The 219,386-nt window shown below is 59.2% G+C and carries 197 protein-coding genes, 3 tRNA genes, 2 rRNA genes, 1 other RNA gene, 4 pseudogenes and 1 riboswitch (2 of these 208 only partly in view); of the genes and pseudogenes, 118 read left to right on the top strand and 89 right to left on the bottom strand.

From position 1 onward, the window contains the following. The 5 genes from AB4O11_RS03770 to AB4O11_RS03750 form a co-directional block, all read left to right on the top strand. Window positions 1–1,688: ribosomal RNA gene (locus tag AB4O11_RS03770) — 23S ribosomal RNA — on the top strand (it extends 1,206 nt beyond the left edge of the window). A 152-nt stretch (window positions 1,689–1,840) separates the two neighbouring features. Beyond that, window positions 1,841–1,956: ribosomal RNA gene (rrf, locus tag AB4O11_RS03765) — 5S ribosomal RNA — on the top strand. 149 nt (window positions 1,957–2,105) lie between these two features. After that, window positions 2,106–2,765 (top strand): paraquat-inducible protein A, encoded by a 660-nt coding sequence (locus tag AB4O11_RS03760; protein WP_093441556.1) that lies wholly within the window; start codon window positions 2,106–2,108, stop codon window positions 2,763–2,765. Beyond that, complete coding sequence (locus tag AB4O11_RS03755) at window positions 2,752–3,375, top strand: paraquat-inducible protein A (RefSeq protein WP_093441551.1); 624 nt, start codon at window positions 2,752–2,754, stop codon at window positions 3,373–3,375. The genes AB4O11_RS03760 and AB4O11_RS03755 overlap by 14 nt, the downstream gene beginning before the upstream one ends. Continuing rightward, window positions 3,368–5,671, top strand: a complete 2,304-nt coding sequence (locus AB4O11_RS03750) for a PqiB family protein (RefSeq protein WP_257356124.1) — start codon at window positions 3,368–3,370, stop codon at window positions 5,669–5,671. The genes AB4O11_RS03755 and AB4O11_RS03750 overlap by 8 nt, the downstream gene beginning before the upstream one ends. A gap of 204 nt (window positions 5,672–5,875) precedes the next feature. On the opposite strand, the gene mksF is transcribed toward AB4O11_RS03750, so the two are convergent. The 3 genes from mksF to mksB are packed head-to-tail and all read right to left on the bottom strand — an operon-like array spanning window position 5,876 to window position 10,681. Further along, window positions 5,876–8,716 carry an Mks condensin complex protein MksF gene (gene mksF, locus AB4O11_RS03745; protein WP_095125806.1) on the bottom strand — a complete coding sequence of 947 codons (2,841 nt, stop codon included), beginning with the start codon at window positions 8,714–8,716 and terminating at the stop codon, window positions 5,876–5,878. Then, a complete protein-coding gene (gene mksE / locus AB4O11_RS03740) occupies window positions 8,713–9,414 on the bottom strand; it encodes an Mks condensin complex protein MksE (protein ID WP_007912968.1) in 702 nt (233 codons plus the stop codon). The genes mksF and mksE overlap by 4 nt, the downstream gene beginning before the upstream one ends. Further along, on the bottom strand, window positions 9,404–10,681 hold the full coding sequence (gene mksB, locus AB4O11_RS03735) for an Mks condensin complex protein MksB (protein WP_007912967.1): 1,278 nt from the start codon (window positions 10,679–10,681) through the stop codon (window positions 9,404–9,406). Before mksB ends, mksE begins: the two co-directional genes overlap by 11 nt. Window positions 10,682–10,925: 244 nt before the next feature. Here mksB and AB4O11_RS03730 point away from each other — a divergent pair, with 244 nt between their 5' ends. Together AB4O11_RS03730 and rimI are read left to right on the top strand one after the other, a co-directional pair. Next, window positions 10,926–11,672 (top strand): energy transducer TonB, encoded by a 747-nt coding sequence (locus AB4O11_RS03730; RefSeq protein ID WP_116255203.1) that lies wholly within the window; start codon window positions 10,926–10,928, stop codon window positions 11,670–11,672. Further along, the gene (gene rimI, locus AB4O11_RS03725; protein WP_007912963.1) at window positions 11,665–12,117 is read left to right on the top strand and encodes a ribosomal protein S18-alanine N-acetyltransferase; all 453 of its coding nucleotides are present in this window, start codon (window positions 11,665–11,667) and stop codon (window positions 12,115–12,117) included. The genes AB4O11_RS03730 and rimI overlap by 8 nt, the downstream gene beginning before the upstream one ends. 144 nt (window positions 12,118–12,261) lie before the next feature. Here rimI and AB4O11_RS03720 read toward each other — a convergent pair whose 3' ends face one another. Next, window positions 12,262–12,666 carry a hypothetical protein gene (locus AB4O11_RS03720; protein ID WP_016983591.1) on the bottom strand — a complete coding sequence of 135 codons (405 nt, stop codon included), beginning with the start codon at window positions 12,664–12,666 and terminating at the stop codon, window positions 12,262–12,264. 141 nt (window positions 12,667–12,807) lie between these two features. Here AB4O11_RS03720 and can point away from each other — a divergent pair, with 141 nt between their 5' ends. Next, window positions 12,808–13,452 carry a carbonate dehydratase gene (can, locus tag AB4O11_RS03715; RefSeq protein WP_007912954.1) on the top strand — a complete coding sequence of 215 codons (645 nt, stop codon included), beginning with the start codon at window positions 12,808–12,810 and terminating at the stop codon, window positions 13,450–13,452. 8 nt (window positions 13,453–13,460) lie between these two features. Here can and AB4O11_RS03710 read toward each other — a convergent pair whose 3' ends face one another. The 6 genes from AB4O11_RS03710 to AB4O11_RS03685 all read right to left on the bottom strand — a co-directional run bounded on the left by AB4O11_RS03710 (window position 13,461) and on the right by AB4O11_RS03685 (window position 22,293). After that, window positions 13,461–13,985, bottom strand: a complete 525-nt coding sequence (locus AB4O11_RS03710; RefSeq protein ID WP_093441532.1) for an SET domain-containing protein-lysine N-methyltransferase — start codon at window positions 13,983–13,985, stop codon at window positions 13,461–13,463. A 180-nt stretch (window positions 13,986–14,165) separates the two neighbouring features. Next, a complete protein-coding gene (locus AB4O11_RS03705; protein WP_093441527.1) occupies window positions 14,166–15,338 on the bottom strand; it encodes a hypothetical protein in 1,173 nt (390 codons plus the stop codon). Between the two features lie 119 nt (window positions 15,339–15,457). Then, window positions 15,458–17,152: an acid phosphatase gene (gene acpA / locus AB4O11_RS03700; RefSeq protein WP_093441523.1), complete on the bottom strand. Its 1,695-nt coding sequence runs from the start codon at window positions 17,150–17,152 to the stop codon at window positions 15,458–15,460. Between the two features lie 97 nt (window positions 17,153–17,249). After that, the gene (locus AB4O11_RS03695) at window positions 17,250–18,977 is read right to left on the bottom strand and encodes a J domain-containing protein (RefSeq protein WP_460130168.1); all 1,728 of its coding nucleotides are present in this window, start codon (window positions 18,975–18,977) and stop codon (window positions 17,250–17,252) included. Window positions 18,978–18,988: 11 nt separating this feature from the next. Next, on the bottom strand, window positions 18,989–20,686 hold the full coding sequence (locus AB4O11_RS03690; RefSeq protein WP_116255199.1) for a molecular chaperone HscC: 1,698 nt from the start codon (window positions 20,684–20,686) through the stop codon (window positions 18,989–18,991). Window positions 20,687–20,874: 188 nt separating this feature from the next. Continuing rightward, a complete protein-coding gene (locus tag AB4O11_RS03685) occupies window positions 20,875–22,293 on the bottom strand; it encodes a short-chain fatty acid transporter (RefSeq protein WP_460088990.1) in 1,419 nt (472 codons plus the stop codon). Between the two features lie 334 nt (window positions 22,294–22,627). On the opposite strand from AB4O11_RS03685, the gene AB4O11_RS03680 reads away from it, so the two are divergent. The 4 genes and pseudogenes from AB4O11_RS03680 to AB4O11_RS03665 all read left to right on the top strand — a co-directional run bounded on the left by AB4O11_RS03680 (window position 22,628) and on the right by AB4O11_RS03665 (window position 26,153). Continuing rightward, window positions 22,628–23,941: an MFS transporter gene (locus tag AB4O11_RS03680; RefSeq protein WP_460088989.1), complete on the top strand. Its 1,314-nt coding sequence runs from the start codon at window positions 22,628–22,630 to the stop codon at window positions 23,939–23,941. Next, window positions 23,917–24,786: pseudogene (locus tag AB4O11_RS03675) on the top strand (PAS domain-containing protein); the annotation flags it as partial. The gene AB4O11_RS03680 and the pseudogene AB4O11_RS03675, both read left to right, overlap by 25 nt. Beyond that, window positions 24,766–25,374: a methyl-accepting chemotaxis protein gene (locus AB4O11_RS03670; protein WP_416221731.1), complete on the top strand. Its 609-nt coding sequence runs from the start codon at window positions 24,766–24,768 to the stop codon at window positions 25,372–25,374. The pseudogene AB4O11_RS03675 and the gene AB4O11_RS03670, both read left to right, overlap by 21 nt. A 179-nt stretch (window positions 25,375–25,553) precedes the next feature. Continuing rightward, window positions 25,554–26,153 (top strand): flavin reductase family protein, encoded by a 600-nt coding sequence (locus AB4O11_RS03665; RefSeq protein WP_116255197.1) that lies wholly within the window; start codon window positions 25,554–25,556, stop codon window positions 26,151–26,153. 91 nt (window positions 26,154–26,244) lie between these two features. On the opposite strand, the gene AB4O11_RS03660 is transcribed toward AB4O11_RS03665, so the two are convergent. Together AB4O11_RS03660 and ggt are read right to left on the bottom strand one after the other, a co-directional pair. Continuing rightward, on the bottom strand, window positions 26,245–26,613 hold the full coding sequence (locus tag AB4O11_RS03660) for a DUF6124 family protein (RefSeq protein ID WP_242206845.1): 369 nt from the start codon (window positions 26,611–26,613) through the stop codon (window positions 26,245–26,247). Between the two features lie 423 nt (window positions 26,614–27,036). Further along, window positions 27,037–28,869, bottom strand: a complete 1,833-nt coding sequence (gene ggt, locus AB4O11_RS03655; RefSeq protein WP_460130165.1) for a gamma-glutamyltransferase — start codon at window positions 28,867–28,869, stop codon at window positions 27,037–27,039. 267 nt (window positions 28,870–29,136) lie between these two features. On the opposite strand from ggt, the gene AB4O11_RS03650 reads away from it, so the two are divergent. From AB4O11_RS03650 to AB4O11_RS03640, 3 genes are all read left to right on the top strand, one after another. Beyond that, window positions 29,137–30,237, top strand: coding sequence for a DUF2817 domain-containing protein (locus AB4O11_RS03650; protein WP_460088986.1), 1,101 nt, complete (start codon window positions 29,137–29,139; stop codon window positions 30,235–30,237). A gap of 190 nt (window positions 30,238–30,427) precedes the next feature. Next, on the top strand, window positions 30,428–30,820 hold the full coding sequence (locus AB4O11_RS03645) for a helix-turn-helix domain-containing protein (protein WP_460088985.1): 393 nt from the start codon (window positions 30,428–30,430) through the stop codon (window positions 30,818–30,820). 81 nt (window positions 30,821–30,901) lie between these two features. Continuing rightward, window positions 30,902–31,126: a SymE family type I addiction module toxin gene (locus AB4O11_RS03640; protein ID WP_039761255.1), complete on the top strand. Its 225-nt coding sequence runs from the start codon at window positions 30,902–30,904 to the stop codon at window positions 31,124–31,126. A 364-nt stretch (window positions 31,127–31,490) separates the two neighbouring features. Here the strand turns inward: AB4O11_RS03640 and AB4O11_RS03635 are convergent. The 6 genes from AB4O11_RS03635 to AB4O11_RS03610 all read right to left on the bottom strand — a co-directional run bounded on the left by AB4O11_RS03635 (window position 31,491) and on the right by AB4O11_RS03610 (window position 37,103). Further along, window positions 31,491–31,567 (bottom strand) — tRNA-Met (locus tag AB4O11_RS03635). An 86-nt stretch (window positions 31,568–31,653) separates the two neighbouring features. Continuing rightward, entirely contained in the window at window positions 31,654–33,108 is a 1,455-nt protein-coding gene (locus AB4O11_RS03630; protein WP_460130162.1) for an amidase, read from the bottom strand. A gap of 60 nt (window positions 33,109–33,168) precedes the next feature. Continuing rightward, window positions 33,169–34,215 carry an ABC transporter substrate-binding protein gene (locus AB4O11_RS03625; protein WP_093441473.1) on the bottom strand — a complete coding sequence of 349 codons (1,047 nt, stop codon included), beginning with the start codon at window positions 34,213–34,215 and terminating at the stop codon, window positions 33,169–33,171. Between the two features lie 27 nt (window positions 34,216–34,242). Continuing rightward, window positions 34,243–35,049, bottom strand: coding sequence for an ABC transporter permease (locus AB4O11_RS03620; RefSeq protein WP_099757178.1), 807 nt, complete (start codon window positions 35,047–35,049; stop codon window positions 34,243–34,245). Then, a complete protein-coding gene (locus tag AB4O11_RS03615) occupies window positions 35,049–35,969 on the bottom strand; it encodes an ABC transporter permease (RefSeq protein ID WP_064120432.1) in 921 nt (306 codons plus the stop codon). Before AB4O11_RS03615 ends, AB4O11_RS03620 begins: the two co-directional genes overlap by 1 nt. 15 nt (window positions 35,970–35,984) lie before the next feature. Further along, window positions 35,985–37,103, bottom strand: a complete 1,119-nt coding sequence (locus AB4O11_RS03610) for an ABC transporter ATP-binding protein (RefSeq protein WP_460130160.1) — start codon at window positions 37,101–37,103, stop codon at window positions 35,985–35,987. A gap of 226 nt (window positions 37,104–37,329) precedes the next feature. Between AB4O11_RS03610 and AB4O11_RS03605 the strand changes: the two genes are divergently transcribed. Then, a complete protein-coding gene (locus AB4O11_RS03605; RefSeq protein WP_460130158.1) occupies window positions 37,330–38,232 on the top strand; it encodes a LysR substrate-binding domain-containing protein in 903 nt (300 codons plus the stop codon). On the opposite strand, the gene AB4O11_RS03600 is transcribed toward AB4O11_RS03605, so the two are convergent. Then, window positions 38,225–40,282 (bottom strand): methyl-accepting chemotaxis protein, encoded by a 2,058-nt coding sequence (locus tag AB4O11_RS03600; RefSeq protein ID WP_460130156.1) that lies wholly within the window; start codon window positions 40,280–40,282, stop codon window positions 38,225–38,227. The two genes, AB4O11_RS03605 and AB4O11_RS03600, sit on opposite strands and share 8 nt — an antisense overlap. 333 nt (window positions 40,283–40,615) lie before the next feature. On the opposite strand from AB4O11_RS03600, the gene AB4O11_RS03595 reads away from it, so the two are divergent. After that, window positions 40,616–41,833, top strand: a complete 1,218-nt coding sequence (locus AB4O11_RS03595; protein ID WP_460130154.1) for an MFS transporter — start codon at window positions 40,616–40,618, stop codon at window positions 41,831–41,833. 184 nt (window positions 41,834–42,017) lie between these two features. On the opposite strand, the gene ychF is transcribed toward AB4O11_RS03595, so the two are convergent. The 8 genes from ychF to AB4O11_RS03555 form a co-directional block, all read right to left on the bottom strand. After that, the gene (ychF, locus tag AB4O11_RS03590) at window positions 42,018–43,118 is read right to left on the bottom strand and encodes a redox-regulated ATPase YchF (RefSeq protein WP_007912904.1); all 1,101 of its coding nucleotides are present in this window, start codon (window positions 43,116–43,118) and stop codon (window positions 42,018–42,020) included. A gap of 22 nt (window positions 43,119–43,140) precedes the next feature. Continuing rightward, on the bottom strand, window positions 43,141–43,725 hold the full coding sequence (gene pth / locus AB4O11_RS03585) for an aminoacyl-tRNA hydrolase (RefSeq protein ID WP_008079560.1): 585 nt from the start codon (window positions 43,723–43,725) through the stop codon (window positions 43,141–43,143). A 171-nt stretch (window positions 43,726–43,896) separates the two neighbouring features. Further along, window positions 43,897–44,499 carry a 50S ribosomal protein L25/general stress protein Ctc gene (locus tag AB4O11_RS03580; protein ID WP_093441442.1) on the bottom strand — a complete coding sequence of 201 codons (603 nt, stop codon included), beginning with the start codon at window positions 44,497–44,499 and terminating at the stop codon, window positions 43,897–43,899. A gap of 141 nt (window positions 44,500–44,640) precedes the next feature. After that, window positions 44,641–45,582 carry a ribose-phosphate pyrophosphokinase gene (locus AB4O11_RS03575; RefSeq protein WP_003171603.1) on the bottom strand — a complete coding sequence of 314 codons (942 nt, stop codon included), beginning with the start codon at window positions 45,580–45,582 and terminating at the stop codon, window positions 44,641–44,643. Between the two features lie 45 nt (window positions 45,583–45,627). Then, a tRNA-Gln gene (locus AB4O11_RS03570) sits at window positions 45,628–45,702 on the bottom strand. Between the two features lie 36 nt (window positions 45,703–45,738). Continuing rightward, a complete protein-coding gene (gene ispE, locus AB4O11_RS03565) occupies window positions 45,739–46,590 on the bottom strand; it encodes a 4-(cytidine 5'-diphospho)-2-C-methyl-D-erythritol kinase (protein ID WP_116255185.1) in 852 nt (283 codons plus the stop codon). A gap of 3 nt (window positions 46,591–46,593) precedes the next feature. After that, window positions 46,594–47,211, bottom strand: a complete 618-nt coding sequence (gene lolB / locus AB4O11_RS03560) for a lipoprotein insertase outer membrane protein LolB (RefSeq protein WP_038360912.1) — start codon at window positions 47,209–47,211, stop codon at window positions 46,594–46,596. Between the two features lie 3 nt (window positions 47,212–47,214). Next, on the bottom strand, window positions 47,215–48,939 hold the full coding sequence (locus AB4O11_RS03555) for a tetratricopeptide repeat protein (RefSeq protein ID WP_093441433.1): 1,725 nt from the start codon (window positions 48,937–48,939) through the stop codon (window positions 47,215–47,217). A 182-nt stretch (window positions 48,940–49,121) separates the two neighbouring features. On the opposite strand from AB4O11_RS03555, the gene hemA reads away from it, so the two are divergent. The 6 genes from hemA (at window position 49,122) to AB4O11_RS03525 (ending at window position 54,482) form a co-directional block, all read left to right on the top strand. Continuing rightward, on the top strand, window positions 49,122–50,408 hold the full coding sequence (hemA, locus tag AB4O11_RS03550; protein WP_007951716.1) for a glutamyl-tRNA reductase: 1,287 nt from the start codon (window positions 49,122–49,124) through the stop codon (window positions 50,406–50,408). Continuing rightward, window positions 50,405–51,487, top strand: coding sequence for a peptide chain release factor 1 (prfA, locus tag AB4O11_RS03545; RefSeq protein ID WP_077574521.1), 1,083 nt, complete (start codon window positions 50,405–50,407; stop codon window positions 51,485–51,487). The genes hemA and prfA overlap by 4 nt, the downstream gene beginning before the upstream one ends. Beyond that, the gene (prmC, locus tag AB4O11_RS03540) at window positions 51,488–52,318 is read left to right on the top strand and encodes a peptide chain release factor N(5)-glutamine methyltransferase (RefSeq protein ID WP_095050607.1); all 831 of its coding nucleotides are present in this window, start codon (window positions 51,488–51,490) and stop codon (window positions 52,316–52,318) included. Then, window positions 52,312–53,067, top strand: coding sequence for a molybdopterin-synthase adenylyltransferase MoeB (locus AB4O11_RS03535; RefSeq protein WP_093441424.1), 756 nt, complete (start codon window positions 52,312–52,314; stop codon window positions 53,065–53,067). The genes prmC and AB4O11_RS03535 overlap by 7 nt, the downstream gene beginning before the upstream one ends. Continuing rightward, window positions 53,060–53,851, top strand: coding sequence for a glutamate racemase (murI, locus tag AB4O11_RS03530; RefSeq protein ID WP_116255216.1), 792 nt, complete (start codon window positions 53,060–53,062; stop codon window positions 53,849–53,851). The genes AB4O11_RS03535 and murI overlap by 8 nt, the downstream gene beginning before the upstream one ends. A gap of 112 nt (window positions 53,852–53,963) precedes the next feature. Next, a complete protein-coding gene (locus AB4O11_RS03525) occupies window positions 53,964–54,482 on the top strand; it encodes an acyloxyacyl hydrolase (RefSeq protein WP_093441419.1) in 519 nt (172 codons plus the stop codon). Between the two features lie 129 nt (window positions 54,483–54,611). Here the strand turns inward: AB4O11_RS03525 and AB4O11_RS03520 are convergent, their stop codons facing one another. From AB4O11_RS03520 to AB4O11_RS03465, 12 genes are all read right to left on the bottom strand, one after another. Then, complete coding sequence (locus AB4O11_RS03520; RefSeq protein ID WP_077574517.1) at window positions 54,612–54,917, bottom strand: YkgJ family cysteine cluster protein; 306 nt, start codon at window positions 54,915–54,917, stop codon at window positions 54,612–54,614. A gap of 53 nt (window positions 54,918–54,970) precedes the next feature. Further along, the gene (locus tag AB4O11_RS03515) at window positions 54,971–55,462 is read right to left on the bottom strand and encodes a DUF2878 domain-containing protein (protein ID WP_093441415.1); all 492 of its coding nucleotides are present in this window, start codon (window positions 55,460–55,462) and stop codon (window positions 54,971–54,973) included. Next, the gene (locus tag AB4O11_RS03510) at window positions 55,455–56,720 is read right to left on the bottom strand and encodes a cyclopropane-fatty-acyl-phospholipid synthase family protein (protein ID WP_320336329.1); all 1,266 of its coding nucleotides are present in this window, start codon (window positions 56,718–56,720) and stop codon (window positions 55,455–55,457) included. Before AB4O11_RS03510 ends, AB4O11_RS03515 begins: the two co-directional genes overlap by 8 nt. Next, window positions 56,707–57,522, bottom strand: coding sequence for a DUF1365 domain-containing protein (locus tag AB4O11_RS03505; RefSeq protein WP_460130151.1), 816 nt, complete (start codon window positions 57,520–57,522; stop codon window positions 56,707–56,709). Before AB4O11_RS03505 ends, AB4O11_RS03510 begins: the two co-directional genes overlap by 14 nt. Continuing rightward, window positions 57,519–58,766 carry an NAD(P)/FAD-dependent oxidoreductase gene (locus AB4O11_RS03500; RefSeq protein ID WP_460130150.1) on the bottom strand — a complete coding sequence of 416 codons (1,248 nt, stop codon included), beginning with the start codon at window positions 58,764–58,766 and terminating at the stop codon, window positions 57,519–57,521. Before AB4O11_RS03500 ends, AB4O11_RS03505 begins: the two co-directional genes overlap by 4 nt. Continuing rightward, entirely contained in the window at window positions 58,763–59,545 is a 783-nt protein-coding gene (locus AB4O11_RS03495) for an SDR family NAD(P)-dependent oxidoreductase (RefSeq protein ID WP_460088976.1), read from the bottom strand. The genes AB4O11_RS03500 and AB4O11_RS03495 overlap by 4 nt, the downstream gene beginning before the upstream one ends. Beyond that, entirely contained in the window at window positions 59,542–59,964 is a 423-nt protein-coding gene (locus AB4O11_RS03490) for a nuclear transport factor 2 family protein (RefSeq protein ID WP_186624688.1), read from the bottom strand. Before AB4O11_RS03490 ends, AB4O11_RS03495 begins: the two co-directional genes overlap by 4 nt. After that, on the bottom strand, window positions 59,957–61,402 hold the full coding sequence (gene phrB, locus AB4O11_RS03485; protein ID WP_460130147.1) for a deoxyribodipyrimidine photo-lyase: 1,446 nt from the start codon (window positions 61,400–61,402) through the stop codon (window positions 59,957–59,959). Before phrB ends, AB4O11_RS03490 begins: the two co-directional genes overlap by 8 nt. Before the next feature lie 20 nt (window positions 61,403–61,422). Then, window positions 61,423–62,364, bottom strand: a complete 942-nt coding sequence (locus tag AB4O11_RS03480) for a MerR family transcriptional regulator (protein WP_093441383.1) — start codon at window positions 62,362–62,364, stop codon at window positions 61,423–61,425. Beyond that, window positions 62,364–63,326: a YbgA family protein gene (locus AB4O11_RS03475; RefSeq protein ID WP_093441378.1), complete on the bottom strand. Its 963-nt coding sequence runs from the start codon at window positions 63,324–63,326 to the stop codon at window positions 62,364–62,366. The genes AB4O11_RS03480 and AB4O11_RS03475 overlap by 1 nt, the downstream gene beginning before the upstream one ends. A gap of 219 nt (window positions 63,327–63,545) precedes the next feature. Further along, the gene (locus AB4O11_RS03470) at window positions 63,546–63,761 is read right to left on the bottom strand and encodes a TIGR02450 family Trp-rich protein (RefSeq protein ID WP_093441373.1); all 216 of its coding nucleotides are present in this window, start codon (window positions 63,759–63,761) and stop codon (window positions 63,546–63,548) included. Further along, window positions 63,758–64,744, bottom strand: coding sequence for an NAD(P)/FAD-dependent oxidoreductase (locus tag AB4O11_RS03465; RefSeq protein ID WP_099757164.1), 987 nt, complete (start codon window positions 64,742–64,744; stop codon window positions 63,758–63,760). Before AB4O11_RS03465 ends, AB4O11_RS03470 begins: the two co-directional genes overlap by 4 nt. Before the next feature lie 197 nt (window positions 64,745–64,941). On the opposite strand from AB4O11_RS03465, the gene AB4O11_RS03460 reads away from it, so the two are divergent. Together AB4O11_RS03460 and hemH are read left to right on the top strand one after the other, a co-directional pair. Beyond that, window positions 64,942–65,844, top strand: coding sequence for a TIGR01777 family oxidoreductase (locus AB4O11_RS03460; RefSeq protein WP_460088975.1), 903 nt, complete (start codon window positions 64,942–64,944; stop codon window positions 65,842–65,844). A 13-nt stretch (window positions 65,845–65,857) separates the two neighbouring features. Continuing rightward, window positions 65,858–66,883 carry a ferrochelatase gene (gene hemH / locus AB4O11_RS03455; protein WP_320336335.1) on the top strand — a complete coding sequence of 342 codons (1,026 nt, stop codon included), beginning with the start codon at window positions 65,858–65,860 and terminating at the stop codon, window positions 66,881–66,883. A gap of 116 nt (window positions 66,884–66,999) precedes the next feature. On the opposite strand, the gene AB4O11_RS03450 is transcribed toward hemH, so the two are convergent. Both AB4O11_RS03450 and upp read right to left on the bottom strand, forming a co-directional pair. Beyond that, window positions 67,000–68,274 carry a uracil-xanthine permease family protein gene (locus tag AB4O11_RS03450; protein ID WP_077574503.1) on the bottom strand — a complete coding sequence of 425 codons (1,275 nt, stop codon included), beginning with the start codon at window positions 68,272–68,274 and terminating at the stop codon, window positions 67,000–67,002. Window positions 68,275–68,276: 2 nt separating this feature from the next. Beyond that, window positions 68,277–68,915: a uracil phosphoribosyltransferase gene (upp, locus tag AB4O11_RS03445; protein WP_007912842.1), complete on the bottom strand. Its 639-nt coding sequence runs from the start codon at window positions 68,913–68,915 to the stop codon at window positions 68,277–68,279. 163 nt (window positions 68,916–69,078) lie between these two features. Here upp and AB4O11_RS03440 point away from each other — a divergent pair, with 163 nt between their 5' ends. The 3 genes from AB4O11_RS03440 (at window position 69,079) to AB4O11_RS03430 (ending at window position 70,648) form a co-directional block, all read left to right on the top strand. Next, window positions 69,079–69,636, top strand: coding sequence for a hypoxanthine-guanine phosphoribosyltransferase (locus tag AB4O11_RS03440; protein WP_008086142.1), 558 nt, complete (start codon window positions 69,079–69,081; stop codon window positions 69,634–69,636). A gap of 180 nt (window positions 69,637–69,816) precedes the next feature. Further along, entirely contained in the window at window positions 69,817–70,296 is a 480-nt protein-coding gene (locus AB4O11_RS03435) for a hypothetical protein (protein WP_460130145.1), read from the top strand. A gap of 64 nt (window positions 70,297–70,360) precedes the next feature. Next, the gene (locus AB4O11_RS03430; protein WP_093441345.1) at window positions 70,361–70,648 is read left to right on the top strand and encodes a PA4642 family protein; all 288 of its coding nucleotides are present in this window, start codon (window positions 70,361–70,363) and stop codon (window positions 70,646–70,648) included. A gap of 67 nt (window positions 70,649–70,715) precedes the next feature. On the opposite strand, the gene mqo is transcribed toward AB4O11_RS03430, so the two are convergent. Both mqo and AB4O11_RS03420 read right to left on the bottom strand, forming a co-directional pair. Then, a complete protein-coding gene (mqo, locus tag AB4O11_RS03425; protein ID WP_093441341.1) occupies window positions 70,716–72,224 on the bottom strand; it encodes a malate dehydrogenase (quinone) in 1,509 nt (502 codons plus the stop codon). 710 nt (window positions 72,225–72,934) lie between these two features. Continuing rightward, on the bottom strand, window positions 72,935–73,168 hold the full coding sequence (locus tag AB4O11_RS03420; protein WP_007912834.1) for a hypothetical protein: 234 nt from the start codon (window positions 73,166–73,168) through the stop codon (window positions 72,935–72,937). A 204-nt stretch (window positions 73,169–73,372) separates the two neighbouring features. On the opposite strand from AB4O11_RS03420, the gene AB4O11_RS03415 reads away from it, so the two are divergent. After that, entirely contained in the window at window positions 73,373–73,957 is a 585-nt protein-coding gene (locus AB4O11_RS03415; protein ID WP_007912832.1) for a YajG family lipoprotein, read from the top strand. 292 nt (window positions 73,958–74,249) lie between these two features. Here AB4O11_RS03415 and AB4O11_RS03410 read toward each other — a convergent pair whose 3' ends face one another. Further along, window positions 74,250–74,456: a hypothetical protein gene (locus AB4O11_RS03410; RefSeq protein WP_008083982.1), complete on the bottom strand. Its 207-nt coding sequence runs from the start codon at window positions 74,454–74,456 to the stop codon at window positions 74,250–74,252. Window positions 74,457–74,649: 193 nt separating this feature from the next. Here AB4O11_RS03410 and AB4O11_RS03405 point away from each other — a divergent pair, with 193 nt between their 5' ends. Beyond that, window positions 74,650–74,928 carry a hypothetical protein gene (locus tag AB4O11_RS03405; RefSeq protein ID WP_016985168.1) on the top strand — a complete coding sequence of 93 codons (279 nt, stop codon included), beginning with the start codon at window positions 74,650–74,652 and terminating at the stop codon, window positions 74,926–74,928. Between the two features lie 60 nt (window positions 74,929–74,988). Here the strand turns inward: AB4O11_RS03405 and AB4O11_RS03400 are convergent, their stop codons facing one another. Continuing rightward, window positions 74,989–76,152, bottom strand: a complete 1,164-nt coding sequence (locus tag AB4O11_RS03400) for a 1-acyl-sn-glycerol-3-phosphate acyltransferase (RefSeq protein ID WP_200887272.1) — start codon at window positions 76,150–76,152, stop codon at window positions 74,989–74,991. Window positions 76,153–76,294: 142 nt separating this feature from the next. On the opposite strand from AB4O11_RS03400, the gene AB4O11_RS03395 reads away from it, so the two are divergent. Genes AB4O11_RS03395 through AB4O11_RS03385 form a run of 3 tightly spaced genes read left to right on the top strand, consistent with a single transcriptional unit; the run spans window position 76,295 to window position 77,407 of the window. Further along, complete coding sequence (locus AB4O11_RS03395) at window positions 76,295–76,477, top strand: CPXCG motif-containing cysteine-rich protein (RefSeq protein WP_460088974.1); 183 nt, start codon at window positions 76,295–76,297, stop codon at window positions 76,475–76,477. Between the two features lie 9 nt (window positions 76,478–76,486). After that, window positions 76,487–76,747 carry a putative signal transducing protein gene (locus tag AB4O11_RS03390; RefSeq protein ID WP_007912819.1) on the top strand — a complete coding sequence of 87 codons (261 nt, stop codon included), beginning with the start codon at window positions 76,487–76,489 and terminating at the stop codon, window positions 76,745–76,747. Window positions 76,748–76,783: 36 nt separating this feature from the next. Then, window positions 76,784–77,407 carry an SOS response-associated peptidase gene (locus AB4O11_RS03385; protein WP_099757161.1) on the top strand — a complete coding sequence of 208 codons (624 nt, stop codon included), beginning with the start codon at window positions 76,784–76,786 and terminating at the stop codon, window positions 77,405–77,407. Window positions 77,408–77,611: 204 nt separating this feature from the next. Here the strand turns inward: AB4O11_RS03385 and AB4O11_RS03380 are convergent, their stop codons facing one another. After that, on the bottom strand, window positions 77,612–78,316 hold the full coding sequence (locus tag AB4O11_RS03380; RefSeq protein WP_460092273.1) for a methyl-accepting chemotaxis protein: 705 nt from the start codon (window positions 78,314–78,316) through the stop codon (window positions 77,612–77,614). A 198-nt stretch (window positions 78,317–78,514) separates the two neighbouring features. Then, a pseudogene (locus tag AB4O11_RS03375) lies at window positions 78,515–78,574 on the bottom strand (hypothetical protein); the annotation flags it as partial. A gap of 1,441 nt (window positions 78,575–80,015) precedes the next feature. Here AB4O11_RS03375 and AB4O11_RS03370 point away from each other — a divergent pair. Beyond that, window positions 80,016–80,834, top strand: coding sequence for a M48 family metallopeptidase (locus AB4O11_RS03370; RefSeq protein WP_093441307.1), 819 nt, complete (start codon window positions 80,016–80,018; stop codon window positions 80,832–80,834). A gap of 124 nt (window positions 80,835–80,958) precedes the next feature. On the opposite strand, the gene AB4O11_RS03365 is transcribed toward AB4O11_RS03370, so the two are convergent. From AB4O11_RS03365 to AB4O11_RS03355, 3 genes are all read right to left on the bottom strand, one after another. Next, on the bottom strand, window positions 80,959–81,543 hold the full coding sequence (locus AB4O11_RS03365) for a TMEM165/GDT1 family protein (protein ID WP_077574495.1): 585 nt from the start codon (window positions 81,541–81,543) through the stop codon (window positions 80,959–80,961). Between the two features lie 87 nt (window positions 81,544–81,630). Continuing rightward, window positions 81,631–81,755: riboswitch (yybP-ykoY riboswitch) on the bottom strand. Window positions 81,756–81,794: 39 nt separating this feature from the next. After that, window positions 81,795–82,793 (bottom strand): methyltransferase, encoded by a 999-nt coding sequence (locus AB4O11_RS03360; RefSeq protein ID WP_460130142.1) that lies wholly within the window; start codon window positions 82,791–82,793, stop codon window positions 81,795–81,797. A 31-nt stretch (window positions 82,794–82,824) separates the two neighbouring features. After that, complete coding sequence (locus tag AB4O11_RS03355) at window positions 82,825–83,790, bottom strand: 2-hydroxyacid dehydrogenase (protein WP_460096895.1); 966 nt, start codon at window positions 83,788–83,790, stop codon at window positions 82,825–82,827. Window positions 83,791–83,881: 91 nt separating this feature from the next. On the opposite strand from AB4O11_RS03355, the gene AB4O11_RS03350 reads away from it, so the two are divergent. After that, window positions 83,882–84,511, top strand: coding sequence for a LysE family translocator (locus AB4O11_RS03350; RefSeq protein ID WP_034154346.1), 630 nt, complete (start codon window positions 83,882–83,884; stop codon window positions 84,509–84,511). Between the two features lie 117 nt (window positions 84,512–84,628). Here AB4O11_RS03350 and AB4O11_RS03345 read toward each other — a convergent pair whose 3' ends face one another. Beyond that, window positions 84,629–85,393 (bottom strand): AraC family transcriptional regulator, encoded by a 765-nt coding sequence (locus AB4O11_RS03345; protein ID WP_320336340.1) that lies wholly within the window; start codon window positions 85,391–85,393, stop codon window positions 84,629–84,631. Between the two features lie 84 nt (window positions 85,394–85,477). On the opposite strand from AB4O11_RS03345, the gene AB4O11_RS03340 reads away from it, so the two are divergent. From AB4O11_RS03340 to AB4O11_RS03320, 5 genes and pseudogenes are all read left to right on the top strand, one after another. Then, complete coding sequence (locus AB4O11_RS03340) at window positions 85,478–86,662, top strand: MFS transporter (protein WP_220556979.1); 1,185 nt, start codon at window positions 85,478–85,480, stop codon at window positions 86,660–86,662. A 146-nt stretch (window positions 86,663–86,808) separates the two neighbouring features. After that, window positions 86,809–88,492: pseudogene (locus AB4O11_RS03335) on the top strand (fatty acid--CoA ligase). Window positions 88,493–88,829: 337 nt separating this feature from the next. Further along, window positions 88,830–90,719 carry a DUF1302 domain-containing protein gene (locus AB4O11_RS03330; protein WP_016985157.1) on the top strand — a complete coding sequence of 630 codons (1,890 nt, stop codon included), beginning with the start codon at window positions 88,830–88,832 and terminating at the stop codon, window positions 90,717–90,719. Window positions 90,720–90,746: 27 nt separating this feature from the next. After that, the gene (locus AB4O11_RS03325; protein WP_093441275.1) at window positions 90,747–92,111 is read left to right on the top strand and encodes a DUF1329 domain-containing protein; all 1,365 of its coding nucleotides are present in this window, start codon (window positions 90,747–90,749) and stop codon (window positions 92,109–92,111) included. A 176-nt stretch (window positions 92,112–92,287) separates the two neighbouring features. Then, the gene (locus AB4O11_RS03320) at window positions 92,288–95,020 is read left to right on the top strand and encodes a LuxR C-terminal-related transcriptional regulator (protein WP_460130139.1); all 2,733 of its coding nucleotides are present in this window, start codon (window positions 92,288–92,290) and stop codon (window positions 95,018–95,020) included. Between the two features lie 95 nt (window positions 95,021–95,115). Here AB4O11_RS03320 and AB4O11_RS03315 read toward each other — a convergent pair whose 3' ends face one another. Then, entirely contained in the window at window positions 95,116–101,112 is a 5,997-nt protein-coding gene (locus AB4O11_RS03315) for a matrixin family metalloprotease (protein ID WP_460130137.1), read from the bottom strand. Between the two features lie 201 nt (window positions 101,113–101,313). Here AB4O11_RS03315 and AB4O11_RS03310 point away from each other — a divergent pair, with 201 nt between their 5' ends. Continuing rightward, window positions 101,314–101,955 (top strand): MBL fold metallo-hydrolase, encoded by a 642-nt coding sequence (locus AB4O11_RS03310; RefSeq protein WP_257356097.1) that lies wholly within the window; start codon window positions 101,314–101,316, stop codon window positions 101,953–101,955. A gap of 117 nt (window positions 101,956–102,072) precedes the next feature. After that, complete coding sequence (locus AB4O11_RS03305) at window positions 102,073–102,810, top strand: OmpA family protein (RefSeq protein WP_099757148.1); 738 nt, start codon at window positions 102,073–102,075, stop codon at window positions 102,808–102,810. 254 nt (window positions 102,811–103,064) lie between these two features. Here AB4O11_RS03305 and AB4O11_RS03300 read toward each other — a convergent pair whose 3' ends face one another. Beyond that, a complete protein-coding gene (locus AB4O11_RS03300; protein WP_007917055.1) occupies window positions 103,065–103,499 on the bottom strand; it encodes a Z-ring associated ZapG family protein in 435 nt (144 codons plus the stop codon). Between the two features lie 144 nt (window positions 103,500–103,643). On the opposite strand from AB4O11_RS03300, the gene AB4O11_RS03295 reads away from it, so the two are divergent. The 3 genes from AB4O11_RS03295 to zapE all read left to right on the top strand — a co-directional run bounded on the left by AB4O11_RS03295 (window position 103,644) and on the right by zapE (window position 106,838). Next, the gene (locus tag AB4O11_RS03295) at window positions 103,644–104,273 is read left to right on the top strand and encodes an alpha/beta hydrolase (RefSeq protein ID WP_093430712.1); all 630 of its coding nucleotides are present in this window, start codon (window positions 103,644–103,646) and stop codon (window positions 104,271–104,273) included. 24 nt (window positions 104,274–104,297) lie between these two features. Next, window positions 104,298–105,653 carry a tryptophan--tRNA ligase gene (locus AB4O11_RS03290; RefSeq protein ID WP_460130135.1) on the top strand — a complete coding sequence of 452 codons (1,356 nt, stop codon included), beginning with the start codon at window positions 104,298–104,300 and terminating at the stop codon, window positions 105,651–105,653. Window positions 105,654–105,743: 90 nt separating this feature from the next. Beyond that, window positions 105,744–106,838: a cell division protein ZapE gene (gene zapE / locus AB4O11_RS03285; protein ID WP_093430696.1), complete on the top strand. Its 1,095-nt coding sequence runs from the start codon at window positions 105,744–105,746 to the stop codon at window positions 106,836–106,838. Window positions 106,839–107,041: 203 nt separating this feature from the next. On the opposite strand, the gene AB4O11_RS03280 is transcribed toward zapE, so the two are convergent. Then, window positions 107,042–107,938 carry a GlxA family transcriptional regulator gene (locus tag AB4O11_RS03280; protein ID WP_175555647.1) on the bottom strand — a complete coding sequence of 299 codons (897 nt, stop codon included), beginning with the start codon at window positions 107,936–107,938 and terminating at the stop codon, window positions 107,042–107,044. Between the two features lie 250 nt (window positions 107,939–108,188). On the opposite strand from AB4O11_RS03280, the gene AB4O11_RS03275 reads away from it, so the two are divergent. Beyond that, window positions 108,189–109,325 (top strand): acyl-CoA dehydrogenase family protein, encoded by a 1,137-nt coding sequence (locus AB4O11_RS03275; RefSeq protein ID WP_460130133.1) that lies wholly within the window; start codon window positions 108,189–108,191, stop codon window positions 109,323–109,325. A gap of 102 nt (window positions 109,326–109,427) precedes the next feature. Here AB4O11_RS03275 and AB4O11_RS03270 read toward each other — a convergent pair whose 3' ends face one another. Then, the gene (locus AB4O11_RS03270; RefSeq protein ID WP_099757145.1) at window positions 109,428–110,468 is read right to left on the bottom strand and encodes an NADP(H)-dependent aldo-keto reductase; all 1,041 of its coding nucleotides are present in this window, start codon (window positions 110,466–110,468) and stop codon (window positions 109,428–109,430) included. A gap of 245 nt (window positions 110,469–110,713) precedes the next feature. Here AB4O11_RS03270 and rplM point away from each other — a divergent pair, with 245 nt between their 5' ends. From rplM to AB4O11_RS03235, 7 genes are all read left to right on the top strand, one after another. Next, window positions 110,714–111,142 carry a 50S ribosomal protein L13 gene (gene rplM, locus AB4O11_RS03265; RefSeq protein WP_007917032.1) on the top strand — a complete coding sequence of 143 codons (429 nt, stop codon included), beginning with the start codon at window positions 110,714–110,716 and terminating at the stop codon, window positions 111,140–111,142. 14 nt (window positions 111,143–111,156) lie between these two features. Beyond that, a complete protein-coding gene (rpsI, locus tag AB4O11_RS03260; RefSeq protein WP_008080273.1) occupies window positions 111,157–111,549 on the top strand; it encodes a 30S ribosomal protein S9 in 393 nt (130 codons plus the stop codon). A 269-nt stretch (window positions 111,550–111,818) separates the two neighbouring features. Beyond that, window positions 111,819–112,412 (top strand): ubiquinol-cytochrome c reductase iron-sulfur subunit, encoded by a 594-nt coding sequence (gene petA, locus AB4O11_RS03255; RefSeq protein WP_003228055.1) that lies wholly within the window; start codon window positions 111,819–111,821, stop codon window positions 112,410–112,412. Next, the gene (locus tag AB4O11_RS03250) at window positions 112,412–113,623 is read left to right on the top strand and encodes a cytochrome b (RefSeq protein ID WP_093430693.1); all 1,212 of its coding nucleotides are present in this window, start codon (window positions 112,412–112,414) and stop codon (window positions 113,621–113,623) included. Before petA ends, AB4O11_RS03250 begins: the two co-directional genes overlap by 1 nt. Then, the gene (locus tag AB4O11_RS03245) at window positions 113,623–114,405 is read left to right on the top strand and encodes a cytochrome c1 (RefSeq protein WP_093430692.1); all 783 of its coding nucleotides are present in this window, start codon (window positions 113,623–113,625) and stop codon (window positions 114,403–114,405) included. Before AB4O11_RS03250 ends, AB4O11_RS03245 begins: the two co-directional genes overlap by 1 nt. Before the next feature lie 146 nt (window positions 114,406–114,551). Then, window positions 114,552–115,169: a glutathione S-transferase N-terminal domain-containing protein gene (locus AB4O11_RS03240; RefSeq protein ID WP_007917025.1), complete on the top strand. Its 618-nt coding sequence runs from the start codon at window positions 114,552–114,554 to the stop codon at window positions 115,167–115,169. Window positions 115,170–115,185: 16 nt separating this feature from the next. After that, complete coding sequence (locus AB4O11_RS03235; protein WP_007917024.1) at window positions 115,186–115,599, top strand: ClpXP protease specificity-enhancing factor; 414 nt, start codon at window positions 115,186–115,188, stop codon at window positions 115,597–115,599. Window positions 115,600–115,650: 51 nt separating this feature from the next. Here AB4O11_RS03235 and AB4O11_RS03230 read toward each other — a convergent pair whose 3' ends face one another. The 4 genes from AB4O11_RS03230 to AB4O11_RS03215 form a co-directional block, all read right to left on the bottom strand. Continuing rightward, the gene (locus tag AB4O11_RS03230; RefSeq protein WP_007917023.1) at window positions 115,651–116,229 is read right to left on the bottom strand and encodes a BON domain-containing protein; all 579 of its coding nucleotides are present in this window, start codon (window positions 116,227–116,229) and stop codon (window positions 115,651–115,653) included. Then, entirely contained in the window at window positions 116,226–116,819 is a 594-nt protein-coding gene (locus tag AB4O11_RS03225; RefSeq protein WP_093430691.1) for a phosphoheptose isomerase, read from the bottom strand. Before AB4O11_RS03225 ends, AB4O11_RS03230 begins: the two co-directional genes overlap by 4 nt. Window positions 116,820–116,923: 104 nt before the next feature. Continuing rightward, window positions 116,924–117,286, bottom strand: coding sequence for a YraN family protein (locus AB4O11_RS03220; protein ID WP_093430690.1), 363 nt, complete (start codon window positions 117,284–117,286; stop codon window positions 116,924–116,926). After that, on the bottom strand, window positions 117,286–119,097 hold the full coding sequence (locus AB4O11_RS03215) for a penicillin-binding protein activator (protein WP_460130131.1): 1,812 nt from the start codon (window positions 119,095–119,097) through the stop codon (window positions 117,286–117,288). Before AB4O11_RS03215 ends, AB4O11_RS03220 begins: the two co-directional genes overlap by 1 nt. Before the next feature lie 177 nt (window positions 119,098–119,274). Between AB4O11_RS03215 and rsmI the strand changes: the two genes are divergently transcribed. From rsmI to lpxC, 18 genes are all read left to right on the top strand, one after another. Beyond that, window positions 119,275–120,180 carry a 16S rRNA (cytidine(1402)-2'-O)-methyltransferase gene (gene rsmI / locus AB4O11_RS03210; protein WP_093430688.1) on the top strand — a complete coding sequence of 302 codons (906 nt, stop codon included), beginning with the start codon at window positions 119,275–119,277 and terminating at the stop codon, window positions 120,178–120,180. A 73-nt stretch (window positions 120,181–120,253) separates the two neighbouring features. Beyond that, an RNA gene (rnpB, locus tag AB4O11_RS03205) (RNase P RNA component class A) lies at window positions 120,254–120,605 on the top strand. Between the two features lie 402 nt (window positions 120,606–121,007). Then, complete coding sequence (mraZ, locus tag AB4O11_RS03200) at window positions 121,008–121,463, top strand: division/cell wall cluster transcriptional repressor MraZ (protein WP_007917012.1); 456 nt, start codon at window positions 121,008–121,010, stop codon at window positions 121,461–121,463. Beyond that, a complete protein-coding gene (rsmH, locus tag AB4O11_RS03195) occupies window positions 121,460–122,407 on the top strand; it encodes a 16S rRNA (cytosine(1402)-N(4))-methyltransferase RsmH (RefSeq protein WP_407047284.1) in 948 nt (315 codons plus the stop codon). Before mraZ ends, rsmH begins: the two co-directional genes overlap by 4 nt. Continuing rightward, window positions 122,404–122,697: a cell division protein FtsL gene (ftsL, locus tag AB4O11_RS03190; RefSeq protein WP_007917008.1), complete on the top strand. Its 294-nt coding sequence runs from the start codon at window positions 122,404–122,406 to the stop codon at window positions 122,695–122,697. Before rsmH ends, ftsL begins: the two co-directional genes overlap by 4 nt. Further along, entirely contained in the window at window positions 122,697–124,436 is a 1,740-nt protein-coding gene (locus AB4O11_RS03185) for a peptidoglycan D,D-transpeptidase FtsI family protein (protein ID WP_175559568.1), read from the top strand. Before ftsL ends, AB4O11_RS03185 begins: the two co-directional genes overlap by 1 nt. After that, window positions 124,436–125,899: a UDP-N-acetylmuramoyl-L-alanyl-D-glutamate--2,6-diaminopimelate ligase gene (locus AB4O11_RS03180; RefSeq protein ID WP_093430687.1), complete on the top strand. Its 1,464-nt coding sequence runs from the start codon at window positions 124,436–124,438 to the stop codon at window positions 125,897–125,899. The genes AB4O11_RS03185 and AB4O11_RS03180 overlap by 1 nt, the downstream gene beginning before the upstream one ends. Beyond that, window positions 125,892–127,259 (top strand): UDP-N-acetylmuramoyl-tripeptide--D-alanyl-D-alanine ligase, encoded by a 1,368-nt coding sequence (locus tag AB4O11_RS03175; protein WP_460130128.1) that lies wholly within the window; start codon window positions 125,892–125,894, stop codon window positions 127,257–127,259. The genes AB4O11_RS03180 and AB4O11_RS03175 overlap by 8 nt, the downstream gene beginning before the upstream one ends. Continuing rightward, entirely contained in the window at window positions 127,259–128,341 is a 1,083-nt protein-coding gene (mraY, locus tag AB4O11_RS03170) for a phospho-N-acetylmuramoyl-pentapeptide-transferase (RefSeq protein ID WP_007917000.1), read from the top strand. The genes AB4O11_RS03175 and mraY overlap by 1 nt, the downstream gene beginning before the upstream one ends. Window positions 128,342–128,346: 5 nt before the next feature. Next, window positions 128,347–129,693 carry a UDP-N-acetylmuramoyl-L-alanine--D-glutamate ligase gene (gene murD / locus AB4O11_RS03165; protein ID WP_460088965.1) on the top strand — a complete coding sequence of 449 codons (1,347 nt, stop codon included), beginning with the start codon at window positions 128,347–128,349 and terminating at the stop codon, window positions 129,691–129,693. Then, window positions 129,690–130,907, top strand: a complete 1,218-nt coding sequence (gene ftsW / locus AB4O11_RS03160) for a putative lipid II flippase FtsW (RefSeq protein ID WP_007916996.1) — start codon at window positions 129,690–129,692, stop codon at window positions 130,905–130,907. Before murD ends, ftsW begins: the two co-directional genes overlap by 4 nt. Next, window positions 130,897–131,967 (top strand): undecaprenyldiphospho-muramoylpentapeptide beta-N-acetylglucosaminyltransferase, encoded by a 1,071-nt coding sequence (gene murG / locus AB4O11_RS03155; protein ID WP_460088964.1) that lies wholly within the window; start codon window positions 130,897–130,899, stop codon window positions 131,965–131,967. The genes ftsW and murG overlap by 11 nt, the downstream gene beginning before the upstream one ends. Continuing rightward, window positions 131,960–133,420 carry a UDP-N-acetylmuramate--L-alanine ligase gene (gene murC / locus AB4O11_RS03150; RefSeq protein WP_016987574.1) on the top strand — a complete coding sequence of 487 codons (1,461 nt, stop codon included), beginning with the start codon at window positions 131,960–131,962 and terminating at the stop codon, window positions 133,418–133,420. Before murG ends, murC begins: the two co-directional genes overlap by 8 nt. After that, window positions 133,417–134,376: a D-alanine--D-alanine ligase gene (locus tag AB4O11_RS03145; protein ID WP_093430684.1), complete on the top strand. Its 960-nt coding sequence runs from the start codon at window positions 133,417–133,419 to the stop codon at window positions 134,374–134,376. The genes murC and AB4O11_RS03145 overlap by 4 nt, the downstream gene beginning before the upstream one ends. A gap of 4 nt (window positions 134,377–134,380) precedes the next feature. Next, the gene (locus AB4O11_RS03140; protein WP_053123632.1) at window positions 134,381–135,247 is read left to right on the top strand and encodes a cell division protein FtsQ/DivIB; all 867 of its coding nucleotides are present in this window, start codon (window positions 134,381–134,383) and stop codon (window positions 135,245–135,247) included. A 15-nt stretch (window positions 135,248–135,262) separates the two neighbouring features. Next, window positions 135,263–136,522 (top strand): cell division protein FtsA, encoded by a 1,260-nt coding sequence (gene ftsA / locus AB4O11_RS03135; RefSeq protein ID WP_007916987.1) that lies wholly within the window; start codon window positions 135,263–135,265, stop codon window positions 136,520–136,522. 67 nt (window positions 136,523–136,589) lie between these two features. After that, window positions 136,590–137,786 (top strand): cell division protein FtsZ, encoded by a 1,197-nt coding sequence (gene ftsZ / locus AB4O11_RS03130; RefSeq protein WP_007916986.1) that lies wholly within the window; start codon window positions 136,590–136,592, stop codon window positions 137,784–137,786. 112 nt (window positions 137,787–137,898) lie between these two features. Then, complete coding sequence (lpxC, locus tag AB4O11_RS03125) at window positions 137,899–138,810, top strand: UDP-3-O-acyl-N-acetylglucosamine deacetylase (protein WP_007916984.1); 912 nt, start codon at window positions 137,899–137,901, stop codon at window positions 138,808–138,810. Between the two features lie 178 nt (window positions 138,811–138,988). Here the strand turns inward: lpxC and AB4O11_RS03120 are convergent, their stop codons facing one another. The 7 genes from AB4O11_RS03120 to AB4O11_RS03090 form a co-directional block, all read right to left on the bottom strand. After that, complete coding sequence (locus AB4O11_RS03120; RefSeq protein ID WP_460130125.1) at window positions 138,989–140,497, bottom strand: sensor domain-containing diguanylate cyclase; 1,509 nt, start codon at window positions 140,495–140,497, stop codon at window positions 138,989–138,991. 220 nt (window positions 140,498–140,717) lie between these two features. Next, window positions 140,718–142,034, bottom strand: coding sequence for an OprD family porin (locus AB4O11_RS03115; protein ID WP_460130123.1), 1,317 nt, complete (start codon window positions 142,032–142,034; stop codon window positions 140,718–140,720). Window positions 142,035–142,230: 196 nt separating this feature from the next. Further along, on the bottom strand, window positions 142,231–142,452 hold the full coding sequence (locus AB4O11_RS03110; protein ID WP_093430681.1) for a hypothetical protein: 222 nt from the start codon (window positions 142,450–142,452) through the stop codon (window positions 142,231–142,233). 281 nt (window positions 142,453–142,733) lie between these two features. Continuing rightward, the gene (locus AB4O11_RS03105) at window positions 142,734–144,098 is read right to left on the bottom strand and encodes a heavy metal sensor histidine kinase (protein ID WP_093430680.1); all 1,365 of its coding nucleotides are present in this window, start codon (window positions 144,096–144,098) and stop codon (window positions 142,734–142,736) included. Further along, the gene (locus tag AB4O11_RS03100; RefSeq protein WP_007916978.1) at window positions 144,088–144,765 is read right to left on the bottom strand and encodes a heavy metal response regulator transcription factor; all 678 of its coding nucleotides are present in this window, start codon (window positions 144,763–144,765) and stop codon (window positions 144,088–144,090) included. Before AB4O11_RS03100 ends, AB4O11_RS03105 begins: the two co-directional genes overlap by 11 nt. Before the next feature lie 9 nt (window positions 144,766–144,774). Continuing rightward, complete coding sequence (locus AB4O11_RS03095; RefSeq protein WP_460130121.1) at window positions 144,775–147,876, bottom strand: multidrug efflux RND transporter permease subunit; 3,102 nt, start codon at window positions 147,874–147,876, stop codon at window positions 144,775–144,777. Beyond that, on the bottom strand, window positions 147,873–149,030 hold the full coding sequence (locus tag AB4O11_RS03090) for an efflux RND transporter periplasmic adaptor subunit (protein WP_460130119.1): 1,158 nt from the start codon (window positions 149,028–149,030) through the stop codon (window positions 147,873–147,875). Before AB4O11_RS03090 ends, AB4O11_RS03095 begins: the two co-directional genes overlap by 4 nt. Window positions 149,031–150,336: 1,306 nt before the next feature. Here AB4O11_RS03090 and AB4O11_RS03085 point away from each other — a divergent pair. The 4 genes from AB4O11_RS03085 to AB4O11_RS03070 all read left to right on the top strand — a co-directional run bounded on the left by AB4O11_RS03085 (window position 150,337) and on the right by AB4O11_RS03070 (window position 151,759). Continuing rightward, on the top strand, window positions 150,337–150,699 hold the full coding sequence (locus tag AB4O11_RS03085) for a DUF6124 family protein (protein WP_320336352.1): 363 nt from the start codon (window positions 150,337–150,339) through the stop codon (window positions 150,697–150,699). Between the two features lie 228 nt (window positions 150,700–150,927). Continuing rightward, entirely contained in the window at window positions 150,928–151,233 is a 306-nt protein-coding gene (locus AB4O11_RS03080; RefSeq protein WP_093430676.1) for a hypothetical protein, read from the top strand. A 111-nt stretch (window positions 151,234–151,344) separates the two neighbouring features. Further along, window positions 151,345–151,584, top strand: a complete 240-nt coding sequence (locus AB4O11_RS03075) for a hypothetical protein (protein ID WP_038362870.1) — start codon at window positions 151,345–151,347, stop codon at window positions 151,582–151,584. Window positions 151,585–151,603: 19 nt separating this feature from the next. After that, a complete protein-coding gene (locus AB4O11_RS03070; RefSeq protein WP_257358679.1) occupies window positions 151,604–151,759 on the top strand; it encodes a hypothetical protein in 156 nt (51 codons plus the stop codon). Window positions 151,760–151,898: 139 nt separating this feature from the next. Here the strand turns inward: AB4O11_RS03070 and AB4O11_RS03065 are convergent, their stop codons facing one another. The 5 genes from AB4O11_RS03065 to norR form a co-directional block, all read right to left on the bottom strand. Then, window positions 151,899–152,648, bottom strand: coding sequence for a YkgJ family cysteine cluster protein (locus tag AB4O11_RS03065; protein WP_093430675.1), 750 nt, complete (start codon window positions 152,646–152,648; stop codon window positions 151,899–151,901). An 83-nt stretch (window positions 152,649–152,731) separates the two neighbouring features. Next, on the bottom strand, window positions 152,732–153,058 hold the full coding sequence (locus AB4O11_RS03060; RefSeq protein ID WP_099757132.1) for a hypothetical protein: 327 nt from the start codon (window positions 153,056–153,058) through the stop codon (window positions 152,732–152,734). A 148-nt stretch (window positions 153,059–153,206) separates the two neighbouring features. Further along, window positions 153,207–153,665: a GNAT family N-acetyltransferase gene (locus AB4O11_RS03055; protein ID WP_460130116.1), complete on the bottom strand. Its 459-nt coding sequence runs from the start codon at window positions 153,663–153,665 to the stop codon at window positions 153,207–153,209. Window positions 153,666–153,692: 27 nt separating this feature from the next. Next, a complete protein-coding gene (locus AB4O11_RS03050; RefSeq protein ID WP_008084803.1) occupies window positions 153,693–154,595 on the bottom strand; it encodes a chemotaxis protein CheV in 903 nt (300 codons plus the stop codon). Window positions 154,596–154,921: 326 nt separating this feature from the next. Beyond that, complete coding sequence (gene norR, locus AB4O11_RS03045) at window positions 154,922–156,481, bottom strand: nitric oxide reductase transcriptional regulator NorR (protein ID WP_460130114.1); 1,560 nt, start codon at window positions 156,479–156,481, stop codon at window positions 154,922–154,924. 164 nt (window positions 156,482–156,645) lie between these two features. Between norR and hmpA the strand changes: the two genes are divergently transcribed. The 8 genes from hmpA (at window position 156,646) to AB4O11_RS03005 (ending at window position 165,131) form a co-directional block, all read left to right on the top strand. Then, window positions 156,646–157,827, top strand: coding sequence for an NO-inducible flavohemoprotein (gene hmpA, locus AB4O11_RS03040; RefSeq protein WP_460130112.1), 1,182 nt, complete (start codon window positions 156,646–156,648; stop codon window positions 157,825–157,827). Window positions 157,828–158,062: 235 nt separating this feature from the next. Further along, window positions 158,063–158,572: a disulfide bond formation protein B gene (locus AB4O11_RS03035; protein WP_025109264.1), complete on the top strand. Its 510-nt coding sequence runs from the start codon at window positions 158,063–158,065 to the stop codon at window positions 158,570–158,572. A gap of 843 nt (window positions 158,573–159,415) precedes the next feature. Next, on the top strand, window positions 159,416–160,357 hold the full coding sequence (cyoA, locus tag AB4O11_RS03030; RefSeq protein ID WP_007916947.1) for a ubiquinol oxidase subunit II: 942 nt from the start codon (window positions 159,416–159,418) through the stop codon (window positions 160,355–160,357). 3 nt (window positions 160,358–160,360) lie between these two features. Then, the gene (cyoB, locus tag AB4O11_RS03025; protein ID WP_460130110.1) at window positions 160,361–162,391 is read left to right on the top strand and encodes a cytochrome o ubiquinol oxidase subunit I; all 2,031 of its coding nucleotides are present in this window, start codon (window positions 160,361–160,363) and stop codon (window positions 162,389–162,391) included. Between the two features lie 3 nt (window positions 162,392–162,394). After that, window positions 162,395–163,018, top strand: a complete 624-nt coding sequence (cyoC, locus tag AB4O11_RS03020) for a cytochrome o ubiquinol oxidase subunit III (RefSeq protein WP_034156084.1) — start codon at window positions 162,395–162,397, stop codon at window positions 163,016–163,018. Further along, the gene (gene cyoD, locus AB4O11_RS03015) at window positions 163,018–163,353 is read left to right on the top strand and encodes a cytochrome o ubiquinol oxidase subunit IV (protein WP_007916940.1); all 336 of its coding nucleotides are present in this window, start codon (window positions 163,018–163,020) and stop codon (window positions 163,351–163,353) included. Before cyoC ends, cyoD begins: the two co-directional genes overlap by 1 nt. Before the next feature lie 11 nt (window positions 163,354–163,364). Next, window positions 163,365–164,252 carry a heme o synthase gene (gene cyoE, locus AB4O11_RS03010; protein ID WP_007916939.1) on the top strand — a complete coding sequence of 296 codons (888 nt, stop codon included), beginning with the start codon at window positions 163,365–163,367 and terminating at the stop codon, window positions 164,250–164,252. Between the two features lie 387 nt (window positions 164,253–164,639). Then, window positions 164,640–165,131: a RidA family protein gene (locus AB4O11_RS03005; RefSeq protein WP_007916938.1), complete on the top strand. Its 492-nt coding sequence runs from the start codon at window positions 164,640–164,642 to the stop codon at window positions 165,129–165,131. A 303-nt stretch (window positions 165,132–165,434) separates the two neighbouring features. Here AB4O11_RS03005 and AB4O11_RS03000 read toward each other — a convergent pair whose 3' ends face one another. From AB4O11_RS03000 to AB4O11_RS02980, 5 genes and pseudogenes are all read right to left on the bottom strand, one after another. Then, window positions 165,435–166,136, bottom strand: a complete 702-nt coding sequence (locus AB4O11_RS03000) for a hypothetical protein (protein WP_007949995.1) — start codon at window positions 166,134–166,136, stop codon at window positions 165,435–165,437. Between the two features lie 117 nt (window positions 166,137–166,253). Further along, window positions 166,254–166,502 (bottom strand): annotated as a pseudogene (locus AB4O11_RS02995) (ATP-binding protein); the annotation flags it as partial. A gap of 49 nt (window positions 166,503–166,551) precedes the next feature. Continuing rightward, a complete protein-coding gene (locus AB4O11_RS02990; RefSeq protein ID WP_257358621.1) occupies window positions 166,552–167,067 on the bottom strand; it encodes a DUF6622 family protein in 516 nt (171 codons plus the stop codon). A gap of 60 nt (window positions 167,068–167,127) precedes the next feature. Beyond that, on the bottom strand, window positions 167,128–167,532 hold the full coding sequence (locus AB4O11_RS02985) for a GNAT family N-acetyltransferase (RefSeq protein ID WP_077574458.1): 405 nt from the start codon (window positions 167,530–167,532) through the stop codon (window positions 167,128–167,130). Window positions 167,533–167,588: 56 nt separating this feature from the next. After that, window positions 167,589–168,494, bottom strand: a complete 906-nt coding sequence (locus AB4O11_RS02980; protein ID WP_257356081.1) for a LysR family transcriptional regulator — start codon at window positions 168,492–168,494, stop codon at window positions 167,589–167,591. Between the two features lie 102 nt (window positions 168,495–168,596). Between AB4O11_RS02980 and AB4O11_RS02975 the strand changes: the two genes are divergently transcribed. Next, window positions 168,597–169,769, top strand: coding sequence for an aspartate aminotransferase family protein (locus AB4O11_RS02975; protein ID WP_257356080.1), 1,173 nt, complete (start codon window positions 168,597–168,599; stop codon window positions 169,767–169,769). 60 nt (window positions 169,770–169,829) lie between these two features. On the opposite strand, the gene AB4O11_RS02970 is transcribed toward AB4O11_RS02975, so the two are convergent. The 3 genes from AB4O11_RS02970 to AB4O11_RS02960 form a co-directional block, all read right to left on the bottom strand. Continuing rightward, window positions 169,830–171,749 (bottom strand): alkaline phosphatase D family protein, encoded by a 1,920-nt coding sequence (locus tag AB4O11_RS02970; protein WP_460130107.1) that lies wholly within the window; start codon window positions 171,747–171,749, stop codon window positions 169,830–169,832. Between the two features lie 71 nt (window positions 171,750–171,820). Beyond that, complete coding sequence (locus AB4O11_RS02965) at window positions 171,821–172,558, bottom strand: hypothetical protein (protein ID WP_460130105.1); 738 nt, start codon at window positions 172,556–172,558, stop codon at window positions 171,821–171,823. Window positions 172,559–172,673: 115 nt separating this feature from the next. Then, the gene (locus AB4O11_RS02960) at window positions 172,674–173,033 is read right to left on the bottom strand and encodes a hypothetical protein (RefSeq protein WP_460088951.1); all 360 of its coding nucleotides are present in this window, start codon (window positions 173,031–173,033) and stop codon (window positions 172,674–172,676) included. Window positions 173,034–173,157: 124 nt separating this feature from the next. On the opposite strand from AB4O11_RS02960, the gene AB4O11_RS02955 reads away from it, so the two are divergent. Together AB4O11_RS02955 and AB4O11_RS02950 are read left to right on the top strand one after the other, a co-directional pair. Continuing rightward, window positions 173,158–173,904 carry a hypothetical protein gene (locus AB4O11_RS02955; RefSeq protein ID WP_460088950.1) on the top strand — a complete coding sequence of 249 codons (747 nt, stop codon included), beginning with the start codon at window positions 173,158–173,160 and terminating at the stop codon, window positions 173,902–173,904. Between the two features lie 45 nt (window positions 173,905–173,949). Beyond that, on the top strand, window positions 173,950–174,318 hold the full coding sequence (locus tag AB4O11_RS02950; protein ID WP_034156100.1) for a PH domain-containing protein: 369 nt from the start codon (window positions 173,950–173,952) through the stop codon (window positions 174,316–174,318). A 12-nt stretch (window positions 174,319–174,330) separates the two neighbouring features. Here AB4O11_RS02950 and AB4O11_RS02945 read toward each other — a convergent pair whose 3' ends face one another. Then, window positions 174,331–174,660, bottom strand: coding sequence for a hypothetical protein (locus tag AB4O11_RS02945; protein WP_150652694.1), 330 nt, complete (start codon window positions 174,658–174,660; stop codon window positions 174,331–174,333). A 135-nt stretch (window positions 174,661–174,795) separates the two neighbouring features. After that, window positions 174,796–174,880, bottom strand: a tRNA-Leu gene (locus tag AB4O11_RS02940). A 107-nt stretch (window positions 174,881–174,987) separates the two neighbouring features. Here AB4O11_RS02940 and queA point away from each other — a divergent pair. The 6 genes from queA to AB4O11_RS02910 all read left to right on the top strand — a co-directional run bounded on the left by queA (window position 174,988) and on the right by AB4O11_RS02910 (window position 181,091). Further along, window positions 174,988–176,052, top strand: a complete 1,065-nt coding sequence (queA, locus tag AB4O11_RS02935) for a tRNA preQ1(34) S-adenosylmethionine ribosyltransferase-isomerase QueA (RefSeq protein ID WP_460130103.1) — start codon at window positions 174,988–174,990, stop codon at window positions 176,050–176,052. Window positions 176,053–176,066: 14 nt separating this feature from the next. Continuing rightward, a complete protein-coding gene (gene tgt, locus AB4O11_RS02930; protein ID WP_162130185.1) occupies window positions 176,067–177,182 on the top strand; it encodes a tRNA guanosine(34) transglycosylase Tgt in 1,116 nt (371 codons plus the stop codon). 43 nt (window positions 177,183–177,225) lie between these two features. Beyond that, window positions 177,226–177,564 (top strand): preprotein translocase subunit YajC, encoded by a 339-nt coding sequence (gene yajC / locus AB4O11_RS02925; RefSeq protein WP_007916913.1) that lies wholly within the window; start codon window positions 177,226–177,228, stop codon window positions 177,562–177,564. 64 nt (window positions 177,565–177,628) lie between these two features. After that, a complete protein-coding gene (gene secD, locus AB4O11_RS02920; protein WP_099757103.1) occupies window positions 177,629–179,497 on the top strand; it encodes a protein translocase subunit SecD in 1,869 nt (622 codons plus the stop codon). Between the two features lie 9 nt (window positions 179,498–179,506). Then, window positions 179,507–180,421 carry a protein translocase subunit SecF gene (secF, locus tag AB4O11_RS02915; protein ID WP_456024416.1) on the top strand — a complete coding sequence of 305 codons (915 nt, stop codon included), beginning with the start codon at window positions 179,507–179,509 and terminating at the stop codon, window positions 180,419–180,421. A gap of 121 nt (window positions 180,422–180,542) precedes the next feature. Then, window positions 180,543–181,091 carry a glycine zipper 2TM domain-containing protein gene (locus AB4O11_RS02910; RefSeq protein WP_007956693.1) on the top strand — a complete coding sequence of 183 codons (549 nt, stop codon included), beginning with the start codon at window positions 180,543–180,545 and terminating at the stop codon, window positions 181,089–181,091. A gap of 241 nt (window positions 181,092–181,332) precedes the next feature. On the opposite strand, the gene suhB is transcribed toward AB4O11_RS02910, so the two are convergent. Next, on the bottom strand, window positions 181,333–182,151 hold the full coding sequence (gene suhB / locus AB4O11_RS02905) for a type III secretion system regulator SuhB (protein ID WP_016773320.1): 819 nt from the start codon (window positions 182,149–182,151) through the stop codon (window positions 181,333–181,335). A 145-nt stretch (window positions 182,152–182,296) separates the two neighbouring features. On the opposite strand from suhB, the gene trmJ reads away from it, so the two are divergent. From trmJ to AB4O11_RS02800, 21 genes are all read left to right on the top strand, one after another. Then, window positions 182,297–183,067, top strand: coding sequence for a tRNA (cytosine(32)/uridine(32)-2'-O)-methyltransferase TrmJ (trmJ, locus tag AB4O11_RS02900; RefSeq protein ID WP_093430653.1), 771 nt, complete (start codon window positions 182,297–182,299; stop codon window positions 183,065–183,067). Window positions 183,068–183,070: 3 nt separating this feature from the next. After that, window positions 183,071–183,847: a serine O-acetyltransferase gene (gene cysE / locus AB4O11_RS02895; RefSeq protein ID WP_025109222.1), complete on the top strand. Its 777-nt coding sequence runs from the start codon at window positions 183,071–183,073 to the stop codon at window positions 183,845–183,847. A 237-nt stretch (window positions 183,848–184,084) separates the two neighbouring features. Then, complete coding sequence (gene iscR, locus AB4O11_RS02890) at window positions 184,085–184,576, top strand: Fe-S cluster assembly transcriptional regulator IscR (RefSeq protein WP_038362955.1); 492 nt, start codon at window positions 184,085–184,087, stop codon at window positions 184,574–184,576. Between the two features lie 47 nt (window positions 184,577–184,623). Next, the gene (locus AB4O11_RS02885) at window positions 184,624–185,838 is read left to right on the top strand and encodes an IscS subfamily cysteine desulfurase (RefSeq protein WP_007916899.1); all 1,215 of its coding nucleotides are present in this window, start codon (window positions 184,624–184,626) and stop codon (window positions 185,836–185,838) included. A 101-nt stretch (window positions 185,839–185,939) separates the two neighbouring features. Continuing rightward, complete coding sequence (iscU, locus tag AB4O11_RS02880) at window positions 185,940–186,326, top strand: Fe-S cluster assembly scaffold IscU (protein WP_007916892.1); 387 nt, start codon at window positions 185,940–185,942, stop codon at window positions 186,324–186,326. A 34-nt stretch (window positions 186,327–186,360) separates the two neighbouring features. Then, window positions 186,361–186,684: an iron-sulfur cluster assembly protein IscA gene (gene iscA / locus AB4O11_RS02875; protein ID WP_003227904.1), complete on the top strand. Its 324-nt coding sequence runs from the start codon at window positions 186,361–186,363 to the stop codon at window positions 186,682–186,684. An 8-nt stretch (window positions 186,685–186,692) separates the two neighbouring features. Beyond that, window positions 186,693–187,214: a co-chaperone HscB gene (gene hscB, locus AB4O11_RS02870; RefSeq protein WP_007916889.1), complete on the top strand. Its 522-nt coding sequence runs from the start codon at window positions 186,693–186,695 to the stop codon at window positions 187,212–187,214. Between the two features lie 51 nt (window positions 187,215–187,265). Continuing rightward, window positions 187,266–189,131 (top strand): Fe-S protein assembly chaperone HscA, encoded by a 1,866-nt coding sequence (gene hscA, locus AB4O11_RS02865; protein ID WP_093430652.1) that lies wholly within the window; start codon window positions 187,266–187,268, stop codon window positions 189,129–189,131. Further along, a complete protein-coding gene (gene fdx / locus AB4O11_RS02860) occupies window positions 189,131–189,472 on the top strand; it encodes an ISC system 2Fe-2S type ferredoxin (protein WP_007916885.1) in 342 nt (113 codons plus the stop codon). The genes hscA and fdx overlap by 1 nt, the downstream gene beginning before the upstream one ends. A 14-nt stretch (window positions 189,473–189,486) precedes the next feature. Beyond that, window positions 189,487–189,687: a Fe-S cluster assembly protein IscX gene (gene iscX, locus AB4O11_RS02855; protein WP_008084655.1), complete on the top strand. Its 201-nt coding sequence runs from the start codon at window positions 189,487–189,489 to the stop codon at window positions 189,685–189,687. 88 nt (window positions 189,688–189,775) lie between these two features. Further along, complete coding sequence (gene ndk, locus AB4O11_RS02850) at window positions 189,776–190,201, top strand: nucleoside-diphosphate kinase (protein ID WP_007916882.1); 426 nt, start codon at window positions 189,776–189,778, stop codon at window positions 190,199–190,201. A 28-nt stretch (window positions 190,202–190,229) separates the two neighbouring features. Then, a complete protein-coding gene (gene rlmN / locus AB4O11_RS02845; protein WP_016984373.1) occupies window positions 190,230–191,378 on the top strand; it encodes a dual-specificity RNA methyltransferase RlmN in 1,149 nt (382 codons plus the stop codon). A 12-nt stretch (window positions 191,379–191,390) separates the two neighbouring features. Beyond that, on the top strand, window positions 191,391–192,149 hold the full coding sequence (pilW, locus tag AB4O11_RS02840; RefSeq protein WP_093430650.1) for a type IV pilus biogenesis/stability protein PilW: 759 nt from the start codon (window positions 191,391–191,393) through the stop codon (window positions 192,147–192,149). Further along, entirely contained in the window at window positions 192,149–193,174 is a 1,026-nt protein-coding gene (locus AB4O11_RS02835) for a RodZ domain-containing protein (protein WP_093430649.1), read from the top strand. Before pilW ends, AB4O11_RS02835 begins: the two co-directional genes overlap by 1 nt. A 3-nt stretch (window positions 193,175–193,177) precedes the next feature. Next, the gene (gene ispG, locus AB4O11_RS02830; RefSeq protein WP_460130098.1) at window positions 193,178–194,287 is read left to right on the top strand and encodes a flavodoxin-dependent (E)-4-hydroxy-3-methylbut-2-enyl-diphosphate synthase; all 1,110 of its coding nucleotides are present in this window, start codon (window positions 193,178–193,180) and stop codon (window positions 194,285–194,287) included. 37 nt (window positions 194,288–194,324) lie between these two features. Next, on the top strand, window positions 194,325–195,614 hold the full coding sequence (gene hisS / locus AB4O11_RS02825; RefSeq protein ID WP_016984369.1) for a histidine--tRNA ligase: 1,290 nt from the start codon (window positions 194,325–194,327) through the stop codon (window positions 195,612–195,614). A 41-nt stretch (window positions 195,615–195,655) separates the two neighbouring features. Beyond that, window positions 195,656–196,297: a YfgM family protein gene (locus AB4O11_RS02820; RefSeq protein WP_460130096.1), complete on the top strand. Its 642-nt coding sequence runs from the start codon at window positions 195,656–195,658 to the stop codon at window positions 196,295–196,297. Continuing rightward, entirely contained in the window at window positions 196,290–197,441 is a 1,152-nt protein-coding gene (gene bamB, locus AB4O11_RS02815; protein ID WP_034156262.1) for an outer membrane protein assembly factor BamB, read from the top strand. Before AB4O11_RS02820 ends, bamB begins: the two co-directional genes overlap by 8 nt. 136 nt (window positions 197,442–197,577) lie before the next feature. Further along, window positions 197,578–199,047, top strand: a complete 1,470-nt coding sequence (gene der, locus AB4O11_RS02810; protein ID WP_093430647.1) for a ribosome biogenesis GTPase Der — start codon at window positions 197,578–197,580, stop codon at window positions 199,045–199,047. A gap of 235 nt (window positions 199,048–199,282) precedes the next feature. Next, window positions 199,283–200,431 (top strand): pyridoxal phosphate-dependent aminotransferase, encoded by a 1,149-nt coding sequence (locus tag AB4O11_RS02805; protein ID WP_460092191.1) that lies wholly within the window; start codon window positions 199,283–199,285, stop codon window positions 200,429–200,431. Then, the gene (locus tag AB4O11_RS02800; RefSeq protein ID WP_099757099.1) at window positions 200,419–201,210 is read left to right on the top strand and encodes an amidohydrolase; all 792 of its coding nucleotides are present in this window, start codon (window positions 200,419–200,421) and stop codon (window positions 201,208–201,210) included. The genes AB4O11_RS02805 and AB4O11_RS02800 overlap by 13 nt, the downstream gene beginning before the upstream one ends. Before the next feature lie 168 nt (window positions 201,211–201,378). Here AB4O11_RS02800 and leuA read toward each other — a convergent pair whose 3' ends face one another. From leuA to AB4O11_RS02780, 4 genes are all read right to left on the bottom strand, one after another. Beyond that, complete coding sequence (leuA, locus tag AB4O11_RS02795) at window positions 201,379–203,058, bottom strand: 2-isopropylmalate synthase (RefSeq protein ID WP_007916856.1); 1,680 nt, start codon at window positions 203,056–203,058, stop codon at window positions 201,379–201,381. Between the two features lie 463 nt (window positions 203,059–203,521). Continuing rightward, entirely contained in the window at window positions 203,522–204,343 is an 822-nt protein-coding gene (locus AB4O11_RS02790; RefSeq protein ID WP_460092187.1) for a peptidoglycan DD-metalloendopeptidase family protein, read from the bottom strand. 3 nt (window positions 204,344–204,346) lie between these two features. After that, complete coding sequence (xseA, locus tag AB4O11_RS02785) at window positions 204,347–205,726, bottom strand: exodeoxyribonuclease VII large subunit (RefSeq protein ID WP_460130092.1); 1,380 nt, start codon at window positions 205,724–205,726, stop codon at window positions 204,347–204,349. An 85-nt stretch (window positions 205,727–205,811) separates the two neighbouring features. Continuing rightward, the gene (locus tag AB4O11_RS02780) at window positions 205,812–206,756 is read right to left on the bottom strand and encodes a LysR family transcriptional regulator (protein WP_460130090.1); all 945 of its coding nucleotides are present in this window, start codon (window positions 206,754–206,756) and stop codon (window positions 205,812–205,814) included. Between the two features lie 100 nt (window positions 206,757–206,856). Here AB4O11_RS02780 and AB4O11_RS02775 point away from each other — a divergent pair, with 100 nt between their 5' ends. The 4 genes from AB4O11_RS02775 (at window position 206,857) to guaA (ending at window position 211,587) form a co-directional block, all read left to right on the top strand. Continuing rightward, window positions 206,857–207,624 (top strand): sulfite exporter TauE/SafE family protein, encoded by a 768-nt coding sequence (locus AB4O11_RS02775; RefSeq protein ID WP_460130088.1) that lies wholly within the window; start codon window positions 206,857–206,859, stop codon window positions 207,622–207,624. Window positions 207,625–207,775: 151 nt separating this feature from the next. Continuing rightward, on the top strand, window positions 207,776–208,324 hold the full coding sequence (locus AB4O11_RS02770) for a sugar ABC transporter ATPase (protein ID WP_095048343.1): 549 nt from the start codon (window positions 207,776–207,778) through the stop codon (window positions 208,322–208,324). 116 nt (window positions 208,325–208,440) lie between these two features. Further along, window positions 208,441–209,910 carry an IMP dehydrogenase gene (gene guaB, locus AB4O11_RS02765; RefSeq protein WP_460130086.1) on the top strand — a complete coding sequence of 490 codons (1,470 nt, stop codon included), beginning with the start codon at window positions 208,441–208,443 and terminating at the stop codon, window positions 209,908–209,910. A 99-nt stretch (window positions 209,911–210,009) separates the two neighbouring features. Further along, entirely contained in the window at window positions 210,010–211,587 is a 1,578-nt protein-coding gene (gene guaA, locus AB4O11_RS02760; RefSeq protein WP_093430638.1) for a glutamine-hydrolyzing GMP synthase, read from the top strand. Window positions 211,588–211,663: 76 nt separating this feature from the next. Here guaA and AB4O11_RS02755 read toward each other — a convergent pair whose 3' ends face one another. The 3 genes from AB4O11_RS02755 to treR all read right to left on the bottom strand — a co-directional run bounded on the left by AB4O11_RS02755 (window position 211,664) and on the right by treR (window position 218,953). After that, a complete protein-coding gene (locus AB4O11_RS02755; protein WP_460130084.1) occupies window positions 211,664–214,804 on the bottom strand; it encodes a membrane-targeted effector domain-containing toxin in 3,141 nt (1,046 codons plus the stop codon). Window positions 214,805–215,060: 256 nt separating this feature from the next. After that, window positions 215,061–218,147 carry a membrane-targeted effector domain-containing toxin gene (locus AB4O11_RS02750; protein WP_460130082.1) on the bottom strand — a complete coding sequence of 1,029 codons (3,087 nt, stop codon included), beginning with the start codon at window positions 218,145–218,147 and terminating at the stop codon, window positions 215,061–215,063. Window positions 218,148–218,248: 101 nt separating this feature from the next. After that, window positions 218,249–218,953 carry a trehalose operon repressor gene (gene treR, locus AB4O11_RS02745; RefSeq protein ID WP_034156275.1) on the bottom strand — a complete coding sequence of 235 codons (705 nt, stop codon included), beginning with the start codon at window positions 218,951–218,953 and terminating at the stop codon, window positions 218,249–218,251. Between the two features lie 235 nt (window positions 218,954–219,188). Here treR and treP point away from each other — a divergent pair, with 235 nt between their 5' ends. Then, window positions 219,189–219,386: the 5' portion of a PTS system trehalose-specific EIIBC component gene (gene treP / locus AB4O11_RS02740; RefSeq protein ID WP_093430634.1), read on the top strand. 1,245 nt of this gene lie beyond the right edge of the window; only the first 198 of its 1,443 coding nucleotides appear in the window; it begins with the start codon at window positions 219,189–219,191; its stop codon lies off the right edge, out of view.

Genomic DNA, 219,386 nt, shown 5'->3' with positions numbered 1-219,386 from the left:
TGAGTTGAGAAGCTTGCTGGAGGTATCAGAAGTGCGAATGCTGACATGAGTAACGACAATGGGTGTGAAAAACACCCACGCCGAAAGACCAAGGTTTCCTGCGCAACGTTAATCGACGCAGGGTTAGTCGGTCCCTAAGGCGAGGCTGAAAAGCGTAGTCGATGGAAAACAGGTTAATATTCCTGTACTTCTGGTTATTGCGATGGAGGGACGGAGAAGGCTAGGCCAGCTTGGCGTTGGTTGTCCAAGTTTAAGGTGGTAGGCTGAGATCTTAGGTAAATCCGGGATCTTAAGGCCGAGAGCTGATGACGAGTGTTCTTTTAGAACACGAAGTGGTTGATGCCATGCTTCCAAGAAAAGCTTCTAAGCTTCAGGTAACCAGGAACCGTACCCCAAACCGACACAGGTGGTTGGGTAGAGAATACCAAGGCGCTTGAGAGAACTCGGGTGAAGGAACTAGGCAAAATGGCACCGTAACTTCGGGAGAAGGTGCGCCGGTGAGGGTGAAGGACTTGCTCCGTAAGCTCATGCCGGTCGAAGATACCAGGCCGCTGCGACTGTTTATTAAAAACACAGCACTCTGCAAACACGAAAGTGGACGTATAGGGTGTGACGCCTGCCCGGTGCCGGAAGGTTAATTGATGGGGTTAGCTAACGCGAAGCTCTTGATCGAAGCCCCGGTAAACGGCGGCCGTAACTATAACGGTCCTAAGGTAGCGAAATTCCTTGTCGGGTAAGTTCCGACCTGCACGAATGGCGTAACGATGGCGGCGCTGTCTCCACCCGAGACTCAGTGAAATTGAAATCGCTGTGAAGATGCAGTGTATCCGCGGCTAGACGGAAAGACCCCGTGAACCTTTACTATAGCTTTGCACTGGACTTTGAATTTGCTTGTGTAGGATAGGTGGGAGGCTTTGAAGCGTGGACGCCAGTTCGCGTGGAGCCATCCTTGAAATACCACCCTGGCAACTTTGAGGTTCTAACTCAGGTCCGTTATCCGGATCGAGGACAGTGTATGGTGGGTAGTTTGACTGGGGCGGTCTCCTCCTAAAGAGTAACGGAGGAGTACGAAGGTGCGCTCAGACCGGTCGGAAATCGGTCGTAGAGTATAAAGGCAAAAGCGCGCTTGACTGCGAGACAGACACGTCGAGCAGGTACGAAAGTAGGTCTTAGTGATCCGGTGGTTCTGTATGGAAGGGCCATCGCTCAACGGATAAAAGGTACTCCGGGGATAACAGGCTGATACCGCCCAAGAGTTCATATCGACGGCGGTGTTTGGCACCTCGATGTCGGCTCATCACATCCTGGGGCTGAAGCCGGTCCCAAGGGTATGGCTGTTCGCCATTTAAAGTGGTACGCGAGCTGGGTTTAGAACGTCGTGAGACAGTTCGGTCCCTATCTGCCGTGGACGTTTGAGATTTGAGAGGGGCTGCTCCTAGTACGAGAGGACCGGAGTGGACGAACCTCTGGTGTTCCGGTTGTCACGCCAGTGGCATTGCCGGGTAGCTATGTTCGGGAAAGATAACCGCTGAAAGCATCTAAGCGGGAAACTTGCCTCAAGATGAGATCTCACTGGAACCTTGAGTTCCCTGAAGGGCCGTCGAAGACTACGACGTTGATAGGTTGGGTGTGTAAGCGCTGTGAGGCGTTGAGCTAACCAATACTAATTGCCCGTGAGGCTTGACCATATAACACCCAAGCAATTTGCGTCGAAGAGACCAGATTGCGGTGTGTGAAGACGAAACGAACCGAAAGTTCGATGTTCACAAAACACCGAAAGCTGTCACATACCCAATTTGCTGAAGCGAGGCCATCTGGTCACGAGTCAGTACCCGAATTTCTTGACGACCATAGAGCGTTGGAACCACCTGATCCCATCCCGAACTCAGCAGTGAAACGATGCATCGCCGATGGTAGTGTGGGGTTTCCCCATGTGAGAGTAGGTCATCGTCAAGATTAAATTCCGAAACCCCAATTGCGAAAGCAGTTGGGGTTTTGTTTTGCCCGCAGGAAAGTTTTTTACTCGCGACAACGAACAAATTTGCACAGTTATTTTCGAATCAGAACACTAGAATAGCCCCACCTTATTCGGAGCCAGAGCCTTTATGTCAGAGTCGGTTGACGCCCCTGGGCTGTCAGATTTACCGCTGGAAGACTTGGTGGCCTGTCACGAGTGCGACCTGCTGATGCGTAAGCCAACGCTTGCCCATGGCGAGAAAGCGCTCTGCCCACGCTGCGGTTACGAGTTGTACGCCCATCGCCATAACGTGGTGCAGCGCAGCCTCGCCCTGGTGATTGCAGCATTATTGCTGTACATCCCGGCAAACTTTTTACCCATCATGCAACTCAATATCCTCGGACAGTCTTCGCAGGATACGGTCTGGAGCGGCGTGCTTGGCTTGTTCAACACCGACATGCAGGGTGTTTCCATTGTCGTATTCCTGTGCAGCATGGCCATACCGCTGCTCAAGTTGCTGTGCCAGTTATTCGTATTGCTGACGATCCGTTTCGATATCGGCCGCAGTTACGGCTTGTTGCTCTATCGCATTTACCACCACCTCAAAGACTGGGGAATGCTCGAGGTCTACCTCATGGGCGTACTGGTGGCGATCGTCAAACTGGCTGATATGGCAGCGATCACCGTTGGTCTTGGCCTGGTATGTTTCATTGGTTTGTTGTTGGTACAGGTATGGCTGGAGGTGGTGATGTCACCGCATCAGATCTGGCAGGCGTTATCAGGAGAGGACGCTCATGCGGGCGATTGATGCGGGCATTCTGGTGTGTACCGAATGCCACGAATTGAACAAGCAAGAAGCCGACACCGACGAGCAAACCTGCACCCGTTGCGGTGCACTGGTTCATGCCCGGCGTCCAAACAGCCTCACCCGCACCTGGGCACTGCTGATCACGGCAGCGATCATCTATATTCCGGCCAACGTCTTACCAATCATGACTGTCAGTTCTTTGGGTCAGGGTGATCCGAGCACTATCATGTCCGGCGTGATCCAGTTGGTGCAGCACGGCATGATTCCGATTGCTGCGGTGGTGTTTATCGCCAGTATTCTGGTGCCGACCTTCAAACTGGTGGGCATCGCGCTGCTGCTGTTTTCGGTGCAACGACGTCAACCGTTGTCCGCCCGTCAGCGCATCTGGATGTACCGTTTTATCGAGTTTATTGGCCGCTGGTCGATGCTCGATATTTTTGTGATCGCCATTCTCGTGGCGGTCGTCAACTTCGGCCGGCTTGCCAGTGTCGAAGCCAATCTTGGCGCCATCGCTTTCGCCAGTGTGGTGATTCTGACGATGCTCGCCGCAGTAACTTTCGATCCCCGACTGATTTGGGATAACACGGAGTCGGACGACGACCATGACTGATTTGCCCGTAGCGAAAACCCGACCGGCCTCGAACTGGTCTGCCATTTGGGTACTGCCTCTGATCGCGCTGATCATCGGCGGCTGGCTCGGCTGGCGTGCCTATTCCGAGACTGGGATCGAAATTCAGATCCGCTTCGAGAGTGGCGAAGGCATCCAGGCCAACAAGACCGAGGTCATGTACAAAGGCATGTCGGTCGGGAAGGTCAAGGCGCTCAAACTCGACGACGAAGGCAACTCCAAAGGCGTGATCGCCACCGTCGAGATGAACAAAGACGTCGAGCAATACCTCAAGACCAGCACGCGTTTCTGGCTGGTCAAGCCAAGCGTGACCCTGGCCGGCATCACCGGTCTGGAAACCCTGGTCTCCGGTAACTACGTGGCCATCAGCCCTGGCGAAGGCGAACCTGTGCGCAAGTTCAAGGCGCTGGCCGAAGAGCCGCCGCTGTCGGATGCCAAACCCGGCCTGCATCTGACCATCAAGGCCGATCGTCTCGGTTCGCTGAACCGTGGCAGTCCGGTGTTCTACAAACAGATCAAGGTTGGCCAGATCAAAAGCTATGTGCTTTCGGAAGATCAAAGCACCGTTGAGCTCAAAGTCTTCATTGAGCCGACCTACGCCAAACTGGTGCGCAAACATACGCGTTTCTGGAACGCCAGCGGCATCAGCATCGACGCCAACCTGTCCGGCGTGAAAGTGCGCAGCGAATCGCTGGCCAGCATCGTCGCCGGTGGTATCGCCTTCGCCACGCCGGAGAACCGCAAGGACAGCCCGCCGACCGATCCGAGCCTGCCGTTCCGTCTCTACGAAGATTTCGATGCTGCTGCGGCCGGGATCCGGGTGAAGGTCAAACTCAGCGACTTCGAAGGCCTGCAGGCTGGCCGCACGCCGGTGATGTACAAAGGCATTCAGGTCGGCAACCTGAAAGCATTGAAGATCGACCCGGATCTGAACAGCGCCACTGCCGAGCTGACTCTTGATCCGTTGGCCGAAGACTATCTGGTCGATGGCACCCAGTTCTGGGTGGTCAAACCGTCGATTTCTCTGGCCGGTATCACCGGGCTGGAAGCGCTGGTGAAAGGTAACTACATCGCCGTGCGCCCGGGTGACAAGGGCGCTGCGCCGAAACGCGAGTTCGAGGCTCGGCCGAAGGCGCCGCCGCTGGATCTGCGTTCGCCGGGGCTGCACCTGGTGTTGTTCACCGATGTCCTTGGCTCCATCGATGTTGGCAGTCCGATTCTGTACAAGCAGGTCAAGGTCGGTTCGGTGCAGAGCTACCAGTTTTCCAAGACTCGCAAGCAACTGGTCATCGGTGTTCACATCGAGAAGGAATACGAAAACCTGGTCAATGCGTCGACGCGCTTCTGGAATGTCAGCGGCATCACGCTGACCGGCGGACTGACCGGCGGCATTCAAGTGAAGAGCGAATCGCTGCAGACCCTGATGGCCGGTGGCATCGCTTTTGAAACACCGCAGGCCAAGGCGCCGTTGCAGAAGCGTATTCCACGTTTCCGCCTGTTCGCCAACCATGATGAGGCGAATCAGAAAGGCGCGGTGGTGACGATCAAAGTCGAACGCGCTGATGGTCTGCGCAGTGGCACCCCGGTGCGCTTCAAGGGACTGGATGTCGGCAAGATTGAAAGCGTCGATCTGACCGATGATCTGCAATCGGTGATCCTCACGGCGCGGATTACCGAAGTGCCGGAGAAGATCGCCCGGGTCGGCAGCCAATTCTGGGTGGTCAAACCTGAGCTGGGCCTGATCAAGACAGAAAATCTGGAAACCCTGGTGACCGGAAAATACGTGGAAGTGCAACCGGCGGCGAAGAATCTGGGGCCGCAGAAGAACTTCGTGGCCCTGGCCAATGCGCCAGAAGTGACCAAGCAAGAGGCGGGTCTGAGTCTGGTCTTGAGCGCGGCCCGTCGTGGTTCGCTGAAACCGGGTGTGCCAGTGACTTACCGTGAAATTACCGTGGGCAAAGTCACCGGTTATGAACTGGGCCAGACCGCTGATCGAGTGTTGGTGCACATTCTGATCGAGCCGAAATACGCACCGTTGGTGCGCAGCGGTAGCCGTTTCTGGAACACCAGTGGTGTCGGGTTTGATATCGGTTTGTTCAATGGGCTGACAGTGCGCACCGAGTCGCTGGAGACGGCGATTCAGGGTGGCATCGCCTTCGCCACGCCGGACGGTGAGCGCATGGGCAATCCGGCGCGCCCTGAGCAGACGTTCCCGTTGTTCGACAAGTTTGAGGATGAGTGGCTGACGTGGGCGCCGAAGATTTCCCTCGGTAAGTAACCCGAAGTTGATGTGGCGTCTATTAAGACGCCTTCGCGAGCAAGTCGAATCGTCGCACCGTCGCTCCCACATTTGGAATGCGTTTCATGTGGGAGCGAGCTTGCTCGCGAAGAGGCCCTTTAATTCAACACAAACCCCAAACCATAAAAAAGGGCCGCGATCCCAGCAGATCGCGGCCCTTTTTTTGCCTTCAGTTAATGCCGATCAAACCGCATCCAGCTCCGGTTCATCCGCTTCAACATTCAGCGTTGCCTTGACCACATCATGGCGACGGATGTACTTCCAGTCCGCCTCATCGATGTAGATGCCCGCCGGGCCGCTGCCGCCTTCCAGGTCGATCGCGACACTGGCGCAGACCTGCGGCTTCACACTCGCCAGAATCGGCACGAAACCCAGTTGCAGACTGGTTTCCAGCAGCGCAGCCTGGTTCTTCTCGTCTATATCCGCTGCTTCATCAAGGTAGTACGGCAGACGTACGCGACCGGCCTGATCGCGGTCCATCAAGTGCAGCAACAAGTACATGTTGGTCAGCGCTTTGATGGTCATGGTCGTGCCGTTGGACGCCGCGCCATCGATGTCGGTGTGGATCACTGGCTGGCCGTTGACCTTGGTGATCTCGAAGGCCAGTTCGAACAAGTCCTTGAGGCCGAGCTGGTTGTGGTTTGCCGCCACCAGCCGTGCCAGGTATTCCTTGGCCTCTTCGTTCTTGTTGTCCTGCTCGGCGCTTTGGCTCAGATCGAACACCGACAGGGTTTCGCCTTCTTCGTACTGACCGGCGCTGTGGATGATCTGGTCGATGTGCTTGAGCGCTTCCTTGTTCGGCGCAAGGACGATGCGGAAGCTCTGCAGGTTGGACACCTGACGCTTGTTGATCTCGCGGTTGAACAGCGCCAGTTGATGCTCGAGGCTGTCGTAGTCGCTGCGAATGTTGCGCAGGGTCCGGGCGATGTCGGTGACCGCCGCGCGACGGGCCTTGCCCAGGGTCAGCGCCTCATCGGTACGGTGCGCGTAAGCGTTGATCAGCAGCGACAGACGGCGCTCCATGTCGTCTTCGCTGTCGAACTTGGCCACGCCTTTCAGACGCACTTGCGCGTACAGCGCTTCGATCTGACCATCGGCGCGAAGCAAGCCTTGCCAGCTGTCCTGATAGTCGTTGAGCAGTGGCAACAGGTTGTCCATCGAATCATCGACCGGATCCATGAACGGCGTACCGAACGGCAGATCCGCCGGCAGCAGCTGACGACGGCGCAGAGCATCGTCGAGGGTGCGTTGCTTGGCTTCCATGTCAGCGATCTGGCGGCCGACCAGTTGCAGCTTGGCCGACAGTTGCTGGACGCGCTCGGTGAACGCATCGCTGGAACGCTTGAGTTCGTCCTGAGCGCCTTCCATCTGCGCCAGTTGCTCGAGCTTGTCGCCTTCCTCGGCACTCAGAGTCTGGGTGCGGCGGAAATCTTCCAGCGCCTTCTGCGCGTCCAGCACTTGCTGGTACAGCGCTTCGGTCTGGGTTTTGCTCGCGGCGCGGTCGGCGGCTACAGCCTGTTGAGTCTTGAGTTGCTTGAGCTCTTTTTCCAGACGCTCTTTCTGATCGCGCAGCGCGGCACGGTCAGCCAAGGCTTGCAGCGCCGGCGGCTCGATGTGCGAGATGTCGATCGACAGGCCAGGCACTTCAAAACGCTCGCCTTTGAAGCCATCGAGAATCAGCTCAACCGATTTGACCCACTCGCCATCTTCGTCGAGGGTAATGCCGTGTTCGCCCAGCGGCAGACTGAACAGCGCGCTGTTGAACAGGCGCATCAAACGCTCGACGTCCTGCTGCGAGAACTCTTCGCGCAGGCGGGCATAGCTGTTGTTGTCGGCGTGATCGAGTTGTTGCTTCACCGACTTCAGGCGTTTTTCCAGATCGCGTACGCGCTCTTCCAGATCTTCAGCGCTGAACTGACGGGATTGCGCCAAGGCACCGGCCAGTTCGTCGTGCGCATCCTTGGCCGCGAGCAATTGTTGCTCAAGCACTTTGACGTCATCGACCAGCGCGAAGCGGTTCTTCAGTACCGACAGCTCGCCGAGCCAGCGCTGGATGCCGGAAATCTCCCGCTCCAGACGCATCAACTCCTGAGTGCCGCCGCGCTGATCGTTTTGCAGGCTGTCCTGCTCGCCACGGTAGTGGTCAGCCTGAATGGTCAGTTCTTCTTTGCGCGCACTGGCGTAGTCCGACCAGGTGCCGAGCAACGAGTCGAGCAGCGGCGACAGGCGATGCAGTTTGCCGCGCAGTATGTCGCGCTGTTTCACGCCGTTGGCCAAGGCCTCAACCAGCGGGCCGGCGGCGACCAGCGAGTTGTAGTCCTGTTCCATCCGGCGCACGTCGCGGAAAGCTTCTTCGCACGCGGCGATGTAATCGACGCTGCCGGAACGCAGGCTGTGTTCGAAGGCGTCGAGGAACAACTGCTTCAACTTGGCCGCAGTGATTTCGCGCATGTGCAGCAGGTTGATAAACAGCGCACGGAAGGTCTTCAGGCTCTGCTCGCTGGTGGAGCGCAGCGGGATCAGCGTCAGGTCGAGCGGGATCGACGTGTGACCGCCAACCAGCAAACGACGCAGCTCGTCCGGCTTGAGTTCGTAGGCTTTCAGGCCTTCTTTCTCAAGGTTGCTGAACAGCTCTTTCTGGCGCAGGCAGGTGTCGTTCTTCTGGTAATGCGCCAGATCGAGCTTGCCGGCATAGGCAAAGAACTGGTGACCGAAACCACCGCCCGGGCCACGACCGACCACGCCGATCACGTGCGGACCGTGCGGCAGATTCACTTCGACAAGGATGTAGCTGGTGTCGGAAGCGAAGTAGAAGCGCCGCGATTGTTCGAGGCTGTACTTGCCGAAACTCATGTCCGACATGCGCGCCAGAATCGGGAATTGCAGGGCGTTGATCGACGCCGATTTACCGAGGTTGTTCGCGCCGTAAACCGACAACGGTTCTTCCAGCGGGAACAGGCCGAGGCTGTAACCGGCGGTGTTCAAAAGGGCAAAGCGGCGGATGCCGTAGCGTTCCTGGCTCATGCGTCGGACTCCTGTTCTTCGGCAATGGCGCGGGCCAGTGCGTCTTCTTCGCTTTCCTCTTCAAACTCTGAAAGATCGAGCGGATCGTCGGTTTCGAGGAATTTGGCTTCCGCCGCTTCGTCGATCAGCACCGGTGCCGGCAGCGGCAATACGCTGTGCACGCTGGCCGCCAGATCGCGGTCCTGCTGTACCGACAGGCACACGTCGAGGAAACGGTGCATTGGCGGCAGGAAGCGATAAACGCCGTTTTCTTCGCTGGCAAAACCGAGTTGAGTCATGCGGCGCATGATCTTTTCTTCGAGCTCTTCAACGGTCTGCACCTCGGCCTGAATGAACAGGTCGCGGTACTTCTCCAGCAGCGATGGCAGTTCTTCACGGCCGAGGCTGCCGCCATCGAGCACGGCGATCGGATCGCGGCCCTGATCGGCCAGGTGCTCAACGAGGATAAAGGTGAACAGCGCCAGACGCTGCGCAGTCTTGTTTACCGCCGCAGCGGCCATGTCCGGCACAAAGTAGTAGAAACCACGGGTGTCGCAGACCAGTTCAAAACCCAGCGCCTTGAACAGCGTGCGGTACTGATCCTGGAAGTTCGACAGTTGCGCGTACAGCTCCGGATCGCGGCGGCTGACGTGGTAACCCTTGAACAGCTCGCGGAAGATCGGCGCGAGTTGCGACAGTTCGGAAAGATCAAGATGCATTGGGGATGCTCGCAGAATTCTCGGCGGCGCTGTCGCTGGCCGAGAGCAGGGCGAAGGAGCGCAGGCTGACCTGGTGCTCGTGAGTGTGGTATTCGCGGCGTTCCAGACGCTCGCGCTTGAAGCGTTTTTCCCGCGACAGGCGCGAGAACCAGTAGAGCAATTCGTCAGTGGCGCCGTCCGGCTCCTGCTCGAGCAGCCAGGTCATCAGATCCGGCATCGGCAAGGCTTCTTCGCAGCGGTCGACCATCTCGCGGACGGTGCGGGGCGCGCGTGGTGCTTCGCCTTTCTGGGTCTTGTGCGCCTTGGGGAAGCGCGCCGGTTTCGGCTCGAAACGCGCCAACGCATAGACGTAGGCTTCGACCTGACTGGCGCTGCCGAGGAAGGTGCTTTGCGGGCGGGTGAACAGCGGCATCGCGGCTTGCGGCACGGCGTCGATGCCTTTACGGCGAATCGCTGCCAGGGCTAACGCGGCACCACGGGTCACGGCGTTGTGCCGGCGCGCTTCTTCACGCAGCGGCAGCAGCAGTTCGCGGGCGTGACGCAACGTCAGTTGGGCGCTGGTCTGCATCTCGAGGATGCGTGCGTGGGTGCGCAGCAGCATGTCGTCATCGACCAGATGGCCGAGGCGCTGCTGTTCGCTGAGCATTTTCAGCAACACGGTTTCGACTTTGCGCACGCCTTGTTCGAAGGCGCCATCGGCGTTCACCAGGTCGATCATCGGCTCGACGTATTCGTCCCACGTCGCCAGTACTTCGGCGTAACGCTGACGCAATGGAATCTGCCGATCGCTGGTCTTCGCGCGCTCGGCGACGGCGACCAGGGCCTGTTCGTCGTTGTCGAGCTTCTTCAGTACGTCGCGCACGCGCATGTCGAGCAGGCGCAACTGGCGGGCGAGATCGTGGCCGTCGCGAACCTCGAACGCGTCCTGGATATACCCGGCCAGACGTTCGAGGTGGCGCAGATAGGCTTCGATTTCCAGGCACAGGCCCAGTCGGTGCTCGCGACGCAGATAAGCGAGGAAATCATGGATCTGTGCGTTCAGCTCGAAACGGTTCGGGCTTTTCGCCACCGGAATCAGGATATCGAGGCGAATCCACACGTCGAGCAGGCTGGTGATGTCCTGCGGCGTGCTGTCGAGTTGTTGGGCGGCCAGCTGCGAGCGCAGTTCGTTGAGGCTCAATGTGCCTTGGTCGAAGTGCTCACACAGTGGCTCAAGCAGTGCCCAGTGTTCAGCGAGGGCGCGCAAGACGCGCTTGGGTTCGATCATCGGAATGCCCGGCTGGTTGGCAATGAAAAGCGGCGATTGTACTGCATCACGAAGGATGCGATTCACTCTCGGGACGGGCTGTCGCATTCTTTGTATAAAGAGCGTGGGTAAAGCGCCTCGTGAAAGAGTATCGATCTACAACGGGCGATCTTGAACGAAGGGCGGTAGAATCAGCGCACTTCAGTTATCCACAAGTGGCCGACCCTTGCTAATCGAGTCCCGCCGCCGCGCCTATTTGAACGCCATGCAGGTGGTCAACTGGCTGCCGCGCACCGAATTGCCCTTCGCCGCACCGTCGCGGCCCGAGCTGCTGGACATGCCCGAGCCCGAGGTAGAGGCGCCGGTCGTGCTTGCTCCGCAGGCCGAAGCACCGGCAGCACCGGCTGCGCGTCCGAGTGAGCGGCCGAAGATCGAGGTGCCGCGTCCTTCGCTGGCCAGCACACGAACCAACGCCAAACCGGTAGAGGAGGCCGACGACACGCCAGTCGTCGCCAAACCGGCACCGGTGCCACCACCGCGTTTCGCCCTGCAATTACTGCGCGCCGGGCGATGCCTGCTGCTGGTCGAGTTACCCACAGGCGAACCGTTCCAGAGCCGTGATCCCGCCTATTTGCTGCTGAAAGACATGCTGCGCGCCGCCGGTCTGCCGGATGCGCCGCAAATCGTCGGTGAGCCGGTGCGCTGGCCGTGGCTCAATCGCGGCACCATGGATCAAGGCCCGGAGGCGGCGCGTGATTTCGTTCAGGGTTTCCTTTCCGTGCAAATGGAAGCCGCACCCTGCGCCTGTCTGTGGCTGATCGGCCTTCCGGCGGTGCGTTTTGCCGGTGAAGCGGATGCCGAAGCGTTCAATCGTGAATTGCAGATCGAAGGTCTGGGCTCGGCCTGGGCCATTCCCGGTCTGGAATTGTTAATGGAAGAGCCACAGCGCAAGGCCGCTGTGTGGCAAGCCATGCGTCGGCTGATGGCGCGCTGGAAAGAATCGAATGAGTGACGCTGTATCGTTCCGCCCGATGACCGAGGCGGATCTGGAAACCGTGCTGAAAATCGAGTACGCCGCGTACAGCCATCCGTGGACCCGGGGGATTTTTCTCGACGGCCTGGGTAAATACCAGATATGGCTGATGTTCGAAGGTGAGCAACAGGTTGGCCACGGGGTGGTGCAGATCATTCTGGATGAGGCGCATCTGCTCAACATTACCGTCAAACCGGAAAATCAGGGGCGCGGGCTGGGGCTGACGTTGCTCGAGCATCTGATGTCGCGGGCCTATGCGGCTTCGGCGCGAGAATGTTTTCTGGAAGTGCGTGACAGCAATACGGGCGCGTTCAAGTTGTATGAGCGTTATGGCTTCAACGAGATTGGCCGACGTCGGGATTATTATCCGGCGGTGGGTGGGCGCGAAGATGCCGTGGTCATGGCCTGCACCCTGGTTGACTGATCGCCTTTAAAAGCTTCGTCGGAACGCCCCCCCGGAGCAAGCTCGCTCCCACAGTGGATTTGATTCGCACACAAATTCTGTGATCAAACCAAAAACCTGTGGGAGCGAGCCTGCTCGCGAAAGCGTCCCGTCAGGCACTGATGATCAACGGTTGCCATCCAGCGGATCGCGCCGCGCCAGTTCCGCCTCATCCAGCCCGTTGCCTCCGCCAATGTCATCTTCATCGACGATGCTCAAGTCCCAATCGGCCTGATTGCCTTCCCCGGCCTCTTCGGCGTCCCGCGCGCCATCTTCATGGATCAGCGTTTCCGGGCTCAGGTCATCGTCAGTCGGCTCATGATCACTGACCGAAGCCCCGGTCATGCCCGCCTCTCGTACACGCTCACGGGGCATCAACTGTTCACGTTCACGCTCGGGGATTTCATCACCGATTTTCGCGCTAGGCTCGTCTTCATCGAAATCCAGCTCATGCACCGAACCCATGCGGTCTTCGTTATCATCGATGGGCTCCGGTTGCACCGCATCGTAAGGGCGTCGTGAATCAGTCATGGCAAATCCTCATACTGTGGGCCTTACTAAGGTGGACTCACCGGACACACGAGAATTCCCATGAAATCACTTGCGATTCTGGCGTGACCCCGACGGGCGGTCGTCTGTCAAAGCAGCGCATCTTTCTTGAGGCCTTACAGCATGCACGACTTACAAGACCTGATTGATAACAACGAGCGTTGGGCTGACGCGATCACCAAGGAAGACCCGGATTTCTTCGCCAAGCTGGCGCGCCAGCAAACGCCGGAATATCTGTGGATCGGCTGTTCCGACGCACGTGTGCCGGCTAACGAGATCGTCGGCATGCTGCCGGGTGATCTGTTTGTGCACCGCAACGTCGCCAACGTGGTGCTGCACACCGACCTCAATTGCCTGTCGGTGATCCAGTACGCGGTCGACGTGCTCAAGGTTAAACACATTCTCGTCACCGGCCACTACGGCTGCGGCGGTGTACGCGCCTCGATGCAGGACCGTCAGTTCGGTCTGATCGACGGCTGGCTGCGTTCGATCCGCGATCTGTACTACGAAAAACGCGAGGAGCTGGCCAAGTTACCGACCGAAGAAGAGCAGGTTGATCGCATGTGCGAACTCAACGTGATCCAGCAAGTGGCTAACGTCGCCCACACCAGCATCATCCAGAACGCCTGGCATCGCGGGCAGAGCCTGTCGATCCACGGTTGCATCTACGGCATCAAGGACGGTCGCTGGAAAAGCCTGAACACCACCATCAGTGGTTTCGAGCAATTGCCGCCGCAATACCGTTTGCGTCCGGTTGGCGCGTTGTAAACGGCCTTTCAGCGCAAACCCGAGTGCCGCCAGCGCTGTAAAAAGTGCTGGCCCTCGATGCTGGGCGGTTCGTCGTAACCGGTGATCCACCCTCGACAGCGTTTGGCTCCGCAGCCGCAGGCAAACTGATGCAGCAGTTTGTCTTCGGTGGCGGCGTAGTCCATGGTCAGCCGCTCCCCCCTGTGGATATCTTTCAACGCCCACAACCACAGCTCGCTCATGTCGAGAAACACATTGGGGTCGCAGGCGTGTTCGATCAAACCGCAAAAGCGCGGATCGTAAATGTGGATGCCCGTCAGCATCTGTCGGGTCTGTCGGCAGCGATAGGGCAGAAGTTGCCCTGACACCCGGCACATCCGATGGCTTTGCAGAAACTCACGCCGCGCCGCGACCCCCATAGGGCTGGCGTGCGCATCGTGGATGATTTCGAAATCGGTACTGGCGGGAAATCCCAGTCGCACGGGAAGACCGGCGAAGGGATAAATGCCCTCTGTGTCGCGTGGCGACGATTGCGCCATGGCGTGGATATTCATAACAGTCCTTGCCGCAAAGGTTTTGCGACTTCCTGGGGTTGACGTCCTGTCAGTGCTGCAACACTTCTGTTTGGATCCAATCTTGTCGTATTAGGTATAGCTGGTCTACTGTCAGATCTGACAGGCGAGTTAGACGCTTTCCCGCGTCAGCATTGGCTGACACGGGAGCGCTTCAAGCGATTACAGGTGCGGGGCGGGAACGGCGGTGGCAGGCAGCGGTGCCTGCAACTGCTTCAGTTGTGCCTTGATCGGAGTGGTCGCGCACTTGGCGACAGCCTGTTCCGGGGTCAGGTTGCGGATCGAGGTGTAGAACAACTCGCAGGTTTTGACTTTCTGCGTGACCTGCCACGTCTGCGTGCAACTGTTGAGCGTGGCCTGTGCATCGCTGCCTGGTTTGCTGCCCATACCCGCCTGCCAGCAGGCCGCGCTCAAATCCTGACCCATGACTTTCAGGCCCGCAGCATCAGCCTTGGCCTGTGCGTCGTCGCCGGTGTAGCTTTTCGGGTCAGCGGCGTACCAGATATAACTCGGGTGGTTGGAACCCAGCACCGGCACTTTCACGCCTTCGCTCGGGCTGATCGTCGCCAGGCCCAAGACATTCACGGTTGGCCCGTATTGCTGCTTGATCCAGTTACGCACCGGCGCGCCGAACGCGACCATCGGCAGCGTCGTGCCGCTGGCGGTCTGGCTGAACTGTTTGACCAGCGTGGTCTGGTAGTCCTTGAAGTAGTCATACACGCCTTCCAGATCACTGCCAGCATTGGACGGCGCAGCGATCGGGGCGATATCGATGATGGTTTGATAGGCCGGCGTCTGCTCGGCAGGAATGCCATTGTCAGTCAGCAGCGTCGCCCAACGATCGGTGGTGTTCGAACGCAAATAGTCCTGCGCTTGGGTCAGCGAGTAATCCGGCGGGAAGTGCAGCAACTCGACACTTTTACGGTTTTCCAAAGCCATGCCCAGCGGCAGGAACAGGTACCAGCTGTAGGCCCATTTACCGTCGGCGTTGAGTTTGCTGGCGCCGGTGTAGGCCAGATCTCCCGCGTCCAACAGCGCCGACAGCGGTTTGTCGTAATCCTTTGGCACGCCGGTGATCTCGGCGTAGAGCTGGCCGTTATCGGTTTTTACCAACACCTTGGCATCGGCATAACCATCGCGTTGCACGCTCTGGCTCAGGTAATGGGCGACAGTCTGTTCCAGCGTCCAGTTGCGGAAGCAGATTACGCTGCAATTGTTGGGGTAAGCGAACAGGCGGGTAACGCGTTCGGTGCTGCCCAGTTTCAGATCGACATCGGCGTGGGCGGCCGCGCTCAGCGTCAGCGCGGCAAGTGTGAGTCCTGCGAGTTTGAACATGCTCAGATCCTTTTCAGCGTGGGTTCCCCGCGTGTCGGGGGCGCCTCATAGTGGATCAGCCGCGTTTGACAGAGAAGCCGTCATCCGCAGATTTTTGCGCAAACTCGCTGGGCTGGGTTTCAGGCCGGAAAATGCAGGGCGTTGGTCAAATCGCCCATGGGTTGCTGGCCCCGGGCAACCATCGCCTCGTCACGTTGTTTGAGACCGTCGAGCGTTTCCAACTGGAAGACACGGGTGATCAACCGCAGGATCGATGCCGTGTCGTAGACCGTATGATCCACCGTGCCCCTGCGTGCAAACGGCGACACTACCAGCGCCGGCACTCGCGAGCCCGGCCCCCAGCGGTCGCCCTTGGGCGGCGCGACGTGATCCCACCAGCCGCCGTTCTCGTCGACCGTGACGATCACCACCATGTTTTGCCACTGTGGACTTTCACGCAGCACCTTCAGCGCACGCACGATGTGCCGATCCCCGGACGCCACGTCTGCATAACCGGCGTGCATGTTCAGGTTGCCTTGCGGTTTGTAGAAGCTCACTGCCGGCAACTTGCCCGCTTCGGCATCGGCGAAGAATTTGTTGCTGCTCGACTCATCGCCCAGGCCAGCATCGCGCAGGCGTTTATTGCGCTCGTCGGGGTTCTCCGGGCCTTGTTGCTTGAAGTAGTTGAACGGCTGATGGTGATACTGGAAGTTGGGGATTTTCGGAATGCCGCCGGAATCCTTGTACTGCTCCAGCGTCGCCTGCCACGCGCCGGCATACCACGCCCAGTCAATGTGCTTTTTCGACAGCTTGTCGCCGATGTGTTCGTGGGTCTGCGGCACCATCACGTTGGGCAGATCCGCTTTTGAATACGCCGGGCGTTCAGGGTCGCGAATCCACGTCGGCCAGTAGGGTGGGGCGAGGGTGTTGACGCCGAAGCCATCCGGGGTCAGTGCACTTGGGCCGAACTGCGGCGGGCCGGTCATGGCGCTGGCCGGCGATTGCTCCAGCGGCTTGAGGCGCGGGTCGCTCGGATCATCGCTTTGCAGCGCGGCGATCTGCGACTTGGCCACCGAATTGGCCGCGTCTGGATAGAACGGCGCGGTGGCGCTGATCAGGTATTGGTGGTTGAGAAACGAGCCTCCGAAGGCGCCCTGGAAGAAGTTGTCGCACAGCACGAATTCCTGCGCGACATCCCACAGGCGCAGGGAATAGCGGCTCTGGGCGTAGTGGCCCATGGTCAAGCCGCCGGAGTCGGCCCAGGCGACGAAGCCATCGTTCTTGCCGCCATTGATCTGCATTTGGTTTTGATAGAACACGTGCCACAAGTCGCGGGTCACCAGGCCGAACGGCAAGTCCTCGCCGTTCGGGCCTTTGAGGGCGAACGGTGCGTTGGGCAGGTTTTCCTGAAACTGCGTGGCGTTGGGGTAAGTCACGCCATCAAGGGTTTGCGGGCCGATCTGCAGCACACCGCCCCAGACCGGAGGCAGGGTTTGCAGCAGCGAGCCGTCGCGATCACGTTGTTGATAGTCGCCGGGTTTGAGCGCGGCCAGCGGCTTTTCGACACCGGGGAAATCACCGAACAGGTTATTGAAACTGCGGTTCTCGGCGTAGATCACCACTACGGTTTTCACTTGGTCGCGCAGGGCTTTGTCCAGCTCGGCGGGCGTCAGCGGGCGTTCGGTCGGTTTGCCCGGTTGATCGCTGGCGCTGCCACACCCGGCCAGCGTGGCACCGACACCGAGCACCGCGACGCCGCCGAGAAAGCGGCGGCGACTGGTGTCGGTGGGGTGATTGGATTCAGGTGCGTCAGTGCCGTCTGTTTCATCTTTCATCGGTCAGCCCGCTTGCTTAATTGTTTCAGTATGTTTCGGGCGGACGCTAGCAAGGCAATATGACGGTTGGGTGACAGAGCGTTTTGTCGTTGCGCTCCTAGCCGGGCATGAGCTGGGTGAGCGAATAGCCGAGCCTGCTCGCCGCTGTTACGGCGGTCATGACCACCAGAAACAGCAATTGCAGCGGACTGAAGTGCGCCCAATGCAATGCGGTCAGCCAAGGGTGGCGGCTGCTCAGTTCCGGATCGAGCGAACCGATACGGCGTTTGTGCACCAGCCCGATCAGGAGCGTGCCGACATAAGTGAGCGCGCCCAGCGGCCCGAGCATCAGCGAAAACAACAGCAGCATCACCACCTGCGGAACCCCGTGGCGTATCACCAGCCAGCGCGTGTCAGGGTTCCATTTGCGCGGAATCAGTCCCTCGGTGAGCCACAGATCCGGCACGATCACGTGGGCCGTGAGCACCACCCACCAACTCAATGCAAAGCGAAAAAACCATACCGGTACGCAGGCAAAGATCATCGGAATGAAGATGAGATTGGCGGCATCCCTTTTCTCAATACCCAGATAGAACAGGCACAGCGCCAAGGCAATTGCCGCCCATACCCGTACCCAGGTCTCGGCGGCGATGGGCCGTGGAAAGAACCGTCGCCAGTAAAAAACATCGGCATAGGGCAAACGTGCGAGCAGTTCGGGGAAGCGCCAAGCAAGCTTTTCCGACAAGTCATGGCAGGCCTGCCATTCATTCTGGCCAAAGCCATCAATGATCTTCTTCTGCTGCAGGGGCTTGAGCGGATTGATCAACAGATGCGCGGCCTGAACGTCGGCCGCCCACGTGCGGTCACTTTCCGCCTTGCCCCGCAGATTGTCATAGAAGCTTTCCTGATCGCAGCGTTCGATCAGTCTGTCCCAGAGCCAGTCCGGTTGCGGGTGCAGGCCTTTGTTGTGATCCCAGCCGAACAGTTGGCCGATGCGGTCGAACAGCGGCACGCTCCACTCGCTTTCATTGAGCAAGTGCAGCAGGGTTTGCTGCCATTGTTCGCGGCGATCGAAAACCTGCAGCCACGGTTGGGCGCTGTAGCGTTTGAGCACGTTGAGGAATTCGCGCTCGCTCTGGCTTTCCAGCAGCGCTTGCAGGGTGTTTCGGTAATCGGCCATCAGGCTCTCAGCGAGTCCGTCACGCTGACGATCATTCATCAGCACGTCTTGCCACGGCCCCAACCATCCCAGTTGCTCGACGGCCCAGTGCAGCACTGGGCTGCGCAGATGTGTCTGTTCAAAACACAACTGCAGTAACAGCCTTTCGAAGGCCTTGGCGCAGCCTTGCTGTTGCGCCTGATCCCAACGCTCGCCGAGATTTTCTGGCGATAGCCCTTCAAGCAGTTGCCGCGCGGCCTGCGCTTCAAGCACATACGCTTCTGTGTCCGGGGCCGCCGTCAGAGGCTCGACAGGCAAAGCATCATCCTTCGCCGGCGGCGCAAAAGGCTCCGGGGCTGCCGGGTTGACGGGCGGAAAGTCGAGATCGGCAAAATCCCACGCGGTGTTTTGCGGGTGGCTGCGGTTGTTTGCCAGCGCAGCATCGAGAGCCAGTGCGGCAAAGGCGCTGGAAGCCGTGCCCACGGCGACGTCGTCTTCGTCCGCAGGCTCAGCGTTTTCAAGGCGCCACCGGGCAATTGCCAACGCTTGTTCGTAGGCTTCGCGCAAACGCTGGAAACCCTCGGCATCCTCATCGGGGCGGAAGGTTTTCAGCAGACGCGCATAGGCGCGTTTAATGTCGCGCGCTTCAGCGTCATCGTGCAGGTGCAGCACCGACCAGCAATCCATGGTCAGGCTCCTTATTGCCACGGGGTGCGGTCAAGTTCGCTCAGGCGTCGGCTCAAGTCGGTGCGCACTTCGCGGATCTGGCGCTCGTCCTGAGAGTCGAGGGCTATCTGGAATTGCTTGGCCCAATCGCCCATCAGATCACGCATATCGCCCAGGCTTTCCTGATAGAGGCGCTCCAGACGTGCAGTCAACAGCGTGTTGACCTGCTGCTCGCGCGGATGAATTTTCAGCTGTGCCAGGTTCTGCAGGCGTTGCTGGATTTCCTCCGGCGAGAGCACGCCGGGGTTGTTCTCGATCACCAGCGAATGCTGTTGCCCAGTCAGGGGGATTTTCACCTGGGCTTCAAGCAGGCCGTTGTTGTCGTAGGTGAAACGCACATCGAGAGCGACTTCGCCGGCCTTGCGTTTCGGCACCTTGATGTCCAGTTCGCCGAGTGCCACGTTGTCTTTGACCAGGCGGCTTTCGCCCTGAAAGATGCGCACGACCACCTGTTCCTGATTGTCGTGCAGGGTGTACACGGTTTTCACCCGACTGACCGGCACGATGCTGTTGCGCTCGATGATCGGCAGGTAGTGGCCGCTCTCATAGTTGCGGCCGACCTGTGTGGAGGTTTCGATGCCCAGGGTGTAGGAGCAGACATCGGTCAGCACCACTTCTTCCAGCGCTGCAGCGCGAGCCTTGAGTGCCGCCTGAATGGCCGCGCCCTGTGCCACGACCTGATCCGGGTCGAGGGTGATCGACGGGAAGCGGCCGAACAGCCCGGCAGCGAGTTTGCGCACCAGCGGCATGCGCGTGGTGCCACCGACCAGCAAAATCTCGTCGAGGTCGCTGACACGGATGCGCGCATCGCGCAGCGCCCGCTCAATCGGCGCACGTAGGCGTTCGAGCAGCGGCATGTACAGCGTTGCCAACTGTTGTTGGGTGATGGTGTGCGTCCACTGCCGCTCACCGAGTTGCAAGCGGAATTCGGCGCTGTCGTCCTGGCCCAGCGCCTTGCGCACGCGCTCGGCCTCGCGACGCAGCGGCTGGATGACGCTGCTGCGCTCAGGGAAGTCGGCGGCCGAACGGTGCTGGCTGATGAAGTGCTCCAGCAGCACCGTGTCGAAGTCTTCGCCACCGAGGAAGTTGTCACCGGCGCTGGCGCGCACTTCCATGACCCCTTCGAACAGCTCCAGAATCGACACGTCGAACGTGCCGCCACCGAGGTCGAAGACCAGGAACGAAGTTTCCTTGTCGCGTTGGTGCAGTCCATAGGCGAGGGCGGCAGCGGTCGGCTCGTTGATCAGCTTCTCGACCTTCAGCCCGGCCAGTTCGCCGGCGATGCGCGTGGCTTTGCGTTGAGCGTCGCTGAAGTAGGCCGGAACGCTGATCACGGCTTCGGTGACGGTTTCGCCGTAGGCGCGTTCAACGTCTTCCTTCAGACTCTTGAGCACCAGCGCGGACAGCTCTTCCGGGCGAAACGCCTTGTCGGCCAGGTACGTTTGCGTGGCGCTGCCCATGTGGCGCTTGAACAGCGACGCGGTCAGGCGCGGATGCGTGTGCAGACGCTCGCGCGCCGCCTGACCGACCAGAATCCGGCCCTGATCATCCAGGCCGACAACGCTCGGTGTCAGGAACTGACCCAGGGCATTGGGCACCAACTCGGTGGCATCGCCACGCCAGACGGCGACCAGGCTGTTGGTGGTTCCCAGGTCAATCCCTACGATCATTGCAACGAACTCCCTTTGCGCTTGGTAAAAAATGGAAACATTTATGGGCACGCAGAATATTACCGAGGGAGCGATGCGGTAAAGCAGGATGATGGCTCTGAGCCATTATTTGCGACAGGCAGCCCGACACAGAGCTGTTTCAGGAGAAAAGTGTGGGGCGCGGCCATCATGACTGCGCCCCGCTAGGGTTAAGGCATCACTGGCGGCGTATACGCCAGCGTCGTCCCCAACGCCCACAGCAACAGCAGCACCAGCGGCGTGTGCACCAGCAATTGCACAAAGGAGAATCCGATCAGGTCCCGCGCTTTCAGCCCGAGTACGCCGAGCAGCGGCAGCATGTAGAACGGGTTGATCAGGTTCGGCAGCGCTTCGGCCGCGTTGTAGATCTGCACTGCCCAGCCGAGGTGGTACTGCAGATCATTGGCGACCTGCATCACGTACGGCGCCTCGATAATCCACTTGCCGCCACCGGATGGAATGAAGAAACCGAGAATCGCCGAGTACACGCCCATCAACAGTGCATAAGTGTCGTGGGAGGCGATGCTGACGAAGAACGTTGAGATGTGGTGCGCCAGGGTTTGCGCGTCCGTACCTTTGACCGTGGTCATCAGCGCGGCGATCGAGCCGTACAGCGGGAACTGGATCAACACGCCTGTGGTGGTCGGCACGGCGCGGGCGACGGCATCGAGGAAACTGCGCGGCCGCCAGTGCAGCAAGGCGCCGAGCATGATGAACAGGAAGTTATAGGTGTTCAGCCCGGAAATCGCGGTGATCGCCGGTTTGGTTGAAAACTCATGGAACAGCCATCCCGCTGCCAACAGCACCAGCATGATGATCAGCAGCGGACTGTGTTCCAGCCATTCACCCGGACGCGTACGCGGTTGCAGCGGTGGCAGGTTGAAGGCCGGGTCGATGCCACAGGCCTTGGCGTCGCGCGCCGAATTCGGCCCGGGGGCGGTGGCGTAGGCGATGATGATCGAGATCACGATCAGCGCCAGCAACATCACGCCGGACTGCCAGAGGAAAATCGTTTCGGTGAACGGAATCACCCCGGTGATCGACAGGATCGACGGCGGCAGGCTGGCGGGGTTGGCCTGCAACTGTGCAGCCGACGACGACAAGCCCAACGCCCACACTGCGCCAAGGCCCAGATAAGCCGCAGCACCGGCGGCGCGGTAATCCATTTTCAGATCAGTGCGGCGGGCGAGGGCGCGCACCAGCAAACCGCCGAACACCAGCGACAGGCCCCAATTGAGTAGGGACGCGACCATCGAGATCAGCGCCACCCAGGCCACGGCGGAACGGCCGTTTTTCGGGATCCGCGCCAGCCGGTCAATCAGTTTCACGGCCGGTGGCGAACTGGCGACCACGTAGCCGCCGATCACCACGAAGGCCATTTGCATAGTGAACGGGATCAGGCTCCAGAACCCGTCGCCGAACGCCATCGCCGCATCGGTGGGTTTGGCGCCCATGGCCAGGGTGGCCAGGGCGACGATGATCACGGCCAGCGCGGCGAATACCCAGGAATCGGGGAACCAGCGTTCGGCAAAGCTTGAACAGCGCAGGGCAAAGCGTGCGGAGCGGCTATCTTCGATATCAACGGCCACAGGAAGTACCTCGGATTTTTTATGGTTATTTTTGATCCGGCAGGCGAAACGCAGATCTCCTGTAGGAGTGAGCCTGCTCGCGATGGCATCGGCACGTTCAACATGGAGGTGACAGACACACCGCTATCGCGAGCAGGCTCACTCCTACAAGGTTCCCGGCTCGGCTCGAGGTCGGTGGGTTTCACCTGGCAGGACAGGCTTCAACAGTAAATCAAGCGAAGACGATTTGTGAGCAGGTTTTGCAAAACCGGGACTATGGTCTAACGGGTTGTCCATCCGGCCATTTGCGTAGACCATGGGCGCCTTGGTTTTTTGCCTGCCAGAGTTCTTTGCCATGACCGCCCAATCCACGGCCAAACCCTTGCCGTTCAGCCGCTCCGACTACAAGACCCTCGGCCTTGCGGCCCTTGGCGGGGCGCTGGAGATTTACGATTTCATCATTTTCGTATTCTTCGCCCTGACCCTCAGTCAGTTGTTTTTCCCGCCGGAAATGCCTGAGTGGCTGCGTCTGCTGCAAAGCTTCGGGATCTTTGTCACCGGCTACCTGGCGCGGCCGCTGGGCGGGATCCTGATGGCGCATTTCGCCGACAGACTCGGGCGCAAGAAAGTCTTCAGCCTGAGCATCCTGATGATGGCGCTGCCGTGCCTGCTGATCGGGATCATGCCGACCTATGCCCAGATCGGTTATTTCGCGCCGCTGCTGTTGCTGGCGCTGCGCATCCTGCAGGGCGCGGCGGTTGGCGGGGAGGTGCCGAGTGCCTGGGTGTTTGTCGCCGAGCACGCACCGGCCGGCCATCGTGGTTACGCGTTGGGCTTTTTGCAGGCCGGGCTGACCTTCGGTTATCTGATCGGCGCGTTGACTGCGACGTTCCTCGCGCAAGTCTTCACCCCGGCGGAAATCCTCGATTACGCCTGGCGCTATCCGTTCCTGCTCGGTGGTGTGTTCGGCGTGATCGGCGTTTACCTGCGGCGCTGGTTGAGCGAAACCCCGGTGTTCATGGCCATGGAAACGCAGCGCGAGGCGCGGGTTGAACTGCCGCTGCGCACGGTGCTTCGCGAGCATCGATTGGCGATGCTGCCGGCGATGCTTTTGACGTGCGTGCTGACTTCGGCGGTGGTGGTATTCGTCGTCATCACCCCGACCATGATGCAGAAAACCTTCGGCATGACCGCCAGCCACACCTTCGCCCTCAGCGCGTTGGGCATCGTCTTCCTCAATATCGGCTGTGTGATTGCCGGTCTGTTGGTTGATCGCCTCGGTGCGTGGCGCACGGTCATGCTCTACAGTCTGCTGCTGCCATTGGGTATCGGTGTGCTTTATGGCTGCCTGATCAGCGGTGGCGAGTGGATTGGCATTGCGTATGCCATTGCTGGTCTGGCGTGCGGTGTCGTCGGCGCCGTGCCATCGGTGATGGTCGGCTTGTTCCCCGCGCGTATCCGCGTGTCCGGCATTTCCTTCACCTACAACATTGCCTACGCGGCGTGGGCGAGCACCACACCGCTGTTGCTGATCGGTCTGATGTCGTGGAGTCCGTGGATCTGTGTGATGTTCTGCGCGGTGATGGGCGTTGTGGGGCTATTGACGGCAGCGTATTTTGGCTCGCGAATGCCGCGCACAGGACAATGTCAGGTGGCCGGAGCTGCCTGACAGCGTGCGCTCGAACTATTTTTGACCGGCGGGTCGCAAACGCTCTTCAGAAAAGCTTTTCAAGGCCGATGGCTAGGCTGTATCCCGCTTTCTATCCTGCCCATTGGTACTTTCCCATGTTCAACAAACGCCTGAAGCAAGAGCTGGCCGCTCTTCGTGAAGAACTCTCCAGCCTTGTGCAGGTGAAGGAAAGCCTGGAAAGCGAGATGCTGGTGCTGTGTCTGGAACCTGACGGGCGCATTCAATCGGTCAACCAGAACTTCCTTACCGAGATGCTCTACAAGAGCCAGGACCTGATCGGTCGAGCGATTGAAGATATCGTCCCGGCCCACGTAAAGACCGACGAATTCCATCACCGCTTCAAAAACGCCATGACGCGCGGCGAGCATTTCGCCGGTGCCGTGCGCCTGTTGCGCGGCAATGGTGAGGAAGCGTGGCTGCGTTCCATCGTGCAACCGGTGCGTTCTTCGGACGGGCGGATCAAGCACATTTCGCTCTACGCCAGCGACCTGACCCGCACCATCGAAGCCTCGCGTGAACACGAAAATCTGATCGGTGCGCTGGTGCGTTCGACGGCGGTAATCGAGTTCGACCTTAACGGTAATGTGCTCAATGCCAACGATCGCTTTCTCAGCGGCATGGGTTACAGCCTGGCGCAGATCAAGGGCAAACATCACCGCATGTTCTGCACGCCGGAGGAATACAACAGCACCGAGTACCAGAACTTCTGGCGCCGTTTGAACAACGGCGAATTCGTCGCTGAACGCTTTAAACGTGTCGACAGTCATGGTCGTACGGTCTGGCTGGAGGCGTCCTATAACCCGGTGGTCGATGCCAACGACAAACTCTACAAAGTGGTGAAGTTCGCCACGGTGATCACCGATCAGGTCAACCGCGAACAAGCAGTAGCCGACGCGGCGAGCATTGCCTACAGCACCTCGCAGCAAACCGACAGCACCGCGCAACGTGGCACCACTGTGGTCACCGAGGCGGTGAATGTAATGCGTGATCTGTCGCGGCACATGCAGGCTGCCGGTGAGGGTATCGAAGCGCTGAACGAGCAGTCGCAGGTGATCGGTACCATCGTCAAAACCATCAGCGGCATTGCCGAACAGACCAACCTGCTGGCGCTCAACGCTGCCATTGAGGCGGCGCGCGCCGGTGAGCAGGGCCGTGGCTTTGCGGTGGTGGCCGACGAAGTGCGGCAACTGGCCTCGCGCACCAGTCAGGCGACCGAAGAGATTGTCACCGTGGTGCGGCAGAACCAGGAAATGGCGCGCAATGCGGTGGCGCTGATGACCGACGGCAAGCTCCAGGCTGAACAGGGCCTGGCGCTGGCGGCAGAGGCGGGCACGGTGATTGTCGAGATTCAGGACGGTGCGCAGAAAGTCGTCAACGCCGTCGGCCAGTTCGCCAACCAACTCTCCCACTAATCTCCACTGATCCATTGTGGGAGCGAGCTTGCTCGCGAAAGCGGTGTGTCATTCAACATTGATGTGACTGACCTATCGCCTTCGTCGGAACGCCGCCCGGAGCAAGCTCGCTCCCACAGGTTCTGTGTTTCTTCAGTGGCAGCGCTACAATCGGCTCCTTTTCCCCCGGAGCAGATCCCATGAGCGATTCCCACCGCCGCCCGGTGCCCCTGAACAAAGCCTACCGTTTGCTCAACCACGGGCCGACCGTGCTGGTCAGCGCCGCTCACGACGGCCAGCGCAACATCATGGCTGCCGCTTGGGCCATGCCGCTGGATTTCGAGCCACCGAAAGTCGCCGTCGTCCTCGATAAATCCACCTGGACCCGCCAGTTGCTCGAAGCGTCCGGCACCTTCGTGCTCAACGTCCCGTGCGTCAATCAGGCCGACATCGTGCAAACCGTCGGCAATACCTCGGGTCTGGACATCACCCAAACCCAAGGGCAAGACAAGTTTCAGGCCTATGGTTTGCAGACTTTTGCCGGTGAACAAGTCGAAGCGCCGCTGCTTGACGGCTGCGTCGCCTGGCTGGAATGCCGCTTGCTGCCTGAGCCGCGCAACCACGAGCAATACGACCTGTTCCTCGCCGAAGTCATCGCCGCCCATGCCGATGAACGTGTGTTCAGTGACGGGCGCTGGCATTTCGAAGGGCATGACGGTTTGCGCACCTTGCACCACGTGGCGGGTGGGCATTTCCTGAAGATTGGTGATGCGGTGGATGGCAAGACGCTCGCGGTTTGAATAATAGCTTTGCGTTGATGTTTGACCTTTGGCCCAATCAAAAAAAATCCGATGCCTTTGCGGGCATCGGATTTTTTATACGTCGAAGTAATTACGCCGTCGGCTGAACGTTATCCAGCGCCTGATTCACCGCCAGCTCAGTCAGCATGACGATTTGCGCGATGCCCAGCGCGGTCTTGCGGTGTGAGGTATCAAGCATGGCGGCAAAGTTGTTGAGCATCTCGGTGACCGAGCCGAGGGTTTCGCTGGCATTGGCCAGCAACGATTCCGTGTCGTACACCGGGTTGGCGAGGTACATCGGCTCGTAGGGTCGATTGGACGCCATGAGGTGAGCGGTCGGTTTCAGGTAGTGGTCGAGGGCGCGGTCGGCCGCTTCGTGGAGTTTTTTGCTGTCGATGGAGGCGTAGGGGGAGGTTGGATCGGTGTTTGTTTCGGGGGGATTGGGTGTTGGCTTTTTCATGATGATTACCCTGTGTGACGGTTGTAGTTGGTCCATTCGATTTCCAGGCGAATGGGTGGCAGCTGTACGCAGGCTGGAAATCCGGGACAGAGTAACCCGGCAGACCCGAAGGTCTCCCGCGCACAGCCGCCATAACAGAGTGCACACCATAAGGGCGCGCAAGGATACGTTATGAATGGCGCTGGTGCGCACAACTGTCGTCGGATTTCCAGGCCCGGTCACTGAATTGGCAGCGACGTGCACAGCCTAGAGAGCGGACGTCCGACGGACAACCTGAAAACCTTGTGGGATAGTTCTGTATTTTTCCGGCATTTTTAAACATTGAAACCTTGCTCGCGGGACAAACAACGCCCCTTACTCGTTGTTCGCCCCGATAAAAAAAGGCCTACCTCCCGGTAAGCCTTTTTTGTTTGCGTCCTAGCCTCAATCCCCCAACGCTTCGCCTTCACGCCGTGGATCCGCGCCACCCTCCAACGACACTTTCCCCTGCGCATCCTTGACCCGCACGATGGCCTGGGTGCCGCTGGTCATGTCGATTTCATTCACCGCATGCCCTTTGTCTTTCAGCGCCTGAATCAGCGCCGGGCTGAACTGGCCTTGTTCCAGTTCGGTCGGGCCATTGCGGCTGCCGAAGTTGGGCAGGCTGATGGCGCTTTGCGGGTCGAGGTGCCAGTCGAGCAGGCCGACGGTGGTCTTGGCCACGTACTCGATGATTTGCGAGCCGCCCGGCGAGCCGACGCTGGCGAGGAATTCGCCGCTGTGGCGATCGAAGATCAGCGTCGGGGCCATCGACGAGCGTGGGCGCTTACCGGGTTCGACGCGGTTGGCGACTTTCTGGCCGTTCTCTTCGGGGATGAACGAGAAGTCGGTCATCTGGTTGTTAAGCAGAAAACCCTGAACCATCAGGTGCGAACCGAATGCGGCTTCGATGGTGGTGGTCATCGACACCGCGCCGCCGAGGTCATCCACCGCGACCACTTGCGAGGTGGAGATGCGCAGCGGCGAACGGTCCGGTGCGTAGGCGACCTGCACACCCGGTGGCGTGCCCGGTTTGGCGCTGACCATGCTGCGTTCGCCGATCAGGCTGGCGCGGCTGGCGAGATATCCGGGATCGACCAGACCTTTGACCGGTACCGGCACGAAGTCGGTATCGGCGACGTATTGCGCGCGGTCGGCGTAGGTAAGACGCTCGGCCTCGGCGATCAGATGCACGGCTTGCGGATCCGGTTCAATGCCGGCCGGTTTGTCGGTCTTCTGCGGTTTCAGCGGCGTCAGGGAAAGACGTGGATCGCGGGTTTCCAGTGCCTGCAACGTACCGAGAATCTGCGCCACGGCGATCCCGCCCGACGACGGTGGCGGCATGCCGCAGACCTGCCAGCGTTTGTAATCGGTGCACAGTGGCGCGCGCTCCTTGGCTTGATAGCGCTGCAGATCGTTCAGTGACAGGCTGCCGGGATTGGCGTGGCCTTGCACCTTGGCAACGATTTCTTCGGCGATCGGGCCTTTGTACAGTGCGTCCGGGCCTTCGTTGGCGATGCGTTTGAGCACGGCGGCCAATGCCGGGTTTTGCAGGCGCGTGCCGACGGCTTTGACGCTGCCATCGGTGTTGAGGAAGTACTTGGCCATATCCGGCGACTGGCGGATGACTGGGTCTGATTCCAGCAGCGAGTGCAATCGCGGGGAGATCGCAAAGCCTTGCTCGGACAGTTTGATCGCCGGTTCAAACAGCTTCGCCCACGGCAGGCGACCGTGTTGTTTATGTGCCATCTCCAGCGCGCGCAACACGCCCGGTGTGCCGACCGAACGACCGCCGATCTGCGCCTGCGGGAACGACATAGGCTGGCCATCGGCACGCAAGAACAGCTTCTCGGTGGCTCCGGCCGGTGCGGTTTCGCGGCCGTCATACGTGCGCACCTGTTTACCGTCCCACAACACGATCATCGCGCCTCCGCCGATCCCGGAAGACTGCGGCTCAACCAGAGTCAGCACCGCTTGCATCGCAATCGCTGCATCAATCGCCGAACCACCTTGACGCAGCATTTCGCGACCGGCCTCAGCAGCCAGAGGATTGGCAGCGGCGGCCATGTGTTGGTTGGCGTGACGGGTTTGCAGATCGGTGCGGAAACCGGACGCGGCTTCCGGTGCCAGCGGCAGGGTCGAAGAGGGCGGGGCGTTGCACGCGGTGAGGGTCAGGGCGCTGATGATCAGCGTCAGGGCAGGCAGGCGAAAGCGGCTCAAGGGCAAGGCTGAAAACACGCGGGCTCTCCGTCCGTGGGATAAAAGTCTCAGGGACTTTATCGACCGCTCGGTCGCGACGCAAACCGGTGGGCATTTTTGTCTTTCTTTTCGGGGCGGATGTTCGCTAGGGTCAACCGCAAATTTATGGAGCACCAACATCCCCTGTAGGAGTGAGCCTGCTCGCGATAGCGGTGGTTCAGTCAACACTGATGTTGGCCGTAATGCCGCTATCGCGAGCAGGCTCACTCCTACAGGTAAAGGCATAAAAATCACAAGAGGCCAGGCATGCACAGCGAGTTCCCCTCCGAGTCCAGCTACCACGATCAACGCGAACAGTTCATCGCCGCCGCCAATGCCGCCGGTGCCGCGCTCACCTCCTACGCACATCCACGCTGCGGGCCATTCGGCGAACCGCTGAGCACCGACGTCGCCGTGCTCGGCGATCCGCTGGCCAAGCGCCGGCTGGTAGCGCTCAGCGGTACCCACGGAGTCGAGGGCTATTACGGCTCGGATTGCCAGATCGAATGGCTGAAAACCTTCGCACCCGGATCGCTGCCCAAGGATGTCGCGGTGGTGATGGTGCACCTGATCAACCCATGGGGTACGGCGTGGTTACGCCGGGTCAACGAAGACAACATCGACCTCAACCGCAATCACCTCGATTTCACAGGACCCTTACCGGATAACCGCGCGTACGCGGCACTGCATGAAATCTACGCCTGCACCGATTTGCACGGCCCCGAGCGCCAACGTGCGGACGCCTTGCTCGATGCGCAAATCAACGAACACGGCTGGCCGGCGGTGATGTCGATTGTCGAGGGTGGTCAGCACAGTCATCCCGACGGACTGTTTTACGGTGGCCGCGCGCCGAGCTGGTCGAATCGCACGCTGCACCAAATCATCAAAACGCATCTGGCTGGCGCTGAAACCGTGATGTGTTTTGACCTGCACACCGGCGCCGGCGAGTACGGTCATCCGATGTTACTGACCATCACCCAGGCGCCTTACCCGGCACTCGCGCAGGCCCAGGCAATTTATGGCTCTTGGCTTTACACCCTGCACACCGGCGCCGACACCTTGAGCGAAACGGGTGTGGCGGCGACGGCTACGGGGTACACCTCACAGGCGTTGCTCAATGCTTTACCGGACGTGCAATTGATGCCGTTCGTGATCGAGTGCGGGACGTATCCGGGGCCGGCTGTGCATCGGCATTTACGTGATGACCATTGGCTGCATTTGCATGGTGATCCGCTGGATGCGGTAGGGCGCGAGATCAAACTGAATCTGCTCGAGCAGTTCTATCCGGCTGATCCGGATTGGCGGGCCATGGTCGGTTTGCGCACTCGACAAATCTGGGCGAAAGGGTTGTCGGCGTTGGCTTGCTGAAAAGGCATTTCGCGCCTGTAGTACCTCGCCGCAACTTGGCGGTTGCTCTGCATTTCTCCTACGGATTTTTCAGGTCGACAACTTACGCGCCCTTACCTGAGGATGGTTTCTATCGTTTTTTCCAGGATGGATTTCAGATGAAAAGGATGAGTCCGTTGCCATTCAACTCTATTTTCAGTCGGCCATTGTCATGAGTGTTTCCAATGAGGACCGCGATTTTCTGGTGGCGATGGGCAGTCGCATTGCTCACTTACGCACAGTTCACGAAATCACACAGACGCGGTTTGCAAGGGCTTTAGGTCTTTCCCGGCAAACCTTTCAGGGCTATGAGGAGGGTACGCGCAGCATGCCGGTCACGACACTGGTGAAATTGGCATTTGCGCTTCGCGTGCCTGTTGAAGACCTGCTCGGCGTTCCCTCGTACACGGAGAGGCCCAGACGCAGCTTGACCTCGACGTGGTATCGACGGTTGCAGTCCATCAATGAGCTTTCGAAGGTCCAACAGAAGGTCATTGCGCAGATGCTTGACGCCCTGATCGCACAGGCAGCGACCAAAGCGAGCGACGAAGAAAAAGAAATTTGAAGTAACCCAAAGAACGCGGAACCAAGGTGCGACAACACCCTGGCCCCGCTAACCACAAAGCAGCTTAAAAGGAGCTGAACCATGGCTAAAACCAATCATACGACATCAACCCCCATCACTGAACGCCGGTTGAAAATCGCCGCAGACTTTTACCCGGTCCACACCAAGGAAAAAACCTACAGCCCCGCCAAACCCGTACCCTGGATCAGACTGCGCGGCCTGTGGTTACGGCAGGCAGGATTCGAGGTGAACGAGAACGTCAAAGTGCGTGTGATGAAAGGCTGTCTGGTGATTACAGCGGAATAGATGAATCGTCCGAGTAAAGCCGCAACGCTATTTGCGTAGGAAAAAACGCCGCTAACCCTCAAGGGATAGCGGCTTTTTTTCTCAAGTAGCGCTTTTGATTATCTTGAATTTTATGGCGGGCGAGGCCCGTATTACCTGACTAAATGCCTGGTTGTGAGGAAGGCATTATCTTGAATTTGATATTTGCTTATGTGAAAAAAGGCGAAGTGCAAAATGTAAGAAAGTCTGACTGATGAGGGGCTGCGAGCGCACAGATCCAATCGAAAGGACTGAAGATAGACCTTTTGCAGGTGTGTAACCGGAAGGGGAGATTATTGCAGGCATAAAAAAACGGCCTACCTTTCGGTAAGCCGTTTTTAGTACTTGGTGGCTACACAGGGACTTGAACCCCGGACCCCAGCATTATGAATGCTATGCTCTAACCAACTGAGCTATGTAGCCAAGTGGCGCGCATTATTCCCCTGAAATGGAAAAGCGTCAAGCGTAAATTTAAAAATTTTTTCTACGCTTTCAACCGTTTATCAAAATCACTGCCTCAGCAGCGGCGAAGGGCAGCGTTGGAACCAGCGGCTGGCCTGCTCATACGCGTGCGCCAATTGCAGGACAGCGAAGTCGGCCTGGTGCTTGCCGATGATTTGCAGCCCCATCGGTAAACCGTCCGAATTGAACCCCGCCTGAACATTGGCGACCGGGCAACCCGACAACGTGCCGGGGATGACCACCTCCATCCAGCGGTGATAGGTATCCATCGCCACGCCTTCGATAGACGTTGGCCACGGCTGGGTTTTATCGAAAGGGAACACTTGGGCGCTGGGCAGCAGCAGGTAATCGTACTTTTCGAACAGCCGAGAAATCGCCCGATACCAATCGCTGCGCACCACTGAGGCGGCGAACACTTCGCTGGCCGATAGCTTCAAACCGTTTTCCACTTCCCAGATCGCCTCCGGTTTCAGCAATGCGCGTTTCTGCGGATCGGCATACGTCGCGCCAAGCGACCCCGCGACCATCCAGTGCCGCAACGTCCGCCAACTGCTCCACAGCCGCTCAGGCGCGAAATCCGGCTGAGCGGACTCAACGTGGCAGCCGAAGCTTTCAAAGTCGGCAAAGGTCTTCTCACACAGCGACAGAACGCCGTTCTCCATCGGCAGATAACCGTTGAAGTCGCCCAACCAACCCAACCGCGAGCCCTTGAAATCACGTTCCAGCGGCGCCGCAAACGCCTCACCGGATTCAGCGATGGACAGCGGCGCCCGAGCATCACCGCCAGCCTGCACCGACAACAGCAGCGCCGCATCTTTCACACTGCGCGCCATTGGCCCCTCATAACCGAGCTGATCAAAAAACAGATCGGCACTGTCATCAAACGGCACACGCCCCTGCGAAGGACGAAATCCAAAAATGTTGTTGAACGCCGCCGGATTACGCAGCGAACCCATCATGTCGCTGCCATCCGCCACCGGCACCATATGCATCGCCAGTGCCGCCGCCGCGCCGCCACTGCTGCCGCCCGCAGTTTTGCTCGAGTCATACGCGCAAGCGGTGGCGCCAAACAACGGGTTGTAACTTTGCGAGCCGAGGCCGAATTCCGGGGTGTTGGTCTTGCCGATGATGATCGCGCCGGCCGCCTTGATCCGCTCGACCATGATGCCGTCGCGATCAGGCACAAAATCCTTGTACAGCGGCGACCCCAGCGTGGTGCGAATACCTTGGGTCAGCGACAGATCCTTGATCGCGTGAGGCAAGCCATGCATCCAGCCACGGTACTCGCCGCGCGCCAGTTCGGCATCGCGCTCATTGGCCTGAGCCAGCAGATGTTCCGGCGATTGCAGGCTGATCAGCGCATTGACCAACGGATTGAAACGTTCGATATGGGCAAGATAAGTCTGCATCACTTCCCGGCAGGACACCTGGCGCAGGCGGATGCGGTCGGCGAGCGCGTGGGCCTGCAACAGGACCAGTTCGCTGATGTTATTAGAGTTCATTGCAAGCGGCCTTTCAGACGGCTGGAAAAGCGCCCCGCCAGTGCGACGGGGCGGTAAAGATCAACGCATCAGGTTGGTCCAGAGACGGTCGGCGAGGCGGATCGCGCCTTCGCCGCAGGTCTTGCTGAACACCACGTTAGTGCCCTCGGGAATGTGCAATTCCGGCGCGTCCTTGAGCGCCGCGTCGAGGAACGGTTCGACGCCTTTGATCGGGCTCTGGTGCTTGAGGAAGTTCTGCGTCATCGCCGAGTTTTCCGGCTGGCTGAGGAAGGCGATGAACGCCTTGGCATTCGCCGGATTCTTGCTGCCGGTAGGGATGACCATATTGTCGACCCAGGCCAGCACGCCTTCTTTCGGGTAGAGGTATTTCAGCGTCGGTTTCATCTCGCGGGCGCGCATCGACGAGCCGCCCCAGAACATCGACATGTCGATTTCACCCGAGGCAAGATTCTCGCGAATCGAGCCGGCCTTGGAGCTGTAGGTTTTCACGAACGGCTTCTGTGCCTTGAGCAAAGTCAGCACTTGCTGCATCTGTTTCGGGTCTTCGCTGCACAGCGGAATGTTCAGATAGAGGCTGGCCATGTCGACCATGTCGCTGACCGAGTCGAACATGTTGATACGCCCCTGCAATTCTGCTGGCGGCTCATACAAAACCTTGTAGCTGTCGGCCGGGCCTTTGTAGCGCGCCGAGTCCAGCACGACGCTGGTGGTGCCCCAGATGAATGGCACCGAATACGCGCCCTCCGGGTCCCAGCTCGGTTTTTTCAGGTTATCCACAACGCTGGCGTAGTAGGGTTCCTTGACCGGGTCGAAGCGCTCGAGCAGATTTTCCTTGATCAGGATCGGCACGAACTGGTGCGACGGAATCGCCACGTCATAACCGGCGCCGCCCTGTTTCAGTTTCGCCAGCAGCGTCTCGTTGGAGTCATAGGAATCGACGGTGACCTCGATGCCGGTCTGCTTCTGGAACTTGGCGAGAATCTCCGGCGAAAAGTAGCCGCTCCAGCTCACTACGTTGAGTTTTTCGGCGGCCTGAACACTGCCCATCATCGCCAGCGGCACAGTCAGAAACAACGAAGTGCCAACGCTTTTTATCCACTTGCTCATGCTATTTCCCCACAGGTCGTAGAAGGTTCAGGCGTTCTTTTTGCCCAACAGGTAAGAGAGGCTGACGAACAGCACCGAGACGCCGAGGATCAGCGTCGACACGGCGTTGACGTCGGGTGTCACGCCCATCCGTAGCAGGCCGAAAATGAAGATCGGCAGGGTCGTCGTGCCGGCCTGCGAGACCATCATCGAGATCACGAAGTTATCCAGCGAGACGATGAAGGCCAGCATCAGCCCGGAGAAAATCCCCGGCATCAGCAGCGGCAAAGTGACTTTGCGAAAGGTGCGCCACGGGCCGGCGTAGAGGTCGGCGGAGGCTTGTTCCAGCGACAGGTCCATGTCGTTCAGTCGTGCCCGAATCGGCAGGTAGGCGAAGGGAATGCAGAACACCGTGTGCGCGATGATCAGGTTGCCGTAACCCAGCGACAGACCGATGGTGGAGAACAGCGCCAGCGTCGCCACACCGACGACAATTTCTGGCAAAACCAGCGGCAACATGATCGCGCCCATCGACAAGTGCAGGCCCTTGAACTTGGCGCCGCGCGAGGTGCCGAGGGCGGCGAGGGTGGCAATCACCGTGGCGATCATGCTTGCGCAGACGGCGATCAATAGGCTGTTGCCAGCGGCCTGGCGCAGGGCCTGATTGGCGAACGCGGCGCGATACCAATCGAGGCTGAATCCGGTCCACACCGTCGCCGATTGGTTGGCATTGAAGGAGAACACCACCAGCACCACGATCGGCGCATACAGGTACAGATAGAATAGAAAACTGAAGCCGCCGAAACCGGGGAAGTCCTGCACGCCCAGGCCTTTGCGTTTGAATAATGCAAGCATCACGCACCTCCTTTGGCGATGCGCTGGCGCTCGGCGCGCAGGGCATACACGGTCAGCACCAGCATCACGGCGGCCATCAGCACCAGCGACAACGCTGCACCAAACGGCCAGTTACGCGCATCGCTGAACTGCCGGAAGATCAGGTTGCCGAGCATCATTCGCGTGCCGCCACCGAGCAGTTCCGGGGCGATCATCGCGCCCAGGCACGGTACAAAAGTGAGGATCGCGCCGGCGAGAATTCCCGGTTTGGCGATGGGCAAAACCACTTTGCGCAAGGTGCGTATGCGTCCGGCGTAGAGATCCTGCGCGGCTTCGAGCAGGCGGATGTCCATCTTTTCCAGCGTCGCGTAGATCGGCAAAACCACGAATGGCGCATAGGTGTAAACCAGCCCCAGCAGCACCGCGCCGTCGGTGTAGAGCAACTGCAACGGTTCGTGGATAACGCCCATGCCCATCAGGCTGTTGTTGATCACCCCGGTGTTGCGCAGCAGCAGAATCCACGCGTAAGTGCGGATCAGCAGGTTGGCCCAGAACGGCACGGTGATCAGAAAGATCAGCAAGCCACGGCGATGCGCCGGTTGCATGGCCAGCCACACCGCCACCGGAAAACCGATCAACAACGTGATGATCGTGGTCAGCCCGGCAATGCCGATCGAGCGCAGGGCGATGATCAAATACGAGTCGGCAAACGCGAGGCTGTCGTCAAGTTGCCGCTCGAACAGCAGTGAGGTATAGGCGTCGCTGCTGAAGACTTTGTTGACCCCGCCGTAGGGGTTGGCCTCCATCAGCGAATAGCCGATGACGATCAGAATCGGCACCAGCAGAAACAGGCCGATGGCGATCAGCGCCGGGCTGACCCCGAGGAAGCTCTGGAAAGCCTTGCGGCGTTCCAGCGTGTTGGCAATCGGTAAGGCGTGCATGGCAATTCCTCCGGCTCAATCGTGCAGGACGCTGGCGCTTCCACGGTCGAACAACAGACCGGCCTGACTGCCGACGGCGAAACGCAGGCTCTGGTCGACGCAGTTGGGTGTACGCACGGTGAGGCGCGAACCGTCGCTGATGCTGACCTGATATTGCAGATCGGTGCCGAGATAGATCTGCGCTTCGATCCGGCACGGCAGCGCGTTTTCGGTAGCCGCTGGTACCAGATGCAGACGCTCAGGTCGAACCGACAAGGTGACATTGGCGCCGACCTGCACATCGCTGCACGGTTGCGCCGGCAATGGATGACCCGCCGGGCCGGCGAACCACGCCTGACCGTTTTCCACGCGAGTGACTGTGCCTTCGATGAAATTGGTTTCGCCAATGAAGTCGGCGACGAAGCGATTGCGCGGCCGTTCGTAGATGTCTTCTGGCCGACCGACCTGCTGCACTTCGCCTTCGGAGAGCACGGCAATACGGTCGGACATGGTCAGCGCTTCTTCCTGGTCGTGGGTGACGAAGATGAAGGTAATGCCGGTCTTGGCCTGGATGGTTTTCAACTCTTCGCGCATCGCCTGACGCAGCTTGAGGTCGAGTGCCGACAGTGGCTCATCGAGCAGCAACACTTTCGGATGAGGTGCCAAAGCGCGGGCGAGGGCGACACGTTGTTGCTGGCCGCCAGAGAGTTGCGCCGGCTTGCGATTGGCGAAGCGCTCCATCTGCACCAGCGCCAACATCTCGCGCACGCGCTCGGCGATTTGCGCCTTGCTGAGGACTTTGCCCATTGGGTGCGATTCGAGGCCGAAGGCCAGATTCTCGGCGATGGTCATGTGCGGGAACAGCGCGTAATGCTGGAACACCGTGTTGACCGGACGCTGGAACGGCGGGCGATCAGCGATGTTTTCGCCGTAGAGCAGGATCTCGCCTTCGGTGGGAAATTCGAAACCGGCGATCATCCGCAGCAGCGTGGTCTTGCCGCAGCCGGAAGGGCCGAGAAGGGTGAAGAATTCGTTGTCGCGAATGTCCAGGTCGATGCTTTTCAGCGCCACCGGACCGGTCTGCGGATCACCGTAAACCTTGCGCACCGAGCGGATCGAGACCGCCAGCGTTTGCAGCGAATGCAGGGCATTCATGCGTTACCTCCGATTCCCCCATCGCCTGTGACTCGCTTTGCAAAGCGTTGCCGTCGGGCCATGGATATTATTTTTTTGGGCAGGATCGAGATTGCGTTCGGGTGTGAAACCAGCTGTTTTTTTGTTCTGCTGTGGCTCGATTATCAGCCAGGGGTTGCGCGGCGCGACACTTCAATTTAAACATGGCAGGTGTTAGTAAATTTAACAGCCGAAGGTGCCAGGAATCATGCCCGACCACCGTTTGCCGCCGCTCAACGCGGTGCGCGCCTTTGATGCCGCTGCCCGTTTGGGCAGCTATGTCGAAGCCTCGAAAGCCCTGCACGTGACCCAGCCTGCGATTGGCCGCCACGTGAAATTGCTCGAGGACTGGCTGGGCATTCAATTGTTCGAGCGCACCTCGCGCGGGGTCAACCTGACGCCAGCGGGGGAGAAGTATCACCGCAAGATCAGCACCGCTTTGCAGTTGATCATCGAGGCGGGCAAAGAAGCGCAGCCGAAAGATGCCGAGCGCTGGCTGCGGATCATGGTGGTGCCGGGTTTCGCCAAACGCTGGTTGATGCCTCGGATCGAAGCGCTGCGGCATCTGCGCCCGGGATTGAAACTGGCGATCGAGCCGAACTCCACTTTTACCGAAGTCGATGGCAAGAGCGCCGATCTGGGCATCGTCTACGGCCTCGACGGGCAATATGCCGACTCACGGGAAGCGCTGATTTGCCCACGGGTTTTTCCGATCTGCACGCCGGCGTATCTGGCCAGCATCGCACCGATCAACAGCCCGGCTGATCTGGTCAGAAACGATCTGATCCACGTCGATGACGGCGAATGGTGGAACCTCTGGTTCGCCGCGCACGACCTCGATATCCACCTCAATTCCGACATGCTCTACGTCAACAACGATCACGCGCTGTCGGTCGCCGAGAGCGGGCAGGGCATCGCGCTGGCCAACGAGGTGCTGGTGCGCCATGAACTGGCCAGCGGCAAACTGGTGCGCGCGGTCGACGCTCAGGTGAAGCTTGAGAGTTATCGGGTGCTGACGCCGTCCGCCGAACTCTCGGCGGATGTGGCGTGGTTTATTCAATGGCTCAAGGCTGAACTGGAAACGGACTTCCCTGAGGCGGTGATCAACTGAGGCGGAAGCGTGCGGTGTTGTCACTCAGCGCTTTGCTGCCCTGGCTCAGGGTGTCCGCCGCCAGATTCACCGCCCGTGCGCCTTCAAGCAAACGTACGGCCGCCTGATCAACCTGCTGAATATTGCCGCTGACTTCGTCGGCGGTACTCGCTTGCTCTTCAACCGCTGTGGCGATCTGCGCCAGGGTGTCGGTGACGCTTTGCACGGCGCTGGCGATTTCGCCCAGGCGTTCACCGAGACCAGTCACCGACTCGGCATCGGTTTGCGCCTGGCCGCACGCCGCTTCCATCAAACTCACGGCTTCGTTGACCGTCGCGCGCAAGCTGTCGACCGTACCGGCGATCTGCGCGGTGGACGACTGTGTACGTTGTGAAAGGCTGCGCACTTCATCGGCGACCACGGCGAAACCGCGTCCCTGTTCACCCGCGCGAGCAGCCTCGATGGCTGCGTTGAGCGCCAGCAGATTGGTTTGTTCGGCGACGCCGCGAATGGTGTCGACGACCAATTGAATCTGCTGACCTTGTTCACTGACCCGACCCAACGCCGCAGCCGTTTCATTCAAACGCTGATTGAGCTGCTGAATACTCGCCGTGGTGCGCTGGCTGTCGCGGCTGCTGTCGGCGGCGATGCGCCGGGTGTGTTGGGCGCTGCCGGAAGCCTGTTCGCAGCTCTGCGCCACGCCTTGCGACGTTGCGGCCAACTGCGTGGCGGCTGCGGCGATCTGGCTGATCTGCAATTGCTGCGCTTCGACTTCACTGAGGGCGCCGCTGGAATGCTCGTTGAGACTGCGCACCGCGTTGCTCAGTTGCGAAGTCTCGTGATCGACGCCAAGCATGCTGCTACGCAGTTGCACCACGGCAACGTTGAGTGCAGTGCTGATCGCGGCCAGCTCATCGCGGCCCACCACCGGCACTTGCAAGCTCAGGTTGCCATCGCGCAGGGCTTCGGCGAGCAGGGTGATGCCGCTGGCGCTGCGACGGATCGAGGCTTGCAGGCAGACAAACAGGTACAACGCCGCGAGCAGCAGGCAGCCGAAAATCGCCGCGACGATGATGAACTGGCGGATCGCTGAGCTGTGGTAAGCGTCAAGTCGTTGATCCAGCGACACCAGCGATTGCTGGCGCAGTGCGGCTAGGTCGGTCAGCAGCGCATCGAGGCTGCGTTCGAACTCTTCGGGTTTGAGATTGATAGAGCCGCCGAATACGCCGTCGTCCAACACCTTCAGACCGCTGTCGAGGTTTTTGAGGCTGTCGTGGTATTGGCTGGCCCAGCTCTGCTGATCTTTCGGCAGGCGTGCTTCGAGCAGCGTGGCGGTTTTGACCAATTGCTCGCGGGCGTCACCGATGCGGCTGCGCAGGTCGCGCAACTGCAGACGGCTTTGCAGGGTGAACTGGCCCGAGACTACTGAAGCCTGGCCGACGGCAGCGAGGCGTCCAACGCGTTCGATCAGGTCCGGGGCGTGTTGCGTGGAGATCTGCGTGAGCAGATAAGTTTCCAGCCACGGTGCGAGCGTCAGGCGATTGTCCATGACGATCTGCTCGCGCAACGCTTGCAGGGCGCTGAGGGCGTTGGTGAAACGGTCGTAACCGTCCGGCCACCAACCGACACCGCTGAGGCTTTTCGAGTCCAGGCCGTTGAGCGCGGTTTGCAGCGCTTGATAGCGGGTGAGTGTTTCCCCCTCGGCGCCTTCATTTTTCAGCGCAGCGCCTAAATCGGTGGTGGCTTGCAGAACCGCCGGTTGCACCGCGTCGAATGCGCCCATGGCGGCGAGGGTGGCCGGCGTCGGTTGGCGATTGGTTTCCGTGGCGCGCCAGCGCGCGGCGTGGTCACGTTGGGCGGCGAGCAGGTTGTCCAGCGCATCCAGCGCGAGCAACTGACGCACGCCGGCACGTTCGCCGGAAATCAGATTGAGTTTGTCGCGATAGTCCTGGCCAATCATCAACAGGCTGCCGGCCAACGGCAGAATGAACAGCAGAAACAACAACTGGAATTTACCTGCGAAGCCAAACCGCCCCAGCAATTTGATCCCCGGTGAAAGGAAAGCCTGCATGCCCCATGACTCCTCTGGACACCACGCACCAATGGCGTGCATCGCGGTCGTGCGACGTTGATGTTGTGCCCTGCTAAAAGGCCTCGAAAGTTCACTCTCGCCCGCTCTGTAGGCCGGCTCTGTAGCGAAACTTCCCATTGTCGGTCGCCTTTGTAAGGCGCCCGCGTTCAAGGGATGTAGCAAGGCAAGATTCAGACCATGGCGTTGCGCTATCACCTTGCAGTCGACGACCAGTCAGTTAGTTAGCTGGCTAAGGGGATGGCGCTGGCGCACCGAAAAATGGCACATTGACGCACCTGCCTGCGTGCACCCATCTGCTGTCCGGAAACTTTCATGGCTATCAGCAACGTTCAGACCGCCGCTGCCACGGCGCCCGCTGCTCCGCAAAGCAACCCATTGGTGATGCGTATCATCGGCGCGGTGGCGCTGGCGCATTTGATCAACGACCTGATCCAGTCGGTGCTGCCGTCGATTTACCCGATGCTCAAGGCCAATTACGGCCTGACCTTTACTCAGGTCGGCCTGATTACTCTGACCTTTCAGCTGACCGCATCTTTGTTGCAGCCGTGGGTCGGTTATCACACCGATCGGCATCCGAAACCGTGGTTGTTGCCGGCCGGGTCGATTTGCACGTTGATTGGCATCGTGATGATGTCGATGGTCGGCAGTTTCCCGTTGATTCTGTTGGCGGCGGCGCTCATCGGTATCGGTTCCTCGACGTTCCACCCCGAAGCCTCGCGGATCGCACGACTCGCCTCGGGCGGACGCTTTGGTCTGGCGCAATCGACCTTCCAGGTCGGCGGTAACGCCGGTTCCGCGTTCGGTCCGTTGCTGGCGGCGGCGATCATCATTCCGTTCGGTCAGGCCAACGTGGCGTGGTTCGGCCTGTTCGCGGTGTTTGCGCTGTTCGTGCTGTACCGCATCAGTCGCTGGTACGCCCATCACCTCAATCTGTTCAAGCTCAAGGCCGGTCAGGCAGCGACTCACGGGCTGTCGAAGGGCAGGGTGATCAGTGCGTTGGTGGTGCTGGGGCTGTTGGTGTTCTCCAAGTATTTCTACATGGCCAGCCTGACCAGCTATTTCACCTTTTACCTGATCGAGAAGTTCGACCTGTCGGTGGCCAGTTCGCAACTGCACCTGTTCCTGTTCTTGGGCGCGGTGGCGGCGGGGACGTTCTTCGGTGGGCCGATCGGCGACAAGATCGGGCGTAAGGCGGTGATCTGGTTCTCGATCCTCGGTGTGGCGCCGTTCACGTTGCTGATGCCTCACGTCGATCTGTTCTGGACCACTGTTCTCAGTGTGGTGATCGGCTTCATTCTGGCCTCGGCGTTCTCGGCGATTGTGGTTTATGCGCAGGAACTGGTGCCGGGCAATGTCGGGATGATTGCCGGAATCTTCTTCGGTTTGATGTTTGGTTTTGGCGGGATTGGCGCGGCGCTGCTGGGGCACCTGGCGGATATTCACGGGATTGAGTACGTGTATTTCCTCTGTTCGTTCTTGCCGTTGTTTGGCGTGTTGGCAATCTTCTTGCCGCGTACCAAAAAGGCCTGACGCCACACCATTCCCAACTGTGGGAGCGAGCTTGCTCGCGAAGAGGGCGTGTCAGGCGACGAATGTTTACCTGACACACCCTCTTCGCGAGCAAGCTCGCTCCCACAGGGGAAATGTGTTGGGCCATAAATCGCAGGCACAAAAAAGCCGCGTATCAAACGCGGCTTTTTCTTGGGCGTAACGTTTACACGTTGAAGCGGAAGTGCATCACGTCGCCGTCTTTGACGATGTAATCCTTGCCTTCCAGACGCCATTTACCGGCCTCTTTGGTGCCAGCTTCGCCCTTGTACTGGATGAAGTCGTTGTAGGCGATCACTTCGGCGCGGATAAAGCCTTTCTCGAAGTCGGTGTGGATCACGCCGGCAGCCTGAGGTGCGGTGGCACCGACTTTGACGGTCCAGGCGCGGACTTCTTCGACACCGGCGGTGAAGTAGGTCTGCAGGTGCAGCATTTCGTAGCCGGCGCGGATCACGCGGTTCAGGCCAGGCTCTTCCAGGCCCAGGGCCTCGAGGAACATGTCCTTCTCTTCGCCGTCATCCAGTTCGGCGATTTCCGCTTCGATCTTGTTGCAGACCGGAACGACCATCGCGCCTTCTTCTTCGGCGATGGCGCGAACCACGTCCAGGTGCGGGTTGTTCTCGAAACCGTCTTCAGCAACGTTGGCGATGTACATGACCGGTTTGGTGGTCAGCAGGTGGAAGCCCTTGATCACCGCTTTTTCGTCAGCGCTCATGTTCTTCATCAGGCTGCGCGCCGGTTTGGCTTCGGTGAAGTGCGCGATCAGTTGCTCAAGCAAGGCTTTCTGAACCACGGCATCCTTGTCTCCGCCCTTGGCGTTGCGCGCGACTTTCTGCAGTTGTTTCTCGCAGCTGTCGAGGTCGGCGAAGATCAGTTCCAGGTCGATGATTTCGATGTCGCGTTTCGGGTCGACGCTGTTGGACACGTGGATCACGTTTTCGTCTTCGAAGCAGCGCACGACGTGAGCGATCGCGTCGGTTTCACGGATGTTGGCCAGGAACTTGTTGCCCAGGCCTTCACCTTTCGAGGCGCCGGCAACCAGGCCTGCGATGTCGACGAATTCCATGGTGGTCGGCAGGATGCGCTTCGGATTGACGATGGCCGCCAGTGCTTCCAGGCGCGGATCCGGCATCGGCACGATGCCGCTGTTCGGCTCGATGGTGCAGAAGGGGAAGTTCTCGGCCGCGATACCGGATTTGGTCAGGGCGTTGAACAGGGTGGACTTGCCGACGTTAGGCAGGCCGACGATGCCGCAATTGAATCCCATGGTGTTTCCCCTCGGAGTAGAGTCAGGCCTTCTGGCTGTGCAGGTTTTTCATCGCGCGGTTCCATTCACCGGCGAGGATATCCGGCAGCACGCCGAGGGCAAAGTCGATGCTGGCATCGAGTTTTTCCTGTTCGGCGCGTGGCGCACGACCCAGGACGAAATTTGAAACCATACTGGCGACGCCCGGGTGGCCAATGCCAAGCCGCAGGCGGTAGAACGTATTCTGATTGCCCAGTTGCGCAATGATGTCGCGCAACCCGTTGTGACCGCCATGGCCGCCGCCCTGCTTGAGCTTGGCAACGCCCGGAGGCAAGTCGAGTTCGTCATGCGCCACCAGAATTTCTTCAGGCTTGATGCGGAAGAAACCGGCGAGTGCCGCCACGGCCTGGCCGCTGCGGTTCATGTAGGTGGTGGGAATCAGCAGACGAACATCCTGACCCTGATGCGAATAGCGCCCGGTCAGGCCGAAATATTTGCGATCGGCCACAAGATTCACATTCTGTGCGTGGGCGATGCGCTCAACAAAAAGGGCCCCTGCGTTATGCCGGGTCTGGTCGTATTCGGCGCCTGGATTTCCCAGGCCAACGATCAGTTTGATGGCAGTCACGATAGGGGCCCTTCCTTTGAGTGGTGAGTAACATCGCCGTGATCAGGCAAAGCGGCGAAAGTGGACGAAAAATGCTCATTTACCATGGATGTAAACTCCGCGTTCTCGCCCGCTTTCTCGCTACGTTCCAGTCCGCGATGTTACTTGCTCACTCAGGCTAAACAGAGTGAATTACTCTGCTGCGCCTTCTTCGGTAGCTTCTGGAGCAACGCGTGGAGCGTGTACGTTTGCAACAGCTTTGTCGTCACCGTGAGCCAGTGCAACGAACTCAACGCCTTTAGGGGCTTTGATGTCGGACAGGTGGACGATTGCGCCGATTTCCAGAGCCGACAGGTCGACTTCGATGAACTCAGGCAGATCTTTCGGCAGGCAAGTTACTTCGATTTCGTTCAGGACGTGCGAGATCTCGCCGCCTTTCTTGATCGGAGCTTCTTCACCAACAAAGTGCACAGGCACGATAGCGGTCAGTTTCTGACCGGCTACGACGCGTACGAAGTCAGCGTGCAGAACGTGACCCTTGGATGGGTGACGTTGCAGAGCTTTGATGATGACGTTCTGCTTTTTGCCGCCAACGTTCAGTTCGATAACGTGGCTGTAGGCAGCTTCGTTTTCGAGCAGTTTGGCAACTTCTTTGGCCAGCATGCTGATGGATTCAGGGGCTTTTTCGCCACCGTAAACAACAGCTGGAACCAGAGCGGCGAGACGACGCAGGCGGCGGCTCGCACCTTTCCCCAGGTCGGAACGCACTTCAGCATTCAGAGTAAAATCGTTCATTTTGTATCTCCAAAATAGCCATGACCGAGTGGCGTTTGCGACCAGCGCCGAACACGGTATGGGCAAAAAAGCCCCGCCCCGGCAGGAATGCCGGGGCGGGGCGCTTTTCGTCAACGAGACATTTCGAGAAGGGCAGGGCCCTTAACGGAACATCGCGCTGATCGATTCTTCATTGCTGATGCGGCGAACCGCTTCGGCAACAACCGGTGCGATATCCAGTTGACGGATACGTGCACAGGCTTGTGCTGCAGCGGACAGCGGGATGGTGTTAGTCACCACCAGCTCGTCCAGCACGGAATTTTCGATATTCTCGATGGCCCGACCCGACAGCACAGGGTGTGTGCAGTAGGCAAAGACCTTGGCTGCGCCATGCTCTTTCAGGGCCTTGGCCGCGTGGCACAGAGTGCCGGCGGTATCGACCATGTCATCGACCAGAATGCAGGTACGCCCTTCGACATCACCGATGATATGCATCACTTCAGAGTGATTGGCTTTCTCACGGCGTTTGTCGATGATCCCGAGGTCCACGCCCAGGGATTTGGCAACAGCACGTGCACGCACGACGCCACCAATGTCCGGGGACACGATCATCAGGTTTTCGAAGCGCTGATCTTCAATGTCATCCACCAGAACCGGGGAGCCGTAGATGTTATCTACCGGAATATCGAAGAAACCCTGAATCTGGTCAGCATGCAGATCAACCGTGAGAACACGGTCAATGCCGACTACGGTAAGCATGTCAGCAACGACTTTCGCGCTGATAGCCACACGTGCGGAACGCGGACGGCGATCCTGACGGGCATAACCAAAATAAGGAATAACAGCAGTGATACGAGTAGCCGAGGAGCGGCGGAAGGCATCAGCCATCACTACCAGTTCCATCAGGTTATCGTTGGTCGGAGCGCAAGTCGGCTGAATAATGAAAACGTCTTTACCGCGAACGTTTTCATTGATCTCGGCAGTAATTTCGCCGTCGGAGAACTTACCGACAGAGATGTCACCGAGAGGGATATGCAGCTGACGTACAACACGCCGAGCCAGATCGGGGTTAGCATTCCCCGTAAAGACCATCATCTTGGACACGCGCAGTACCTAGAGGCTGAGGGTAACCTGGATGAGTATAGAAAATGGCAGGGGCGGCTGGATTCGAACCAACGCATGGCAGGATCAAAACCTGCTGCCTTACCGCTTGGCGACGCCCCTGTATCTGTTGCATCAAGTGCCGTGCACTTGGTTCCTTTAGAGCAGACTTTGCAGCTTGCGGTGCAACATCGAAACGTTGCTGCCTTTGGCTACAAACCCTGTAAGGGTCTCTGTCAGAAGGGCCGAGACTTTATCAGCTTCAGCTTTGCTTGGGAAGCCCCCAAACACACAACTTCCAGTTCCGGTGAGCTTTGCTTCGGTAAATTTACCTAACAAATCCAATGCGTTACGTACTTCTGGATAACGCCTTGCAACCACCGGCAAGCAGTCATTTCGACTGTTTCCCTCGGGAACGGGGCGCACTTTAATGGGCGGCGTGTTACGTGTCAACAAAGGATCGGAAAAAATTTCTGCCGTACTTACAGAGACTTGCGGCACGAGCACCAGATACCACGGTTCTTCGGGATCCACGGGGGTGAGTTTCTCGCCCACGCCCTCGGCAAACGCCGCGTGGCCACGGACGAAAACCGGTACGTCGGCCCCCAGCGAAAGGCCTAGTGCAGCCAGGCGATCTTCATCCCAACCCAACTGCCACAAATGATTCAGGCCGAGCAAAGTCGTCGCCGCGTTCGAACTGCCGCCACCGATACCGCCGCCCATGGGCAGGACTTTATCAATCCAGATATCGATGCCGAGCGAGCAACCGGACTGTTGCTGGAGCATTTTTGCTGCACGCACGATCAGGTTGCTGTCATGCGGCACGCCGGCGAACTCGGTGTGCAACTGAATCACGCCGTCATCGCGCACGGCAAAAGTGATTTCATCGCCGTAATCGACAAACTGAAACAGCGTCTGCAATTCGTGATAGCCGTCTTCACGGCGACCGAGAATGTGCAGCATCAGGTTGAGTTTGGCCGGCGACGGCAGGGTCAGGCGTGCTGCGGTCATGGGTTACTGCCCCAACTTGCGCGGTTGCCAGGTCTTGATCACCAGCGTCACGTCGAGGTCAGTGCCGTGCAGTTTGATGCGCTCGGGCAACCAGTAACCGTTTTGTTCGGTGTAAGCGGTGTATTCGACCTTCCAGCCATCCTGTTCCAGGTTGGCCAGGCGGCTGTTGGCGTCCAGATTCAGGCGACTTTTGCTGTCCGGAGCCGGCAGGCCACGCACCCACCAGGCCAGATTCGACACCGGCAGTTTCCAGCCAAGCTGTTCTTCGAGCAGGGCTTCAGGGGACTGCGATTCGTAGCGCCCCTGATTGGCGACTTCCAGCGACACTTTGCCCGGACGCCCGGTCAGGCGTGCGGCGCCACGACCCAGCGGGCCGGACAAACGAATGTCGTAGTAATCCTGACGTTGCAGCCAGAACAGTGTGCCGCTACCGGAATCTTTCGGTGCGCGGATGCCAATCTTGCCGTCGATCTGCCAGCCATCAAGGCCGGTCAGCTGTTGTTTGTTAGCGGCCCATTGAGCCGGACTGCCGTGGCCCTCGACCGATTCGCGGGTACCAAAACCCGAGCAGCCGGCGAGCAGGGCGATGAAGCTGAAAACAATAACGTGGCGCAAAAACATGGGTTAAAGAGTCTCGGATCCGGTCAGGCGCTTGATGGTGCTGCGCAGAATGGTGCTGTCGGGCTGATCCTTGAGGAATTTGCCCCAGATTTGTTTGGCTTCACGCTGGTTGCCCTTGGTCCACAAGACTTCACCGAGGTGCGCAGCGACTTCGTGATCAGGGAAGCGCTCCAGCGCCTGACGCAGATATTTCTCGGCGTCATCCAGATTGCCCATGCGGTAATTCACCCAGCCGAGGCTGTCGAGTACGGCTGGGTCTTCCGGATTGATCTGGTGCGCCTGCTCGATCAGCGCTTTCGCTTCAGCGTAGCGAGTGGTGCGGTCGGACAAGGTGTAGCCGAGCGCGTTAAGTGCCATGGCGTTGTCCGGATCGCGCTTGATGATCAGGCGCAGGTCTTTTTCCATTTGCGCCAGGTCATTGCGTTTTTCCGCGAGCATCGCCCGGGTGTAGAGCAGATTCAGGTCGTCCGGGTATTGCTGCAAGGCGTGTTGCAAGACTTTCCAGGCCTTGTCGTCCTGTTTGTTGGCCGACAGGGTTTCCGATTCGATCAGATAGAGCTGAATCGCGTAATCCGGTTGCTCGTCGCGCTGGGCGGCGAGTTTGCTCTGCGCTTCAGCGGTCTTGCCGTTGTTCATCAGAATATCGGCCTGACGCAATTGCGCCGGCAGATAATCATTGCCCGGGCCAACCTGGGCGTATTCGATAAGGGCGCCTTGCGGGTCGTTGCGCTCTTCAGCGATGCGACCGAGGTTCAGGTGCGCCGAATCGACGTGACTTTCGCGGGCGATCAAATCTTCCAGATAACCCTTGGCCTCGTCCCAGGCCTTGGCTTCCAGGCAGACCAGAGCCAGCGAGTAACGCAGTTCGTCGTCTTCCGGGTATTGCTGAACCAGACTGGAAAACTCGGCCTTGGCGTCGTCCATGCGGTCTTGCTCAACCAGCATGCGCGCGTAAGTCAGGCGCAGGCGCTTGTCGTCCGGGTACTTCTTGATGCTTTTTTGCAGCAGGGGCAGCGCTTCGTCGCCACGGTTCAGCAATTGCAGCAGACGTGCGCGCAGCAGAATCGGGGCGATCTCGCCTTCTTCCGGCGGGTGGTCTTCGAGCAATGCCAGAGCTGCTTTGTTGTCACCGTCCTGTTGCAACAACAGGGCCTTGCCGAAAATCAGCTGGCTGTTGTTCGGATGGCGCTGCAACAAACGGTCGAAACTTTTCATCAGGCCGTTACGGGTTTCCTGATCGGTATCGGCGGCCGACAGCGCGAGGAAATCGAAATGGGTATCGCCCTTGCCCTGCAGGACTTTCTCCATATAGACCATCGAGTCGTCATAACGCCCGGCGCGCGCCAGTTGCACGGCGGCGGCGCGTTGCGCTTCGAGGTCGTCCGGGGCGTTTTTCGCCCAGATCAGCGCGGTATCGAGGGCTGGTTGATCGGCGCCCAGATATTCGGCGATACGGAACGCACGCTCGGAGACACCCGGATCCTGGGTGTTGATGGCCTGGGTCACGTAGTTATCCAGGGCAATGTCGAAACGATTGCGCTGGCCGGCGAGTTCGGCGCTCAACAGGCTGAAAACGGTTTCCTCGCTGAACGAGCTGTAAACCTTGGGCTTTTCAGGCGCAGGCGTGGTGTCTTCGACCGACGGCGTACCGTCCGGCGAAACGGGCGCCAAGGCCTGGCAGCCGCTGAGGAAGACAAAAGCGAGGAGCAACGCGGAAGATCTATTCATATAGGAAGAGGACGACTAACCTGCGGTCGGATCATCATGACACAAGCCTTCGGCCAAACATAACCGAGACTCAATTGTGCCCATTATAGGGGCTGACGATTGGGACAATAGTCAGCGGTAGTTGTTCTGAATCTTTCGAAGTAGGACAATTGCCGGCTTCACGTCACCATCAGCGACCTTGAATGGCCTTCCTTGCACTCGGTATCAACCACAAGACTGCTTCAGTAGACGTCCGCGAGCGCGTGGCTTTTACTCCTGAACAGCTGGTGGAGGCCTTGCAGCAGCTCTGCCGACTGACCGACAGCCGCGAAGCTGCGATCCTCTCCACCTGCAATCGCAGTGAGCTTTATATAGAACAGGATCAGCTTTCGGCTGATATCGTGCTGCGCTGGCTGGCCGACTATCACCATTTAAGCCTCGATGAGCTGCGCGCGAGTGCTTATGTGCATGAAGATGATGCGGCAGTTCGTCACATGATGCGCGTCGCCTCCGGGCTCGACTCGCTGGTACTGGGCGAACCGCAGATTCTCGGTCAGATGAAATCGGCCTACGCCGTGGCCCGCGAGGCCGGCACCATCGGGCCGCTGCTGGGGCGACTGTTTCAGGCAACCTTCAATGCCGCCAAACAGGTGCGCACCGACACCGCCATCGGTGAAAACCCGGTATCGGTGGCGTTTGCCGCCGTCAGCCTGGCCAAGCAGATTTTCAGTGATTTGCAGCGCAGTCAGGCTCTGTTGATCGGCGCCGGCGAGACCATCACTTTGGTCGCCCGCCATTTGCACGAGCTGGGGGTCAAGCGCATCGTTGTCGCTAACCGCACACTGGAACGTGCCAGTCTGCTGGCCGAGCAGTTCGGTGCTCACGCGGTGTTGCTCTCGGACATCCCGGCCGAACTGGTGCGCAGCGATATCGTCATCAGTTCAACCGCCAGTCAGTTGCCGATTCTTGGCAAGGGCGCGGTGGAAAGCGCATTGAAACTGCGCAAGCACAAACCGATCTTTATGGTCGACATCGCCGTTCCCCGGGATATCGAGCCGGAAGTCGGCGAGTTGGACGACGTTTACCTCTACAGCGTTGACGATCTCCACGAAGTGGTCGCCGAAAACCTCAAGAGCCGCCAAGGCGCAGCACAAGCCGCCGAAGAGATGGTCTCGGTCGGCGCTGACGATTTCATGGTGCGCCTGCGCGAACTGGCGGCGGTCGACGTGCTCAAGGCCTATCGTCAACAGAGCGAACGCCTGCGCGACGAGGAGCTGCAAAAAGCCCTGCGCCTGCTGGCCAATGGCGGCAACGCCGAAGACGTGCTCGGGCAACTGGCCCGTGGCCTGACCAATAAACTGTTGCATGCGCCTAGCGTGCAGCTGAAAAAGCTTTCTGCCGAAGGCCGCCTCGATGCGCTGGCCATGGCCCAGGAACTCTTTGCCCTTGAGGGCTCACCGGATAGCTTTTCGGATAAAAAACCGCAATGAAAGCGTCACTGCTCAACAAGCTGGATGTCCTCCAGGACCGTTTCGAGGAACTGACCGCGCTGCTCGGCGACGGCGAAGTCATTGCCGATCAGGCCAAATTCCGTGCTTATTCCAAGGAATACGCCGAACTTGAGCCGGTGGTACAAGGCTATAAAAAGCTGCTCAGCGTACAAAGCGATCTTGAAGGCGCACAGGCGCTGCTCAAGGACAGCGACCCGGACATGCGTGAAATGGCCGTGGAAGAAGTCCGCGAAGCCAAGGAATTGCTGATCACCCTGGAAGCCGACCTGCAACGCATGTTGCTGCCCAAGGATCCCAACGACGGCCGTAACGTCTTTCTCGAAATCCGTGCCGGCACCGGTGGCGACGAGGCGGCGATCTTCTCCGGCGACCTGTTCCGTATGTACTCGCGTTACGCCGAGCGGCGCGGCTGGCGTGTCGAGATACTGTCGGAAAACGAAGGCGAACACGGTGGCTATAAAGAAGTCATCGCCCGCATCGAAGGCGACAACGTTTACGGCAAGCTGAAATTCGAATCCGGTGCGCACCGCGTACAGCGCGTGCCTGCTACCGAATCCCAGGGCCGTATCCACACCTCGGCCTGCACCGTGGCGGTATTGCCCGAGCCGGACGAGCGCGAAGCCATCGAGATCAACCCGGCGGATTTGCGCGTCGATACGTTCCGCTCCTCCGGGGCCGGCGGTCAGCACGTTAACACCACTGACTCGGCGATCCGCATCACGCACATACCGACCGGCACCGTCGTCGAGTGTCAGGAAGAACGTTCCCAGCACAAGAACCGCGCTCGGGCGATGGCCTGGCTGTCGGCCAAACTCAACGATCAGCAAACCGCAGCGGCGGCCAACGCGATCGCCAGCGAACGTAAATTGCTGGTTGGCTCGGGCGACCGTTCCGAGCGAATTCGCACCTACAACTTTGCTCAGGGCCGGGTCACTGACCATCGCGTCAACCTGACCCTGTATTCCCTTGACGAAATTCTTGCCGGTGGCGTTGAAGCGGTGATCGAGCCATTGCTGGCCGAATACCAGGCTGACCAACTCGCAGCGATAGGTGAATAAATGACCATCATTGCCAGCCTGTTGCGTGCCGCTGAATTGCCGGATTCACCGACTGCGCGTCTGGATGCCGAGTTGCTCCTTGCCGCTGCACTGGGCAAATCGCGCAGTTTTCTGCACACCTGGCCGGAGCGCATCGTGCCGAGTGAAGCAGCACTGACTTTTGCCGAATACTTGCAACGTCGCCGTAGCGGTGAGCCGGTGGCTTATATTCTCGGGCAGCAGGGCTTCTGGAAACTCGATCTTGAAGTCGCGCCGCACACGCTGATCCCGCGTCCTGACACTGAATTGCTGGTGGAAGCGGCGCTGGAGTTGCTCCCCGCGACGCCGGCCAAAGTGCTCGACCTCGGCACTGGCAGTGGCGCAATTGCGTTGGCCTTGGCCAGCGAACGCCCAGCGTGGAAAGTCACTGCCGTGGATCGTGTGCTGGAAGCTGTCGCACTTGCCGAACGCAATCGTCAGCGTCTGCATTTGAACAACGCCACGGTGTTGAGCAGCCACTGGTTCAGTGCGCTGGAGGGCCAGCGTTTTCAATTGATCATCAGTAACCCGCCGTACATTGCCGCGGCCGATCCGCATCTGGTCGAGGGCGATGTGCGCTTCGAACCGGCCAGTGCGCTGGTTGCCGGTGAGGATGGACTCGACGATCTGCGTTTGATCGTCGCGCAGGCTCCGGAACATCTGGAGGCCGCTGGCTGGCTGATGCTCGAACACGGCTATGATCAAGCCGAAGCCGTGCGCGATTTGCTGCTCACGCGCGGTTTTGAAGAGGTCCACAGCCGCACCGATCTGGGCGGCCATCAACGCATCAGTCTGGGGCGCCTGCCGTGCTGAATGATCAGGAATTGCTGCGCTACAGCCGGCAGATTCTGCTGCAACACATCGACATCGATGGGCAACTGAAGCTCAAAGACAGTCGTGTGTTGATCGTCGGCCTCGGCGGTCTCGGTGCACCGGTTGCCTTGTATCTCGCGGCGGCGGGTGTCGGTGAGCTGCACCTGGCGGATTTCGACACGGTCGATCTGACCAACCTGCAACGCCAGATCATTCATGACACCGACAGCGTCGGCATGAGCAAGGTCGACTCGGCGCTCAAGCGTCTGGGCGCGATCAATCCCGAGATTCAATTGATCGCTCATCGCCAGGCGCTGGACGAGGATTCTCTCGCTGCTGCCGTGGCAGCGGTGGATCTGGTGCTCGACTGTTCCGATAATTTTTCCACCCGCGAAGCGGTCAATGCTGCGTGTGTGGCGGCGTGCAAACCTTTGGTCAGCGGCGCGGCGATTCGGCTGGAAGGGCAGTTGTCGGTGTTCGACCCGCGTCGTGCCGAGAGTCCGTGTTACCACTGTTTATACGGGCACGGCAGCGAAGCTGAACTGACTTGCAGCGAAGCCGGTGTGGTCGGGCCGCTGGTCGGTCTGGTCGGCAGCTTGCAAGCACTGGAAGCCTTGAAGGTCTTGGTCGGTTTCGGTGAGCCGCTGGTAGGCCGTTTGCTGTTGATCGATGCCCTCGGTTCGCGTTTCCGTGAGTTGCGCGTCAAGCGTGACCCAGGCTGCAGCGTCTGTGGTCCGCGCCATGCGTGAAGCGCCGATCGGCGTGTTCGACTCCGGTGTCGGCGGCTTGTCGGTGCTAGCGGAAATCCAGCGTTTGCTGCCCAATGAAACGTTGCTCTATGTCGCCGATTGCGGGCACATTCCCTACGGTGAGAAAACCCCGGATTTCATCCGTCAGCGTTGCAGCGTGATGGCCGGGTTTTTCCGCGAGCAAGGCGCCAAGGCCTTGGTCATCGCGTGCAATACCGCGACGGTCGCGGGTGTCGCCGATCTACGCCGTGATTTCCCTGACTGGCCGCTTGTCGGCATGGAGCCTGCGGTCAAACCTGCCGCTGCCGCGACCCGCAGCGGAGTGGTCGGCGTGCTCGCCACCACCGGCACATTGCAGAGCGCCAAGTTCGCCGCACTGCTTGATCGCTTTGCCACCGACGTGCGCGTGATTACTCAGCCATGTCCCGGTCTGGTCGAGCTGATTGAAAGCGGCGATCTGCACAGCGCCGAGTTGCGCCAGTTGCTGCAAGGGTATGTCGAGCCACTGTTGGCCAGCGGTTGCGACACGATCATTTTGGGCTGCACCCACTATCCCTTTCTCAAGCCGATGCTCAAGTCGATGATCCCCGCGGACATTAGTCTGATCGATACGGGCGCTGCTGTGGCGCGGCAACTTCAGCGGCTTTTGGCGGAGCGCGATTTGCTCGCTGTCGGACCGAACCAACCGGTCAGGTTCTGGACCAGCGCCGATCCTGCGTACTTGAAAAACATCCTGCCGTTACTGGGGCAGAGTGCCGACGAAGTGCAAAACTTCAGCTTGTAAAAAAATTGTGAAATAACTAAAACTTCAGCTGAACTTCTGAGCAGGCGCTAGCTTCTATAGCGATGAGTTATCTAGAAAACCAAACGATCGTTCCGGAAAAGGAAGTTTCAACGTGAAGCGACTATTCTGCTTGGCCGCGATTGCGGCCGCACTGATGGGGCAAAGTTTTACTGCACAAGCGGCCGGTGTTGAGTTTGCGGTGGGGGCCACCAGCGACTCGACCATGACGTACCGCCTGGGCATGAATTTCGACTGGGACAAGAGCTGGCTGCAAAGTGACGTCGGTCGTCTGACCGGTTACTGGAGCGGGGCTTACACCTACTGGGAAGGTGACAAGACCTCCAGTAACAACAGCCTGTCGTTCTCGCCGGTATTTGTTTACGAGTTTGCCGGTCAATCGGTCAAACCGTATGTGGAGGCGGGGATTGGTGTCGCGGCTTTCTCCAATACCAAGTACGAATCCAACAATCTCGGCGGCTCTTTCCAGTTCGAAGACCGCTTCGGTTTTGGTCTGCGTTTCAATGGCGGACATGAAGTCGGGATTCGTGCGACGCACTATTCCAACGCCGGTCTGGCCAGCGACAACGACGGGGTAGAAAGTTACTCGCTGCATTACACCATGCCGCTCTAAGCCGAGCGCATAACCCCTGTAGGAGTGAGCCTGCTCGCGATAGCGGTGTGTCAGTCACACATATATTGACTGACACACCGCTATCGCGAGCAGGCTCACTCCTACATTTGTTTTGGGGTGTTCTTGTGATCAGCGGTAGGCAGTCGTGATGCCTTTGCGTTCTTCAATGCACTCCGGCGCGCCCATCTCGAACTCGCGGCAAATCAGCGGACGCTTTTCGTAAATCGTGCACATCATCGTGTCGCGATCCAGCGCCGCGCACCAGCCGTCATCCAGACGCAGCATTACTTCGCCGCCCCATTCATCGGTATCGATAAAGCGATCAGGCACGCCAGTGTCGGTGATCAGCATCACTTCGAGCTGGCAACAACACGCCGCGCAGGTCGAGCAAGTGACCGCCGGTTCAGTGATTTGTTGGTGGGGAATGGTCTTCATGGTCGGCAGTGTAAGGCAGTGACCGATACGCGTGTGAACGGTCTGACAGACGCTCAGTGCGCCAGCCGCCGAGCCATCCCATGCAGCAACGGAAACAACAACGCCCAGAGCAGGCCGATGCCGATCAGTGTCGGCAGTTCGCCATAGGGAAATTGCACCCCGGCCAGGCGCCCGCCAGCGTAATACGACAGCGCGCCGCCGACAGCGCCGAGTAAGCTCGCCAGCCACCAGGGCCGCGCGCTCCAGGCCAGACAATGGCGCAAGGTGGTCGCCAACAACGCCCAGAGCAACATCAGCCACAACGGAATTAGCGGCGACTGATCCTGAAACGCGAACACCCCGGCACCACGCAACACACTGTCGACAGCGGTGCCGACAATCACCACGCTGAGGATCAAACGCCCCTCAGCCGCCCAACTGCTGATCCAGCACAGATGGATCACCAGCACCGCCAGCGCGACCAGCAACCACAGGCTGTTGCCGCCGAGCACGCAGGTCAGCCAGCCGATCTGGAACAGTACGGCATTGGCGACACGCTCAAGCATCGAAGCGTCCGAGCAGCGGCGCAGTCATTGCGGCGGGTTTGGCCAATAGCAACTGCGCGGTGCCGATGGTGCGTTCGAGGAAACCGCCCTCGCAGTAACACAGGTAAAACTCCCACAGCCGCAGGAAATAATCGTCATAGCCCAGTTCGCTCAAGCGGCAATGGGCGCGGCGGAAGTTCTCGTGCCACAGGCGCAGGGTGCGGGCGTAGTGCAGGCCGAAATCTTCCATGTGCAGCAGGTTCATGTCGGTGTCGCGGCCGACCACTTCGAGCATTTTCTGCACGCAGGGCAGGGCGCCGCCGGGGAAGATGTAGCGCTGGATGAAATCGACGCCGCGCTTGGCCTGTTCGTAACGCTGCTCGCGGATGGTGATCGCCTGGATCAACATCAGGCCGTTGCTCTTGAGCAACTGCGCGCACTGTTTGAAGTAGGTCGGCAGGAAGCGGTGGCCGACGGCTTCGATCATCTCGATCGACACCAGTTTGTCGTATTCGCCGGTCAGGTCGCGGTAGTCCTTGAGCAACAGCGTGACGCGATCCTGCAAACCCAGTTGTTCGATGCGTTGCGCGGTAAACGCGTACTGCTCTTTCGACAGGGTCGTGGTGGTTACGCGGCAGCCGTAATGTTGCGCGGCATACAGCGCCATACTGCCCCAGCCGGTGCCGATCTCCAGCAAGTGGTCGCTGGGTTGCAGCGCGAGTTTCTGACAGATCCGCTCCAGTTTGTTCAGTTGTGCCTGTTCGAGGCTGTCTTCCGGGGTCAGGAACTGCGCCGCCGAATACATCATGGTCGGGTCGAGAAACTGCTCGAACAGATCATTGCCAAGGTCGTAGTGCGCGGCGATGTTCTTCTGCGAACCCTTGCGCGTGTTGCGGTTGAGCCAGTGCAGACCTTGCACCAACGGCCGGCTGAGGCGGGCGAGACCACCCTCCATGGCATCGAGCACGTCGAGGTTGCTGACGAACACGCGGACCACGGCCGTCAGATCCGGCGAACTCCAATAGCCGTGGATAAAGGCCTCGCCGGCCCCAATCGAACCGTTCCCGGCAACCATGCCCCAGACGGCCGGATCGAGCACATGGATTTCCCCGAGCAAAGCACTGCCCGGGGTACCGAACATCAGGCGTTCGCCGTCCTCGACCACCAGCAGTTGGCCGTTTTTCAACTGAGCCAATTGGCGCAGCACGCCACGGCGCAGCAGCGACCCGGTCAAACCGTTGGTGCTGAGCCGACTGACCGACAGACTAGAGGATTTCATGGCGGTGCTCCTTGGGAGGCACAGTGGCGGTTTGAAAACTGCCGTCGGCAGTCTGATGAGCAAAAATCGGTGCGCGTTTGAGCAGCAGTCGCAGCGCTTGCCAGTAAATGGCCAGGGCGGTCTTCGCGGTCATCCACGGAAAGCGCCGCAGGTAACGATGCAGGCTGCGCCGGTCGAGGCTTTCGCGTTGCAGATTGAGGGTGGCGTCGAACAGTTTGTGCTCGCCTTGCCAGTCGGCCATGTGCACACCGAGGTTTTGCGCGGCGGGACTGAAACTCATGCGGTATTCGAGATCGCGCGGCAGGAACGGCGAAACGTGAAAGGCTTTGGCCACGGCAAAATGCTGATGGAAATCCTGCAGATTGACCGGCGGGCGCGCCGGCAACACATAGTGATAGCGCTCGCCCCACGGCGTGTTGGTGACTTCACAGACGATCGCCGCCAGTTGCCCGTCCGCCTCATGGCAGTAAAAGAAACTCACCGGGTTGAACGACAGCCCCCAACTGCGCGCCTGGGTCAGCAGGCAGATCGAGCCTTGCGGTTCGTGGCCGATGGCGACGCCGACCTGCTGACGTACGGCATCGATCAGGCGCATGCCACGGCTGGTAAAAGTCTTGAGATAGTCGGTCTCGCGAAATGAAAACGGCGCAAAACGGCTGCGTCCGGCCAGCGGCGACAGTGCAAGCACCGCGTCCTGTTCGCTGAGATCGAGGTAGAGCAAGCCGATCCGGTAACGGAATTCATGGCGGCGCGGCGAAAAACGCCGATGGCCGATCCAGCCGCTATACAGGGCGCTGTTCATAAGCTTTCCCCGAACGCGGCGGCAACGCGCAAGGCGCTGACGACACCGTCCTCATGAAACCCGTTGGCCCAGTAAGCGCCGCAATAATGCGTGTGCTGCGCGCCATCCAGTTCGCCCCAGCGCTGCTGCGCGGTCACGGCCGCGAGGCTGAACTGCGGGTGGGCGTAGGTGTAGCGGGCGAGCACTTTGTCGGGGTTGATACCGGCACTCTGATTGAGGCTGACGCAGAACGTGGTATCGCTCTGAATGCCCTGCAGAATGTTCATGTCGTAGGTGACGGCGGCGTGGGTATGGCCGGCGCCGCTGAGCCGATAGTTCCAACTGGCCCAGGCCAGTTTGCGCGTCGGCAGCAAACGGGTGTCGGTGTGCAGCACCACTTCGTTGTCGGCATAGGGCAGCGCACCGAGGATCGCGCGTTCGGCATCGCTGGGCACCGCCAGCAGTTTCAGCGCCTGATCACTGTGACAGGCGAACACCACCCGGTCGAAATGCTCAAGGCCTGCCGGGCTGTGGATAACTACGCCATGCACATCACGATCGACGCGGGTGACCGGACAATTGAGCCGAATCCTGTCCTTGAACGCGGCCGTCAGTGGCGCGATGTAAGCACTCGAGCCGCCTTCGATGACTTGCCATTGCGGCCGATCACTGACTGACAACAGCCCGTGATTCTTGAAGAACCGCACAAAAAACTGCAGGGGGAAGTTGAGCATTTCCGCCATCGGCATAGACCAGATTGCCGAGCCCATCGGCACGATGTAATGCAGGATGAAACGTTCGCCGTAGCCGCCAGCCTTGAGGTATTCGTCGAGGGTGGTGTCGGCGGCAATGCGCAGTTCGACGAGGTCGCGCTGGGCTTCTTTGTTGAAGCGCAGGATGTCGCGCAACATGCCCCAGAACCCCGGTGACAACAGATTGCTGCGCTGGGCGAAGAGGCTGTTGAGGTTGTTGCCGTTGTATTCCGGGCCGGTGTCCGGGTCGGTCACCGAGAAACTCATTTCCGTCGGTTTGAACGCCACGCCAAGCTGGCCGAGCAGGCGGATAAAGTTCGGGTAGGTCCAGTCATTGAACACGATGAAACCGGTGTCCACGGCATATTGACGGCCATCGACGGTCACCGGCACGGTGTGCGTGTGGCCACCGACCCAGTCGCCCGCCTCGAACACCGTGACTTCATGGCGGCGATTGAGCAGGTAGGCGCAGGTAAGCCCGGCGATGCCGCTGCCGACGATGGCAATTTTCATGTCGGATCCGTCAGCGGAGGCGACTTGCGCACCATGCGCTTGCCGATGGCCAGTTGCACGCGTGCCGGCAGTTTCGACAGCGGCCACAGCGCGGCCATGAACAGTGCCGGGAAGGCGATTTCCAATGGCCGATCCTTGAGCTTGGCGAAGATGTGCCGCGCTGCTTTATCCACAGGCCAGCTCAAAGGCATGGGGAAATCGTTTTTGGCGGTCAGCGGGGTTTCGACAAAACCCGGGCTGACCACGGTGACTTCAATGCCTTCGTCGGCGAGATCGATGCGCAGCGATTCGAACAGGTAACGCAAACCGGCCTTCGAGGCGCCGTAGGCTTCGGCCCGTGGCAACGGCAGATAGGTCACCGAACTGGCCATGCCGACCAGGTGCGGCGCGGTGCCTTTGCGCAACAGCGGCAAGGCGGCCTCGATGCAGTAGCTGCTGGCGAGCAGGTTGGTGCGCACCACATGCTCGATGATCGAGGCGTCGAACTGCTTGGCATCGACGTACTCGCAGGTGCCGGCGTTGAGAATCACTGAATCCAGTGAACCCCAATCCGTGGCGATCTGCTCGCCGATTTCGCGCACCGTCTGGCTGTTGGTCAGGTCCCCCGGCACCACCAGAACTTGCCCCGGGTAGCGTTGCGACAAGACCTTGAGCGGGGCGATCTGACGGGAACTGACCGCCAGGTGCGCACCGGTTTTCAGGATCTCTTCAGCCAGCGCCGCGCCGATGCCACTGCTGGCCCCGGTCAACCAATAGCGCCGTGGAGGTGTACGACTCATCCCATTCTCCTTTTCAGCCAGGCAATGACCCGGCCCAATATTGGTAAATGTTCATACAGCAGCGCCCCGGCATCGAAATAATCCCGATGGCGATAAACCTTGTCGTGCCAAAGCAGGTGCGAGCAGCCGCTGACACGAATCACACGGCCACCCGCCAGGCGCGGATGGCGATAACTCATGACCCAACGCAGGTAGCCTTCGCAGTCGCCGATCTGGTCGAAACCATGAAAATCGAAACGCAGTTCGCTAACGTTGGCGTACAGCTCGCCGAAGTAGTCGCGCAATTGCGCCAACCCTTGCACCTCGTGCAGCGGGTCGGTGAAATGAATGTCATCGCTGTACAGCTCGCCGAGGTTTTGCAGGTTGTCTTTGTTCAACGCTGAAAATTGCCGGGCGAAGCGGCGCAGAAATTCACTCATCATCGCCTCCGGTAGACGTACGCGAAGGCAGGTTCTTGAAGGCGGCCAATGCGCGCTGGCGCGAAGTGCTGAGGTTGACGATCGGCGACGGGTAGTCAGCCACGCCGAACAAACCACCGACGTCGGCCGGGTTGTGCACTTCTTTCTTGTTGAGAGCCGCCAGTTCCGGTAGCCAGTGCTTGATGAACAGGCCTTCGCTGTCGAATTTTTCCGACTGGCTCAACGGGTTGAAGATGCGGAAGTACGGCGCCGAATCGGTGCCCGTCGACGAGCTCCATTGCCAGCCGCCGTTGTTCGCCGCCAAGTCGCCATCAATCAGGTGACGCATGAAAAAACGCTCGCCTTCGCGCCAGTCGATCAGCAGGTTTTTGGTCAGGAACATCGCCACGATCATGCGCAGGCGATTGTGCATCCAGCCGGTTTCGAGCAATTGGCGCATGGCCGCGTCGATGATCGGCAGACCGGTGCGCGCCTCTTGCCACGCGGCGAGATCGTCCGGCGCATCACGCCAGGCCAGCGCTTCGGTTTCCGGGCGAAACGCGCGGTGCCGCGAGACCCGTGGATAGCCGACCAGAATGTGTTTGTAGAATTCGCGCCACAGCAGCTCGTTGATCCAGGTAACCGCACCGACCTTGCCGCTTTCGAATTCGCCCTGATTGCTTTGCAGGGCGGCGTGCAGGCATTGGCGCGGCGAAATCACCCCGGCAGCGAGGTATGCCGAGAGCTGACTGGTGCCGGGCTTGGCCGGGAAGTCGCGTTCGCTTTGGTAATAGTCGATCTGCGCGTCGGTGAAGGTATCGAGACGGCGCCGGGCTTCCTGTTCACCGGCCGGCCACAGATCGCGCAGGGTTTGGCTCGGTGTGGCGAAGCCTTTGACGGAGTCGGGAATCGGGTCGCTGTCGATGGCAAGTTTTGCCTGTTTGCCGAGGGCCTTGACCAACGCAGGCATCGAGCGGTGCAAGCGTTCATAACAGACTTTGCGGAACTGGCTGAACACCTTGAAGTAACTCTCGGTCTTGGTCAGCACGCTGCCGGGTTTGAACAGCAACTGATCGAGGTAGCTGTGAAACGTGATGCCCTCGGCCTGCAGTGTGTCCGCCACCGCTGCATCGCGACGGCTTTCATGGACGCCATATTCTTCGTTGACGTGGACGGCTTCGATCTTCAGTTGCCGACAGAGCTTGAGCAGTTCCACTGGGGCTTGATCCCAATGCGCGGCAGTACGGATCAGCAACGGAATATTCAACGCGGCGAAGCTTTTGCTCAGCTCATCGAGGTTGCGCAACCAGAAGTCGACCTTGCACGGCGCATCGTCATGTTCCAGCCACTGCTGCGGACTCAACAGGTACACGGCGACCGTCGGGCCGCGCGCTGCGGCGGCCGCGAGGGCGGTGTTGTCATGTTGGCGCAAGTCGCTGCGCATCCAGATCAATTGCATGTCGGCACTCACGGCGTCCATTAAATCAGCCCGCGCTGAACGAGTTCCTGGTGCGCAAGAAGCGCGTCTTCCGCCAGGAACACATCAGCCATCTCGGAGGTTTTTACGGACAACTCGGCGTGGTGGATGCATACCGTTGGTCCGACCAGCATTTTCGGGCAACTGACTCCGTTCAGCAGCTTGGGCAACTGCGCAAGGTTCATGGCTTTGCTGGAATACAGCAGTACGCCACGGGCCTGCAGGTGTTCAACTGCCAGCGCCAGTTCGGTGGCCGGCAGCGGCCAGTCAAACACTTGCACCGGACAATCGGCGCTGCTGATCAGCCACGCGCACAGCCACAGATGAGGTTCCAGTGGCAGGTCGGAATGATTGATCAACAACAGCGGGGCGCCATGTAGCTGACGATTGTTATGGTAGATGCGTGTGCCGAATTTGCTGCGTAGCCACGAATAAAAGAACACCCGCTCCATCTGCGCGCCGAACTGGCCTTGCCAGCGCTGCTCCAGTTCCGCCAGCAACGGCATCAGCAATTGCTCGCACAGCGTGCGTGGCGGGTAGAGCGCCATGGCCTGATTGACGCTGTCGTCGAGGCTGCGTTCATTGAGCTGCGTGACGGCCGCCAGCAATGTCTGGCGCAAACGCTGCCAGTCGTTTTCCACCGATTCGCTGAACGCTTGTGGTGCGTCGAGCAGCGGTTTGACCTGACTGACGGCAACACCACGATTGAGCCAGGTGAGGATGGTCAGAATCTGCTGCACGTGTTCGGCCGAATACAGTCGGTGGCCCTTGGGCGTGCGTTGCGGCACGACCAGCCCGTAGCGGCGTTCCCACGCGCGCAAAGTGATCGCGTTGACGCCGGTCTGTCGCGCGACTTCGCGAATCGGCAGCCAGCCCTCGTCGAGAGCTTTCTTAAAATCCGCGCCAAGGTCTTCCTGGGCGCTGGTATCCATTTTGTCGTTCATTAGATTGCGTTTCGCAGGCTGAGGTTTTCCGGGTGCGGTTGCAGGTAAACCTGTTGCGCGATGTACGAATCCGGATGGAGGCGAAAGTGATGCTTGAGCAGCGTCAACGGCACCACCAGCGGCACGATGCCCTGGCGGTATTGGCCGATGACGTGTTGCATTTCCTGTTTGTCTTCGGCGCTGATCGCCTGCTTCAGATAACCGCTGATGTGCAGCAGGACATTGCTGTGAGTGCCGCGCGTGGCACATTTCTTCAGGGCGGCCATCAGTTCGCTGAAATAGCGCGGGCCGAGTTCGGCGGGATCGGTGTCGGCCATATTGCCCAACAACTTGCCCAGCGTTTTGTATTGCAGTGGGTTGTGCGCCATCAGCAAGTATTTGTAGCGCGAATGGAATTCGGTGAGGGCGCGACGGCTCAGGCCATTGGCGAGGACCTGTTGCCATTCGCTGTAAGCGAATACTCGGGTGATGAAGTTCTCACGCAGTACCGGATCGTTGAGGCGACCGGCTTCTTCTACGGGCAGATCCGGGTGCTGTGCGCAGAACGCCTGGGCGTAAATCCCGCGTCCGCCGCCGTTCACCGGGGCGCCGTTGGTGTGGTAGACCTTGACCCGCTCGAGGCCGCAGGACGGCGACTGCTGCATGAAGATGTAGCCGCAGATGTCATTCAGCTCGGCGGCCATTTTTGTGCCGTACTCGGCCAATGGCTGAGTGACGTTGATCGACGGGTTTACCGTGCCGACCGCTTGCGGATGCTCGGCCTCGCCGACAAGGCGGATCGGCTCGCGCGGGATGCCCATACCGATCGCGACTTCCGGACACACCGGGACGAAATCGAAATGCTCGGTGAGGGTGCGGCTGCACAGGCGGGATTCCTTGTGTCCACCGTTGTAGCGCACCTCGGCGCCCAGCAGGCAGGCGCTGATGGCGATTTTGGGTTTGGCTGCGCAAGAGTCAGACATGGGCACCTCGAATCCATACCTGTACAGAGGTTGATCTCTGTACAACTTTGCTCAGCATAGATTCATGGGTGTACAAGTCAAATGGTTTGTATAACTTTTTTCTGTTGAGCGCGGTTCACTGTGGGAGCGAGCTTGCTCGCGAATACGGATTAACATTCAACAAATTCATTGATTGAAACACCGCCTTCGCGAGCAAGTTCGCTCCCACAGGGACGCTATTTACTTCCAGCCCTGCAGCCATTCAGCGTTGTTTTGTAGTGTCTGCCAATCGAGTCGCTCAGCACGTTGGGTCAACACCGCTTGTAACTCAACCTCCAGCACCGTGCCTTCCTCGTCGCGAAACAGCTCGGTCACCAGAAAGTGTTTTTCACGATTCTGCGGGTGGGCTGCTGTCCATTTCGACAGCAGCAATTTACGCGGATTGATGCGGTTCATTGCAGGTGTTCGTGCAAGCGTCGCGCGGCTTCCTGGCCACTGAGCCAAGCGCCTTCGACACGGCCAGACAGGCACCAGTCGCCGCAGGCATACAAACCCAGATCGGCATCGGCCAGGGTGCCCCATTCGTGGCCCGTCGCCGGACGTGCGTAGAGCCAGCGGTGGGCGAGGCTGAAGGTTGGCGCGGGCATGGCGCTGTGCAGCAGTTCGGCAAAAGCACCGTGCAGTTGCTCGATCACAGCTTCCTTGGACAGGTCGATGTGCTGCCGGCTCCATGCGCTGCTCGCATGCAGCACCCAGGTGTCGAGTGTGTTGTCACGTCCGGGTTTGCTGCGGTTGCGTGCCAGCCAGTCGAGCGGACTGTCCTGCACGAAGCAGCCTTCAAGGGGCGTATCCAGCGGTGTATCGAAGGCGAGGGCGACAGCCCAGGTCGGGTCCATTTTCACCCCGGCGGCGGCCCCGGCAAGTTTCGGGGCAGCGGCCAGTAAGGCTGTCGCTTGAGGGGCCGGCGTGGCGATCACCACGTGACTGAACGGGCCATGGGTGAAGCCTTCGGCGTCCTGCAAGTGCCAGTGCTCTTCACCGCGAAAGACCTCGGTGATGCGGCAGGCAAAGTGCACTTCCAGGCCATCGAGAAGTCCACGAGTGATGGCGCTCATGCGCGGTGTACCGACCCAGCGCGTCTGCTCGTCCGGCGACAGATTCAGTTGCCCGCCCTGATACGTGTAGAGCTGCGGTGTCCACTCGGCGACCCAGCCCAGGCTTTGCCAACGCTGCACTTCGGTGACGAAGCGCCGATCACGCGCGGTGAAATATTGCGCGCCCATGTCCAGCGAGCCAGCGTCGCTGCGCTTGCTCGACATGCGCCCGCCGCTGCCGCGACTTTTATCGAACAATTGCACGGTATGCCCGGTCTCTGTCAGAGCCTGGGCGGCGGAAAGTCCGGCGATGCCGGTGCCAATGATTGCGATAGGTACAGTCATAGGGGCCTCGTTTACCTTTCTGTACAGACTACGCCGTGGATGAAACCTGTACAATTTTGTTTTTTGGTATAACTTCTAGCGTTCTCGATCTGACAGCTTGGCCTATGGTTAAACAATAGAGCCTGCCCGATAGAAAAGATCCCTGCTTATAAAAATAGACTAGTGATCCGGGTTAAACGCCACGCGAGGAAGATGTCATGCACATATTGCTGACCGGCGGTACTGGTTTGATCGGACGTGCGCTCTGCCGACACTGGTCGCAGCAGGGCCATCGCCTGACGGTCTGGAGCCGAAAACCGGAGAAGGTCGCGAAGATCTGCGGTGCGCAGGTGCGTGGCATCTCGCGTCTGGAAGATCTCGGCGATGAGCCTGTGGACGCGATCATCAATCTGGCCGGTGCGCCGATTGCCGATCGGCCGTGGACCCATCGACGCAAAGCGTTGCTATGGAGCAGCCGTATCACTTTGACGGAAACACTGTTGGCGTGGCTCGAAACCCGCACGCAGAAACCGGCATTGCTGATTTCCGGTTCGGCGATCGGCTGGTACGGCGATGGTGGTGAGCGCGAATTGACTGAAGATTCGCCGCCGGTGATCGACGATTTCGCCAGCCAGTTGTGCATCGCCTGGGAAGAAACCGCGCAACGTGCCGAGGCGCAAGGCATCCGTGTGGTGCTGGTGCGAACCGGTCTGGTGCTGTCGGCCGAGGGCGGCTTTTTGTCGCGGCTGTTGCTGCCATTCAAACTCGGGCTCGGCGGGCCTTTGGGCAATGGTCGGCAGTGGATGCCGTGGATTCATATCAACGATCAAATCGCCCTGATTGATTTTCTTCTGCATCGTGATCAGGCCAGTGGTCCTTATAATGCGTGCGCGCCGAAACCTGTGCGCAATCGCGAATTTGCCAAGACGCTGGGCAGCGTTTTACACCGCCCGGCGTTCATGCCGATGCCGACGCTGGCGCTGAAAGTCGGTCTCGGCGAGATGTCATTGTTGTTGCTCGGCGGCCAGAAGGCTATGCCGGCACGCTTGCTGGAAGCGGGTTTCACTTTCCAGTTCACGGATTTACGTGCGGCCCTGGACGATCTCTCCAGCCGCCTCTGAAATAGGACGTTGCATGACCGATCACGCCTTGCTTCTGGTCAACCTGGGTTCCCCGGCCTCAACCTCAGTGGCCGATGTGCGCCGCTACCTCAATCAATTCCTGATGGACCCGTACGTGATCGACCTGCCGTGGCCGGTGCGGCGTTTGCTGGTGTCGCTGATCCTGATCAAGCGCCCGGAGCAGTCGGCCCACGCCTATGCGTCGATCTGGTGGGACGAAGGTTCACCGCTGGTGGTGCTCAGCCGTCGTCTGCAACAGCAGATGACCGCACAGTGGAATCACGGCCCTGTGGAACTGGCGATGCGTTATGGTGAGCCGTCGATTGAAACCTGCCTGCTGAAACTGGTGGCGGCGGGGCACAAGCGCATCACGCTGGCACCGCTGTATCCACAGTTCGCCGACAGCACCACGACCACAGTGATCGAAGAAGCCAAGCGGGTGATCCGCGAAAAGAAACTCGACGTGCAACTGTCGGTGCTGCAGCCGTTCTACGATCAGCCGGAATATCTGGATGCGCTGGTCGAAAGCGCCCGGCCGCATCTGCAGCAGGATTACGATCACTTGCTGCTGAGCTTCCACGGTCTGCCTGAGCGGCATCTGACCAAACTCGATCCGACCGGCAATCATTGCTTCAAGAATGAAGACTGCTGCAAGAACGCCTCGCCTGCGGTATTGGCGACCTGTTATCGCGCGCAATGCCTGCGTACTGCGGCGTTGTTCGCTGAGCGCATGGGCTTGCCGGATGGCAAATGGTCGGTGTCGTTTCAGTCGCGTCTGGGGCGGGCCAAGTGGATCGAACCCTACACCGAGGCACGGCTGGATGAACTGGCGAAAAGCGGCGTGAAGAAGATTCTGGTGATGTGCCCGGCGTTTGTCGCCGATTGCATCGAGACGCTGGAAGAGATTGGCGATCGCGGCAAAGAACAGTTCCGCGAAGCGGGGGGCGAAGAGTTGGTGCTGGTGCCGTGCCTGAATGACGACCGGCAATGGGCTAAGGCGTTGGCAACCCTCTGCGAAAGAGCGCCGCTGGCGTTGTAGTGATCGTTCCCACGCTCTGCGTGGGAATGCCTCTAGGGACGCTCTGCGTCCAGTGACGCGGAGCGTCACGGGCTGCATTCCCACGCAGAGCGTGGGAACGATCAGATCTTGAAGGCTTAGATCAGCGGCTCATCCGCCTTCTTGTTCTTCCAGCCATCATTGCCCGGCAGAATCAGGTTCAGCGCTATCGCCACCACCGCGCACAGCGCGATGCCTTTGAGGCCAAAGTCGTCCGGACCGGTACCGGTGCCGACCAGCACACCGCCAATGCCGAACACTAGCGTCACCGAGACAATCACCAGATTGCGCGCTTCGCCCAGATCGATCTTGTGACGGATCAGGGTGTTCATCCCCACCGCCGCGATCGAGCCGAACAGCAAGCACAGAATCCCGCCCATCACCGGCACCGGAATGCTTTGCAGCAGCGCGCCGAACTTGCCAATGAACGCCAGGCTGATAGCGAAGATCGCCGCCCAGGTCATGATTTTCGGGTTGTAGTTCTTGGTCAGCATCACCGCACCCGTCACTTCGGCGTAGGTGGTGTTTGGCGGGCCGCCGAACAGACCGGCGGCGGTGGTGGCAATGCCGTCGCCGAGCAGGGTGCGATGCAGGCCCGGCTTCTTCAGGTAATCGCGACCGGTCACGCTACCCACAGCAATCACACCGCCGATGTGTTCAATGGCCGGAGCCAATGCCACTGGAACGATGAACAGAATCGCCTGCCAGTTGAATTCCGGCGCGGTGAAGTGCGGAATCGCAAACCATGGCGCTGCGGCAATCTTCGCGGTATCAACGACACCGAAATAGAACGCCATGGCAAAACCGACCAGCACGCCGGAAATGATCGGCACCAGGCGGAAGATGCCTTTACCGAACACCGCCACGATCAATGTGGTCAGCAATGCCGGCATCGAGATCAGCATCGCGGTCTGGTAATGGATCAGTTCAGAACCATCGCCAGCCTTGCCCATCGCCATGTTCGCGGCAATCGGCGCCATCGCCAGGCCGATGGAAATGATCACCGGACCAATCACCACCGGTGGCAGCAAGCGGTCAATAAAGCCCGTGCCTTTGATCTTCACGGCCAGGCCGAGGAAGGTGTAGACGAAACCGGCTGCCATCACACCGCCCATGGTCGCGGCGAGGCCGAACTGGCCCTTGGCGAGAATGATCGGGGTGATGAAAGCGAAGCTCGACGCCAGAAACACCGGCACCTGACGCCCGGTGACGATCTGGAACAGGATCGTCCCCAGGCCCGCGGTAAACAGTGCCACGTTCGGGTCCAGGCCCGTGATCAGCGGCATCAGCACCAGGGCGCCGAAAGCCACGAACAGCATCTGGGCGCCGGACAGCACCGTGCGCCAGAGCGGATCGTTGAACTCTTGCTGCATGGTCACGCGTCCTTCTGCTTGGTGCCGAAGATCTTGTCACCGGCGTCGCCAAGCCCTGGGATGATGTAACCGTGCTCGTTCAAGCGCTCATCGATGGACGCGGTGTAGATGGTCACGTCCGGGTGAGCCTTTTCTACGGCGGCAATACCTTCCGGCGCGGCAACCAGCACCATGGCGCGGATGTCTTTGCAGCCGGCTTTCTTCAACAGATCAATGGTCGCCACCATCGAGCTGCCGGTAGCGAGCATCGGGTCGATGATCATCGCCAACCGTTCGTCGATTTCCGGAACCAGTTTTTCCAGATAAGTGTGCGCTTGCAGGGTTTCTTCGTTGCGGGCAACGCCCACAGCGGAAACCTTGGCACCCGGGATCAGGCTCAGCACGCCTTCGAGCATGCCGATGCCGGCGCGCAGGATCGGCACGACGGTGATCTTCTTGCCGGCGATCTTCTCGACCGACACGGTGCCGCACCAGCCTGCAATATCGTAGGACTCCAGCGGCAAATCTTTGGTAGCTTCATAGGTCAACAGGGCGCCGACTTCCTGAGCGAGCTCACGGAAGTTCTTGGTGCTGATATCGGCGCGGCGCATCAGGCCGAGTTTATGACGGATCAGCGGATGGCGGATCTCGAGGATGGGCATGGAAAAACTCCGGCGGCGGGCAAAAAAACCGGCCTAGATTAATCTATCCGAGGGTGATGTCCTATAGGACATTCTGTACGTTAGTCCATAAAGGCTTGATTCGGCCTCAATGGATGCGTACCTTTGCCCGCTTTTCCGAAAACATCCCCCCCTGGAGAGCGCCATGTCCGCTGATCTCGAGCATATCCGTCAAATCATGCGAGAGGCTGACTGCCTGTACACCGAAGCTGAAGTCGAGGCCGCCATCGCCCGCGTCGGTGCACAAATCAACGAACAACTGGCTGACAGCAATCCGGTAGTGTTCTGCGTGATGAACGGCGGGCTGATTTTCTCCGGCAAACTGCTGACGCATCTGCAGTTCCCGCTGGAAGCCTCCTACCTGCACGCGACCCGTTATCGCAACGAAACCAGCGGCGGCGACCTGTTCTGGAAAGCCAAGCCGGAAGTTTCGTTCATCGACCGCGACGTGCTGATCATCGACGACATCCTCGACGAAGGTCACACCCTCGGCGCGATCATCGACTTCTGCAAACACGCCGGTGCGCGCAAAGTGCACACCGCCGTGCTGATCGACAAGGATCACGACCGCAAGGCGCGTCCTGACCTGAAAGCCGATTTCGTCGGCCTGCCGTGCATCGACCGCTACATCTTCGGTTACGGCATGGACTACAAAGGCTACTGGCGCAACGCCAACGGGATCTTTGCCGTTAAAGGCATGTAATCCGCGCCTCGATCTAAATGTGGGAGCGAGCTTGCTCGCGAAAGCGGTGTATCAGTCGACATCTGTTTTGAATGTCAGTCCGCCTTCGCGAGCAAGCTCGCTCCCACAGTGTTTTTGTGTGTGCTGATCCATCCGCGATACCCATGCTAGAGTGCTCGGCCCCGCCCTCCGGAGCCTGTCATGCGCCTCTTGATCCGCAGCTTTGCCGCCCTGTTGCTGACCTTCAGCCTGCCGCTTTTTGCCGCGCCGATGCACAGCCAGTTCCTGCCGCCGGACGATCTGACCGTGCGCGATGCCGAGCCCGAGCAGCAGCAATTGCTGCAGGTCACTGATTATTCCGTGGTCGTCGGCGCGCAACGCCAGTCCAATCAACAACCGATCCCGGTCACTTCACCGCTGCTGATTCGCCTCAAGGGCAAATCCCTGAACAAAGGCGCGACCATTACCCAAGTGCTGGTGAATTTCGACGGTGAAAGCAAAAGCCTGAAAAAGCCGGTTTATGACGACAAGAGCAAAACCCTCACACTGTTTTATCCACAGGCCCAATACCGCGTGATCATCGATCTGCTGCGCAACGACACCGTGTACGTGCAGTTCCTCAGTTACGCCAACGGCCACATCTGGGCCGATTTGCACACCGGGGCGGTGCGATCGCGTTGAGCCGGGCGGCCGGGCAGGGGGTAAACTGCCCGCCCCGTGTAATGTCTGCGAGCTGGAGTCGGCAATGCGTAAAGATAAGAAACAAGTGATTGGTGACGAGATCGGCGATGAGCAGATCAAGCTGTTCCTCGATTTTGAGCCGGTCGACGCCACTTCGCCGTCGCTGCACAAACTGATCAAGGCTTATCGTGGCCTGCGCATTGATGATTTCGAGCGGTTTCTGGGCTTCTTCGTCGCTGCCGGTTACGACGTTGATGGCAAGGACGAGCAGGGCAAGACCTTCGTTGAGCTGATCGCCGATCAGCGCAATGCCCCGGAATACATCGAGCTGATCGAAAAGTCCCGCACCTGAGACTTTTCCCAGGCATAAAAAAACGCCCCGCACTCACTGAGTACGGGGCGTTTTTTATACGGCAAGATCAAGCGTAGCTTGGGGTCTCGCTGCTTTCTTCAACCAGTTCCAGCGCGATGTTGTTCTGCGTGTTGATCTTGCGATACAGCGCAGCATCGGTTTCCAGGACCTTTTCACGGGCCGGGAAGATCTCGGCCAGTTTGCCAGCCCACTCACCCTTGGCCTTGGCCGGGAAGCATTTCTCGATCAGTTCCAGCATGATCGAAACGGTCACCGAAGCGCCTGGCGAAGCGCCGAGCAGGGCGGCGAGGGAGCCGTCCTTGGCCGACACCAGTTCGGTACCGAACTGCAGGATGCCGCCCTTTTTCGGGTCTTTCTTGATGATCTGTACCCGTTGGCCGGCCACTTCCAGGCGCCAGTCTTCGGCTTTCGCCTCCGGGTAGAAACGGCGCAGGGAATCCAGACGCTGTTCCATCGATTGCATCACTTCGCTGACCAGGTACTTGGTCAGGTCCATGTTGTTTTTCGCCACGGCCAGCATCGGCCCGATGTTGCCGGCGCGAACCGACAGCGGCAGGTCCATGAAGGAGCCGTGCTTGAGGAACTTGGTGGTGAAACCGGCGTATGGCCCGAACAGCAGGGACTTCTTGCCGTCGACTACGCGGGTGTCCAGGTGCGGCACCGACATCGGTGGCGAACCCACCGCGGCCTGGCTGTACACCTTGGCCTGGTGATGCTTGACCACTTCCGGGTTGTCGCAACGCAGCCACTGGCCGCTGATCGGGAAGCCGCCGAAGCCTTTGCTTTCCTCGATGCCCGAAGCCTGCAGCAACGGCAGCGCCGCGCCACCCGCGCCGAGGAAAACGAACCTGGCGTCGACTTCACGGCTGCTGCCGCTGTTGACGTCCTTGATGCTGACGGTCCAGCCAGCGCCGTTACGCTTGAGGCCGGTGACGCGCTTGCAGTATTTGACTTGAGTGTCGGGAGCGCTGGTCAGGTGCTTGAGCAACTGGTTGGTCAGGGCGCCGAAGTTGACGTCGGTGCCGTTCATCACGCGGGTCGCGGCGAGGACTTCGTCCGGCGAGCGGCCCGGCATCATCAGCGGCATCCACTCGGCCATCTTGGCCTTGTCTTCGGTGTACTCCATGTCGGAGAACGCGTGATGCTTGTGCAGGACCTCGAAACGTTCCTTGAGGAAGGAAACGCCTTTGTCGCCCTGAACGAAACTCAGGTGCGGCACCGGGCTGATGAATGATTTGCACGAGCCGAACGTGCCTTTCTTGGTCAGGTACGACCAGAACTGCTTCGACACCTCGAACTGGGTGTTGATGTGCACGGCTTTCTTGATGTCGACGGTGCCATCGGCGGCTTGCGGCGTGTAGTTCAGCTCGCAAAGGCCAGCGTGACCGGTGCCGGCGTTGTTCCAAGGGTTGGAACTCTCGGCAGCACCGGAATCCATCAGCTCGACGACTTCCAGCTTGATCGCGGGGTCGAGCTCTTTGAGCAGCACGGCCAGGGTGGCACTCATGATGCCCGCCCCAACCAGAACTACGTCGACTGCTTCGTTATGCGCCATTTAACGCGTCTCCAAAATCTGCAGCACCAAATTGTCGGCATGGCTGCCAGGCATTCCGGGACAGGTCAGTGATGTCCAGGCTATCCATGGTCAGGTTCGCCATGTCCGAATCTTCGCAATTTTTCGCAACTTCGACGGATGTATGCGGCTTGGCTTTCAAGAGCTCCATGAACTCATTTCAGCACGCAGCTGGCAATTCGACTTATGGTCGAGACATCCGTTTTTGTGCAACCAAATCCGTAGCGGACAGGCTTCAGGCTCCGATATTCGAGGTATACCCGGTCCTGTGTCGTTGGGCTGTTTCAGACGCTAATGGTGCATGTTCAGACGCAAAACTTTTCATTTGCTCGCCACACTCTTGTGAAGTTGTGAAAACCCGTTTTTTTCACGCTCTTTTGAAGACGTGAACCTCAAAAAAGGGCTGTCCAGGCCTGGCACCTTGCCCGCAAAGGCAAAACAACGCGGTGGCCGAGCGTCATGACAGCTCTGCAGATTCGCGAAAAGCGGGGTTTTTGCCGGAAGAACAGGCAAGCGCGCCAACTTCACTCGATCTGTGTGGGCGGCTCTCTGTGGGCGATTTTGGGTGTCGATGCATGCGCATTGACGCTGTTGCGGGGCCCGATCAGGAGACGTCCTTATAATCGGGGGGAGATTGTATCGAAGAAATGCGGGCAGTTGCTCGTGTTTAATGACTTTTATTAGGCATCCGGTCAGATGCTCAACATCGCTTGCACCCGTGCACGGGGCTGCGACGCTATGACGCGGGCGCTGGCGGGCAGTGGCTGGTGCAACCAGTTGAGGCGGATTTCTTCGATTTCCACCCAACCGTCGCCCATCGGCTGCAGGCTGCACTGCTTGAATGCCTGGCAATGGCCATTGCGGTCGAGCAGGGCGAAGCTGCGGTGCAGCGGACGTGGGGCGAACAACGAGATCAGATAACGCATGATTGAGTACCTTGTGGGGGACTGATTGCAAGGTTGCCAATGCGCCGTGACGTGAACGTGTATGCCGGGTGAATAATCTGTGACAGGAACCGCTTTCCCACGGGTTTGTCAGACATTTCAGTATTCGCTGCCGGGCGCTGGTTACCCGCACTGGCCCACCGCTATACTGCCGGCCTGTTTGTGCCTGATTCTGGAGAGAAGAGCATGTTGCAACGCCTGTTGTTCGGTTTGATCACTGTGGCCGGTTTGACCCTGGCCGGCTGCGCCCACAGCCCGCAACAACTGAGCCCGGAGCCAAAGCTGACCACTCAGCTGCCAGCGGTCGGCCGTGGCCAGCCAGTCGTCGTGCGTGTGGTTGACGGTCGTCCGTCGCCAACGTTGGGCACCCGTGGCGGCCTGTACCCGGAAACCAGCGCTATCACCGTGCAGCGCGAGCAGATCCTGCCGAAGTTGCAGGCTCAGGCTGAAGCCGCCGTGCGTTTGCTCGGCTTCACCCCGACCAACAACGCGCCAAATGCTCCGCAGTTGACCGTGACCCTGGCCGAGCTGAAATACCAGTCGCCGAAAGAAGGCATGTACGTGACCGAAGCGACCATTGGCGCAACCTTCCGCTCTGATGTGCAGAACGCCAACCGCCGTTATAGCGGCCGTTACGGCGCTTCGCTGGACCAGCGTTTCGGCATGGCGCCGAACCAGGAAACCAATACCAAACTGGTCAGCGATGTATTGAGCGATGCGCTGACGCGTCTGTTCAAGGATCCGACGGTGGGTCAGGTTCTGGCTGAGTAAGTTTTCGGCGGATGTGAAAAAGCCCGGGATCAGTGATGAGCCCGGGCTTTTTTGTGGGACTTGAAATCGTACCCCCTCACCCCAGCCCTCTCCCCCAGGGGGGAGAGGGGGAAAGGGAGCCGATCTGTGTTGTGCCTGGGATCTGCATTCATCTCGGAGTTTCAGGTCGATTTGCGTTGTTCTTGAGATCTACATTCACCTCGGACTTTCAGGTCGATGTACCTCGACAAAACAACTCGGTCGGTTCCCTCTCCCTCGGGGAGAGGGCTAGGGTGAGGGTGCTTTTGCTTTTTCAGGCCGCCTGGGAATAAAAGTCGAGGACGCTGACACCCGTCAGCAAATCAGTCTCGGGCAAATCCGCATGCTGATGCCCGCCCAGCGCGCAATACACCAGCCAATGGCGATCCTGAACATTGAAGGCAAGGCTGCCGACGAGACTTTGCTGTTCGTCGTAAGGGGTGATGAGGTACAGACGATCCTGATTTTCAGCGTGAAGCATGTCGCGTTCCATGTGCGTTTCGAGGCGCGCATCTTGGTGTATCCACATGACGAAGCCGTGACACAGGGCAGCCATCGGTCGATTGTCAGGTTATTTGTCGCAAAGGCTGGGGTTGAACGGGCAGGTTTGGTTAGAATCCGCGCCGCAGTCGTCGATCTGGCGTCTGCCACACCGGTTCAGATAGAGGTCTGTGATGTCGCTGCACTTGATGACGCTGTTTACCGCCCATCCCGCCAAGTTGATCAACTTGCTGGCGTTGTTGTTGGCGTTTCCGGGGAGTTGGCTGCTGCACGCCACTCGTCGCCGTGAACAACGTGCGATGGCCAGCATTGCCGCTCAGCGCCAGGCGCAACCGAATGCCGAACCAATCCTTGATTGGGCGACTTTGCGCATGAACCGGTTTTTCTATCGTTTTGGTTTTGCTTGCCTCGGGCTGGCCCTGATCGTCTCCTGGATCAGCACGCGCTTCTGAAAGCTTCAGGCATAAAAAACGGCGCCCGAAGGCGCCGTTTTTGCGTCAGCTGGAAACCGCTTACAGCGGCAACCCAGCCTTGACCCGGTACTGATTGCGCACTGGCGTCGCATATTGCAGCACCAGATATGGACGATGCTCTTCCGGGCAGGCATCCAGCCGGCTCTGCCATTCTTCCTGCGCCTTGGCCAGCTCATCCGCCGGGAACACCTCGGCAGCCTTCGGCACATTCAACTGCGGATCGGCATCGGCCCACTGCGCGTACGCCAGGTAATGCACCGGGAACAACCGGTAACCGCCGAGAATTTGCTTGTCCATCTCGACCGCCAATTGCTTGGTGTCTTCGAACAGCTCGGTAATCGGCGCGGCAAAGTTCACGTGCACCCGGCCCTTGTAGCCGGTGATGCCCTTGGCAATGCTCACATCATCCTCACCCGGCGCTTTCGCGTAAGTGCCGGTGGTGGCGCGGATGTACAGCTCGCGAGCCTTGGCCTGGTCGCACGGGTCATATTCGTAGCTGATCGACACCGGGGTAACGTTCAGCGAGCGGATGACTTCGCCGAACGGCTCGTCCTTGCGGCTCATGTGGAACATCTTGAGGATCGCCGACTCGGTGCGGTCGTCGCCGTCCTTCGCCCGGCCTTCAGCCTGAGCGATCCAGATCGACGCGCAATCGTTGCGGATCGAGTGGTTGATGTACGCTGATAACAGTTGATAAGCGGCCATTTTCTCGCGACGGCCGGTGATCGAACGATGAACGATGAAACTCTTGTTCAGGCGCATCAGGTCGCTGACAAACGGCTTCTGCAGCAGGTTGTCGCCAATCGCAATGCGCGGCGTCGGCAGGCCGGCGTGGTACACGGCATAGTTGACGAAGGCCGGGTCCATCACGATGTCGCGGTGGTTGGCGATGAACAGATAAGCGCTGCCGGACTTGAATTGCTCGACACCGGTGTAGGTCACGCCATCGGTGGCGCGCTCGATGGTGTGGTCGACGTAGGACTCGACCTTGTCCTGCAACGTCGCCACCGACGTCACGTCGGCGAACTCACGACGCAGCCGATGGGCTATAAGTGGTTTGAGCATCCAGCCGAAGGCACCGGCAAAACGCGGGAAGCGGAAGTGGGTGAGGATATCTAGAAACGCCTTGTCGCCGAGCAGTCTTGCCAGTACCACAGGTACTTCGCTGTCGTCGTAAGGTCGGATGGCATCGAATTCGCCCATCATGCTCTCTTGTTGGAAACGGCTAGGGTAAGTAAAGGTTTTGATCGAAAACCCGCGGGGCACGGTCTGAAAAAGTAGCCAGACAAAAATAGCCCTGCAAATAGACCGGCGATTATACGCACAAGTCACTTGGGAGACCGCGATGCTGGAAACCGCTGAATACGAATGTCCTTATTGTGGGGAAACGGTCGAGACGACAGTGGACTTGTCCGGCGGCGATCAGACCTATATCGAGGACTGTCAGGTGTGTTGTCGGCCCATCACGTTCGTATTGCAGGTTCATGGAGAGGAATGGCATCTGGAAGTCTTCAGCGAAAACGAGTGAGGCGCGCCCATGCAGCGAATCTACGAGCCGGAAAACCTGATGGAAGGCGAAATGCTCAAGGGCATGCTCGCCAGCGAAGGCATCGAGGCGCATCTGATCGGCCGCGATTTGCTCGGTGGTACGGGCGAATTGCCGATTTTCGGTTTACTGGGACTGTCCGTCGATAACGACCAGGCCGAATACGCCCGTGAGCTGATCACCGCGTACAATGCCGCGCTGCCGCTGCCCGGCGATGAACCGGAGAGCTTCCCCGGGACGCTGGTCTGTTAGGCTGGCCTTCGTTTTACTTCAGAGTCGTGTTGCCCCATGTGTGGACGTTATGCCCTGTTTCGCTGGAACCGCGATTTCGCGGCCCTGCCTGGTTTTCCCGCCGATCAGCAGGCGCAGTGGAACATTTCCCCCAATGATTCGGTGTTGATGCTGCGTGCCGCTGAAGATGGCCAGCGCAGCCTGGCCCGCGCCCGTTGGGGATTAACGCCGCCGTGGCTGACCGATCTGTCGAAAACACCGGCACATGCCCGGGCGGAAACCGTGGCCGAGCAGCCGATGTTCCGCGAAGCCTTGCGTCTGCGCCGCTGCCTGCTGCCGGCCAACGGTTTTTACGAATGGCGCGGGACGCAGCGCAAGCGGCCGTTCTGGCTGACGCCGGGGGAGGGTTCTTCGCTGTTTTTCGCGGCGATCTGGGAGGCGTATCCGGTGCAGGAACAGGTGTGGTTGAGTACGGCGGTGATTACTCAGCCGGCGTCGAGTCAGCGCCGGCCGTTGATTCTCGATGAGGCGGGGCAGGCGGCGTGGCTCGATCCCGAGACGCCGTTGCATGTGTTGCAGGGGTTGCTGGCCAGTGAACCGGCGGCGTTACGCGAGCGGGTGCTGGCGAATCTGATTAATGATCCGAAGCTCAATGGACCGGAGTGTTTGACTCCGGGTTAGAGCATTTAGATCAAAAGCCCCTCACCCTAGCCCTCTCCCGGAGGGAGAGGGGACTGACCGCGGGATATTGACGAAACACACCGACTTGAAAGCTTTTCACCGAATCCATAATCGCCACGATTTTTCAGGTCGATGTATGACGGGAGACAACTCGGTCGGCCCCCTCTCCCTCCGGGAGAGGGCTGGGGTGAGGGTGTCTTAACCTCAGACCTTGAACTGATTGATCAACCGCCGCTGCTGCTCTGCCAGCTTGGTCAAATCGGCACTCGCCGAACTCGACTCATCCGCGCCCCCCGCCACTTCGTTGGCCACTTGCCCGATGTTGATCACATTGCGGTTGATGTCATCGGCCACCGCACTCTGCTCTTCCGCCGCACTGGCAATCTGCGTGTTCATGTCGTTGATCACCGAAACCGCCTGGGTGATCGTTTCCAGCGCTTCAGCCGCTTTCGCCGCATGCTGCACGCTTTCGTCAGTGCGGTTCTGACTGTCCTCCATGACCCGCACCACATCGCGGGTGCCTTGTTGCAGTTGCTGGATCATGGTCTGGATTTCTTCAGTGGCTTTCTGGGTTTTCTGCGCCAGATTGCGCACCTCGTCGGCGACCACGGCAAACCCACGCCCCTGTTCACCGGCACGCGCCGCCTCGATCGCCGCGTTCAGGGCCAGCAGGTTGGTCTGCTCGGCGATGCCGCGAATGGCGGTGAGAATGGCGTTGATGTTCTCGCTGTCCTTGGCCAGGGTCTGTACCACATCTACTGCCTTGCCGATTTCCAGCGCCAGCACGCCAATCGAATTGGACGTATCGCGGACAATCTGCATGCCCTGGCTGGCGGCCTGGTCGGCATGACTGGCCGCTTGTGCAGCCTGCGTCGCGTTACGCGCGACGTCCTGCGCGGTGGCGGTCATTTCCTGCACCGCCGTGGCGACCTGATCGATCTCGGCCATTTGTTTTTGAATGCCGATGTTGGTGCGAATGGCAATGTCGGCGGTGTGTTCCGAGGAATCGCTGACGCTCTGCACCGACGTCACCACCTGCGTGATCATCGCCTGCAGCTTGGCCAAAAAGGTATTGAAGCCCTTGGCGATCGAGCCCAGTTCATCACTGCGATCGCTGCTCAAACGTCGGGTCAGATCACCTTCACCTTGAGCGATGTCATTGAGCATGGCGACCATTTGCTTCAGCGGTCGGGCGATGCCGTGGCCGACCAGCCAGATCACCAGCAGACCGAGGCCGGCGATCAGCAGACCGACCATGGCCATGCCGAAGGTGTCGGATTTGCGCTGAGCATCCAGATCGGCCTGTAGCTTTTGCAGATCAGCCATCACCGCGTTGAGTGGCAATTGCAGCATCAGTGTCCAGCGTGCGTCGGTCTGGCCGATGCCGAATGGCAGGTACAGTTCGATGCGACCCTTGTCCTTGTTGACCGAGTAAGTCACTTCGCCGCGTTTGAGATTGGCCATGTTGGCGGTCTGCTCAGCGTCGAGGATGTCGCTGACTTTTTCGCCGAATTTGCTCGGGTCTTTGGTGTAGGCGACGATCCGGCCGTTGCCGCCGATCAGGGCCATTTGCCCGGCGCCGCTGTAGAGCTTCTGGTTGGCGCCGAGGAGCATTTCCTGAATGAAGTTCACCGACAGGTCGGCGCCGACAATGCCCTGGAAGGCGCCGTTAAGCATGATCGGTTCGATAAAGGAGGCGAGCATGACGATCTTGTCGCCGACCTTGTACGGCGCCGGATCGATCACGCAGGATTTTTTGCTTTCTTTCGAGCACAGGTAGTACTCGCTGGCACGCACGCCGGTAGACAGGACTTTCTGGTCGTCGACATCGACCAGTTTGTCCAGGCCAAGGGTGCCGTCATCGTTGCGGAACCACCACGGCAGGAAGCGCCCGTTGGCGGCATCGATCCCGACCACGCTGGTGCCGATATAGGCCGCGTCGTTGTGATCGAGGGCGTTTTTCTCCCAGCCGATGTAGGTGCCGAGAATTTTCGGGTTCTTTTCGACGTTCTCTTTGATCAGGCTGATCAGTTGCTCGCGACTGACAGTGAGGCGCGGCTGACCATCTGCGCCCGGCGTACCGAGCAGGGCGTTGACCCGCACCAGGCCACCGGCAATCAGCAGCGGCGCTTCGAGTTCGCGCTGGATCTGGCTGACCTGGGTTTGCGCCAGCGAGGTCAGGCGCTGTTCGATGACTTGCTCGAACTGCGCCTGGGTGCGCTGTTGCACCATCTCTTGCGTGCGCGCGCCGGAAAACAGCGCATACAGCACCAGCGCGGCGACCACGCTGAGGACGATGGCGCCGGCCAGGGCGGCGACGGAAAACTGGATCGACTTGAACTTCATGGGAGCTCCGCACGCAAGAGGACGTCTGCGCTGATGTATCGGCAGCGGGCATTGGGCCATGAGTGCGAGCCGGAGCAATTGAAAGCCAATGTCGCAAATGGATCAGTGCGCGACGCAGCTGCACGGGACTTGGCGGTCGCTGTGAATTTTTTGCGACAGCTCTGGTGGGAAACGTCTGAAAGTCGCTGCAACACGTCCGTTGTATCTGGCGTCGATACAATTACCCGCCTAGGATACGCGCAGGTTTTCAGGGAGCTTTTGAATGAACAAGACATTGGTTGTAAGTGCACTGAGCGCAGCGCTGTTGCTGGCCGGTTGTCAGTCGGTCAACACCACCAGCGGCGGTGCCGTGGGTGTGGAGCGCAAGCAGTACATGTTCAGCATGCTGTCCTCGCAAGAGGTCGACCAGATGTATGCGCAGTCGTATCAGAAGACCGTCGGCGAGGCGTCCAGCAAAGGTGTGCTGGACAAGACCAGTCCCGAGGCCAAGCGGGTTCAGGCGATTGCCAACCGTCTGATCGCCCAGGCGCCGAACTTCCGTCCGGATGCTGCGCAATGGCAGTGGGAAGTCAATCTGATCAAGAGCGATGAGCTCAACGCCAACTGCGGGCCTGGCGGCAAGATCATTTTCTACACCGGGCTGATCGACAGTCTGAAACTCACCGACGATGAAATCGCCGCGGTCATGGGCCATGAAATTGCCCACGCCTTGCGCGAGCACGGTCGTGAAGCGATGTCCAAGGCGTACGGGATTGAAATGGCCAAACAGGGCGCGGGTGCGTTGCTGGGTCTGGGGCAGGACAGTCTGGCGCTGGCTGATACCGTGGCCAACTACGGGATGACCCTGCCGAACAGTCGCGCCAACGAAAACGAAGCCGACCTGATTGGTCTGGAACTGGCCGCACGCGCCGGGTACAACCCGAACGCCGCGATCACTTTGTGGAACAAGATGAGCAAGGCATCGGAAGGTTCGCCGCCGGAGTTCATGAGCACTCACCCGGCTTCGACCAGCCGGATTGCCTCGTTGCAGGCGGCAATTCCGAAGGTCATGCCGTTGTACGAAAAAGCTCCTAAATCCTGAGTCAGTGATCGTTCCCACGCTCTGCGTGGGAATGCCTCAAGGGACGCTCCGCGTTCCAAGCGGGACGCAGAGCGTCCCCGGCTGCATTCCCACGCAGAGCGTGGGAGCGATCCTTCACTGAGGATTAAACCCAGCCGCTGCTCTGCATCGCCTTGTACACCGCAACGATCGCCAGAATCATGAATGCCGAAGCCGCGAGGCGACGGATCAAGGTCAATGGCAGTTTGTCTGCGGCGAAATTACCTGCCAGCACCACCGGCACGTTGGCAATCAACATGCCCGCCGTCGTACCGATAATCACCAGCCACAGTTCCGGATATTGCGCGGCGAGCATCACCGTCGCGACCTGAGTCTTGTCACCCATTTCTGCGAGGAAAAACGCAATCAGCGTGGTCAAGAACGGCCCGAACTTGCGTGCGGTGCTGGTTTCATCGTCATCCATTTTGTCCGGAACCAGTGTCCACAGCGCCGTGGCCGTAAAGCTTGCGGCGAGAATCCAGTGCAGCGTGGCATTCGAGAAGAAGCTGCCAAACCAGGCGCCGACCGCACCGGCTGCTGCGTGGTTGGCCAGGGTCGCGGCGACAATACCGGCAATGATCGGCCAGGGTTTGCGGAAGCGAGCGGCGAGAATCAGCGCGAGCAGTTGCGTCTTGTCGCCGATTTCGGCCAATGCAACGATTGCGGTGGGAACGAGTAACGAGTCCAGCATCAGGATTTCCTAAGGGGCGGGTCGACACGGCTATGACACGTACAGCCTTCCCGCCCCGGGTAAGGTGTGCGTGTCATAGGTCTTGTCAAACCCTGCGATCCGTCTGCTGCGGGCGCTTGGGTCGCATACGCCATGATCTGAGGATCAAGTATGTTGACGTATGCCGGACGAGCTTGGCGCTCGTGGGAGACTACTCCCCTAGGACGGAGCGGATTCTGCCTTCGCAAATCCGATTGAGCAAGAACAAATTTTCAGCCGCGCTTGGCCCGGTAGATGCGGAAACCATTGCCTTCGGCCTTGATTGCACAGACGCCCAGATGCTCTTCGATCAGCGGTTGATACTTGAGGAAGCTGTTCGCCACCAAGCGCAGCTCGCCGCCATTTTTCAGATGTTTGGCCGCTTTTCGCAGCAAGTTCTCGGTTGCGAAATAATCGGTGTGCACGCCGACATGGAAAGGTGGATTGCTCAGAATCGCACTCAAACCCATCGGCGCGGCATCGATACCGTCGCTAGTCAGCACTTCAGCTTCCAGACCGTTGGCCGCCAATGTCAGGCGGCTGCTGGCGGCGGCGAAGGCATCGACATCGAGCAGGGTCACCTGATTGTGCGGGTAGCGACGCTTGACCGCAGCGCCCAGAACCCCGGCACCGCAGCCGAAGTCGAGCAGATGGCCGCTCGGCAGTTTGTCCAGATGCTCCAGCAGCAGGGCACTGCCGCGATCCAGGCGACCGTGGCTGAACACGCCCGGCAGGCTGATAACTTTCAGCGGACCCTCGGCCAAAGGCAATTCATAGGTCTGCGCCAGGCTTTCCAGAGACTTGGCTTCAGGCGCGTTGGCCACGGTGACTTGCCAGAGCTGGCAGTGCCGCGCGCTGTCGAGTTTGCGCGGCTTGCCGAACGGGTTGAGCTGCTTGGATGCGCCTTCGATGCCGCTGCGCTTTTCCCCGACCAGAAATACTTCACGCCCGGCCAGACGCGAGGCCACGGCATTGAGGATGTAATCGGTCAGGTCTTTGGACTTGGGCAGGAACACCACGGCGCTGTCGAACTCGAGCTCTGGAATGTTCACGCCGAAATGGCTGCGCCCTTCGAAACGGGCATCCAGTGCGGCCTGGTCGCCGGCATGCCAGCACCAGCCGAATGCGTTGGGCAGGCGTCCGAGCAAATCATCGGCGGGCAAACCGGCCAACAACAACGAACCTTGAAACAACTCGGGCTGACGAAGCAGTACTTCACTGCGCGGATCCATAACTGCTCCTCAAAAAAAGTGCCGCAGTTTATCAACTGACGACCCGCAGCGCCTTACCGCTGAAGAACGCCTGAGCGTTTTCGGTCAATTGGCCGACGATGCGCTGCCGAGCCTCGCGGCTGCCCCAGGCGTTGTGTGGCGTAACGATCAGGCGTGGGATGTCCGCCGCGAGCAACGGATTGCCTTGGGTCGGCGGCTCGACGCTCAACACATCGGTAGCCGCGCCGCCGAGGTGGCCGTTGCGCAAGGCATCGGCCAGCGCCTGTTCATCGATCAGACCTCCACGCGCGGTGTTGACCACGAACGCACCGGGCTTCATCGACGCCAACTCGCGAGCACCGATGAAGTGGCGGGTGTGTTCGTTCAGCGGGCAGTGCAGGGTGAGGGCGTCGATTTGTGGCAGCAGTTCATCCAGCGGCAAACGATCCGGGCGAGCTGGGCGCCCGGGAATCTGCCCGAGCAACACGCGCATGCCGAACGCTTCGGCCAATCGCGCCACGGCGCCGCCAAGTTCGCCATGACCGAGCAGGCCGAGGGTTTTGCCTTGCAGTTCTACGATCGGGTAGTCGAGCAGACAGAACTGTTTGGCCTGCTGCCAGCGGCCTTCGCCAACGGCTTTTTGATAATCGGCCAGACGCGTGGCGAGGTTGAGCAGCAGCATGATCGTGTGCTGCGCCACCGACGGCGTGCCGTAACCCTGACAGTTGCACACGGTGATGCCGTGAGCGCGGGCGGCCGCAAGGTCGACGTTGTTGGTGCCGGTGGCGGTGATCAGGATCAGCCTCAGGTCGGGGTTGGCGGCCATGGCGGCGGCGTCGATCAGGATCTTGTTGGTGATCGCTACGGTGGCGCCTTGCAGGCGTTCGGCGACTTGCCCGGGCAACGTTTGGGCGAACAGCTGCAGATCGCTGAAACACTCGCGCAACGGACTAAGGTCGAGGTCGCCGAGATCCAGCGAAGGGTGATCAAGGAATACCGCGCGGTGCGTGTTCGTCATCAACTGTACCTTTCGTGCTGTGAGCGTAGGGCGTAATCTGCCGAGCCTACCAGATGAAACAAATTGATACGCTTGGCCGAAAGGAGCCCCCATGTACTGGACCGAGTTCTTGACCGTTGCACTGATCCATTTGCTGGCTGTCGCCAGCCCCGGCCCGGACTTTGCGGTGGTGGTGCGCGAGAGCGTGACCCACGGTCGTCGCGCCGGTACCTGGACCGCATTGGGCGTGGGCACGGCGATTTTCCTGCACGTTGGTTATTCGCTGCTCGGTATCGGCCTGATCGTGTCGCAATCGATCGTGTTGTTCAACGCGTTGAAATGGGCGGCGGCGGCTTACTTGCTGTACATCGGCTTCAAGGCATTGCGCGCGCAACCCGCGAAAGTCGTGGCCGATGACCTGCACAAAGAGGCCGGCGTACGCACGGCTCGCGGCGCGTTCACGTCGGGCTTCGTCACCAATGGTCTTAATCCGAAAGCCACGCTGTTCTTCCTGTCGCTGTTCACTGTGGTGATCAACCCGCACACGCCACTGGCGGTGCAGGCCGGTTACGGGATTTACCTGGCGGTCGCGACTGCGTTTTGGTTCTGTCTGGTGGCGATGTTGTTCAGTCAGCAGCGGGTGCGTGCCGGTTTCGCCCGCATGGGCCACTGGTTCGACCGCACCATGGGCGCGGTGCTGATCGCTCTCGGCGTGAAAATCGCGTTCACCGAGATGCACTGATCTCAGAACCGCGACTTGAACCTGTGGGAGCGAGCCTGCTCGCGAAGGCGTTGGATCAGTCGACATTATTGGTGGCTGAAAGAGCGCTTTCGCGAGCAGGCTCGCTCCCACAGGGCCTTACACCAGTTCGCTGAGTTTGCTCAGGGTGTTCAGGTAGTCGCGGGGATTCTCTCCCAGCAAACGGCGAAACATCGCGCTGAACGCCCGCGCGCTGCCGTAACCCAAGTCCTGCGCCACACGCTGCACGCTGTCCCCGGCGAGCAGGCGCGGCAGGGCTTCCATCAGGCGCAGTTGCTGGCGCCAGGCGTTGAAACTCATCTGCACTTGTTGCTGAAACAGCCGCGCCAGCGTGCGTGAGCTGGCGCCGACCTGCTGCGCCCAGTCCTCCAGCGTATTGGTGTGATCGGGGGTGTGCAGCAGTGCCAGACAGATATTTTGCAGACGCCGGTCGGTTGGCATCGGAATGTGCAGCGGCAGGTTTTCCAGACCGGCGAGTTCTTCCAGCATCAACTGCTGAATCAGCGGATTGTCGGCATGTGGCGGCCCTTGCACGGCACGCAGGATCAGCTCGCGCAGCAGCGGCGTCACCGCCAATACGCAGCACTGTTGCAGGCCGGCGGGTGACAGTTCTGGTGCGATGAACAGCGAGCGCATCTGCACGTCGCCGCTCATGAAAATCTCGTGCGCCACTTCTGGCGGAATCCACACCGCGCGACTAGGCGGAATCACCCATGCACCCGAGTCCGTGACCACGCGCATGATCCCGCTGACCGCATACAACAACTGCGCCTCGCGATGCAGGTGCAGCGGCTGGTGCGCGCCATCCAGATAATCCCGGGGGTAGGCGCTCACCGGGCCGTGTTCGAAATGGCTGATCAACATGTCTGATTCGATGACTTGTCTGGCAGGAATGCGCTTTGTGGCCAACTTAGCATAGCGCCACACAACAACGTAAAGCGTGCCGCCATGAATCAATCCAGAAACGTCATTCGCTATATCAACGCCGCCCATGTGATCGATCACATGTTCATGCTGATATTTCCCGCCGCCGTGCTCGGTATGACGCAGGCCTTCGGTCTCGACTACGCCACGCTGATCGGCCTGTCACTGGGCGGCTTCATTGCCTTCGGCGCGTGTTCGCTACCCGCTGGTTGGCTCGGCGATCACTGGAGTCGGCGGCAGATGATGCTGGTGTTTTTCTTCGGCATCGGCGCTTCAGCGATTTTCACTGGCCTGAGCAGCAGCCCGGCCATGCTGGTGATCGGTCTGACCCTGATCGGTATTTTTGCGGCGATTTATCACCCGGTCGGCACGGCGATGTTGGTCGCTTATGCACAAAATCGCGGCCGGGAAATCGGCATCAACGGTATGTGGGGCAATCTGGGTGTGGCGTTTTCGGCGCTGATCACCGGTTTGCTGGTGGCGCAATTCGGTTGGCGCTCGGCGTTTCTGATACCGGGCGCAGTGGCGATTGTGCTGGGGGTTGGCTTCGCCTTGCACGTGCGTGAAGAGCCGATTCCGAAGCGTGCGCACACGCCACTCAAGGGGGCCGCTGGCCAGCGTATTTCCATGCTCATGGTGTTCGGCGTGCTGGCGCTGGCGACGGCCACTGGCGGCGTGGTGTTCAACGCCACCACCATGACCTATCCGAAGCTGTTTCAGGAGCGTTTGCATGAGCTGTTTGCCTCGCCGCAAACCCTTGGTGTGGTGGTCAGTCTGGCCTATGCCTTTGGTGCGGTTGCACAGTTGAGCATTGGTCGGGTGTTGCATCGGCTCAGCCTGAAATGGCCATTCATTGTCCTGACGCTGTGCCAGGCACCGCTGCTGTTTGCGCTGGCCTATGCCGACGGCTGGGCGGTGATCGCCCTCGGCGCAGCGTTCATGTTCGTGGTCTTCGGTCAGGTCACCGTCAACGATGCGATGGTCGCCAACTTCGTCGCCCCGCAATGGCAATCACGGGTGTTCGCCCTGCGTTACTGTTTATCGTTCGGTGCCAGTGCGACCGCGATTCCGCTGATTTCCTATGTCGAACCGCGCCATGGTTTTGTAGGCCTGTACTTGATTCTTGCGGGTTTCGGCGCTTTGACCTTCCTTGCAGCAGTCGTATTCCCACGGACGCCTTCCGAGGAGGCTGTAGGGCAAACAGCCTGATCAATAGCGAAAACCGGCAAATGCTGGCGCAAGGCTAGCATTTGTACGGCTTTGCAAATCATTCCTTTGGCTGATTTGGCTGGCGTATAAGGGTTCTAGAGTACCGATCTCTACGCCAACACCGTGCAGTCAGAAAAGGGATTCTTATGTTGCAGACTCGCGTCATTCCCCCGGCCGATGGGGCCTACCAGTATCCATTGCTGATCAAACGGCTGCTGATGTCCGGCGCCCGTTACGAGAAAACCCGCGAGATCATCTACCGTGACCAGTTGCGCTATAGCTACCCGACCTTGATCGAGCGCGTGGCGCGGTTGGCCAATGTGCTGACGGCCGCCGGTGTGAAAGCCGGTGACACCGTGGCGGTGATGGACTGGGACAGTCATCGTTACCTGGAATGCATGTTTGCGATTCCGATGATTGGCGCGGTGATTCATACCATCAACGTGCGCCTGTCGCCGGAACAGATCCTCTACACCATGAACCACGCCGAGGACCGCTTTGTGCTGGTCAACAGCGAGTTCGTCGGTCTTTACCAGGCAATCGCACCACACCTGAGCACGGTCGAGAAAACCCTGGTGCTGACTGATTTGCCGGAAAAAACCGCCGACCTGCCGAATCTGGTCGGCGAGTACGAACAACTGCTGGCCGCCGCTAGCCCGCAGTACGACTTTCAGGACTTCGACGAAAACTCGGTCGCCACCACGTTCTACACCACCGGCACCACGGGCAATCCGAAAGGCGTGTATTTCACCCATCGGCAACTGGTCCTGCACACCATGGGGGTGTCGACGATCATGGGCGCGATCGACAGCGTGCGCCTGCTCGGCACCAACGACGTGTACATGCCGATCACACCGATGTTCCATGTACACGCCTGGGGCCTGCCGTACGTGGCGACCATGCTTGGCCTCAAACAGGTTTATCCGGGGCGCTACGATCCGGAGTTTCTGGTGGAGTTGTGGCGCAAGGAGAAGGTTACCTTCTCCCACTGCGTGCCGACCATTCTGCAGATGCTGCTCAACGCGAAAGGCGCGCAGGGCACCGATTTCGGCGGCTGGAAAATTGTCATCGGCGGCAGCGCGCTCAATCGCACCTTGTATGAAACCGCCAAGGCGCGGGGCATTCAGCTCACCGCTGCGTACGGCATGTCGGAAACCGGGCCGCTTGTATCCTGTGCGCACCTCAATGATGAGTTGATGGCCGGCACTGAAGACGAACGCACCACCTACCGGATCAAGGCCGGTGTGCCGGGGCCGCTGGTGGAAGCGGCGATTGTCGATGCCGAGGGTCACTTTCTCCCGGCCGACGGCGAGACCCAGTGGCGAACTGGTGCTGCGTGCGCCATGGCTCACCGAAGGCTATTTCAACGAACCGCAGAAGGGCGCCGAGCTCTGGGCTGGCGGCTGGTTGCATACCGGCGACGTTGCCACACTCGACAGCATGGGCGTGATCGACATCCGCGACCGCATCAAAGACGTGATCAAGACCGGCGGCGAGTGGATCTCTTCGCTGGATCTCGAAGACCTGATCAGCCGTCACGTCGCGGTACGCGAAGTAGCAGTGGTGGGCATCGCCGATCCGCAGTGGGGCGAGCGCCCGTTTGCCTTGCTGGTAATCCGCGAAGGGCATGTGATCGGGGCCCGCGAGCTCAAGGAACACCTCAAGCCGTTCGTGGAATTGGGACACCTGAGCAAGTGGGCGATTCCGAGTCAGATCGCCCTTGTTACTGAAATTCCCAAGACCAGTGTCGGCAAGCTCGACAAGAAGCGCATCCGTCTCGACATCACCGAATGGCAGGCCAACAACAGCACCTTCCTCTCGACACTTTGAGTGTCTGCTGGCGCGCCGAAACCGGCGCGCCAGACCCACCAAGCAAGCGCTTGGCTTGTGAAATCGAAAAAATCAGCCATCCTTGCCGTGCCGACATGCGTCGGACTGGCGAAAGGACTGTTCCAGAGTGGCCGGCAGCTGCAAATCACACTTTAGAGGGATCAAGCAGTACCACCTGCTGGCTATAGTCCGCTCAAGGATTTTTAAGAACGGGGCACACGCACAAAACGGGGCGATGCATCTTTGGAGTGATTTCGGGTTGTCTCTGGCACCCGGTCCTTCAGGCGTTTTTAAAAGTACTCACTGCCATAACAATAATGCACATGGAGTAGCGTCGATGACCTCAGTAAACCAGTTCTGGCGCCGGGCGAAACTGCCTCTGGCGGTCAGTCTTGCCTCTTCGCTCGCCGGGCCCGCATTCGGCGTCAGTTTCAACGTCGGTGAAATCGAGGGCCAGTTCGACTCTTCCCTGTCGATCGGTGCCAGTTGGTCTACCCAGAGCCCGAACAAGAACCTCATCGGCGTCAACAACGGCGGCCATGGTCTGTCGCAGACTTCTGACGATGGCCACGCCAACTTCAAGAGCGGCGAAACCTTTTCGAAGATCTTCAAGGGCATCCATGACCTTGAACTGAAATACGGCGACACCGGCGTGTTTGTCCGTGGCAAATACTGGTACGACTTCGAACTCAAGGACGAAAGCCGCGAGTTCAAGGACATCAGCGATTCGGGCCGTAAAGAGGGCGCCAAGTCGTCCGGCGGGCAGATCCTCGACGCCTTCGTCTACCACAACTACGCGATCGCCGATCAGCCAGGTTCCGTGCGTCTGGGCAAGCAGGTGGTGAGCTGGGGTGAAAGTACCTTCATCGGTGGCGGCATCAACTCGATCAACCCGATCGACGTTTCCGCGTTCCGTCGTCCGGGCGCCGAAATCAAGGAAGGCCTGATCCCGGTCAACATGTTCTACGTGTCCCAGAGCCTGACCGAAAACCTTTCGGCCGAAGCGTTCTATCAGCTGGAATGGGACCAGACCGTCGTCGATAACTGCGGCACGTTCTTCTCGCAGCCAGACATCGTTGCCGACGGTTGCAACGACAACCTGCGCGTGCTGAACAAGCGCTCGCAAATTCCGGCCATCGCCCTGGGGCCGTTGGCGGCCAACGGTGTCAACGTCAACGAAGAAGGCGTTCTGGTGCGCCGTGGTCCGGACCGCGATGCCCGTGACAGCGGCCAGTGGGGCGCGTCCTTCAAGTACATGTACGAACCGCTGGACACCGAGTTCGGCGCCTACTTCATGAACTACCACAGCCGTGCGCCGATCTTCAGCGCCACCGGTGCTCCGCAATCGGTCTACAACACCGCGCGCGCGCTGCCAGGGCCGTTTGCGGCACTTGCACCGTTGCTGGTCGCGGGTAACTCGAACTACTTCATTGAATACCCTGAAGACATTCGCCTCTACGGTCTGAGCTTCTCCACCACCCTGCCTACCGGTACGGCGTGGAGCGGTGAGATCAGCTACCGGCCGAACGCGCCGGTACAACTGAACTCCACCGACATTCTGTTCGCCGGTGTGCGTCCGATTGGCGGGGCACTGACCAACGCTTCGATACTGAACGGCGTGCCGGGACAGGATCTGCACGGTTACGAGCGCAAGGAAATCACCCAGATCCAGACCACGTTCACGCACTTCTTCGATCAGGTCATGGGCGCCAGCCGTCTGACCCTCGTCGGCGAAGTCGGCGCGACCTACGTCGGCGGGCTGGAAAGCCGTTCCGACAAGCGCTATGGCCGCGATCCGGTATACGGCCCGGGTGAGTTGCCAGCCACTGGCGGTGTGAATACCTGCGCCAATATTCTCAACGCCAGCACCATCAATGGTGCCGGGCCGGGTTCACCGCAGAACAACCGCAGCCGCAATTGCGACAACGACGGCTTCACCACCTCGATGTCGTGGGGCTACCGCGGTCGCGCCATCTGGGAATACAACGACGTCTTCGCCGGTGTGAACCTCAAGCCGAACGTGGCCTGGTCCCACGACGTCAGCGGTTACTCGCCAGGCCCTGGCGGCAACTTCGAGGAAGGTCGCAAAGCGGTCAGCCTGGGCGTCGATGCCGAATACCAGAACACCTACACCGCAAGCCTGGCGTACACCAACTTCTTCGACGGCAAGTACACCACTGTGGATGACCGCGACTTTGTTGCGCTCAGCTTCGGCGTGAACTTCTAAGCACTGCATTTCAGGACGAACGAATTTATGAAAATAACAAAGAGTCTGTTCCACGCCGGTGTTCTGGGCCTGTCGCTGCTGGCGACCGGCGTCATGGCCGCCGTGCCTGCTGCCGAAGCCGACAAACTGGGCAAGAGTCTGACGCCGATGGGCGCGGAAATGGCCGGTAACGCCGACGGTTCGATCCCGGCGTGGAAGCCGCTGCCGAAGAATGCCGGCAGCGTCGACGCGCGTGGCTTCCTGTCCAACCCTTACGCCAGTGAGCAACCGCTGTTTACCATCACCGCCAAGGATGTCGACAAGTACAAGGACAAGCTGGCGCCGGGCCAATACGCGATGTTCAAGCGTTATCCGGACACCTTCAAGATGCCGGTTTACCCGTCCCATCGCGGTGCGACCGTGCCAGATGACGTGTTTGCCGCGATCAAGAAAAACGCCACCACCACCAACCTGGTGTCCGGCGGCAACGGTCTGGAAAACTTCGAAACGGCCGTGCCGTTCCCGATTCCGAAGAGCGGTGTGGAAGTCATCTGGAACCACATCACCCGCTATCGCGGTGGCAGCGTGACTCGTCTGGTGACCCAGGCCACGCCGCAACCGAACGGCTCGTACAGCCTGGTGTACTTCCAGGATCAGTTCGTGTTCCGCGACAAGATGAAGGACTACGACCCGAAAAACCCGGGCAACATCCTGTTCTACTTCAAGCAGAAAGTGACCGCGCCGGCACGTCTGGCCGGTGGTGTGCTGCTGGTGCACGAAACTCTCGATCAGGTCAAAGAACCACGTTCGGCGTGGGTCTATAACGCCGGCCAGCGTCGTGTGCGTCGTGCGCCACAAGTGTCCTATGACGGTCCGGGTACTGCGGCGGATGGCCTGCGTACCTCCGACAACCTCGACATGTTCAACGGTGCTCCGGATCGCTACGACTGGAAGCTCGAAGGCAAGAAAGAGATGTACATCGCCTCCGACAGCTACAAGCTCGACGATCCGAAACTGAAGTACGCCGACATCATCAAGGCCGGTCACATCAACCAGGATCTGGCACGTTACGAGCTGCGCCGCGTCTGGCATGTGGTTGCCACCCTGAAAGAAGGTCAGCGTCACATCTACGCCAAACGTGACTTCTACATCGACGAAGACACCTGGCAAGCCGCCGTGATCGATCACTACGACGGTCGTGGCCAACTGTGGCGCGTCGCCGAAGCGCATGCCGAGAACTACTACGACAAGCAAGTGCCGTGGTATGCCCTGGAAACCCTCTACGACCTGCAGTCCGGCCGCTATCTTGCACTGGGCATGAAGAACGAAGAGAAGAGTGCGTATGACTTCGGTTTCACCGCCACCACCAGCGACTTCACCCCGGCTGCACTGCGTCAGGATGGTGTTCGCTAAACCGCTGTAAAACCGAGGCCGCATCCTCGTGAAAACGCCCCGTCTGGTTCGGGGCGTTTTTTTGCGTGTAGCCTTTTTGTAGCCATTTGTAGCAGCAACCTTCATAACCGGTTCGTTTAAGGCTAGTCTGCGGACATCTGCAACGCCGCCAACAGCAATTCGAACAAGAGCCGGCCATGACTGATCTGTCCCCACTTCCGGGTCCCGCAAGCGTTGCCATCGCGGCACTGGACGGGCGTTTTTTCCGCCCGCCGCTGCCCGACGGCTACGTCTTGCGACCACGCCTTTGCGAGCGCCTGCAGGCCGGGCTCGGTGGGCGTCTGTTGCTGGTCAGTGCTCCCGCCGGGTTTGGCAAGAGCTCGCTGGCGGTGGAGTTCTGTCAGAGTCTGCCGGCACACTGGCAAAGCCTTTGGCTGGGCCTGAGTCCTCGCGACAGCGACCCGGGGCGCTTTCTCGAACGTCTGCTCGAAGGCTTGCAGGACTACTTTCCGCAACTGGGCAGTCGCGCACTCGGCCTGCTGAAAATGCGCCAACGCCATCAGCCCTTTGCCTTCGAAGAATGGCTCGACGGCTTGCTCGATGAACTGACCCTGCACCTCGATCCCGGCGCGCCACTGCTGTTGGTGCTCGACGATTACCATCTTGCGCAAGGCCCGGTGCTCGATCGCTGCCTGCAGTTTTTCCTCAACCATTTGCCCGATGGCTTGCTGGTCATGGTCACCAGTCGCCAGCGCCCGGACTGGCATCTGGCGCGCCTGCGTCTGTCGCGGCAGTTGCTCGAATTGCACGAGCAGGATCTGCGCCTGACCCACGACGAAGCCCTGACCCTGCTTGATCGCCACAGCAGTTCGCTGCGCGGTGAAGCGCTGGAAAACCTGATCCAGCGCAGCGAAGGCTGGGTCGCCGGTTTGCGGTTCTGGCTGCTCGCGGTGTCTGAGGCCGGCAGCGATGCGGCGCTACCGCAAGCGTTGAACGGTGGGGAAGGGCTGATCCGCGACTATCTGCTGGAAGAGGTCATCGATTGCCTGCCGGCCGAGGTGCAAGCCTTTCTGTACGACACCGCCCCCCAGGAACGCTTTTGCAGCGAGTTGTGCGACGCCGTTCGCGAAGCCCACGACAGCGCCGAGATCCTGCGTTTCCTGTTGGCCCATCAGGTCTTTCTGGTGCCGCTGGACGAGCACGGTCACTGGTATCGTTATCACCATTTATTTTCGGATTTGTTGCGCAGTCGGCCGATTGCTCAGGCGATGGTGCCGACTGCAACGCTGCACCTGCGTGCCTGTCGCTGGTTCAACGCACAAGGGCTGCTGGATGAAGCCGTGGAGCAGGCGTTGCGTGCCGGTCACCTGGATGTCGCGGCAAATCTGGTACAGAACCTCTCGGAGGAGCAACTGCTGGCCGAGCAAAACGTCGGCATGTTGCTGCGCTGGAAAATGGACCTGCCAGACAGCCTGTTGATCAGCACGCCGCGCTTGATCGTGCTGTACAGCTGGGCGCTGGGGCTGGCCTGTCAGCTGGATGCCGCCGAGGAGTTGTCCAGTCACCTGAGCCGCTTCCTGCCGGCGCCTTCCGCTACTGCGCAAAAGTCGATGCTGGCGCAATGGCTGGCGTTGAGCGGGATCATCGCTCGAGGGCGTGGGCATCGTGAGCTGACGATCAGATATTGCACCGAGGCCCTGGAAAGCCTGCCGGCCAAACGTTATGGCCAACGGCTGATGTGTCTATCGACCTTGTCCAATCTGGCCATTGCCGATGGCGATCTGTGGCGCGCACGCGGTCTTAACCGCGAATCCCTGGAGCTGGCGCAGCGAGTCGGCAATCCGTTGTTCGAAGCTTTGGCCCATTACGACCGTGCACGGGTGTTGCAATCGCGTGGCGAAATCCTGCGCGCACTCGATGAAGTCCATCAGGGCCTGGGGCGACTGCGTGGTTTGTCGCCACAACGTCTGTACGCGGTGCGCGCTCGGCTGACGTTGTATGAGGGTTTTCTGTTGGCCATGCGCTTGCAGCCTCAGGCGGCACGCGTGCGGTTGTTGGCCGGGATCAGCGAGGCACGAGCCTGTCGCGATATCAGCGTATTGATCGGCCATTGTGTCATCGCTCGTCTGGACGGCAGCAGTGGCGAATTCGCCAAGGCTTTTGCCGAACTCGCCGAAGCCGAACGCCTGATGCACATCTGGGACGTGCCGCCGATCTATTATCTGGCGATGATCACTCTGGTCAAATGTGAACTGTGGCTGGCGCAGGGTCGCACCGATCTGGCCGAGGCATGGCTGGCGCGGTTGGGCCAGACCTACACCGGCGAACGCGCCGCTGCGCCGCCGGAGTTCCATCCACAACTGCCGCTGCATGTGGAACTGCAACAGGCTTTGCTCGACCTGAATCAGGGCCAACCGATGCTCGCCGAAGGGCGTTTGAACGTCTTGCATGAAAACGGCCAGCAAACCGGCCGGCAGTTGCTTAGTGTGATGGCGTTGACGCAGAAGGTGGCGCTGTTGCTGGCAGGCGGTCGAGAGACAGAAGCCCGCAAGGCATTGGGTCAGGCTCTGGAAGCGGCGGCGGGGGGGGTATTGCAACCGTTCGATAGCTTGGTGAACGGACACGCGGACTGGTTGCGTGGGCATTTGCAAGCCTCTGCGACATTGTCAGGGCAACAATTGCTGGCGCATTTTCCGCCTGTAGCGGCGCGTCCAGTCGTCGATCATGGGGGCACTGAGCAGCTCAGCAGCAGGGAGTTGTCGGTGTTACGCCTGATCGCTCAAGGCTGTTCGAATCAGCAAATCAGCGAACAATTGTTCATCTCGTTGCATACAGTGAAAACCCATGCCAGCCATATCAACAGCAAGCTGGGGGTGGAGCGGCGTACGCAGGCAGTGGCGCGGGCGAAGGAATTGGGGGTCTTGACCTAGTCCTCGGCAATATTGACACCAACAGAAACGCCCCGAATCCTCGGGGCGTTTCTGTTGGTTGTCCGACCTGCGGGCAGGTTGGAGCTGAGGTTACATCAGGCCACCAGATCGTTGGCGCTGAAGCTGTTCACACCCACCAGCTGGATTTCGAAGTCCGCACCGGCGTTGCCGCTGACATTCCCCGACAGTACATGGTCGATGAAGCGCAGTTGACCGGCACCGGTGAAGTCGGCCGCACCGATGAAAGAAAAGCCGTTGAAGCCGTCGCTTAACAGGTTGGCATCAAACTTCGTCAAATCAATCTTGTCACCTTGCGCACTGTTGAAGTCGGAGATGACGTCGCGCAGATTGCCAATTCCCGTTTCGCTCCAGGCATTGAATACAAACGTATCTGCACCTGAACCCCCAGTTAGCGTATCGGTGCCCTGACCGCCGATGAGAGTGTCAGCACCGGCTCCGCCGTTGAGCAAGTTGTTGCCGTCATTGCCAGACAACGTGTTGTTCAGGGCGTTGCCGATGCCATTCAGGTTGCTGCTGCCGGTCAGTACCAGATTTTCCAGGTTGTCTCCCAGCGTCCAGTTCACCGACGAACGTACGGTGTCGATTTCGCCAGCCAGAGTACTGGTTTCGATGATGGTGTCGCCGGCGTTGTCGACGATATAGGTATCGTTACCCAGACCGCCGAGCATGGTGTCAGCGCCAGCCTTACCATCAAGTGTGTTGTTGCCGTCATTGCCGGTCATGCGGTTGTTGAGTTCGTTGCCGGTGGCATTGAGGGCAGAGCCGATGAGCAAAACGTTCTCGACGTTGCTCCCCAGGGTGTAGTCGATGGAGGCAAAGACTCGATCGATTTCAGTCAGTGAGGTGCCGGTTTCGACGACGACATCGCCGAGGTTGTCGACGTAATAGGAGTCGTTACCTGCGCCGCCGATCATGGTGTCGGCGCCCAGGCCGCCATTGAGCGTGTTGACGCCGTCGGTACCGGTCAGCACGTTGTCCAGCGCATTACCGGTCAAGTCGAGAACGCCGCTGCCGACCAGAGTGCCGTCTTCGATGTTGGCCGACAGGGTATAGCTGATCGAGGATCTGACCAGATCATGACCTTCGCCCACAAGTTCGGTAACGGTGTCGCCGACGTTGTCGACGATGTAGGTGTCGTCGCCCAGACCGCCGAGCATGGTGTCAGCGCCGGCTCCGCCGTTGAGCAAATTGTTGCCGTCATTGCCAGACAACGTGTTGTTCAGGGCGTTGCCGATGCCATTCAGGTTGCTGCTGCCGGTCAGTACCAGATTTTCCAGGTTGTCTCCCAGCGTCCAGTTCACCGACGAACGTACGGTGTCGATTTCGCCAGCCAGAGTACTGGTTTCGATGATGGTGTCGCCGGCGTTGTCGACGATATAGGTATCGTTACCCAGACCGCCGAGCATGGTGTCAGCGCCAGCCTTACCATCAAGTGTGTTGTTGCCATCATTGCCGGTCATGCGGTTGTTGAGTTCGTTGCCGGTGGCATTGAGGGCAGAGCCGATGAGCAGAACGTTCTCGACGTTGCTCCCCAGGGTGTAGTCGATGGAGGCAAAGACTCGATCGATTTCAGTCAGTGAGGTGCCGGTTTCGACGACGACATCGCCGAGGTTGTCGACGTAATAGGAGTCGTTACCTGCGCCGCCGATCATGGTGTCGGCGCCCAGGCCGCCATTGAGCGTGTTGACGCCGTCGGTACCGGTCAGCACGTTGTCCAGCGCATTACCGGTCAAGTCGAGAACGCCGCTGCCGACCAGAGTGCCGTCTTCGATGTTGGCCGACAGGGTATAGCTGATCGAGGATCTGACCAGATCATGACCTTCGCCCACAAGTTCGGTAACGGTGTCGCCGACGTTGTCGACGATGTAGGTGTCGTCGCCCAGACCGCCGAGCATGGTGTCAGCGCCGGCTCCGCCGTTGAGCAAATTGTTGCCGTCATTGCCAGACAACGTGTTGTTCAGGGCGTTGCCGATGCCATTCAGGTTGCTGCTGCCGGTCAGTACCAGATTTTCCAGGTTGTCTCCCAGCGTCCAGTTCACCGACGAACGTACGGTGTCGATTTCGCCAGCCAGAGTACTGGTTTCGATGATGGTGTCGCCGGCGTTGTCGACGATATAGGTATCGTTACCCAGACCGCCGAGCATGGTGTCAGCGCCAGCCTTACCATCAAGTGTGTTGTTGCCATCATTGCCGGTCATGCGGTTGTTGAGTTCGTTGCCGGTGGCATTGAGGGCAGAGCCGATGAGCAGAACGTTCTCGACGTTGCTCCCCAGGGTGTAGTCGATGGAGGCAAAGACTCGATCGATTTCAGTCAGTGAGGTGCCGGTTTCGACGACGACATCGCCGAGGTTGTCGACGTAATAGGAGTCGTTACCTGCGCCGCCGATCATGGTGTCGGCGCCCAGGCCGCCATTGAGCGTGTTGACGCCGTCGGTACCGGTCAGCACGTTGTCCAGCGCATTACCGGTCAAGTCGAGAACGCCGCTGCCGACCAGAGTGCCGTCTTCGATGTTGGCCGACAGGGTATAGCTGATCGAGGATCTGACCAGATCATGACCTTCGCCCACAAGTTCGGTAACGGTGTCGCCGACGTTGTCGACGATGTAGGTGTCGTCGCCCAGACCGCCGAGCATGGTGTCAGCGCCGGCTCCGCCGTTGAGCAAATTGTTGCCGTCATTGCCAGACAACGTGTTGTTCAGGGCGTTGCCGATGCCATTCAGGTTGCTGCTGCCGGTCAGTACCAGATTTTCCAGGTTGTCTCCCAGCGTCCAGTTCACCGACGAACGTACGGTGTCGATTTCGCCAGCCAGAGTACTGGTTTCGATGATGGTGTCGCCGGCGTTGTCGACGATATAGGTATCGTTACCCAGACCGCCGAGCATGGTGTCAGCGCCAGCCTTACCATCAAGTGTGTTGTTGCCATCATTGCCGGTCATGCGGTTGTTGAGTTCGTTGCCGGTGGCATTGAGGGCAGAGCCGATGAGCAGAACGTTCTCGACGTTGCTCCCCAGGGTGTAGTCGATGGAGGCAAAGACTCGATCGATTTCAGTCAGTGAGGTGCCGGTTTCGACGACGACATCGCCGAGGTTGTCGACGTAATAGGAGTCGTTACCTGCGCCGCCGATCATGGTGTCGGCGCCCAGGCCGCCATTGAGCGTGTTGACGCCGTCGGTACCGGTCAGCACGTTGTCCAGCGCATTACCGGTCAAGTCGAGAACGCCGCTGCCGACCAGAGTGCCGTCTTCGATGTTGGCCGACAGGGTATAGCTGATCGAGGATCTGACCAGATCATGACCTTCGCCCACAAGTTCGGTAACGGTGTCGCCGGCGTTGTCGACGATGTAGGTGTCGTCGCCCAGACCGCCGAGCATGGTGTCAGCGCCAGCCTTACCATCAAGTGTGTTGTTGCCGTCATTGCCGGTCATGCGGTTGTTGAGTTCGTTGCCGGTGGCATTGAGGGCAGAGCCGATGAGCAGAACGTTCTCGACGTTGCTCCCCAGGGTGTAGTCGATGGAGGCAAAGACTCGATCGATTTCAGTCAGTGAGGTGCCGGTTTCGACGACGACATCACCGAGGTTGTCGACGTAATAGGAGTCGTTACCTGCGCCGCCGATCATGGTGTCGGCGCCCAGGCCGCCATTGAGCGTGTTGACGCCGTCGGTACCGGTCAGCACGTTGTCCAGCGCATTACCGGTCAAGTCGAGAACGCCGCTGCCGACCAGAGTGCCGTCTTCGATGTTGGCCGACAGGGTATAGCTGATCGAGGATCTGACCAGATCATGACCTTCGCCCACAAGTTCGGTAACGGTGTCGCCGACGTTGTCGACGATGTAGGTGTCGTCGCCCAGACCGCCGAGCATGGTGTCAGCGCCGGCTCCGCCGTTGAGCAAATTGTTGCCGTCATTGCCAGACAACGTGTTGTTCAGGGCGTTGCCGATGCCATTCAGGTTGCTGCTGCCGGTCAGTACCAGATTTTCCAGGTTGTCTCCCAGCGTCCAGTTCACCGACGAACGTACGGTGTCGATTTCGCCAGCCAGAGTACTGGTTTCGATGATGGTGTCGCCGGCGTTGTCGACGATATAGGTATCGTTACCCAGACCGCCGAGCATGGTGTCAGCGCCAGCCTTACCATCAAGTGTGTTGTTGCCGTCATTGCCGGTCATGCGGTTGTTGAGTTCGTTGCCGGTGGCATTGAGGGCAGAGCCGATGAGCAGAACGTTCTCGACGTTGCTCCCCAGGGTGTAGTCGATGGAGGCAAAGACTCGATCGATTTCAGTCAGTGAGGTGCCGGTTTCGACGACGACATCGCCGAGGTTGTCGACGTAATAGGAGTCGTTACCTGAGCCGCCGATCATGGTGTCGGCGCCCAGGCCGCCATTGAGCGTGTTGACGCCGTCGGTACCGGTCAGCACGTTGTCCAGCGCATTACCGGTCAAGTCGAGAACGCCGCTGCCGACCAGAGTGCCGTCTTCGATGTTGGCCGACAGGGTATAGCTGATCGAGGATCTGACCAGATCATGACCTTCGCCCACAAGTTCGGTAACGGTGTCGCCGACGTTGTCGACGATGTAGGTGTCGTCGCCCAGACCGCCGAGCATGGTGTCAGCGCCGGCTCCGCCGTTGAGCAAGTTGTTGCCGTCATTGCCAGACAACGTGTTGTTCAGGGCGTTGCCGATGCCATTCAGGTTGCTGCTGCCGGTCAGTACCAGATTTTCCAGGTTGTCTCCCAGCGTCCAGTTCACCGACGAACGTACGGTGTCGATTTCGCCAGCCAGAGTACTGGTTTCGATGATGGTGTCGCCGGCGTTGTCGACGATATAGGTATCGTTACCCAGACCGCCGAGCATGGTGTCAGCGCCAGCCTTACCATCAAGTGTGTTGTTGCCGTCATTGCCGGTCATGCGGTTGTTGAGTTCGTTGCCGGTGGCATTGAGGGCAGAGCCGATGAGCAGAACGTTCTCGACGTTGCTCCCCAGGGTGTAGTCGATGGAGGCAAAGACTCGATCGATTTCAGTCAGTGAGGTGCCGGTTTCGACGACGACATCGCCGAGGTTGTCGACGTAATAGGAGTCGTTACCTGCGCCGCCGATCATGGTGTCGGCGCCCAGGCCGCCATTGAGCGTGTTATTCAGCGTGTTACCGGTCAATACGTCGTCGAAGGCAGAACCCGTGGCGTTTTCAATTTTTGCCCCATACGCGATCGCCAGGCCATCATTGATCGCCGTCATATTATTCAGGTCAACGAAAGCCTTGCCGATTTGGCTGTAAGCACCTTCATTGAGATTGATGGACACCGCAGCAAGCTGATTGCTGCCATCGATCGTGTCGTTACCACCGGCATCCCAGATTGTTTCGAAAATCGACTGGTTCGCCGCCCATTTGTAGACGTTGTCACCGGTCTGCCACGCCATATTGGCGCCGTACAGGCTCTGGATCGCAAGGATGTCCAGAACCATCGGCGTGGTCGGCTGATAGGAATAGTTACTGTTGTAACTCATCACTGTGAAGTGCACGTCGTCGAGCGAAGGGTCCAGCAGAGTGTTGTTGGTAGCGCTGGTGTCGAACGGATGCTTGAGGCCCAACGCGTGACCGATTTCATGCACGAACGTCATGAAGTCGTAACTGCCTTTAACGGGATTCGGGTCGTTGGTTGCCTCGCCGACCCAGACATCGCCTCCCGCAGGTAGATTCTCAGGAAAGTAGGCCCAGGCCGCGGTTTTGTCATCCATCAACCGATAGCCGCCAAAGCGCAGGTCGCCAACGTTGGTCAGGGTGTCGCTGGTCAACGTGAAATTGAGGTTGGCAACCGCGCTCCAGGCGCCCAACGCACCGGTTATTGCAGTTTTCTGTGCTGTCGTCAGCTCATACAGAGCGTTGTATTCATTTTTTGGGCTGTAGTCGGTGACGAAGTATGACGTTACCGGCGCCATGAAGCTGTAGCTCAAATTAGTCGCCCCGGATGGATTCCAGCCGGATCCCAGCCAAAACTTACCGGAAATTAGGCTGTCGACGATAGCGCTGCCAGTCAATGAGGCGGGGAAGGCGAAGGAGTAAGTCTTGGGCGTTGGCATGCGGAATTTCCTGAGTACTATGCGGCCCTTCCTGAATGCGACCGCTACAAAAAAATGCGATTTTGCACCAGAATTTGTGTACTTGATATCATTAGGCCATTATTTTTTGATTAATGGCGCCAAATATCTGACCTGGCGTTCTTTATCGGCCCTTGCAGTAGAATCCTGAGAAACGTTAATTGCCGTTTGTCGAGGATGTTCATGCCTGTCCCACCTGCGCTCATCCGCGAAACCTTTCCCGTCGGCCCGCTCCAGTGCAACTGCACCATCATCGGCGACCCGATCAGCAAAAAAGCCATCGTCGTCGACCCCGGTGGCAATCCTGACCTGATCATGGCGCGCCTTGATGCGCATGGCCTGAAAGTCGTCAGCATTATTCACACCCACGCGCATCTCGATCACTTCCTCGCTTCCGGGCAGATGAAGGAAAAAACCGGCGCGACCCTGCATTTGCACAAGGAAGACCAGTTCCTTTGGGACAACCTCGAAATGCAGTGCCAGATGTTCGGTGTGCCGTACACACCGGTGCCATCGCCAGATCGCTGGTTGAGTGACGATGAGGAACTGGCCTGCGGTTGCGGTGTTGCCCTGCACACGCCGGGACATACACCCGGTTCCATGAGCTTTTGGTTTTCCGAGGCTAAGCTGTTGATAGCCGGCGACACGTTGTTTCGTCGCGGCGTAGGGCGCACGGATTTATGGGGCGGCGATCAGGCGACCATCGTGCGTTCGATCAAGCAGCGGCTGTACACCTTGGACGAGGACGCGACCGTGATTACCGGACACGGGCCGGATACGCGCCTGGGTGATGAAATGCGCGAAAACCCGTTTGTACGCGCCTGAATATTTTGTCACGAGTGCCCGGCGGAATTTTTGTGCATTGTCATGATCCAACGCCCGCACAAGTCCATTAACCCAGTGGCCGCTGCACCACAGAATGCGAAAAACCAGGAGCTCTCCATGTTCACCACGCGTCGTTTGATTATTGTCGCTACTGCCGTGGCCTTGCTGTCCGGCTGCGCCTCGCCTAACCCGTATGACAATCAGGGCCAGGCCGACGGTGGCTCCCAAGGAATGAGCAAAACCGCCAAATACGGCGGCCTCGGTGCACTCGCCGGCGCACTGGCCGGTGCCGCCATCGGTCACGACAACCGCGGCAAAGGTGCCTTGATCGGTGCGGCGGTGGTGGGTGCGTCCGCCGCCGGTTACGGTTATTACGCCGACCAGCAAGAAAAGAAACTGCGCGCGAGCATGGCCAACACTGGCGTTGAAGTGCAGCGCCAAGGCGATCAGATCAAACTGATCATGCCGGGCAACATCACCTTCGCTACCGATTCGGCGAACATCGCGTCCAGCTTCTACCAGCCGCTGAACAACCTGGCCAACTCGTTGAAAGAATTCAACCAGAACCAGATCGAAATTGTCGGCTACACCGACAGTACCGGCAGCCGCCAGCACAACATGGACCTGTCCCAGCGTCGTGCGCAGAGCGTGGCGACTTACCTGACTTCGCAAGGTGTCAGCGGCGCCAACCTGTCGGCCCGTGGCGCCGGTCCGGATAACCCGATTGCCAGCAACGGTGATGTGAATGGCCGGGCGCAGAACCGTCGGGTTGAAGTCAACCTGAAGGCGATCCCGGGCCAGCAGTATGGTGGTCAGCAGCAACAGCAGCCGGGTACGGTTCAGCAGTATCCGTAAGCGCTTGTCAGAATGAAAAAAATGCCCGGTCCTGCGATCGGGCATTTTTTTGTCTGGCCTGTGCCGGCCCCTTCGCGAGCAAGCTCGCTCCCACAGGGTTAGGTGTGGAACACAACTTTTGTGTACATCATCAATTCCTGTGGGAGCGAGCTTGCTCGCGAAGGGGGCATAACAATCAGGCACAAATCATCGGACACAAAAAAGCCCTCGGATACATCACTGTCCGGGGGCTTTTTGTTTTCAGCGAAGACTGATTACTTCTTCAGACCATAATGCTCATCGAGCATGCCCGGCGAGTTCGGGGTCTTCGGTGCGTAGTCGCGCGGTGGCTCCTGATCGCGCGGTGGCGTCAGGCGTTCGCGTGGCGCGACTGCCGCGTCAGCGTGCAGGGCAGCGATCAGGCGCTGGCGGGTCTGCTCGTCCAGGGCCAGACGATTGGCACCCTCGGCGAGATGATCCTGCACTTCCTGATAGCTCTGGGTCAGCTTCTTGACCAGCATCGCGGTGCTGTTGAAGTGGGTGACCACTTCGTTTTGATAACTGTCGAAACGCTCCTGGATATCATCCAGTTGACGCTGCGTACGGCTCGGCGCGGCGTTCGGCGCAACGCGCGCGATCAGGAATCCAATGGCGACACCCACAACCAGGGCAAGAGTCGGTAACAACCAAACTAAGAGCGAGTGTTCCACGAGTCCTTCCTCTATAAACGGCTTTGCTTTACGTTAACGGCTCGAACCTGCGCTGTATACCGCGATTCACTCGCAATAGATTGGCACAGACAATTTGCTAGACGAGTCGACCCGATTCGAGGTCACGGAGTTCCTTCCTTGCTGATGCGTGAAACCCCTGTAGTGATTGACGGCCCGGTGGGTCAACTTGAGTCTCTGTACCTGGATAACGAGCAGCCGATCGGCATCGCGCTGATCTGCCATCCGAACCCGGTGCAGGGCGGCACCATGCTCAACAAGGTTGTCTCGACCCTTCAGCGCACCGCGCGCGACGCAGGTCTGATTACCTTGCGCTTCAACTATCGCGGCGTTGGCGCCAGCGAAGGCGCGCACGATATGGGCACCGGTGAAGTCGACGACGCCCAGGCGGCGGCCAAGTGGCTGCGGGAAAAACACCCGAATCTGCCGCTGACCCTGTTCGGTTTCTCCTTCGGCGGATTTGTTGCAGCAAGTCTCGGCGGTCGACTCGAAGCGCAGGGCGTGCAGCTCAAGCACCTGTTCATGGTCGCGCCGGCGGTGATGCGTCTGGGCGAGCAGGATCAACTGCCGCAGCACGGCGAACTCACCGTGATCCAGCCGGAAACCGACGAAGTCATCGACCCGCAACTGGTCTACGCCTGGTCGGAAAAACTCCAGCGCCCCCATGAGCTGCTGAAAGTGGCAGAATGCGGACACTTTTTTCATGGCAAGCTGACCGATCTCAAGGATCTGATCCTGCCGCGTCTCTCGAATTGATTGCAGTCTGACAAGCGATTACCCATGACGAACCGTACCCGTATCCTCACCGGCATCACCACCACCGGCACGCCGCACCTGGGCAACTACGCCGGCGCCATCCGCCCGGCGATCCTCGCCAGCCGCGACAGCAATGCCGATTCGTTCTACTTTCTGGCCGACTACCACGCCCTGATCAAATGCGATGACCCGCTGCGCATCCAGCGCTCGCGTCTGGAAATCGCCGCGACCTGGCTGGCCGGTGGCCTCGATGTCGACCGCGTGACCTTCTACCGCCAGTCCGACATCCCGGAAATCCCTGAGCTGACCTGGCTGCTGACCTGCGTCGCCGCCAAAGGCCTGCTCAACCGCGCGCACGCCTACAAGGCCTCGGTGGACAAGAACGTCGAAACCGGTGAAGACCCGGATGCCGGCATCACCATGGGCCTCTACAGCTACCCGGTGCTGATGGCCGCAGACATCCTGATGTTCAACGCGCACAAGGTGCCGGTCGGTCGTGATCAGATCCAGCACGTTGAAATGGCCCGCGATATCGGCCAGCGTTTCAACCACCTGTTCGGTCAGGGCAAAGAATTCTTCACCATGCCCGAAGCGCTGATCGAAGAGAGCGTGGCGACGTTGCCGGGCCTCGACGGTCGCAAGATGTCGAAGAGCTACGACAACACCATTCCGCTGTTCTCCAGCGCCAAAGAGATGAAGGATGCGATCTCGCGGATCGTCACCGACTCCAAAGCGCCGTGCGAGGCCAAGGATCCGGACAACTCGCACCTGTTCACCTTGTTCCAGGCGTTCGCCACACCGGCGCAGGCTGATGAGTTCCGCAGCGAACTGCTCGGTGGTCTGGGGTGGGGCGAGGCGAAGAACCGTCTGTTCCAGTTGCTCGACAACGAACTGGGTGAAGCGCGCGACAAGTATCACCAGTTGATCGAGCGCCCGGCAGACCTGGAAGACATCCTGCAAATCGGCGCCAAGAAGGCCCGTGCCGTGGCGACGCCGTTCCTCAATGAATTGCGTGAAGCGGTTGGCCTGCGTTCTTTCGTCAATCAGGTGCAAGTCGCCGCGACGACCAAGAAGAAGGCCGCGAAAGCCGCGCGTTTCGTCAGCTTCCGTGAAGACGACGGCAGCTTCCGTTTCCGTCTGCTGGCAGCCGATGGCGAGCAACTGCTGCTGTCGCGCAACTTTGCCGACGGCAAAACCGCAGGCCAGGTGACCAAGCAGCTGCAATCCGGCCAGCCGCTGGACGTGCGCAGCGAAGACCTGAGCTTCAGCGTCTGGCTGGAGGGCGAGTGCGTTGGCGACAGCCCGGCATTCGCTGACACTGCTGCGCGGGACGCGGCCATCGAGGCTCTGCGCGTTGCGCTGACCCCGGTTCAGGACTAATCGGCGGCACGGTCCGACCAAGGGCCGATTGCCATTCCCACGGGCCGTCGCTACAGTGACGGCCCGTTTTTGTTGCCTTGCTAACGAATTATGACGCCCCTAGAACGATACCAAGCTGATCTGAAACGCCCGGACTTCTTCCATGATGCCGCGCAGGAAACTGCTGTGCGTCATTTGCAGCGCCTGTACGACGATCTGATCGCCGCCGATCAGAACAAGCCGGGCCTGCTGAGCAAACTGTTTGGCAAAAAGGATCAGACGCCGGTCAAGGGCCTGTACTTCTGGGGCGGCGTAGGTCGCGGCAAGACTTACCTGGTCGACACCTTCTTCGAAGCACTGCCGTTCAAGGAAAAGACCCGCACTCACTTCCACCGCTTCATGAAGCGTGTGCACGAAGAAATGAAAACCCTCGGCGGCGAGAAAAACCCGCTGACCATCATCGCCAAGCGCTTTGCGACTGAGTCGCGGGTGATCTGCTTCGATGAGTTCTTCGTCTCCGACATCACCGACGCGATGATCCTCGGCACGCTGATGGAAGAATTGTTCAAGAACGGCGTGACCCTGGTCGCGACCTCGAACATCGTTCCGGACGGCCTGTACAAGGACGGTCTGCAACGTGCGCGTTTCCTGCCGGCGATTGCGCTGATCAAGCAGAATACCGAGATCGTCAACGTCGACAGCGGCGTCGACTACCGTCTGCGTCACCTCGAACAAGCCGAGCTGTTCCACTATCCGCTCGACGAAGCTGCTCACGAAAGTCTGCGCAAGAGCTTCAAGGCGCTGACGCCGGAATGCACTGCTGCGGTCGAAAACGATGTGCTGATGATCGAAAACCGCGAAATCCGTGCCCTGCGTACGTGCGACGACGTGGCGTGGTTCGACTTCCGTGAGCTGTGCGACGGCCCGCGTAGCCAGAACGACTACATCGAACTGGGCAAGATCTTCCACGCCGTGCTGCTAAGCGGTGTCGAGCAGATGAGCGTCACCACTGACGACATTGCGCGCCGCTTCATCAACATGGTCGACGAGTTCTACGACCGTAACGTGAAGCTGATCATTTCCGCTGAAGTCGAGTTGAAGGATCTGTACACCGGCGGCCGTTTGAACTTCGAATTCCAGCGTACGCTGAGCCGTCTGCTGGAGATGCAATCGCACGAATTCCTGTCGCGGGCGCACAAGCCTTAAGCAGAATCGCGAAACAAAAAAAGGGCCTGCAATTGCAGGCCCTTTTTTTATCTCGAATTCACCGGCCCGCGCACACTGATCGTTCCCACGCTCCGCGTGGGAATGCATACCGTGACGCTCTGCGTCACATTCCGGGGCGGACGCAGAGCGTCCATTGGCAGCATTCCCACGCAGAGCGTGGGAACGATCAACGGGGGGGAGGGTTAGGCGGCTTGTTGGAACTGCTGCCGATACTGGTTCGGCGACAGTTCAGTATGCTGACGGAACAGCCGCGCAAAGAAGCTCGCATCGTCGTAACCGACCTCATAACTGATGGTCTTGATGCTCTTGCGGCTGCCGGACAGCAAACCTTTCGCGGTTTCGATACGCAGGCGTTGCAGGTAATGCAATGGCTTGTCACCGGTGGCGGTCTGGAAGCGGCGCATGAAGTTACGGATGCTCATGCCGTGCTCGCGGGCGACGTCTTCGAAGCGGAACTTGTCGGCGAAATGCTCTTCGAGCCAGTGCTGGATCTGCAGGATAATCACGTCCTGATGCAGCTTCTGCCCACCGAAACCGATGCGTCCCGGCGCATAGCTGCGCTGCACTTCATAGAGAATGTCGCGGGCCACGGCTTGCGCGACGTTGGCCCCACAGAAACGCTCGATCAAGTAGATGTATAGATCGCAGGCTGACGTGGTACCGCCGGCGCAATACAAGTTGTCGGCATCGGTCAGGTGCTTGTCCTGATTGAGATAGACCTTGGGAAAGCGCTCGGCGAATGCATTGAAGAAACGCCAGTAGGTGGTCGCTTCCTTGCCGTTGAGCAGGCCGGCCTCGGCCAGCCAGAACACCCCGGTGGCTTCGCCGCACAACACCGCGCCACGAGCGTGCTGTTCACGCAGCCAGGGCAACACTTGGGGATAACGGCCGCACAGCGTGTCGAAATCGTCCCAGAACGCCGGGAGGATAATGACGTCGGCGTTTTCCAGGCCACCGTCGACCGGCATTACCACGTCACTGAAGCTGTTCACCGGTTTGCCGTCGGGGCTGACCAGGCGTGTTTCAAACGCCGGTGTCAGGCCGTGACCCAGTTGTTTGCCATAACGCAGGCTGGCCAGATGGAAGAAATCCTTGGCTTGCATGAGAGTGGAAGCGAAAACCCGGTCGATTGCCAGGATGCTGACGCGCCGCAAGGGCGTGGAGACTTGCTTGGACATAATTCAACTTTTGTTTTGTTTTTATAAGGGAAAGTGGTCACCAGACGGCTGGATCGTCTTATTTTTTGTCGGATGTGTCCAGTGTCCTGTGTCAGAGGGGAGGCTTAGTCTCTGAAGGCCATCTCCCGCCAACAACAAAGAAAGGTGCCGCATGATCCCCAGAACCTTGTTCAGCTCCGAGCACGAATTGTTTCGCGACAGCGTCCGCACCTTCCTCGAAAAAGAGGCGGTGCCGTTCCATGCGCAATGGGAGAAACAGGGCCATATCGACCGCAAACTGTGGAACAAGGCCGGGGAGGCGGGGATGCTCTGCTCGCACCTGCCGGAAGAATACGGCGGCCTGGGGGCGGACTTTCTCTACAGTGCGGTGGTGATCGAGGAGGTCGGGCGACTGGGCCTGACCGGCATCGGCTTCTCGCTGCATTCGGACATTGTCGCGCCGTACATCCTGCATTACGGCAGCGAGGCGCTGAAGCACAAATACCTGCCGAAACTGGTTTCGGGCGAGATGGTCACGGCCATCGCCATGACCGAGCCGGGGGCGGGATCCGATCTGCAAGGTGTGAAGACCACCGCTGTGCTGGACGGTGACGACTATGTGATCAACGGTTCGAAAACCTTCATTACCAACGGCTTTCTCGCGGATCTGGTGATCGTGGTGGCCAAGACCGATCCAAAGGCCGGCGCCAAGGGTACCAGCCTGTTTCTGGTGGAAGCGGGTACGCCGGGTTTCGATAAGGGCAAGCGCCTTGAGAAGGTTGGTATGAAGGCGCAGGACACGTCGGAATTGTTTTTCCAGGACATGCGCGTGCCGAAAGAAAACCTGCTGGGGCAGGCCGGGGCCGGGTTTGCTTATCTGATGCAGGAATTGCCTCAGGAACGTCTGACGGTGGCGATCGGTGGCCTGGCTTCAGCTGAAGCGGCGTTGCAATGGACGCTTGATTACACCCGCGATCGCAAGGCCTTCGGCAAAGCCATTGCCGACTTCCAGAACACCCGCTTCAAGCTGGCCGAGATGGCCACGGAAATTCAGATCGGCCGAGTGTTCGTCGATAAATGTCTGGAGCTGCACCTGCAAGGCAAGCTCGACGTGCCGACGGCGGCGATGGCGAAATACTGGGGCACCGATCTGCAATGCAAGGTGCTCGACGAGTGCGTGCAGTTGCATGGCGGTTACGGCTTCATGTGGGAGTACCCGGTGGCCCGGGCGTGGGCGGATGCGCGGGTGCAGCGGATCTATGCTGGCACCAATGAAATCATGAAGGAGATTATTGCGCGGTCGCTTTGAAATTCTGGTGACTGTCAGACCGCTATCGCGAGCAGGCTCACTCCTACAGGGGATCACCGTACCTGTGGGAGCAAGCCTGCTCGCGAAGCTTTTAGCGGTAAATCAAGGCGCTGGGTTCGGGTGATCCTTGTGAATCGCCTCGATCCCTGCCAGCACTTCATCGGAAAGCTTCAGATCAAAACTGGCAATGTTGCTGTCCAGTTGCTCAAGCGTCGTCGCGCCAATGATGTTACTCGTGACGAATGGTTGCTGAGTGACGAACGCCAATGCCATCTGCGCCGGGTCCAGACCGTGCTCCCGGGCCAGCGCGACATAACGGCTGCACGCTGCTTCCGACTGCGCATTGAAATAGCGGCTGAAGCGACTGTAGAGGCTCAGGCGACCTTTCGGTGGACGAGCGCCGCCTTCGTATTTACCTGACAGGAAACCAAACGCCAACGGCGAATAGGCGAGCAGGCCGCACTGTTCGCGGATGGCGATTTCCGCCAGGCCCACTTCAAAACTGCGGTTGAGCAGGTTGTAGGGGTTCTGGATCGACACCGCGCGCGGCCAGCCACGCGCTTCGGCCAAGGCCAGAAAACGCATGGTGCCCCACGGGGTTTCGTTGGACAGGCCGATGTGGCGGATCTTGCCGGCCTTCACTTGCTCGTCGAGTGCTTCGAGAGTGTCTTCGAGCGGGGTCAGGTTGGCTTCGATCTTGTGCTTGTAACCCAGTTGTCCGAAAAAGTTGGTGCTGCGTTCCGGCCAGTGCAATTGATACAGGTCGATGTAATCGGTCTGCAGGCGCTCGAGGCTGGCGTCCACCGCTGCGGTGATGTGCTGGCGGTTATGGCGCAGGTTTTTGTCGCGGATGTAGTCGATGGTGTTGCCGGGGCCGGCGATCTTGCTGGCGAGGATCCAGTCGGCGCGGTCGCCGCGACTTTTGAAGTAATTGCCGATATAGCGCTCGGTGGTGGCGTAGGTTTCGGCTTTCGGCGGCACCGGGTACATCTCGGCGGTGTCGATGAAATTGATCCCGGCTTCTTTGGCCCGTTCAATCTGCGCGAAGGCTTCAACTTCAGTGTTTTGCTCGCCCCAGGTCATGGTGCCGAGGCAGATTGCACTCACGTTCAGGTCGGTACGGCCTAGCTGGCGATAGTCCATCGGGTGCTCCTTGGGCAAAACAATCATAAAAGCAGGTTGAAATATTTTTCGCAATCTGCATAATTGCCGACCTCTTTCTGCAGTGGAAGTGATGCGCCGCCGCCGAAGAATCTTGCCGTTGAACGGACGCGCCGACCCGAGCCCCCGAAAGCGTCTGTATCCGGCTGCCTTTGACTTGTCAAAGTACGCACTATTCAGTAAGATCCGCCGTCTAATTTACAGGGCGGCCCCTGAGGCTATAAAGAATGAAAACTTTTACTGCTAAACCGGAAACAGTAAAGCGCGACTGGTTTGTCGTCGACGCTGCTGGTCAGACCCTGGGTCGTCTGGCCACCGAAATCGCGAGCCGTCTGCGTGGCAAGCACAAGCCTGAGTACACTCCTCACGTTGACACCGGCGACTACATCGTCGTAATCAACGCCGAGCAGATTCGTGTTACCGGTGCTAAAACCACTGACAAAATGTACTACTCCCACTCCGGTTTCCCGGGCGGCATCAAGTCGATCAACTTTGAAAAGCTGATCGCTAAAGCCCCTGAGCGCGTGATCGAGACCGCGGTTAAAGGCATGCTGCCTAAAAACCCACTGGGTCGCGACATGTACCGTAAGCTGAAAGTCTATGCGGGCGCTGCACACCCACATACTGCTCAGCAGCCCCAAGAACTGAAGTTTTAACGGAATAGTACATTATGTCGGCGACTCAAAATTACGGCACTGGCCGTCGCAAGACCGCAACCGCACGCGTTTTCCTGCGTCCGGGTACTGGTAACATCTCCATCAACAACCGTTCGCTGGAAAACTTCTTCGGCCGTGAAACTGCCCGCATGGTAGTTCGCCAGCCGCTGGAGCTGACTGAGACTGTCGAGAAGTTCGACATCTACGTCACCGTGATCGGCGGTGGTGTAAGTGGTCAAGCTGGCGCAATCCGCCACGGCATCACTCGCGCTCTGATGGACTACGACGAAACCCTGCGTGGCGCTCTGCGCAAAGCTGGCTTCGTTACTCGCGACGCCCGTGAAGTTGAACGTAAGAAAGTTGGTCTGCGTAAAGCGCGTAAGCGTCCGCAGTACTCGAAGCGTTAATTCCGCTTCCGCGTTCAAAAAGAACGCCCGCCTCCTCACGGAAGCGGGCGTTTTTTTATGCCTGTGATTTATCAAAGAATTGCGCTGCGACAACTTGCCACTTCCGTAGACCCCCTATACTGCAAGGCTTGAGGGTAAGAGCTCCGGGTAATTCCCTTGTCAGAATTGGGGCTTTTCATTACCATTCGGCAAAATTTTTATAAGTAACATTGATTTATTTAGTAGATGCCTGATTTAACAGGCCACAAAAGCTGATGGGAGAGGACTGAATGAGCAATGACGGCGTGAATGCAGGCCGGCGTCGCTTCTTGGTAGCAGCCACATCCGTGGTGGGTGCTGCAGGAGCGGTGGGGGCTGCGGTCCCGTTCGTGGGGTCATGGTTTCCCAGTGCCAAGGCGAAAGCCGCCGGTGCACCGGTGAAAGTGAATGTCAGCAAAATCGAGCCAGGACAGCAGATGATTGCTGAATGGCGCGGCCAGCCGGTGTTCATTGTCCGCCGTACTGCGGAAATCCTGGGGAATCTCAAGAAGATCGAGGGCCAGCTCTCCGATCCAACCTCCAAAAACTCCACGCAACCCACCTATGTCGACCCTGAAGTGCGTTCGATCAAGCCGGAAATTCTGCTGCTGATCGGGATCTGCACGCACCTGGGTTGCTCACCAACTTTCCGTCCCGAAGTGGCACCTGCAGATCTCGGCAAGGACTGGGTCGGTGGCTATTTCTGCCCTTGCCACGGTTCCCATTACGATCTGGCTGGCCGCGTCTACAAGTCGCAACCTGCGCCTTTGAACCTGCCAGTTCCCCCGCATTCCTATGAGACCGATGACCTGATTGTCATCGGCGTCGATACGGAGAAAGCGTGATGAGCAAGTTCATGGATTGGGTTGATGCGCGCTTTCCTGCGACCAAAATGTGGGAAGACCATCTCAGCAAGTATTACGCTCCAAAAAACTTCAACTTCTTCTATTTCTTCGGCTCTCTGGCGCTGCTGGTGCTGGTCAACCAGCTCGTCACCGGCGTCTGGCTGACGATGAGCTACACGCCATCGGCAGAAGAGGCTTTTGCGTCTGTCGAAGGCATCATGCGTGACGTCAATCACGGCTCGATTTTGCGCCTGCTGCACGCTGTCGGCGCTTCGATGTTCTTCATCGTGGTGTATCTGCACATGTTCCGGGGCCTGCTTTACGGCTCGTACCAGAAACCGCGCGAGCTGGTCTGGGTGTTCGGCATGCTGATTTACCTGGCGCTGATGGCCGAGGCATTCATGGGTTATCTGCTGCCGTGGGGCCAGATGTCCTACTGGGGTGCCCAAGTGATCATCTCGCTGTTCGGTGCGATTCCGGTGATCGGTAACGACCTGACCCAGTGGATTCGTGGTGATTACCTGATCTCCGGAATCACTCTGAACCGCTTCTTCGCCTTGCATGTCGTGGCTCTGCCGATCGTGATTCTCGGTCTGGTGGTACTGCACATTCTGGCGTTGCACGAAGTCGGTTCGAACAACCCTGACGGCGTCGACATCAAGAAGCACAAAGATGAAAACGGCATCCCGCTGGACGGCATTGCTTTCCACCCGTACTACACCGTGAAAGACATTGTCGGTGTCGTGGTGTTCCTGTTTATCTTCTGCTTTATTGTGTTCTTCTTCCCGGAAATGGGTGGCTATTTCCTCGAAAAACCAAACTTCGAGCCGGCCAACCCGTTCAAGACGCCTGAGCATATCGCGCCGGTCTGGTACTTCACGCCGTTCTACGCGATCCTGCGAGCAATCCCTGACAAGCTCATGGGCGTTATTGCCATGGGCGCTTCAATTGCTTTCCTGTTTGTCCTGCCGTGGCTCGATCGCAGTCCGGTCAAATCCATGCGCTATAAAGGCTGGATGAGCAAAGTCTGGCTCGTCATATTCTGCGTTTGCTTTGTGCTGCTTGGCTGGACTGGCGTGAAAGCTCCGACGCCGTCTCTGACGTTGCTGTCGCAGGTCTGCACCTTCCTGTACTTCGCGTACTTCATCCTGATGCCGTTCTACACCAGGCTCGAGAAGACCAAACCGGTTCCGGAAAGGGTGACTGGCTGATGAAAAAGTTATTTTTTGCTCTGATTTTTGCTGCTCTGCCTGTTCTGTCCTTCGCCGCTGAACACGGTGGTCCGGAGCTGGAAAAGGTCGACATCGACGTTTCCGACAACGCTGCGCTGCAGGATGGCGCACGTACCTTTGCCAACTATTGCATGGGTTGCCACAGTGCCAAGTTCCAGCGTTACGAGCGGGTGGCCGATGATTTGGGCATTCCTCACGAAATGATGCTGGAGAAGCTGGTGTTCACTGGCGCCAAGATTGGCGATCACATGAACATCGGCATGCAGCCGGCAGACGCCAAGACCTGGTTTGGTGCCGCACCACCGGATCTGACCCTGGTCGCTCGCGTACGCGGCACCGACTGGCTCTACGGTTACCTGAAGTCGTTCTACGAAGATCCTGCACGTCCATGGGGCGTGAACAACAAGGTTTTCCCGAACGTCGGCATGCCTAACGTGCTGGTCGGCCTGCAAGGTCGTCAGGTCGTGGGTTGCAAACAGGTGCAGATCGTCGAAGACGGCAAGAAGCAATATGATCCGTTGACCGGTACGCCTCTGACTCATGAAGCGTGCGATCAGCTGACCATCGTGCCGAAAACCGGTGCTCTGAACGAAGAGCAGTTCGATGAGAAGGTCAAGAATCTGGTAACCTTCCTGGCTTACTCGGCTAACCCGGTTAAGCTGCAACATCAGCGCATCGGTACTTATGTCTTGCTGTACCTGGCGTTCTTCTTTGTGTTCGCCTACCTGCTCAAGCGTGAATACTGGAAAGACGTGCACTGATACGCTTCAAGCATTGCTGTTAATCGCGCGCGCCCAAGGGCGCCTCCGATAGCGCAACGTCTGGTTTGCCAGGTGTTGCCGGAGGCGCCCTCTGGGCGCGCGCGTTTTTCCGGTTCCGATAATTTCAACAAGCGAGGAGGATCGCCATGGGCGTGACCAATCGGTTGGCCTGTTACTCCGACCCCGCCGACCACTATTCCCACCGAGTGCGCATCGTGCTTGCAGAGAAGGGTGTCAGCGCCGAGATCATTTATGTGGAAGCTGGTCGCCAGCCGCCTAAACTGATTGAGGTAAACCCTTACGGCAGTCTGCCGACGCTGGTCGATCGTGACCTGGCGTTGTGGGAGTCGACCGTGGTGATGGAATATCTGGATGAGCGTTACCCGCACCCGCCGTTGATGCCGGTTTATCCGGTGGCGCGTGCCAACAGCCGTTTGCTGATTCATCGAATTCAGCGCGACTGGTGTGGTCTGGTGGATCTGATTCTGGATCCCAAGTCCAAGGAGGCCGCGCGTGTCGTGGCGCGCAAGGAATTGCGTGAAAGCCTGACGGGCGTGTCGCCGCTGTTTGCCGACAAGCCGTTTTTCCTCAGTGAGGAACAAAGTCTGGTGGATTGCTGCCTATTGCCAATACTCTGGCGTTTGCCGATTCTGGGTATTGAACTGCCGCGGCCAGCCAAGCCGCTGCTTGATTATATGGAGCGCTCGTTTGCGCGTGAGGCTTTCCAGGCGAGTCTGTCTGGTGTCGAACGCGATATGCGCTAAGGCTTAAGGAGCCGCTATGAACTCCAGTCGACCTTATCTGGTCCGCGCGCTCTACGAGTGGATTGTTGATAACGATTGCACCCCGCATATGCTGGTCAATTCCGAGTACCCGGCAGTGCAGGTGCCGCAGGGTTTCGCCAGCGACGGGCAGATTGTCCTGAACATCTCGCCGAGTGCTGTGCGTCATCTGCACATGGACAACGACGTGGTGACCTTCGAGGGTCGCTTCGGTGGCGTTCCGCACAGCTTGTACGTGCCGATCAGCGCGATTCTGGGTATCTACGCCCGGGAGAACGGTCAAGGCATGGTGTTTGATCTCGAGTCGCCGATGGATGACGAAGAAGAGATCGAGTCGGATGACGACTTGCCGCCACCGGACAGCGAGCCGCCGCGACCTAGCGGCCGGCCAAGCCTGAAAGTGGTGAAGTAATAAAAAAGGCGATCCGGATGGATCGCCTTTTTTATTACATAGGGTTGTGCGTCAGTCGATGTATTCGAACAGCTTGACGATCTTCTGCACGCCGGAAACGCCCTGAACCAGATTGGTCGCCTGAGTGGCTTCCTGTTTGGTCAGCAGGCCCAGCAGGTAGACGATGCCGTTCTCGGTCACGACCTTGATGCGCGAACCGGGAATGCTGGCGTCGGTGAGCATCTGGGTCTTGATCTTGGACGTCAGCCAAGTGTCATTCTGGCGAGCCAAGAAGCCGGACGGCGGTATGACCTGCAGTTCGTTATGAACAGTTTTTACCCGTTGCACGGCGGCTGCCGCTTGCTCGGCTTTGGCTTTCAAGTCAGCGCGAGGCGTTTGACCGGCCAGCAAGACAACACCGTTGAAACTGGTGACGACGATGTGCGAGTCGTTGTCCAGTGCCGGGTCGGCCTTGGCCACGTTCACACCGACTTTGGTTTCGATCAACGAGTCATCGATCTTGCTGCCGAAGGTGCGCGTGCCACGGTCGTCGTCGATCGGTGCTTCACGGCTGGCGTTCACCACTGAGGTGCAGCCGCTGATGCCGAGGCACAGGGTCAAGGCCAGAAGGCCAAGGCGATTAGGGGTCATTCTTCACTCCCGAACAGTTGGCTGTCGATCAGATCGCAGAGGCAATGGATCGCCAGCAAGTGGACTTCTTGAATACGTGCAGTGACATTGGCCGGTACGCGGATCTCGACGTCTTCGGGCAGCAGCAGTGACGCCATGCCGCCACCATCGCGTCCGGTCATAGCTACGACAATCATTTCGCGATCATGTGCGGCCTGGATCGCTTGAATAATGTTCGCCGAGTTACCGCTGGTCGAAATCGCCAGCAGCACATCGCCCGACTGGCCGAGGGCGCGGATCTGCTTGGAGAACACTTCGTTGTAGCTGTAGTCGTTGGCGATCGAGGTGATCGTCGAGGTATCGGTGGTCAGCGCAATCGCCGGCAGGCTCGGACGCTCGCGCTCGAAGCGGTTGAGCAGCTCCGAGGAAAAATGCTGAGCGTCGCCGGCCGACCCACCGTTGCCGCACGAGAGCATTTTGCCTCCGTTGAGCAGGGTGTTGACCATGATCTGGCTGGCTTGCTCGATGTGCGGTGCAAGTACGTCCATCGCCTGTTGCTTGGTGTCGATACTGGCCTGGAAAAGCTGGCGAATTCGGGATTGCATGTCCATCTGTGTGACCTTAAGTAGCGCGGCTGTCCGGCACATGAATGTGCAGCCCGCAAAGCAAAGAGCAAAATTTGTCGGTGGGATTGTCCGGGTCGCAACGCCGACGATCAACTGTCGAAAGCATTCTGCAACCAGTTCAGCTGACTCGGATGGCTGTCGATGGCCACCACGTCGAAGCGGCAAGGGGAATTGGCCCAACGCGATTCGCGCTGAAGAAAATACTGTGCAGCGAAAATCAGTTTCTGCTGCTTGCGCCCATCGATGCTAGCGAGCGCGCCACCCCATTGAGTGTTTTTTCTGTAGCGAACTTCAACGAATACTACTGTATCGCCATCAAGCATGACCAGATCAAGCTCGCCGCGTTTGCATAACCAGTTCTGCGCCAGCAGGCGCAGACCTTGTTGTTGCAGATGCTCGAGCGCCTGGCGCTCGGCATCCTTGCCGCTTTGCGAGCGTGACCTGTCAGGCATCAGCGCGGGGTGTCCGGCAGGCGCTGCACCTGCCCGCTGACGAACTGCGCCCAAGGCAATTGACGCACGACGCGTTGGGTCTGGGTCATGCCGAGGCTGCCCGACTCACCGTCGATGCGGCTGTCTGGCAGGGCTTTGAGTTGACCCAGGCGTGGTGCAAGACGATAGGCATCCACACCCATCGCGTACAGGCGGCCGAGGCTGCCGGCGGCTTGCGGCCACTGCGCAACCACTTGCTGACGCAGTGGATCGCTGGAGTCCAGCAGCCATGGGGTTTCGCAGAAGCGAATGCCGTTCATGTCGTTGTACTGATTCACGTCGCCGCTGGCGCTGTAAACGTGCGACGTCGCGTACACCGGAACGTCACCCGCGTACTGGAAGTTCAGGGTTGGCTTGATCTGCTGAGCCTGTTGAGGGGTTGCGGCGAGGAAGATGAATTCGATGTCCTGACGACGCGAAGGCTGCGCGGCGACGTTGGTGCCGGCGGCATTCTGCAGGCTCTTGGCGCGCGCTTCGCTTTGACGCAGCTGGAACATGTCGGCGATTTGCTGGGCCAGTTGCACCGGCTGATCAACGCGCTCGGTCGCTACGATGCTGCCACCATTCGCTTGCCAGTCCTGGCTGAAAGCACGCAGTACGCGATCGCCCCATTCGCCTTTCGGCACCATGATCGCGGCGCGGTGCAGGCCATCGGCACGGGCGCGGCGCGAGACTTCGCGGGCTTCGTCTTCAGCGGCCAGGCCAAACTGGAACAATTGCGCCGGGCCTTGATCACCTTCGCTGTAGTTCAGCGCGAGGGTGGTGATCGGCAGTTGCGGGCGGGTACTCAGTTGCTTGACCAGTGGTTTTTCCAACGGGCCAACGACCAGTTGCACGCCGTCAGCCTGGGCCTTGCGGTAGAACTCGTCCATCGAAGTCAGTTTCGAGCTGTCGTAGAACTCGATTGCTGGGGGCTTCTGTCCGGCCTGTTGCGCCTGGTAGTGCGCAGCCATGAAGCCTTCACGTAGCGCCTTGCCAACAGCGGCCAGCGGGCCGTCCTGTGGCAGCAGCAGGGCGATCTTGCTCAGTGGCTGGCTGGCCAGTTCCTTGAGTTTGGTCAGCGGCAACGGCAGGTTGATCGCCGCCGGGTGCTTTGGATTTTGCGCGCGCCAGGTGTCGATCGCCGCTTGCTGCTGTTCCAGGGTGCCAGCGGATTTCACTGCCATGGCCAGGCCCATCCAGCCGCCGAGGTCGTCGGTGCTGTTCGGTTGCAGTTGATCAGTTGGCAGCGAGCCGATCAGAGTCCAGATCGCTTCGTGGTTCTTGCTCGCGGCTTCGCCTTGCAGCATCGGCGCGATGAACACGCGCTCGCGGGCAGCGGCCAGGGTCTGGCCATCGGCTTCAAGGGCGCGGGCGTGAGCGGTGCCGGTGCGCACTTGCTGCTCTTCAGGCATTTCGCCCAGGTGCTGCAGGCTTGGGTGGCTCAGGGCGGTCAGCGCGGCTTTCGGCTGATTGCGCGTCATCGCCAGTTCAGCGTTCAAGGTGCTGGCGAAAATCTGCTGGCCGGGCTTGAGTTGCTCCATCGGCACTTGTTGCAGGATTTGCGCGGACTGTCCGGCATTGCCCTGACGGTAGGCCAGGTCTGCGGCGCTCAGGCGCAACAGGGCGGCTTTTTCCGGGGTTTTCGCCTGGCTAGCCTGTTCGAGCAGTTGCTCGATGCTGGCATCCGGGGTCCGTGGAAGTTCGCCAAGGCTGGAGGAAGGGGAGCTGACGCAAGCCGCCAACAGGGCAGCGAGGCAGAAGGCAGTGAACAGCCGCAGGCAAGCGATCATGTAAGTGTTCCTGATACTCGATCAAATTAGCGTCGAATTGTACCCAAGCACTGGCCGGGGCGCGATGTTACTGGCGTGAATCGGACGATTTAGCTGAAGTAAATGTTGCAGTGCTGCATAACCACGCACAAAACCGTGGTGGCTCGAAGCGCGTCGCAAGCCTCGTGTCGCGCTACAATGGCCGCTTTTACCGATCACGAGGTGTGCGCTTTGACTGCTCCGGGTTCCCTGAATTCCGCTGCTGGCTCGCTTTATGTGGTGGCGACGCCCATCGGCAACCTGGACGACATCAGCGCCCGGGCCCTGAAGATCCTCCGCGAAGTGGCATTGATCGCTGCCGAAGACACCCGTCACTCGGCGCGCCTGATGCAACACTTCGGGATCGGCACGCCGCTGGCCGCGTGTCACGAACACAATGAACGAGATGAAGGTAGCCGTTTTATTACCCGCTTGCTGGCGGGTGATAACGTCGCGTTGATTTCCGATGCGGGGACGCCGCTGATTTCCGATCCGGGGTATCACTTGGTGCGTCAGGCCCGCGCGGCCGGGATCAATGTCGTGCCAGTGCCGGGTGCCTGTGCGCTTATTGCCGCGCTGTCGGCGGCCGGTCTGCCGTCTGACCGTTTCATCTTCGAAGGTTTTCTGCCGGCCAAATCGGTCGGACGCAAGGCGCGACTGGAAGCGGTTAAAGAAGAGCCGCGTACGTTGATTTTCTACGAGGCCCCGCACCGCATTCTTGAATGTCTGCAGGATATGGAAGCCGTGTTTGGCGGTGAGCGCCAGGCATTGCTCGCCCGCGAGATCACCAAGACCTTCGAAACGCTCAAAGGTCTGCCATTGGCCGAGTTGCGCGCGTTCGTCGAATCCGACAGCAATCAGCAGCGTGGCGAATGCGTAGTGCTGGTGGCGGGCTGGACGGCACCGGAGTCCGAGGATGCGGTCAGCAGCGAGGCGATGCGTATTCTTGATCTGTTGCTCGAAGAGATGCCGCTCAAGCGTGCCGCCGCGTTGGCAGCACAAATCACTGGCGAGCGCAAAAACGTGCTGTATCAGGTCGCGCTGGAGAAACAGAAAGGCGTGTAGGCCGTCACCCATAGCGGTCTTGAGGCTTTTAGCGCTTGTTCTTCGGGCGCTCTGCCGTTAACCTTCGCGGCGGAGAGTCGATCGGACAGTCGCTGCCCTCTATGAAAATTAGGGGGGAGGAAAGTCCGGGCTCCATAGGGCGAAGTGCCAGGTAATGCCTGGGAGGCGTGAGCCTACGGAAAGTGCCACAGAAAATAACCGCCTAAGCGCTTCGGCGCCGGTAAGGGTGAAAAGGTGCGGTAAGAGCGCACCGCACGTCTGGCAACAGTTCGTGGCTAGGTAAACCCCACTTGGAGCAAGACCAAATAGGGTCCCAAGGCGTGGCCCGCGCTGGGACCGGGTAGGTTGCTAAAGATGTCCAGTGATGGCCATCGTAGACGAATGACTGTTCAAGACAGAACCCGGCTTACAGATCGACTCTCCACCTTTTTCTTTCCCTGCTTGAATCATTGGCAACAGGGCTGTGTAATATCAGCAGGCCTGCTCTGAAAGTCCGGCAGCGGCAAACGCAGTAATAGCCATTTCCCACCTTGCTTCAATCAACAGCAGAAGCGCTTTTGTAATACCGAAAAAATCTTACTCTTAACAAATTACTTTAACTTTCGAGCGCAGCTTTCAGTGCTGCATCAAGTTATTGGTCAAAAGTATCCGTCAGATTCTCGTTGCACCTCCTTTTATGCTCCTAAATCTCCGTTCTGTAAGGGTTTTCCTTTAATCCGCGCCTTGACGGTGTGGTGGGCGCATTCCTATAGTGTGCGCAAGTGGCGGAAAGTGGCATGAAGTGGGTTTTTTGAGCTCAAAACGATAAAAATTGGAGAAACGCAGACGTGTTTCGCGGAGCTAACGCTATCAGTCTCGATGCAAAGGGCCGTCTCGCCATGCCGAGCCGGTACCGTGACGAGCTCGATTCGCGCAGTTCTGGCCAATTGATCGTGACCATTGATGCCGTTGATCCGTGTTTGTGTGTCTATCCGCTCGACGAGTGGGAAATTATTGAAACCAAGTTGCGCGCGCTTCCTTCGCTTCGCGAAGAGAACCGTCGCCTGCAACGTTTGCTGATTGGTAATGCCGTCGACCTTGAACTCGATGGCAGTGGTCGTTTTCTGGTTCCACCGCGTCTGCGCGAATACGCCAAGCTCGATAAGCGCGCGATGCTGGTAGGCCAACTGAACAAGTTCCAATTGTGGGACGAGGATGCATGGAACGCGGTATCTGCCGCTGACCTTGCTGCTATTCAACAACCGGGCGCGATGCCTGATGAACTGCGTGATTTGATCCTGTGACTATTGATAGCGGCTTTAACCACATCACCGTACTGCTTGACGAAGCCGTCGAGGCTCTCGCCGTACGTCCTGATGGCTGCTATCTGGACGGCACGTTCGGGCGCGGCGGACACAGCCGGTTGATCCTCAGCCAGCTCGGCACGGACGGCCGGCTCATCGGATTCGACAAAGATCCACAAGCGATTGCCACCGGGCAAACGCTAGCGGCCGAAGACGGCCGCTTTGTCGTTGTGCAGCGCAGCTTTGCCGAGCTGGGTTCGGTGGTTGCCGAGCAAGGTCTGACCGGCAAGGTCAGCGGCATTCTGCTCGATCTGGGCGTGTCTTCGCCGCAGCTCGACGACGCTGAGCGCGGCTTCAGTTTCCTCAATGACGGCCCGCTCGACATGCGCATGGACCCGTCCCGTGGCATCAGCGCTGCCGAATTCGTCAACACCGCGCCGGCTGAGGAAATCGCCCGGGTGTTCAAGGAATACGGCGAAGAACGTTTCTCCGGTCGTATGGCCCGCGCCGTCGCCGAGCGTCGCGATATCAAGCCGTTCGAGCGCACTGCCGATCTGGCCGAAGTATTGAAAGTCGCCAACCCGGCATGGGAAAAGGGCAAGAACCCGGCCACCCGTGCATTCCAGGGTTTGCGTATTCACGTCAACAACGAACTGGGTGATCTGGAAGCCGGCCTCGAAGCCGCGCTGGACGCGCTGGAAATCGGCGGCCGCCTGGTGGTGATCAGCTTTCACTCGCTGGAAGACCGTATCGTCAAACTGTTCATGCGCAAACTGGTGAAAGGCGAAGCCGACAACCTGCCGCGCAACCTGCCGGTGCGCCATGTCGCGTTCGAACCGAAAATCAAAGTCCATGGCAAAGCGCAAACGGCCTCCGACGCCGAACTCAAAGCCAACCCACGTTCCCGTAGCGCCGTCATGCGCGTCGCGGAGAAGCTGCGGTGAGCAAGCTTTTCGCCAAGCCACTGCCCGGCGGCAGCTTTCTGATGCTGCTGCTGTTTATCGGCGTGCTCGTCTCGGCCATCGCCGTGTCGTACAGCGCGCACTGGAACCGGCAGTTGCTCAACACCCTTTATAACGAACTCAGCGTGCGCGACAAGGCGCAGGCCGAGTGGGGTCGCTTGATTCTGGAGCAGAGCACCTGGACCGCGCACAGCCGCATCGAAGTGCTGGCCACCGAACAACTGAAAATGCACATTCCGGGCGCGGCTGACGTGAAGATGGTGGCGCCATGATGAAACTCGAAGGCGCACTGTTCCCATGGCGCTTCCGCCTGATGGTGGCGCTGCTCGGCGTGATGGTCGCGGCGATCTGCTGGCGCATCATCGACTTGCAAGTGGTTGACCGTGACTTCCTCAAAGGTCAGGGCGATGCGCGCAGCCTGCGTCATATTCCGATTCCGGCTCACCGTGGTCTGATCACCGACCGTAACGGCGAGCCTTTGGCCGTAAGTACCCCAGTGACCACGCTGTGGGCCAACGCCAAGGAAATGCAAACGGCCAAAGAGAAGTGGCCGGCACTTGCTGCCGCGCTGGGTCAGGATCCGAAAGCCCTGACCGAACGCCTCGAAGCCCAGGCCAACAAAGAATTCATTTATCTGGTGCGCGGGCTGACCCCCGAGCAAGGCCAGGCTGTGCTCGATCTGAAAGTCCCTGGTGTCTACGGCATCGAAGAATTCCGCCGGTTCTACCCGGCCGGTGAAGTCACCGCGCACATGGTCGGTTTTACCGACATCGATGACCACGGTCGTGAAGGTGTCGAGCTGGCTTATGACGAATGGCTCGCCGGGGTGCCGGGCAAACGACAAGTCATCAAGGATCGGCGCGGTCGGCTGATCAAGGATGTTCAGGTCACCAAAAACGCCAAGGCCGGCAAGCCCTTGGCGTTGTCCATTGACCTGCGTCTGCAATATCTGGCCAACCGCGAACTGCGCAACGCGATCATTGAGAACGGCGCGAAGGCCGGCAGCCTGGTGATCATGGACGTCAAGACCGGCGAGATTCTCGCCATGGTCAACCAGCCGACCTACAACCCGAACAACCGTCGCAATCTGCAACCGGCAATGATGCGTAACCGCGCGATGATCGACGTGTTCGAACCGGGTTCGACCATGAAAGCCATCTCGATGGCGGCTGCAATCGAAACCGGCCGCTGGAAACCGAGCGACACCGTCGAGGTGTATCCGGGCTCCCTGCAGATCGGCAAATACACGATCAAGGACGTTTCCAAGAGCGAAGGTCCGGTGCTCGACTTGACCGGCATCCTGATCAATTCCAGTAACGTCGGCATGAGTAAGGTCGCGTTCGATATCGGCGGCGAAACGATTTTCCGTCTCGCGCAGAAAGTCGGTCTCGGCCAGGACACCGGCCTCGGCTTCCCGGGCGAACGTGTCGGCAACCTGCCGAACTACCGCGATTGGCGCAAGGCTGAAACCGCGACCCTGTCCTACGGCTACGGTATTTCCGTGACCGCGATTCAGTTGGTGCACGCGTTCTCGGCACTGGCCAACAACGGTCGTCTCGCGCCGTTGACCCTGATCAAAACCGACAAGCCGCCGCAGACCACGCAAGTGCTGCCGGAAGCCGTGGCGAAAACCTTGCAAGGCATGCTCACCCAGGTGATCGAAGCGCCGCGCGGCGTGTTCCGTGCGCAGGTGCCGGCGTATCACGTGGCGGGTAAGTCGGGTACTGCGCGTAAGACCTCGGTGGGTACCAAGGGCTACGCGGAAAACTCTTATCGCTCGCTGTTTGCCGGTTTCGGCCCGATGAGCGATCCGCGTTACGCCATCGTTGTCGTGATCGATGAGCCAAGCAAGGCCGGTTACTTCGGTGGTCTGGTTTCCGCGCCGGTGTTCAGCCGTGTGATGTCCGGCACCCTGCGTCTGATGAACGTAACGCCGGACAACTTGCCGACCACACAGCAGGCCAACGCCACCCCGGTCATACCGCTGAAAGCCAATGGAGGGCGCGGCTGATGTCATTAAGTCTGAACAAGATATTCCCCCACGCCGGCCACGATCTGTTGATCCGTGAATTGGCGCTGGACAGCCGCAACGTACGCGCGGGCGATTTGTTCCTCGCCGTGCCCGGCGGCAAATTCGATGGCCGTGCACACATTGCCGATGCTCTGGCGCGCGGCGCTGCCGCTGTGGCCTATGAAGTGGAAGGCGCCACCGTGCTGCCGATCACTGACGTGCCGCTGATTCCGGTCAAAGGCCTGGCCGCGCAACTGTCGGACATCGCCGGGCGTTTTTACGGTGAGCCAAGTCATCACCTGAACCTGATTGGCGTGACCGGTACCAACGGCAAGACCAGCGTGACTCAATTGGTTGCGCAGGCGCTGGATCTGCTCGGCCAGCATTGCGGCATCGTCGGGACCTTGGGTTCCGGCTTCTATGGCGCACTGCAAAGCGGTCTGCACACCACGCCGAATCCGATCGCCGTGCAAGCGACCCTGGGCGACCTGAAAAAGGCCGGCGCCAAAGCCGTGGCCATGGAAGTGTCGTCCCACGGTCTGGATCAGGGCCGCGTGACGGCGCTGGCGTTCGACGTGGCGGTGATGACCAACCTGTCCCGCGATCATCTGGATTATCACGGCACCATGGAGGCGTACGCCGAGGCCAAGGCCAAGCTGTTCGCCTGGAATGATCTGAAGTGCCGCGTGGTCAACCTCGACGACGATTTCGGCCGGCAGTTGGCCGCGGAAAAACGTGAATCGCGCTTGATCACCTACAGCCTGCTCGACAGCAGCGCTTACCTGTTCTGCCGCGAAGCACAGTTCGACGACCACGGCGTGCGCGCCACGCTGGTTACGCCGCAGGGCGAACATCATCTGCGCAGCACCTTGCTCGGTCGTTTCAACCTGAGCAACGTACTGGCAGCCGTCGGTGCCTTGCTCGGTCTGGATTACGCGCTCGACGAAATTCTCAAAGTACTGCCGAAACTCGAAGGCCCGGCCGGGCGCATGCAGCGTCTTGGTGGTGGCACTCAGCCGTTGGTGGTGGTCGATTACGCGCACACCCCGGACGCGCTGGAAAAAGTCCTGACCGCGCTGCGCCCGCACGTTAAAGGTCAGCTGCTGTGCCTGTTCGGCTGCGGCGGTGACCGTGATCGCGGCAAGCGTCCGTTGATGGCCGAAGTGGTCGAACGTCTGGCCGATCAGGTGCTGGTCACCGACGACAATCCGCGCACCGAAGATCCAGCAGTGATTTTCGACGACATCCGCGCCGGCTTCACGGCAGTGGATAAAGTCACCTTCGTCGCCGGCCGGGGCCAGGCGATTGCGCAACTGATTGCCGGCGCCTCGGCTGATGACGTGATTGTTCTGGCCGGTAAAGGTCACGAGGACTATCAGGAAATCAACGGCGAGCGCCATGCCTTCTCTGATCTGGTCGAGGCTGATCACGCCCTGACCGCGTGGGAGGTGGCCCATGCTTAAGGCCCTCAAACTCAGCGAACTGACCAACGCGCTCGACGCCCGTTTGATCGCCGCCGATGCCAGTTTCGACGGCGTCAGCATCGACAGCCGTGCGATCCAGCCGGGTCAACTGTTTATAGCGTTGACCGGCCCGCGTTTCGACGGTCATGACTACTTGAACGATGTCGCCGCCAAAGGCGCCGTCGCTGCGCTGGTCGAACGTGAAGTTGCCAACAGCACGCTGCCGCAACTGCTGGTCAAGGACACCCGACAGGCCCTCGGCCAGTTGGGCGCGCTGAACCGTGCCGCGTTCACTCAGCCAGTTGCTGCGATCACCGGCTCCAGCGGCAAGACCACCGTCAAGGAAATGCTCGCGAGCATCCTGCGCACGCGCGGTCCGGTATTGGCGACCCGTGGCAATCTGAACAACGACCTCGGCGCGCCGCTGACCCTGCTCGAACTGGCCCCGGAGCACACCTCGGCGGTGATCGAACTGGGTGCCTCGCGCCTCGGCGAAATCGCTTACACCGTTGGCCTGACCAAGCCGCACGTGGCGATCCTCAACAATGCCGGCACCGCGCACGTCGGTGAGTTTGGCGGCCCGGAAAAAATCGTCGAAGCCAAAGGCGAAATCATCGACGGGCTGGCGGCTGATGGTGTCGCCGTGCTCAACCTCGATGACAAAGCCTTCGGTATCTGGAAGGCCCGTGCAGGCGCGCGCAAAGTGCTGACTTTCGCCCTGAGCAACACTCAGGCGGATTTCTACGCCAGTGACTTGAGCACCGATGCTCGTGGTTGCCCGGCTTTCAATCTGCACACACCTGAAGGTGTCGAGCACGTTCAACTGAACCTGCTCGGCACCCATAACGTCGCCAACTCCATGGCCGCCGCCGCTGCCGCGCACGCCTTGGGCGTGTCGCTGTTCGGCATCGCCACCGGGCTTGGCGCCGTGCAACCGGTCAAGGGGCGCACCGTTGCGCAACTGGCGAAAAACGGTATGCGCGTGATTGATGACACTTACAACGCAAACCCCACCTCGATGTGCGCGGCCGTTGATATACTCGCTGGCTTTTCCGGCCGCACCGTCCTGGTGCTCGGAGATATCGGCGAGTTGGGCGATTGGGCGGAGCAGGGGCACCGCGACGTGGGCGAGTACGCCCGGGGCAAGGTTTCCGCGCTTTATGCCGTTGGGCCAAACATGGTTCACGCCGTAAACGCTTTCGGTGAACAGGCGTATCACTTCGGCAGCCAAGCCGAACTGATTCAGGCCCTCGACGCCGAGCAGGACACAAACACCACCATTTTGATCAAGGGTTCGCGCAGTGCGGCGATGGAAAACATCGTTGCGGCTCTGTGCGGGTCCAGTCTGGAGAAACATTAATGCTGCTGCTGCTAGCGGAGTATCTGCAACAGTTCTACAAAGGCTTCGCGGTCTTTCAGTACCTGACCCTGCGCGGGATTCTCGGTGTACTGACCGCGCTGGTTTTGTCGCTGTGCTATGGCCCGTGGATGATCCGCACCCTGCAGAACCGTCAGATCGGTCAATCCGTGCGTAACGACGGCCCGCAATCGCACCTGTCCAAGTCGGGTACACCGACCATGGGCGGCGCACTGATTCTGTCTTCGATTGGTGTCAGCACACTGCTCTGGGCTGACCTGAGCAACCGTTACGTCTGGACTGTTTTGCTGGTGACTCTGCTGTTCGGCGCCATCGGTTGGGTCGACGATTACCGCAAGGTCATCGAGAAGAACTCGCGTGGCTTGCCGAGCCGCTGGAAGTATTTCTGGCAGTCGGTGTTCGGCCTCGGCGCGGCGATCTTCCTTTATATGACCGCCTCCACCCCGGTGGAAACCACGCTGATCCTGCCGATGCTCAAGGACTACAGCATTCCGCTGGGCCTCGGTTTCATCGTGCTGACTTATTTCGTGATCGTTGGCTCAAGCAACGCGGTCAACCTGACTGACGGCCTCGACGGCCTGGCGATCATGCCAACCGTGATGGTCGGCGGTGGCCTCGGCATCTTCTGCTACCTGTCGGGTAACGTGAAATTCGCTGAATACCTGTTGATCCCTTACGTGCCGGGCGCGGGTGAACTGATCGTGTTCTGCGGTGCGCTGATCGGTGCCGGCCTTGGCTTCCTCTGGTTCAACACCTATCCGGCGCAAGTGTTCATGGGCGACGTCGGTGCCCTGGCACTCGGCGCGGCACTGGGCACAATAGCGGTGATCGTCCGTCAGGAAATCGTCCTGTTCATCATGGGCGGTGTGTTCGTGATGGAAACCCTGTCAGTCGTCATTCAGGTTGCGTCCTTTAAGCTGACCGGTCGCCGTGTGTTCCGCATGGCACCGATACACCACCATTTTGAACTCAAGGGCTGGCCCGAGCCGCGCGTGATCGTCCGTTTCTGGATCATCACCGTGATTCTCGTGCTGATCGGCCTTGCCACCCTGAAGCTGAGGTAGAACGAGTGTCTCTGATCGCTTCTGACCACTTCCGCATCGTTGTCGGCCTCGGCAAGAGCGGCATGTCCCTGGTTCGCTTCCTGGCGAACCGGGGCACGTCGTTTGCCGTGGCGGACACGCGGGAAAATCCACCGGAACTGGCCACGCTCAAGCGTGACTATCCGCACGTGGAAGTGCGTTGTGGCGAGCTGGACGTCGAATTCCTCTGCCGTGCCGACGAGCTCTACGTGAGCCCCGGCCTGGCGCTGGCGACCCCGGCCCTGCAAGCCGCTGCGGTCCGTGGCGTGAAACTGTCCGGCGACATCGAGCTGTTCGCGCGTAACGCGCAGGCGCCGATCGTGGCCATCAGCGGTTCCAACGCGAAAAGCACCGTCACCACCCTGGTCGGCGAAATGGCGGCTGCGGCCGGCAAACGTGTCGCTGTCGGCGGCAACCTCGGCACCCCGGCGCTGGATCTGCTCAGCGACGACGTCGAGCTGTACGTGATGGAGCTGTCGAGCTTCCAGCTGGAAACCACCGACCAGCTCAACGCCGAAGTGGCCACCGTGCTGAATATCAGCGAAGACCACATGGATCGCTATAGCGGCCTGCCGGCTTACCACCTGGCCAAGCACCGGATCTTCCGTGGCGCCAAGCAGTTCGTGGTCAACCGTCAGGATGCGCTGAGCCGTCCGCTGATGGGCGAGGGTCAACCATGCTGGACCTTCGGCCTGACCAAACCGGATTTCAAGGCCTTCGGTATCCGCGAAGAAGATGGCGAGAAGTATCTGGCCTTCGAATTCCAGAACCTGATGCCAGTGCGCGAATTGAAGATTCGTGGCGCGCACAACCAGTCCAATGCCCTCGCGGCGCTGGCGCTCGGTCATGCCGTGGGCCTGCCGTTCGACGCCATGCTCTCGGCCTTGCGCACGTTCGCCGGCCTCGAACACCGTTGCCAGTGGGTGCGTGATCTCGACGGCGTCGCTTACTACAACGATTCCAAAGCGACCAACGTTGGCGCCGCACTGGCCGCCATCGAAGGCTTGGGCGCGGACATCGACGGTAAGGTCATTCTGATCGCCGGTGGCGATGGCAAGGGTGCCGAATTCAACGACTTGCGTGATCCGGTCGCGGCCAACTGCCGCGCCGTGATCCTGATGGGCCGCGACTCCGACAAGATCGGCGCAGCCATCGGTGATGCCGTGCCACTGATTCGCGCGACCTCGCTGGTCGACGCCGTTGCGCAATGCCGCGCCGCTGCCCAACCGGGTGATGTGGTGCTGCTGTCGCCGGCCTGCGCCAGTTTCGACATGTTCAAGAATTACGAAGACCGTGGTCACCAGTTCGTCCGCGCTGTGGAGGAATTGGCATGAGCCTGCGTAATATCATCAAACCGTATCCGTCACCGATCATCACCGGGCGCGGGATCGACCTCGACTTCCCGATGCTCGCCGGTTGTCTGGCGCTGCTCGGCCTCGGCCTGATCATGATTGCCTCGGCGTCCACCGAAGTGGCGGCCGCACAGTCCGGCAGCCCACTGTATTACATGATCCGCCACCTTATTTATGTGGTGCTGGGCCTGGGCGCGTGCATCGTCACCATGATGATTCCGATTGCCACCTGGCAACGCCTCGGCTGGCTGATGCTGATCGGTGCGTTCGGTTTGCTGGTAATGGTGATCATCCCCGGCATCGGTCGCGAAGTGAACGGTTCGATGCGCTGGATCGGTTTCAGCTTCTTCAACGTGCAGCCGTCCGAGATCGCCAAAGTGTTCGTGGTGATCTACCTCGCCGGTTATCTGGTGCGGCGTCAGAAGGAAGTGCGCGAAAGCTGGATGGGCTTCTTCAAGCCGTTCATCGTGCTGCTGCCGATGGCCGGCCTGCTGCTGATGGAGCCGGACTTCGGCGCCACCGTGGTGATGATGGGCGCTGCGGCGGCCATGCTGTTCCTCGGCGGGGTCGGGCTGTTCCGCTTCTCGCTGATGGTGGTGTTGGCGGTCGGAGCGGTGGTCTTGCTGATTCAAATGCAGCCGTACCGAATGGCGCGTCTGACCAACTTCGCTGACCCGTGGGCCGACCAGTTCGGCGCCGGCTATCAGTTGTCGCAAGCCTTGATCGCGTTCGGTCGTGGCGAATGGCTCGGCGTCGGTCTGGGTAACAGCGTGCAGAAGCAGTTCTACCTGCCGGAAGCGCACACCGACTTCGTGTTCTCGGTTCTGGCTGAAGAATTGGGCGCCGTCGGTTCGCTGTGCACCGTCGCCCTGTTCGTGTTCGTGTGTATTCGTGGCATGTACATCGGTCTGTGGGCGGAAAAAGCCAAACAGTTCTTCGCCGCTTACGTGGCGTACGGCCTGTCGTTCCTGTGGATTGGTCAGTTCCTGATCAACATCGGCGTGAACGTCGGCCTGCTGCCAACCAAAGGTCTGACCTTGCCGTTCCTCAGTTATGGCGGCAGTTCGTTGGTGATCTGCTGTGCCTGCCTTGGCTTGCTGCTGCGGATCGAGTGGGAGAGTCGAACCCATTTGGGCAGCGAAGAGATGGAATTCCATGAGAGCGACTTCGCCGAGGAGCCGAATCATGGGCGCTAACGTATTGATCATGGCCGGCGGCACCGGCGGCCACGTGTTCCCGGCGCTGGCCTGTGCCCGCGAGTTTCAGGCGCGCGGCTACACCGTGCACTGGCTCGGCACACCACGCGGGATCGAAAACGAACTGGTCCCGGCCGCTGGGCTGGAACTGCACCGGATCAACGCCACCGGCCTGCGCGGCAAGAGCAAACTGTCGCTGCTCAAGGCGCCGTTCATGCTGCTCAAGTCGGTATGGCAGGCGCGGGCGATCATTCGTCGCTTGAAGCCAGTGTGTGTGGTCGGCTTCGGTGGTTATGTGACTGGCCCCGGTGGTCTTGCCGCGAAACTGGCCGGTGTGCCGGTGATCGTTCACGAGCAGAACGCTGTGGCCGGCACCGCCAATCGGTTGCTGGTGCCGTTCGCCGCCCGGGTGTGTGAAGCGTTCCCCGACACCTTTACTCTGTCGGACACCCGCCGTACCACCGGAAACCCGGTGCGCAGCGAGCTGTTCCTCGACACATCGCGACCTGCTCTGGCCGGTCGCAAAGCGCGTTTGCTGATCCTCGGCGGAAGCCTGGGCGCAGAACCGTTGAACAAATTGCTGCCTGAAGCCCTGGCCCAAGTCGCTGCCGATTTGCGCCCGGAAGTGTTTCATCAGGCCGGCAAAAACCACGATGAAGTGACTGCAGAGCGCTACCGCGCCGCCGGCGTCGATGCGCAGGTGCAGCCGTTCATCAAAGACATGGCCCAGGCCTATGGCTGGGCTGACCTGGTGGTGTGCCGCGCAGGCGCGTTGACCATCAGTGAGCTGGCTGCCGCCGGTCTGCCCTCGATGCTGGTGCCTTTGCCCCACGCGATCGACGATCACCAGACTCGCAACGCCGATTATTTGGCCCGCGAAGGCGCTGCCTTCCTGATGCCACAAAGAACGACTGGTGCCGCGGACCTTGCCGCGCGCCTGACAGAGGTCTTGATGCAACCGCAACGACTCGAAGATATGGCCCAAGCGGCCCGCCGTCTGGCGAAACCCGATGCCACCCGTAGCGTGGTCGATACCTGTCTGGAGGTGGCTCATGGTTGAGAATCAGAAAGCCATGCCGCAACCGGAAATGCGCCGCATCCGTCGCATCCACTTCGTCGGCATCGGCGGCGTGGGCATGTGCGGTATCGCCGAAGTGTTGTTGAACCTGGGCTATGAAGTCTCCGGTTCCGACCTGAAAGCGTCGCCGGTGACCGAGCGTCTGGAATCGTTCGGCGCGCACATCTTCATTGGTCACCGTGCCGAGAACGCCGCTGCCGCCGACGTGCTGGTGGTGTCGAGTGCTGTGAACACCTCTAACCCGGAAGTGGCGAACGCGCTTGAGCGTCGTATTCCGGTGGTGCCGCGTGCCGAGATGCTCGCCGAACTGATGCGCTATCGCCACGGCATCGCCGTTGCCGGTACGCACGGCAAAACCACCACCACCAGCCTGATCGCTTCGGTGTTCGCCGCCGGTGGTCTGGACCCGACGTTCGTCATCGGTGGTCGTCTGAATGCCGCGGGCACCAATGCCCAGCTTGGCACCAGCCGTTACCTGATCGCCGAAGCCGACGAAAGCGATGCGAGCTTCTTGCACCTGCAACCGCTGGTGGCCGTGGTTACCAACATCGACGCCGACCACATGGCGACCTACGACGGTGACTTCAACAAACTGAAGAAAACCTTCGTCGAGTTCCTGCACAACCTGCCGTTCTACGGTTTGGCAGTGATGTGCCTGGACGATCCGGTGGTGCGTGAAATCCTGCCGCTGGTGAAACGTCCGACCGTGACCTACGGCTTCAGCGAAGACGCTGACGTGCGCGCGATCAATATTCGCCAGCAAGGCATGCAGACGTTCTTCACCGTGCTGCGTCCGGATCGCGAGCCGCTGGACGTGTCGGTGAACATGCCCGGCAACCACAACGTACTCAATTCGCTGGCGACCATTTGCATCGCCACTGACGAAGGCGTCAGCGATGAAGCCATCGTCCAGGGCCTGTCGGGCTTCCAGGGCGTTGGTCGGCGCTTCCAGGTTTACGGCGAACTGCCGGTGGACGGCGGCAACGTGATGTTGGTCGATGACTACGGTCACCACCCGACCGAAGTCGCCGCAGTGATCAAAGCCGTGCGCGGTGGCTGGCCGGAGCGCCGTCTGGTGATGGTTTACCAGCCGCACCGTTATAGCCGCACCCGTGACCTGTACGACGACTTCGTCAATGTACTGGCCGACGCCAACGTCCTGCTGCTGATGGAAGTCTATCCGGCCGGCGAAGAGCCGATCCCGGGTGCCGACAGCCGCAAGCTGTGCAACAGCATCCGCCAGCGCGGTCAGCTCGACCCGATCTACATCGAGCGTGGCGTCGATCTGGCGCCGCTGGTCAAGCCGCTGCTGCGTGCCGGCGACATCCTGCTGTGCCAGGGCGCCGGTGATATCGGTGGTCTCGCGCCTAAGCTGTTGAAAAGTGAATTGTTCGCTGGCGCCGTGGCGGCGTCGGTCGAGGGGAAGTTGAAATGACTGCTGCCTACGCCAAGCTGTTTTCCACTATCGCGCCGAAAGACTTCGGCCGTGTCGCCGTGCTCTTCGGTGGCCTGAGTGCCGAGCGTGAGGTGTCGCTGAAATCCGGTAACGCCGTACTCGACGCGCTGCAAAGCGCTGGCGTGGACGCGTTCGGCATCGACGTTGGCGAAGACATTCTGCAACGGCTGCTCAGCGAAAAGATCGACCGCGCGTTCATCATTCTTCACGGCCGTGGCGGTGAAGACGGCTCCATGCAGGGCCTGCTTGAAGTAGCGGGCATTCCGTACACCGGCAGCGGCATCCTGGCCTCGGCACTGGCGATGGACAAACTGCGCACCAAGCAGGTCTGGCACAGCCTCGGGATTCCGACGCCGCGTCACGCCGTGTTGTGCAGCGAAGCCGATTGTATTTCGGCAGCGACGGAACTGGGCTTCCCTTTGATCGTCAAACCGGCGCATGAAGGTTCAAGTATCGGGATGGCCAAAGTGAGTTCTGCGTCCGAGTTGATCGACGCATGGAAAGCGGCCAGTACCTACGATTCGCAAGTCTTGGTTGAGCAATGGATTCAAGGTCCGGAGTTCACCATCGCCACCCTGCGTGACCAGGTGTTGCCTCCGATTGCCCTGGGTACACCGCACACGTTCTACGACTACGACGCCAAGTACATCGCCAACGATACCCAGTACCGCATTCCGTGCGGGCTGGATGCCGCCAAGGAACAGGAACTCATGGATCTCACGGCCAAGGCCTGTGAGGCGCTGGGTATTGCCGGTTGGGGCAGGGCGGACGTGATGCAGGACGCCGACGGGCAGTTCTGGTTCCTGGAAGTGAACACCGCACCGGGTATGACCGATCACAGTCTGGTGCCGATGGCCGCGCGTGCGGCCGGTCTGGATTTCCAGCAACTGGTTCTGGCCATTCTGGCCGCCAGTGTTGAAGACGCTCGAGGTTAAGACGATGCAAGGCGCTCAGCTCCGACATCAGCCTCCCGCACCCGGCCGCAAGCCGGTGCCACGGGGTGCCAGCCGAATGGTGGCGAAAGAGCCGATGTCCGCGCGCCTGCCGAAAGCCAATTTCGGCTTTCTGAAAAGTCTGTTCTGGCCAGTGCTGCTGGTGGTGCTGGGCTTTGGTACTTACGAAGGTGCAACGCGTTTGCTGCCGTACGCCGACCGGCCGATCACCAAGATCGCCGTGCAAGGCGACCTGAGCTACATCAGCCAGCAAGCGGTGCAGCAGCGGATCGCCCCGTACGTGGCGTCGAGCTTCTTCACCATCGACCTGGCCGGTATGCGTACCGAGCTTGAGCAGATGCCGTGGATCGCCCACGCCGAAGTACGTCGGGTGTGGCCGGACCAGGTGGTGATCCGCCTCGAAGAGCAACTGCCGGTGGCGCGTTGGGGTGATGAGTCGTTGCTGAACAACCAGGGCCAGGCGTTTACGCCCAAGGAACTGGCGAACTACGAACATCTGCCACAGCTGTTCGGCCCACAACGGGCCCAGCAGCAAGTGATGCAGCAGTATCAGGTGCTGAGCCAGATGCTGCGGCCGTTGGGCTTCTCGATTGCGCGCCTGGAACTGCGTGAACGCGGGAGTTGGTTTCTGACCACCGGTGCCGGCAGTTCCGGCCCCGGCATCGAGTTGTTGCTGGGACGCGGCAACCTGGTGGAAAAGATGCGCCGCTTTATCGCCATCTATGACAAGACGCTTAAAGACCAGATTACGAACATTGCGCGCATCGATCTGCGCTACGCCAACGGCCTCGCTGTTGGCTGGCGGGAACCAGTAGCGCCGACGACAGCCCAACCCGCTGTCGCGAAGAATTAAGAAGAGGCAGGACCCATGGCAAACGTGCAAAGCGGCAAAATGATCGTCGGTCTCGATATCGGCACCTCCAAGGTGGTGGCGCTGGTCGGCGAGGTTTCCGACGACGGCTCGCTGGAAATCGTCGGGATCGGTACCCATCCGTCCCGTGGCCTGAAGAAGGGCGTGGTGGTCAACATCGAGTCCACCGTGCAATCGATCCAGCGCGCGATCGAAGAAGCCCAACTGATGGCGGGCTGCCGCATTCACTCGGCGTTTGTCGGTGTGGCGGGCAATCACATCCGCAGCCTGAACTCCCACGGCATCGTCGCGATCCGCGATCGTGAAGTCAGCTCGGCCGACCTTGAGCGCGTGCTTGACGCCGCTCAGGCCGTGGCGATTCCGGCTGACCAGCGCGTGCTGCACACCCTGCCGCAGGATTACGTGATCGATAACCAGGAAGGCGTTCGTGAGCCTCTGGGCATGTCCGGCGTACGTCTGGAAGCCAAGGTTCACGTAGTCACCTGCGCCGTCAACGCCGCACAGAACATTGAAAAATGCGTGCGTCGCTGCGGTCTGGAAATCGACGACATCATTCTCGAGCAACTGGCCTCGGCCTACTCGGTACTGACCGACGACGAGAAAGAACTGGGCGTGTGCCTGGTCGACATCGGCGGCGGTACCACCGACATCGCGATCTTTACCGAAGGCGCGATTCGCCACACGGCGGTGATCCCGATTGCCGGTGATCAGGTGACCAACGACATCGCCATGGCGTTGCGCACCCCGACCCAGTACGCCGAAGAAATCAAGATCCGCTACGCCTGCGCCCTGGCCAAACTGGCCGGTGCCGGTGAAACCATCAAGGTGCCGAGCGTTGGCGACCGTCCACCACGCGAACTGTCGCGTCAGGCCCTGGCCGAAGTGGTCGAGCCGCGTTACGACGAACTGTTCACGCTGATTCAGGCCGAGCTGCGTCGCAGCGGCTACGAAGACCTGATTCCGGCCGGCATCGTGCTGACCGGTGGCACTTCGAAAATGGAAGGCGCCACTGAACTGGCCGAAGAAATCTTCCACATGCCGGTGCGCCTTGGTGTGCCGCATGGCGTGAAGGGTCTGGATGACGTGGTGCGCAACCCGATTTATTCCACTGGCGTTGGTTTGTTGATGTACGGCCTGCAAAAGCAGTCCGACGGGGTTTCGTTCTCCGGCATCGGCAGCCGCGACAGCTACAGCAACGAAGAGCCACAGGCGCCGTTGCTGGACCGATTGAAGAAGTGGGTTCAAGGCAACTTCTAAAGCTTTACCGCAACACCGCAACAAACAGCAGTAGGCGAAAAAACTAGAGAATGTAAGGAGAGGGAAAATGTTCGAACTCGTAGACAACATCCCCGCAAGCCCGGTAATCAAAGTTATCGGTGTTGGCGGTGGCGGCGGCAACGCTGTCAATCATATGGTCAAGAGCAACATCGAAGGCGTCGAGTTCATCTGCGCCAACACTGATGCTCAAGCGCTGAAAAACATCGGCGCGCGCACCATTCTGCAACTGGGCACCGGCGTGACCAAAGGTCTGGGCGCTGGCGCCAACCCTGAAGTAGGTCGTCAGGCCGCTCTCGAAGACCGTGAGCGCATTGCCGAAGTCCTGCAGGGCACCAACATGGTGTTCATCACCACTGGCATGGGCGGCGGTACCGGTACCGGTGCTGCGCCGATCATCGCCGAAGTGGCCAAGGAAATGGGCATTCTGACCGTTGCGGTCGTAACGCGTCCGTTCCCGTTCGAAGGCCGCAAGCGTATGCAGATCGCCGATGAAGGCATCCGCATGCTCTCGGAAAGCGTCGACTCGCTGATCACCATTCCCAACGAGAAGCTGCTGACCATCCTCGGTAAAGACGCCAGCCTGCTGTCGGCTTTCGCCAAGGCTGACGATGTACTGGCCGGTGCCGTTCGCGGTATCTCCGACATCATCAAGCGTCCGGGCATGATCAACGTCGACTTCGCCGACGTACGTACCGTGATGAGCGAAATGGGCATGGCGATGATGGGCACTGGCTGCGCCAGCGGTCCGAACCGTGCACGTGAAGCCACCGAAGCGGCGATCCGCAACCCGCTGCTGGAAGACGTGAACCTGCAAGGCGCACGCGGCATCCTGGTGAACATCACTGCCGGTCCTGACCTGTCCCTGGGTGAGTACTCCGACGTGGGTAGCATCATCGAAGCCTTCGCTTCCGAGCACGCGATGGTCAAGGTCGGTACTGTTATCGATCCGGACATGCGCGACGAGCTGCACGTAACCGTGGTTGCCACCGGTCTGGGCGCGAAAATCGAGAAGCCTGTCAAGGTCATCGACAACACCGTTCACACCTCCATGGCTTCCGCCCAGGTGCAACAACCGGCTGCGGCCCGTCAGGAAGCGCCAGCGGTGAACTACCGTGATCTGGACCGTCCGACCGTCATGCGCAACCAGGCTCAGGCCGGTGCTGCGGCTGCCGCGAAGATGAATCCGCAAGATGATCTGGACTACCTGGACATCCCGGCTTTCCTGCGTCGTCAGGCCGATTGATGGAATGTATCAGGGCTATGAAGGTGATTGGTGTTCAGCAAAGGCATGGTCTGCTATCATCGCCAGCCTTTGTTGATACCAGTTCGCAATTTGCGCTGAAGCGGCCCAAGCCATGATTAAACAACGCACACTGAAAAATATTATCCGTGCCACAGGTGTAGGCCTGCACTCCGGTGAGAAGGTCTATCTGACCCTCAAGCCTGCGCCTGTCGACACTGGCATTGTGTTTTGTCGCGCTGACCTCGACCCTGTGGTGCAGATTCCTGCCCGCGCGGAAAACGTCGGTGAAACCACTATGTCGACGACGCTGATTAACGGCGACGTCAAAGTGGACACGGTAGAGCACTTGCTCTCGGCCATGGCTGGCCTGGGCATCGATAACGCCTACGTCGAGCTCTCCGCGTCCGAAGTCCCGATCATGGATGGCAGCGCTGGACCCTTCGTATTCCTGATTCAATCGGCAGGCCTGGAAGAACAGGACGCCGCCAAGAAATTCATCCGCATCCTGCGTGAAGTGACAGTGGAAGACGGCGACAAGCGCGCCACTTTCGTCCCTTTCGAAGGGTTCAAGGTGAGCTTCGAGATCGATTTCGATCACCCGGTATTCCGGGACCGCACCCAAAGTGCAAGCGTGGATTTTTCCAGCACTTCGTTCGTAAAAGAAGTCAGCCGCGCCCGTACCTTTGGTTTCATGAGTGATATCGAGTACCTGCGCAAGCACAACCTCGCACTCGGCGGCAGCGTTGAAAACGCAATCGTGGTCGATGCCGATGGCGTACTGAACGAAGACGGCCTTCGCTATGAAGACGAATTCGTGAAGCACAAGATCCTCGACGCGATTGGCGACCTGTATCTGCTGGGTAACAGCCTGATTGGTGAGTTCAAGGGCTTCAAGTCCGGCCACGCACTGAACAACCAGCTGCTGCGCAAGTTGATTGAGCAGACAGACGCTTGGGAAGTGGTGACGTTCGAAGACGCCAGCACCGCACCAATCTCTTACATGCGCCCGGTTGCGGCGGTGTAAGTAAAAAACCTCTCTAGTTTTTTGAAGGCCATCCTCGGATGGCCTTTTTTTATGCCTGCAATTGCTCTAGTGCCTGATCTGGCCTCTTCGCGAGCAGGCTCGCTCCCACAGGGGAATGCATTTCAAATGTGGGAGCGAGCCTGCTCGCGAAGGCGTCGGTGCGATCGCCTCAGAACGTTCAGGCAGCCACCACCACCCGATTGCGCCCACTTTCCTTGGCCTGATAAAGCGCCTTGTCCGCCGCAAACAACAACTGCTCCAGCGTCATCTCACTCGCCGCCGTCCAGCTCGCAATGCCGATACTCACGGTCATCGGCCGCTCGGCCCCGTCGACCAACGGCAACTGCTCCACCGCCTGACGAATATGCTCGGCTATCTGCTGTGCGCCATGGCCATCGGTCTCGGCGAGAATCACCGAAAACTCTTCACCTCCGTAGCGCGCCACCAGATCCGTCGGTCGCCGCACATTTTCCGTGATGACCCCGGCCAGCGTCTTCAGCGCCTGATCTCCAGCCTGATGTCCATGCCGGTCATTGAAGGCCTTGAAGTGATCGGCATCGATCATCATCACCGACATCGCTTTGCCCGAGCGCTGGGCGCGGAACCACTCATGACGCAGTGCCTGATCGAGCATGCGCCGATTGGCCACTCCCGTCAGTGCATCGGTAGCGGCCAGTTGCGCCAGCTCGCGCTCGGCCCGTTGACGCAAGCGCAACTCGCGAGCCAGCAGCCAGGTCAGCCACAGCAACCCCACGCACAACACCCCAGTGGCGCCGCTGATCAACAGGGCGGTACGACGCCATGTGCCGAACACCTCGTCGCTGGACAGCGCGACCATCACCGTCAGTGGCAGATTGCCGACCCGCGAATAGGTATAGAGGCGTTGTTGATGGTCCATGCTCGAGGTGCTGGTAAAACTGCCATTGCCATCCTTGTCACCCAGAATACGCACGACATTCGGTCGGTTGCCGTAGCTCTTGCCGATGGAATCGCTTTGCAGATACGGTTTTTGCGCCAGCAGGACGCCGTCGTTGTTGATGATGTTCAACGTGCTGTCTTTGCCAATGTCGAGGCTGTTGAACAACTGATCGAAGTAATCGAGTTTCATCGACGCCACGGCCACACCGGCGAACTCACCAGTGTCCGAGGAAATCCGTCGGCTGAAGCTGATGCGCCACTGGTTGGCTTCGTCGCAGTCGCAACGGGTCTTGAACGGGCGGCTGATAAACATGCCGAAATCGCGATTGAATGCGTGGGCGAGGAAATAATCGCGGTCGGCAAAGTTGCCCGGTTTCGGCTCGATTCGCGAAGAGTCGGCGACCACATCGCCGTGTTTGTCGAGCAACAGAATGTCGCCCTTGAAGCGCGCGGTGGTCGAGCGGTCGAACAGCGCCAGATGGCGGATCTGCGGTGAGACATCTTGCAGGTCATCGCGCTGGGCGGCGGCGATCAGGCCTTGTAGGGTCAAGTCGTACAACTCGACGGTGCGCAGGACATCGGCGTCGATCAGTTGCGCGATGGTGGTGGCACTGCGGGTAGCCGACTCCTGAGCGTTGGCGTGCTCGCGGATCAGCAGGAACGTGACGATGCACAGAATCGCGATCACGGTCAGCGAACTGCCGCAGATCAGCAGCAACTCGGGGCGTCCGGTCTTGCCCGCAACGGGTGGGGTACGGCTCGCGATCATGATTGGGCTGTCGGTTGGGGAAAGTCTTATAAGCGTAGTTGCACAACACCACCGAAGCGCCTGACGCAAAATACCTGTGGGAGCGAGCTTGCTCGCGAAGGCGTTGTGTCAGCCAACATCAATGTTGCTGAAAGATCGCCTTCGCGAGCAAGCTCGCTCCCACAGGGTTGGTCATTGCTTGAGCTATCGGAGTGAGTCTGCAGTCAGCTTAGCGCGGATCTTAGAAGACGTTGATCGGGTAGTCGATGATCACGCGGTATTCATCTGTATCCGAATCAATCACGCCGTAGCCGTTGCCGCCTCGGTTGGTCGCCCATTGCAGGTGGACTGCCAGATCCTTGGCCTGACCGCTCTGCACCACGTACTTCACGTCGAGATCGCGTTCCCAGTGCTTGGCGTTGCGGCCATCGGCGCTGTACCAGTTGGAATAGCCTTTGCTGTCGGGGTCGACCTTGGTCAGATCCACAGTGCCGCGCGAGTAGGACACCGACGAGGTCAGCCCCGGCACGCCGACACCGGCGAAGTCATAGGCGTACTTGAGCTTCCACGAGCGCTCGTTCGGGCCGTTGAAGTCGGAATACTGCTGTGAGTTATCCAGATAAACGCTGTCGCCCTGGCTGATGTAGTCGAACGGCGTGTTGCCGTTGACCCGCTGATACGCGGCGGTAACGCTGTGATTACCGACGCCAACGGTGAAATGCAGACTGTAGGTGTTGTTGTCGATGTTGCCCAGCAGCGCATCACCGGTGTCTTGCGTGTGATAGAAGTGCAAGCCCGGGTTGAGGCTGACCAGATCGTTCAACTGCCAGGTGTAGTCGAGGTCGTAGTAATACTGGTTCCAGATGTCCTTCAACTCAGAGGCATAAAGACTGCTGGTCAGGCCTTCGACACCGCTCCACGCCACGCCGGCCCAGTTCAGGTGCTGGCTCTCATCGCCGTCGGCAAGAGTGCCGTAGGAAGTGCCGATGCGCGTGTGCCCACTCTGGTTGTAAGGCTTGGTGAAACTGGCTTGGCCGCCTTCGATCAACCAGCCGTCGAAGCTGTGGTTGGTCAGGCTCACACCACGGAAAGTCTGCGGCAGCATGCGCGTATCACCGCCGGCGATGACCGGGTTGGTGAGGAACAGGTCACCGGCCTTCAACTCGGTATCGAACGCGCGCATTTTCAACGTGCCACCCGCCGTGGAGAACGCCCCCGGCGCTTTGCCGCCATTCTCTCTGACCGGCAGGATGCTCGAGCCGTCGGTGCCGCCACCGCCATCGAGCTTCAACCCGAGCATGGCGTGGGCATCGATGCCGAAACCGACCGTACCTTCGGTGTAGCCCGACTTGAAGACCCCGAGAAAGCCCTGGCCCCACTCGATGTTGTCGTCCGCCTTCTGCAAGCGGTTGCGATTCATGTAGTAGTTGCGGGCGTTGAGGTTGAGGCTTGAACCCTCGACAAAGCCATCTTTGGCAGGCTCGTCAGCGTGAGCGGCAGGGGCAATCGTTGCGGCAATTGCAATGAACAGCGGGGTGCAGCGAACTGGGTAACGCACGTGCGATGGAGCTCCTTGGGTCAACTGGCCCTTCAATGGCTTGAGGGCTTGATGTTTCTTGTTGTTACAGACGAACCAAACGGCTTTCAGACCACAACGAAAAAAGGCCGCTGAAAGGCAGCGGCCTGGAATGACGACGGTTGAACGGGAAGAGCCAAACAACCGCGTCGAGGGAAACGTTGGCGCGGTGCGCGACTCAGCTGTCTTTCTCGGCAGCTTGAGCCTGTGAGGTGGCAGCCTGCGGGGCTTGCGTGGCGTCTTGTGCCTTGGCCATCACTTCGGCCTGATGCTGATCGAAGGCCTGCGCGCGAGCGATATTTTGCGCTACGAACGACTGCGATTCTTCAGCCATCGCCATCGGCGACAGGATCAATGAGGACAAAACGAAAGCGCTGGCAATACCCATACTGTTGGACATCTTGAAAACCTTCTCGCTTGGCGAGTGCTGTTTGGTGCGGGCAAAGATAAGGTCGCCGGGCGTTGGGAAACAGCGTGATTTTCATAAATGACTGTTACAGCAGAAGCAAAAGTCACCCCCTCACCCCAACCCTCTCCCCCAGGGGGGCGAGGGGGAAAGGGAGCAGATCTTCATGCTTTTCAAAGCCTGAGTTCGACGGGATATTTCAGGTCGGCGTACTTCGAAAGAGCACCACGGTAAGTCCCCTCTCCCTCGGGGAGAGGGTTAGGGTGAGGGGCTTTTCAGACCGGCAAATAAATCCCGAAGGTATTCATCCCCCGATCACTGCGCACAAACACATCGCCGCCATGCATCAGCGCAATCGCCTTGACGATCGCCAGCCCCAGCCCATGGTTATTGCCACTGTTGCTGCGCGAGGCATCCACCCGATAAAAGCGCTCGAACAAGCGCGGCAAATGCTCGCTGGCAATCGGCGAACCGGGGTTGGCCACGCCGATACTCACCTGCTGCTCTTTAACCTCGATGTGCACCTCGATCACCTGACCCGCGCCGGTGTGCTGCACCGCATTGCTCAACAAATTGATCAACGCCCGGCGCAAATGCGCGACCTCGATCTGCACCTGCGCATCGCCGCTGACCTGCACCTCAACTTGCGCATCTTCAAGAATGAAATCCAGATATTCCAGGGTCGTTGCCACCTCATCCGCCAGCGACGTCGAGGTCAGTTTGGTCGCCTTGTTGCCCTGGTCGGCACTGGCCAGAAACAGCATGTCGTTGATGATCGAACGCAGCCGCTCCAGCTCTTCCAGATTGGATTGCAGCACTTCGAAATAATGTTCGGCAGAACGCCCACGGGTCAGCGCCACCTGAGTCTGACCAATCAGATTGGTCAGCGGCGAACGCAGCTCATGAGCGACATCGGCGTTGAACGATTCCAGCCGCGAGTAGGCCTGCTCAACCCGTTCCAGCGTCGAGTTGAAGGAGTCGACAAACTGCTCAAGTTCCGGTGGCAGCGGCGACAGACGCAAGCGCCCGGCCCGCAGCGGAGGCGCCAGTCGTTGAGCTTCATGGGACAGTTTGATCAGCGGTTTGAGACCAATCCGCGCGACCCAATAGCCCAGCGCCGAAGCCATCAGCACACCGACAATCGCCAGCCCGATCAAGGCAATCAGCAGGTTGTGCTGCGTCTCATGAAAGGTCTCGGTATCGATGCCGATCATGAACCGTAGCGGCGGACGCTGATCCTTGGCCGGCAACTCGGTCAGCAGCACTTTCAGTGGATAGGGCTGGCCGGGCAACTGCAAGTCATGCATGCCCAACGGGCCTTTGGCAAAAGTACGGATCGCCGCATCGGGCTGACCGTATTCGTAACCCGGATCACCGCTCACCACCCAGAAACGAATGCGTTTGTCCTCTTCACCCAGCAGCTTCAATTTGGCGTTGATCTTCACCCAATGCTCGGGCGTACCGAAGCGATTGAGCGCCGATTCGAGCACGCTGTAACGCGCATCCAGCTCGGCTTCCGGTAGCAGACCCAAGCCTTTATCGACCTGTTGATACAGCGCGCCGCCGATCAACAGAAACACCAGCAGCGCCACCAGCGTGAACATGCCGCTCAGGCGCAGGGCAATCGAGTTACTGGACACCACGGCTCTCCAGCACATAACCCATGCCACGAATGGTGTGCAGCAGTTTCTCGTCGAACGGCCCGTCGAGCTTGGCGCGCAGGCGTTTGATTGCGACTTCGACAACGTTGGCATCGCTGTCGAAATTGATGTCCCAGACCATCTCGGCGATGGCGGTTTTCGAAAGGATTTCACCTTGCCGGCGGGCGAGAACGCTCAACAGGGAGAACTCTTTGGCGGTCAGATCCAGTCGGGTGCCGGCGCGGGTAGCCTTGCGGCTGATCAAATCTATCCACAGGTCGGCGATGCTCACCTGCACCGGTTCATGCCCACCGCTGCGCCGGGTCAGCGCTTGCAGGCGCGCGACCAGCTCAAGGAAGGAAAACGGTTTGCCGAGGTAATCGTCGGCGCCGTCGCGCAGGCCTTTGATGCGGTCTTCGACGCGCTCGCGGGCGGTGAGCATGATCACCGGGGTCTGCTTGCGCGCACGCAACGCGCGCAGCACGCCGAAGCCATCGAGGCCCGGCAACATGACGTCGAGGACGATCACCGCGTAGTCGCTTTCCAGCGCCAGATGCAGACCCTCGACGCCGTCGCGGGCCAGATCCACGGTGTAACCCTGCTCCGTCAGACCGCGGTGCAGATAGTCCGCGGTTTTTTCCTCGTCTTCGATAATCAGAACGCGCATGACCCTGCCTCAGTCTGTGGTCGCCAACGCCGCTACGGGCGCTGGTTTGGGCCGGTGGAACAGCCGCTCAAGCCACAAGTATATGACCGGAGTGGTAAACAACGTCAGCATCTGGCTGACCAGCAAACCGCCCACCACCGCGATCCCCAGCGGCTGACGCAGTTCGGCGCCGGTGCCGTAACCGAGCATCAGCGGCAGGGCGCCAAGCAGGGCCGCGAGGGTGGTCATGATGATCGGCCGGAATCGCGTGATGCACGCCTCGAAAATCGCCTCCTGTGGCGACAGGCCTCGGTGGCGCTGCGCTTCGAGGGCGAAGTCGATCATCAGAATGCCGTTCTTCTTGACGATACCGATCAATAGCACCAGGCCGATCAGCGCCATGATCGAAAAGTCCTGGCCGCAGATCCACAGCATGATCACCGCACCCAAACCTGCCGCCGGCAGCGTCGAAATAATCGTCAGCGGGTGCACGAAGCTTTCATAAAGCACACCGAGAATGATGTACACCGCCACCAGCGCCGCAAGAATCAGCCACGGCTGACTGGCCAGCGAACTCTGGAACGCCTGCGCCGCGCCCTGGAAATTGCCGCTGATCGCCGTCGGCATGCCGATCTCGGCCTTGGCCTGATTGAGCAGAATCACCGCATCACCCAGCGCAACGCCGGGCGCGAGGTTGAACGACAAGTTAGCGGCCGGGAACATCCCATCGTGGGCAATCGACAACGGGCCAATGGTCGGTGCATCGAATTTGGCCAGCGCCGACAGCGGCACCATCTCGCCACTCAGTGGCGAACGCAGGTAGAAATAGTTGAGGCTTTCGGCCTTGCCGCGTTGTTTGGTGTCCAGTTCCAGAATCACGTTGTACTGGTTGACCTGGGTCTGGAATTCATTGATCTGCCGTTGCCCGAAGGCATCGTACAGCGCCTCGTCGACATCGCTCGCGGTGAGGCCGAAACGTGCGGCGGCGCTGCGGTCGATGCTGATGTGGGTGATGCTGCCGCCCAGTTGCAGGTCGTTGGAAATGTCGCGGAACGCTGGGTTGCTGCGCAGTTTTTCCGTGAGGCGTTGCGTCCATGTCGCGAGGGTTGCGCCGTCGTTACTCTTCAGCACGTATTGATACTGCGCGCGGCTCGGGCCGGAGCTGAGGTTGATGTCTTGGCCGGCGCGCAGATAGAGGACGATGCCGGGGACTTTCATCAGTTGCGGACGGATGCGGTCGATGAACTGGCTGGCTGAAACATCACGGTCACCGCGTTTTTTCAGGGCGATCCAGAAGCGGCCGTTGGCGATGGTCTGGTTACTGCCGGACACGCCGACCGAGTGGGAAAACGCCTGCACGGCGGGGTCGGCGGCGACGATTTCGGCCATCGCCAAGTGTTTTTTCACCATGTCGCCGTAGGAAATATCCGCTGCAGCTTCGGTGGTGCCGAGGACGAAACCGGTGTCCTGTACCGGGAAGAAACCCTTGGGGATAAAGATGTAACCGCCAATCGCCATCGCCAGCGACAAACCGAACACGCCAATCATCAATTTCTGATGGGCGAGGGCGCGACGCAGGCCTCGTTCGTACCAGCCGAGCAGGCGTTCGCTGAAACCCGGTTTGTCGTGGGCGTGGTGCACCGGTTTGCGCATGAACAGCGCGGCCAGCGTCGGCGCCAAAGTCAGCGATACCACCACGGAAATCATGATGGTCGAGGTCGCGGTCAGGGCGAATTCCTTGAACAGCCGCCCGACCACACCGCCCATGAACAGCAGCGGAATAAACGCCGCCACCAACGAGAAACTGATCGAGACCACGGTGAAGCCAATCTCGCCCGCACCCTTGATCGCCGCTTCGCGCATATCGTCGCCGGCTTCCAGATGGCGGTGGATGTTTTCCACCACCACGATCGCATCGTCGACGACGAAGCCGACCGCGACGACGATCGCCACCAGCGTCAGGTTGTTCAGGCTGAAACCGAGGAGGTACATCAAAGCGAAACTGGCGATCAGCGAAACACCCAGTACCGCCGAGACAATCAGGGTTGCCGACAACTGACGCAGGAACAGCGCCATCACCGCGACCACCAGCAGAATCGCGATCAACAGGGTGATTTCGACTTCATGCAGCGAGGCGCGAATGGTCTGGGTGCGGTCGATCAGGGTTTTTACTTGCACCGAGGCCGGCAGCATGGCTTCGAGGCCGGGCAGGGCGGCTTGAATGCGGTCGACGGTTTCGACGATGTTGGCGCCGGGCTGGCGCGAGATCACCAGGTTCACACCGGGTTGATCGCCGGCCCACGCTTGCACGTAGGCATCTTCCGAACCATTGACGACTTTGGCGACATCGCGCAGGTGAACCGGGGCGCCATCCTTGTAGGAAACGATGAGCTGGCTGTAGTCCTCAGGGTGGAACAACTGGTCGTTGGTCGACAACGTCGAGATGCTTGATTCGCCGTACAGCGCCCCTTTGGCCAGGTTGAGGCTGGTCTGCTGAATCGCCAGTCGGATGTCGGCGAGGGTCAGGCCGATCGCCGCCAGTTTGTCCGCCGAGGCTTGTACGCGAATCGCCGGACGTTGCTGACCGGTGATGTTGATTTGGCCTACGCCGTCGATCTGACTGATCTGACGCGAGAGCAGGGTTTCCACCAGGTCGCTGAGTTCGGTGCCGGGCATTTGTGTCGAGCTGACGCTGAGGATCAGCACCGGGCTGTCGGCCGGGTTGACCTTCTTCCAGGTCGGCAGGGTCGGCATGTCCTTGGGCAGTTTGCCGGCGGCAGTGTTGATCGCTGCCTGGACTTCCTGGGCGGCGGTGTCGATGCTTTTATCGAGGGTGAATTGCAGAGTCAAAAGGCTGGAGCCGAGCGCACTGCTGGAGGTCATCTGGGTCATGCCGGGGATGGCGCTGAATTGCACCTCCAGCGGCGTGGCCACGGATGAGGCCATGGTGTCGGGGCTGGCGCCGGGCAACTGCGCGGAAACCTGAATCGTAGGAAATTCCGCTTCCGGCAGTGGGGCGATTGGCAAGCGCGGGAAGGCAATCAAACCGACCAGCACCAAAGCGATGGTCAGCAGGATTGTGGCGACCGGGTGATCGATGCACCACGTCGAAACACCTTTATGCGCCTTCATGGCTTCGGCTCCGCCTGCACCACTTGCGGCGGCTCGCTCATGACTTGCACGGTCGAACCGGGTTTAAGCCGCGACTGGCCGTCGGTGACCAGCACGTCACCGGCCTTCACGCCTTTGATGATGTCCTGGCCGCTGCCTTGATAAACCATCTGCACTTGCACGGCTTCGACCTTGTCACCGTTGACCCGATAAACGAAGTGTTGATCGAGGCCACGTTGTACGACGGTGGGCGGGACCACCAGCGCATCTTTGTCGAGGGCTGTCTGAATTTTTACCGTGACCAGCAGGCCAGGCCAGAGCTTCTGGCTGGCGTTGGCGAATTCGGCCTTGGCGCGGATGGTGCCGGTGTTGGCGTTGATCTGGTTGTCGATGAGGGTCAGGTGACCTTCGCCGAGCAGGTTGCCGGTTTCGCCATCGGTGTCGGCGCCGATGTAGGCCTTGACCTGCGCGCGTTGCGGGTCGTTGATCAAGCCTTGCAGGGTCGGCAGCATTTGCTGGGGCAGGGAGAATTCGACGGCGATCGGGTCGATCTGGGTGACGGTGAACAGGCCGGCGGTGTCGGTCATGCGCAGGAAATTGCCTTCGTCGACGGTGCGAATACCGACACGGCCGGTGACCGGGGAGCGGATCTGTGTGTAGGAAAGTTGTACTTGCGCAGCATCAATCGAAGCCTGGTTGCCTTGGGCGGTGGCTTTCAGTTGGTTGACCAGGGCTTGTTGTTGGTCGTAGGTCTGTTTCGAGATGCCGTCGTCGACGGTGAGCAGTTTGTAGCGTTTGAGGTTGACCAGGGCGACTTGCAGTTGCGCCTGGCTTTCGCCCAGTTGGGCGCGGGCCTGGTCGAGGCTGGCGCGAATGGAGCGGTCGTCGATGGTGGCCAGCAGGTCGCCTGCTTTGACGAGTTGGCCTTCTTTGACGAGGATTTTGGTGAGGATGCCGTCGATCTGGGGGCGTACTACGACGCTGTGTAATGAGAGTACGGAGCCGATGCCGCTGGTGTAGCGGGGGACGTCTTTTTCGCTGACCGCTATGACTCGCACCGGGATGGCGGTGGGGGTGGCGAGTTTGGTGGGGGCGGGTTTCATTGCCCACCATGTACCTGCGGCGGCCAGGACGATCACTAGGGCTAGCAGGGCTTTGTTTTTTTGGATTCGCATGCGGGGTGGGCGCCGGACGGATTTTGGGCAGGGTTAGGGTCTTTATAAACTTGTTTTGGGGTCAGGAGGGTGACGGCTAGCTGTCGGCGCTGTCAGTTTTCTCTGGGTGTATATCCGTTTTTGCGGGTGTGGCTGATTACGGTTCCGCCCTTACGGCGGGTCACTTTTTACAAACGCCTAAAAAGTAACCAAAAACGCTTGCTCCTACGTGCGGCCCGCTCGCTGGGGCTCGGGGTTCCTTCGCTGCGGGATCGATCCGGGCGCAGCGCCTACGGTTTGCTTCGCTGCACCTCCTCTCGCTGTGTTTGGCTGCGCCAAACGGTCGCTGCGCTCCCACGCCCGGATCAATCCCTCCACTCAGCCTTCCGACGTCGCCCGTGGATCAAGATCAAAAGCAGGCGAGCTGACACTCGACCTATTGAGTGGTGAAGAGCGCGGGTGTTCGGCTTTTGATTTGCGTTGTTGCTGCCCCTCACCCCAGCCCTCTCCCGAGGGAGAGGGAGCCGATTTGTGGGCTTTTCAACATCTGAGTTCAGCGCGGAATTGCACGTCGGCGTATCTCTTCCATTCCACGCGGTCAGTTCCCTCTCCCCTCCGGGAGAGGGCTAGGGTGAGGGGCTTTTGATCTGTTTCAGAATCTGCGTTCAGCTCGGTATTTCACGTCGGCGTACTTCGTCCAAACACCACGGTCAGTTCCCTCTCCCTACGGGCGGTCCGACGTTTCGGGAGGGCTAGGGTGAGGGGCTTTTGATCTGTTTCAGAATCTGAGTTCGACCCGGTATTTCACGTCGGCGTGCTTCTACCAAACACCACGGTCAGTCCCCTCTACCTCCGGGGGAGGGCCAGGGTGAGGGGCTTTTGATCTGTTTCAAAACCTGAGTTCAACACGGTATCGCACGTCGGCGTAGCTCTGCCAAACACCACGGTCAGTTCCCTCTCCCTTTGGGAGAGGGCTAGGGTGAGGGTTGGCTTTTGGCTGTTTAAATTTGTGTCAAATAACCAGAACCTTCCCACAAGGTTTTCAGGTTGTCCGTCGGACGTGCGCTCTCTAGTCTTGGGCTGTCGCCGAAAACTCGGCGATCGGGTGTGAGAACCCGGGCTAAGTATTATTCCAATACCAGTACCGTCATAATCGGCGCCAGCTGATTGCTGCCTGCATTTTTATGGCGGCTATGTACGGGCGGACTTCGGTCCGGCCGGAGGTTTTACTGGTCCTTGCCCGGTTTCTCACCCCGTACGTAGCTGCCACCCAATTCGCCGCGTGAGAAACGGTAATTGTTGGCTGCAATCAGTGAGGACTGAGTAAATGACTAAGCCCGTACCCGATCCACCCATCGATCCCACCACCCCACTCGAAGACGCCATCCGCGCCGACGACCAGATAAAAACCCGCGAAGCCATCAAACGCGCGCTCGATTTCTACCTCTGCCCCGAACCGGTCAAACCGCGTCAGCCCAGTACGATGTTCCTCATCCACCCGAACATCGACACCGAAAGTCTGCTTGCCCACGCCTGCGAATCGCTGGCTTCAGCCAATGTCATGGCCGGTGATCTGGCCGATCGGCTCAGTCGCCCGCAGCGCAGTACGGCGCTGGCGATCCAGCAGATCGTCATGCTGGCCGAGCTGGCGGTAAACCGGGCGCTGGATCGGGTTGATCCGCAGGGTTGAACACCGCGTCATCGTTCATCGCCAGCAGGCTGGCTCCCACAGTTAAAACGCATTCCAATTGTAGGAGTGGGCCTGCTCGCGATGGCGGTATAACGGTCCCCAAAAGGGACCGATCTGTCCCTATTCGGGACCCATTTGCCAACTATGCTTCTCAAGATCCGTCCCAGCACGCGGATAACATGGTGTAGCCCGGGTTCTCTGGGCCGCTCACCCCGGGAGTGTCTTGAAATGCAGCTGAAAACCGCTCTGCCGTATGTGCTTCTCTTGCTTCCACTCACAGCATTCGCCGCGCCGGCCAGTCAATCCGGTGAGATCCGCTTCACCGGGCAAATCGTTGATTCGGGTTGTCAGGTCGGGCCGGTCGGGGCGTTTGTTGCTCGTGAGTCTCGCCAGATTGAAATCAAGCCCGGCGTGAAAGTCGATGTCGACACTGAGCGCAACGCCTGTAGCCATCAGTCGCTGCCGATTTCCATGCGCTATGAAGCGCTGAAGACCTCGGCCGACAAAGGCATTGTCACCATCACCTACCTGTAAACCGTTCGGCGTGCGCTGCAAATCTTCAGGTGCCGAGCCATGGCGCACAGGTATACTGCGCGCCTTCGCGGCTCACTGATCGGGCCCGACTTTTTGCTTTCCGGAGCTTTTATGACTTCCCCGACCCTGCCGCCGGTTGACGACGCTGTGAGCGATGTCTCGGCTGAACTGGCCGATACCAGCGAAACCAAAGCCGATATCCCGGCGTTCAAATTTCCGTTCAAACCGGGCGAGCTGGCTTCTGCCAAAGGCTCGAACCAGCCGTGGTACAAGAACGGCGCCAAGAACGGCCACACCAAGACCCCGGGCATGGCGCCGCCGGGCACCCGTCGTTCGATGGGCAAGCGCTGAGTTTTATTCGCGCTATCCCATGAAGATCAATCTCCCGGTGACCGGTCGCAACGTTGATGTGGCGCTGGATGAGGGGCGGCAGAGTCAGCGCAACTCCGAGGACGTGGCGGGGTTGGCCGGTGATTTAAGGTTGCTGGCGCGGGAGTTCTGGGCGCGGCGGCAGATCCGCGATTGAGATTGTCCGGGCCGGCGTCTTTGCGAGCAAGCTCGCTCCCACAGGTTTTTCAGTCGTTCATAAAATTCGTGCACGACACAATCTCTGTGGGAGCGAGCTTGCTCGCGAAGAGGCCCGGATAGGCGCTTAAGAATCTGGATCAAGCCGCGCGCAGCGAGATAAACGCATACGTCTGCGCCGGCTCAGTCACCACCTGTGCCCCGGCCGCCAGCACTTGCCCGGCCACATCATCCCCGGACACATGAAACACCCACTCACTCGGAGTCGTCGTCAGCGGTTGCGCGGTGACCTGATCAATCACCGAAGCAAAAGCACTCATATTCGGCAAGTACGCAGTAAACCCGTCTCCCTTCAGCGCTGTGGTGCGAATCCCGAGCATCGCGCAAATCGCGTCCTTGATGCCGATGTCATCCCGATCGGCCTGGCGCGAGCGCTGAATCAACTCCACCAGTTCCTGATCCACCAACTCACCGCCGGCAATCAACACCGGCCCCTGTTGCCAGGACTCCGGCGGACAATCCTTGGCGGCAGGGTTGAGCGGGATATGCGGATTGATTTCTGCCGGATAAATGCGGCACACCAACGGCCGTCGCTCGTAGATCCGGCACAACTTGTCTTCGTCAAGATTCCGACAGGGGCCGACGTTGTACGCGGCGAAAGTGATCGCCACATGGGCGTCTGCCGCGCCGCTGCGAACGAGCGCTGAGCGCCGTTCGGCATGTTCCCGCTGCTGCGCCGGCAAACCCAGGCCATTACCGAGAAATGCCTCGACCAGCACGATCACCTGACCGCCATCCGCCGCCCACATGCGGGCTTCGGTCAGGGTCAGCGGGACATGGTGATCGGTGCAGCATTTGCCGCAGCCTACGCAGGAAAACGTCGTATTCATTGAGCGATCTGTCTTCAATCAGGGTGTGAAACGGTGGCGGAAAACCACCGCACAGAACTGGATCGAAGCAAATTATGCGCCATTCACTTGGTTTTAACGGGCGGGCGGATCGAATCCCACTCGGTGACGAAGGCGGTTTTCGACTGTTTGTTGTACAGACACAGTTCGGTGCCTTGCTGACCTTTCATGTGTTTTTGCGGGTATTGGCCTTGCAGCAACACGGCGGTGTAGCCGACGCGGTCATCGAATTGTGCGGGGGTGCCGACCGGTTTGGCGTTTTTCAGGCCGCTGGCTTTGCTGCAACTGGCGAGTACGGTTTTGTCGTAGGCGGCCCAGGCGTCGGGGCTGGAGGCGTGCGCCTGGGAGGCGAGGGCGGTGAGGCAGAGCAGGCTTGCGGTGAAAGTTTTCATGGTGGGCGTCCTTGGTTTTGGGGGGGCCAAGGTTGGAGTGCGCCTGAGAAGGGAAGTTGCCTGTACTGGCCTCTTCGCGAGCAGGCTCGCTCCCACCGTTTGAAATGCATTCCAGGGTGGGAGCGAGCCTGCTCGCGAAGACGGTCGATCAGTCCGGCACCAGCTCGCGGCGGACCACATACATCCCGGCACTTTCATACAAGCGCTGCGCCCGCTGGTTGTCCTCCAGCACTTTCAGATCAACAAACCCTTCACGGCGCTGCTGAAACACCTTGAATGCATTGAACAGCAACGCCCGGCCTAATCCTCGGCCCTGCATGCGCGGATGCACCACCAGATTTTTGATATACGAGCTGGTCCAGCATTGCGCCACGCCGACCACGCCTTCGCCATCACGGGCAATCAAACACAGGCTCGCATCGTATTCAGGATCGGTTTCGAACTGCTGCTGCCAAACGTCCAGCGCCGGCACTCGGCCGCCACCTTCGCGGTAGCCGAGTTGCATCAAGTCATGCACGTCCGCCGCCAGTTCGACGGAGTACGTACACAGTTCAATGCCTTGAGGCCAAGGCACATCCGGCGCGTCCTTGTCCAGATCGCGCCGCATCAAAAAACAATACCTCTGGGCCAAGACTCAGTGCCCGTGGGCGGCGACGTGTTTGGCCGCTTCGATCAGGCAGTGGGTCAGTTCTGGAGAGGAGAACTTGGTCAGCACACCGTTCGCCCCGGCCAGGCGCGCTTTTTCGCTGTTCATCGCGCTGTCGAGCGAGGTGTGCAGCAGCACGTACAAATGGGCGAAGTCCGGGGTCTCGCGCAGGGTACGGGTGAAGGCGTAGCCGTCCATCTCGGACATTTCGATGTCGGAGACGATCAGGTTGATCTGCTGCGCCGTGCCTTGCAGGTCGAGCAGGCAGTCGATGGCTTCCTTGGCGCTGCGTGCTGTGTGGCATTGCAGGCCGAGGTTGCGCAGGGTGTGCACCGATTGCTGCAGCGCCACCTGGCTGTCGTCGACCACTAGAATCCGTGCGTTGCCGAGCACTTCGGCGTCTTCCATGGTCAGGTCGGTCGGGGCCATTTCGATCTGCGCCGGGGCGATGCTGTGGATAACCTTTTCGATATCCAGCACCTGCACCAGTGTGCCGTCAACCGAAGTCACGCCGGTGATGTAAGCGCGCGAACCGCCCGAGCCGAAGGGCGGGGGCTTGATGTCGGTGGTCAGGCAGTGGACGATTTTGCTCACCGCTTGTACATGCAGGCCCTGCTTGGAGCGGCTGACGTCGGTGACGATCAGGCAGCCGCCGTTCGGATCTTCCAGCGGGCGTTCGCCGATGGCGCGGCTGAGGTCGATCACCGACAGCGAAGCACCGCGCAGGGTGGCGATGCCTTTCACGTGCGGGTGCGACTCCGGCAGCTTGGTCAGCGGCGGGCAGGGGATGATTTCACTGACTTTCAGCAGGTTGATCGCCATCAGCTTGCCGCTGCGCAAAGTAAACAGCAGAAGCGAAAGTGAGTCTGCGCGGGCTTTGGTGGAGGACATATGAACCTTCTGTGGAAAGGTGGTGGGCGAGGGTGCAAATCGCCAAAAACTATTGATGCCGGGTTATCGGCGTTAAAGGGGTGGGCTTTAGGTTAGTTGTCGGGTGGTCGGCTTGAGTTGATCGCTGTTCTCTCTATCACTGCCCCTCACCCCAGCCCTCTCCCAGAGGTAGAGGGGGCCGACCGAGGTGTCTGGCGTTGTATATCGACCTGAACGACCGAGTCGATTATGGATTCGGTAAAGCAGATTCAGGTCTGCGTGTTTCTTAAGCATCCCCGGGTCGGTCCCCTCTCCCTCCGGGAGAGGGCTAGGGTGAGGGTGTGCTTTTAGCTCTTCATGCCTAGTCGTTTGGCCATACGCCCAAGATTCGCCCGATCCAACCCCAACTCCCGCGCCGCACTCGCCCAGTTATCCTGATTACGTTCCAGCGCCGCACTGATCAAACGCCGCTGATATTGCTCGGTCGCACTGCGCAGATCCCCGCTGATCAGCGGTATCTCAGCCACAACTCCGGCAACCGCCTCAACCGAGTTATCCACAACCTCGCGCGGTAAATCCAGATCCGCCGCGCTCAAACTGAGAATCTTCGGCCGCACCTTGCAGTTGCCCAGCGCCTTCAGCGCACTGCGCCCGATCAAGTGTTCCAGCTCTCGCACGTTGCCCGGCCAAGTGTAGGCGAGCAGTGCTTCCTGGGCGTCGCTGTTCAGGCGCAGGCTGTTGAGGCCCATGCGCGAGCGGTTCTGTTCGAGGAAGAAACCACTGAGCAACAACACATCGCGGCCACGATCACGCAGCGCCGGCACGCGCAACGGGTAGACGCTGAGGCGATGGTAGAAGTCGGCACGATAGCGACCGCTGCGCACTTCTTCGGCGAGGTCGCGGTTGGTCGCTGCAATCAGACGCACATCGACCTGATGCTCCTTGTCCGACCCCAAACGCTGCAACTGACCGCTCTGCAAAACGCGCAATAATTTCGCCTGCACGGTCAGCGATAACTCGCCGACTTCATCGAGAAACAGCGTGCCGCCATTGGCCAGTTCGAACTTGCCGCGTCGATCGCTGGTGGCGCCGGTGAAGGCACCGCGCACGTGGCCGAACAGTTCGCTTTCTACCAGCGTGTCGGGCAGCGCGGCGCAGTTGAGGCTGATGATTGGTTTTTCGGCACGGGGCGAGGCGGCGTGAATCGCTTGGGCGACCAGTTCTTTGCCGACGCCGGTTTCCCCGGTAATCAACACCGTCAGATCGCTGCCGCCGACCAGATTGATTTCCTCCACCAGTTTTTTCAGCGCCTTGCTCTGGCCGATCATTTCGCGGTTCTGCTGGCCGCTGGCCTGACGATAAACCTCGGCGCGCTGGTGCTCGTCTTCTGCGCGATTGGCCAGACGTTCTATACGTTCGGCGGCGTTGACCGTGGCCGAGGCGAGGCTGGCGAAGGCTTGCAGGGCGTCGAGTTCGATCGGTTCGAAACGCTCGGGGTCGAGAGCGTCGAGGGTGATCAGGCCCCAGAGTTTTTCATCGACAAATAAAGGACAGCCGAGGCAATCGTGAACCTCCAGATGCTCGTCGAGTCCGTCGACGAGACCGTCATAAGGATCGGGCAAGTCGCTGTCGGCGGCGAAGCGCGTGGGTCCGGCTCCGCTGAGGAGAATTTCGAAACGCGGGTGCTCGCTGACTTTGAAGCGCCGACCGAGGGTGTCCGTACTTAAACCGTCCACGGCCAGCGGCACCAGCGATTCGCCGTCGAGGCGCAACAATGCAGCGGCATCGCAGGGCAGCAGGGCGCGCATGGCTTCGAGCAGGCGTCGATAACGCTCGCCCTCGGGCAGTTCGCGGGACAAATCGGAAACTAAGGGCAACAGGGCGGTGAGCAGGGATTTGGCGGTCATGGTCTTGTAGTCAAAGAGACAAGATGTAGTCGGGATGACTATAAAGGCCTTCGGGTCGTTATGACTACATAGTTCTTAAGTTATTGATTTATATAAAAAAATAAGTTGGCACGGAATCTGATAACCCTAAGGTAACTTTTCAAAGAAGCTCAGGAGTCAACCTTATGCTTAGCGTTCAGGATCGTGCCATCGTCAAATCCACCGTGCCTCTGCTGGAAAGCGGCGGTGAAGCGCTGATCACTCACTTCTACCGCATGATGCTCTCTGAATACCCTGAGGTCCGGCCGCTGTTCAACCAGGCCCACCAGGCCAGCGGTGACCAGCCGCGCGCCTTGGCCAACGGCGTGTTGATGTACGCGCGGCACATCGATCAGCTCGACCAGTTGGGTGATCTGGTGGCGAAGATCATCAACAAGCACGTTGCCTTGCAGATTCTTCCGGAGCATTACCCGATTGTCGGTGCCTGTCTGCTCCGCGCTATTTCCGAAGTGCTCGGCGAAGAGATTGCCACGCCAGAAGTGATGAGCGCCTGGGGCGCGGCGTACGGTCAACTGGCGGACATTCTGATCGGCGCCGAAACCGCGATCTATGACCAGAAAGAACAAGCCGTCGGCGGCTGGCGCGGGGCGCGTGAATTCATCGTCGCGGCCAGGGTCGAGGAGAGCGCGGAAATCATTTCGTTCTACTTTGAGCCGGCAGACAAAGGCCCGATTCTCGCGGCCGAACCGGGTCAATACATCGGCATGAAGCTGATCCTCGATGGCGAAGAAATCCGCCGCAACTACTCGCTGTCGGCACTGGCGAACAACGGTCAGTACCGCATCAGCGTCAAACGCGAACCGGGTGGTCGTGCGTCCAATCATTTGCACGATCAATTGCAGGTCGGCGCGAGCATTCAGCTGTTCCCGCCTTCGGGTGAGTTCACCTTGACCGCGAGCGACAAGCCATTGGTGTTGATCAGCGGCGGCGTCGGCATCACGCCGACTCTGGCGATGCTGGAAGCGGCGCTGGAAACCGAGCGTCCGGTGCACTTTATCCACTGCGCGCGCAATGGCAGCGTGCATGCGTTCCGCGACTGGATTGATGAACTGGCTGAACGTCATCCGCAACTCAAGCGTTTTTATTGCTACGCCGAGGATGACGGTGTGAGTCCGGCAGCGGACAAGGTCGGGATCCTGGATCAGGCACAGCTTGGCGAGTGGTTGCCGCAGCAGCGTGATGTGGATGCTTACTTCCTTGGGCCGAAGGGTTTCATGGGGGCGATCAAGCGTCATCTGAAGGCGCTGGGTGTGCCGGAGAAACAAAGCCGTTATGAGTTCTTCGGGCCGGCTTCGGCTTTGGAATGATTTAAGACCGAGGCGCCATCTTCGCGAGCAAGCTCGCTCCCACAGGATTTGTGTTTGACGCAAATTCAAAGTGGGAGCGAGCTTGCTCGCGAAGGCCGTTATGCGGTCTGAATTTGTGAAACATGATCCAAGGTTAATCGTTTCTTAACCGCTTTATCGTTTATTCCCCCGGTGTAGACTTGCGACAACCTTCAGCCGCGAGCCGGTTGAACCATGGACATAAAAGGGAAACGCGATGAGCGAGGAAACGATTCGGTTGGGCCGTGAGCGGCGCTTTCTGGTGCTGTTGGGGATCATCTGCCTGGCGCTGATCGGTGGCGCTCTATATATGCAGATCGTGCTCGGCGAAGCGCCGTGCCCGCTGTGCATCTTGCAGCGCTATGCGTTGCTGCTGATCGCGCTGTTCGCGTTCATCGGCGCGGCCATGCGCACCCGTCGCAGCATCACCGTGTTCGAGGTGCTGGTGGTGATTTGTGCGATTGCCGGGGCCGGTGTGGCCGGGCATCACGTGTACACCCAGTTCTATCCGGCGGTGAGTTGCGGCATCGATGTGCTGCAGCCGATTGTCGATGATCTGCCGCTGGCGAAGATCTTCCCGCTGGGCTTCCAGGTTGACGGTTTCTGCTCGACGCCGTACCCGCCGATCCTTGGCTTGTCGTTGGCACAATGGGCACTGGTGGCGTTCGTGCTGGTGGTGATCCTGGTGCCGCTGCTGACCTCGCGTAACCGAAAAGCACTGCGCTGAGTCAACTAATCGGCTGTCTGGCCGATACAGAAAACGCCTCGATTTGCGGATCAGCCAATCGGGGCGTTTTGCTTTTCACGGTGTTTGTGAAAACACCGTGACGGGTGGCAAGGAAGGGTGTGGCAAGTGTGCGACATGTTGTCACACGCGCCATGTCGCAGGGCCATTGAGTGACGCGGAATCGGCCGTTGTTACAAAAAAGGATTGGTCAGTTTCGGGGTTTTTCGGCTTTAGCACGCGAGTGCCAGAGCAGGCAGTTTTAACAAGCGCGGGTATATGGCCAAAAGCCTTGGGTTATCGGGCTTTGCGCTGTTCCAGCGTTCGGAAATAGCCTTCGGAGCTGTCTGAACTGACGCGGGTACACCTACATTTTTTGGTGTTTTTGTTGAGAATCTATTTCGATAACATGTGGAACTTTTGCAAAAATGGCGATGCATTGTTGCTCGAACGGATAAAAATTATTTCGGGATAAGACATGGTGTATAGGGCGCTACCTATCTACAATCGCCCGCACTGAATTCCCGGCACTGTTCAGCCTTTATTAAGGAACGCTTTTTTATTAAGGCGCTGCGCAGAAAGTCGGGTGTCGAGTGAGTCGAAAGGCTTTCAAGACACCCAGGTGTCGGTGCCTTCCAACTTTCCGCACCAAATGGAATTGGTCTGTAACAAGGCCTTTGACCACGAATTCGAATAAGAACTGACCGCTGTCCCAGGTTTTGTCGAGCGTCTGACGCGCGACGGGCGGCCCTTATTCAATCCAAAGAAAATGCCAACCCTTGGCAGGGTGAAGTGTTGGCGATCAAAACCCAACTGCATTGCGCAAGCTGCTTTAGAGGTCGTGAGATGAGTAAAAACAGGTACCCCAGATTACTAGGCCTAGTGCCGCTGCTCGGCACGTTGTTGCTGGGAGGCTGCAACATGACCTTGCTCAATCCAACGGGCCAGGTTGGCCTGGAACAGCGAAACCTGATCATCACCGCGACCCTGCTGATGCTGTTGGTCGTTGTGCCGGTTATCGTCATGACCTTCCTGTTCGCCTGGAAGTACCGCGCGTCGAACAAGAACGCCGTCTACACCCCGAAATGGTCGCACTCGACCAAAATCGAAGTGGCAGTCTGGACCATCCCGGTCCTGATCATCATTGCCCTGGGTTACATCACCTACATTTCGACCCACGAACTGGACCCGTATCGTCCGATTCAATCCGACGTCAAGCCAGTGACCATCGAAGTCGTTGCGCTGGACTGGAAGTGGCTGTTCATCTACCCGGAACAAGGCATCGCCACGGTCAACAAGATCGTGTTCCCGGCGCACACGCCAATCAACTTCAAGATCACCTCTGACGCTGTGATGAACTCGTTCTTCATCCCGGGTCTGGGCGGCCAGATCTACGCGATGGCGGGCATGCAGACCAAGCTGCACCTGATCGCTGACCGTAACGCTGAAATGGACGGTATCTCCGCCAACTACAGCGGCGCGGGTTTCACCGGTATGAAATTCAAGGCTATCTCCACCACTCAGGAAGATTTCGACGCCTGGGTAAGTGAAGTCAAGAAGTCACCTAAACAGCTTGATCAAGCTGAATACGCGGCCCTTGCCAAACCGAGCCAGAACAACCCAGTCGAGCTCTACTCCTCGGTCACGCCGAACCAGTTCCAGATCATCGTCGACAAGTACGAAGGTATGAAGCCGGGCAAGCCGCTGAAGCACGAGAAGAAAGAGAAAGAAGTGGCGGCCACGGAAATTGACTCGAGTTCGCATTCAGCTGCCGGGGCAGAGGAGTAAACGATGTTTGGTAAATTAAGTTGGGAAGCAGTCCCATTCCACGAGCCGATCGTGATGGTGACCATCGCCATGATCGCCCTCGGTGGTCTGGCGCTGTTCGCTGCAATCACCTACTTCAAGAAGTGGACCTACTTGTGGACCGAGTGGTTGACCTCGGTCGACCACAAGAAAATCGGCGTGATGTACATCATCGTCGCCATGGTCATGCTGCTGCGCGGTTTTGCCGACGCCATCATGATGCGTACCCAGTTGGCCATGGCCACCGAGGGTTCGCCTGGCTACCTGCCACCTGAACACTATGACCAGATCTTCACCGCTCACGGTGTGATCATGATCATCTTCATGGCGATGCCATTCTTCACCGGCCTGATGAACCTTGCAGTGCCGCTGCAGATCGGCGCGCGTGACGTTGCGTTCCCGTTCCTGAACTCCCTGAGCTTCTGGCTGCTGGTATCCGGCGTAGTGCTGATCAACCTGTCCCTAGGCGTCGGCGAATTCGCCAAGACCGGTTGGGTTGCCTATCCACCATTGTCGGGTCTGCAATACAGCCCTGGCGTGGGCATGGACTACTACATCTGGGCGCTACAGCTATCCGGGTTAGGTACGACGCTAACGGGGGTTAACTTCCTCGCGACCGTACTGAAAATGCGTACCCCTGGCATGAAACTGATGGACATGCCGATCTTCACCTGGACCTGCACCTGGGCAAACGTTCTGATCGTGGCTTCGTTCCCGATCCTGACCGCTACCCTGGCATTGCTGACCCTTGACCGTTACATGGATTTCCACATTTTCACCAATGAATTTGGTGGCAATCCAATGATGTACGTCAACCTGTTCTGGGCCTGGGGCCACCCTGAGGTTTACATCCTGATCCTGCCGGCATTCGGCATCTTCTCGGAAGTGATCTCGGCGTTCACCGGCAAGAAACTGTTCGGCCACCACTCGATGATCTACGCCTCGGGCGCGATCTCGGTACTGGGCTTCATGGTTTGGCTGCACCACTTCTTCACCATGGGTTCGGGTGCAAGCGTCAACGCCTTCTTCGGTCTGGCGACGATGCTGATTTCCATCCCGACGGGTGTGAAGCTATTCAACTGGCTGTTCACCATCTACCAGGGCCGTCTGCGCTTCACCAGCCAGGTTCTGTGGACTCTGGGCTTCATGGTGACCTTCGCCATCGGCGGCATGACCGGCGTACTGCTGGCCATCCCGGGTGCTGACTTCGTTCTGCACAACAGCCTGTTCGTGATCGCGCACTTCCATAACGTGATCATCGGCGGTGCGGTATTCGGTTACATCGCTGGTTTCGCGTTCTACTTCCCGAAAGCGTTCGGCTTCAAGCTGCACGAAGGCTGGGGTAAAGCAGCGTTCTGGTTCTGGATCTCGGGCTTCTTTGTCGCGTTCATGCCGCTCTATGCACTGGGCTTCATGGGCATGACCCGTCGTCTGAACGCCACCACCAACCCTGAGTGGGTACCGTACCTGTACGTTGCCATGTTCGGTGCGGTGATGATCGCTGTCGGTATCGCCTGCCAGCTGATCCAGCTGTACGTCAGTGTGCGCGACCGCAACAAGCCAGAGAACGTTTGCGATCACGGTGACCCGTGGAATGCACACACTCTGGAATGGTCGACCTCGTCGCCACCTCCGTTCTACAACTTTGCTGTGCTGCCTAAGGCTGACTGCATCGACCCGTTCACCGAAGCCAAGGAAAACGGTACTGCGTACCAGCGTCCGGCCAAGTACGAGCCGATCCACATGCCGAACAACACCGCCACTGGCGTAGTGATGGGCGCACTGTTGACCGTCTTCGGTTTCGCGATGATCTGGCACATCTGGTGGTTGGCGATCGCCAGCCTGGCCGGCACCGTCATCTACTTCGTGATCCACGCTGCACGTGACGACCAGGGCTATATGGTTCCGGTTGAAACGATCGAGCGTATCGAAGCCGAGCAGCACAAGCGTCTGGTCGCGGCAGGGAAAATCCCGGCCGGTGCCACCCGTGTTGAAACCTCGTTGGAACAGGCTTAAACCATGTCGAACTTAGTGACCAATGTTGGACACGCCCATGGTGACCATGGGCACGATGACCATCACCACGACTCGGGTGAGATGACCGTATACGGTTTCTGGCTCTACCTGATGACCGACTGCATTCTGTTTGCGTCGATCTTCGCGGTGTACGCAGTACTGGTAAACAACGTTGCCGGTGGCCCGTCGGGCCACGACATCTTCGAACTGCCATATGTGCTGGGCGAAACCGCTCTGCTGTTGTTCAGTTCGATCACCTACGGCTTCGCCATGCTGGCGTTGTTCAAAGGCAAGAAGCAGCAGGTTCTGGGTTGGTTGTTCATGACCTTCCTGCTGGGCGCAGGCTTTATCGCCATGGAGATCAACGAGTTCCACCTGCTGATCTCCGAGGGCTTCGGTCCTAGCCGTTCGGGCTTCCTGTCCGCGTTCTTCACCCTGGTCGGTACCCACGGTCTGCACGTTTCGGCGGGTCTGATCTGGATGGGCATCATGATGTACCAGGTCAACAAGCACGGCCTGACGGCGACCAACAAGACCCGTCTGAGCTGCCTGAGCCTGTTCTGGCACTTCCTGGACGTGGTGTGGATCTGCGTATTCACCGTTGTTTACCTGATGGGGACTCTGTAATGGCTAATGCACACTCCCATGACAGCCATGATGCTGGCCACGGCAGCGTAAAGTCGTACGCCATTGGCTTCATCCTGTCGGTGATCCTGACCGTAATTCCATTCGGTCTGGTGATGTACCCGAGCCTGCCGAAGGCCACCACGCTGGCAATCGTTCTGCTGTTCGCAGTAATCCAGGTGATTGTTCACCTGTATTACTTCCTGCACCTGGACCGCTCCATTGCTCAGCGTAACAACGTGATCGCGTTTGTCTTTACGGCCATTGTGATCGTGCTGCTGGTTGGCCTGTCGTTGTGGATCATGTTCAGCATCCACACCTACATGATGGCGAAGTGAGGTAAGACCCGATGTCGCTCAAGCACTTTATCCAAATCACCAAACCGGGGATCATTTTCGGTAACGTGCTTTCTGTGGCAGGCGGGTTTTTCCTGGCCTCGAAAGGGCATGTGGATCTGGCGGTGTTTCTGGCTGCCATGATCGGTACATCCCTGGTTGTTGCCTCCGGTTGCGTGTTCAACAACTGCATCGACCGCGACATCGACCTGAAGATGGAACGCACTAAAAACCGGGTGCTGGTGCAGGGCTTGATCTCCCTGAAACTGGCCCTGGTCTACGCGACCATCCTTGGTGTTCTCGGCGTTGCGTTGTTGTACAAGGTGGCCAACCCGTTGGCCGCTTTGTTCGCGGTGATCGGCTTCATCATCTACGTCGGCTTCTACAGCCTGTACCTCAAGCGCAAGTCGGTTCACGGCACGCTGGTGGGCAGTCTGTCGGGCGCCATGCCGCCAGTGATCGGTTACGTTGCCGTAACCAACAGCTTCGACATGGCCGCGCTGACGTTGCTGGTGATGTTCAGCCTGTGGCAGATGCCGCATTCCTACGCCATCGCGATCTTCCGCTTCAACGATTACCTGGCCGCATCGATTCCGGTGTTGCCAGTGAAGCGCGGGATCCAAGTGGCCAAGAAGCACATCCTGCTCTACATCCTGGCGTTCCTCGTAGCGACCTTGATGCTGACCTTCAGCGGTTACGCTGGCATGAGCTATCTCGCGGTGGCTGCGGCCATGGGCATGTACTGGTTGTACATGGCCTGGACCGGCTACAAGGCAGTGGATGACACGGTCTGGGCACGCAAGCTGTTCGTGTTCTCGATCTTCACCATCACTGCGTTGAGCGTCATGATGTCCCTGGACTTCAAGGTGCCTGCAGAGTTGCTGCTGACGTACGCGCCGTAAGGTTCGAGGCTTGAAGAAGAACCCCGCACATTGAGAGATGTGCGGGGTTTTTTGTTGGGTGGCGTAAAGCCCCTCATCGGAACGCCGCCCGCCCAGCCCTCTCCCAGAGGGAGCGGGGGCCGACCGAGTTGTCTTGAATCCGCCGTCGACCTGAAGAATCTTGGCGATTCTGGATTCGGTAGAGCGCTTTCAGGTCGGTGTATCTCGTCAATATCCCGCAATTAGTTCCCTCTCCCTCTGGGAGAGGGCTAGGGTGAGGGTTGCGAGTGGAGTTCAAAACCCCTAGATTTGGATCCAACCCCGACAGTGATAGCACCAAGCCATTTTTTCGGTGTTTTACTGCCGTGATTCGAGCTTCTTCATGCACTGATCAAAAGGCTGGGCGAAATGACTGAGAGGATGACCTGCGACGAGCGTTTTATTGCCCTGGCCCAAGAGCTGAACTACGACATCTATGGTGAGAACACCGCCGGCGGCAATTACGCGCCGCTGATCCGTCATCATGATGAGCTGTACATCAGCGGCATGGTGCCGCGCACTAACGGCAAGATTCAGTATCCGGGTCGCGTCGGGCTGGAGTTGACCCTCAAGGATGCGCAAGCCGCCGCGAGCATCAGTGCGATGCGTTGCCTGGCGCTGATCGTCGATGCGGTGGGTTCGCTGGACAAAATCAAGGCGTTGTTGCGGGTGACGGTGTATGTGAAGTCGACGCCGGACTTCGTTGATCTGAGCGAAGTCGCCAACGGTGCCTCGGACGTGTTCAGTCATGTGCTCGGCGATGCCGGCCGGCACACGCGCACTACGGTTGGCGTGTATCAGTTGCCGAAGAACGCAGCGATTGAAGTGGACATGATTGTAGCGTTGCATCCTTCGGCTTGAGGTTGGTTTAGCGGCTTGCCCTCACCCTAACCCTCTCCCTCGGGAGAGGGGACTGACCGAGGTGTGTTGCGCTATACATCGACCTGAGAGATTGAGGCGATTGTGGATTCGGCGCAGTACTTTCATTTCGGTGCATCTCTTGAATATCTCCCGATCGGCTCCCTCTCCCCCGGGAGAGGGCTGGGCGGGCGGCGTTCCGATGAGGGGCGAGGATTTTCGCCTCCTCACGAATCCCAAGCCGGACAACAAAAAGCCCCGCACTGAATCTCAGTGCGGGGCTTTTTTCGTACAGCGGCTGCGCTATTACTGCGCGGCGATGCTGTAACCATCAAACGCAGTCTGCTGTTGCAGTGCGGTGATGATGTTCTTGCGGTTTACCGCCTGCTCGGTACCCGCGTTGTCGACGAAGACTTCGCTTTCCAGCTCCGCTTCTTCGCCTTCACCGACGAAGGTGAAACCGAGGAACTCCAGCGCTGCACGGTCTACGTTCAGACGCGAGCGTGGCGTGCGCAGCGGCAGGGTCACGCTGATGCCGTCCTTGCTGATGGTGAAGATTTCGACTTCTTTCTTCTTCGCAGCCTTGCTCTTGCCGCCGCTCGGGTTGCTGATCGCCTGATGGGTCTGGTTCAGCACTTTGAGGGCCAGGCCATAAACGATTTCCTGGAACGCCGGATCATCCTTGAAGCTGGACAGGATGCGGCCGATCGAGAACTTGCTGCTGAGGTCTTCAAGGGCGGCGAGGTCCGCCGCTTCGGCATCTTTCAGCGCCTTGAGTTCGCCCATCAGCTCGTAGGCCTTGTCGTCATCGAAGCTGTCGTGAGCCTGACGGATCGCCGCGCGCAGCTCGCGGATCTGGTCGCTTTCGCGGGTCGACTGGAACGCGTCCAGGACCATCTCGCTGATGATTTTGGCTTGTGGCAGGTGTTGTGAAAGATTGATGGAGTTTTCGTATTCCGCTTTGGACGATTCGGTGACTACGGATTCAGCGGTGTTGAAATCGGACATTGAAATTTCACTACTTTTTAACTTGAGTGGAGATGAGAAAGCCGCGGGCTTTTTCAGGCCGACTAATTTAGGGGAGCGGGGCGGCGTTGTCACGGAGCAACGGGCCGGCGGTCTCAACTATTTGCCCGGGCTGTGCAAATTCATTGAACGCATCATCCATTGTTCGGCGCTTTGTTGATCTGTTGATAGCGAGAAGCGGAACGTCGCGCCACGCCCGCTCATGTCCAGTAACTGTATATCGCGCCTGTGTAATTGCAGGATACGGTGCACGATACGCAGCCCCAGTCCGCCATCACGCCTTGCGCCACCGATATTGAACGGGCGCAGGAACAAACCTTCGCGCAACTCGGGAGCGATGCGGGGGCCGGCGCAGCCCCTCAGGAAAAACCGGTGTTGGTGAAAAGCGGTTCCTGAATCATTGGGCGCCCAATGGCGGGCGTTGAGCCTGAAGGGTGCGCAGCAAACGGTAATATTTCAGTGAGCGAGCGCTAATCAGACCACTGATAAAGCCTGATGCTGCGGCTTTGAACAGCAACATATCCGGGGCGGCAGCGCGCTCTGGGTGCACGTCATCCTGATAACCGAAGTAGTAGTTCACTGCAAAAAAAAGCAGGAGCAGAATCAGCGCTTTCCAAGTCCCCGGCACTATCAACCCGGTTTCCGGATCATCAAGATTTATCCCCTTGTTGGGGAAAATCAACCATGCCGACAGAGTGCCCAGTAACAAAGCAATGAGCCAGCCGCTGAGGCTCAAGTCTGGATCAACCGTCAGGTTCAACGACAACAGCGACCAGCCCAACAATACCAGCGGGGTCGACAGCAGGGAAAACCGGCTTTCATGTTGGGGTTTGCGGGCCTTGAGGCCGAAATACACCAGAACCAGAAAAACCACATAAACCCACAAGGGAGTATTTTGAAGAGTGACGAGCATCGCGCAGCGTCCATGCTGGAAAGAGAAGCTGATCATAGCCCTTGCCAGAGCGCACGCCCGTTATTTCAATCGCGGTCGCTCCATGGCAATCACCGACGTCTCAAAACCCAGGCGGGCAAAAAAGGCTTCGGCGCCTTCTCGTCCTGCACGCAGTACCCAGGTGATATCGGGGTTATCGCCCATGACATGCTCAACCAGTCTGCGGCCGATGCCTGTGCGTCGATACTCGCCATCGACCACGACCATCGACAGGTAACCGTTGGACAAGCCATCGGTTATGCCCCGGGCAAAGCCAACGATCTGCGCGCCGAGCAGGGCAATCGCCGTGCGTTGCGAGTGTTCGATGAGTTGCGCGAAATGTTCGCTGGAACCGGTACGGTGCCCCCAGCCATGTTGGCCGAGGAACAGCCGTACCGACTCCACTTCGTCAGATAGCAGGTCGCGTACGGTCAGGTTGTTGTTCATCTTCGCTTCGACTCCTTGTCAGTAATTCTTCGAGACATTGTCCATGTCGCTCGTTTTCAGGATCTGCCCCACGTCTGCATCGCGAATTCGACGAAGCGGCGCAGCTTCGGCAAACGATAGCGATCCGGAGCATAAAGCAAATGCAGGGGGCGGCTTGGAGGTTGATAGTCGGGAACGACGGTCACCAGTTTGCCGTCGCGCAGATCCTGTTCCACCAGCGCATCGGGCAGCATCACGATGCCCATGCCGGTGCGTGCGGCCTGGTGCAACCCTGCGGAAGTGTTCATCAGCATCGGTCCGCTGACGTCGACGAGAATTTCTCCCTCCGGGCCGCTGAGGCGCCAGCGTTTTTCCACTGATTGCCAATCGTCGCCAGCAGGGTAGGCGAACGAGAGGCAGTCGTGTTGTTGCAAATCTTCAGGGGTCTGCGGCATGCCTCGACGCGCCACGTATTGCGGGGAGGCGCAGACGGTCAGTGTGTAATCGATAAGGGGGCGAGCGATTAGATTCGACTCGTCGAAATGCCCCAGCCGAAACGCCACGTCCAGACCACTTTCCAGCAGGTCGGGGCGGCTGTTGGTCAGCACTACATCCATTTTGACCTGTGGGTACTGCAGGGAGAATTCGCTGAGCGCTGGCGCCAGGCGTTCTACGCCAAAAGTCAGTGGCGCGGTAATGCGCAGCAGGCCACGCGGCTCATCGAGTGCTTGTTCCGCCAAGCGTTCGGAGTCGGCCACCAGTCCCAAGACATCCAGACAGCGCTGGTAGTAAACGCTGCCGAATTCAGTGAGTCGCTGACGTCGAGTGGTGCGCTGCAGCAGTTGCACGCCGAGCCGTCGTTCCAGCGCACGCAGATGATTGCCAACCATGGTCGTCGACATGTCGCACTGCAACGCGGCCGCCGTCATGCTCCCGGCTTCGACGACTTTGACGTACACGCTCATCGACAGGAACAGGTCCATTATCAAGCTCTGCTTTTAAATGAATGAAGTTTTGCCGAGTTTATCCAGTTTCGCTGGCTAACCATACTGCCAGCACACCGACCTGCACTGGAGTTTGAAGTCATGACCGCCGCCCTGATGAACACCTACCAACCACTGGCCTTGAGCTTCACCAAGGGCCTGGGCACTCGCCTGTGGGATCAGGCCGGTCGCGAGTATCTGGATGCGGTGGCCGGTGTGGCGGTGACCAATGTCGGCCACTCACACCCGCGGATCGTTTCGGCGATCAGCGAGCAGGCCGGGTTGCTGCTGCACACGTCGAATCTGTACAGCATCGACTGGCAGCAACAACTGGCGAAACGGCTGACTGAGCTGTCGGGGATGGAGCGCGCGTTCTTCAATAACTCGGGTGCCGAGGCCAATGAAACAGCGCTGAAACTCGCGCGTTTATACGGCTGGCGCAAACGCATCGAACAACCGCTGGTGGTGGTCATGGCCAACGCGTTCCATGGCCGCACACTTGGTACCTTGTCAGCCAGCGATGGCCCGGCGGTGCGCCTGGGCTTCAACGAATTGCCGGGGGATTTCCTCAAAGTGCCGTTCGGTGATCTCGCTGCGCTGGAACTGGTGCAGCAAAAGCACGGCGAGCGCATCGTGGCGATTCTGGTCGAGCCAATCCAGGGCGAAAGCGGTGTGCAGCTCGCGCCGCCGGGTTACCTGAAAGCCCTGCGTGAACTGTGCAATCGCCATGCGTGGTTATTGATGCTCGATGAAATCCAGACCGGCATCGGCCGTACTGGGCGCTGGTTTGCGTTTCAACATGAAGGCATTGTCCCGGATGTCATGACCCTGGCAAAAGGGCTGGGCAACGGCGTGCCGATCGGCGCTTGTCTGGCGCGGGGCAGGGCGGCGGATCTGTTCACGCCCGGGAGCCATGGCAGCACCTTCGGCGGCAATCCGCTGGCGTGTCGGGTCGGTTGCACGGTGCTGGATATCATCGAAGAACAGGGCCTGCTGGAAAACGCCCGGATTCAGGGTGAACGGCTCTTAACTCGTTTGAGCGCAGAGCTGGCGGACAATCCCAATGTGCTGGCGATTCGTGGTCAGGGTTTGATGATCGGTATCGAGCTGAAACAACCGGTGCGTGATCTGACCCTGATCGCCGCGCGGGATCATGGGCTGTTGATCAACGTCACGCGTGGCAAGACGATACGGCTGCTGCCACCGTTGACGATTGATGAGCGTGAGGTGGAGATGATTGTCAGAGGTGTGGGGCGAGCACTGATCGCGCATTGATGGCTGGCAACCAGCACTGTGGGAGCGAGCAGGCTCGCTCCCACATTTACGGTGCAGGCCTTAGTCCGGATAATCCGCCAGATCCGGCGCCAGCATCCGCGTCTTCGCCTTGCCATTCGAATTGTGCTGAATGATCTCGCGCGGCTGCCCCTGCTCATTGAAAAACACCTGACCGATCCCCGCCGAATTCCACAACCGTTCACCTGCCTCAGCATGTTCCGGCGTGTACGGCACGATGCGCATGCGTCGGCGTTTGGTAAACCAGTTCAGCGGTGACCGTGGCGAATAGAGCCAGCGGTTGAGGCGGTCGAACCATTCCAGCAGGGTTTTCGGAAACTCGTTTTTGATGCCGCTGCTGGTGATCTGCCAGATTCGCGGCCCGGCCTTGCGGTGTCGGATAAGCACTTCGTAGACGAAGGAATAATGCACATCGCCCGACAGCACCACGTAGTTACCCGGTGTGCGCGAGTGGCGGAAAATGTTCAGTATTACCTGCGCGGCACCGCGATGGGCCATCCAGTTTTCCGCGTCGACCAGCAGCGGATAACCGCACCAACTGAAAACCTTCTGCACGGTTTCAATCAGCTTCACGCCGAAGATCGGCGCCGGGGAAACGATGATCGCTGACGGGTGATCGAGCAGTTCCTGTTGCAGTTCGCTCAGCGCCTCCCAATCGAGCAGGCCCGAGGGCTGCTTGAGCGCCATCTCACTGCGCCAGCGGCGGGTACGGGTGTCGATGACTACCAGCGCCGGACTGCTCGGCAGGACGAAATGCCATTGCTGAAAGCGCAGCAAATCATCGATCAGAGCATCTTGCACCGGGCTGTCGAGATACTGGTCATCACCGCTGGCGCTCAGTCCCAGTGTTTTCTCCAAAACATCCTTGAAGGCATCGGGATTGTTGCCCCAGCCCTGACACAACATATAGGCGATCAACGCGTTGCCGATGATGCGTTTGGAGAACGGATGGCCGTAGGCCGTTTCCTCCCATTGCGCAGACAGGTTCCAGTCATCGGTGATGTCGTGATCGTCGAAAATCATCAGGCTCGGCAGATGCGCGAGCGCGCGGGCGACCTTGCCCAATCCAGCCTTGAAGGCATCGATGCGAGTCTGTTCGAGGGTATAGCGCTTGAGGCGTTCGGGCGTCAGTTCAGGCGCTTGCGGATCGATCAGCGACCAGGCCGTCGGCGACCACACCAGCAAGTACATCGCCATGACTTCGGCGAAGGTCACCAGGTGATTGTCAGCGCTGCTGCTGGTGAAAATCGGCTTACGCGCACCGCCGAAAAATCGCTCGCGCAATGTCTCGTTGCTCTCCAGCGCCGGTAACAAATCCGCACGGTGGTAGTAACTGGCCGGGTGTTCGTAGAGCTTGGCGCTGTCGCTGACTACCGCGCCTTCGAGGTGTTCGTCGAACAGGCCGAGCCTTTCGATCAGGGCATGAATCGCCCGCAGCATCGGACCAGCCACATCGTCGGCGTAGACCTGGTCGCCGCTCATCATCAACAGGGCCGGACGTTGTTGCGGGTCGGTTGCCGTCGCCAGCAATTGGTCGACGCACAGCAAACCATCCGCCGCCGGGTGATGCGGTTTGCGGCAGGAGCCGTGTAGCAGTTGATCGATCCGTGAGCGCAGAACGAAGTTCGGGCTGGTCGCATTGCCGTACAGCAGATGCGGCGCCCAGTCGGCGATGCCCTCAGCGTTGTCGATCAGCAGGTCATAGGCGATATGCGTATCGCAGGGCAGGGTGTTATCGAGAGAAACATCGATGAGATGAACAAAGGCCTCGCGGCCTACGGGAATGATCGTGCATTTCCCGGCATCGAGTGGAATGTCTCCTACACCTTGCAGGCGTAAGGTCAGCGCCAGTGGCCGTGTGCCGACCAGCCACATGACCACGCGCGTTGGCTCAAGCCGTCGCAGCAGCGGGCCGGCCAGGACAGGAGGCAGCGGGATCAGGTCAGCGGGTGTCGAAGACATCGAGGGCAAAGCTCAAGGCGCACAGGCCGGCGATGATAGCGCAGGCGGCGCCTTGATCCCTTAAATCAGCCTTAAGAGTCGGCTTTTTGCACTTTCAGCGCCAACAAACGCCACTGCGCAGGCAGCGCGTCAACTCTCGGCTGCTCTTGCACCGAGCAATCGAAACGGTAGGTGACATCGTCGCCGTTCATGTTGCGCGCGGTGACGGTGTTGTTGAAGGTGTAGACCTGATCCTTGAAGCGGTGGCTGACCAAGGCTTTGCTGTCAGCAAAACGCGCCGACGCGGGAAAGCGCAACGTACTGGTCACAAACGGGCTGCACATGACATACGCGATCATCGACTTGTCGGCCTGGGCGTCGCCGCGCAATTTCTTGTTCAGCGCTGCCAGGGCCATGCGACCGTCATAGTCGCTTTGATCCAGCACGGTCTGTAACCCGATAGATTTCGGCGCCCGGCTGGCGTAGTTCGGCAGCAATGCGGAGTCGGCGGGAGAGGGCGTGTCGTCCGGCTCGATGGCAGCAAAAGCCGGCGCATCTTTCAGTTCGGCGGCGGGTGTGACTGCCTCGGCTTCAGGCAATAGAGAGGTCGGCTCGGTGACTTGCGTGTTTTCAGCCTGCGCCGGCTCGTAGTCATGCGACGAAGGGAACAACGACAACGTGATCGACAGCACCACCATCGCCACAATGAAGCCGCCCGCTGCGCCGACGATGTTGCCGTAGACAATATTCCAGCTACCGCGGTTCTTGACCACCCAGCGCCACATGAACCCCCACACCGCGACAAACGCCAGAAAACGCAGAAACTCCATTTGATCCTTTCCTTAAACCTTCAAAACCTGAAATCAACGCACGCCCAAGGTGAACGCTGACGATGGGCGGCAAGATAACAAAACAGACGTGTAATGCCAGTGGCGATAGCGCTGCTCAGTGAAAATTGAGCGCGAAAAACGCCAGCGTCGTCACACCCGCAGCCAATCCACAGATGCCAGCGAAAAGTTGCCGGGCCAACGGATGCTCGGGCTGAGGGCGCCTGACCAGCCACATCCAGACGCCCGCCAACACGCCGAACGTGGTGATCATTTGCAACACGCTACTGGCAAGATTTTCCGGTGAAGGAGAAACGTGCGCCGGGAAAAGGCCCGAACAGATCACCGAAAAAATCATCGCTACGATGAAGCCGCTGGCGGCACCCGCCAGGTTGGCGAGGATCAGGTTCCAGGCACCACGGGTCTGCACGACCCAAGCCCAAACGGCTGCCCAGACGAAAAAGTACAACACGGCCATCAAGGTGTTTCTCCCTCTGAAAATTGACTCCATCGAGGCGCTGGCGACCTCGTTACTGGCAGTGGACGGCAAGATAGCAAAATAGTAGCTTCGCGCCATCGCTCTTATCTGTAATGGACTACCTATGCCTGTCAGAACTCATTTTTTGCGCCTGTTCTGCGCAATCACAATTACCGTCGCAATAACCCCCGCATTCGCCGCCGTGCAAGAACACCCGGAAAACAGCTGGAAGTATTACGCCGGCAACTGCCAGCGCGTGCTGGAAAAAATGGCCGACGTACAAAGCGGTCGGACCACGGCCTACGACGTGATGTTTGCCCTGGAAAGCAACCTGCAGATCATGAATGAACACCGCTCCAACCTGACGCCCAATCACTTGGGCTCGCGAGAATTCGCCGAATGCGAAAACTTTGCGGGCCAGGCTGAATCAATCATTGCCCAAGGCAAAGCCGAGTTCGCCGCGAAAATGCAAGGTGCTGCGGAGCAAGGTCGCATCGCCCACCAGAACTCCCCCGAATACCAACGCGCCCGCGCCCTCGGCTACAGCGACGTCGGCGACATCTCCTTCCTGAAACTGCACGAAGACACAGACGGTGAAGCACGCCTGAAAACCATGTTGATCACCGTCGACGAAATCTGCGGCCAATACTTCCGCGCCACGCAATACGTGAAACCGTATGTGATCTATACGGTCCGGCCTTCTGACGGCGGTTGTGGTGAGGTGAAACGCGTAGCGGTGGTTGGCGGCCGATCGGTGGAGAAGGGCGATTACATTGATGAGAAGGGCGAATTTCAGTATCTGGGCTGGAAAAAGCTTGTCGGCGCCGATGGCTTCCCGACGGATATCCGCGTGCTGAAAGTCCGTCGTTGAACCAAAGAAATACCGGGATGTTTTCTTGAAGATGAGGATGGACAGATGATCGACTTCAACAACAAAGGCTTCTTCAAACTCAAGCAGAACGATGAGTACGCCGAACGCGTAAGCGCGCTGCTGCTGGATGGCGAAGAAGTGATCGACTCTTACAAGGCCATGCGTGACGGCGTGGTGTTTACCAACAAACGCATCATCGCGGTCAACGTTCAGGGGATTACCGGCAGCAAGAAGGATTTCACGTCCTTGCCGTACAAGAACATCGTCGCCTACTCGGTGGAAACCTCGGGCACCTTCGATCTGGATTCGGAGCTGGAGATTTACTTCTCGTCACTGGGGAAGGTGAAGTTCGAATTCACCGGGAAGACCTCGATGGTGGAGATCTCCAAGTACATCTCGAAGCATCTGCTGTAACGGCTCAGCCCATTACAAGATGTCTTTCAAATAGCCCTTGAGCGCAAGGAGCGGCTGATCCAGCTGCTCCAGCGAACGCGCCTCGCTGAAGTCAGCGGATAACTTGTGCAACTCGCGCCCCAGCGGTTTTTCGACACCGCCCAAGGCATCCATCGCCAGCCCCAGGCATTCATTCATCTTGAACTGAATGGTCTCGACATCCCCGCGCCGCACCAATAGTTCGAAAATGTCTTTCTGGTAATCACCCATGACCATGTCGTCCCGCAGGATCGGGCTCAGGCCTTCTTCCTCGTAAGCGAGTTTGAGAGAGAAAAGGGCGACTGTTTCCAGTGACGTTTCCATGGGTGGGTCCTTGGGGTTTCGGTTAACCAAGTAGCGGTGAATCAAAAGATCGCAGCCTGCGGCAGCTCCTACAACAGCAGCCACTTTCGAGCAGACGAAAAAAAAGGCCTTGCTAAGCAAGACCTTTCTTAATTTTGGTGCCCCGAGGGAGACTCGAACTCCCACTCCTTTCGAAAACGGATTTTGAATCCGCCGCGTCTACCAATTCCGCCATCAGGGCTCAATGGCGGCGAAGTATAGAGATGAGATTACCGTCGGTCAATCAGGTACATAGAGAATTTTCGATATTTCCGCTAGACTTTCCGGCCCTGCTAGACGAACCCCATCATGCGCGTTGCTGACTTTACTTTCGAGCTCCCTGATTCGCTGATCGCCCGCCACCCTTTGGCCGAGCGTCGCGGTAGTCGCCTGCTGACCCTTGACGGGCCTAGCGGCGCCCTCGCACACCGTCAATTCACTGATTTGCTTGAGCATTTGCGCCCGGGCGATTTGATGGTGTTCAACAATACCCGGGTGATTCCGGCGCGGCTGTTCGGGCAGAAAGCGTCCGGCGGCAAGCTGGAAATTCTCGTTGAGCGGGTGCTCGATACGCACCGCGTGCTGGCCCATGTGCGTTCCAGCAAGTCGCCGAAGCCGGGTTCGAAGATCCTTATCGATGGCGGTGGCGAAGCCGAAATGCTCGCGCGTCACGATGCGTTGTTCGAGCTGGGCTTCGCTGAAGAAGTGTTGCCGTTGCTCGATCGTGTCGGGCACATGCCGTTGCCTCCTTATATAGACCGCCCGGACGAAGGCTCGGATCGCGAGCGTTATCAGACCGTGTACGCCGAGAAACTCGGTGCGGTGGCGGCGCCGACGGCGGGGCTGCATTTCGATCAGTCGCTGATGGAAGCGATTGCCGCCAAGGGCGTCGAGACCGCATTCGTCACGCTGCACGTGGGCGCGGGGACGTTCCAGCCGGTGCGCGTCGAGAAGCTTGAAGATCACCACATGCACACCGAGTGGCTGGAAGTCGACCAGGACGTGGTCGATGCAGTCGCGGCGTGCCGTGCGCGCGGTGGTCGAGTGATTGCGGTCGGCACCACCAGCGTGCGTTCGCTGGAGAGCGCCGCGCGCGATGGCGTGCTCAAGCCGTTCAGTGGCGACACCGATATCTTTATCTTCCCGGGCCGGCCGTTCCATGTGGTCGACGCCTTGGTGACCAATTTCCATTTGCCGGAATCGACGCTGTTGATGCTGGTTTCGGCATTTGCCGGTTATCCCGAGACCATGGCCGCCTACAAGGCCGCCGTCGACAACGGTTACCGCTTTTTCAGCTACGGTGATGCGATGTTCATCACCCGTAATCCCGCACCTACTGCCCCTAAAGAAACCGGCCCAGAGGAAACAGAATGAGTCGCGAATGTCGCATGTCCTTTGAACTTCTGGCCACCGATGGCAAGGCCCGGCGTGGTCGCCTGACCTTCCCGCGTGGCACCGTCGAGACCCCAGCGTTCATGCCGGTGGGCACCTACGGCACGGTCAAGGGCATGTTGCCGCGTGACATCGTTGCCACTGGCGCAGAAATCATTCTCGGCAACACCTTCCACCTGTGGCTGCGCCCCGGCACCCAAGTGATCAAGGAACACGGCGACCTACACGATTTCATGCAGTGGAAAGGCCCGATCCTCACCGACTCCGGTGGCTTCCAGGTGTTCAGCCTCGGCGCGATGCGCAAGATCAAGGAGGAGGGCGTGACCTTCGCCTCCCCGGTCGACGGCGCCAAAGTGTTCATGGGCCCGGAAGAATCGATGCAGGTGCAGCGTGATCTCGGCTCCGACATCGTGATGATCTTCGACGAATGCACGCCGTACCCGGCTGACGAAGACGTCGCGCGCGTGTCGATGGAACTGTCGCTGCGCTGGGCTCAGCGTTCGAAAAATGCCCACGGTGACAACACCGCGGCGCTGTTCGGCATCGTGCAGGGCGGCATGCACCAGGATCTGCGCATGCGCTCGCTGGAAGGCCTCGACAAGATCGGCTTCGATGGTCTGGCCATCGGCGGTCTGTCGGTGGGCGAGCCGAAGCACGAGATGATCAAAGTCCTGGATTATCTGCCGGGCATGATGCCGGCTGACAAACCTCGTTACCTTATGGGCGTTGGCAAACCGGAAGATCTGGTTGAGGGTGTGCGCCGCGGTGTGGACATGTTCGATTGCGTGATGCCAACCCGTAATGCCCGCAATGGGCATCTGTTCATTGATACCGGCGTGCTGAAGATCCGTAACGCGTTCCATCGCCATGATGAATCGCCGCTGGATCCGACCTGCGATTGCTATACCTGCCAGAACTTCTCCCGCGCTTATCTGCATCACCTGGACAAGTGCGGCGAAATGCTGGGAAGCATGCTCAATACCATCCATAACTTGCGCCATTATCAGGTGCTGATGGCTGGTTTGCGCGAGGCTATTCAACAGGGTACATTGGCCGCCTTTGTCGATGCCTTCTACGCCAAACGCGGGCTCCCCGTTCCGCCTTTGGACTGAGTTTTCTGACCCCAAGATTCAACATTTGCAACTGGAGTGCTAAATGAGCTTTTTTATCTCTAACGCCATGGCTGACGCGGCTGCACCGGCTGCTGCCGGCCCAATGGGCGGCGGTTTCGAGTGGATTTTCCTGGTCGGCTTCCTGGTCATCTTCTACCTGATGATCTGGCGTCCACAGGCCAAGCGCGCCAAAGAGCAGAAGAACCTGCTGAGCAGCCTGCAGAAAGGTGACGAAGTTGTGACCACTGGCGGCATCGCCGGCAAGATCACTAAAGTTGCCGATGACTTCGTGGTTCTGGAAGTTTCCGACACCGTGGAAATGAAGTTCCAGAAAGGCGCCATCGCCGCCACGCTGCCAAAAGGCACGCTGAAAGCGATCTGAAGCAACAACTTCTACTCAATCGACGGGGCGCGCAAGGCGCCCCGCGTTCATAACGGGCGGCGTGATGCTGAACAAATATCCTCTGTGGAAATACATTCTGATCCTGGCGGTGCTGGCGGTCGGTCTGATTTATTCCGCTCCCAATCTTTATCCTGATGACCCGGCCATTCAGGTCAGCGGTGCAAGCACTGCGCTGCAAGTCAATCAGGCTGATCTGGACCGTGTGAGCACTGCGCTCAAGGAATCCGGGATCAACGTCAAGGCAGCCACGCTGGCGGCAAACGGCAAGGGCGGTCTGATCCGTCTGAGCAAGGCTGAAGATCAGCTGCCGGCCAAAGACGTTGTGCGCAAGGCATTGGGTGATGACTACGTCGTCGCGCTGAACCTGGCACAGACCACCCCGCAATGGCTGCGCAACCTGGGCGCGCACCCGATGAAACTGGGTCTGGACTTGTCCGGTGGTGTGCACTTCCTGCTGGAAGTGGACATGGATAAAGCCCTCGATGCACGCCTGAAAGTTTACGAAGGCGACGTCAAGAGCCTGCTGCGCAAAGAGAAGCTGCGCTATCGCAGCCTGCCGCAACTGGGCGGTGCCATTCAGTTGGGCTTCAGCGATGAAGACTCCCGCGAACAGGCCCGTGCACTGATCCGCAAGAACTTCAACGATTTCGACATTGTTCCGGCCGACCTCAACGGTCAACCGGTGCTGCGTCTGGCGATGACCCCGGCCAAGCTGGCGGAAATCCGTGAATACTCCATCAAGCAGAACTTGACCACGGTACGTAACCGCGTCAACGAGCTGGGTGTTGCCGAACCAATCGTTCAGCGCCAGGGCGCCAACCGCATCGTGGTTGAGCTGCCGGGCGTGCAGGACACTGCCGAAGCCAAGCGTATTCTCGGCAAGACGGCCAACCTTGAGTTCCGTCTGGCTGCAGAGCCGGGTGCTTCGAAAGCCACTTCGGAAACCTTCGAGTTCCGCGAAGGCAAGCGTCCGCCAGCACAGATCGAACGTGGTCTGATCATCACCGGTGACCAGGTTACCGATGCCAAGGCTGGTTTTGGTGAGCACGGCACACCAGAAGTGAACATCCGTCTGGATGGTCATGGTGGTGAGCTGATGAGTCGCGCCACCCGTTCGAACGTTGGTCGCAGCATGGCGGTGATCTTCATCGAACAGCGTCCGGTCACCACTTACACCAAGCAAGTGGTCGATGGCGTCGAGAAAGACGTTGCCGTTCAGACGTTTAAAGAAGAGAAGAAGATCATCAGCCTGGCGACCATTCAGTCGCCGCTGGGCGCTCAGTTCCGCATCACTGGCCTGAACGGTCAGGGCGAATCGTCTGAACTCGCGCTGTTGCTGCGTGCCGGTGGTCTGGCTGCACCGATGTACTTCGCTGAAGAACGCACCATCGGCCCGAGCCTGGGTGCGGACAACATCACCAAAGGTATCGATGCGTCGCTGTGGGGCATGCTGTTCGTGTCGCTGTTCATCATCGCCATCTACCGCTTCTTCGGCATCATCGCCACCGTCGCACTGGCGGTGAACATGGTGCTGCTGCTGGCCTTGATGTCGCTGCTGGGTGCAACGCTGACCCTGCCGGGTATCGCCGGTATCGTGCTGACCATGGGTATGGCGGTCGACGCCAACGTGCTGATCTTCTCGCGGATCCGTGAAGAGATCGCCGCCGGCATGACCGTGCAGCGTGCAATCAACGAAGGCTTCGGCCGGGCATTCACCGCGATTCTCGACGCCAACCTGACCACGTTGCTGGTCGGCGGGATTCTCTTTGCCATGGGCACCGGCCCGGTCAAAGGTTTCGCAGTGACCATGTCCCTCGGGATCTTTACCTCGATGTTCACGGCCATCATGGTGACCCGCGCAATGGTCAACCTGATCTTTGGCGGACGTGACTTCAAGAAGTTGTGGATTTAAGGGGCTGCCATGTTACGTACAATCAACTTCATGGGCGTTCGCAACTTCGCGTTCGGCGTCACAGTGTTTCTCACGTTGCTGGCTATTTTCAGTGTCGTTACCAAGGGCATGAACTGGGGCCTGGACTTTACCGGCGGTACGCTCATCGAGCTGACCTACGAGCGTCCGGCCGATGTCACCAAGGTGCGTGAAGAGCTGGTGACTTCGGGTTACCACGAGGCCATCGTGCAGAGCTTTGGTGCAACCACCGATCTGCTGGTGCGTATGCCGGGTGAAGATCCGCAGTTGGGGCATCAGGTCGCGGAAGCGCTGCAGAAGCTCGGCGGTGATAACCCGGCGACGGTCAAGCGCGTCGAGTTCGTTGGCCCGCAGGTCGGTGAAGAGCTGCGTGACCAGGGCGGCCTCGGCATGCTGCTGGCGCTCGGCGGCATCCTGATCTACCTGGCTTTCCGCTTTCAGTGGAAATTCGCGGTCGGCGCCATCGTTTCGCTGATCCACGACGTGATCGTGACCATCGGTATCCTGTCGTTCTTCCAGATCACCTTCGACCTGACGGTGCTGGCGGCGGTACTGGCGATCATCGGTTACTCGCTGAACGACACCATCGTGGTATTCGACCGGGTTCGTGAGAACTTTCGCGTGCTGCGCAAGGCTTCGCTGATCGAGAACATCAATATCTCGACCACTCAGACCCTGCTGCGGACCATGGCGACGTCGATCTCCACCTTGCTGGCGATCGCGGCACTGCTGTTCTTCGGTGGCGACAATCTGTTCGGTTTCTCGATTGCCCTGTTCATCGGTGTTCTGGCGGGTACTTACTCGTCGATCTACATCGCTAACGTGGTGCTGATCTGGCTGAACCTGAGCACTGAGGATCTGATTCCTCCGGCGAACACCGAGAAGGAAGTCGACGACCGTCCATAACGGCCATCGTTTTCCCGGCTGTCAGCCCAAGAAAGGCGCGAGTTGAACTCGCGCCTTTTTTTATGCTCCAAGGCTGGGAGAAGCGCGGGCGTGTCCCGCATGTGATGGTCAGGAGGTTCATGTGAACAAGTCGTTGCTGGTTGGTGCGGTATTGGGTGCTGTCGGTGTAACTGCCGGGGGTGCTGTTGCCACCTACAGCCTGGTTAAAAGCGGCCCTGAGTATGCGCAAGTGTTGGCCGTCGAGCCGGTTAAAACACAGATCAAGACTCCACGTGAAGTGTGCAAGGACGTGACAGTGACGCGTCAGGCACCGGTAAAAGATCAGCACCAGATTGCCGGTACCGTTGTGGGTGCGCTGGCAGGTGGTTTGCTGGGTAATCAGATTGGCGGCGGCACCGGCAAGAAAATTGCCACGGTGGCCGGTGCGGTCGGTGGCGGTTATGCGGGTAACAAGGTGCAGGAAGGCATGCAAGAGCGTGACACCTACACCACCACGCAAACCCGCTGCAACACGGTCAACGACATCAGCGACAAGGTCGTCGGTTACGACGTGCGTTACTCGCTCGATGGCAAGGAAGGTAAAGTGCGGATGGATCGCGATCCGGGCAACCAGATTCCGGTCGACAAGGAAGGCAAGCTGATTCTGTCGCAGAATGAGCCAGGTCAGTAACAGGCCGACCGTTTAGAAAGAAGCACCCTGCGGGGTGCTTTTTTTGTGCCCGCCATTTCTGGCGCGCCCCGGATCCCCTGTGGGAGCGAGCTTGCTCGCGATTTCGGTCTGGCATTCAGCATCTATGCAGGCTGTTCCACCGCTTTCGCGAGCAAGCTCGCTCCCACAAGGATTTGTTTCGGCCTGAATATAGGCATAAAAAAAGCACCCCGAAGGGTGCTTTTTTCCTTTCGCGTGAAGCTTAGCGCTTCAGCGAAGCCGGCAGGTGCGGCTGGATCGCCGTCAGTACTGCCTTGAAGCATTTTGTGTTGCCGGCAACGATGTGGCCTTTTTCAAGGAAGTCGTGACCGCCGGTGAAGTCGCTCACCAGGCCGCCGGCTTCTTGAATCAGCAGGGCGCCTGCAGCCATGTCCCACTCGGACAGGCCCGACTCCCAGAACGCGTCGAAGCGACCAGCGGCGACATAGGCCAGGTCCAGGCTGGCGGAGCCGGCGCGGCGGATGCCGGCAGTCTGGCCAACCAGGGCGCGGAACATGCCCAGGTAGTTGTCGAGATTATCCATCTGGTCATCACGGAACGGGAAGCCGGTACCCAGCAGGGCGCCGTCAAGGCTGGTGCGACCGCTGACGCGCAGGCGACGACCGTTCAGTTGGGCGCCGCGACCACGGCTGGCGGTGAATTCTTCCTGGCGAACCGGGTCCAGAACCACTGCGTGTTCCAGGCGACCACGGTACTTACAGGCAATGCTGACAGCGAAGTGAGGAATGCCGCGCAGGAAGTTGGTGGTGCCGTCCAGTGGATCGATGATCCACAGGTACTCTTCGCCTTCGATGCCGGTGCCGGCGTGCAGGCCGGTTTCTTCACCCTGGATCGAGTGATTCGGGTAAGCCTTGCGCAGCGCGTCGATGATTTTCTGTTCAGCGGCGCGATCGACCTCGGATACATAATCCTTGGCGTCTTTTTCGTCGACCTTGATGGTATCCAGGCGCTCGATGGAGCGGAAGATCAGTTCACTGGCGCTGCGGGCGGCGCGCAGCGCGATATTCAGCATGGGCTGCATGGATGTGTCACCTAAGGTTGTTAAAGAAAGCCGCGCATTCTATCAGAACTTTTCTTCAGGTGAAGGACGCTGTTCGCTTTCATAGCTTAACGGTAGGCTGTTCTGTAAGATTTGCACCCCTTTCCTGTGTCCGAGAGCGCCTCCCTTGCTGCAGAACATTCGTGTCGTCCTGGTCAATACCAGCCACCCCGGCAACATCGGCGGGGCCGCGCGCGCCATGAAAAACATGGGTCTGTCGCGATTGGTGCTGGTCGAACCGCGGGTCTTCCCGCACCACGAAGCCGATGCTCGTGCTTCCGGTGCCGGTGACATCCTTGAAAATGCGCAAGTCGTCGCCACCTTGGAAGATGCCTTGGTCGGCTGCAATCTGGTGCTTGGCACCAGCGCCCGTGACCGCCGCATTCCCTGGCCACTGCTGGATCCGCGCGAGTGCGGCACCAAAGTGGTTGAAGAAGCCGGGCAGGGCGCCGAAATCGCTCTGGTATTCGGTCGTGAAGATTCCGGTCTGACCAACGAAGAGCTGCAGCGATGTCACTTTCACGTGCACATCCCGTCCGACCCTGCGTTCAGCTCGCTGAACCTCGGCGCGGCGGTGCAGGTGTTGAGCTATGAGGTGCGCATGGCCTGGCTGGCCGCCCAAGGTCAGCCGAGCAAGATCGAGAAGGAAGAAGTGGCTTCGGTGAAAAGCGCCGAGCTGGCGACCATGGATGAGCTGGAGCGCTTTTATGAGCATCTGGAGCAGACGCTGGTCGCCATCGAATTCCTCGATCCGGAAAAGCCGCGGCACTTGATGGCGCGCCTGCGCCGGTTGTACGGACGCAGCTCGGTCAGCCGGGCGGAAATGAACATTTTGCGTGGCATCCTCACGGAAACCCAGAAAGCGGCCCGTGGTGAGCTTCTTAAGCGGAAGGACTAAATGATGTTTGAGCGTTTGCGTGAAGATATCCAGAGCGTATTCCATCGAGACCCGGCGGCGCGTAACGCTTTTGAAGTCCTGACCTGCTACCCCGGCATGCATGCGATCTGGATCCATCGATTGGCCGGCATGCTGTGGCGCAACGAACTGAAATGGCTGGCGCGGCTGGTGTCGAACTTCGGTCGCTGGCTGACCGGGATCGAGATTCACCCGGGGGCCAAGGTCGGTCGTCGTTTCTTTATCGACCATGGCATGGGTATCGTCATTGGTGAAACCGCCGAGATTGGCGATGACGTGACTATTTATCAGGGCGTGACCCTCGGCGGCACTAGCTGGAATAAGGGCAAACGCCACCCGACGCTGGGTGATGGTGTGGTCGTGGGCGCGGGCGCCAAGGTGCTCGGCCCGTTCACCGTCGGCGCTGGTGCCAAGGTTGGTTCCAACGCCGTGGTGACCAAAGAAGTACCGCCGGGCGCCACGGTTGTCGGTATTCCCGGGCGCATCATCGTCAAGTCCGATGAAGAGCAGGATGCCAAGCGCAAGGCCATGGCCGAGAAGATCGGTTTCGATGCCTACGGCGTCAGCGAAGACATGCCCGACCCGGTGGCGCGTGCCATTGGTCAGTTGCTCGATCACCTGCAAGCGGTGGACGGGCGGCTGGAGGGGATGTGCGGCGCGCTGAAGGATCTGGGTAGCAATTACTGTGCGAAAGATCTGCCTGAGCTGCGTGAAGAAGACTTTGCCTGTGTGAAGGGTAAGGATCAGAGTCAGGCCAGCTAAACCGCGCCGATTCCTTCGCGAGCAGGCTCGCTCCCGCAGGGAATAGCGTTCCAGTGTGGGAGCGAGCCTGCTCGCGAAGAACGATAACGCGGTACCGCTGGCTGCATGCCGCCAGCCTTTGCTATGATGCGCGCGCTCTTTTGCGGGTAAACCTGACTAAAGTACTAGGTCTTAAAGTTGACTTAAATACTCGGGAATTGCATACTCGCCCCATTCTGAACTCCGTGGTAACTGTCCATGCGACTGACTACAAAAGGCCGATACGCCGTGACCGCCATGCTTGACCTGGCGTTGCACGCGCAGCACGGGCCCGTGTCCCTGGCCGATATCTCCGAGCGCCAAGGCATCTCCCTGTCCTACCTCGAACAGCTGTTCGCCAAGCTGCGCCGCAGTAACCTGGTTTCCAGTGTTCGCGGCCCGGGTGGTGGCTACCAGTTGTCCCGCGAAATGCAGGGCATTCAGGTCGCTCAGGTGATCGATGCAGTAAACGAATCGGTCGATGCCACCAAATGCCAGGGCCAGGGCGATTGCCATTCCGGCGACACCTGCCTGACCCATCATCTGTGGTGCGATTTGAGCCTGCAGATTCACGAATTTCTAAGTGGTATCAGCTTGGCTGATCTTGTGACTCGCCGTGAGGTGCAAGAAGTAGCCCAGCGTCAGGACCAGCGCCGTTGCAACAGCAAGGCGCCACGCCTGGACAAGATTGAAGCGTCCGCCGTCGAATGACAGCCAGAGAGCTAGCGGCACGCCAGCCCTGATTTAGGAGATAGTCCATGAAATTGCCGATTTACCTTGATTACTCTGCGACCACCCCGGTTGATCCGCGTGTTGCGCAAAAAATGAGTGAATGCCTGCTGGTCGACGGAAACTTCGGTAACCCGGCGTCCCGTTCCCATGTGTTCGGCTGGAAGGCTGAAGAGTCCGTTGAAAACGCCCGTCGTCAGGTGGCCGATCTGGTCAACGCTGATCCGCGCGAAATCGTCTGGACTTCCGGTGCTACCGAGTCCGACAACCTGGCAATCAAGGGCGCGGCACATTTCTACGGCTCCAAGGGCAAGCACCTGATCACCTCCAAGATCGAGCACAAGGCTGTCCTGGACACCATGCGCCAACTGGAGCGTGAAGGTTTCGAGGTTACTTACCTCGAGCCGACCGAAGACGGTCTGATCACCCCGGCCATGATTGAAGCTGCACTGCGCGAAGACACCATTTTGGTCTCCGTAATGCACGTGAATAACGAAATCGGCACCGTTAACGACATCGCCGCGATCGGCGAAATGCTCCGCGCCAAGGGCGTTCTGTTCCACGTCGACGCCGCTCAGTCCACTGGCAAAGTCGAGATCGACCTGCAGAAACTGAAAGTCGACATGATGTCGTTCTCCGCCCACAAAACCTACGGCCCTAAAGGCATCGGCGCGCTGTACGTTAGCCGCAAGCCGCGTGTGCGCATTGAAGCGACCATGCATGGCGGCGGTCACGAGCGCGGCATGCGTTCCGGCACCCTGGCGACCCACCAGATCGTCGGTATGGGTGAAGCGTTCCGCGTAGCCAAAGAAGACATGGCTGCTGAAAACGTCCGTATCAAAGCCTTGAGCGACCGCTTCTACAAGCAGGTCGAGCATCTGGAAGAGCTGTACGTCAACGGCAGCCTGACCGCCCGCGTTCCGCACAACCTGAACCTGAGCTTCAACTACGTTGAAGGCGAGTCGCTGATCATGGCGCTCAAGGATCTGGCGGTATCGTCTGGTTCGGCCTGCACCTCGGCGTCGCTGGAGCCTTCGTACGTGCTGCGCGCCCTGGGCCGCAACGACGAACTGGCACACAGCTCGATCCGCTTCACCTTCGGCCGTTTCACCACCGAAGAAGAAATCGACTACGCCGCGCAGAAAGTCTGCGAGGCCGTTACCAAGCTGCGCGCTCTGTCGCCGCTGTGGGACATGTACAAAGACGGCGTCGATATCTCGAAAATCGAGTGGGCGGCACACTAAATATAGAAGCCGCCAGATACAGATCCTGTAACGACGCGGCGGTTTACGCAGCGCAGTTGCAGGGTCTCAAGAGCGGCCCTGATGAGTGAGGATTGAGAATCATGGCTTACAGCGAAAAGGTCATCGACCACTACGAAAACCCGCGCAACGTCGGCAAGATGAACGCGGAAGATCCTGATGTCGGCACCGGCATGGTCGGCGCTCCGGCGTGCGGCGACGTGATGCGTCTGCAAATCAAGGTCAACGACGCTGGCATCATCGAAGATGCCAAGTTCAAGACCTACGGCTGCGGTTCGGCCATCGCTTCCAGCTCCCTCGCCACCGAGTGGATGAAGGGCAAGACCCTGGACGAAGCCGAAACCATCAAGAACACCCAGCTGGCCGAAGAACTGGCCCTGCCGCCAGTGAAAATTCACTGCTCGGTACTGGCTGAAGACGCTATCAAAGCGGCTGTTCGCGATTACAAGCAGAAGAAAGGCTTGATCTGACTTTCTGGATTTGGCGACGAGTAAGGAGTCACCGATGGCTATCAGCATGACAGAAGCGGCTGCTCGACACGTGCGGCGCTCCCTCGACGGGCGCGGCAAAGGTGAAGGGATTCGTCTGGGTGTTCGCACCACAGGCTGTTCCGGCCTTGCCTACGTGCTGGAGTTTGTCGACGAGGTGGTTGCAGAGGATCAGGTGTTCGAGAGTCACGGCGAAAAAGTGATCATCGACCCGAAAAGCCTGGCCTACCTGGACGGCACCGAGCTCGATTTCGTCAAGGAAGGGTTGAACGAAGGCTTCAAGTTCAACAACCCCAACGTACGCGGTGAATGTGGCTGCGGCGAAAGCTTCAACATCTGAGGCTTGTCGTGGGTATTCCTTGTCATTTCGCTTTATTCGAGCTGCAACCGGGTTTCCGTCTGGATCTCGAACAGTTGGCCACGCGCTATCGTGAGTTGGCGCGCGGCGTTCATCCTGACCGTTTTGCCGACGCTTCCGAGCGTGAGCAACGGTCGGCTCTGGAGCAGTCTGCACGGCTCAACGACGCCTATCAGACGCTCAAGAGTCCGGCCCAGCGCGCACGCTACCTGCTGACCATCAGCGGGCATGAAGTGCCGATGGAAGTCACGGTCCATGATCCCGAGTTTCTTCTGCAGCAGATGCAATGGCGCGAAGAGCTCGAAGACCTCCAGGACAGTGCCGACCTCGACGGTGTCGCGGTGTTCAAGCGGCGCCTGAAAGTGGCTCAGGAAGAACTCAATGAAAGCTTCGCAGCCTGTTGGGATGATGCAGCGCAACGCGAACAGGCCGAACGCCTGATGCGGCGCATGCAGTTCCTCGACAAGCTCACCTACGAAGTGCGCCAGTTAGAAGAGCGCCTCGACGATTAACCCAGTGCCGCTCCGGTCGCACGCCTGATATACAGATAAGTCCTGATCACGATGGCCCTACTGCAGATCGCCGAACCCGGCCAAAGTCCTCAACCGCACCAGCGTCGTCTGGCTGTGGGGATCGACTTGGGCACTACCAATTCGCTGGTCGCTGCGTTGCGCAGTGGTCTTTCCGAGCCGTTGGCCGACGCAAACGGGCAGGTCATCCTGCCGTCCGCTGTGCGTTACCACGCCGATCACGTCGAAGTCGGCGAGTCGGCCAAACTGGCCGCTGCGTCCGATCCTTTGAACACCGTGCTGTCGGTCAAGCGCTTGATGGGTCGTGGTCTGTCCGACGTCAAGCAATTGGGCGAGCAACTGCCATACCGCTTTGTCGGTGGCGAATCGCACATGCCGTTCATCGATACCGTGCAAGGCCCGAAAAGCCCGGTCGAAGTCTCCGCCGATATCCTCAAGGTGCTGCGTCAGCGTGCTGAAGCGACGTTGGGTGGCGAACTGGTTGGCGCGGTGATCACCGTTCCTGCTTACTTCGATGATGCTCAGCGCCAAGCCACCAAGGATGCGGCGAAACTTGCCGGTCTGAACGTGTTGCGCCTGCTCAATGAGCCGACCGCTGCCGCTGTGGCGTACGGTCTGGATCAACACGCTGAAGGCCTGGTCGCGATTTATGACCTGGGCGGCGGTACTTTCGATATTTCGATTCTGCGTCTGACAGGCGGTGTTTTTGAAGTTCTGGCCACTGGCGGCGACAGCGCGCTGGGTGGCGATGACTTCGATCACGCGATTGCCGGCTGGATCATCGAGAGCGCGGGCCTGTCTGCCGATCTCGATCCGGGCGCACAACGCAATCTGCTGCAAACCGCTTGCGCGGCCAAAGAAGCCCTGACCGATGCGGCCAGCGTTGAAGTGGCCTATGGCGACTGGAAAGCACAGCTGACCCGTGAAGCCTTCGATGCGCTGATCGAGCCGATGGTCGCTCGCAGCCTGAAAGCCTGCCGTCGCGCCGTTCGCGATTCCGGTATCGAGCTGGAAGACGTGCACGCTGTGGTCATGGTCGGCGGTTCGACTCGCGTGCCGCGCGTTCGCGAAGCCGTTGCCGAAGCCTTCGGTCGTCAGCCTCTGACTGAAATTGACCCGGATCAAGTGGTGGCCATCGGTGCCGCGATCCAGGCCGATACATTGGCAGGCAACAAGCGCGATGGTGGCGAACTGCTGCTGCTCGACGTGATTCCGCTGTCCCTGGGTCTGGAAACCATGGGCGGTCTGATGGAGAAGGTGATTCCGCGCAACACCACCATCCCCGTCGCTCGCGCACAAGATTTCACTACTTATAAAGATGGCCAGTCGGCCATGGCGATCCACGTATTGCAGGGCGAGCGCGAGCTGATCAGCGACTGCCGCTCGCTGGCGCGCTTCGAATTGCGCGGCATTCCAGCGATGGTCGCCGGCGCTGCGAAGATTCGCGTGACCTTTCAGGTCGATGCCGACGGTCTGCTCAGCGTTTCCGCTCGTGAGTTGGGTTCAGGCGTTGAGGCAAGCATTCAGGTCAAACCGTCCTACGGTCTGACCGACGGCGAAATCGCCAAAATGCTCAAGGATTCGTTCCAGCATGCCAATGACGACAAAGTCGCCCGCGTTCTGCGTGAGCAGCAAGTCGATGCCCAGCGCCTGATCGAAGCGGTGCAGGGTGCTCTGGAGGCGGATGGCGAGCGTTTGCTTGACGCTGAAGAGCGCATGGTCATCGATCTGCAGCTGCAGGAACTGGCCGAACTGATGAAAGGTACGGATGGTTACGCCATCGAGCAGCAGACCAAGCGTCTGTCGCAAGTGACCGATGCTTTTGCTGCCCGCCGCATGGATCTGACGGTGAAAGCCGCTCTGTCGGGGCGCAATCTGAATGAAATCGAGGATATCTGATGCCGCAGGTTATTTTTCTGCCACACGAGAAGTTCTGCCCTGAAGGCATGGTGGTCGAGGCTGCGCCCGGCACATCGATTCTCGAACTGGCCCACGAACACCACATCGAGATGGAAAGCGCCTGCGGCGGCGTCTGTGCTTGCACCACCTGCCACTGCATCATCCGCGAGGGTTTCGACTCGATGGAAGAGGCTGACGAGCTGGAAGAAGACTTCCTCGATCGCGCCTGGGGTCTGGAAGCGCAATCGCGTCTGGCTTGCCAGGCGATCGTCGGTGAAGAAGACATCACCGTCGAAATTCCGAAATATTCGCTTAACCATGCGGCTGAAGCGCCGCACTGACTGGTAAGACTGTCATGAGCTACGGTTGGAATGATGTTCAACGTATTGCAGAAGAATTGGCCGAGGCCAAACCGGGTGTAGATCCGTTTTCTGTCAATTTCGTCGATCTGCAGCAATGGATCAAAGAGCTGCCGGATTTCGACAATACCTCTGGCCGTGTTGGCGAGAAGGTGTTGGAAGCAGTTCAGACGCTCTGGGCTGAAGAATTGGACTGATCGTCCTCGCAGGTTAGGCAATACCCAAGAACCCGCGTATAATTCGCGGGTTTAATTTTTCGCAAATTACCGTTTCTGGAGTTACACCATGGCTGTTCAACGCACTTTCTCCATCATCAAGCCTGACGCTGTTGCAAAAAACGTCATCGGCGAAATCACCACTCGTTTCGAAAAAGCCGGCCTGCGCGTTGTAGCTTCGAAACTGAAGCAACTGTCCAAAGCTGAAGCTGAAGGCTTCTACGCTGAGCACAGCGCTCGTGGTTTCTTCGGCGACCTGGTTGCTTTCATGATCTCCGGTCCTGTTGTTGTTCAGGTTCTGGAAGGCGAAAACGCTATCGCTCTGAACCGTGAGCTGATGGGCGCTACCAACCCTAAAGAAGCTGCTGCCGGCACCATCCGCGCTGACTTCGCTGATTCCATCGACGCCAACGCTGTTCACGGTTCGGACTCCGAAGCCGCAGCTGCTCGTGAAATCTCGTACTTCTTCGCAGCTACTGAAGTAACCACTCGCTAAGCATTGGCTTAAGAGTGAAGGTGAATCCATGACTACATCGACTGTAAAAACCAACCTGCTGGGTCTGACTCAACAGGAAATGGAAAAATTCTTCGACTCAATCGGGGAGAAGCGTTTCCGTGCCGGTCAGGTAATGAAATGGATTCACCACTTTGGCGTCGATGATTTCGACGCCATGACGAACGTCAGCAAGGCCTTGCGCGACAAGCTCAAGGCTATTGCCGAGGTCCGTGGTCCGGAAGTGGTCAGCGAGGACATCTCCAGCGACGGCACCCGTAAGTGGGTGGTGCGCGTGGCGTCCGGCAGCTGCGTCGAGACCGTATACATTCCCCAGGGCAAACGCGGCACTCTGTGCGTTTCGTCCCAGGCAGGCTGTGCCCTGGATTGCAGTTTCTGCTCCACCGGCAAGCAAGGCTTCAATAGCAACCTCACCGCCGCCGAAGTCATCGGTCAGGTGTGGATTGCCAACAAATCTTTCGGCAGTGTCCCGGCAACCGTCGACCGTGCCATCACCAACGTGGTGATGATGGGCATGGGTGAGCCGCTGCTGAACTTCGACAACGTCGTTGCCGCCATGCATCTGATGATGGATGACCTCGGCTACGGGATCTCCAAGCGCCGCGTGACCCTGTCCACCTCGGGTGTGGTGCCGATGATCGATGAGCTGGCCAAGCACATCGACGTTTCCCTGGCGTTGTCCCTGCACGCACCGAATGACGCATTGCGTAACCAATTGGTGCCGATCAACAAAAAATATCCGCTTAAGATGCTGCTCGAGTCGTGCCAGCGCTACATGTCCGCCCTTGGCGAGAAGCGTGTGCTGACCATCGAGTACACCTTGCTCAAGGACATCAACGACAAGGTTGAACACGCCGTCGAGATGATCGAGCTGCTGAAGAACATTCCGTGCAAGATCAACCTGATTCCGTTCAACCCGTTCCCGCACTCCGGGTACGAGCGGCCAAGCAACAACGCGATCCGTCGTTTCCAGGATCAGTTGCATCAGGCCGGTTTCAACGTCACTGTCCGCACCACCCGTGGTGAAGACATCGACGCTGCATGTGGTCAATTGGTAGGGCAGGTGCTGGATCGCACCCGTCGCAGCGAACGTTACATCGCAGTGCGCGAGTTGAGCGCCGACAGCGATCTGGCACAGAACGCCGCGAACACAAATTAAGAGAGGATCTCTATGTCCCTGCGCTTTGCGCTGCTGTTGCTGTTGGCCAGCCTGTGTGCTGGTTGTGTCCTGTCGGGTGACTACAACCCGATGAAGACCAGCAAGGGCCGCGATGAAGCGCGGGCTGCCTACGTGCAGTTGGGGCTGGGATACTTGCAGCAAGGCATGACCGAGCGGGCCAAGGTGCCGCTGAAGAAGGCGCTGGAAATCGACGGTTCCGATCCTGACGCCAACGCTGCCCTCGGGTTGGTGTTTCAGTCCGAAATGGAGCCGGAGCTGGCCGACGAACACTTCCGCAAGGCTTTGTCCTCCCGTCCCGCCGATGCGCGCATCCTCAACAATTACGGCAGTTTTCTCTACGAACAACAGCGTTATAAAGAAGCCTACGAGCGTTTTGAACAGGCGGCCGCCGATACCCTGTATCCTGAGCGTTCGCGTGTGTTCGAGAACCTCGGCATGACGGCGGCGAAGCTCGGTCAGCGTGATCTGGCGCAGCAACAGCTGGAAAAAGCACTGCGTTTGAACCGTCAACAACCACGCGCGTTGCTGGAAATGGCTGAGTTGTCCTTCGAAGACAGGCATTATGTGCCCGCGCGAGACTATTACGACCGTTTCAGCCAGTTGACCGAACAAAATGCACGTAGTCTATTGCTCGGCGTTCGGCTGGCAAAAGTGTTTGAAGATCGCGACAAGGCCGCCAGTTATGGCCTGCAATTAAAACGACTCTATCCCGGTACGCCGGAATATCAGCAATACCTGTCGGAGCAATGATGAAAGCGGCGCATCCCGAAGTTGTAGCAGCGAATCGCGTTAACCCCGGTGAGACCCTGCGCCAGGCCCGCGAAAGCAATGGCTGGTCGCTGGCCGAAGTGGCCCTCAAGCTCAACCTCACCGTGACTTCCCTGAGCAATCTTGAAGCCGGCGCTTTCGACAAGCTGCCGGGGCATACCTTCGCTCGCGGTTACATTCGCGCTTATGCCAAATTGCTCGGCATGGACCAAACCGTTCTGGTTCAGCAGTTCGACCAGTCCACCGGTACCGATTCCCAGGGCAGCAATGTTCACGCCCTCGGCCGTATCGAAGAGCCAGTGCGGGTTTCCCACACCATTTTGCGTATTGTCAGCCTGCTGTTGCTGATCGCGGTCATCGGCGGCGGTTTCGTCTGGTGGCAGGATCAGACATCCCAGCGCACCAAGGACCTGACGTCCCTGGCCCCTGAGCACGTTGAAGTCGAAGGTGCTGACGGCACGACTCAGATTCACCCGATCGACGAGCCGGAGGACCAGGCTGTCGAGGAAAACCAGGCCGATACTTCAACGGCGTTGGCGCTGCCTCAGTCGGAAACCACGGCTGAATCGACTGGTGCAGAAGGCGCTGCTCCGGCAACTGCTCCAGCAGCACCGGCTGCAACGCCGACCGCCCCGGTTCATACACCGGCGCCGGTTGTCGCTACCCCGGCTAGCCCCGCGCCAACCACTCCAGCGCCGACCGTCACCGCTCCGGTCGTTCCTGCTACACCGGCAGCGACCGCAGAAGCAACCGCTCCGGTGGCTGGCGATGGTCAGGTACAACTGCAGTTCAGCGCCGATTGCTGGGCACAAGTGACCGATGGCCGTGGCAAAGTGATTTTCAGTGGTCTGAAGCATAAAGGCGATAGCGTCACCGTTTCCGGCAAGCCGCCGCTTAACGTACGTCTGGGCGTTGCCCGCGCCGCGCAGGTCAGCTACAACGGCCAGCCGGTCGATATCGCTCCGTTCACCAGTGGCGAGACTGCTCGCCTGAAGTTGGGTCAATAAGTCATGCACGGCGAATCTCCAATCAAACGTCGCGTTTCGCGCAAGATCTGGGTCGGCAACGTACCGGTGGGCGGCGACGCGCCGATCGCGGTGCAGAGCATGACCAACAGCGACACCAATGACGTCGCCGCCACCGTTGCACAGATCAACCGTCTGGAAGCCGCTGGCGTCGATATCGTCCGCGTCTCGGTGCCGGACATGGACGCCGCCGAGGCGTTCGGCAAGATCAAGCAACTGGTCAAGGTGCCGCTGGTTGCCGACATCCACTTCGACTACAAGATCGCTCTGCGCGTGGCCGAACTGGGCGTGGACTGCCTGCGTATCAACCCGGGCAACATCGGTCGTGAAGACCGTGTTCGGGCGGTGGTCGATGCAGCGCGTGATCGCGGCATTCCGATCCGCATCGGCGTCAACGCCGGATCACTGGAAAAAGACCTGCAAAAGAAATACGGCGAGCCGACCCCTGCTGCGCTGGTCGAATCTGCTTTGCGTCACGTTGAGCACCTCGAACGCCTGAATTTTCAGGACTTCAAGGTCAGCGTTAAGGCCTCTGACGTGTTCATGGCCGTCGAAGCCTACCGCTTGCTGGCGAAAGAAATCGTTCAGCCGCTGCACCCGGGCATCACCGAAGCCGGTGGATTGCGTTCGGGCACAGTGAAATCCGCCGTGGGCCTAGGTATGCTGCTCGCCGAGGGGATTGGCGATACTATCCGCATCTCGCTGGCGGCCGACCCGGTCGAGGAAGTGAAGGTCGGTTACGACATTCTCAAGTCTTTGCATCTGCGTTCCCGTGGCATCAACTTCATCGCCTGCCCGAGCTGCTCGCGGCAGAACTTCGATGTGGTGAAAACCATGAACGAGCTGGAAGGGCGCCTTGAAGACCTGCTGGTGCCGCTGGATGTCGCGGTGATCGGTTGTGTGGTCAACGGCCCCGGCGAAGCCAAGGAAGCCCATATCGGCTTGACCGGCGGCACGCCAAACCTGATTTACATCGACGGCAAGCCGTCGCAGAAACTGACGAATGACAATCTGGTGGACGAGCTGGAAAAGCTGATCCGCCAGAAAGCGGCCGAAAAGGTCGAAGCTGACGCTGCGGTTATTGCGCGCGGCTGAGCCTGACTGAAGCGCCGAACGAATTTAAGGATTTAAAGTGAGCAAGTCTCTGCAAGCCATTCGTGGCATGAATGACATCCTGCCCGAGCAGACCCCGCTGTGGCGTTATTTCGAGGGCACCGTTGCGCGTCTGCTTGATAACTACGGTTACAAGCAGATCCGCATGCCGATCGTTGAATTCACCGAGCTGTTCAAACGCTCGATTGGTGAAGTCACCGACATCGTCGAAAAAGAGATGTACACCTTCGAAGACCGCAACGGCGACTCCCTGACCTTGCGTCCGGAAGGTACTGCGGCGTGCGTGCGTGCTGTGCTCGAGCACGGCATCACCGGCGGTGGCCAGGTGCAGAAACTCTGGTACATCGGCCCGATGTTCCGCCACGAGCGTCCGCAGAAAGGCCGTTATCGCCAGTTCCACCAGATCGGTCTGGAAGTGTTCAACCTCGACGGCCCGGACATCGACGCCGAGCTGATCACCATGACCTGGCGCCTGTGGGGCGAGCTGGGCATTCGTGATGCGGTCAAGCTTGAACTCAACAGCCTCGGCACCAGCGAGTCCCGTGGGCGTTATCGTGAAGCGCTGGTCGAGTACCTCTCGGCGCACCACGACAAACTCGACGAAGACAGCCAGCGTCGCCTGAAAACCAACCCGCTGCGCGTGCTCGACACGAAAAATGCCGACACTCAAGCGGTGCTGGTCGATGCGCCGAAAATGGCCGATTACCTCGACGACGAATCCCGTGCGCACTTTGAAGGTTTGAAAGCGCGTCTGGATGCCGTCGGCATTCCTTACGTGCTCAACCCGAAACTGGTGCGCGGCCTCGATTACTACAGCAAAACCGTATTCGAATGGGTCACCGACAAACTCGGCGCCCAGGGCACTGTTTGCGCGGGCGGTCGTTACGACGGTCTGGTCGAGCAAATGGGTGGCAAGCCGACCACCGGCGTCGGTTTTGCCATGGGCATCGAACGTCTGGTGCTGATGCTGGAAACCCTTGAGCAGATCCCGGAAGAAATCTCCCGTCAGGTCGATGTCTATCTGTGCGCCTTCGGTGAAGAAGCCGAGCTGGCCGGTCTGGCTCTGGCTGAACGTGTTCGTGATCAACTTCCAAACCTGCGTCTGCAAGTCAATGCCGGCGCCGGCAGCTTCAAAAGCCAGTTCAAGAAGGCCGACAAGAGCGGTGCGCTGTACGCACTGATCCTCGGTGACGACGAAATGGCCCAGCAAGTGGTAGGTTTCAAACCCCTGCGTGGCCAGGGCGAACAACAAAGCATTGCCTGGGATGCGCTCGCCGCTCACCTGGCCACCTGCGTCGTGCAGGGTTGAAGCTGTCCAAACAGCCGATTTAGCGATTAAGGAGTATTGGGGTGTCGAGTACCGAAGACGAACAGTTGGCGGATTTGAAGGACTGGTGGACACGCAACGGCAAACCTCTGGTCACTGGCGGCCTGTTGGCGCTGGTCATCGTGTTCGGCTGGCAGGCATATCACAGATACCAGAGCAACCAGTCGCAAGGCGCCTCGGTGCTCTATCAGCAACTGCTGGAAACCACGCTGACGCCTGACGGCAAGCCTGATGCGGCCCGCGTTGCGGATCTGGCCGGCAAGCTCAACAGCGAATTCAGCGGTTCCGCCTACGCGCAGTACGGCAGCCTGTTCGTGGCCAAAGTGGCGGTCGACAGCGGCAAGCTGGATGACGCTGCGGCCGAACTGAAAGCCATTGTCGACAAACCGGCCAACCCGGCGCTGGGCGAAATCGCCCGTCAGCGTCTGGCGCAGGTACTCGGCGCGCAGAACAAGGCTGAAGATGCCCTGAAACTGCTCGACGGCGATGCCGACAAAGCGTTCCTGGCCACTCGCGAAGAACTCAAGGGCGACCTGCTGGTACAGCTGGGCCGTACCGATGACGCGAACAAGGCGTATCAAAAAGCCAAGGCGGCACTGTCGGATGAAGCGGCGGTCGGTGGCCTTCAAATCAAGCTCGACGACCTGGCCAAAGGGGATGCGTGACGTGATCCGTTGGAAGCATGCAGCATTGCTGGCTCTGGCCCTTCTGGCCGCGGGTTGCAGCAGCAACAGCAAAAAAGAATTGCCACCGGCTGAACTGACCGACTTCAAAGAAGAAGTGGTTCTGCACAAGCAGTGGAGTCGTTCGATCGGTGACGGTCAGGGCGAAACCTACAACATGCTGGTGCCGGCGATCGACGGTGACACCATCTACGCCGCCGATGTAACCGGCGTGGTGATGGCCATGGATCGCGGCAATGGCGACGTGAAATGGAAGCAGGATCTTGACCTGCCTGTCTCCGGCGCCGTTGGCGTGGGTTACGGTCTGGTTCTGATCGGTACGCTGCGCGGCGAAGTCGTTGCTCTGGACACCAGCAACGGTGAAGAGAAGTGGCGCGCTCGTGTGAACAGCGAAGTCCTCGCGCCGCCGGCCAACAACGGCGACGTGGTGGTGGTACAGACCCAGGACGATCGTCTGATCGGTCTGGATGCTTCCACCGGTACTCAGCGCTGGGTGTATGACAGCACCCCGGCCGTGTTGACCCTGCGTGGCACCAGCGCACCGCTGGTCACCAACCGTCTCGCGGTGGCTGGCCTGTCGACCGGTAAAGTGGTCGCTCTGGATATTTCCAACGGCGTGCCGGTGTGGGAACAACGGATCGCGATTCCACAAGGTCGTTCGGAACTGGAGCGCGTGGTCGACATCGACGGCGGTCTGCTGTTGTCCGGCGGTACGCTGTACGTTGCCAGCTATCAGGGTCGCGTGGCGGCACTGGATCTGGAAAGCGGTCGTCAACTCTGGCAGCGCGATGCGTCGAGCTACGCCGGTATCGCTCAGGGTTTCGGCAGCGTTTACGTGAGCCTGTCCTCGGGCACCGTTGAAGGCGTCGACGAACGTTCCACCACAGCATTGTGGAGCAACGATTCGCTGGCTCGTCGTCAACTGTCGGCTCCGGAAGTGTTCTCCAGCTATGTTGCAGTCGGTGACCTGGAAGGTTATCTGCACCTGCTGAGCCAGGTTGACGGTCGTTTCGTCGGCCGTGAGCGCATCGACAGCGACGGCCTGCGTGCCCGTCCGCTGGTGGTGGGTGACACGATTTATGTCTATGGCAACAGCGGCAAACTGGAAGCCCTGACCATCAAGTAACAACTATGCTTGGGGTTAAACCCCCAGGCGGCCCCGGATTCATGGGGCTTGCAGCGCTAACAGGCGTTGCCCCGAGCACCAGCCGCTGCCTCGCAGCGGCTTTTGTATTTTCTGAAATAACGAAGTGGAGAGCCGCATGGTTCCCGTAATCGCCCTGGTGGGCCGACCGAACGTCGGCAAGTCCACCTTGTTCAACCGCCTGACCAGGACTCGCGACGCCATCGTCGGCGACTTGTCCGGTCTGACCCGTGATCGCCAGTACGGTGAGGCCAAGTGGCAAGGGCGTTCCTACATTCTGGTCGACACCGGTGGTATCTCCGGTGACGAGCACGGTATGGACGAAAAAATGGCCGAGCAGTCGCTGCTGGCCATTGAAGAAGCGGATGTTGTGCTGTTCCTGGTAGATGCCAAGGCCGGTTTTACCGCCGCCGACCAGATGATCGCCGAACACCTGCGCAAACGTAACAAGCGTTCCTACGTGGTCGCCAACAAGGTCGACAACATCGACCCGGAAATGGCCCGCGCTGAATTCGCTCCTCTGGGCATGGGCCACGCGATCCCGATCGCCGGTGCTCACGGCCGTGGCATCACGCAGATGCTGGAAATCGCCTTGGGTGATTTTCCCAAAGACGAAGAAGAGCCGGAAGACGGCGAAGAAGAGATCGTTGCCGAAGGCGAGGAAGCCAAGCGCATTCCTGGCCCGAGCGAAAAAGACGGGATCAAGATCGCCATCATCGGTCGTCCGAACGTCGGCAAGTCGACCCTGGTCAACCGCATGCTCGGTGAAGACCGGGTTATCGTCTATGACCAGCCGGGCACCACCCGCGACAGTATCTACATCCCGTTCGAACGGAATGAAGAGAAGTACACGCTGATCGACACCGCCGGTGTGCGCAAGCGCGGCAAGATCCACGAAGAAGTGGAAAAATTCTCCGTGGTGAAAACCCTGCAGGCGATCAAAGACGCCAACGTGGTGATCTTCGTGATGGACGCCCGCGAAGGCGTGGTCGATCACGACCTCAACCTGCTGGGCTTCGCCATCGAATCCGGTCGTGCACTGGTGATCGCGATCAACAAGTGGGACGGCATGACGCCGAGCGAGCGCGACTTCGTCAAGGTCGAGCTGCAACGTCGCCTGTTCTTCGTTGACTACGCCGACATCCACTTCATCTCGGCCCTGCACGGCACTGGCGTGGGTAACCTCTACGCGTCCGTACAGAACTCGTTCAAGTCGGCGGTCACCCGCTGGCCGACCAACCGTCTGACCCAGATTCTGGAAGACGCGGTGGGCGAGCACGCGCCACCGATGGTCAACAACCGCCGGATCAAGCTGCGCTACGCCCACTTGGGTGGTGCGAACCCGCCGATCATCGTGATCCACGGTAACCAGATCGAGAAAGTGCCGAAGTCGTACGTGCGCTATCTGGAGAACACTTACCGCCGTGTGCTGAAGCTGGTCGGTACGCCGATCCGCATCGAGTTCAAGGGCGGCGAGAACCCGTACGAAGGCAACAAGAACACGCTGACCGACCGCCAGGTCAACAAGAAGCGTCGCTTGATGTCGCACAACAAGAAAGCCAGCAAGAAGCGCCGCGACAAGAAATAAGGTCGCGGCTCGTTGATCGTTCCCATGCTCCGCGTGGGGATGTATCCCGTGACGCTCTGCGTCACATAAGCGGTGGACGCAGAGCGTCCAGGGCTGCATTCCCACGCAGAGCGCGGGAACGATCAACATGAGAGAAGGGTGCCATCCGGCGCCCTTTTTTTATGGGCGCCGGATGGGCTATCCTCGGGCTCTCCCGCGCCGTCGTCAGAGCCGGGTGTTGAGCAGGGAACCCCCGATGATCACCAGTAAGCTGCCGAATGTCGGCATCACTATTTTCACGCAGATGTCTCAGCTCGCGGCCCAGACCGGAGCGATCAATCTGTCCCAGGGTTTTCCTGACTTCGACGGCCCGCAGTCCCTGCGTGACGCGGTCGGTCGGCACATCGCCAGTGGCCACAACCAGTATTCACCGATGACTGGCCTGCTGGCGCTGCGCGAGCAGATTGCGGCGAAAATCGCTCGCAGCTATGGCGTGCAAGTCAATGCCGACAGTGAAGTGACGGTCACGCCGGGCGCGACCCAGGCGATCTTCTGTGCGATTCAGGCGGTTATCCACAGCGGCGACGAAGTTATCGTGTTCGATCCGTGCTACGACAGCTACGAACCGGCGACGGAGTTGGCGGGCGGTCGTTGCGTACATGTACAACTGAATCCGAACGACTTCTCCATCGATTTCGATCAACTCGCTGCTGCCCTGAGTCCGCGCACGAAAATGATCGTCATCAACACCCCGCACAACCCGAGCGGCGCACTGATCAGTCGTGCCGAACTCGATCAACTGGCAGAGTTGATCCGTGGTCGCGACATCTACCTGATCAGCGATGAAGTCTACGAACACTTGGTGTTCGACGGCGTGCCGCACGTCAGCGTGCTGGCCCATGAAGAGCTGTATCAGCGCGCATTCGTGGTCAGCTCGTTCGGCAAGACCTATCACGTCACTGGCTGGAAAACCGGTTACGTCGTCGCGCCGCCAGCGCTGACCACCGAACTGCGCAAGGTCCACCAGTACGTCAGTTTCTGCGGCGTCACGCCGTTGCAATATGCGCTGGCCGATTACATGGCCGAGCACCCGGAACACGTCGAAGAGTTGCCGGGCTTCTACCAAGCCAAGCGCGATCTGTTCTGCGATCTGCTGGCGCCGTCGCGTTTCACCTTCACCCGAGTCACCGGCACCTATTTCCAACTGGTCGATTACTCGCAGATCCGTCCCGACCTCAACGACGTCGAGATGGCCATATGGATGACCCGCGAACACGGCGTGGCGAGTATCCCGGTGTCGGTGTTCTACCAGAACCCACCGCAAGGCCAGCGCCTGGTGCGTCTGTGTTTTGCCAAACGCGAGGAGACGCTGCGTGAAGCGGCGGCAAAACTATGCGTGATCTGAGTGCGTTACCTGATCTGAACCTGGCGCTGATCCAGACCAGCCTGGCCTGGCATGACCGCCAGGCCAACCTTGAACATTTCGCGGTGTTGCTGGAGCAGGCGCGGGGGGCGGATCTGATCGTTCTGCCGGAGATGTTCACTACCGGATTCTCCATGGAATCCGAAACCCTTGCCGAAGCCGAGAATGGCCCGACCAGCAAATGGCTGCGGGTTCAGGCGGCGAAGCTCAATGCGGTCATTACCGGCAGTGTGATTATCCAGGCCGCCGACGGCAGCCATCGCAATCGCCTTCTATGGGCGCGACCGGACGGCGAAGTGCTGCATTACGACAAGCGTCACCTGTTCCGTATGGCCGGTGAGCACAATCACTACACCCCCGGCGAACGTCAGGTGCAGTTCGAACTCAAGGGCTGGCGCATCCGTCCGCTGATTTGTTACGACCTGCGCTTCCCGGTGTGGAGCCGCGATGCGCAGGACACTGATCTGTTGCTGTACACCGCCAACTGGCCGGGCGCGCGGCGTCTGCATTGGAATCGCCTGTTGCCGGCGCGAGCCATCGAAAACCTTTGCTATGTGGCGGCGGTGAATCGCGTCGGCACCGACGGCAAGGGCTTTGCCTACACTGGTGACAGTCAGGTACTGGATTTCCAGGGTGAGACCTTACTGGCGGCAGGGGAGGCGGACGGGGTGTTCAAGGTGGTTTTGGAGGCGGCGTCACTGGCGGCGTATCGCGAGCGCTTTCCGGCGAATCTGGATGCCGACACCTTTGAGTTCACCTGAGGTAACTGATCGTTCCCACGCTCTGCGTGGGAATGCAGCCCGTGACGCTCCGCGTCACTGGACGCAGAGCGTCCCTTGAGGCATTCCCACGCAGAGCGTGGGAACGATCGCAGGCAAAAAAAGGCCCCGGAGTTCAAACGCCGGGGCCTTTTGCATTTCAGCGGTCGATTACGCCGCTTTCGCCTCTGGCTGACTCAACGAGCGGTTCAGCGCGCTGAACAGGGCCTTGAAGCTGGCCGTGGTGATGTTTTCATCGATGCCTACGCCATGCACTGCTCGTTCGCCGTTCACACGCAGTTCGATGTACGCCGCTGCTTTGGCGTTGGTGCCCGCGCCGATCGCGTGTTCGTTGTAGTCCATGATCTCCACCGGAATCGGCAGACCGGCGACCAGTGCTTCCAGCGCACCGTTGCCCTTGCCGCGCCAGTGCAGGTTGGTTTCGCCCTGACCTTTGCTTGCTACTTCCACTTCGACGGCGCTGTTGCCGTTTTCTTCCTGCAGGCGATGGCTGACCAGCGCGTACGGGGTGTTGGCTTGCAGGTATTCGCTGATCAACAGCGAATGGATCTGCTTGGCGGTCATCTCCAGGCCCAGACGATCGGTTTCACGCTGCACGACCTGGCTGAATTCGATCTGCATGCGACGTGGCAGGCTGATGCCGTATTCCTGCTCCAGCAAGTAAGCGATGCCGCCCTTGCCCGACTGGCTGTTGACGCGAATCACCGCCTCGTAGCTGCGGCCGATGTCGGCCGGGTCGATCGGCAAATACGGCACTTCCCACAGTGCATCCGGTTTCTGCTGGGAGAAGCCTTTACGGATTGCATCCTGGTGCGAGCCGGAGAATGCGGTGTGTACCAGGTCGCCAACGTACGGGTGACGTGGGTGAACCTGAATCTGGTTGCACTCTTCGACCACTTTGCGCACGCCGTCGATGTCGGAGAAGTCCAGCTGCGGGTCAAGACCCTGGGTGTACATGTTCAGGGCGACGGTGACGAGGTCAACGTTACCGGTACGCTCGCCGTTGCCGAACAGGCAGCCTTCGACGCGATCGGCGCCGGCCATCAGGCCCAACTCGGTAGCGGCGACACCGGTGCCACGGTCGTTGTGGGTGTGCAGGCTGATGATCACGCTGTCACGACGGTTGATATTGCGGCCGAACCACTCGATCTGGTCGGCGTAGACGTTCGGGGTCGCGCACTCAACGGTAGCCGGCAGGTTGAGGATCATCTTGTGCTCAGGCGTCGGGTTCCACACCTCGATCACCGCGTCACAGACTTCCTTGGCGAATTCCAACTCGGTGGCGCTGAAGGTTTCCGGCGAGTATTCGAAGGTCCATTCGGTGTCCGGCTGCATCGCCGCGTATTTGACGAACAGCTTGGCGGCGTTGACTGCAATGGCCTTGATACCGTCCTTGTCCTGGTTGAAGACGATGCGACGGAAAGAAGGCGAGGTGGCGTTGTACAAGTGAACGATGGCTTTTTTCGCACCGCGCAGGGATTCGAACGTACGCTCGATCAAATCTTCACGGCCCTGGGTCAGCACCTGAATGGTGGTGTCGTCCGGGATGTGGCCTTCTTCGATGAGGGTACGCACGAAGTCGAAGTCAGTTTGCGAAGCGGCCGGGAACGACGCTTCGATTTCCTTTACACCGACCTGCACCAGGGTTTTCCAGAAGCGCAGCTTTTTCACCGCGTCCATCGGCTCGATCAGCGACTGGTTGCCGTCACGCAGGTCGGAACTGCACCAGATCGGCGCGGTGTCGATGGTTTTCGACGGCCAGGTGCGATCCGGCAAGTTGATGACGGGAAACGCGCGGTATTTCGAAGACGGATCTTTGAGCATGCTCATCGGGAAATTCCTTATTGTCTGGGCCGAAAAGAGGCGGCCTGCCGGTGTTACGAATGTTCTTGGAAAAGCGTGGGACGAGGTGCCGCGATTCAGCCTGGCAGTCGTGCGCTGACGAGGCACAGGCTGCGGTGCTGGCGAAGCTGAATGAGGGTGTGAGAGGTTTTCATGCCTTCAACCCTAACCGCGAGGGGAGAGGATGGCAAGCAGTCGAAAAAAATTGAGAGGAATACTCGGAAAGCGGGTTTTTGCAGGATTTTATTGCGCTGGAGGTCGCTGATCGTTGTGATATTTGCGCGAGGTTTGATTGGGGCGCAATTGGGGTTTATAGCAGTTCAGTAAGTATTGATGTGCGTTGTAGGCCGCCTTCGCGAGCAAGCTCGCTCCCACAGGGATTTGTGTTTTGAACGCAATCCAATGTGGGAGCGAGCTTGCTCGCGAAGGGGCCATCAGCCCATCGGCTGTCTTAAGGCTGAAATGCGCCAATGAAAATCGCCGGATCCACCCGCGCATCATTCAGGCTGACATTCCAGTGCATGTGCGGCCCGGTCGCCCGACCAGTCGAGCCAACCTTGCCGACCACAGCGCCCCGCGCCAGTTGATCGCCGACTTTCACATCAATCTTCGACATATGGCAGAACATGCTGATAAAGCCCTGCCCATGGTCGACAAACACGGTGTTGCCGTTGAAGAAGTAGTTGCCGGTGAGGATCACCTTGCCCGCCGCCGGGGTCTTGATCGGCGTGCCCGCTGGCACCGCGAAGTCGAGGCCTGCATGTGGATTGCGCTCTTCACCATTAAAGAAGCGACGCACACCAAACTTGCTCGACAACGGACCGTTCACCGGTTTGTCCAACAACAGATTGCTCGGCGTGTTCGGGCTGAAGCTGCGATATGCCTTGATCTGTTCGGCCAGTTCGCCCTCGATGCGTTTGAGGTTCGACTGATCCGGGTTGACTTGCTGTTTGTTCTTCAGGGTGATGCGTTGTTCCGGGTATTTCTTGTTGCCCACGGTGAATGGCAAGTTACGTCCGCCGCTGCTGATCTGCTGCGCACCCGGTTTAACGGTAAGTGGCACGCCGACGATCGCCAGCCAGGTGTTCTGTTCTTTTACCACCAGCACCGGTTTGCCCTGATACGTGGCTTTCGGTGCCTGCGCGGCGGTGCCCAGATCAACCACCGCCACACCGCCCGGCACCGGTTTGTTCAGTAGCCGGGTGATGTAACTGTCGGCGTGGGCATTGAAGGTCAGGCAGAGCAAAAACAGTGGAGCGAGAAAGCGAGGCATGGATCAGTCCAGTAAAGAGAGAGTGACAGGCGTCAGGTGATTGTCCTCGACGCGCACTTGCAGTTCGCCTTCGCCGAGTTTGGCTTTGAGGCGCTGGCCGGTGTGGGTCTGCGCGGCGTTGCGGATCGCGTGGCCGCGCTCATCCAGCAGAATGCTGTAACCGCGCCCGAGCGTTGCCAGCGGGCTGACCACGTGCAGTGTCTGCATCTGGCTGTGCAATTGCAGGCGCCGGTTTTTCAGACCTTCGCGCATGGCGCGAGGCAAGCGTTCGGCGAAGCTGTCGAGTCGCTGGCGCAGCATCGCCAATTGCCGCCCCGGATGCTGGCCGGCGAGGCGTGTTTCCAGGCGGATCAGGCGCTCGCGACGGGTATTGAGATGGCGCTCGAACGCCCGACGCATGCGCATGTCCAGATCATCCAGGCGCTGAGCCTGTTGGCGCAGACGTTCGCCGGGATGGCGCAAGCGACGGGCCATGCCTTCCAGGCGCAGACGATCACGCATCAAACGGTCGCGCATGCGCATCACCAAGCGCCGATGCAGGCTTTCGACCTGACGGATCAGATGACTGGAATCGGGCGCGAGTAATTCGGCAGCCGCAGACGGCGTCGGTGCGCGAACGTCGGCAACAAAGTCGCTGATCGACACATCGGTTTCATGGCCGACGGCGCTGACAATCGGCGTCACGCAGGCATCGACGGCGCGGGCCACGGCTTCTTCGTTGAAGCACCAAAGGTCTTCCAGCGAACCGCCGCCACGGGCAAGGATCAGTGCGTCGAAACCACGGGCATCGGCCATTTTCAGCGCGCGGACGATTTGCGCGGTGGCTTCCCGGCCTTGTACGGCAGTCGGAATCAGCGTCAGTTGCACCTGCGGCGCACGGCGGCGGAATACGCTGATGATGTCGCGAATCACCGCGCCGGTCGGCGAGCTGATGATGCCGATGCGCTGCGGATGCGCGGGCAACGGCACTTTGCGTTCGGCACTGAACAGACCTTCGGCGCTTAGCTTTTCCTTCAGCGCATCGAAGGCCAGACGCAGTGCACCGTCACCGGCAGGTTCGACAGTGTCGAGAATCAACTGATAGTCGCCACGGCCTTCGAACAGCGAAACCTTGCCGCGCACTTTGACGGCCAAACCGTCCTTGAGCGCCTGACGCACGCGCGCCGCGTTCTGTCGGAACAATGCGCAACGCACCTGCGCGCCGCTGTCCTTGAGGGTGAAGTAGATGTGACCGGACGCCGGGCGGGCGAGGTTGGAGATTTCGCCTTCGACCCAGATGTTGCTGAACACGTCTTCGAGCAACACCCGCGCGCGGCCGTTGAGCTGGCTGACGGTCAGGACCTCACGGTCCAGGCCAAGTCTTGCAAAGGGATCTTTAATCATGGGGCGCAGTTTAAAGGCATTTGCTGATCAATCTCCATGAATGACCATAAATCCCTGTGGGAGCGAGCCTGCTCGCGAAGGCGTCTTATCCTTCGACACCTTCAGTGGCTGACGGTCCGCTTTCGCGAGCAAGCTCGCTCCCACAGGGGGGATTGGTGAAGGTCTGGAGGAAGTGTTGGATCAGCGGCGTGGGGTTCTGTGGGTAGGCGAGGGCGACAGTGCTTTGGCAATCGGGATCGGTCAGCGGCAGAAATCGTACACCGCTCGGAGCGATGTCCTGCATTGATTCCGGCAGCAGGGCGATGCCGAACCCAGCCTGAATCAGCTGGAGCTGGGTGGTCTTGCGGGAAATGACCCGCGCCGCTTGCGGAAAGAAGCCCTGACGCATGCACAATTCAGCACACAGATAACTCAGACCGCCGCGTTGCGGATGCGGGATCGAGATGAATGCCTCGTCCTTCAGTTGGGCCAGGTCGACACGCTCAGCCTCGGCCAATCGATGATTCATCGGCACTGCCAACAGCAGCCGTTCAGTAAACAGCGGCACAATCTGAATACCTTCGCGCTGGCGCAACACTGGCAGGCGCAGCAGGCCGACATCGAGGCGTCCTTCGGCGAGTTCTTCCAGTTGCGCTTCCGAAGAGAGTTTGCCGATATCCAGTGACACGCCAGGCTGTTGCTGCAGATAAGCGCCGATATCACTGAGCAGCCGGCCACTGATAGACACAGTGCTGGAGTGACTGAGGCGCAAGGTGCCGAGCTGGCCATTGCCGACTTCGGTGGCCATGGCACTGGCCTTGCTCAGCTCGTTCAGCAGATTTCTTGCTCGCGGCAAAAAAGCTTCCCCAGCCGCAGTGAGGCGAGGTTGGCGCGCGGTGCGCTCGAAAAGCGGGGTTTGCAGGCGCGTTTCCATGTCCTTGATTTGCCGGCTCAGCGCCGATTGCGCAACGAATAAACGTTCAGCCGCAGCACTGAAACTGCCACATTCGGCAATTTCGACGAAGTAACGCAATTGACGGGTTGAAAGCACCAGTTATGCCTTTTTGAGATGGGTGATCGACTTTGAAGATATTAGTCGCAACCCTCGGCGCTGGCTAAAGTCATCTGAGGCTTATTAAGGAAGCGGAACGATGAGTGTGGCGGGGTTGTTGAGTGAATGGGCGTGGGGCGCTGGCGGCTGGGCGGTGATTGGGTTGGGCATCGCATTGGCTTACATCGTGTTCGGCATTGCCGGATTTGGCACTGCATTGGTGGCGGGGCCGATTCTGCTTCTGTTCATGCCGTTGTCGAAGATTGTGCCGCTGCTGGTGCTACTGGATTTCGTTGCAGCGTTCGGCAACCTGCTGCCGTCGCGGCGGGATGTGGCCAAGCCGGAGTTGTTGCGGCTACTGCCGTGCATGGCGCTGGGCTGCACGCTGGGAGTGATTTTCCTGCTTAATCTGAAATCCGATCTGTTGCTGTTGTTGATGGGTCTGTTTATCAGCGCTTATGCGGTTTACAGCCTGTGGGTCAAAGCCCGGCCGGCGCAATTGTCGGCGGCCTGGGCAGTGCCGATGGGCACGGTGGGCGGATTGTTCGGCGCGCTGTTTGGCAGTGGCGGCTTTCTATACGCGATTTATCTCAACAGTCGGCTGCCGAAAGACGCCGCGCGGGCGACGCAAAGTGCGCTGATCAGTTGCAGCACGGTGGTGCGTTTGAGTCTGTTTGCCATCGCCGGTGTGTATGCCGAGCTACCCTTGTTGATGCTGGCGCTGTGTCTGTTGCCGGCCATGGCGCTGGGGCTGTGGATCGGGCGGCGCTTGACCATGAAGTTGTCGCGCGAGGCATTTGTACGGCTGGTGACGTGGCTGGTGCTGGCGAGCGGGCTGGCGTTGATCGGGCGCTACCTCAGCACTTGACCGGATTTTGTCAGGGATTAAGCTGCCGGCCTTTAGGGCCTCTTCGCGAGCAGGTCGAATCGTCGCACCGTCGCTCCCACAGGGAACTGCATTCCATTGTGGGAGCGAGCTTGCTCGCGAAGGCGTCAGAAGTCACACCGCAGGATTTCCCATGAATTCGCAAAGCATCATCGTCCCGAAAATCTCCACCCTGCCGGTCCACGAACCCCGGGCCCGGGCGATCGTGCGCTGGCTGGTGCGCAAGAACATCATCAAAGAAGAGCTGACAACCTGTGGCCGCACCGGCAACCGCATGGCTTACGCGATTGCCGATGGCGCCCGCGCCGTGGTCCTGCACCCGCAAGCGTTGCCATTTGGTGAGCCGATCAACGGGCTGGAGATCGTCACCAAACGCTGCATCTACACACCGGCCAAGGGCTTTCTCGAAGAGGCCGGTTGCGCCGAGTGTCGTCGCGAGATCGGCGAAGCGCTGTTTGAAAGCCTCGAAGACTGGATGCCGGGGCGCACCGACAACTTCACCTGCCCGGAATGCGGTCACGAAGACGACATCAACGGCTTCCTGTACCTGCAGGAGTGCGGGTTTTCCAACCTCGGTTTCATCTTCAACAACTGGCTGGAGGCGGGCTTCAAGCAGAGCTTTATCGATGAGTTCGCCGATTGGCTCGATCAACCTGTCTCTTGGGTCAAGGTGGAGCTGTAACGGCGGGGATTCCCGTACATCAGCAACATTGATATTAAGCTGAGTTTTACATTGAACAGCAGGGGGTGGATGACTATAATGGCGCGCTTCCATTTTCCCGCTCGGGAGCCCCCGCGATGCTGCGTATCAGCCAAGAAGCTCTGACATTCGACGACATTCTCTTAGTGCCTGGTTATTCCGAGGTGCTTCCTAACGAAGTCAGTCTCAAGACCCGCCTTACCCGTGGCATCGAGCTGAACATTCCTCTGGTTTCTGCTGCAATGGACACCGTCACTGAAGCCCGTCTGGCAATCGCCATGGCTCAGGAAGGTGGCATCGGCATTATCCACAAGAACATGACCATCGAGCAGCAAGCTGCCGAAGTGCGTAAGGTCAAGAAGTTCGAAGCCGGCGTCGTCAAGGATCCGATCACCATCGAGGCTGATGCCACGGTACGTGACCTGTTCGAATTGACCCGCATGCACAACATTTCCGGCGTTCCGGTCCTGCACGATGGCGACCTGGTCGGCATCGTCACTTCCCGTGACGTGCGTTTCGAAACCCGTCTGGAAGCCACCGTACGTGAAGTGATGACGCCTAAAGAGCGTCTGGTCACCGTGCGTGAAGGCGCCGACAAGAACGAAGTCCGCGAGCTGCTGCACAAGCACCGTCTGGAAAAAGTTCTGATCGTCGATGACAAGTTTGCCCTCAAAGGCATGATGACCGTCAAAGACATCGAAAAAGCCAAAGCCTACCCGCTGGCCAGCAAGGACGATCAAGGTCGTCTGCGCGTTGGCGCTGCGGTCGGTACCGGTAAAGACACCGGTGACCGCGTCGCTGCTCTGGTCAATGCCGGTGTGGACGTGGTGGTAGTTGATACCGCCCACGGTCACTCCAAAGGCGTGATCGACCGCGTTCGCTGGGTCAAAGAGAATTTCCCTGAAGTGCAGGTGATCGGCGGCAACATCGCCACCGGCGCCGCAGCCAAGGCTCTGGCCGAAGCTGGCGCTGATGCGGTCAAGGTCGGTATCGGCCCCGGCTCGATCTGCACCACCCGTATCGTCGCCGGTGTCGGCGTCCCGCAAATCAGTGCCATCGCCAACGTCGCCGCTGCCCTTGAAGGCACTGGCGTACCGTTGATCGCCGACGGCGGCATCCGTTTTTCCGGTGACCTGTCCAAGGCCATCGTAGCCGGTGCTTCCTGCGTGATGATGGGCTCGATGTTCGCCGGTACTGAAGAAGCGCCGGGCGAGATCGAACTGTTCCAGGGCCGTTCGTACAAGGCGTATCGCGGCATGGGTTCGCTGGGCGCCATGTCCCGTGCTCAAGGTTCCTCCGACCGTTACTTCCAGGACTCCTCGGCAGGTGCCGAGAAACTCGTTCCGGAAGGCATCGAAGGCCGTGTGCCTTACAAAGGCACCCTGAGCGCGATCATTCACCAGTTGATGGGCGGTCTGCGTTCCTCGATGGGCTACACCGGTAGCGCCAACATCGAAGAAATGCGCACCAAGCCTGAATTCGTGCGGATCACCGGCGCCGGCATGGCCGAATCCCACGTTCACGACGTGCAGATCACCAAAGAAGCGCCAAACTACCGCGTAGGTTGAGCCTTCAAGCAACAAGCAAAGCAACCGGGGCTGTTTGATTCAGCCCCGAGTTGTTTCTGAATCACGACTGTTTCTGAACGACTTAGACGAGACTGAATCATGGCCCTCGATATTCACGCTCACCGCATCCTGATCCTCGACTTCGGCTCGCAATACACCCAACTGATCGCCCGCCGCGTGCGCGAAATCGGTGTGTACTGCGAACTGCACCCGTTCGACATGGACGAAGATGCGATCCGCGAATTCGCTCCTAAAGGCGTCATCCTCGCCGGCGGCCCCGAGTCCGTGCACGTCGCCGACAGCCCGCGTTGCCCACAGGCAGTATTTGACCTGGGCGTACCGGTTTTCGGTATCTGCTACGGCATGCAGACCATGGCTGAGCAACTGGGCGGCAAGGTTGAAGGTTCCGAGCTGCGTGAGTTCGGTTACGCCCGTGTTGACGTGGTCGGCAAGAGCCGCCTGCTCGACGGCATCGAAGACCACATCGACGCTGACGGCCTGTTCGGCCTCGACGTATGGATGAGCCACGGTGACAAAGTCACCAAGATGCCGGAAGACTTCCACATCCTCGCCAGCACCCCAAGCTGCCCGATCGCCGGCATGTTCAACGACGACCGTGGTTACTACGGCGTGCAGTTCCACCCGGAAGTGACCCACACCAAGCAGGGCGGTCGTATCCTGTCGCGCTTCGTCCTCGACATCTGCGGCTGTGAAGCCCTGTGGACGCCGTCGAAGATCGCTGAAGACGCCATCGCCAACATCCGCGCTCAAGTCGGCACCGACAACGTGCTGCTGGGCCTGTCCGGCGGCGTCGACTCTTCGGTAGTTGCCGCGCTGCTGCACAAAGCCATCGGCGACCAGCTGACCTGCGTCTTCGTCGACAACGGCCTGCTGCGTCTGCACGAAGGCGAGCAAGTGATGGCCATGTTCGCCGAGAACATGGGCGTCAAGGTGATCCGCGCCAACGCTGAGGAGCAGTTCCTCAACAACCTGGCCGGCGAAGCCGATCCGGAAAAGAAGCGCAAGATCATCGGTCGCACCTTCATCGACGTATTCGATGCCCAGTCGAACAAACTGGAAAACATCAAGTACCTCGCGCAGGGCACCATCTACCCGGACGTGATCGAATCGGCTGGCGCGAAAAGCGGCAAGGCCCATGTGATCAAGTCGCACCACAACGTGGGCGGCCTGCCGGAAGAGATGAACCTGAAACTGGTCGAGCCACTGCGCGAACTGTTCAAGGACGAAGTCCGTCGTCTGGGCCTGGAGCTGGGCCTGCCGTACGACATGGTCTACCGTCACCCGTTCCCGGGCCCGGGTCTGGGCGTGCGCATCCTCGGTGAAGTGAAGAAGGAATACGCCGACCTGCTGCGTCGCGCTGACCACATCTTCATTGAAGAACTGCGCAAAGCTGACTGGTACCACAAGGTCAGCCAGGCGTTCGTCGTGTTCCAGCCAGTGAAATCGGTTGGCGTGGTCGGCGATGGCCGTCGTTACGCCTGGGTCGTGGCCCTGCGTGCCGTAGAAACCATCGACTTCATGACCGCGCGTTGGGCTCACCTGCCTTACGAACTGCTGGAAACCGTTTCCGGCCGCATCATCAATGAAATCGAAGGCATCTCCCGCGTCACTTACGACGTGTCGAGCAAGCCGCCGGCGACGATTGAGTGGGAATGATCTCACTACCCGTTGATTAACGAAAAACCCTTGGCCTGAAGCCAAGGGTTTTTTCGTTTCATGCCTTGAAAACGGGTTAGTTGGGTAAGCGACTTTGCAGGGTCAAGCCGATCTCTATCAGACGCTGGGATAAAGCGCCGAGGTTACGGAACATGATGCCGCTGATCCGGGGCATCGACTGTGCCCAGATGTAAAACTGACCATTCCTGCAATTTACTATTGTTCGAACGATATTGCTGGAGCTGTCGCGACGCACGAGCATGTAGGTGTTTTGCATTTTTTTGAGTATGAACATGCCGTTGCGATTGAGGAGTGTGTTCTCTGTTGCCTCAGTCCATTGCGGCACAGGTGTTTCGATCTGCAAGCGCAGATCGGCGAATAGAATATCGGATGAGTTGCGCGTCGTTGCCCCGTTATCAAACGGGCCCCGAGTGACTTTCAGTCCCGGGTCGATACTGACACCGGGCACTTCGCTGGGCACCGCTTCTTCAATGCGTAAACCGGTGCCGCCCCTGAGTTCGCTTATGCCTGGCAGATTTCTGAAAGCGTTGGTGTTCGTTGCCTCGACCAGGGCAACCCATTTTCCGGGTCTGTTGAGGAGCTCGTCACCCCACATGATTTTAGAGGCGAGCCGGGCGTGGATCATCTGCTCTTCGATCGAAGTCAGCGGTATTTTCAGTTTGTAACTGTGTGCGACTTCAAGACCATGGCTGCGGATGCCATTGGCCTGGGCAGCCTTGATCAGTTCGAGCATGTTGAATCGGTCATCAGGGTCGGTACTCAGGCCGGACAAGTAGCCGCGAAGATCCTCTGACATCTCTCCCGACAGGTAAAAGTCGTTGAGATCTGCCTGGGCAAAATCATTCAGCAAACCACGTACGTACAGTGTGTCGATATGCCGTGCGAACGCTGGCATGTTTTCGATCATGAACCGCATGCTGGCGATGCGATCAAGGGTTTCGCCGACGACCAGTCCATCGGTATTGGCAAAGATGCGATCAATCAACTCAGCCGTCTGCATCTCTGGATCGATTTTCGGGATGACTGGCCGTGCGGGCAGGTTGGTCCATTTCATCTCCGAGTAATACTCTTTGGCCTTGTTTAGCAGGGATGTACGTCTGTCGCGGAAATAAGCCTCATACGTTTCGGCAGTGGATGGATGACCGCGGTTTGCACTGGAGAACTCGTCGAAAGTCTCGGGCAGGTTCATTGCCCATCTTTTCATTTTCGCAATGTCCATTCCTACGATGTCGTTCAGGGGAGTAACCAGACGCAGTGGTCGCGCAACCGGTGAAACCGGTTCAACGAGGGGAAGCTCCGCTGACGGGGTTGATGAGGCTGGGGCCGAGGATGAGGACGAGGGCAGATCAATGCCCAGTAAACAGGCCTTGCCCAGGCATTGGCCGCCTCCCCTGAGGCGCAACGCGGGTATGCGTTCCCACTTGCCGCTACTACTCAAGCGTACTGGCAACGAGTAAGCGAACTGATTGGGTCGCTCGGGATTGACGATGGCCCAGTGGCCAGTGTCTTCGGAGTCGGCAAAGTAGCGCACGTAGTAAGCCGCACCCTCCATTTCGATGGCATAGCCCGGCTCCTTGTCCAGGCGGTAAATGCCCTCATACTTGCCTGGAGCTGCCTCTGCAGAACGCTGGGCAAGTAGCTCGTTGCATCGATATTTGGCAGGAATCTTTGGAACAGACCAACCTTGGCGCGCAGCCGGCGTGGCCAACTGCCGGGTGGATGCGATGGTGGTCCCGGTGGCAATTTCGTTTGCCAGCTCGACGGTCGCCTGTGGATCAATCGTCGCGACTGGCGGTTGATCCACAGGCGGCAAGAAGGGTGCGTCAGGCGCAGTGAACTCGACCAACCCGAGCATTTCTTGCGCTTCGGCAAACTCCACCTGCGGGCCCACTTCAAGTTGCGCGCCCGTGCTGATCAGAAACGGAATGTTGAACACAATGTCGATCGCATTCAGCACTGCTCCGGTAACACCGGCTTTGCGTTCGGTTGGCGTAGTGCCGTTGATGGCCTGATCAATGTTCAATCCCATGTTCGTGATGCTGGCGCCAATCAAAGGCAACGCCAAAGGCCAGCCCACCGCTGCCATCGGGCCGAATACTTTCAGACCGGCACTCAAATAACCGATCCAGAGTTTTTTGCGCAATTGACTGTTGGAAGTGAGTACAAGGTGCGCCTCGGCAACCATGGCCGTACGTGTCGACTCGCTCAACCAAGTGAATGCGTCACCGCTGATCGCGACGTTGCTGCGATTGATCATTTGATGATCGCTGTGACCCCAAGTGCTCACCAGGCGGTTCATCAGATCGGTGAGGTTTTCGGTCAAGTGATTGCGGTCAGCCAGCGGGAAATGCTTGAGAAAAGCCGTGCGCTTGTCCTCTGAATTCATCTGCTCCAGCATCCACCAATGCAGATCCGCTTCATTCTCCATCAAGAGGAATGTCTGGGATTCACCTGGCAAGTAAAGGGTCTGGCGGCCACTGTCTTCCACCAGACGCAGTGCATTGGAAGCTACGTGGCCATCGAGATCCAGCGCCCGCACTTCAGCACCTACCGGGTGTAACGCTTGCAGCATTGGCAAGGTAACGGGCCAGGTAACGGGCCCGATTACCGAGTCGACGACGCGCTGAAAGTCAGTTCCGTCAAGGTCACCCTGTTGCAGCGCCTGCACCGCCAGGCTGAGAAAGTTGCACTTTGCCAGGGCTCGGAAGTTATCCGACGAGGTTTGCCAGAAAGTCGTCAGTTGGCCTATGTAGCGCGCGCTGAAGTCGACGTCCCAGAACGCCTTCAGCACATCACTGCCCAGCAACCGGACTTCATTGCTCTGATTGAAGTTTTCCGCCTCCGGGCCATCCGAGTAGAACCCGCAGTAAAGACCAAGCAGATCTGCGTTGTCTTGATCAGTCGCGCGAAAGCGATGGATCACCAACTGTGTGAGGGTGAGCGTTTCGTAAGGTTTTTCCAGCAAATGTTCCCAACCCGTGAAGGTCAGCGTGCTGCTCTGCGCCGTTTTGAAACGGTGGAAGTAAACACGGTCGGAATCGAGGCCGGACAGTCCGTTGTCCGCCAGTATTTCGTTGGCAACTTGATGGGCAGCGTCGAGCAGACTCGGGCAGGTCTGCACGATCGTCGCAGCAATGGCTTTGAGGGCGGTTTTGTCCTCAGCGTTTGGCAGGAGACGTCGTTCGGGGGAGGTCATGCGTTCTTCATCCTTGAGAAACAAAGACTGAGCATGACCGATTCGCTCAAGGGCAGTGCACTACCCGGCTACCGCATATTGCTCCCCTATTGATAAATCGAGTAGGTGTGATGGGGGAGGATGGCTTGTCTGGCGTTATCCAGCCGCTAGCTGGATTCGCAAGTGCAGAGGAAGGTTGATAAAAAATGCCAGTCAGTTTTGCTGACTGGCATTTTTCGTTGTCGGGCCTTCCTTGCTCAGTTTTAACCGGAGAGCCTCAATCAGGGATCCGGCTACGCAATATCAGCCCGGTATCGGACAACCGTTGAGACATGTCCTTCAGGTTGGCGAATGCGATGTCATTCACCCGCTGCCACGCAGGTCGGTGGAGGGAGACCTTGCCGTCACTCGATCGAGTGATCGGTGTGCGTTGCAGCATGCCTTGTTTGCTGCGGTGGATCAGCGTGTAGCGCTCACCTGTTTTTTCGAACAGATACATGCCGCGCCTGTACAACAGATTCTCCAGCGTTTCTTCGGTCCAGGTCACCTCGGGTGCCGGCATTCTCAAGCGCAGATCGGCACGCAGAAGATCTGGATTGCCTTGCCTGACGGTGCCACCGGGCGAGCTGCCGCGTGGTACTTCAATACCCGGATCGACATCCACGCCCAGCTCTTCACCGGCGCCGACTTCATCGATTCGCAAGCCTATTCCCCCCTTCAGTTCACTGATGCCCAGCAGTCCTCTGAAGGTATTGGTGCTGTGAGCATCGGTTACTACGATCCATTTTCCCGGGCTGTTGAGGTAGACGTCACCGGTCATGATGTCGTTTGTCAGGTAGGTGCTCATCATTTGCTCGTCGACGGAGGGCAGCGGTGTTTTCATTTTGTAGCTGGCGGCGCAGTCGATCGCCTGGACCCGAACCCCGTTCGCTCGCGCGACCTGGACCAGTTCCAGTGGGTTGAATCGACCGGCGGGATCGGTGCCCAGGCTGTTCAGGTAAGTGTGTAAATCCGCAGTCATATTGCCGCTGGTGAAGTAGCGGTTCAGTTCCACTTGAGCGAAGTCACTGAGCAGGCCACGCAGATAAAGGGTTTTCACGTGTCGGGCCAGCGCCGGCATGTTTTCAATCAGAAAACCCATGCTGGCAATGCGATCGAGGGTTTCTCCGACCACCAGCCCGGAGGCACTTTCAAAAACGCCATCGAAAAGATCGGTCAGTGGCATCAGCCGGTTGATCTCGGGTATCACCGGGCGCGGGGGCTGGATGACCCACGGCAGGTTCTTGAAAAAGCTTCGGGCCGAACTTTGCAGAAGTTGGCGTTTGCCGGCGGCATACAACTCGAACGGATCGTCCATGGCGAAACCGCCGGCACCGTCGGGTTGCAACCGGGCATGGGTTTCGTTGAGGTTCAACGCCCGGGCTTTTATCGAACGGCGTACCGACGGTTCGATGTCAAAGGCACTGGTCACCGGGCGTGGGGGCCTCGATGTCGAGGGTTGCGGTTCTTCTGCCGGTTGCACGGGCGTTTCGGGCGAGGCAGGTTCGAAGGTGTCGAGCTCGAGATCCGGAGTGCATTGTTTGCCCATGCACTGGCCGCCACCCTTGAGACCCAAAGCTGGCATGCGCTCCCATTCTCCTTCGCCATTGAGACGGACAGGCAGCGCGTGCACAAGCTGGTTTGGGCGCTCAGGGTCGACGATCGCCCAGTCGCCGCTGCCGTGAGCGTTGGCGAAGTAGCGCACATAGTACGGCGTGTCATTCATCAGAATGGCATAGGGCGGATCCGAGTCGAGGCGGTAGACACCTCGGAATTTCCCCGACTCTTCGCCGAGCGCTGTGCCATCAAGCAGCTCGTTGCATTGGTAGCGTTCGGGCACCGGAGGCGGTAGGGCTTTCTGCGCCGGAACCAGCATCGTTTCATCAATATCTGGCCCGGGGATGTCGGCATCGTCCGGCAGCATGATCGGCTCTTGGTAATCGGCTTCGACAGAGGCATTCAAGGCTTCGCTGTACTCAGCCATCTCGGCGGCTTCTGCCGCCTCGACCTCGGCGCCAACCTCCAGCATCGGGCCGGTGCCGATCAGCAATGGAAGGTTGAATAACAGATTGATACCACTCAAAACCGCACCCAGCACGCCGGCCTTGCGTTCGGCCCTTGTCTTGCCGTTTTGCGCCTGATCGATATTCAGACCCATGCTGGCAAGGGTGGCGCCAATCACCGGTAACGCCAGCGGCCAACCGACAGTGGCCATCGGAGCAAATACCTTGAGGCCCGCACTCAGATAGCCGATCCACAGTTTCTTGCGCAGATCGCCATTGGACGTCAGGGACAGGTGGGCTTCAGCAAACATCGCCTGACGTGTCGAGTCACGCAGCCAACTGAATGCATCATCGCTCAGTTCCTGGTTTGTGCGGTTGATCAGGTGATGGTCGGCCCGGCCCCAGGTGGCCACCAAGCGATTCATCAGATCGGGCATGTTCTCGCTCATGTGCTGACGATCGGCGAGGGCAAAGTGCTCCAGGAAGGTCGCGCGGCGTTTGGCGTCGTTCAGTTGATCCAGAACCCACCAATGCAGGTCTGCCGGCGTTTCCTTGACCACGAACGCTGCAGTCTCACTCGGCAGATAGATAATCTGCCGACCGGCAGAATCGACGATACGCAGCAATTGCGTGGAGATATGCCCGTCAATGTCGAAGGCGAACACATTCCCCGTTGTTGTGTGGCTTGCTTGCAACATGCTCAGGTTGACCGGCCAGCTGACCGGTCCCACCACTGTGTCCACCAGCCATTGAAAGTCACTGCGGGTGAGTTGCCCAAGGTCCAGCGCCTGCACTGCACGGTTGAGGAAATTGCACTTGGCCAAGGTGCGGAAATCCTCGCCGTGGCTGTTCCAGAAGTCCGTCAGCGTGGCGCTGTAGTGCCCACTGAAATCGAGGTTCCAGAACACCTTCAGGACCTCGTTGCCGTGCAGGCACACCTGGTTTTTTTCGTCGAAATTTTCGCCATGCGGACCTTCGCTGTAGAAGCCACCGTACAGATCGAGCAGGTCGGCGTTGTCCTGGTCGGTGGCACGAAAACGATGAATGACCAGCTGTGTCAGGGTCATCGATTCGTAGGGTTTCTCGCGGATGTGCTCCCAGCCGGTAAACGAGCGAGTGCTGCTCTGGGCCGTCTTGAAGCGATGGAAATAAACCTCATCCGGGTCGAGGCTTGACAGGCCTTTTGCTTCCAGCAGATCACGGGCGGCTTCATGGGCAGCGTCCTGCAGTCCGGGGCAATTGTGCACGACGGTATAGGCGATTCGCTTCAGAGCCGCCTTGTCTGCCGCGTTAGGCAGAAGGCTTTGTTGGGTGGCGTACATGCTTTCTCCATCCTTGAGAAATGAAGGCCGAGCATGGCCGATTCGCTCAAGGGGAGTGCACTACATATGTACCGCACATGATCGTTGGAAACGTGTCGGGGTCAGCGCCGTGCCACGTCGGAAAAGTAGAATTTGTCGAGGGTGTGGCGGGATTCGGTGTACTCGAACTGACGCCCGTCCTGGAGGAAGGTCTGGTTGCTGACCACGATCACATGGCTCTGGCCATCGAGGTCCAGGTGCAGTTGATCATCCTTGCTGCGCGGCACCGCTTCGATGGTGCGTTGGGCGTAGGCAATCTGTAGCTGCAGGGTCTGCTCGATATGGGCGTAGATCGATTGCTCGGCGATGTCGAGGGACAGGCCGGGAATCACTTCGCTGACGAAGTGGTTGATGTCGAGGATCACGCGTTTACCGTCGATCCGCCGCACACGTTTGATTCGGGTGATGAGGCTGCCGGGTTCGGCATGGATGTGTTCGAGCAGGGCGCCTTCGAGCGGGATCTGGCTCAGCTCGACCACTTCGGTGCTGACATCGTTGCCCAGGCGCGGATAGGTTTCCTGGAAACTGACGATGCCGCCGAGCTGAAACTCGATCGGGTTGGTCGACAGCACAAAGGTGCCCTTGCCGTGGATTTTCTGCGCAAAGCCGCGTTCCTGAAGCAGTTCAATGGCTTTGCGCACCGTGCCTCGGCTGGCCTGATAGCTGTCCATCAGTTCGGTTTCGGAAGGCAGGCGGGCGCCGCGCTCCAGGCGTTCAGTCGTGATGCTGGCCAGCAGATCGCTATAGATCTGGTTGTATTTGCTCATGGGTAGGCTCGGTGCCGACTGTGCTCAAAGCTTCGAACCTTAAGGCCAGGGTAGGGCTTTGTCCATGTGGGCGATGGAAATCACCCTAAGGCAGGGTAGGAAAATTCGCCTTCGGTCTGGCAGGAACATACATAAACAAACTCGTCTGTACGAGTTGTTGCATTAACTCGTACAGACGAGTATTTTTCGCTTCGGCGTGCTGCCAATAACAACAATCCATAGCGGAAGAACTAGCATGAGCCACGACTATCCGAACATCGCCAGGCAATTGCTGCAAAGCCTCGGCGGCAGCGACAACCTCGAGCAGGCCGCCCACTGCGTCACGCGGTTGCGGCTGGCCCTGAAAGATCCGGGCCTGGTCGACAGTGCCATGCTCAACCAGATCGATCTGGTCAAAGGCTCGTTCTTTACCGGTGGCCTGTATCAGGTGGTG

The organism is Pseudomonas sp. H1_D05 (assembly GCF_054682705.1).
This window is presented reverse-complemented; position numbering and strand designations above follow the sequence as displayed.

Bases quoted from the DNA above. Each gene is read 5' to 3' on its own strand.
- AB4O11_RS03000 (WP_007949995.1), bottom strand. From the start codon at position 166,136: ATGTCCGATTTCAACACCGCTGAATCCGTAGTCACCGAATCGTCCAAA.
- AB4O11_RS03350 (WP_034154346.1), top strand. From the start codon at position 83,882: ATGTACTGGACCGAGTTCTTGACCGTTGCACTGATCCATTTGCTGGCT.
- AB4O11_RS03110 (WP_093430681.1), bottom strand. From the start codon at position 142,452: ATGTCCAACAGTATGGGTATTGCCAGCGCTTTCGTTTTGTCCTCATTG.
- tgt (WP_162130185.1), top strand. From the start codon at position 176,067: ATGTCCTTTGAACTTCTGGCCACCGATGGCAAGGCCCGGCGTGGTCGC.
- AB4O11_RS03435 (WP_460130145.1), top strand. From the start codon at position 69,817: ATGCGCCTCTTGATCCGCAGCTTTGCCGCCCTGTTGCTGACCTTCAGC.
- ispG (WP_460130098.1), top strand. From the start codon at position 193,178: ATGCACGGCGAATCTCCAATCAAACGTCGCGTTTCGCGCAAGATCTGG.
- AB4O11_RS03515 (WP_093441415.1), bottom strand. From the start codon at position 55,462: ATGCTTGAGCGTGTCGCCAATGCCGTACTGTTCCAGATCGGCTGGCTG.
- AB4O11_RS03690 (WP_116255199.1), bottom strand. From the start codon at position 20,686: ATGATCGTAGGGATTGACCTGGGAACCACCAACAGCCTGGTCGCCGTC.
- iscX (WP_008084655.1), top strand. From the start codon at position 189,487: ATGAGCTACGGTTGGAATGATGTTCAACGTATTGCAGAAGAATTGGCC.
- AB4O11_RS03450 (WP_077574503.1), bottom strand. From the start codon at position 68,274: ATGCAGCAAGAGTTCAACGATCCGCTCTGGCGCACGGTGCTGTCCGGC.
- queA (WP_460130103.1), top strand. From the start codon at position 174,988: ATGCGCGTTGCTGACTTTACTTTCGAGCTCCCTGATTCGCTGATCGCC.
- AB4O11_RS03180 (WP_093430687.1), top strand. From the start codon at position 124,436: ATGTCATTAAGTCTGAACAAGATATTCCCCCACGCCGGCCACGATCTG.
- AB4O11_RS03695 (WP_460130168.1), bottom strand. From the start codon at position 18,977: ATGGATTGCTGGTCGGTGCTGCACCTGCACGATGACGCTGAAGCGCGC.
- acpA (WP_093441523.1), bottom strand. From the start codon at position 17,152: ATGAAAGATGAAACAGACGGCACTGACGCACCTGAATCCAATCACCCC.
- AB4O11_RS02885 (WP_007916899.1), top strand. From the start codon at position 184,624: ATGAAATTGCCGATTTACCTTGATTACTCTGCGACCACCCCGGTTGAT.
- AB4O11_RS03270 (WP_099757145.1), bottom strand. From the start codon at position 110,468: ATGGACTATCGCCAGCTAGGCCGTACCGACCTGAACGTGAGTGCAATC.
- AB4O11_RS03145 (WP_093430684.1), top strand. From the start codon at position 133,417: ATGACTGCTGCCTACGCCAAGCTGTTTTCCACTATCGCGCCGAAAGAC.
- AB4O11_RS03755 (WP_093441551.1), top strand. From the start codon at position 2,752: ATGCGGGCGATTGATGCGGGCATTCTGGTGTGTACCGAATGCCACGAA.
- AB4O11_RS03095 (WP_460130121.1), bottom strand. From the start codon at position 147,876: ATGAAGGCGCATAAAGGTGTTTCGACGTGGTGCATCGATCACCCGGTC.
- AB4O11_RS02950 (WP_034156100.1), top strand. From the start codon at position 173,950: ATGATCGACTTCAACAACAAAGGCTTCTTCAAACTCAAGCAGAACGAT.
- mksE (WP_007912968.1), bottom strand. From the start codon at position 9,414: ATGCATCTTGATCTTTCCGAACTGTCGCAACTCGCGCCGATCTTCCGC.
- AB4O11_RS03710 (WP_093441532.1), bottom strand. From the start codon at position 13,985: ATGAATATCCACGCCATGGCGCAATCGTCGCCACGCGACACAGAGGGC.
- AB4O11_RS03005 (WP_007916938.1), top strand. From the start codon at position 164,640: ATGACTGAGAGGATGACCTGCGACGAGCGTTTTATTGCCCTGGCCCAA.
- AB4O11_RS03055 (WP_460130116.1), bottom strand. From the start codon at position 153,665: ATGCGGCGCGATCTGGACAAGGACGCGCCGGATGTGCCTTGGCCTCAA.
- AB4O11_RS03490 (WP_186624688.1), bottom strand. From the start codon at position 59,964: ATGAGTGAATTTCTGCGCCGCTTCGCCCGGCAATTTTCAGCGTTGAAC.
- mksF (WP_095125806.1), bottom strand. From the start codon at position 8,716: ATGAGCCAGGAACGCTACGGCATCCGCCGCTTTGCCCTTTTGAACACC.
- AB4O11_RS03295 (WP_093430712.1), top strand. From the start codon at position 103,644: ATGCGTGAAACCCCTGTAGTGATTGACGGCCCGGTGGGTCAACTTGAG.
- AB4O11_RS03760 (WP_093441556.1), top strand. From the start codon at position 2,106: ATGTCAGAGTCGGTTGACGCCCCTGGGCTGTCAGATTTACCGCTGGAA.
- AB4O11_RS03750 (WP_257356124.1), top strand. From the start codon at position 3,368: ATGACTGATTTGCCCGTAGCGAAAACCCGACCGGCCTCGAACTGGTCT.
- AB4O11_RS03645 (WP_460088985.1), top strand. From the start codon at position 30,428: ATGAGTGTTTCCAATGAGGACCGCGATTTTCTGGTGGCGATGGGCAGT.
- cysE (WP_025109222.1), top strand. From the start codon at position 183,071: ATGTTTGAGCGTTTGCGTGAAGATATCCAGAGCGTATTCCATCGAGAC.
- ispE (WP_116255185.1), bottom strand. From the start codon at position 46,590: ATGACCGCAGCACGCCTGACCCTGCCGTCGCCGGCCAAACTCAACCTG.
- AB4O11_RS03250 (WP_093430693.1), top strand. From the start codon at position 112,412: ATGAGCAAGTTCATGGATTGGGTTGATGCGCGCTTTCCTGCGACCAAA.
- AB4O11_RS02970 (WP_460130107.1), bottom strand. From the start codon at position 171,749: ATGTCTTCGACACCCGCTGACCTGATCCCGCTGCCTCCTGTCCTGGCC.
- rplM (WP_007917032.1), top strand. From the start codon at position 110,714: ATGAAAACTTTTACTGCTAAACCGGAAACAGTAAAGCGCGACTGGTTT.
- AB4O11_RS03415 (WP_007912832.1), top strand. From the start codon at position 73,373: ATGTTGCAACGCCTGTTGTTCGGTTTGATCACTGTGGCCGGTTTGACC.
- AB4O11_RS03465 (WP_099757164.1), bottom strand. From the start codon at position 64,744: ATGACTGTACCTATCGCAATCATTGGCACCGGCATCGCCGGACTTTCC.
- AB4O11_RS03395 (WP_460088974.1), top strand. From the start codon at position 76,295: ATGCTGGAAACCGCTGAATACGAATGTCCTTATTGTGGGGAAACGGTC.
- AB4O11_RS03075 (WP_038362870.1), top strand. From the start codon at position 151,345: ATGACTTCCCCGACCCTGCCGCCGGTTGACGACGCTGTGAGCGATGTC.
- AB4O11_RS03060 (WP_099757132.1), bottom strand. From the start codon at position 153,058: ATGAAAACTTTCACCGCAAGCCTGCTCTGCCTCACCGCCCTCGCCTCC.
- AB4O11_RS02965 (WP_460130105.1), bottom strand. From the start codon at position 172,558: ATGGAGTTTCTGCGTTTTCTGGCGTTTGTCGCGGTGTGGGGGTTCATG.
- AB4O11_RS03080 (WP_093430676.1), top strand. From the start codon at position 150,928: ATGCAGCTGAAAACCGCTCTGCCGTATGTGCTTCTCTTGCTTCCACTC.
- AB4O11_RS02755 (WP_460130084.1), bottom strand. From the start codon at position 214,804: ATGACCTCCCCCGAACGACGTCTCCTGCCAAACGCTGAGGACAAAACC.
- AB4O11_RS03390 (WP_007912819.1), top strand. From the start codon at position 76,487: ATGCAGCGAATCTACGAGCCGGAAAACCTGATGGAAGGCGAAATGCTC.
- petA (WP_003228055.1), top strand. From the start codon at position 111,819: ATGAGCAATGACGGCGTGAATGCAGGCCGGCGTCGCTTCTTGGTAGCA.
- AB4O11_RS03225 (WP_093430691.1), bottom strand. From the start codon at position 116,819: ATGGACATGCAATCCCGAATTCGCCAGCTTTTCCAGGCCAGTATCGAC.
- AB4O11_RS03405 (WP_016985168.1), top strand. From the start codon at position 74,650: ATGTCGCTGCACTTGATGACGCTGTTTACCGCCCATCCCGCCAAGTTG.
- AB4O11_RS03290 (WP_460130135.1), top strand. From the start codon at position 104,298: ATGACGAACCGTACCCGTATCCTCACCGGCATCACCACCACCGGCACG.
- mraY (WP_007917000.1), top strand. From the start codon at position 127,259: ATGCTGCTGCTGCTAGCGGAGTATCTGCAACAGTTCTACAAAGGCTTC.
- AB4O11_RS02775 (WP_460130088.1), top strand. From the start codon at position 206,857: ATGAGTGTGGCGGGGTTGTTGAGTGAATGGGCGTGGGGCGCTGGCGGC.
- AB4O11_RS03065 (WP_093430675.1), bottom strand. From the start codon at position 152,648: ATGAATACGACGTTTTCCTGCGTAGGCTGCGGCAAATGCTGCACCGAT.
- AB4O11_RS03050 (WP_008084803.1), bottom strand. From the start codon at position 154,595: ATGTCCTCCACCAAAGCCCGCGCAGACTCACTTTCGCTTCTGCTGTTT.
- AB4O11_RS03330 (WP_016985157.1), top strand. From the start codon at position 88,830: ATGACCTCAGTAAACCAGTTCTGGCGCCGGGCGAAACTGCCTCTGGCG.
- AB4O11_RS03400 (WP_200887272.1), bottom strand. From the start codon at position 76,152: ATGGGCGAATTCGATGCCATCCGACCTTACGACGACAGCGAAGTACCT.
- ftsZ (WP_007916986.1), top strand. From the start codon at position 136,590: ATGTTCGAACTCGTAGACAACATCCCCGCAAGCCCGGTAATCAAAGTT.
- can (WP_007912954.1), top strand. From the start codon at position 12,808: ATGCACGACTTACAAGACCTGATTGATAACAACGAGCGTTGGGCTGAC.
- der (WP_093430647.1), top strand. From the start codon at position 197,578: ATGGTTCCCGTAATCGCCCTGGTGGGCCGACCGAACGTCGGCAAGTCC.
- ftsA (WP_007916987.1), top strand. From the start codon at position 135,263: ATGGCAAACGTGCAAAGCGGCAAAATGATCGTCGGTCTCGATATCGGC.
- iscA (WP_003227904.1), top strand. From the start codon at position 186,361: ATGGCTATCAGCATGACAGAAGCGGCTGCTCGACACGTGCGGCGCTCC.
- AB4O11_RS03440 (WP_008086142.1), top strand. From the start codon at position 69,079: ATGTCCGCTGATCTCGAGCATATCCGTCAAATCATGCGAGAGGCTGAC.
- phrB (WP_460130147.1), bottom strand. From the start codon at position 61,402: ATGCAATTGATCTGGATGCGCAGCGACTTGCGCCAACATGACAACACC.
- lpxC (WP_007916984.1), top strand. From the start codon at position 137,899: ATGATTAAACAACGCACACTGAAAAATATTATCCGTGCCACAGGTGTA.
- cyoC (WP_034156084.1), top strand. From the start codon at position 162,395: ATGTCGAACTTAGTGACCAATGTTGGACACGCCCATGGTGACCATGGG.
- ftsW (WP_007916996.1), top strand. From the start codon at position 129,690: ATGAGCCTGCGTAATATCATCAAACCGTATCCGTCACCGATCATCACC.
- hemH (WP_320336335.1), top strand. From the start codon at position 65,858: ATGACCGATCACGCCTTGCTTCTGGTCAACCTGGGTTCCCCGGCCTCA.
- AB4O11_RS03610 (WP_460130160.1), bottom strand. From the start codon at position 37,103: ATGAATGCCCTGCATTCGCTGCAAACGCTGGCGGTCTCGATCCGCTCG.
- AB4O11_RS03325 (WP_093441275.1), top strand. From the start codon at position 90,747: ATGAAAATAACAAAGAGTCTGTTCCACGCCGGTGTTCTGGGCCTGTCG.
- guaA (WP_093430638.1), top strand. From the start codon at position 210,010: ATGGCCCTCGATATTCACGCTCACCGCATCCTGATCCTCGACTTCGGC.
- AB4O11_RS03730 (WP_116255203.1), top strand. From the start codon at position 10,926: ATGCAGGTGGTCAACTGGCTGCCGCGCACCGAATTGCCCTTCGCCGCA.
- AB4O11_RS03475 (WP_093441378.1), bottom strand. From the start codon at position 63,326: ATGTCTGACTCTTGCGCAGCCAAACCCAAAATCGCCATCAGCGCCTGC.
- murG (WP_460088964.1), top strand. From the start codon at position 130,897: ATGGGCGCTAACGTATTGATCATGGCCGGCGGCACCGGCGGCCACGTG.
- secD (WP_099757103.1), top strand. From the start codon at position 177,629: ATGCTGAACAAATATCCTCTGTGGAAATACATTCTGATCCTGGCGGTG.
- AB4O11_RS03615 (WP_064120432.1), bottom strand. From the start codon at position 35,969: ATGCACGCCTTACCGATTGCCAACACGCTGGAACGCCGCAAGGCTTTC.
- iscR (WP_038362955.1), top strand. From the start codon at position 184,085: ATGCGACTGACTACAAAAGGCCGATACGCCGTGACCGCCATGCTTGAC.
- AB4O11_RS03310 (WP_257356097.1), top strand. From the start codon at position 101,314: ATGCCTGTCCCACCTGCGCTCATCCGCGAAACCTTTCCCGTCGGCCCG.
- AB4O11_RS03235 (WP_007917024.1), top strand. From the start codon at position 115,186: ATGAACTCCAGTCGACCTTATCTGGTCCGCGCGCTCTACGAGTGGATT.
- AB4O11_RS02800 (WP_099757099.1), top strand. From the start codon at position 200,419: ATGCGTGATCTGAGTGCGTTACCTGATCTGAACCTGGCGCTGATCCAG.
- norR (WP_460130114.1), bottom strand. From the start codon at position 156,481: ATGACCGCCAAATCCCTGCTCACCGCCCTGTTGCCCTTAGTTTCCGAT.
- AB4O11_RS03230 (WP_007917023.1), bottom strand. From the start codon at position 116,229: ATGACCCCTAATCGCCTTGGCCTTCTGGCCTTGACCCTGTGCCTCGGC.
- AB4O11_RS03580 (WP_093441442.1), bottom strand. From the start codon at position 44,499: ATGAACGATTTTACTCTGAATGCTGAAGTGCGTTCCGACCTGGGGAAA.
- AB4O11_RS03185 (WP_175559568.1), top strand. From the start codon at position 122,697: ATGAAACTCGAAGGCGCACTGTTCCCATGGCGCTTCCGCCTGATGGTG.
- AB4O11_RS03665 (WP_116255197.1), top strand. From the start codon at position 25,554: ATGAGCGATTCCCACCGCCGCCCGGTGCCCCTGAACAAAGCCTACCGT.
- upp (WP_007912842.1), bottom strand. From the start codon at position 68,915: ATGCCCATCCTCGAGATCCGCCATCCGCTGATCCGTCATAAACTCGGC.
- AB4O11_RS03175 (WP_460130128.1), top strand. From the start codon at position 125,892: ATGCTTAAGGCCCTCAAACTCAGCGAACTGACCAACGCGCTCGACGCC.
- rpsI (WP_008080273.1), top strand. From the start codon at position 111,157: ATGTCGGCGACTCAAAATTACGGCACTGGCCGTCGCAAGACCGCAACC.
- AB4O11_RS02770 (WP_095048343.1), top strand. From the start codon at position 207,776: ATGAATTCGCAAAGCATCATCGTCCCGAAAATCTCCACCCTGCCGGTC.
- AB4O11_RS03650 (WP_460088986.1), top strand. From the start codon at position 29,137: ATGCACAGCGAGTTCCCCTCCGAGTCCAGCTACCACGATCAACGCGAA.
- AB4O11_RS03605 (WP_460130158.1), top strand. From the start codon at position 37,330: ATGCCCGACCACCGTTTGCCGCCGCTCAACGCGGTGCGCGCCTTTGAT.
- prmC (WP_095050607.1), top strand. From the start codon at position 51,488: ATGACCATCATTGCCAGCCTGTTGCGTGCCGCTGAATTGCCGGATTCA.
- AB4O11_RS02835 (WP_093430649.1), top strand. From the start codon at position 192,149: ATGAAAGCGGCGCATCCCGAAGTTGTAGCAGCGAATCGCGTTAACCCC.
- iscU (WP_007916892.1), top strand. From the start codon at position 185,940: ATGGCTTACAGCGAAAAGGTCATCGACCACTACGAAAACCCGCGCAAC.
- AB4O11_RS02805 (WP_460092191.1), top strand. From the start codon at position 199,283: ATGATCACCAGTAAGCTGCCGAATGTCGGCATCACTATTTTCACGCAG.
- AB4O11_RS03140 (WP_053123632.1), top strand. From the start codon at position 134,381: ATGCAAGGCGCTCAGCTCCGACATCAGCCTCCCGCACCCGGCCGCAAG.
- cyoA (WP_007916947.1), top strand. From the start codon at position 159,416: ATGAGTAAAAACAGGTACCCCAGATTACTAGGCCTAGTGCCGCTGCTC.
- rlmN (WP_016984373.1), top strand. From the start codon at position 190,230: ATGACTACATCGACTGTAAAAACCAACCTGCTGGGTCTGACTCAACAG.
- AB4O11_RS03630 (WP_460130162.1), bottom strand. From the start codon at position 33,108: ATGAACTCTAATAACATCAGCGAACTGGTCCTGTTGCAGGCCCACGCG.
- AB4O11_RS03085 (WP_320336352.1), top strand. From the start codon at position 150,337: ATGACTAAGCCCGTACCCGATCCACCCATCGATCCCACCACCCCACTC.
- murI (WP_116255216.1), top strand. From the start codon at position 53,060: ATGCGTGAAGCGCCGATCGGCGTGTTCGACTCCGGTGTCGGCGGCTTG.
- AB4O11_RS03660 (WP_242206845.1), bottom strand. From the start codon at position 26,613: ATGAAAAAGCCAACACCCAATCCCCCCGAAACAAACACCGATCCAACC.
- AB4O11_RS03495 (WP_460088976.1), bottom strand. From the start codon at position 59,545: ATGAGTCGTACACCTCCACGGCGCTATTGGTTGACCGGGGCCAGCAGT.
- rimI (WP_007912963.1), top strand. From the start codon at position 11,665: ATGAGTGACGCTGTATCGTTCCGCCCGATGACCGAGGCGGATCTGGAA.
- AB4O11_RS02945 (WP_150652694.1), bottom strand. From the start codon at position 174,660: ATGGAAACGTCACTGGAAACAGTCGCCCTTTTCTCTCTCAAACTCGCT.
- hscA (WP_093430652.1), top strand. From the start codon at position 187,266: ATGGCCCTACTGCAGATCGCCGAACCCGGCCAAAGTCCTCAACCGCAC.
- AB4O11_RS03420 (WP_007912834.1), bottom strand. From the start codon at position 73,168: ATGCGTTATCTGATCTCGTTGTTCGCCCCACGTCCGCTGCACCGCAGC.
- AB4O11_RS03410 (WP_008083982.1), bottom strand. From the start codon at position 74,456: ATGCTTCACGCTGAAAATCAGGATCGTCTGTACCTCATCACCCCTTAC.
- AB4O11_RS03510 (WP_320336329.1), bottom strand. From the start codon at position 56,720: ATGAAATCCTCTAGTCTGTCGGTCAGTCGGCTCAGCACCAACGGTTTG.
- pilW (WP_093430650.1), top strand. From the start codon at position 191,391: ATGTCCCTGCGCTTTGCGCTGCTGTTGCTGTTGGCCAGCCTGTGTGCT.
- AB4O11_RS03120 (WP_460130125.1), bottom strand. From the start codon at position 140,497: ATGATCGCGAGCCGTACCCCACCCGTTGCGGGCAAGACCGGACGCCCC.
- bamB (WP_034156262.1), top strand. From the start codon at position 196,290: ATGCGTGACGTGATCCGTTGGAAGCATGCAGCATTGCTGGCTCTGGCC.
- AB4O11_RS03245 (WP_093430692.1), top strand. From the start codon at position 113,623: ATGAAAAAGTTATTTTTTGCTCTGATTTTTGCTGCTCTGCCTGTTCTG.
- AB4O11_RS03380 (WP_460092273.1), bottom strand. From the start codon at position 78,316: ATGACCGCCACCGCGCAGGACGTCGCGCGTAACGCGACGCAGGCTGCA.
- AB4O11_RS03555 (WP_093441433.1), bottom strand. From the start codon at position 48,939: ATGAATAGATCTTCCGCGTTGCTCCTCGCTTTTGTCTTCCTCAGCGGC.
- AB4O11_RS02790 (WP_460092187.1), bottom strand. From the start codon at position 204,343: ATGCCTCGCTTTCTCGCTCCACTGTTTTTGCTCTGCCTGACCTTCAAT.
- AB4O11_RS03720 (WP_016983591.1), bottom strand. From the start codon at position 12,666: ATGACTGATTCACGACGCCCTTACGATGCGGTGCAACCGGAGCCCATC.
- AB4O11_RS03500 (WP_460130150.1), bottom strand. From the start codon at position 58,766: ATGAAAATTGCCATCGTCGGCAGCGGCATCGCCGGGCTTACCTGCGCC.
- AB4O11_RS03275 (WP_460130133.1), top strand. From the start codon at position 108,189: ATGATCCCCAGAACCTTGTTCAGCTCCGAGCACGAATTGTTTCGCGAC.
- AB4O11_RS03365 (WP_077574495.1), bottom strand. From the start codon at position 81,543: ATGCTGGACTCGTTACTCGTTCCCACCGCAATCGTTGCATTGGCCGAA.
- AB4O11_RS02750 (WP_460130082.1), bottom strand. From the start codon at position 218,147: ATGTACGCCACCCAACAAAGCCTTCTGCCTAACGCGGCAGACAAGGCG.
- AB4O11_RS03340 (WP_220556979.1), top strand. From the start codon at position 85,478: ATGAATCAATCCAGAAACGTCATTCGCTATATCAACGCCGCCCATGTG.
- AB4O11_RS03220 (WP_093430690.1), bottom strand. From the start codon at position 117,286: ATGCCTGACAGGTCACGCTCGCAAAGCGGCAAGGATGCCGAGCGCCAG.
- guaB (WP_460130086.1), top strand. From the start codon at position 208,441: ATGCTGCGTATCAGCCAAGAAGCTCTGACATTCGACGACATTCTCTTA.
- secF (WP_456024416.1), top strand. From the start codon at position 179,507: ATGTTACGTACAATCAACTTCATGGGCGTTCGCAACTTCGCGTTCGGC.
- fdx (WP_007916885.1), top strand. From the start codon at position 189,131: ATGCCGCAGGTTATTTTTCTGCCACACGAGAAGTTCTGCCCTGAAGGC.
- AB4O11_RS03600 (WP_460130156.1), bottom strand. From the start codon at position 40,282: ATGCAGGCTTTCCTTTCACCGGGGATCAAATTGCTGGGGCGGTTTGGC.
- xseA (WP_460130092.1), bottom strand. From the start codon at position 205,726: ATGATTAAAGATCCCTTTGCAAGACTTGGCCTGGACCGTGAGGTCCTG.
- mqo (WP_093441341.1), bottom strand. From the start codon at position 72,224: ATGGCGCATAACGAAGCAGTCGACGTAGTTCTGGTTGGGGCGGGCATC.
- suhB (WP_016773320.1), bottom strand. From the start codon at position 182,151: ATGCAGCCCATGCTGAATATCGCGCTGCGCGCCGCCCGCAGCGCCAGT.
- AB4O11_RS02960 (WP_460088951.1), bottom strand. From the start codon at position 173,033: ATGGCCGTGTTGTACTTTTTCGTCTGGGCAGCCGTTTGGGCTTGGGTC.
- AB4O11_RS03640 (WP_039761255.1), top strand. From the start codon at position 30,902: ATGGCTAAAACCAATCATACGACATCAACCCCCATCACTGAACGCCGG.
- AB4O11_RS03240 (WP_007917025.1), top strand. From the start codon at position 114,552: ATGGGCGTGACCAATCGGTTGGCCTGTTACTCCGACCCCGCCGACCAC.
- leuA (WP_007916856.1), bottom strand. From the start codon at position 203,058: ATGAGCATGCTCAAAGATCCGTCTTCGAAATACCGCGCGTTTCCCGTC.
- AB4O11_RS02955 (WP_460088950.1), top strand. From the start codon at position 173,158: ATGCCTGTCAGAACTCATTTTTTGCGCCTGTTCTGCGCAATCACAATT.
- AB4O11_RS03315 (WP_460130137.1), bottom strand. From the start codon at position 101,112: ATGCCAACGCCCAAGACTTACTCCTTCGCCTTCCCCGCCTCATTGACT.
- lolB (WP_038360912.1), bottom strand. From the start codon at position 47,211: ATGTTTTTGCGCCACGTTATTGTTTTCAGCTTCATCGCCCTGCTCGCC.
- prfA (WP_077574521.1), top strand. From the start codon at position 50,405: ATGAAAGCGTCACTGCTCAACAAGCTGGATGTCCTCCAGGACCGTTTC.
- cyoB (WP_460130110.1), top strand. From the start codon at position 160,361: ATGTTTGGTAAATTAAGTTGGGAAGCAGTCCCATTCCACGAGCCGATC.
- hemA (WP_007951716.1), top strand. From the start codon at position 49,122: ATGGCCTTCCTTGCACTCGGTATCAACCACAAGACTGCTTCAGTAGAC.
- cyoD (WP_007916940.1), top strand. From the start codon at position 163,018: ATGGCTAATGCACACTCCCATGACAGCCATGATGCTGGCCACGGCAGC.
- murC (WP_016987574.1), top strand. From the start codon at position 131,960: ATGGTTGAGAATCAGAAAGCCATGCCGCAACCGGAAATGCGCCGCATC.
- AB4O11_RS03430 (WP_093441345.1), top strand. From the start codon at position 70,361: ATGCGTAAAGATAAGAAACAAGTGATTGGTGACGAGATCGGCGATGAG.
- AB4O11_RS03345 (WP_320336340.1), bottom strand. From the start codon at position 85,393: ATGTTGATCAGCCATTTCGAACACGGCCCGGTGAGCGCCTACCCCCGG.
- AB4O11_RS03215 (WP_460130131.1), bottom strand. From the start codon at position 119,097: ATGATCGCTTGCCTGCGGCTGTTCACTGCCTTCTGCCTCGCTGCCCTG.
- ndk (WP_007916882.1), top strand. From the start codon at position 189,776: ATGGCTGTTCAACGCACTTTCTCCATCATCAAGCCTGACGCTGTTGCA.
- AB4O11_RS03460 (WP_460088975.1), top strand. From the start codon at position 64,942: ATGCACATATTGCTGACCGGCGGTACTGGTTTGATCGGACGTGCGCTC.
- AB4O11_RS03320 (WP_460130139.1), top strand. From the start codon at position 92,288: ATGACTGATCTGTCCCCACTTCCGGGTCCCGCAAGCGTTGCCATCGCG.
- AB4O11_RS03305 (WP_099757148.1), top strand. From the start codon at position 102,073: ATGTTCACCACGCGTCGTTTGATTATTGTCGCTACTGCCGTGGCCTTG.
- AB4O11_RS03070 (WP_257358679.1), top strand. From the start codon at position 151,604: ATGAAGATCAATCTCCCGGTGACCGGTCGCAACGTTGATGTGGCGCTG.
- hmpA (WP_460130112.1), top strand. From the start codon at position 156,646: ATGCTTAGCGTTCAGGATCGTGCCATCGTCAAATCCACCGTGCCTCTG.
- cyoE (WP_007916939.1), top strand. From the start codon at position 163,365: ATGTCGCTCAAGCACTTTATCCAAATCACCAAACCGGGGATCATTTTC.
- AB4O11_RS02975 (WP_257356080.1), top strand. From the start codon at position 168,597: ATGACCGCCGCCCTGATGAACACCTACCAACCACTGGCCTTGAGCTTC.
- AB4O11_RS03520 (WP_077574517.1), bottom strand. From the start codon at position 54,917: ATGAAGACCATTCCCCACCAACAAATCACTGAACCGGCGGTCACTTGC.
- AB4O11_RS03355 (WP_460096895.1), bottom strand. From the start codon at position 83,790: ATGACGAACACGCACCGCGCGGTATTCCTTGATCACCCTTCGCTGGAT.
- AB4O11_RS03705 (WP_093441527.1), bottom strand. From the start codon at position 15,338: ATGTTCAAACTCGCAGGACTCACACTTGCCGCGCTGACGCTGAGCGCG.
- rsmI (WP_093430688.1), top strand. From the start codon at position 119,275: ATGGCCGCTTTTACCGATCACGAGGTGTGCGCTTTGACTGCTCCGGGT.
- zapE (WP_093430696.1), top strand. From the start codon at position 105,744: ATGACGCCCCTAGAACGATACCAAGCTGATCTGAAACGCCCGGACTTC.
- AB4O11_RS03090 (WP_460130119.1), bottom strand. From the start codon at position 149,030: ATGCGAATCCAAAAAAACAAAGCCCTGCTAGCCCTAGTGATCGTCCTG.
- AB4O11_RS03470 (WP_093441373.1), bottom strand. From the start codon at position 63,761: ATGAACCGCATCAATCCGCGTAAATTGCTGCTGTCGAAATGGACAGCA.
- AB4O11_RS02990 (WP_257358621.1), bottom strand. From the start codon at position 167,067: ATGCTCGTCACTCTTCAAAATACTCCCTTGTGGGTTTATGTGGTTTTT.
- mksB (WP_007912967.1), bottom strand. From the start codon at position 10,681: ATGATCGAACCCAAGCGCGTCTTGCGCGCCCTCGCTGAACACTGGGCA.
- AB4O11_RS03505 (WP_460130151.1), bottom strand. From the start codon at position 57,522: ATGAACAGCGCCCTGTATAGCGGCTGGATCGGCCATCGGCGTTTTTCG.
- treR (WP_034156275.1), bottom strand. From the start codon at position 218,953: ATGAGCAAATACAACCAGATCTATAGCGATCTGCTGGCCAGCATCACG.
- AB4O11_RS02980 (WP_257356081.1), bottom strand. From the start codon at position 168,494: ATGGACCTGTTCCTGTCGATGAGCGTGTACGTCAAAGTCGTCGAAGCC.
- AB4O11_RS03100 (WP_007916978.1), bottom strand. From the start codon at position 144,765: ATGCGCGTTCTGATTATCGAAGACGAGGAAAAAACCGCGGACTATCTG.
- AB4O11_RS03035 (WP_025109264.1), top strand. From the start codon at position 158,063: ATGAGCGAGGAAACGATTCGGTTGGGCCGTGAGCGGCGCTTTCTGGTG.
- yajC (WP_007916913.1), top strand. From the start codon at position 177,226: ATGAGCTTTTTTATCTCTAACGCCATGGCTGACGCGGCTGCACCGGCT.
- AB4O11_RS03370 (WP_093441307.1), top strand. From the start codon at position 80,016: ATGAACAAGACATTGGTTGTAAGTGCACTGAGCGCAGCGCTGTTGCTG.
- AB4O11_RS03360 (WP_460130142.1), bottom strand. From the start codon at position 82,793: ATGGATCCGCGCAGTGAAGTACTGCTTCGTCAGCCCGAGTTGTTTCAA.
- AB4O11_RS03625 (WP_093441473.1), bottom strand. From the start codon at position 34,215: ATGAGCAAGTGGATAAAAAGCGTTGGCACTTCGTTGTTTCTGACTGTG.
- AB4O11_RS03385 (WP_099757161.1), top strand. From the start codon at position 76,784: ATGTGTGGACGTTATGCCCTGTTTCGCTGGAACCGCGATTTCGCGGCC.
- AB4O11_RS02985 (WP_077574458.1), bottom strand. From the start codon at position 167,532: ATGAACAACAACCTGACCGTACGCGACCTGCTATCTGACGAAGTGGAG.
- AB4O11_RS03595 (WP_460130154.1), top strand. From the start codon at position 40,616: ATGGCTATCAGCAACGTTCAGACCGCCGCTGCCACGGCGCCCGCTGCT.
- AB4O11_RS03620 (WP_099757178.1), bottom strand. From the start codon at position 35,049: ATGCTTGCATTATTCAAACGCAAAGGCCTGGGCGTGCAGGACTTCCCC.
- AB4O11_RS03480 (WP_093441383.1), bottom strand. From the start codon at position 62,364: ATGAACGACAAAATGGATACCAGCGCCCAGGAAGACCTTGGCGCGGAT.
- ychF (WP_007912904.1), bottom strand. From the start codon at position 43,118: ATGGGATTCAATTGCGGCATCGTCGGCCTGCCTAACGTCGGCAAGTCC.
- AB4O11_RS03680 (WP_460088989.1), top strand. From the start codon at position 22,628: ATGACCGCCCAATCCACGGCCAAACCCTTGCCGTTCAGCCGCTCCGAC.